The sequence below is a fragment of the Nocardia macrotermitis genome (assembly GCF_009604405.1).
Lineage (GTDB): Bacteria > Actinomycetota > Actinomycetes > Mycobacteriales > Mycobacteriaceae > Nocardia > Nocardia macrotermitis.
On record NZ_WEGK01000007.1, the window covers coordinates 1 to 230686 of the forward strand.

The window sequence follows — 230686 nt, forward strand, 5'->3', positions numbered from 1 at the left end:
CCGAAGTCTTCAGCTGACACCCCACAACCCGAGCCGACTCGTCCACCAACCCGGCCCAGCGGCAAAGGAAACCACGATGACCACCGCCGAACAACTCGAAGCCAGAGGCTACGCCAAAGGGTTCAAGAAGGGCTACGCCAAAGGGCTCGCCGAGGGGCAAGCCATCGTGCTGGTACATCTGCTGACGATCAAATTCGGGCAGCTCACCGACCAGATTGTCAACAGAGTCGAAGCCGCGGACACAACCACTCTCGAACGGTGGAGCGAACGGATCTTGACCGCGACATCCCTCGACGAAATCTTCGGCTGAACCCCGTGACCCGGGTCGCGCAGCCCGGTGACGCGGGAGTGCGACGAATAGACCTGGCCTGACGAGGTTCTCAGTGACCTGCATTTCGAGCCGCTGCGGGTGGCTGCGGGCGGAGTGCTGGGATGATCGTGCCTGCGAGTGCGCGTAGGAGCCCGGTGCTCAGTTCCCAGGGGTCGCTGTAGTCGCGCCAGCTGACGATCTGTCCGTCGCGGATCGTCAATCGGGCGTTGATCCATACGTAGATGTGTATGGGGCCCAGGTTGATTCGGTCGATGCGTTCACTCAGAACGGTGTCGCCGGCTGCGGCGACGGAGTCGATGTGCACGATGTCGACATTGCGGAAGAGCCGCATGACTCGTAACACATTGCGTTTGCCCCGGATCGTCGGCGACGACATGGAGTACTCGACGTCGGGATGAAGCAGGTCCGCGAACGCGGGGTCCCGGCGGCGCATCAGATCCAGGAACAACTCGGCAGTTCGCTTGGCCCCCATAGCATCACGATACTATTCCGCAGTCGCTGTCATCGTCAGAGGAGGACTGTAGACGCCATTCGCGCCCGGTCTTCCCACAGGGCGCGGACCGCGCAGGCGGGGCGCATCCGGGTCCTGATCGCGGCGACGAATCGCACGCTGACCAGTTCTCGGAGGCGATGTTCGGGGCTTCCCGAGGATGATTTCGTAGACCACGGTGCGGTCGCACTCGTCTTCGAGGTCGAATCCTGTCCGGCCGCCCCAGGCGGGTTCGACAGGTGCAGCACCCGTGCTCCACGGGCGGGACGTGGCGGTGTCCGGATGTGCGCGCGATCGAAGATCAGAGAACCGTTAAAATCGGGACAGGTGTGTCGGGAAGTCTGGTCGACGGAATCAGTCAGTGGGTCGAAAGGGCTTCCGTGCGTGCACAATCGTATTCGTATCGTTCTGACGACCGGTGGGGTGTTTCCGGGGTGCCGGCGCGATGAATGATGTGACGCCGTTCGCGGTTGTGTTGTTGATCGCCGCGCTGGTGGGGTTGGCGGCGGTGTTGTCGAATCGGCTGGGTGAGTGGGTTCCGGTGCCTGCGCCCGCGTTGTTTCTGGTGGGGGCCGCGGCAGCTTCGGATATCTGGCCGGGGCTGGCGAAGATACCGATCACGTTGGTGGAGCAGATCGTCACTGTTGCGCTGGTGGTGGTGCTGTTCGACGGGGGGATGCAGATCGGGTGGCGGCGGTTTCGGGCCAATGCGGGGGCGATCACCTGGATCGGGGTTGCCGGGACGTTGGTGACGGCGGCTGCGGTGACGTTCGCCGCACACGGTCTGTTCGGGATGGACTGGCGGATCTCGTTGTTGCTGGGTACGGCGTTGTCGCCGACCGATCCGGCGGTGGTGTTCTCGGTGCTGGGGCGGCGGCAGATCGGTGGGCGCGGCGGGGTCGTGGTGCAGGGGGAATCGGGGGCCAACGATCCGGTCGGGATCGCGCTGTTGGTGGTGCTGTTGGGGGCGAGCCGGATCGACGTGCAGTCGGTCGGCTCGGTGCTGGGGGAATTCGCGGTGCAGATCATCGTCGGCGCGGTGGCCGGGCTGGGCGGTGGGCTGGGGCTGTTGTGGTTCATGCGGCGAGTGCCGCTGCCCGCGGCGGGACTGTATTCGCTGCGAGTGCTGATGTGCGTGCTCGCCATCTACGGCGCGACGACGCTCGCGCACGGTTCCGGATTCCTCGCGGTGCTGGTGGCGGGCGTGGTCATCGGCGATCAGCGCGCCCCCTATCGCGGCGATATCGAGCGATTCCATTCGGCGCTGGCCAGTCTCGGCGAGATCGTGGCGTTCGTACTGCTCGGCTTCACCATTCAGGTCACCGGGCCGCACGGTGTGGTCGACGGCGGCGCGTGGTGGATTGGGCTGCTGCTGGCGGTCCTGCTGACGTTGGTGATCCGGCCGCTACTGGTCGGCGCGCTGATCTGGCGGATGCGTCTGACACGCGGCGAACGACTGTTCGTACTGTGGACCGGACTCAAGGGCGCGGTCCCGATTCTGTTGGGCACCTACATCATTCGGGCCGGGGTACCCGACGCGCAGCGGGCCTACGAGATCATCTTCGTGGTGGTGGCATTCTCGGTGATCGTGCAGGGCGGGCTGGTTCCGGTGCTGGCGCGGCGGCTCGGCATACCGTTGCAGACGGTGAATCCGCGACCGTGGACGATGAATGCCCGTTTCGAGGAGGAGCCCGACAGTCTGCACCGGTTCACCGTGGCCGCGGGTTCGGTCGCCGATGGGACCAGCGTCGGGGAGCTTCCCTCGGACGATCTGTGGGTCAGCGTCATCATCCGGCGTGGACGTCTGGTCACCGTCACTCCGGAGACCCTGCTGCTCAGCGGTGACGAAGTCCTCGTACTGGCCGAACCCGATTCCCGCGCAATGATTTCCGATCTGTTCACCTCGGATACCATTGGACCGCAACAGCTTTCATGAGAAGCCTTGACGCAGAAGCTATCTCCGCGACAGACTCACGGCAGCGGCGGTGAGCGCGGCGGCGAACTGCACGGACTCCGAAAGTCGCACGGCGCGACGGAGATCCGCGACGCGGGGCACGGGACCGTTCCCGAGCGTCGGACGCAATTCGGTGCCGTGCCGGTATTGGGTGCGCCCGCCCAGTTGTACCCCCAACGCACCGGCCATCGCCGATTCGGCAACGCCCGCATTGGGACTCGGATGTTTGGCGGCATCCCGACGCCAGGCGCGCAACGCGGCATCGGGCCGTCCGCCGATCACCGGTGCCAGCGCCGCGGTCAGCACACCGCTCACCCGGGCCGGAAGTAGGTTGGCCAGGTCGTCGGTGCGGGCCGCGGCCCAGCCGAAGTTCCGATAACGCTCGTTCCGGTACCCGACCATCGCATCCAGGGTGTTCACCGCGCGATACGCCAGCAGGCCCGGGATTCCGGCCAACGCACCCCACACCAGCGGCGCGACGGTCGCGTCGGAGGTGTTCTCGGCGATGGATTCGACTGCGGCACGGGCCAATCCGTCCGCGTCGAGCACCTCCGGATCACGCCCGCACAGCGACGGCAGCAGCGCGCGGGCCCCGTCCAGATCATCGGCTTCGAGCCGATCGGCCATCGCCTGCCCGGTCCGCGCCAAGGTCGTACCGCCCAGCACGGTCCAGGTCGCGAGCGCGGTCAACCCCGTGGCGGCTGCACACCCCCACCTCGTCCGCTCGTCGCGCCCCACCCTGCCGAGGGCCGCCCCCAGAGCAGCGGTCCCACCGACGAGCACCACCTCGTGCACCACCCCGGCCACCCGATCCCCCCGATAGGTCACCGACTCCAGTCTCGCGGCAGCCGAACCGAACCCGGCCACCGGATGCCACCGCCGCGGATCCCCGAACGCCCGGTCCAGCCCGAACCCCAGCACCAATCCGATCGCCGTCGACATCCGAGTACCCACTGACCGAGACTAACGCGCCGCCTCACCGCCCAGTACCGGCCGGGCACCCCGCATCCACCGCAACTCCTCGGACCACCGGGCATCGACGTCGACTCATCGTGTCCCAGAGCCGTTTCCAGCGCAGCTCTCCTGGCCTCCGGTGACCGATCGTGCGACAGCATGACACACGGTGCGGTGACCCTCAGGACACCGTGCGGCGGACCTCAGAACACCGCGCAGCAGACCTCGAGACGCCATGCGGCAGACCACAGGACACCATGCGCGGCAGACCACAGGACACCATGCGCGGCGGGCCTCAGGACACCATGCGGCGGACCGCTCGGATCAGCACAACCACATCGGACGCGGTTCCGGAGGCTCGTGCCTGGTCAAGCGCCGATCGGTGCGGAATTGTCGTACCCCTGTGCTGTGATCTGCCCATGGGATATATCGGGGTCTGGTCCGTCACCGCGCTTCCGGATGACGCGATCCGTACACTCAGGCCGCATTTCGCCGACGATCTGACCGAGCCGTACCCGGCGGAGATGGCCCGATGGCGAGCGAGCGGCGGCGACTTCCCGATCGAGGAGGATCTGAACGGGTGGAACGTGACCTCCGTGGAGGCCGAGGATTTCCGCGACCTGTTCCTCTGTGAATGCGGCGACGAGTTGTGGGATGCCTTCCGCGCCCTGCCCGAAGAACCGGGTCCGGAACACAGTTACCAGGTCGAGGCGAGTAAGGGCGATCCCACCGCGGCGCTGTGCTACGGCCTCGGGCCCGCGGCCACGGATCTGCTCCCCGGCCGCCTCGGTGATTTCCTGCTGCCCGCGGCGGAGGTCACCCGCGCCCTGCCGAACGTCGAGCAGGCGCTCGCGATCGAGGGCGAACGGCGCGAACAGGTGACCGCGCGTATCGAAGCCTGGATGACCGGCATGGTCGACGGCGGCTGGATCTGCGACCCCGACGAACTCCTGGACACACCGCTGGGCCTGTTCCGCCGCGCGGCCGCCGACGGTCTGGGCCTGCTCTCGATGTCCTTGCAGTCTTGAAGCATCGCGGCACCCGAGCGGGCATGTCACACATCCAGCCACGATTTCGTCCACCTTTCGACCGATAAGCTCGCGTTACCCCGCGCGGGCACGGCAGACAGGACGCACAGTGACGACCGACGAACACCCCGAGGATATCGACCAGGCCGAGCTGGCCCGGCGGTTCGAGGAGCATCGGCAGTATCTGCGGCGACTCGCCTACAGCACGCTGGGCAGTCTCAGCGACGCCGACGACGTCGTGCAGGAGGCGTGGTTGCGGTTGCAGCGCTGGCACGAGAATCGCGCGCCGGGTGAGCGGATCGATAATCTGCGGGCCTGGCTGTCCACCGTCACCGGACGACTCGCCCTCGATCAGCTCGGTTCCGCGCGCGCCCGCCGCGAACAGTACGTCGGGGAATGGCTGCCGGAACCGCAGGTCAGCACCGACGACGATCCCGCCGACCGCATCACCCAGGACGAGCGCGTCACCACCGCGCTACTGGTGGTGCTGGAGTCGCTCACCCCCGCCGAACGCACCGCATTCGTCCTACAGGAGGTGTTCGGAATGACCGGCCCGGAGGTGGCCGAGGTGGTCGGCCGCACTCCTGCCGCGGTCCGGCAACTGGCCTCCCGCGCCCGCAAACACGTCGAGGACGGCACCCCGCGCTTCCCCGCCAGCGCAGACGAACACGGCAAGGTCGTCTCCGCCTTCGCCCTGGCCTGGCGCACCGGCGATATGAGCGCCCTGCTGGGCATACTCGACCGGAACGTGGTCCTCACCGCCGACGGCGGCGGCAAGGTCCCGGCGGTCCGCCACCCGGTCCGCGGTTCCGAACTCATCGCCAAACTGTTCCTCGGCTGGTACCGCGCCGCCACGGGCGCCTGGGGCCGGGAAGTGCACGTCAACGGCCAACCCGGCCTCCTGGTCTTCGACGGCGCCCACCCCGGCGTCATGTCCTTCACCGTCGAACAGGGCGTCATCACCGCCATCCACGTCGTCCGCAACCCCGACAAACTCCGCCACCTGCCGGAGAACCCGGAGCCCGACTGGTACCTGTAGGCAGCGCCATCGAGCCGAAAATCGGACCGCAGTCAGCCCGCGCCCCGGACGACATCGACCGAAAACAGCTCTCCCACACCAGTTGTCGGGCACACCGAGTCCGGTCGATGGCATCCGCACCCCCACAACCCGCCTGCCGCGGAACCCCGGACGGATTCGACCGCCGCAGAACCCGGGGCGGATTGCATCCGCGAACAGCAGCAGAGGCGGGCGTCGGCTGCGACCGAACTGTGCAACTGGACAATATCGATCGAAAGCCATTGTCCCGCAACAGATATTGGCCGACATCAACCCGGTTCAGCTTGCGGCGACCTGGATCCAATTCGCCGAGGTGCGGCCGGTCCAGTTGGCGAGGCGTTCGGTCAGACCGGCCTCGGCGCGTGGCTCGACGACGGGGCCGAAGGGGATGTCGTCCAGGGTGCGGATTTCGGCGGGGATGAATTGGCGGGCCGCGGCGAGGGTCGGTTCGACGATCGCGGGGTCGGCCTCGGAGTTCTGTCCGGTGGCGACCGCGAGATCCCAACCGTGCGTGAGCGCTTCGCTGATGTACCCCCACAGCGCGGCCGCGAGGGGGACCTGGCCCCACGGCACCGTGACGATCTCGCCGAGGCGTGAGCTGCCGGCCAGCAGTTCTACGGCTCGGCCGGTGGCTTCGGCGTAGGTCGCGGCGTCGTGGCGGTCGTCGATCGGCGGGACGGCCAGGATGTCGGTGCCCTCGGCGAGGGCGAGACCGCGTTTCCCGGTGCCGATCAGATGGCGCATGAGGGTGCGGACGTCGAACTCGTCGCAGGGGGTCGGGCCGTCCAACTGGGTGTCGGTCACTCCGGCGAGCAGGTCGGCGACCCAGGTGGTGGCGGCGGCGTAGGCGGGGCGGGGGTCGGCGGGCTGGTCGATGGCCATTTTTCGATGTCCTTTCGGGTTGTCGTCGTGTTCGGGACCAAGTCAAACGCATAAACCTGACATCTTCTGTCGTGTTTTCGAGAGAGAATTCTCGGCATGCGCGCAGAACGATTGATCGCGGTGCTGATGCTGTTGCAGAAGCGCGAGCGACTCACCGCCGCCGCGATCGCGGCCGAGCTCGAGGTGTCGGAACGGACCATCCTGCGCGATATCGAGGCCCTGTCGCTGTCCGGCGTGCCGGTCTACGCCGAACGCGGCCGCAACGGCGGTTTCGCACTCCTGCCCGGCTATCGCACCGACCTGACCGGCCTGACCCTCGACGAGGCGATCGCGTTGCTGTCCGGCACCGGCCGCATCGATTCCCCCGCCGCCGTCAGCGCCATGCGCAAACTCGAGGCCGCGTTACCGGAGATGCATCGAGATCGCGTGGCCGAGGCGAGTCAGCGAATCCTGGTGCGCCCCGAGGGATTCGTCCGTTCTCCGGACACGCTGGACGCGCTCGCCGTACTCCAGCAGGCGGTATTCGGGGGCCGGAAAGTACGGATCGGCTACCAGCGACGCGGAGCCGAGATCACCGAACGGGTACTCGATCCGATCGGCCTGATCGTGGCCGGAGGAACCTGGTATCTGGTCGCGAATTCCGTTGGCCGGGAACGGATGTACCGCGTATCACGAGTAACCGACGCCGAGCTGCTCGAGGAGGCGGCCGAGCGGTCGGAGCGAGTGGATCTGAACGAGGTGTGGGAGCGACGACGCACGGAATTCCTCTCGTCCTTCGAACCTCTGGAAGTGGTGATCGATTGCGCGCCAGGCGATGTGGCGAAGATCGGTCACGCGATCACCGAGCCGCCGGTGAGCGAGATCGACCACGCCGCCGACACCGTCCGAGTACACCTGCGATTCGCCGATCGCGCAATGGCGTTGCGCACCTTGTGGATCGCGTCCCTGGAACACGCGATCACCATCATCGAGCCGGACTGGGTCCGCACCACGATGGCCGACAACGCACGCAGAATCCTTGCCCGAACAGCGGATTAGCCGCAACCGGCAGCGAACGAAAACCCTTGCGCCGAAACACTATTGCAAACCGGAAGGGAGCAACGCCGCGCGAAACCCCCTCCCGGCCACAACCCTCAGATCCGCTTGTTACGCCCGAGCTGCTCGTGCGCCGCGACGAAATGCCCCGCCGCGATCGCCGCAACGGTCGAAATATCCAGCGCCAGAGCGAAACCGGTGACGATCTCGGCCAGCCGACGCGCCTTCCCCGCCCCCGCGCAACCCAGCGCTTCCAGGAACGCCTGCTGCTGCGGCAGACCGGTACCGCCGCCGACCGTGGCGACGAGCAGACTCGGCAACGTCAACGTGATCAGCAGATCATCACCCTCGAACCGGCTGGAGATCATCGCGGTACCCGACTCGAAGACGCTCGCCGCATCCTGCCCGGTCGCTATGAAGATCGCCGCGAGCACGTTCGCCGCGTCGACATCGGGCCCGAGCGCACCGCTGTGCCAGGCGGCGTCGTCGAACACCTGGAGGGTGCGGTGCAGCATCTCGGGTGTCGTCTTCAAGACCCGCTCGATCGCGTCCCGGGTCAGCAGCGTCTCCGCGACGACCCGATAGCCGCGCCCGCCGATGGTGCTCAGGCTCGCGGCCTTCTTGTCGTTGGCCATATTGGCCTCGATGATGAACCACAGCACGTCCACCCCGGACAGTTCGCCGACGTGGTCCAGGATCCACTGGCAGGCGTTCCAGGTCGTCGCCGAGGTCATGTTCTGGCCGGTGGCGTCGGCGGTCTCATAGCAGAACCGCACGTGCACATCGCGCCCGATCTGCACCGCCTCGACGTCGAGCAGCAACGCGTGCCGGGACGCCTCGCGCACCCGCGCGGCCAGCTGATCGAACTGCAACGGCACCCAGCGCGCGAAGCGGGCGGCCTGTTCGAGCGAGCCGAAGCCGAAGCCGGGCACGCGCGTCATCCGCTGCCGCAGCACCCGGGTCACCACCCCGCCCGAATCGGTCATGGCGCGCGCACCGCGGGCGGTCGAGGCGAGCACCGCGCCCTCCACCGTGGCCATCGGCGCGATGATCGGCCCCTGCGCGTGCTCACCGTCGAACAGCAGCGGCCCGGCCAGACCGACCGGCACCTCGATGGTGCCGACGTAGTTCTCGATGTTCCCGCGCACCGATTCCGCGGAAACCCCCGGTTCGCGCAACGCGTCGAGCGACGCGCCCGTCGCGGACCTGTACCACGTCAACCGTTGCGCGCGAGCCTGTTCCGAGTACTCCCCGAGCCCTGGCATCTTCTCGATGACGGGCGTTTCGTCGACCACCGGATTGATCGTCATCACAACTCTCCACTCGGATCGTTGCCCCGTGAGGCAGGTACTGGGAGCGGCTCCCGCACGGAGCGTATCCGCCCGATCCGTATAGCGCATTGTGAGCAATTATCCAGCGCCGCAGCGTAATTCGCCCATCACAAGTATCTAACGAGTAGGAAATCTTGCGCGGCGCGAGGGCGTAGCCATCGTGAACAGTAGGTCTTGCGGTGGCCTCCGAACCGACCCCCGAGCGCCTTCCGAAACCTCGTCGCGCGTCCCCCTATTCACTTTCGCGCGCGGCGGCAACCATCTCGTCGACGCAGACGACGATCGCCAGCGCCAACGGCACATCAGGGTGATAGATCTCGACACCGTAGCTGTCACGAATGCGGAACCACTTGCGCGAAGTTTCCGCGACGATGCCGCCCGGCCCCTCGAGCGTGTAGTTCTTCTCGATCAGATCCCCGCGCGCGGTCCACTGCTCACCGTTGGCCAGCGCGATGGTGAAACTGTGCCGCAACGGACTGAACAGCTTCTTGCGCACGGTCGCCGCATGCCCGCCACCGACACTCACCACCATGGCATTACGCAGCGCGAACACCTTCCTGCGCCCCACCGCGTACACCTCCCCCTGCGGCCCTCGCAACTCGAAGGTCCGCCGGAACGACAGCGCCTTCCCGTCGACCAGAAACGCCTTGTTCCCCGAGTCGTCGGTGACCCAGTAGTCCTGCCCGAACCCCAGCACCCGCTGCCGCATCACATATCGCACAACTCCAGTCTGCCCGAATCCCCCACGCGCGAACCTCGAAAGGCACAGCGGCAGCCGCGAAACGGAGGCCGGGACCCTGCTGACGCATTCGCGCCGACAACCCGCCGGTAGGTTGACGAGCATGATGATCAAACTGGGTGAGCACGCGCCGCGGATCGACGAGACCGCGTGGGTCGCGCCGAACGCCACGGTGATCGGGCGGGTGACGCTGGGCTCCGAGGTCGGGATCTGGTACTCGGCGGTGCTGCGCGGCGATCTCGAGGACATCGGTGTCGGCGCGCGCACCAACATCCAGGACGGCTGTGTGCTGCACGCGGATCCGGGCTTCCCACTCACGGTGGGTGCGGGGGTTTCGGTGGGGCACAACGCGATCCTGCACGGCTGCACGGTCGGCGACGACGTCCTGGTCGGCATGGGCGCGACCGTGCTGAACGGCGCGGTGATCGGCGCGGGCAGCCTGATCGCGGCCAACGCGCTGATTCCGGAGGGCGCGCAGATCCCGCCCGGTTCCCTGGTGGCCGGGGTGCCGGGCAAGGTGCGGCGCGAACTCGGCGAGGCGGAGCTCGAGCGCATTCGCCTGAACGCCACTGTGTACCTGCACAATCTGGCCGTGCACCGGGACGCCACCGAGGTGTGACTCGTCACACAGGGTCCGAATCGGGGTTGCCGGGACTTGCTAGCATCGTGGCAGCGCGCCCGATGTCCGGGTGGTGTGGCCGAGACGGATGGCCGCACAAGGGATATCGCCTGGCAGCGGGTGTGCGAGCGTTGGGCAAGGAGGTTTCACGGTGGCGTGCGAGCAGTCCGGTATGCACCGATCCAACGGGCGAATCAGTGTGGCCGATATCGCGGCCCAGCCGGGGGGTATCGAGGCGTTACAGCGCCGGGTCCACGAATTACGTTCCAGCGGAATCGACTTCGCCGCGAACGCGATCGAACAGGAGATGGACGCCCTGGATCTGCGGTAATAGCTGTTAACCGTTGCGGCGATGACACAATGAGAAAAGTCCCCCCGCAACGACGCGGTATCCGCCGACTATCTGGAGGCTCGATGCCCACTGTTCACTCGATCCTGGCCCGCATTCTGGAAAAGCCCCGGGCCGATGGTGAGCACCTGCTCGAAAGCGCGCTGTCGGCATTCATGGACTTCGGAATCAAGCGCACCAGCATGGGCGAGGTCGCGCGCCGGGCCGGGATCAGCCCGGCCACGCTGTACCGCCGATACGAGTCGAAGAACGATCTGGTGCAGGCCGTGGGGGTGCGGGAGGCGCAGCGGCTCGTCGCCGATATCGAGGAGCGCGTCCAGGCCATCACCGACGGTGAGGATCAGCTGGCGGAGATCTTCGTCGCCTTCATCACCGCGCTGGCCCACAACGAACTGCTGCAACGCCTGCTGCGCACCGAACCGGATCTGGTCCTGCCGCGGCTGACCACCCAGGGCGGGCCGATACTCGCGGTCGGGCGCGCCTACCTGGCCGACAAGCTGCGCATCCTGCACCAGGACGACACCGACCGGGATTTCGACGCCGACCTGGTCGCGGAGATCATGGTGCGCCTGGCGCAGTCCCTGGCGCTGACCCCCGACGGGATGATCCCGCTGGGCGACGAGGCCGCCGCGCGCGAGTTCGCCCGCCGCACCCTGCTACCCATGATGGGCGGACATCACCGCTGATCGAGTCCGAACGCGGCCTCGACCCATTCGTCCAATGCCCGCGGATCCGGTACCGAATCGTGCTCCAGCGCGGCCCGGACGCCGTGCACGAGTGCGACCGCCGCCGGGGTGGACGGGTCCGGAACCGGAAGGCGCGCAACGTATTGCGTGATCCATCGGCGTCGGGCGGCGTAGAGCCGGTTACCGCACACCGCGTCGTAGAAGCGCAGCCCCAGCGTCGAATTCGCCACGCCCATCAGTAGATACGCGAGAGTGTCGCTGCCGATGTCCGGTACCGAGATCCAGTAGCAGTCGCCGTTGACGATCGCGCCGCTGCGATCGAGCGCGAAACGCGGTGCGACGCTGATATCGGGGAAGACGAGTTTGGGATGCCGCCACAGGTGCGGACGTTGCGGCACCCAGATCTCGAACCATTCCCGGCCGCTCGCGGTGAGATAGTCGCGCGCGGCCAGCACGTCCTTGTGTTCCGCCAGATAGGATGCCGCACAAGGAAATTCGGTCAGATCCACCGGTATGCGGCGAGAGCAGCTGACATCGTACGGGTAGAGCACCTGTCTGGGTCTTTCCCGGGAGATCCGCCACGGCACCACATCGTGATGGGTGATCAGATCGAACAGCAACTCCGGTTCCGGCGGCGAGGTATGTCGTTCCCACTCGTCGGAGATGAACACCCGATCCGCAGTCGTCTTGATCCCCACCCGAATTCGTGCCACCTCCCCGAAGGTTCGCCACGTCCCGCCCCGCACCCGCCGCAGCCACTCGTCCACCCCCGGTCGCGACATCCGCCACGGTGTGGAGTCATCCACCGCCGTATGCGTGGCATACAACGAATCATCCAGCGGCACACCGATATCCGCATCACCCTGGCCCGCCACGGCGATTTCCTGTCGATGCTCGGCCTCCGTTTCCGCTGCGGCAGGATCCGGCAATGCGACCGGTCCCACCGGCCCGATCACACGACTCGATTCCTGTTGCTGTGCAGCAGAACCCGGATCCAGTATGCCCGCCTCGATCGCGATGTGGCGGCCGTCGTGCCGCAGCGTACATTCCCGAGCAGTCGCCAGAGCGGTGAAAAGATCTATGGCACTGGCAGATTCATCGTCGGGGATCTCGTAGGCCGAGACGTAGCGGCAGGGAGTCGCGATCGGGCCGCGCACCGCGACGGTGACGGCCGGAAGTACCGCGGCCTCGAAGAGTTTGGTGTCGCCCAGGTCGTAGAGTTCCACCGGAGTCAGTTCCGCGCGCAACAGTGCGCGCAGATTCGCGCCCGCCTTCGTGGTGAGAAATCGATTGGCGCACAACAACCCCAGGACTCCCCCGGGCCGAAGTAATCGCGGCACGCTGGCCACGAACGGATGGGTCAGATCAATACGCCCACGCAGCCCGAACCGCACACTCAACAGCCGAGCGGTCGCCCCGCCGAGCTGCTGGGTCCGCACATAGGGCGGATTGGTGATCACCGCGTCGAAGCTGCCGTCCGCTAATTCCTCAGCGGCACAGAGGAAATCGCCCACCTGCCAGCTCACCGGCAGCCCGGCCGCCCGCTCCCGCGCCAACGCGACCGCCGCCACATCCAGATCGAACCCGGTGAGCTGCACCGGAATCCCCGGAAACCGTCGCACCGCGGCGCGATACACCGCCAGCAACAATTCCCCGTCCCCACACGCCGGATCCAGAATCCGCAATCCCCCCTGCGGCACAACATGTTCCAGCAACCGCTCGGCCAGGAACTCCGCCAACCGCACCGGCGTGTAATGCCGCCCGTGCCGCTTGCGCACCCCTGCCCCGGCGGACGCCCGCGCCCGCCGGTCCGCCCCTACCCGCCCACCCCGGCCGTCCATACCGGCCAATTCTGCCCGGACCGACGGGTAAATGTGAGGTGACGAGCGGATTGACCAGAACAAAATCACCACCGCCCACCGAGCGCGTTCTCCCGGCCGTCCGACAACGAAATCCCCGCATACATCGCCCGGCCGCGACGACGTTCCGACACAGCGACCTCCGACACGAAGCTGTGCCGGTACAACAAGACACGAACCCGACTCACACAGGTCGCGCAACCCGAACACACCCAGCTCCCAAACGACAGTGGGCTCGCAGGGACATCTCCCTGCGAGCCCACTCACCGGCGCTCACTCATCACCGGCACACAGACCGCGACGTCGTCAACCCGGTGATCGACGCCCGGCCGACTCGGTTACCCGCGCAACACGGCCACCCTGCTAACTCGGCCACCCGACCAACTCAGCCATCCTGCCAACTCAGGCGCCCGACCAACTCAGCCTTCCGACCAACTCGGCCACCAACCTCGGGTACCGAACCGACCAGCCACCCGACCAGCTCAGCCGAGGCTGAAAGGCTTGCCCCACAACGTCTCCGTGGAATCCATGACGTTGTCGTGCAGCACGACCGTGGTGTACGCGCGGGCCTCGGCGTATCCGGCGCAACCGTCCAGCGAGATGGTGTGGTCGACGTACTGGGTCGTCCCGGAGGTCCCGGTGAAGTTGTAGACCTGGATCACCTTGCTGGCGACCTTGCCGGGCTTGAGCTTGATCGACATCGAGGGGTCGGCGTACGGGGTGACGCCCGAGCTGGTGATGCCGACGCCGCTGTCGCCGGGCGAGATCGACAGGCCGTCGCCACCGCCGCCTCCGCCGCCACCCCCACCGTTGCCGCCGCCACCTCCGCCACCGCCGGAGCTGTCACCGCCCTGCGAAGCGCCACCGCCGCCGTCCTGCTCCCCGCCCGCGTTGCCGGACTGGGAGTTGGTCTGATCAGCGGTGTTACCACTGCCGTTGGCGTGCACCGCGCTGCCCAGGTCGATCTGGCAGCCCACCAGATAACCGGTCTCGATCCGCCCGCCGGTGACCTTCACCCCGCCGGGCGCGGTGACCTGCACAGCGGCGACGGCCGAAACCATCGCGTTGCGGGACAGCGGGCTCGCGGCCATCGATCCGGAGATCGTGGCACTCTCGCCGGTGCGGTCGACGTGCACGGTCACACCGTCGTGCGTGGTGTAGGAGGCGTGCCCGTCGGGCAGCGGCAGATGCGTATCCGCCGCGGCCTGCCCGCCGACGCCGAGCACGAGCGGCACGCACACACCCGCCACGACCGCGCTGCCCAGCACACCGCGCACCGCGCGTCCGCCGGATGTCGTTGCGGCACTGGCATTCATCGAAGTTTTCGTCCTCATCGCCCTCATCCGATGCTGAACGGGTTGCCGTACAGGGTGACCTCGGCGGTGCCGCGATCGTTGGTCACGGTCAACGTGCTGAACGACCGCGCCTGCGCGTATCCCGCGCAACCGTCGACCTGCACGCCGCGATCGTGGTACTCGATTCCGATCGCACCGGCCTTGGGATCCATCTTCTTGGTCCCGAATTTCACCTGCGCCACACCGCCCGGCACCAGGCTGATCCCGGGCGAGACCTCGGGCCATGCCGAATCGGGTTCGATATAGACGTCGCCGCCGAGCGAGAGCCCGCCGGACAGATCCACCTGGCAGCCGATCAGATAGCCGGTGACCAGTGTGCCGCCGGTGACGCCGGGCGCGGTCGCGTAGACCGTGCCGGACATGGTGGCGGTCCGGGACAGGCCGTTGTAGGCCAGGGACGGGGAGATCACCGCTTTCTCACCGGTCCGGCTGAAGTCCACCGCGACACCGGTCGCGGTCGTGAAATGCTGCCGTCCGTTGGGTAGCGGTACAACCGTATCTGCTTGCGCCACACCACATCCGAGCATCAGAACGGCGAGCCCCGCCCCACCGCGTATGAGCCAGCGACCGGCTCCTGAAACCACTCTCATATTTCCTTCATCGTTCGTTTCCGGGCAAGCGCAGCCAACGGTTGTTGATCTAGGTAAGAGTTCGCTGTGAGCCCACCGGGAATCTGCCGGGAATCGCGGGGCGGCAGCGCATCCGGGCCCGGGGTTCCACGGACAGTACTCCGGCATACCGAAGGGTCCGAATCCCGATGTATCGGACAGTTCGGATCGGCGGATCGGCCTGATCAGTCGGAGACGAAGACCCGCACCGCCGACACCAGTCCCCCGCGTGCCACCACGATTTCGGCGATCCCGTGCCCGGCGGTCGTCTCCACCGACGCGGTCACATAACGTCCCGCCGCGATCGTCTTGCCGACCCCGGTCCCAGCGGCCTGCGAGACGAAGGCCGCGGGATCCACCGCGATTCCGGCGGGCCACTCCAGCACCGCGCCCGGTGCGAGCGCCGCCCGCACCCGCTCGACCTCCCCGCGCGCGGCATCCTCGAGCAGTCCGATCGCGGCCCGCTTACCCGCCGCACCGACCCGCACGAATCCACGCGCGAAACCCAGCGCACCACCGATGCCCTGATTGCCGAGCAGCTGCGGTGTCAGCCGCAGCCCCGCCGCCAGGCCCCGCACCCCGGCGGACAGCAGCTGCACGATCATCACCGGCAGCTCCCAATGTGCGTGCAGCGCACCGATTCTCAGCTCATCGCCCACTCGCTCGAGGTCGTAGCGCAGATGCATGGGCACCCGCAGGGTGACGCCGGTGGACATGGTCGTCTCGATCACCAGATCCCGGAACACCGTCGTCCCGCACACCACGTCGTGCTCCACCCGGAAGGCGATGCCGTTGGGCGCGATGAACGTGTCGTAGAAGCGCTCGATCGCCGCGTGCCCGATGTGCGGGCGCGAGCCGACCGGATCCTCGACCTGGGCTCCGGAGGTGAACAAACCGACCCAGGCCGCACGGTCGTGCGCGGCGACCGCGCGCGGTGAAGCTTCGACGGCGGCCAGCAGTTCCGATCCCGTTGCGGACATCTTTTCCCTTCGCGACGTGGGGCGATGACCCCGCACCCAACCTATAACGTGTTCTACTTCATGTCACGAGGCGGGAAAATGGATTCCGGATCGAGCCCCCGACCGGGCAGACTCGCGACCATGAGTCCGCGTGAAACGCCCTCGGCGGTGCGAGCCTTCCTGAAACCCTGGCTGCGGCCGAAGGTGCTGCTCCGGGTCGGGGCGGTGGCCGCGCTCACGGTGTTGGTGCTGGTCGGCGCGTGCATCGGCGTCGTCCGCTGGCGGGCGAGCGGCCTGGAGTACTCCGCGACCTCGGTGCCGCAGGCCGACGTCGCCCTGGTGCCGGGCGCGGAGATCTACCCGAACGGGCAGCCCTCCCCGTATGTGGCCGGTCGGCTCGACCTGGCCCGCACCCTGCTGAATTCGGGCAAGGTCAAGGCGCTGCTGCTGACCGGTGATTTCGGCACGCCGACCTACGACGAACCCGACGCGATGCGCAGATATCTGATCGGCAAGGGCGTGCCCGCGAACAAGATCGCCCTGGACTACGCCGGATTCGACACCTATCAGTCCTGCGCTCGCGCGTATCGCATCTTCGGGGTGCGCAACGCGATCGTGGTCACCCAGGATTTCAGCGTCCCGCGCACCATCGCCCTGTGCCGGTCGGTCGGCATCCGGACCACCGCCGTCGGCGACCACAGCCAGGCGCACAACCTGACCTATGACAAGTGCTGGCTGCGCGATCAGATCGCCGCGATCAAGGCGGTGTATTCGATGGTCGTGCAACCGGATCCGAAATTCCTGGGCCGTCAGGAGACCTCGGTCCGCGACGCGATGGCCGGGAAGTGACCCGTCACCGCGGCGGCATCAGCATCGGGACCGGTTCGCGTACGGTCACCAGGACCACGACGTCACCGTAGGGAGCCGCGCCGCGCGCGACCCGATGAGCGACCCGCGCGATGGAGGTGCGCCAGCGATATTTGGCGTCGATCTCCGATTGCACGAACGGCAGCAGGGTGCCACCCGTCACGACCTGCGCCTGCCCGTGCCACTGGTGTGAACCCAGCGCCGGATTGCCGCGCCAGTCACCGGGTTGCACGATGACCCGGCCGTCGCGGGCGAGCTGATCGGCCTCTTCGGCGTAGGAGGAGACGCGGAATGCCAACTGGTTCTGCCCGATCGGGACGACCAGTCGCGGAACCGTCACCAACTCTTGCGGACCGGCGACGCGGGTGACCAGCACCGTCTTCGCGGCCTGCCACATGGTCGCCAACGGGGAGGCGCCGACCCGAGCGGGGAGCCGACGTGCGCCCGCGGGATCCGGCTGCGCGATCTGCCGGTAGTTGGTAGGGACATCCACCAGGGTTCCTGCCATCTCGATCATCCTCTCCCGTAACACAATCCAGCGCTGGTTCGGTGTCGGATCCACCGGCCCCGTCGTCCGCCGACCTGCGATAGCCCGCTATTTGCGAGAACATCACAGACCGAACGGTCGGCTCGATTGGTGAGCGTACGCGCCCCCCTTTCCGCCCGGATTCATCCCATGCATCCGGCCGGGCACGAGCCCGACGTGCCGGGCACCCTCGGCCGACTATGTCGATAGTCCATTCCCCGCGCCGGATTGGCAACGATGCAGGTCACACCTGTCTCAGACGCGCACACTGGCTAGTTCGCGTCAGGTTTGCCACGAGGTTCGGGAGAATCGTCGATTAGACTCGGCGGCAATGTATGTCGAGATGATGTTCGACTCGCTCGCGGGTCTTTCGGTGGGGGATGCGCTCGGCCAGCAATTCCCCGTGATGCGTGTCTCGGTCGACGCGTTGCGCTCCGGGACCGTCCCCGGCGGGCAGTGGCAGTGGACCGATGACACCGAGATGGCGTGCGGCGTGGTCGCCGAACTGTGCACGCGGGGGGCGATCGATCGAGGTCGGCTCGCGGTGAGCTTCGCACGGCATCGCAGTCCGGATCGCGATTACGGTTTCTCCACCGTCGCGGTTCTGATGCGGATCGGCAAGGGTGCGTCGTGGCGCGAGGTGTCCGGCGCGGCATTCGGCAACAAGGGTTCGTACGGTAACGGCGCGGCCATGCGGGTCGCGCCGCTGGGCGCCGCCTTCGCCGGTGACCCGGAAACGATTGTCGCCCAGGCGATCCGGTCGGCCGAGGTCACCCATATGCATCCGGAGGGAATCAGCGGCGCGGTCGCGGTGGCGCTCGCGGCCGGACAGGCCGCGCAGGCCCGCATCGACGGCATCCGGCCCACCGCGGAGCAATTCCTCACCACGGTGCTCGACCACCTGGACGACAGTGAGGTCGCCCGCGGAATCCGCCGTGCCAGAACACTTCTCGGCGCGAACGTCCAGCAGGTGGCCACCGAACTCGGCAACGGCTCCCACGTCAGCGCCCAGGACACCGTCCCCCTCACCCTCTGGATCGCCGCAACCCACCTGCACGACTACCCCGCCGCCATCACCAGCTGCCTCACCGCGGACGGCGACATCGACACCACCGCAGCAATAGTCGGCGGCATAGTCACCGCCCACACCGGCACCGACGCAATCCCCCCGGAATGGCTCGCAGCCCGAGAACCATTGCCCACCTGGCTACTTCAAGCCCGCGCCGCCATGCCCCGCCCGAGCCGCTTACGCCGCTGGTTCACCGGCTCCCGAGGCTGACCACACCTCCCCCCCGAAATCGACTGATGCACAAGACAATATCGCCGAGTCGACAGCCATGACACCGATCCTGATCGCCGTGCCGGCGTCGACGATGCCGACGATCTGCTGGCTGTTCCGGGCCGAAACCCCGCTACGCCACCGTGATCGGCAAACGCGACTATCGAACGGCCGACTGTGGGATCGAGGGCTGGGGCTGGACCGAGTTCGGGTCGAGGCCGAAGTCTTCATCGAGGGCGATCGGGTGATGGTCGACTACCAGTACTGGGACAACTGGTGACCGTGACAGGTGTCATGGTCGGGTCGTGACGAACGATCGGGGTGGGGTGGGCCGGGGGGTCGTAGCTTTGGTTCAGAGGCAGAAACGAATCAGAGACCGCCGTTCGCGGGGAGGCCGAGATGACCACGAGTACTACTGCACAGACGCCCGATCGGCGGGCTGTGGCACGTCGGATCCTGCGGGACGCGGGGGTGCCGCTCGTCGCGTATTACGGGCTGCATGCGTTGGGGATGAGCAATCTGGTCGCGTTGGGGGTGAGCACCTTGATTTCGGGGGTGTTCATGCTGGTGGAGGTTGTGCGTAAGCGGAAGGTCGATTTTCTCGCGGGGGTGATCCTGGCGGGGTTCGTGGTCGGGTTCGTGCTCACCTTCGTGTCCGGGGACGCTCGTTTCATCCTCGCGAAGGATTCGGTGGTCACCGGGCTGGTCGGGCTGGCGTTCCTGGGGAGCACCCTGGTCGGGAAGTCGCTGATCTACCTGGCGGCGCGCAGTGGGGCGGCCGGCGGCGGGCCGGAGAAGCTGGCCGCGTTCGAGGAGCGTTACCGGTCCCGGCCGACCATGCGACGGGCATTCGTCATGATGAGCGTCATCTGGGGTGCGGGTCTGCTGGCCGAGGCGGCGCTGCGGGTGTTCCTGATCTATCAGCTGCCCGTATCGACCATGGTGTGGCTCTCGACCGTCATGACGGTGGTGACCATGGCCGTGTTGATCGGACTCAGTGTCGTGGCGGTTCGCAGCCTCAAAGCGGCTGGGGATCGCGAAGAAGCAGCCGCACTCGCCGCCCAGCCCGCCTGAGAATCAGCGTGCAGCAACACAATTCGCGCCTCGCCCGGAGCATTCCGAGCGAGGCGCGAGTGCTGTGACCGGTCTCCCGACGCCTCAGCCGTTCGGCAGAATCACCGCGCGACCATTGATTTTCCCGCTGTGCAACCGCTCGTACGCCAGCGGCGCATCCTCCATCGGGAACGTTTCCACATGCACCTCGACCGCACCGGCCCGCGCCAGATCGAGCACCTCGTGCAGTTCACCGCGACTACCCCAGTACGGCGCGGTGACGCTCACCTCGAACGGCAGCAGCCCGAAACCCACCGGCACCGAGGCGCCGGCGATGCCGACGATCGTGATATCCCCTTCCATCGCAACGCATCCCGCGGCGGTGGCGGTCGTCGGCGCGGCGCCGACGAAGTCGAACACCGCGGTCGCACCGAGGCCGCCGGTCAGCTCGCGCACCTTGTCCGCCGCCGCGGCATCGGACAGCACGGCCTCGTGCGCGCCGACCGATCGCGCCAGCTCGAGTTTGTCCTCGGTGACGTCCATGGCGATCACCTGCGCCGGGCAGAGCGCGCGCAACAGCTGAATGGCCACGTGTCCCAGGCCACCGGTGCCGATCACCACGGCCGTCGAACCGGGCACGAGCTTGGGCAGTGATCGTTTGATCGCGTGATACGGGGTCAGTCCCGCGTCGGTCAGCGGCACGGTCTGCACCGGATCCAGGCCGTTCAGCGGTTCCAGATGACGCGCGTCGTCCACGATCATGTATTCGGCGATCGCACCCGGCGACCCCAGTCCGGGCGGGAATATGCCCAGCTCACCGGCCCGCAGACAATAATTCTCGCGGCCACCCGCACACGGCGGACAGGCGCCGCACCCCCACGGACCATAGACCGCGACCGAATCCCCGACGGCGAACCCGGTCACCCCCTCACCCATCGCCTCGATCGTTCCGGCCCCCTCGTGCCCCAGCGTGAGCGGCAGCGGATACGGGAAATCCTTTTCCGGCCAGGACATCACCGCGATATCCGAATGGCACACCCCCGCCGCCGACACCTTCAACAACACCTGCCCGGGTCCGGGTTCCGGATCGGGCACGGTCTCCAATTCCGGTGCGGCGCCGATGGTTCGATATTGCAGAGCCTTCATCGCGATACCTCCGCGATCGAGTTCACGGTCGGATTCACCACGTCACATCCGAACTCATAGCAAATTATTCGCAAATATTCGGATGTCTCGCGTCCCGGGCCTCCAACGTCGGCGGCGATGAGTCACCACGACCGCTGATGCCTGGGGAATATCTCCCCGATCATACGACCGGGACCGCTTCGTCCAGCCGATTACCACATTTCACCGACGGGCGATGCGGGATTTACCCGCCGCCCGGCTACCTGACAGTTCACTGTGTCGCATTCGCTGGACCCGGTCGGCACTCGTTCCCTGCGGCATTCGATTCACGCCGACCACAACCCTCCCCGGCCGGTCGGCCCCGGGATAGCTTCGGCCGCATGACAATCGATGTGGACGCGCCGCTCAACGCCATCACCCGGGCCACCGCGCAAGCCGTGACCGAGGATCCCGCGAACGCACTCGCCGTGTTCCGGGCGTCCGGAGTCGCGGAGAGCGCCGTCGCCACGGTGGTCCGGGCGCGCACGCATACGGTTCGGGTGGACGAGCCCGCGGCGCTGGGCGGTGCGGACACCGCGGCCAACCCGGTCGAGGTGTATCTGGCCGCGCTGATCGCCTGCCAGGTGGTGACCTACCGATTCGTCGCCCAGCAGCGCGGCATCGTCGTGGAGGATCTGCGCATCGACGCCGAGGGCGATCTGGATGTGCGCGGATTCTTCGGACTCGACGAATCGGTACGCCCGGGTTTCCAGGCCGTGCGGCTGACCGTCCACGTCCAGGGACCCGAATCGGCCGAACGCTACGCGGAATTGCAGCGCGAGGTCGAAAGCCGTTGCCCGGTACTCGATCTCACCACCGCCCCGACCCCGGTGCAGACCACGCTGGTCACCGGCTGACTTCCCGCATGCGCGAACCGGGTTCGGCCGAACGGACCCGGAAGTTGTTGATTCACAGTAGGTTGAGGCAAATCATCACGCACGCGCGGGAGGAAGCCGTGACCATGCCTCGCATTCCGTCCGAAAGATGGGAGGAAATCGCACTCTCCTTCTTCCTGTTCGTCTGCTTCCTGCTGGCCTTCTTCAAAGACTTGTTCCCCTTTCTCGAGAAGGGCCTCACCGCAGCCATGTTCGCTGCGGTTTTCTTCGTTCTCAAGCAGATTCGCGACCTACGGATCGCGGTGCAGGAAACCAAACCGACCCAGCTGTTCTTCGCGACCAACGAGGAGTTCTACGACTCGGCGCGCGAGGCCGTGCACCGCGGAACGCAGGAGGTACGGGTGACCTACTTCCGCGATGTGCCCGCATCGGATCTCTCCAGCGAGGAATCGCACAGATACTTCGACGAGGTTGTCGATTTCGCCCGTCGAAAGGGAACCGTCCGGCGAATTGTCGGAATCGCCAACGACGCAATGGCCGAATGGTGCGCAACGCAACTGCCGTTGGTCCGACACAATCCCCGATACCATGTCCGGATTATCGACACCACGAACCAGGTGGTGGAACCGATGAATATCTGCCTGATCGACAACGACATCATCTACATGGCCTTCTCCGGTCCCACCGACCAGCAGTTGGGCGGAATGCGAGTCGACGGGCCCGAACTGGCACGTTTCCACCAGAACCGCTTCGACCAGTTGTGGGGCCAGGGAACAGATCTCGAGGACTTCATCGCTATGAGAACAGCCGCAACCGGCGTTCCACCGAGCTAGCCGACGCCCTTGCGGACCGGCCCGCGCCGACGCGATCGGGTGAATCCGTCAGCCCTACCCGGCCCGCTACGGCCGCGCACGGTACCGATCGTTATGCGGCTCCGGGGTTTTCGCTGTCACACTGTGGTGGTGAGCCTGCGGAAATTGTTCAGACGGACCCCTCGCGATTCGATCACCGGGACGTTCCGGGTCACCGGTGTGTCGGTGACCCGCGACGAGGACGGCTACGGCAGCGCGCGGTTGTCGGGTGTGCTGTCCGGGCCCGAGGTGCCGGCGCGGGCGCTGCGGGTCGGGCGGCGGTACGGGCCCGGTGAGCAGGTGCCCGAATGCGGCGACGAATTCCCGGCCACGATCGATCGCGAGGACCCCGCTCGCTACGGAATCGTTTGGCCCGAACGGGTTTCGCCGACGGCGAAGGCGCTGTGGAACGAGGAGTACGCCGAACGGGTCGCCGCGGCGATGCGGCTGGGGCTCGAACCTTCGGTCGTGCCCGAGGTGACCGGCATCGGCATCCGGGAGCTGGCGAAGGTGGCCGTCGAGCGACGCTACGGCCGGGACCTGCTGCCCGACGGCAACCGGCAGATCACCGCCGAGGAGGCCACCGAGCTCTACCGCACGGGGGTACGCGCGACCGCGACGATCACCGGGATCGACTTCCTCGAAGTCCCCTCCCGCAGTATGCCCAACGACGAGGCCAGCCTCGCGAATGTCGCTGTGCGCGTTAATCATCCGAATGGCAGCGAGTACACCACCACCGCGCGTTTCGGTTTCCGCACCGCCGCCAGGCGCGCCCAGATCGGCTTCGTCGGCGCCCGGGTTCCGGTGCGCATCGACCCGCAGGACCGGGCGCGCCTGTGCCTGGACAGTCCCGCCCTGCCGCCGCTGCCCGAGTGATCCGGACGCGTGCCCGAATCGCGTTTTCCACCTGCCGCTTTCGCGGAAAGGACACGACTCGGTATCGGCGCTGGCATCCCTCGCGATCGCTGCCTACGGTGGTGTCCATGTCGACGATCGTGATCGAGGATCTGCCCGAGCCCGCCGCCCGCGTCCTGCGACGCCGGGCCCAGGCCGCGGGCCTGTCCGCCGCGGCCTACCTACGGGTGGCGCTGGCCGAGCTCGCGAACACGCGCATCCCGCTCGATGACGTCGTCGCTTTCCTGCATGCCGAGCTACCGAATCCGGCCGTCGCCGAAATCGACAGCGACGCAACGGCATTGATCCACGATCTGCCCGAGGATGCCGCGCGCACGTTCACCCGTCGCGCGGGCGCGGCCGGTGTCCCGCTGAGCACCTACCTGCGCCAGGAACTCACCACGCTGGGCCGCCGGACCACCATCGACGACGTGATCCTGGAGTTCCGCGAGGCCCAGGACCACGACCCGAACCTGCTGGTCGACATGGACGCGGTCATCGCCGCGGCTCGGTACGCGCGAGCGGAGTGATGGTCGAACCGAAATCTCTTGCGGACGAACACATGACATCTCCCGAGGTGGGTATCCCGTTCTGCCGCAACGGAACTGCTACGCCGCACTGAACAGGCCGTGCAATGCGCCGATCACGCGTGCGCCGGTCGGAGTGGTGAAGTCGCGCACCATATCCGCGGCGAGGTTCGGCACGCAACCGACGTAGCCACCCGCGGATTCGATCCGGCGCAGCGCCGCCAGTTCGGTGCTGTCGGACAGTCCGGCACAGGCATCGAGCGCCACGTAGACCCGCATGCCCGCCTCGATCAGGTCGAGCGCGGTCAGCTGCACCACCAGCTCGGTCAGCACGCCGCAGATCAACACCGTCGGACGCCCGGTCGAGAGCAACGCGTCGCGGGTGCCGACGTGGTCGAGGCAGCCCGCGCCGGTCCGCACCTGCACCCCGCCGACCGGCCGCAGACCCGACAGCTCCACGATCGGGTCCGGCCCCTCCGGGCGGGGTGCGATCGATACCGTCGCGGGCAGTTCGAGCAGGTCGGCCACCTGCGCCAGGACTCGGGCCGCTGCGCGAACACCGCTCTCGGACCGCGTCCGGCCGAGCGGAACGATGGATTCCTGGAGGTCGGCGAACAGCAGTTGAACTTCGGATGCCATGAGCACGAGAACCACTTCCTTCACGTCTATATCGTTCAGCACCGAACAATACAGTGAGAAATAGTTCTCTGTCGAATGCAAATCTTCGATATCATGTGTCGTGCACACCACACCGGACGACGCGGAGCGCTTCCTGCGCCGCACCACCTTCCTGACCACGGTCGTCGGCCAGGCCGCCACCGATGTGCAGACCAAAGAGCTTGCCGCACTGGGCCTGTCGACCAAGGCGCACGGCATCCTCACCATGCTGCGCCAGTACGGCCCGCTGGCCCAGAACGAACTGAGCCGCAGCATGAACGCCGCCGCCAGCACGGTGGTGACCCTGGTGGACGGTCTCGAGCGCGCCGGTTACGTGACGCGCCGCGGCGATCCGGGCGATCGGCGGCGCAACGCGGTCGAGATCACCGACTCCGGGCGCGAAATCGCCGCGCGTGCAGACGATCTCGCCGATGAGCTGGAGGAACGGTTCCTGGCCCCGCTCACTCCGGATGAACGCGAGACCCTTCGCAGCCTGCTGCAACGCCTGTGGACTCCCTCCCAGCCCCGCTGATCGTCCGGGCTTCAAGCGATTTCGACTCCAGGGGATTTCGACGAAATGATCGCCGTTCCAGCTGATTTCGCTGCCCGGCTTCGCAATCCGGAGCAGCGGCGCTGGCTCGATTCCCTACCGGAGTTGGTCGAGCGGTATATGCGGCGGTGGGGGTTGCGGCTCGATGGGGACACCATGCACGGATATTCCGGGCTGGTGGTTCCGGTGCGGGTGGGCGATCGGGCGGCGGTTCTGAAGGTGTCGTAGCCACACCTGGAGGCGCGGGACGAGGCGGTCGCGTTGGCCACGTGGCGGGGTGCGGGGCCCTTCGAGTTGATCGATCACGACGAGACGGAGCTGTCGACGACTGGCTGTACTTCCTGCCCGTGAGCAAACCCGATGCCGACATTGCCGCCGAAATCGCCGGCGCCCTCAGCGATTTCGGCACCCGAGCACTCGGTCGATGACTACGGGAAGGTCAGCACGATACGGCCGCGCAGTCCTCCGGCTTCCAGCCTACGATGCGCCTCGGCCGCCTCGGTAGCCGGAAAGGTTTGCGCCACACGCAAAGTCAGCACTCCCACCGACGCCAGCCGACTCAGCTCCGCGAGACCGGCCGAATCGTGAACGCGATCCAGCACCATCACGTAATGCACGTCGATCCCCCGCTCCGACTCGACGGTTCCGCTCAACCGGGGCGGCCGCAGCGCGACGTACGCCCCACCGTCACGAATCGCGGGCAACACGGCACTTCCCAGCAACGCGCAGTCGATCACACCGTCGACCCCCGCCGGGACCTGCTCCGACACGCGCCGCGCGAAATCGTCACCCCGCTCCAGCACGGTATCCGCACCGAGGTCGGCGACCAACCGCGCATCCCGAGCCGAGGCATCGGCCAGCACGGTCAGCCCGCGATACTTGGCCAACTGGATCACATACCCGCCAACAGCCCCCGCCGCACCGGTCACCGCGATCGTCCCACCGGACCGAACCCCCGCGACATCGAGCGCCTCGACCGCGGTGAGCCCGTTCATCGGAAGTGTCGCCGCCGCAACAACATCGGCCCCCTCGGGCAACGGCGCAACCGAATCATCGGAAACCACAATCCATTCCGCATACGCACCACCCCCTTCCAGCACAGGCTTCGTGATCGCGACAACCCGATCCCCCACCCGCCAACGAGACTGCGCCCCAACCTCATCCACCACCCCGGCCGCATCCCACCCCGGCACATACGGCGGCTCCACCTCCCGATACCGATCGTGCGCCGCACCACCGCGAGTAACCAGATCCGACGGATTCACCGTCGCCGCCGCCACCCGAATCCGCACCTGCCCCACCCCCGCATGCGGCTCGGCCACCTGCACCGCCCGCAACACTTCCGGACCACCCGGCTCATCGAACCCAATCGCCAACATCGCCACTCCTTCGCTCACATCCCCACAGAGCAACCACGACCACTCCCACCGATGTTCCCGACCTGCGAAACCCCCCACACCGCCGCCCAACTCACCACCGGAACCACCACCAACACCCACCTCACGATGGCCGTCTCGGTAGCCTGCTGTGCGTGCACACGCCCGCGGACACCCGCAGCACGAGACGAGGATTGGTGGATGGCTGCGATCACCACGCTCAGTGCTGAACAGAAGCGATGGCACGAGGCCGACAAGGTCAAGGGGGTCGACTCGTCATGGAAGCTGACCCCACCCAATCCGGCCGCCACCGATGCCGAAATCCAGGCCGCGGAACAGCGTCTCGCTTCGAAACTGGACGATCAGCTGAAGGATTGGCTTCGCCACGCCAACGGGTGGAACAATTTCTCCGGCGGTGACAGTCTCTATCCCGCAAGTGAGCTGACCAGGGATTCGCATGAACGTACATTCCTGCTCGAGACCCTACAGATCAACGATGTGACGCCGGCTGAGCTCGAGATGGATTCCTTCGACTCGTTGATCGTCATCGGAGGTAACCGGCAGAGCTATTTCATCGTCACCACCGGCTGCGGCGACCATAGTCGCCCCTCCGCGCCGGTCTGGGAGATCGACGGCGACCACAAGAAATACGCCCGCCTCGAGGAATTCATTCAATCAACAATCGACCTCATGAAGAGCTCGAAGCACTGAACTGCGTCGCGGCAGGCACAGCAGGGGATGCCACCATTGTTGTCTTCATCGGGTCCGCAGGGGTTGAGATCAAGTTACAGCTGACCGGACGTCATTCCTTCAGAGTGCGAGTCATACTCACCACCATCTTCGCTGCTGCCTCGAGGGTGGCCTCGTCACCACTCCCGAATCCGAAGCTGCCGGTCCACTTGCCGATGGTCGCGTCCATGCCGATGTATGCCCCTTTGGCGGGATAGTCCGGCGTACCCGGAAGCGGTATCTGCAGAACGGAAACACCGTCGACCGTCCAGGTTCGAGCTACCCCGGACCTCGGCTGGTTCGGTACCGATGAAAAACTCATCGATACCGAAGCAGCCAGCTCTCCGTCCGGGCTTTCGAGGTCGCAGTCGTTTTCGTAGGTCAGTTTCCGACTCATCGACGACGGCGGTGCACCGACGAGCTTCTCCGTCAACACAGTCGCATGAAAGTAGGTGGCGAGGAACTGCTTGGGGAAGTTACACAAATCCGACATGGTGTGTGTACTCTCCGGCTCACGATGCGTGAGGGAATTGGGCAACAGGGCGCAGCCCGAGAGAACCGTCAATGACATTGCACCCATAGCGATGCGCAAAACTACTCGGCCTGCCACGAGTCTCCTTCGGTGTAGGCCTGTTCGACCTTCAGCGCAGCGGTTACGGTTGCTCAGCATTCGGCACGGATGAATACGCGGCGGGTATCTCCACCGCCATTGTGTACCACTACCCATCGTGCTGGATATTGAGGCTCCGGCGAGTGCTCGTTGCCAGCGTCTTGTTCAAGCAGAGAGGAATCACCGATGTTCTGCCAGTACTTCGTTCTCCAGTTCGCTGGAACTCCGTTCCCGAAATCGCCGAGCTCGGAGCGAGATTTGAATTCTCCGACCTCGCTGGCGGGCATGTCGACCACCGCCTCCACGGTCTGGTAGCGAAAGTGGCTGTCCGCGTAGTGGGAGATCAGGTGTGCATCTGTGGGAATGGAAAGACTGCCGCACGTCGATACATTTTTCAGGATCGCGGGTGGCGCGGCACCGCAACCGGCCACTGAAATGAAAGACAGACAAAGTCCGATGATTCCCAGTCGATTGAGCCACTGACTCCTTTTCACAACGCGCCGCTCCAGAACTTGAGTATGTCGCCGCGAGCCTTGAAGCTTCGGGCCCACCCCGCCTCTTCGAGTTGCCTCATGTCGTTGTTGACACCAAGTTGGAAATCGTCCCAGGGATTATAGCCGTCAATGGGCTTATCATCGAAGTTGTAATAGTCATATACGTACACGTTATACCAGATCTCAGCTACGAGACCACTTCCGTCCGCAGACTTCTTAACACGCGTATCACTGCCAACGGCTACAGCGAAATGCCCGATCCCGTGCGCAACGTCGGCGTTTTCGGTAGGACCGGCGCCTACCCATCCGGTCGAGATATCTCTCAACACATCGATCTGAGGATCTCGCTTCGCCTCGTTCCTGATCCAGTCGAGACACCCGGACACCTTGCCCTGAACCTCACTCGTACCCACGACAATCTCCATGTTGGCCTGACTGATGGTGTACTCGTGGTCAGGGCCGTTGTTACCGAGGTAGTAGCCGAGCAGGTCGGAAGAGAAGTCCCAGCCCATCGAATCGAAGAACGCCTGTGCGGCAGCAGCTTCGGCGCTGTTCGCGGCTGCCTCCGACTTATCGAGTATTCCGGTCTTGGACCCGTACCGAGCGCGATCACCGGGCAGCGGCGGATCAGAAGGCGGATGCAAGGCTGCTCTCCCACCAGACGTTGTTCTTGTACCCATAACGAAGTGTCCCCAGATCGGCGACGACCTTGCTCTGCGGCTCGAAGAGGTCGCCTGTCGGCTGGGTGACGGCCGTTCCCGGTTCGTAGGCGAGGGCCTTCCGGATGTGGTCCATCAGGTCGGTGATCGAGGCGTTTCTCGTGTCCGCGATGGCGCGGATGGTGTTGATCTTCGCAGTGATCTGATCCTTGACCGCACTGCTCATCCGACGATCCACCACCTGGGCCCAGGCACCCACCGGCAGTGAGAATCCCAGGAGGTTCAACGGCTCCATCAGTCCCGATGCCAGGCCCACGGCCTGGTTGTAGACCAGCCTCTCCAGGCATTCGCCACCCTTCCGGAGGGTCTTGGCGACGGTGTCGAGATCGGTGCCGCGGCCGGAGATCGCCGTCTGCAGCGTATTCATCGCGGTGGCATACGAATCGGCGGCTGCGCCTGTCCAGTGCGAGGTCAGCCACTGCGACCCGCTGTGCAGATTACCGGCTGTCACGGAGTCGCTGATGCTGAGCTGCCAGATGCGTTGCCCGATGGTTTGGAGGTTCTCCCAGTCGCCGATCAGCGGCGCGAGATACTGCTCGGCCGGCTTGATCCCGATCGATCGGCTCAGGCGATCGTCGAAGATCGAGATGATGTCGTGGGCGCCGGAAACGGTCGTCTTGAGCGTGAGGTTGCCGACATCGATCTGAGGCAGGTCGAGTGACTGCATCCCGGTGAATCGTACGATGTCGCGCACGGTGCCAGGCAGTGACGGCAACGACAGCGAGGACCCTGCCGAAGTGACGGCCCTAGCCCACGCGGTGTCCAGCTGCTGGAATCCCTGGACCGTGGTGTTCAGGTCGGTACCGAAGCCCTGGATCTTGTCGTGATTCTGTCGACCGAGGGCAGTCATCCGGTCTTGGAATCCCTGGAGCGCGGGCGTCAATGTGGCCAGGGTGCCGCTGGTTCCGCCTGGGAGCGCTATGCCGGACGAAATTTTGGACACGTTGGTCAGCATCGTTCTGCCGACATCCGCAAGATCCTTGGCGAAGCCGCTCAGAGCGGCGGATGTAACCGAAACGTCGCTCATTTGGATCCGACAACTTCATGGTGCGACGACTGTGTGACCAGGGACCGGCATATCCGCCGATTCCCATGCCCCCCAATGATAATCATCTCGCAATCGTACTCGACGTGGTCGCTCGCGGCGATCGATTAGTGAGCCACTCAGCCCGAGTCCACCGCGACGAAGGTGGTTGGATCTCCCTGCCGAAGTAGCCGAAACCTCGTACACCGCTTTCGAAAGCACATCGGCGATTGCGGCGTTGCCGCTCGGTCTCAGTGAATTATGTTGGCTACGAAGGCATCCCACTCACCGGGAGAGAAGGACAGGACAGGTCCCGACTTGTCCTTACTGTCGCGAACATGGACCCTCCGGCCACTGAACCGAACCTCCACGCAAGACCCTCCGTTACCCCCGCTGTAGGAGCTCTTACGCCAGCTCTGATCGTCAAACCGACCGTCCGCGGAAAGTCCGATAGACATGAACTTCGATCCACACTTCACTGAATCGTCTTGGCTACGAAGGTATCCCACTCACCAGGAGTGAAGGACAGGACAGGTCCCGACTTGTCCTTGCTGTCGCGGACCTGGACCCCCCGGCCGTTGAACCGGACCTCTACGCAATTGCCGCCGTTGGTCCCACTGTAGCTGCTCTTGCGCCAGCTCATGTCGGTCGAATCAGATGAAGCCATGGGTCAGTCCTTCATTTCCTCGGCGATCCTGAGGATCAAGTCGCGGGACTCAACCGGGCCGAGAGCCGCAGCCTGCAACCTGTCCCACAGCTGAGAGTACGCCCGAACACTCTCAGGCCGGTCGATGTAGTCCGCCGTGGTATACCCCTCGAGGTAGACGACATCGGAGGTCGCATCCTCATCGAACCGCAGCATGACGAAGTGCGCCCACGCATCACCCACCGAACGCGCATCAAATGGGAGGACCTGCAACATGACGGTCTCGAACTGAGCGACCTCCGCTAGATAACGCAGTTGTTCGCGCATCACCTGGGCATCACCGAATGTCCTGCGCAACGCCGACTCGCTCAAGATCACCCGTATCGTTTTGCCGCTCCGATCGAGCAGTGCGCGCCGTCCGAGCCGAACCTCGACATGGCCCTCGACCTCTTCTCTCAGGGCAACCTGTACGTCCCCATTTCCGAACATCGCACGAATGTACGGCTCGACTTGCAGAATCCCGGGCACGACTTCGTGCTGGTACCAACGGATCTCGCTGGCATCCTCCTCGAGTTCGATGTACTGCCGGAACCAGCTGGCGACCGTAGGATGGCCACTCCAACGGCCACGTTGCCTACCAGCTCGGGCAAGCTCCTTCATCGCCTCGATCTCTTCGGCCGCGACACCGTAGAAGTTCATCAGGATGCCGAGATCAGTGAGCCTGATCCCGCTCTGCCCGATCTCCATCCGGCTGATCTTGCTCGCAGCGGCATCGATCATTTCCGCCGCCTCTTCCTGGGTCTTACCAGCCGCTTCACGCGCCTGTTTGAGGGCAAGACCGAGACGGCGACGCTGGATGGTTGGGGTTGCCATCGGTGTGATTCCTCCGCCCACTGGTGACCGATCGACGTCAGCCAAGGCACCGGAGGTGGCTGCGGCCGACATGAGAACAAGGTCAGATTACAACCCGAAGTAGATCCATAAGACGTAAACTCAGATCACATCGCTTAAATAGATGTCTATTTTGATCGTGGGGAGCAACGATGCGGGACTCTACTTTCGAGGTAACACCAGCTCAGAGCGGCCGGAGTGGCAGAACTTGGCCGTCGCGGACGAGTAGCACTGATCGGCAGGCACGGGGATGATCGATCGGTTGCCGGACAAGGATCAGGTGGTGCAGGCGTGTGCGGGGGTGGTGGTCGTGACGCATCCGGTGTTGCTCGACGCGTATGAGTTGGCGAGTTTGCACGAGGCGCGGTTCGGGGCGGGCGGGTCGGGTGAGATCGATTGTGCGCGAAGGTTGTTGGTGCGGGATATCGATCGGTGGGTGTCGGCGTGTGCGCCGCAGCCGGTGGGGGCGGCGTATCTGCATTCGGAGACGGTGGGGATGGTGGTGGACCGGCTGGCCGAGTACTGCGTGCAGGCGCATATTGCGTTGCAGCGCGGGGAGAGCGAGTTGACTCTGCACTATCTGTGGCAGCGGGCGGCCGAAATGTCCTTGGCCTATGCGGATCTCGCGTTCGAGGTGAACTGTGGGCGTCGGCGACTGCCGGATCTCACCGATCCGACTGCGGTGCAGGGTGATTCGAGCGAGGGAGATCGGTGAGCGAACCGGCCGAGGCGTTGCGGGACGATCTGCGGCGGGTCGCCTGGTGTGATTACGCGACGATCGATGCGGCGGCGGGACTGCTCGGCGCACGCGAAATCATCGTTCTGGCAGGGCGACTCGGCGATCTGGCGACGCACTTGGCTGCTCGGTCCGGCGACCCGTCAGGACCGCCGGGAGCCTTGCCAGGTACCGAACGCATCGATCTGACCGCAAACTGGGATTCGGTGACCGTCGCAGGGTGGTTCGTGCGAAATACGTTGCGGCGCTGGGTGTGGATCGACATCCTCTTCACCGCAGAACTGGTGACATACGAGCTGACCAAGGCATTCGTCACCGCCGTCCAGGACCATGAGCCGAACGCTCCGACTCGGATGACGGTGCGGCTACGGGCCATATCGGCGAACCGGCTCGTCATCGAAGTCCACGACTCCCCCGCCAACACCGCCGCACTCGCGCAGGCCGACGGGTTGATCAGCGAATGCGCACACGAAGCGAGCGTCCGATCCGGACAGTGTCGAGCAGGTGGCCGCACGGTCGTCTGGTGCGAACTCGCACGTCCCGAATACAACCAATGGATCTGAATCCGCGACGACACCTACTCGGACCGCCACTCGCGCTTCGGGATTCGGCAACAGCGCATCGGTAGACAGCCAGAAGACGAACTCGACTGCGGATGTGCCGCTCCGGTGGTGATCAGTTGGCATCATCCGCAGTGGATAGCATCAGTTGCCCGGCCACTACCCAGGCGATAGGGTCGGCATGAGCCGACCAGGGGGGCTGAGTCCAATCCGACCTCTCCAGTACGGTGCCGACGACCAGGAGAGGACGACATGACCAGCAGCAGGCGCGCACTGTGTTGCACCGCAGCGGTTATCGGCGTGGCGACGCTGGTTGCCGGATGCCAGGGCGGGGGGTCCACATCGGCAGGCGGGTCAACCCAGGCGGCAGCGACATCGGCTATCGCGCCGGATGCGCCTACAGGGTTCGACGGATGCAAGCTGCCGCAGTCAGTGATCGATAGCGAGCACTTGGGTTCCGACCCTGACCGTTCGGACTCGGCGGGTGACGGCGGAATCAAATGGCGCGGATGCATCTGGGTTGCCGACAACGGCGACGGATACGGCGCAAATATCCGCACTACCAACATCACAATCCCGGCGATCCAAGCCAACAAGGCATTCACAATCGCCGAGACGCTCAGTATCGACGGACGCCAAGCGGTCACTTATCACCAGACCGGCCAGACTGATCTGCACAAAACGTGCCTGCTCGAGGTCGAGGTGAAGGGGGGCGGGCTCGAAATCTCGATCAGCAATGCTGAAACAAACACAGCAACCGGCACGCAAGCCTCGTGCGATATAGCCAAACGTCTAGCCGGAAAATTGGTGCCCACTTTCGGGCCAGCAGCGTGACCGAACTTCATGCCATCAACCAAAATTGGCATACTCCACCAGGGAGGGAAAAACATTATGGCCTACGACAGCAAGCCCGTGGCAACAAATGGCCCATTGGGAAGCTTGATAACTGCGGCGCAGAATGGCCAGCTCAGCGTCAGTTACAGCACGGATGTCACTGTCAATGCAGACGAGTTCGCCCTGATCGAGAGGGACTGCGTGGCCATGAAGGCTGAGCTCAGAAAATTGCAGGTCCAAGCCCAATCAATCTCGGATCAGTCGAATTGGGGCCTTGGAGAGAATGAGGACCGGCTGATATCCGCAAAGACTCTGGTGCCAAGACTCCGCAGTAAAGCTGCGAAAGTAAATTCTAGCGATTCGGACAATAATCTATTCGATATTTTCCAAAAGCATTATCGAATAGTTGATGATTACCAGAATTTACATAAAGAAATTGCTCAACAGTATTGCGCTCAGGATGAGCAATTCGCGGCCGAATATCGCAAACTTCTAGCAAACGCGCCTGCAAGCCCTATCGGCAAGACTACAACACAACCTGGCGTCACCCCAGGGATCGGATTGTCGTAGTGGTCGCCTACGAGCCCTCGAAGATCCCGGACGGCGGCGAGAATCCGGACAGTTGGACGCACTGGGATATCTACCGTGCTTTCAACCCACTGAACACCGTCAACGCCCAGCAAGCGGCGACGACCTACGCCAAGATCGCGAAGGACTGGTCCAGTGCGATGTCGTATTTCGTTGGCCGCATCAACCAGTCCAGCACCGCGGCGTGGTCAGGAGCGGCTGCCGAGGCGTCTCGTACCGCGATGACCAACTACGGCAAATCCGCCGAGGATACGACCGACGCCATCAACGCCCTGGCCGACAACGTGACCACCGCCATCGCAGGTATCACCGGAACGAAAAGCGGTGTCCCCGAACCGATCAACAGTGTCAGCGCCTGGAACCCCAAGGGCTGGGACGTCGGTTTCTGGGAGGGTTCGAAGTCGCGGACGAAGATCGATCAAGAGCGCGACACCGCGCGCGAGAACATGCGCAAATACTACAAAGACAACTTCACCAGCGCGGATTCCAAGATAGCCACCATCCCCGATCCGAACCCGATCAGCAGCCCGCTGAACACCTACACTCCGTCGAGCAGCTCCACCTACAAACCAGGCGTCGCCAGCAGCGGTAGCGGCGGCAGCGACACCCACAACAGCGGCAGCAGCTCCGGAAACGCCGGTTACAGTGGCAGCGGCGGCCAGTCCGGCACGTCATCGAACACCTCGGCCTCCACCTCGCCGGCGAGCTACCAGAATTCCTCCACCTCCGGTGCCTCGAATACCACTCCCAGCAGCCTGTACGGTGGCCAGTCCTCGACCACTTCGACCACGCCGAGCAGTTTCACCAGCGGCGTCGGCGGCGGATCGGGAACCGACAGCACAGGTACCGGCACGAACGCGAATCCCGGTGGCGGCCTGGGCAAGAGCGTGCCCGGCACCACCCCGGGAACCACCGCCACCGCCGCCAGCCGGGCGGGAAATTCCACCACGGGATTCGGCGGAATGGGAGGCATGGGCGGCACCGGGAAAAGCGGCGATTCAGAATCGACCCACGCCATTCCGGAATGGCTCCGCACCATGGAGAACACCGAGGAACTCCTGGGCCCCATACCGAAAACAGCACCCGGCGGCGTCATCGGCGGCCAATTCGACGGAAACTCCGACGAAAATTCCGATGCCGAATCGTAAACACAACATCGAGGTGAGCGAATAATGGCCGAATGGGTATGGGAGCCAGACGATTTCGCCGCCCTGTGGCTCGGCGAAGCACGCGACCGGCTACCCCGCCCACTCAGCTACACCAGCCGCTTCCCCACCATGGACGCCGCCACCGCACACCGCCGGACGGTACGCGCCCGCTACGACGCCGACCAGACCGAACTGATCGAGCTCGCCTTCCACACCCTCGTCAACTCCGACGTCAGGATCGAAATCACCGGCGAGTCAACCACTTTCGGCAAAGGCTCGCCGAAGGAATACCGAATCGTCGGCGCCCGCACCCCACACCACGCCGTAATGCTCACCCAGACAGCCGATCCCGGCCCGCAGGAGTCGGTCGGCGGCCAGATCCGCGGCCGCCTGTTCCGCACCGAACAACTCCCCGCCCGCCTGGCCAACATCGTCCCCTCCTTCCCCGCAGGCCAAACAAAACCGGACACCTTCCACATCAAAGACCTGAAAACCCGCCAGCCCGAAACATATTCACGCAACACCCCACGCGACCGCTTCGACCGCCTCACCAAACAACGCCTCGACGGCGGCGGCGTAGCAGGCCTCCTCACCGGCTCCCCTTTCCACCACCCCAACCCCTGGTACACCACCCAATGGCTCGACATAGCCCGCGACGGCCGCTACCTACAACTCCGCACCCGCGAACACCTCACCATCCGCCCAGCCACCCCCACCGACCTATCCACCTGCTTCGCCACCTGGATAGAACGCGCCCTCCAACGCCTCCGCGAAGACGAACCCGACCACTGGTAGCGAACTCGACGGTCGAACGATGACCGATACCATCGGCGGCAACGAGTAGACGAGCGAGTAGAGGGGACTGCATGTCAGCAGCCGCAGCAGAATTCGCAATAGTGCCCGAGACCGTGCGCTCGACCGGAACCTACGTCCAGCAGACTGCCGAAGCTCTGGTCTCGGGAATCCACAGCGCCGACGCCGAGGTCCAGGGCCTCATGTCCACGTGGCACGGTGCCGCAGCCGACGCATACCTCGCGGCGTGGGAGGACACCCGCAAAGCCGCACTCGAGGTCTTGGATGCCCTGCACACAATGGCGGATCTGCTCGGGGTGACTGCGGCGAGCATCACCGATCTGGACACCGCCCGCGCCGACGCGACCACGGCTCGTGTCTCCTCCCTCGACCTGCCGTAAGGAGCCCGACCATGAGTGACCCGGACCGCGGATACCGTGTCGACCTCGAACACCTCGATGAGGTGACCACCCGTATCTCAGGGCTGCAAGGATTCATCACCGAATCCCTCACCGGCCTGGACTCCAGAATCGCTGCCGCGCACCAGGAATGGACCGGCGCGGCTGCGGACAAACACGCCGAGGCGCACCGCGAATGGATGAAAGCCGCCGGTGAGGCCCGCGACGGCATTCAGGCCATGCACACCGCCGCCCAGACCGCACACACCGCCTACGGCGACGTCATCACCGCCAACCGCAAAGTGCTGGGAATCTGATCCGTGACCACGATCGACGTCCAGCCATCCATCTACTACACCGCCGCCACAGCCCTGCACGGCCTGGCCGTGGACTTGTACAACGCATTCGACGGTCGCGGCGACGCACTCGATCAGTGCGGTTCGATGGCCGGGTCCTACGACGAAGCCAAATCCTGGGCGGCCGGATACGACGCCAACTCCCACCAGGCACTCCAGACGATGTTCTCGCTCGCCGAGCTGATGGACACCTACGCGAAAGCGCTGCGCACGCTCGGCTACAACCACCAGCTCGCGGACTGGAACGCTACTACCGGTACCAAGGGCGCGGCCCCCACCCGGCCCGCGGATCCACTCCCGGCCGTGCTGATGTGCCGCAAGTCTCCGCCCTCGGCGGGTGGACCCGGGAACGGCCTGTCGGACGCGATCCACCTCGCCGAGAAGGTCGGCATCATCATCCCGGACGGCGACCTGGACAAGCTCTCCGCGCTCGCGGGCACTTGGACCACGATGCACGCCGACCACGCCATCAACGGGCTGGCGGCCAGTATCGGCCGCATCATCGACTCGGTCTCGCTGGTCAAATCTCCCGAAGCCACACATGTCGTCGAAGATCTGCAAGGGATGAAACTCTCGGCGAACACGATCGTGGACGGGTGCGACGAACTCGCGAAATCCTGCCAATCCCACCACGACGACCTGCACAACCTGCGCGAGCGACTGAAGAAAAAGCTCGAGGAGCTCGCAAAAAGCCTGGCTGTGGAGGTGGGCGTAACCATTATTCTCGGTGCGGTCGCGAACTGTTTGACCGCGGGATTGGCCACAGTGGTGACAGCCGCACGTGTCGCCAAAATCGTCGACAGATTCGTGGGCCCTATCCGCGAGATGGTCGAAGCGTGGGTCAAGGCCCGGAAAGCCAAGAAAGCATTCCAGGCAGAACAGAAACTTGCGGCCGAGCAGAAGAAGATAGCGGAGATACAACAGCGGGTACAGCAGAACGCTCAGGACTGGCTCAGCGGTGGCGGCAAGTACATGAGCCGCGAAGAAGAACAAGCGCTGTTGCGCGGCCCTGGTCGCGATCTGGTGCGAGCGCTCCGCAAAGGCGACAAACTCACCGCCGAACAGCAACAAAAGCTCGACCTCATCAACAGTGCCATGAGCAAGGCACCCGTGCACGCCGGTCCCGTCCGCCGAGATATCGACCTGACTGGCGACGAACTCGCAAGCCTTCAAAAGAGCTTCCAAGAAGGCAAGCCGTGGAACGGCAATGGATTCATGAACTCATCCACCAACCCGGCCGGGGTGAACAACGGAGGCATGGTGAACACTACGAACACCACGTTTCAAATCGTGTCGAAAACCGGCCGTGACGTGTCCGAACTCGGTGGCACACATGACGAGGTGGCATTCCAATCGGCCACGAAGTTCTTGGTAAAAGGCATAAAAGCCGATCCATCGAACCCGCGGCGCACCATAATCCAACTGGTCGAACCGTAGAAAGGAAAAACACATGCCGGAAAGAGTAGGTCGATTCACGTTCTACAGCCGCGAAGAGAGCGAGCAAATGGGCATAAAATACCCTAGCGCCGAGGAGCTCGCCGCCACCGATGCAATATTCGAGGAGTTCACCCGGCTCGGCGCGACCCTGCCACCCCGCGAAGGCACACCTGGGTTGGGCTGGGGAGAAAAATACTTCATCGATGACCTGGTCGGCACCGAGTTCGAAGGCTGGACTCACGACCCGGCCACCGACATCTGGTTCGATGCCCAGGGCCGCCCCGCCTACGATGCGAAGGGCCAGCGCATCCAGTATCCCGAAGACGACGCCCGGACCGACCAGGGATCTGGACCAGGTACTCATACACCCGCACGACCGGCGTCCGACACGGACGGTAGTGGCGGAATTTCCTTTCATATTTGATCCGCAGACGTGGGCAGAGGCTGTCGGTCCTCAGATGGTTATGCTCGGCGCGAATGTCAACGGAGTCTACGGCAACATTCAGTTCAAAAACCTGAATGATCAGACGGTCCAGGCCGGAGCGCGGACACTGACCGATATGCTTCGAATGATGACCAAATGATGGTGCTACGGCCCGCTCGAGCGCATCATGATTCGTGGAAACGCTAGTCCCCCAACGACAACGGAGAACCTCGTGGAGACACCGGAACCAACCGCGGGCGTACCGGCGCACGCTGCCGACGCCGGTGAAGACGCGGAGGTCGCTGATCCGGTCGAGATGACCGTTGACGAGTACGCCGATCTGCTGGTCGACCTCTGGCGGGGGCTGGCCGATGCGTCGAGCGAGTTCGCCGCCAACGTCACCAACTCCTGGTGGAATGCGTTGCCGATTGCTCGGCCCGAGGGGATGAACATGGCGGGTATGGCTGCGGTTATGGCTGCGCGGCTGGCCAAGTTGGGGCCCGATGGGGATCCGCTCGAGATGCTTACGATGGGGATGATCTCCTACGCTCAGCATTCCCGTGATCAAGCCTTGGCCGAGCTGGCGAACGTCGAACGGCAACGCCAAGCGCTCCACGAGCAAACCGTAGCCGAAACCTCTACTCCCCCAAGCTGTTCAGATCTCGAATCAACTCGGATTGAGCCTGGAACCAAAGCATAGAGATTCGCGGGTGAGCAATTTCGCTCAGTGAGCATTCAATGATGTTGGGCGCCTGGGTAATCGTGATCCCATGGGGGATGACCTCATCCGGCCAATCCGACGTCGACCGGGCGATCGGTGTGCTGATCGCTGAAAGCCTGCGAGTGGGCAGTACCTTGCCGAGCCTCGGCATCACTCTCGGCACAATCACGCGACTGGTACCGGCGCAACCCGCCGCCGGACAGCCACCCGCCTGGACGCTGATCGAGTTCGGTGTCGATGTCACTCACGCCCATACCTTCGCCGACGAGCTTGCGGGAGCGCTCGACATCGGCCCCTGGTACGTCGAATTCCACACTCACACAGAAACATTCATAGTCTTCCGAAATCGCATCTTCCGATTCGCACGTGACGACGAGCACGGCCACACCATCGCCGCCGACCACGGCCGCAACCTCGGCATCCCGGACCACCAACTCGACTGGCCACGCTGAACGCTTCGAACCGCTCGCAGTTCCACACAGGTCCCGCAGCATCGCCCCGTAACAACGGGTGCCTCAGTGACCATCGGCGGCGAACCAGCAGAACGGGCGCAGCTTGCGCGGGAACGTCCGACAACGCTGGTTGACTTTGCCCCTGGGGCCGACCCCATGCTCGATACGAGGAAATTCGTGGCGGCGAGGAGGTAAGCGGTGGATCTGGTGAGTATCGGGGCGTTTGCGCGGTTGGCCGGGTTGTCGCCGAAGGCGTTGCGGTTGTATGCGGATGCGGGGATTCTGGTGCCTGAGCGGGTTGATCCGGAGAGTGGGTATCGGTGGTACGGGGTGGGGCAGGTGCCGGTGGCTCGGCATATTGCGCAGTTGCGGCGGTTGGATATGCCGCTGGCGACCATCGGTGCGGTGTTGGCGCAGCCGGTGGATCAGCGGGCGCGGGGGCTGAGTGAGTACTGGGACGAGCGGGAGCGGGCGTTCACCGGTAAGCGGCGGCTGGCCGAATTCCTCATTGCCCAACTGGGTGGAAAGCAGGTTGCCGTGTATCCCGTGTCCGTTCGCACCATTCCCGAACGTGCGCTGTTGAGTTGTACCGAAAATCTGGCCGCGGATCGGATCGGTGAATTCGCAACACCGTTGTTCGCGCTGTTCGGTGGTCCGTCGGTGCCGCGGCCGGACGGTGTCGCGGGGCTGCCGTTCCTGCGGTATCACGGCGAGCTCGGTCCCGACGACGATGCTCCGGTCGAATTCTGTTGTCCGGTAAGCAGATCCGAACTCGAAGCGGTCGCCGCACGCTTCCCGGACATGCTCGTGCGCGACGAACCCGCGACGCGCGAGGCGTATATCGAAGTCCCCAAATCCGAGATGACGACGGCGCTGGGATTCGAATCGCTGCATCAGTGGCTGACCGCGCACGACGAGCGATCCGACTGGCGGCCCCGGCAGATCTTCCTGCGCGATCCCGCCGGAGCACGGGAGACGGACACCGTCTACGAACTCGCGGTGCGGCTGCTGTGAGGCGTCAGCGCAGCTCCTCGGCGAGCCCGACGACGATGCCCTCCGGTCCCCGCACGTAGCAGAGCCGATAGATCTGCTCGAACTGCACGATCTCGCCGACGAGTTCGGCGCCTCGGGCGCGCAGCCGGGTGACGACGTCATCTATATCGTCGACGGCGAACATGACGCGGCGGATGCCGAGCGTGTTCGCGGGGGCGTGTTTCGGTTCGGTCCGGATCACCTCGGGGTTGCTGAACATGGCCAGTTCGATGCCGCCGGGCGCACCGGGGATCCGCAGCATCGCCACCTCCTGCCGCACATCCTCGACGCCGATCACCCGTTCCACCCACGGGCCCTCGACCGGGCCGCGATTTTCCAACTCCATCCCGAGTTCGACGAAGAACCCGATCACCGCATCGAGGTCCTCGACCACGATCAATACGTTGTCCATCCGTTGAATCGCCACAACACCCTCCTGAATCGACGAGCCCACCCGGGCAGTTACTCCGTTAGGACCGACTCGCCGGCGAGAATTCATCGGCGGTCGGCGAGGAAATCGAAACACCTTGTGCGGGTTCAGTGTTCACAGAGGGAGAACTCCCGCTCGTAGATCTCCTCGTTGTGGGTGTCCACGAAGAACTTCCGTTCGTGCATCAGCTGGGCGCGGTGCTCCTTCGCCTCGGCGAGGGTCATGGTCGAGGTGGGCTTGAGCGCGGAGCCCAGCACCTGCGCCAGCGGTCCCTCGTCCTCGAGGCGTAGACCTCCCGCACACCGTTGCGGTCGTTCTGCTCGTAGTCGGGATCATCCAGTGCGGCACCCCGCGCACCAGACAGAACAGCGACGGATGCACCAGATCCAGCACCTGACCGTCCGCACCCGGATGCCAGTCCCGCTCGGCCTCGGGAACCTCCTCCAGCACTCGAACCGCTTCGCACAGACGGGATTTCAATTCGTCGTCGATCAACACGTCCGACTGCCACACCCCGTCGACAGCCGACACCTCGATACCAGTGCGCGCATCCCCGCAACCCGGCGTAATACGTCAATTCCGCCAGCACATAACGGATCTGGGCTTCCGTCAGGTCCCGCTCGGTGGCCTACCGCGTCCACCGGGCGACGATCTCCGCGTCGTGCATCTTCACGAACCAGTCCGGTTTGGCCCGGATCAGGGCGCTGAGTCGCATCATCTGCAACTCGCGCAGGCTGCGGGGCGGTGTGGTGGCCACCTGATGGTAGGAGCGGAAGGGCAGGGGGAAGGTCGGCAGAGCTGTCATTGCCTCGGATCTCTCGCTGAATCGATGCCGCGGCGAGAGTACGTCAACGGTCCGACAGATTGCCGCCGCGCGCGGGAAGTCTCCGCCCGATACGATGTCGGTGCACATTTTCCGCTCCGGTGATCGTTGTTGGTATGAGGGAGTCCGAGCGGATGGATCGCCGCGACAACAGAATCGGTAGACGCAGTGTCCTGGTTGCGGCCGGGGCCTGGGTGGCGCTCACTGCTACCGCGCAGCCGACGCAGGCGGTGATGATCAGCCAGGAGGCGCCACCGGGTCCCGAGGAGTCGGGGCAGCGGGCCGACCTGGCAGAACAGGCGATCGTGCAGCGTTATGTGCGTTCACTCTGGGGTGAGTCGCAGGTTCAGTTGGGCACGCTGGTCTGGCCCGCGTCGCTGTGGGAGCAACTGTTGCTCGGGCGATGGTGTTACTGGTGGCAGGCGCATCTGCTCGACTGCGCGGTCGACGCCGCGATCCGGGCCCGCACCCCCGAACGCATCGAGCGCATCTTCGCCGTCGCCCGCGGCATCCGGGTCCGTAACTTCACCGGCTGGGTGAACAGTTACTACGACGACATGTCCTGGCTGATACTGGCGATGGAACGGGCCGAACGCCTGCTCGGGATCCGGTTCGGCGCAGCCGTCGGGGATCTGCACCGCGCGCTGTACGCGGGCTGGCAGCCGGAGATCGGTGCGGTGCCGTGGCGTTCCAACGACAACTACTACTCCACCTCCGCGATCGGCCCGACCGGTATCGCGATGGCCCGGACCGGCGAATTATCCCGCGCCGCAGCACTTTCGGACTTCCTCCAACGTCGCCTGCGCGATCCGCGCACCGGTCTGATCTATGACGGCGTCCACGAACCCGGCGGGCGGGTGGACCGCGCCACACCGACCTACTGCCAGGGCGCGACAATCGGCCTGGAAGCCGAATTGGCCACCCGCACAGGCGATTCCACCCACCGCGACCGGGCGACCGAACTCATCGCCGCCACCGCGGAGCACCTCACCACCGACGGTGTGATCGCCGCTGCCACCGCGAACGACTCCGGCCTGTTCATGGGCATCCTGGCCAGATACCTCGCCGAGGCCGCCCTCGCGCTCGGCGACACCACCGCCGCGAACATCGTCCACACCTCCGCCCGCGCGGCCTGGGAACACCGCGCCGAGGTCGGCGGGCTCCCCCTGTTCGGCATGGACTGGAGCCGCCCCCTCACCGTCCCGGCGCACCCCGGCACCTTCACCCAGCTCACCCACTCCTCGAACGCGCAGGTCGCGAACCTGAGCCGCGACCTGTCGGTCCAGCTCAGCGGGTGGATGCTGCTCGAGGCGGATCATCAGCTCACCGCGGCGGGGCACTGAGAGCGGTGTGCGGGACCGCCACGACCGGGCCACGCGATCGGCTGTGACAACTCGGCTGGAGCGGTGGCGAAAGGCCGGTGAACTCGGGCGCGATGGGGCGAGAAACGGCGTCCGGAACGCGGTTCAGGCGTGTTAATTAATGTAAACCGTCCGAGAAGCGGCAGTTTCCAATCCATCACCGGTTGTCGAACAAGGGGGCCGCGCGGGGGCGGATTTTCGGGATTCGGGGGCGTCGGGCCTGCTCAGGGGTGAGCGGTGACGAGAATCACTGGGCTGCGGGGTGACCGGTAGGTTGCGGCGACCTCACAGCGCACCGCGGGGCGGATTGGGGTGTGAGAGAGATGTTTTGCCTGCTCCGGGTGGGTCTTTACAGTCGGACGAGTCAGCCTGCTATTCCGCTCGAAGGGGCATCATGGTCAACTCACGTGACCGAGTATCGGCGTCGCGCCCTGCCCCGGGCATCGGGATCGAGGATGCCGGGGACGCGCTGCTGCGGCTCGGTAAGTACTTCCGGCGGGGCGAGATTTCCGGCGATCAGCGCACGCTGCACAAGCAGGGCGGGCGCGAGGCCGACGAGTTCTATCGGGACCGCTGGTCGCACGACAAGGTGGTGCGGTCCACGCACGGGGTGAACTGCACGGGATCGTGTTCGTGGAAGATCTACGTCAAGGACGGCGTGATCACCTGGGAGTCGCAGCAGACCGACTATCCGTCGGTGGGCGCGGACAAACCCGAATACGAACCGCGCGGCTGCCCGCGCGGCGCGTCCTTCTCCTGGTACACGTATTCCCCTGCGCGCGTTCGGTATCCGTATGTGCGCGGGGTACTGCTGGAGATGTATCGCGAAGCCAGGACGCGGGTGAAGGATCCGGTGCTCGCGTGGGCCGAGATCGTCGAGGATCCCGAGCGGGCCCGGCGGTACAAGTCCGCGCGCGGCAAGGGCGGATTCGTGCGGGCCGAATGGTGGGAGGCGGCCGAAATCGCCGCTGCCGCACACGTTTACACGATCAAACAGTACGGCCCGGACCGGGTCGCGGGCTTCTCCCCGATTCCGGCGATGTCGATGGTCAGCCATGCGGTCGGCGCGCGATTCATCTCACTGCTCGGCGGCTCGATGCTCTCGTTCTACGACTGGTACGCCGACCTGCCGGTGGCCTCGCCGCAGGTGTTCGGCGATCAGACCGACGTGCCCGAATCGGCCGACTGGTTCGACGCCGGATACCTGATCATGTGGGGTTCGAACGTCCCGGTGACCCGCACCCCGGACGCGCACTACATGACCGAGGCGCGTTATCGCGGCCAGAAGGTCGTCGTGGTCTCCCCCGACTACGCGGACAACACCAAATTCGCCGACGAGTGGCTGCCCGCGCGTCCGGGAACCGATGCGGCACTTGCCATGTCGATGGGGCACGTGGTGCTCAAGGAGTTCTTCGTCGACCGCACGACGCCGCGTTTCCTGGACTACGTCAAGCGCTACACCGATCTGCCGTTCCTGATCTGCCTGGACGAGGCGGGCGGCTGGGACGCCGAGGGCGAGTACCACCAGGAAAGCACGCTGCCGGGCAAATTCCTCACCGCCGCCGATCTCGGACAGCAGGGCGAGGGCGTCGAGCACAAGATGGTCCTGCTCGACGAGTCCGGAAATCCGGTGGTGCCCAACGGATCTCTCGGGCACCGCTTCGGCGCGGCCGATGCCGGGAAATGGAATCTGGACCTCGAGGGCACCGATCCGCTGCTGAGCCTGCACGGGCAGCCCGGGGCGCAACCGGTCACCCTGCGGCTGCCCCGTTTCGACAGCGATGTGCCGGGCAGCGTCCTGCGCGGTGTCCCGACGACACTCGTTGCGGGCAAACGGGTTACGACCGTTTTCGATCTGCTGCTGGCTCAATACGGCGTACCCCGCGACGGGCTGCCCGGCAGCTGGCCCACCGGATACGACGACCCCACCCAGCCCTACACCCCGGCCTGGCAGGAGACCATCACCGGCGTACCGGCCACCCAGGCCGAGCGGATCGCGCGCGAATTCGCCGACAACGCCGAACAATCCGGCGGTCGCTCGATGATCCTGATGGGCGCGGGCACCAACCACTGGTTCCACTCGGACCAGATCTATCGCGCGTTCTTCACCCTCACCCTGCTGACCGGCTGCCAGGGCGTGAACGGCGGCGGCTGGGCGCACTACGTCGGCCAGGAGAAGTGCCGGCCCGTAACCGGTTGGTCCACACTGGCTTTCGGCCTGGACTGGCAGCGCCCGCCGCGGCAGATGCAGGGCACGGTGTTCTGGTACCTGACCAACGATCAGTGGCGTTACGACCCGTTCACCGCGGAGGCGTTCTCCTCGCCGCTGGGCAAGGGCACCTTCGCCGGGCGCACCGCGGCGGACAATATCGCGCTGGCCAGCCGGTTGGGCTGGATGCCGACCTACCCGACCTTCGACCGCAATCCCCTGGATCTGGCCGACGAGGCCGAAACGTCCGGCAAATCGGCCGCGGATCACGTCGTGGACGAATTGAAGTCCGGCGCACTGCGTTTCGCGTGCGAGGATCCCGACGCGCCGGAGAACTTCCCGCGCTGCCTGACCGTCTGGCGCGCGAATCTGCTGGGTTCGTCCGGTAAGGGCAACGAGTACTTCCACAAACATCTGCTGGGCGCGGACTCCAATCTGCAAACCACCGACAGCGCCGGGGTGCGGCCGTCCGAACTGGTCTGGCGCGACGAGGCGCCCACCGGAAAACTGGATCTGCTGCTGTCCCTGGACTTCCGGATGACCAGCACGACCCTGTTCTCCGATATCGTGCTGCCCGCCGCGACCTGGTACGAGAAGCATGATCTGTCCTCGACCGATATGCACCCGTTCGTGCACGCCTTCTCCCCCGCCATCTCCCCGCCGTGGGAGGCCAAGACCGATTTCGAGGCGTTCCATCGGATCGCGCGCGGATTCTCCTGGATGGCCGAGAAGCATCTGGGTGTGCGCAAGGACGTCATCGCCGTTCCGCTGCAACATGATTCGCCCGACGCGCTGGCGCAGTCCGGCGGGCGCGTGCTGGACTGGAAAACCGGTGAGTGCGAGCCGATTCCCGGTAGGACCATGCCGAAACTGGTTGTGGTCGAACGGGATTACCCGAAGATCGCGGAGAAGATGGCCGCGCTCGGACCGCTGATCGAAACGCTCGGCGTCACCACCAAGGGCGTCACCACCTACCCGGACGAAGAGGTCGCCTACCTCGCCGGGGTGAACGGCACGGTGGTTTCCGGTGTGGCACAGGGACGTCCGTCGCTGGCCAAGGACACCCACGCCGCCGAGGCGATCCTCGCACTGTCCGGCACCACCAACGGGCGGCTCGCGGTGGAGGGATTCGAGGCCCTCGAACGCCGCACCGGCACCAAGCTCGCGGACCTGGCCGCCGAACACGAGGGCAAGCGAATCACCTTCGCCGACACCCAATCCCGGCCGGTGCCGGTGATCACCTCCCCCGAATGGTCGGGCAGCGAGACCGGCGGACGCCGCTACTCGCCGTTCACCATCAACACCGAACGCCTCAAACCCTGGCACACCCTCACCGGACGCCAGCACTTCTACCTCGACCACGACTGGATGGCCGAACTCGGCGAACAGCTGCCGATCTTCCGCCCGCCGCTGGACATGAGTGCCCTGTTCAGCGAACCGGGGGTGGGGTCCGTCGGTGACAACGGCGTCACCGTGCGGTACCTCACGCCGCATTCGAAGTGGTCGATCCACTCGGCGTATCAGGACAACCTGCACATGCTGACGCTCTCGCGCGGCGGCCAGGCGATCTGGATGTCGGACCGCGACGCCGCGAAGATCGGTGTGGCGGACAACGATTGGATCGAGGCGGTGAACCGCAACGGCGTCGTCGTGGCGCGGGCGATCGTCAGTCATCGGATGCCCGAGGGCACGGTGTTCATGTACCACGCCCAGGACCGCGCCGTCGGCGTCCCGCGTATCGAAGGAAAGCCGGACTCGACCGCGTCCAGCGGCGCCGGATTCGATTGGCCCGCACCGCAACAGCAGCCCGGCAAGGGCAAGCGCGGCGGCATCCACAACGCCCTCACCCGGATCATGATCAAACCCACGCATCTCATCGGCGGCTACGCACAGCAGTCGTTCGCGCTGAACTACCACGGCCCCACCGGAAATCAGCGCGACGAGGTCACCACGATCCGCAAACGCACGCAGGAAGTGGAGTACTGATGAGAATGCGACGAGGCCACCACCCTGCGCCCGATGAACGTTCGCAGGAAGTGGAGTACTGATATGCGTGTCATGGCACAGATGGCCATGGTGATGAACCTGGACAAATGCATCGGCTGTCACACTTGCAGCGTCACCTGCAAGCAGGCGTGGACCAATCGCGGCGGCACCGAGTACATGTGGTTCAACAACGTGGAAACCCGTCCGGGACAAGGTTATCCGAGGCAGTACCAGGATCAGGAGAAGTGGAAGGGCGGCTGGAAGCTCACCAAGCGCGGCCGGCTCACCCTGAAGTCCGGATCGCGAATGAAGCGGCTGCTCAACATCTTCGCCAATCCGGACCTGCCCACGGTCGCGGACTACTACGAGCCGTGGAGCTACGACTACGACAACCTGCTGTCGGCCCCAGCCATGGACACCACCCCCGTCGCGCGGCCGAAATCGCTGATCACCGGCCAGGATACGACGATCACCTGGGGCGCGAACTGGGACGACGATCTGGGTTCGGGCCCCGAGCAGGTCGGCCGGGATCCGTTGCTGTCCAAGCTTTCCGAGCAGGTCAAGCTGGAGTTCGAGCAGACCTTCATGTTCTATCTGCCCCGGATCTGCGAACACTGCCTGAATCCGTCGTGTGTGGCCTCCTGCCCGTCGGGAGCGATCTACAAGCGCGCCGAGGACGGCATCGTGCTGGTCGATCAGGACCAGTGCCGCGGCTGGCGGCAGTGCGTGACCGGATGTCCTTACAAGAAGATCTATTTCAACCACAAGACGGGTAAAGCGGAGAAATGCACGTTCTGCTACCCGCGCGTGGAGGTCGGCATTCCGACGGTCTGCTCGGAGACCTGCGTGGGACGGCTGCGCTACATCGGCGTGATGCTGTACGACGCGGACGCCGTCCTCGAGGCCGCCTCGGTGACCGATCCCAAGGACCTGTACCCCAGCCAACTCGGGGTGTTCCTGAATCCGCACGATCCGCGCGTGGTCGCCGAGGCCGAACGTGCCGGTATCAGTCCGGATTGGATTGAGGCAGCACAGAATTCGCCGGTCTACAAGCTGATCGTGGACTATCAGATCGCCCTGCCGCTGCATCCGGAATACCGCACCATGCCGATGGTCTGGTACGTGCCGCCGCTCTCGCCGGTGGTGGAGTCGCTGTCGCAGACCGGGCACGACGGTGAGGACGCCTCGAATCTGTTCGGGGCCATCGACGCGCTGCGCATTCCGATCGAATATCTCGCCGAACTGTTCACCGCCGGCGAGATCGGCCCGGTGCGCGCGGCCATGCAGCGCCTGGCGGCCATGCGTTCGTTCATGCGGTCGGTGAACCTCGGCAAGGAGCCCGATCCGGCGATCGCGCCGTCGGTGCGCCTCGAACCCGAGGAGATCGAGGCGATGTACCGGCTGCTGGCCATCGCGAAATACGAACACCGGTACGTGATTCCGCAGGGCGCGACCTCGCAGGCGCACGAATTGGATTCGCTCGCCACCGGGTGCAGTCTGGACACCGACGGCGGGCCGGGGATGACCGCCTTCGACACGATGGTGGAGAAATTCCATCTCACCGATGCCAATGATGCTGCGCCGGAACAGAAAACGAACCGGATCAATCTGTTGAACTGGGACGGTCGCAGTACCGAGGGGCTGGTTCCGGGCGCGAACGGCAACGGGCACTCCGCGAACGGGACCAACGGAGCCGCCGCGAACGGCAACGGGGCCAACGCAACCCGAGCCGAGTCCAACGGCAACGGCAACGGTCACAAGACCGACGACACCTCACCGATCTCGAGCGGGGCCCAGCGATGACACTCCTGAAAATACGCCGCCGCCCCGAACCGGCCGTACAGATGTCCGACCGCGACCGCCGCCTGATCTGGCGCACCGCCGCTCTCCTGCTGGACTACCCCGACGACAACCTGTTCACCGCGATCGACCGCATCGCCGACACCGCGGCGCGACTCCCCGACGAAGCGCGAATCCCCTTGCAACGCTTCATCGATCACGTCAACGAGTCCTCGCCGCTGGACCTGGCCCAGCGCTACGTCGAAACCTTCGACATGCGCCGCCGCTCGAGCATGCACCTCACCTTCTACGCCTACGGCGACACCCGCAAACGCGGCATGGCCCTGCTGCGCTTCAAACACGCCTACCGCCACGCGGGCGTCGAACTCGACGACCGCGAACTCCCCGACCATCTGCCCGTGCTGCTCGAATTCGCGGCCACGGTCGATCCGATCGGCGGCGAACGCCTGCTCGGCGAGCACATCCCGGTCATCGAGCTGTTGCGATTGTCCTTGCAGGACAACGGTTCCCACTACGCCGACGTCGTCGCGGCCGTGGTGGCCACACTGCCCCCGCTGACAATCGCGGACCGCCGCCGCATCACCGAACTGGCCGCGGCGGGACCGCCGGACGAGGAGGTCGGCATGGACCCCTACACCATGGATCCCGCTCTGTTCGAGACGGCGCAGGCCCGCCGATGAGTACCGACGTCTGGCTGATCCTGCCCTACATCGCCTTCACCTCGTTCGTGCTCGGCCACCTGTGGCGGTATCGCAACGACCAATTCGGTTGGACCACAAGGTCTTCGCAGTTGTACGAGAGCCGGTTACTGCGGCTGGGCAGCCCGCTGTTCCACTTCGGCATGCTCGGTGTCATCGGCGGTCACGTGCTGGGCGTGCTGATTCCGCAGTCCTGGACCGACGCGGTGGGCGTCTCCGAGGAGATGTATCACGTGGTCGCGGTGTCGGCGGGTTCGGTCGCGGGGGTGGCGGTGATCGCCGGTATCGCGATCCTGCTGTACCGGCGCGTCACGGTGCCCGCGGTGCGCAAGGCCACCACGAACAACGACAAGATGATGTACGTGCTGTTGGCCGCGGCCCTGATCACCGGCCTGCTCAACACCGTCGGCAGCAATCTGCTGTGGGGCACCTACAACTATCGCGAGACCGTATCCCCTTGGTTCCGAAGCATTTTCACGCTGCATCCGCATCCGGAACTGATGGTCGGCACGCCGTGGACGTTCCAGGCGCACGGGCTGATCGTGCTGACGCTGATCGGCGTGTGGCCGTACACCAGGCTCGTGCACATGTTCAGCGCGCCGATCGGTTATCTCACCCGCCCGTACATCGTCTACCGGGCCAAGGCCGTGCAGCGTCCGGACCACAGCCGCTACGCCAAGGCGTGGGATGCGCCGGTGACTCCCGAACGCTGGTGACGCTGGCGCGCGATCATGGACCGTATGGCCCTTGATGCGGATCCCGTCGCGGTGCTGCGACGCTGGGAAGATTCCGGCGCGGTGTGGCGGGTGCTGAACCGCCGCGACGACCGGGTGACCGTCGTGCTCTACCAGTGCACCGGCGGTGAGGAAGTGGACCGGTTCACCTCCACCGATCCCGCACTGCTGCGCTTCCTCGGCGATCGGCGCAGCAGCGAGGATTGACCGCTACCGCCCGAGCAGCCGCGCGGCTCCCGCACACAGACTCCCGAGGAGCTGCGCCACCGGTTCGGCGGCGGTGACCAGCCCGACGCCCTGACCGGCATCGATCGGCGTCACCCGCTGATCCGCGCGCGCGATCCCGGCTCCGAGTTCCGCGCGGGCCGCCGGATCCCGGGCCAGCTCCGCCTCGTGACCGGTCCAGCGTGCGGCGAACTCGTTACGCAGTACTCGCGTGGGAAACCTTGTCGCCCAAGGCAATTCCATCCCGACGTCGAACGCGCGGGTGAGGATCGTATCGGTCCCCCGCGCGGCGATCATGGCCTCCCGGCCGTCCTGCGACAGCAGCGATTCCGGGCAGGCGGCCAGGCAGGTGCCGAGCCAGACACCCGAGGCCCCGGCGGTCAGCATCGCGGCCAGAGTCGCCGCCGAACCGATTCCCCCGGCCGCCAGGACCGGGATCGATACCGCGTCGAGGACCGCGTCCAGCAGCGGCAGCGTGGCCATTTCCACCGCGCCGTGCCCACCGCCCTCGGCGCCCCGGGCGACCAGGACATCGACGCCGGACCGTTCCGCGCGTTTCGCTTCCTCGGCGTTGTAAACCTGTGTGGCCGTGCGGATTCCGGCATCACGGACGCGATCGACCCAGGACATGTCCGTCCCGAAACTCACCGAGATCAGCACCGGCTCGGCGGCGATCGCCCGATCGAGCAGGCCGGGTTGGGTGGCGACCACCCAGTCCACCAGTCCGATCCCGAACCTCCCGGCATCATCGCCCAACTGCGCGAGTTCACGTTCGAGCGCGGCGACCGATCCGGCGCTGCCCATCCCGATCATGCCCAACCCACCGGCCGCACCGACGGCGGCGGCCAGCCGCCCACCGGCAACCCCGCCCATCGGCGCGTTGACCACGGGAATCCGCAGGCCCATCGCCCGCGACCAGGCCGTGGACAGGACCTCGGCCCCGTCGGCCGAGGGCGGCTGCCCGGCTACCATCGGGTGACTTCCGCGCGCGCTGACATGCACCCATACCAGCACATCAGCGGCATCCCGGTCGTCACGGGTCGATCCCGCCCCCTCCGAGAGTGCGTAATATCGACCTCACCCGCACCCGCGGCCGCGCCCCGATACTTCGTGACGGGCACACAACCCGCATGTCACATTCCCGAAACAAATGGCACGATCTCACGGCCGCCACCGCATATCCGTGCGGAACCGTTGACGTCGACGACATTCCACGCAGCATGGCGGAAATACCCTTTTCCTACTGTTGAGCCAACCTGATGTGGGAGGCCCCGTTGAGCACGCTGTCGCGAAATCGCAATATCGAGAATTGGGACGCCGAGGACGTCGAAGCCTGGGAGTCCGGCGGTAAGGACATCGCCAAACGAAACCTGTGGTGGTCGGTATTCGCCGAGCATGTGGGCTTTTCGGTGTGGTCCATCTGGTCGGTCATGGTCCTGTTCATGCCGACCGACAAATTCGGCATCGACCCGGCCGGGAAATTCTTCCTCGGCGCGGTTCCGACATTGGTCGGCGGATTTCTACGGATTCCTTACACCGTCGCGACCGCGCGTTTCGGCGGCCGCAACTGGACCATCTTCAGCGCGGTGATGCTGCTGATCCCGACGCTGCTGACGCTGTATTTCATCAACCAGCCGGGCACCTCGTACACGACCTTCATGATCGTCGCGGCGCTGGCCGGATTCGGTGGCGGCAATTTCGCCTCGTCGATGACGAATATCAACGCGTTCTATCCGCAGCGGCTCAAGGGCTGGGCGCTGGGCATGAACGCGGGCGGCGGCAATCTCGGTGTGCCGCTGATCCAGCTGGTCGGCCTGGCGGTCATCGCCACGGTCGGCAACGCCTACGGGAACGCCTCGATCGTCTGCCTGGTCTACCTGGTGCTGATCGCGCTCGCGGGTGTCGGCGCGGCGCTGTACATGGACAATCTGCGCAACCAGAAGGCCGACATGTCCTACATGATCACCTCGCTGAAGGTGCCGCAGTCGTGGGCGATCGCGTTCCTGTACATCGGCACGTTCGGCTCGTTCATCGGCTTCAGCTTCGCGTTCGGTCAGGTCTTGCAGATCAGCTTCAAGGCCGGAGGGGAGAGCGCGACGCACGCCACGCTGCACGCCGCGCAGATCGCGTTCATCGGCCCGCTGCTGGGCTCGTTCATGCGGCCCTACGGCGGTAAGTGGTCCGACCGTTTCGGCGGCAGCAAGGTCACGCTGTACACCTTCCTGGGCATGATCGTGGCCGCGGTGGTGGTCAGTATCGCCGGCATGATCGGCGACAAGCACCACGGCGTGCCGACCGGCGGGGCGATGATCGCCCTGATCGCCGGATTCATCGCGCTGTTCCTGCTGTCGGGTGTCGGCAACGGTTCGGTCACCAAGATCATCCCCTCGGTGTTCGACGCGAAATCCAAGAGCCTGCAAGCGGATCCGGCTACCCAGGCCGCCTGGTCGCAGAACACCTCCGGTGCGCTGATCGGTTTCGTGGGTGCGGTCGGAGCGCTCGGCGGTGTCGCCATCAACCTGGTGTTCCGCTCGTCCTACGCCTCGACCAACTCCGCGACGACCGCGTTCTGGGTGTTCATGGGCTTCTACGTGGTCTGCGCGCTGGTGGTGTCGCTGGTCTTCCTGCGGCGTCCGCAGGCGGCGCGCGGCAGCAAGCCCGAAGCCTCCACCCTCGCGACCGTCACCCAGACGCTGGCAGGTTCGGAACCGGCCGCGGTGCAGGAGCATTCGGCCCGTTCCATCTGATCCCGCGACGTCCGAGCCCGAACCCAGCCCCGGAGGACATGATGAATTCCGCAGTCGAATCCACTTGCAGGACAGTGGTGGTCGCCGGTCACGGCATGGTCGGGCATCGGTTCGCGGAGGCGCTGCGCTCCCGCGACACCGAGGGGCGCTGGCGGATCGTCATCGTCGGCGAGGAATCGCTGGCGGCCTACGATCGCGTCGGACTGTCCTCGTACATCGGGAGCTGGGATCCGGACGCACTCGCCCTGCCCGGCAACGCATTCCACGATGACGAGCTGGTCGAGTTGCGGCTGGGTGAGCGGGTGGAGCGGATCGATCGCGACGCCCGCACGGTGACGACCTCGACCGGGGCCGTAATCGCTTACGACACACTGGTGCTCGCGACCGGGTCGTATCCGTTCGTGCCGCCGGTGGCGGGACATGAACTGCCGCAATGCTTCGTCTATCGCACCGTCGAGGATCTCGATCGCATCCGGGCCGCCGCGCAGGCGGGCGGGCCGGGTGCACGCGGCGTGGTGATCGGCGGCGGGCTGCTGGGGCTCGAGGCGGCCAATTCGCTGCGGCTGCTCGGGTTGGAAGCTCATGTCGTGGAATACAACGACCGGCTGATGCACACGCAGGTCGATACCGGTGGCGGGGCCGTGCTGGAGAAGCTGGTCAGCGATCTGGGGCTGCATGTGCACACCGGGGTCGGGACCTCTTCGATCGAACCCGCCGAAGACGGTGTGGGGGTTCGTGTTTCGCTGTCCGACGGTACGACGATCGATGCCGCTGCCGTGGTGTTCTCGGCGGGTGTTCGGCCGCGGGATCAGCTCGCTCGCGAAGCCGGGCTGGAGGTCGGGGCGCGCGGTGGTGTGGTCACGGATTCGGGGTTGGTGACCAGTGATCCGAACATCTACGCGATCGGTGAGGTCGCGGCGGTCGAAGGTACTTGTTATGGGCTCGTCGCGCCCGGGTACAGCACCGCTGAGGTTGTCGCGGATCGGCTGTTGGGCGGGTCGGGTGAGTTTCCGGGTGCGGATCTGTCGACCAAGCTGAAGCTGCTCGGCGTCGATGTGGCCAGTTTCGGTGACGCGCACGGCAAGAGCGAGGGCGCGTTGTCGGTGGTGTTGCACGACGCGGCCAAGGGCACCTACGCCAAACTCGTCGTCTCCGATGACGCGAGCACACTGCTGGGCGGTGTGCTCGTCGGTGACGCCTCGCAGTACGCGGCGTTGCGGCCGTTGGTCGGGCGGCCGTTGCCCGCCGAGCCCGCGGCGCTGATCTCCCCGGCGGGTGCGGAGCTGGGTGCGGACGCGTTGCCCGATGACGCGCAGATCTGTTCCTGCAACAACGTGTCCAAGGGTTCGATCTGCGGCGCGATCGCCGAGGGCGCGTGTGACATCGCCTCGGTGAAGGGATGTACCAGCGCCGGAACATCTTGTGGCGGTTGCGTTCCCATGATCAGCAAGCTGCTTCAGCAGTCCGGTGTGGTCATGTCGAAGGCGTTGTGTGAGCATTTCGAGCAGTCCCGGGCGGAGTTGTTCGAGATCGTGCAGGTCACCGGGATCCGTACCTTCTCGGCTCTGATCACCCAGTACGGCAAGGGATCCGGGTGCGATATCTGCAAACCCACTGTCGCGTCCATCCTCGCGTCGACCTCGAGCGAGCACATCCTCGACGGCGAGCAAGCCGCGCTACAGGACACCAACGATCACTTCCTCGCGAATCTGCAACGCAATGGGACGTATTCGGTCGTCCCACGCATGCCGGGCGGGGAAGTGACCGCGGAACAACTGATCACGATCGGTCAGATCGCGAAGGAGTTCGATCTGTATCTGAAAGTGACCGGTGGACAACGGATCGACATGTTCGGTGCGCGGGTCGAGCAGTTGCCGTTGATCTGGCAGCGGCTCGTGGACGCGGGGATGGAGTCCGGGCACGCCTACGGCAAGTCGTTGCGGACGGTGAAGAGTTGTGTCGGGTCCACCTGGTGCCGGTACGGGCAACAGGACTCGGTCGCGATGGCCGTGCTGCTCGAGAAGCGGTACCGGGGGTTGCGGTCCCCGCACAAACTCAAGCTCGCCGTCTCCGGTTGTGCTCGGGAGTGTGCCGAGGCCCGGGGTAAGGACGTGGGGGTGATCGCGACCGAGAACGGGTGGAACCTGTACGTCGGCGGCAACGGTGGCCTCACCCCCAAACACGCGGTCCTGCTGGCCGGGGATCTGGACGACGACACACTGATCCGGTACATCGACCGGTATCTGATGTTCTACATCCGCACCGCGGACCGTTTACAACGCACCGCGCCCTGGCAGGAATCCCTCGACGGCGGTATCGAGCACGTCCGCAACGTGGTGTGCCAGGACAGCCTGGGCATCGCCGAGGACCTCGAAGCCGCCATGGCCCGCCACATCGACGGCTACCGCGACGAATGGGCCGCGGTGCTCTCGGACGAGAAGATCCTGTCCCGCTTCGTCTCCTTCGTCAACGCACCGGAAGAGACCGACTCGACCATCTCCTTCGACGACACCGGCGAACGCAAGGTCCCGGTCCTGCTCGGCGTCCCCGGCGTACCGGCCTCCTGAAAGTTCGTTCGGCGCAAGGTATTCCACCTCGCGCCGAGCGATATCACCGCCAGCTCGGCAACATCAGGCGCGCGTGCCAATCGTCCACGGTGATCGGCATCGCGGTCAGGATCGGCCACAACCAGACGAAATTCGCCACCACCGCCGCGAGATACAGGCATACGACCAGCAGATTCAACGTCCGCCGCTCATTTGCCACCAGGAATCGATCGCCGGCGGCCGTGCGCAGCAGCGGCGCGGGCCCGAGAATATCCCCGAGCACCAGGGCGACCCCCATCGCGAGGAACGGGGCCATCGGTACCGCGTAGAAGTAGTACATCTCGCGATCCAGATCCAGGAACCAGGGCAGGAATCCGGCGCAGTAGCCGACAAGTATTGCGGCATAACGCCAATCGCGACGGGTCACGCTGCGCCACGCCGCCCACGCCAGCATCGGCAGCGACACCCACCACAGCACCGGCGTGCCCACCAGCATCACCGCGTCCACACAGTACGACGCGCCGCAGCCGGTGACGCCACCGTCCGCGTAGTGGTAGAGCATCGGGCGCAGACCCATCGGCCACGTCCACGGTTTGGACTCCCACGGGTGGTGATATCCGTTCGAATTCGTCAGTGCCGTATGGAAACTCAGCGACTCGCCCTGGTTGTGCCACAGCGATCGCAGCGCGTCCGGAACCCACGACCACGGGCCACCCGACCCGACCGGATGTTTCCCGGCATACGGATTGCCGACCGAATACCGGTCGTATCCGTCCTCACTGGCGAACCACGCCCCGTAACTGCCGAGATACACCAGCAGCGGAATGACCACCAGCGCATAGAGTGCCGGGCCGACATCCCGCAGCGCGGTGCCCGACCACGGCGACGGCACCCGGTAGGCCCGCCGGGCCGCCAGATCGAAACAGACCGAGAGCATTCCGAAGGCCGCGATGTAGTAGAGCCCGGACCATTTGGTGCCACAAGCCAATCCGAGCAGCACGCCGCCCGCGAAACGCCACCAGCGCACGCCGAGCCGAGGTCCGTACCGGCTCAACGTGATTCGGCCTTCGAGGTCCGCGCGGGCCAGCCTGGCACGCACCTCGTCGCGGTCGACGATCAGACAGCCGAACGCGGCCACCACGAACAGCGCCTGGAAGATGTCCAGCATGCCGATGCGCGACTGCACCATGCTCGTGCCGTCACAGATCACCAGCAGCCCCGCGATACCGCCGATCATGGTCGAGCGCGTCATCCGGCGGGTGATGCGAACGACCAGCAGCACCAGTACGGTTCCGAAAAGCGCTGCGCTGAAACGCCATCCGATCGGGGTGTAGCCGAACAGCAACTCCCCCAACGCGATCATCTGCTTGCCGACCGGCGGATGCACGATGTACCCGTAGGCCGGGTTGTCCTCGATCCCGCCGCCGGTGAGCATCTCCCAGCCCTGATGGGCGTAGTACTTCTCGTCGAAAGTCGGTGTGCCGCCGTCGGTCGGATAGCCCAGGTGCTGGAATCGGGTGAGCGCCGCGAGCGCGGTCAGCACCAACGTGACCACCCAGCCCCGCAACCGATCGGCGGGACCGGGATCGGGCGAGGGCCGTAGCGGAGCGGGAGTGGACAGGGCCGGGCGCATGTCACCCACTGGACGCTCGGTCAACCGGTTCACCGAGCCGATCGTATGCGGTCGCGGCGCGAGCGGTTCGAGCGGCCGTGGGCCGGGCCCGATTCCCCGCTACGCCAACGACTATCGCGGATCCTCGGTACCCGGCAACCAGCTGGCGCCCGGCTCGGTCCAGCCCCGCCGCTTGATCATCTTGCGCGCCGCCCGCTGATTACGCCCGATCAGCCGGGTCAGATACAGCCGCCCGGCGAGATGATCGGTCTCATGTTGCAGGCAGCGCGCCAGCAATCCGGTCGTCGCCTCGACCTCGACCGGCGCACCGTGGATGTCGACCCCGGTGACCTTCGCCCACCCGGCCCGCCCGGTCGGATACCACTCCCCCGGCACCGACAGACACCCCTCCAGATCGTCGTCCGGATCCGGCATCGTCTCGGGCAACTCCGTGGTCTCCAACACCGGATTCACCACATGCCCCCGATGCCGCACCCCACCCTCGACCAGGTCGTACACGAACACCGCCCGCGGATCCCCCACCTGATTCGCCGCCAACCCCGCCCCGTTGGCCGCGGTATTGGTCTCGAACAAATCATCCACGAACCCGGCCAGCTCGTCATCGAACACGGTCACCGCCACCGCCAAGGTAGCCAAGCGCGGATCCCCCGCAATGAGAATCGGTCGTATCGCCACCCGCCAGAGCGTACTGCCCACCTACGACCGCCCACACTATAGCCCACGACACCCGTCCCGATCGGCTGCCGAAATCGTTGTCGCGCTGCGGGAGACGGTCAGGAGACCTGGGAGCGGGTGTAGGTGTAGTGGGTGTCGACGGTGACTATGTCGGCGAGGGTGAGCAGGGCGGTGGGGACTTCCTCGGGGGTGAGGAAGTGGTCGAGGCTGGGGACGAAGACGGCGGTGGCGCCGATTCTGCCGACGACGTTGCACAGGCGTTGGTGGGGTTCGTCGGTGTGGTGGGAGAAGGCGACTATGCGGGACAGGTCGTAGCCGAATCTGCGTGCCAGAGAACGGATCTGTTCCTCGTCCCAGGGTTGCCTGGTGCCGGAGACGTCGCGGCGCAGGTACCCGATCGCGACCGGTCGGCTCATCGGTTCCGCCCCCCGATGTCGTCGCCCGCGGTTCTGGTCAGCCACTCTCTACCGGCGGTGGCGAACAGTCGCACGACCTCTACCGGTAGCAGGTCCGCAGTCTTCCCCGAATCGAGGTGCGGACACATGTGTTGACCTGAAAACCGTTGTGGCAGTTCGTACATCACAACCTTCGCTCTCATGCAGGGCTCAAGGGTCGAAGGACACCCCGGCCGCGCATGACGAGACAGGCCACCGGCCGGGGAGCCTCATCAATGGTGCCAATCCGCCATGCTGCTTTCAAGGCGTTTCTATGATGCGTTCATGCGACGCGAACGCCTCATCGATGCTCGAAAAGCCGTAGGGCTCAACCAAGAACAGGTTGCCGACCTCGTCGGAGTGGACCGCACCACCATCGGAAAATGGGAGCGCGGCGACTCTACCCCGCAGCCCAACCAACGCGGGGCATATGCCGAGGCCCTGGGCGTGGAACTGCAAGAACTCAACGCGATGCTGACCAGTATGCCGCAGGGGGACGGCGAAATGCCCGCCTGGCTGAGCACCTACCTCGGTATGGAGCAGTCCGCCACCAGGATCGCCTCCTACGAGCCACGATGCGTTTACGGGCTGCTACAGACGCCCGCCTATGTCGAGGACATCGTCAGCCACGTCAGCTACGACGGCGTGTCGGAGGCGTATATCGCCCGCACCGTCGAAACCCGGCTGATCCGGCAGAAACGTGTCCGGTCCGGCGAAGTGGAACTCAGTCTCGTCCAGCCCGAGTCGGCGCTGCGACTGCGGATCGGCACTCCCGACGTTATGGCGGAACAACTTTCGACCATGGTGGAACTTTCCAGACTGCCGAACGTCACGTTGCGGATCACCCGGTACGAGGCGGGGCAGTACGAGGCGCGGCGGCTGGGCGCGTTCTGCATCATGTCCCATCCCTGGGGTACGCCGCAGGTTCACATCGAGGGTTACGGAGGTGGACGCTTCATCACCGACGCCGAGGAGGTTCAGTACTTTCAAGGTGTGTACGAGCATGCCGCGGGCCGAATCGCCCTGTCCCCCAGTGAATCCCGGAAGTTCATCACTGGGCTGGCAAAGGAATGGAGCAATAGACGATGAACAACACCGATCCGACCTGGCGCGTATCGACCTTCTCGGACAACGGCACCTGCGTCGAGGTGGCCCTGGCCCCCGACGGCGGTGCCCTGGTACGCAATTCGAACGCGCGTGAGGCGGGCACACTCGCGTTCACCCAGGCAGAGATGGCCGCGTGGATCAAGGGAATCAAAGCCGGAGAATTCGACGACTGGTCCTGACCTCCCCGCACGAACCGGTGCGCCCCGGCACTCCGGGGCACAACCCGGCCCCGGACGCCGACCCCGCACCGTGGGCAACCTCACATCAACCCCGGTGTGCGCGAACCACATTCACCCGTCCGCGATCGCACAGCAACGCGGCCTCCGTTACGAACAGACTGGTCTGGACGCACCGAAGTGATTGCCGCACATCCCCGTTCGCGTCTCAGCAGGACTCCGCAGCCCATCCCGATTCGATGCCCGTCTTCTCCCGAATGCCGCGTTCGTAGTCCCACCTTCGAAGCACGACCGGTCCCTCATCCCGAAATCATGACGGATGAGACCATCCCGAATCGCACCCCGGCACCGTGCCACTCGAGCCGCTGAGCCACCACCACTGTGACCCGACCTCCCCCACCTCGCGAAATGTGACACGCATTGCATGCCGGTAACGCGGCCCCCATTCCGAAACATACTTGTCCGTGTGGACCTGGAAAGGGATGATTCGGAAGGACGCGGTCGCGAGACCGCGCGCGCTTCCGGCATTCGGGGGGAACCGATGACGCAGACCAAGTGGCGACGACTCGCCGCACTGAGCGCCGGAATCGTGATGCTGGCGGGAGTCGGCCTCACGGCCTCCTGCGATGCGACGAGTTCCGCCGAACCACTCACCCAACCGGTCTGGCTGTGCCGGCCGGGCATGGCGAACAACCCCTGCAACCAGGACCGCTTCGGCTCGCCGCAGACCTCGGAGGCCACGTTCACGGTCCGGCGTCCGCAGTCGCACACCCGCACCGACCTGGACAGCACGGTCCTCGCGCGGGACGGCAGCACCACGGTCGATCAACTGCCCGCGCCGAACCGCCCGGCCGTGGACTGCTTCTACGTGTATCCGACCGTCGATCCGGTGGCCAATCCGCTGGATCAGAGCGGCAACCGGCCGCCCAAGCCGACCGATATCGAGATCGACACCACCTGGGCGCAGGTGGGCAGATTGATCAGCAACTGCCGCATGTTCGTGCCGAACTACCGGCAGCTGCCGATGCCGCAGGTGTTCGGCCGCGGCACCGGCCCACTGGACTTCTCGCGCGGGGCCCGCGACGTCGAGCAGGCGTGGGACGAGTACTGGGCGCACGACAACATCGATCCCACCACCGGCCGCCACCGCGGCGTGCTGCTGCTGGGCCACTCACAGGGCAGTTACGTGCTGCAAACCCTGATCCAGCAGCGCATCGAGGGGAATCGGCAGATGCGCTCGCGTCTGATCAGCGCGATCCTGCTCGGCGCGGACACCATCGTGCCGATCGGTCAGGATCGCGGCGGGGCCGATACCCGGTCCACCTTCCGTGATCTGCCGGTCTGCACCCGCACGGGCGCGTCGGCGCCGGTGCCGACGGGCTGCGTGGTCGCGCTGTCGACCTACCGCCAGCCGCCCGGCAAACTGCTGCCGACCACCGCCCGGTTCGGCCGCACCGACCGCACCCACCAGGTCGCCTGCGTCAATCCCGCGGCCCTGCTCAGCGGCGCACCGGCCAGTGCGACGACGCCGATCACCGCCGAGTTGCCCACCATGTCGGTGACCCAGCACCGCACCGGACGCCCCTACGGCACCGGATTCGTTCGCTATCCCGACGCGCTGACCGCGCACTGCACCGGCGGCATGGATGCCAACGGCACCGCGCACTGGTTGCAGATCGGCGGTGACACCCGACTCGCCCGCACCACCACCGGGGCCGGGCTGGGCCTGCACATGGACGACTGGCAGTTCGCGCAGGACGATCTCGACGCGCTCGCGGTGGCCCAGAGCAAGGCGTGGCTGGCCACCCACACCGGTCCGCACGTGTAGTTCGATCCTGTTGCGGCACAGATGATTCCGTGCCGACTCACGCGGCAAGCGGCTCCCAGACGAACCCGTCCGGATCGGCGATGGCACCGAGTCCGCCGGCGAAGACCACCCGATGCGATCCGGACCCCTCCGGGGACACCCCCGCGTCCTTGGCCGCCGCGCGCCGCCCGTAGAGGGCCAGTTTGACCGCCGCGAACCCCGCGTCGAACTCGACGTACTTGCTGCCGAACGACTTCGCCACCGTAAGCCCGTGCTCGACATAGAACTGCTTGGTCGCCTTCACGTCCTCGACGCCGAGCAACACGACGAAATCGTCCACCGTGCGGGTCGCGACGCCGGAATCCTTCTTCGTGGAGGTGGCGATCTTCCAGAGCGTCCCGTCCGGAGCCTGCACGACCCCGCCGTAACCCCAGAAACTCTTCTTCGCCGGTTTCACCGTGGTCGCACCGGCCTCGACCGCAGACGCGATGAATCCGTCCACGGTGCTCGGACCGGAGACCACCAGCGACAGGGTGAAACCACGGAACCCGCTGCTCGGCGCGTCATCGGCGCGCACCCGCAGCCGGTCGCCCAGCCCGAACGCGGCCTCGTGGAACGCGGCGGCGGCGCTCGGGTCGGGCGTGGTGAGAACGACGGATGCGATACCGGATGTCTTCGTGGTGATGTTCATACCGACGACGCTAGGCGCGGACCGGTGACCAGCGCTTCTCGATTCCTGACCGGTCCGCGCACCCGCCCACCCGCGCCGACCGGCTGACTCCCAGCAAACCGGGTTAGCATCCAGCCTGTGCCGAGCTTGCCGCAGTTCCCGTTCCGTGGTTTCCGACGGACCCTCCCCGCCGCACGCCCCCGGATCCCGGTGCCGACCGCGCGGGCCATCGTCGATTGCGCGGTCTACCGCGACGGACGACGGCTGCCGGGCCGGTTCACCCATTCCGAGGCGCTGGCGGAGGTGCGGGAGAAGGGCTCGGGATTCGTCTGGATCGGCATGCACGCACCCGATGCCGAGCAGATGGCCGACGTGGCGCAGATCTTCGGTCTGCACGAACTGGCCGCCGAGGACGCGGTGCAGGCGCACAACCGGCCCAAACTCGAACGCTACGACGATGTGCTGATCCTGATCCTGCGCACGGTGAAATACGTTGAGCACGAGCGCAATACGGTCAGCGAGATCGTGGAGACCGGCGAGATCATGGTCTTCCTCGGACCCGATTTCGTGATCACCGTCCGGCACGGCGAACACACCGGACTGACCGGGGTGCGGCACGGCCTCGAGAGCATGCCCGAACGACTCGCGCTGGGCCCCAGCACGGTGCTGCACGCGGTCGCCGATCACGTCGTGGATTCGTACGTGATGGTGACCGAGGAGATCGAGGACGATGTCGAGGAGATGGAGGAGGAGGTGTTCAGCCCGCGCAGCCGCGTCACCATCGAGGCCAGCTATCAGCTCAAGCGTGAGGTGGTGGAGCTGCGTCGCGCGGTCGCCCCGCTGGCGCTGCCGCTGCAACTGCTCAGCCACGAGACGAATCTGCCTCTGCCCAAGGAGATTCGGCGTTATTTCCGGGACGTGGCCGACCATCACACCGCCGCGGTGGACCACATCCGCGACTTCGACGAATCACTCAGCGCGTTGATCAACGCGGCGTTGGCGAAGGTGAGCGTGCAGCAGAACACCGATATGCGCAAGATCTCGGCCTGGGCGGCGATCGCGGCCGTGCCTACCATGATCGCCGGAATCTACGGTATGAATTTCGAGCACATGCCCGAATTGCATTGGGTCTGGGGCTATCCCGCGGTTGTCGGGATCATTCTGATGATCTGCACCGGGCTGTTCGTCAACTTCCGGCGTAACAACTGGCTGTGAGCACCGGCCGGCCGTGAGCACCCTGGGGTGAGGTGGCCCCCACCCTCGGAGCACGGGAGTCAGCACGAGGGTTGCTGTCGGGCAGGCCCCTGAGCGGGGAGATTGGAGTCACGAACTCCGATTCGACCTGACCGAGGGGAACCGACCATGTACACCCAGACCGCACCGTTCGCCGACCACCTGCGCGTCGTCCCCGCGACCCGGGACGTGCCCGAGGTCGACCCGAACGCGATCGTGCTGTCCGGGAGCGACGGCGACCTCACCGTCGGCGAGTTGGACAGCTGGTCCAATCGCCTGGCCAGGCTGCTGCTGCAGGACGGCGCGGTGCCCGGTGCGGCGATCGCGATCGCGATTGCCGCGCCGATCGAACGCCTGGTCGCCGAGCGTGCGGTGGCCAAGATCGGGGCGGTCGCGGTGCTCGCCGGCGGGCTGCCCGCCCGTGGGGCACGTCGGGGAATCACCACCCGGCACGCTCGTCCCGAGGCGGACGGCGCGATAGACTGGTTGGTCCTGGACGACCGTACGACGTTGCGTCGCTACCTGACCGGATCGGACGCACCGCTGTCCGCGGATGACCTCCCGGTGCTCGGTCGCACTGCCTGAATCGGCACCCTCAACCGAATATCCCTTGCCGCGCAACGACTTCCGAATGTCTCGTCGCGCGACGTGAACGCGCCCGCGCCGGATCCGGTGTGCACTTCCCGTGACCGGCGCAGGCGCAGAATCCAGGATCGTCATGCCGCAGTTTTCTCCCAATTCCATCGAAATAGCCACTCCCCCAGGGGCTTTCGAGCTATCCGCCGCCCAGCGCGGTATCTGGTTCGCCCAGCACATCGCCGGTGCCGTGCCGATCTCGATCGCGCAGTACGTCGAGTTGAACGGCGCGGTGGACATCGAACTGCTCGGTCGCGCCGCGCGGCAGGCCGGGCGTGAATTCGGCACCGGGTATCTGCGGCTGGTCGAGGTGGACGGGCGGCCCATGCAGTTGGTGGACACGACCCTCGACGACCAGTTGGACACCGTCGACCTGCGCGGGGAGGCCGATCCCGAGGCCGCGGCACAGGCGTGGATGCGCGCGGAGTACCGCGCGCCGCTGGATCCGCTCACCGATCGTCTGGTCAACGTCACGATGCTGCGGCTGGCGCAGGATCGCTGGTGCTGGTACTCACGGATCCACCACATCGTGCTGGACGGGATGGGCGCGCTGACGCTGGTGCAGCGCACCGGCGAGCTGTACAACGCGGCGCTCGAGGGGCGAACGGCTCCGGTGTCGAAGGCCGAGGATCTGCACGCGGTGGTGGAAGCCGATCGGGCATACCGGGATTCGGATCGATTCGCCGCCGATCGGGCGTACTGGCTCGAGCATCTGGAGGGTATGGCTGATCCGGTGAGTCTGGCCGGGCGGCTCGCGCCGGTCGACGGTCATCCCAGTCTGGTGAGTGGTGCGTTGCCGAAAGAGACCGGGGCGCTGCTGGATTCGGTGGCCGATGCGGTGTCCTCGGGTGTCGCGCCGACGGTGGTGGCGGCGTTCGGGGCGTATCTGGCCGCGATGACCGGCTCTTCGGAAGTTGTTCTGAGCCTGCCGGTTTCGGCTCGCACGACTGCTGTGCTGCGGCGTTCGGGCGGGATGATCGCGAATGTAGTGCCGCTGCGGCTGGCGGTGGCGCCGCGCACGACGGTCGGTGAGTTGATCGGTGCGGCGCAGCGGGAACTCACCGGGGCGTTGCGCAGGCAGCGGTATCGGCAGGAGGACATCTTCCGCGATCTGGGGCAGCGGATGGACGAGGCCGCGTCGTTCGGGCCGTCGGTCAATTTGATGATGGTGGACACCAGGATTCAGCTCGGCGCGGTCACCGGGCGGATGCATGTGCTGACCTCGGGGCTGATCGATGATCTGTTCCTGAATCTGTATCCGGGGGTGGGCGGGGAGAGTACGCATATCGATTTCCAGGCCAACGCGAATCTCTACAGTGATGACGAGTTGGCCGGTCAGCACGGGCGTTTCCTGAGTTTTCTGCATCGGTTCCTCGCGGCCGGTCCCGATGCGCCGCTGTCGGCGGTGGGTACGGTGAGCGAGGACGAATTCGCCGAGTTGGTGCCTGTACGTGGTGAATCGGATACTGCGATCCGGACGTTGCCCGAAATCCTTTCCGCCGGTGCGGCACTCGATGGCGACGCGGTTGCGGTGGTCGATGGGGATACCGAGCTGACCTACGCTCGGGTGGAGGAGTACACCAACCGACTGGCGCGGGTCCTGCTCGACGCCGGGGCCGGGCCCGAACACACTGTCGCGGTGTCGATTCCGCGATCGGCCGAGTCGGTGCTGGCGACGATCGCGGTGGCCAAGACCGGTGCGGCGTTCGTGCCGATCGATCCGGGGTATCCGGCGGATCGGATCGGGCATATGGTCGGTGACAGTGGGGTCGTCGCTGGGATCACGGTGCGGGGTGCGCGAGAGTCGTTGCCGGACAGTGTGAACTGGCTGGTGCTGGATGACCCGGCGACCGAGCGCGAGGCGGCCGTGCGGTCCGCGGCACCGATCACCGATGGCGATCGGACGGAGGCGGTGCGTCCGGATCAGACCGCGTATGTCATCTACACCTCCGGGTCGACCGGGTTGCCGAAGGGGGTGTTGGTCACCCATCGTGGGCTGGCGAATCTCATCGCGGGGTCCGGTGACCGATTCGGTGTCGACTCGGATTCCGTTGTCGCGCATGCGGTATCGCCGAGTTTCGATATTTCCGTCGAGGAGATTCTGGTGACGTTGGCGCGGGGGGCGACGTTGGCTGTGGTGCCTCCGGCAGCTTACGCGGGTGCGGAGATGACTCGGGTTCTGCTCGCGCACAGGGTCACTCATCTGGATGTCACTCCGGCGGTGGCCGGTTCGCTCGATCCCGCGGAGTTGCCGGGGTTGCGCACGTTGGTCGTCGGCGGCGATGCCTGCCCGCCGGAGCTGGTGACTCGTTGGGCCGGGCGCACCGTGCTGAACGGCTATGGGCCGACCGAGACCACCATCACCACGACGTTGAGCCGGGCGTTGGTGCCCGGTGACCCGATCACGATCGGCGGGCCGACGCGCGGGGTGTCGGCGGTGGTGTTGGATTCCTGGTTGCGGCCTGTGCCGGTGGGAACGACGGGTGAGCTGTACCTGTCGGGCGTCGGTCTGGCGCGCGGGTATCACCGGCGCACCGGGCTCACCGCCGAGCGGTTCGTCGCGAATCCCTACGGGCGTGGTGAGCGGATGTATCGCACCGGGGATCTGGTGCGCTGGTGTGTGCATGACGGGCGGCATGAGCTGGAATACCAGGGACGCAGCGACTTCCAGGTCAAGATCCGCGGGTTCCGCATCGAACTGGGTGAGATCGACGCCGCGTTCCTGGGGCTGCCGGAGGTGGAGTTCGCGCTGACGCTCGGTGCGGAGACCGGTTCCGGCGCGACCGCACTGGTGACGTACGTCCGGTTGCGTGCCGGGACACAGGTGCATCCCGAAGAGTTGAAAGCCGCTGTCGGGCAGTCGCTTCCGGCGCATATGGCGCCCGCGTCGGTGATGGTGATCGATCACGTCCCGCTGACGCCGCTGGGCAAGGTGGATCGAAAGGCGTTGCCCGCACCGGACTTCCAGGACGAGACCCGGTCCGGGCGCGCGCCCTCCACCGCGCGCGAGGAGTTGCTCGCCGGACTGTTCGCCGAGGTGCTCGGGCTGCCGTCGGTCGGCGTGGACGACAGTTTCTTCGCCCTCGGCGGCGACAGCATCATCTCCATCCAGCTGATCTCCCGGGCCAAGGCCGCCGGGCTCGGGTTCAGCGCCCGGGATGTGTTCGAGCGCAAGACCGTTGCCGCCCTCGCCGCCATCGCCTCGGACGTGACCGACGCGGGCGTCCGGGAACTGTCCGGCGGCGGAGTCGGGCCGATCGAGCCGACCCCGATCGTGCACGCGATGCTCGAACAGGGGCAGACGTGGCGGCGGTTCGGTCAGGCCGTGCTGATCGGGCTGCCCGGGGAGATCGACCGCACGCGGCTGGTCGCCGCCGCGCAGGCGCTGATCGATCGGCACGATGTGCTCCGCTCGAAGTTGCGGCGGGCCGACGGTGGCTGGGAATGGCTTGTGGGCGAGGAGGGTTCGGTCAGCGCCGAGCCACTGGTGCAGGTCGTGCAGGCGAAATCCGGTGACGAAGAAGCGATTTCGGCCGCGCTGGACGCGGCCGCGGATCTCCTCGATCCCGCGGCAGGTGTCGTCGCACGATTCGTGCTGATCGAACGGGACGAGGCGACGCCGCTGTGCTGGCTGGTGCTGCACCATCTCGTCGTCGACGGAGTGTCGTGGCGCATCCTGCTTCCGGATCTGGCCATCGCCGCGCAGGGTGGCGAACTCGCGCCCGTCGGAACCTCGTTCCGGCGCTGGGCGCACGGGCAGGTGGCGCAGGTGGGTGCGCGGACCGCTGAAATGCCTATTTGGCAGGCTATTTCGGCTGTCGAGGATCCGCCGCTGACTGTCGTTCCCGGCGGGAATGATTCAACGGCTACCCAGCACGTCGAGAGTCTGCCACAGGGGCATGGCGGTGATGGCAGCAACACCGCCGAGAGCGACGACAGCAGCAGCAGCAGCAGCGGCAGCGGCAGCGGCAGCGGCAGCGGCAGCGGCAGGCACGATCTCCGAGATGACGTTGCTATGCAACATGTTTCGAATCAGGAGCCGGACGTTCGCCGACTCGAGCCTGCGATCGATGTCGTGGCGACGATGGCGCAGCTGCACACAGTCCTCGAGCCCGATCTCGCGGACGCTGTCCTGAGCACTGTTCCGGACCGATTCCATTGCGGCGCAGACGATGTGCTGCTTGCCGCGCTCGCTCTTGCGGTGAGCCGTTGGCAGGATCGGGAGCGGACGGTGTTCACGTTGGAGGGGCACGGTCGCGAGGAGACGCTGCTGCCGGGCGCGGATATCGCGCGCACGGTGGGTTGGTTCACCAGCGTGTATCCGGCCGCGATCGATCTGTCCGGGATCGATCGGGGCGAGGCGTTCGCCGGTGGTGCGGCGGCCGGAACGCTGCTCAAGGCGGTGAAGGAGCAGTTGCGGGCGTTGCCGGACAAGGGGATCGGCTACGGCATGCTGCGGTATCTGAATCCCGGTACCGCCGCGATTCTGGCTGCGGACCCCGCGCCGCAGATCAGCTTCAACTATCTGGGCCGGGCGATGACCGGAACCGACGAAAGCCCCTGGTTGCCGCAGCGTTTCGCGGCGACGCAGGATCAGCGTGCCCCGTTGGCCGCGGCGATCGACGTCAACGCGGTGCGCACCGACGCCGGTCTCGAGGTGACCTGGGCGTACGCGTCGCGGCTGTTCGACGCCGCCGACCTCGACGAACTCGCCACGCTCTGGTACCAGGCACTCAGGGCACTGGCCGCGCACGCCAACACCTCGGACGCGGGCGGGCGCACGCCGTCGGACTTCGCCCTGGTTCCGGTGCGTCAGCAGCAGATCGACCGGTGGGAACGCGAATATCCCCAGCTCACCGACGTCTGGCCGCTGTCCCCGCTGCAATACGGCCTGCTGTTCCACGCGGTCTACGACACCGACACCGCCGACGGCTACACGGTGCAATCGCTGCTCACCCTCGCCGGAAACGTCGATGCGCACCGCCTGCACACCGCCGCGCAGGCCGTGGTCGACCGGCACGAGAATCTGCGCGTCGCCTTCGTGGAGACCGATGACGGCCCGCGTCAGATCGTCAGCGCACACGCCCAAATCCAGTGGCGCGAAATCGATCTCACCTCGATCACCGACCCCGAGGCACGGCGGCTGGAGCTGGACAACATCGTCGCGACCGACGCGAACACCCGCTTCGACCTCACCCGCGCACCGCTGCTGCGGTTCACCCTCATCCGCATCGACACCGACACCTACCGCCTCGTACTCACCAACCACCATCTGGTCCTGGACGGCTGGTCGACCCCGCTGCTGGTGCGCGAACTGCTCACGCTGTACGTCACCGACGGCGACACCTCCGCCCTGCTTCCGGCCCACTCCTACCGCGAATTCCTGGCCTGGCTGGACGCCTCGGACGACGCGCGCTCCCTCGCCGCCTGGACCGATTACCTGGCCGGTGTCGACACCCCGACCCGCGCCACGCCGAGCCTGGCCGATATCGACTCCACCGACACCGGCATGGTCTCCACCGATCTGTCCCGCGACGTCGTCACCACGCTCGAGAAGACCGCGCGCGAGGCCGGAGCCACGGTCAACACGCTGATCCAGGCCGGTTGGGCGATGGTGCTGGCCATGCTGACCGGTCGCTCCGACGTGGTGTTCGGCGCAACCGTCTCGGGGCGTCCGCCGGAACTGCCGGGCGTCGAGGAGATGATCGGCCTGTTCATCAATACCGTCCCCGTGCGCGTGCGGCTCGACCCCGCCGAGCGGGTGGTCGATCTGCTGGCCCGGGTGCAGGCCGAGCAGGCGCGGCTGATGGACCACCAACACATCGGCCTGGCGGCCATTCACCAAGCGGTCGGAGTGGCCGAATTGTTCGACACCCTCACCGTTTTCGAGTCCTACCCGATCGACCGCGAGGCCCTCACCGCGTCCCTGGACGTCGCGGGGATGCGGGTCCTGGACGTCGAGGGCACCGACGCCACACCGTATCCGCTGAATCTGATGGCCATCCCGATCCGCGAGGACGACGGCGACGCGCTGCGCATCACCTTGAAATTCCTTACCGGACACCTCGATTCGCGCGCGGCCGATACACTGCTGGCACGTTTCGTGCGGCTGCTCATCCAACTCGCCGCCGACGCGCAGCTGCCGGTGTCCCGGGTGCAGTACTGCGACGAGGCCGAACTCGCCGCGCTGCTGCCGGTGCGCGGGCCCGAATCCGTCACCGCGCGAACCCTTCCGGAGATCCTCACCGACGGCGCGCGCATCGATCCGTCCGCCATCGCGATCACCTCCGGCGAATTCACCATGACCTACGGCGAATTGGACGCGTGGTCGAACCGGTTCGCGCGAATGCTGTTGCGCCGCGGCGTCGGTCGGGAGATCTTCGTCGTGCTGGCGATGACACGGTCGCTGGAATCGGTGGTCGCGGTGTGGGCACTGGCCAAGACCGGCGCGGCCTTCGCGCCGCTGGACCCGAGTCACCCGGTCGAGCGCATCGAGCACATGCTCGCCGACTCCCGGGCGCCCATCGGCGTCACGGTGACCGAAACCGGCGAAACCCTGCCCGGCACCATCGACTGGCTGCTGCTGGACGATCTGAGCACGATCCGGCGGGTGATGACCGTCTCCGACGCCCCCATCACCGATGCCGAACGCGGCGGCCCGATCGACATCGAGCAGACCGCCTACCTGATCTACACCTCGGGTTCCACCGGCAAGCCCAAGGCGGTGCTGCTCAGCCATCGCGGCATCGCGAATCTGGTTACCGCACAACATGAGTCGCTGGGTACGTCCCCGCAGTCCGCGGTGTTGCAGGTGGCCTCGCCCAGCTTCGACGCCTCGGTGTTCGAACTGCTCACCGCGCACAGCGCGGGCGGGCGGCTGGTCGTCGCGCCGCCCGAGGTCTACGGCGGCGCGGAACTGGAACGACTGCTGCGCGAGGAGCGGGTGAGCCACGCGGTGATCACCCCGTCGGCGCTGGCCACCATGGAACCGGCCGGGCTGCCGCGCCTGCGGATGCTCTCGGTGGCCGGCGAGGCGGCCACGCCGGAACTGATCGAGCGGTGGGCTCCGGGCCGCCGGATGGTGAATCTCTACGGGCCGACCGAATTCAGCATCTGGGCGACCGGACCTGCGGAACTCGTTGCGGGCGAACGGATCACGATCGGCGGTCCGATTCGCGGTGCGGCGATCACGGTCCTGGACGCCTGGCTGCGTCCGGTGCCGGTCGGGATCGCCGGTGAGCTGTATCTGGCCGGACCCGCCCTGGCGCGCGGCTACTTCAACCGGTTCGCACTCACCGCCGAACGTTTCATCGCCCATCCCTTCGGCCTGCCCGGCGAGCGCATGTACCGCACCGGCGACATGGTGCGCTGGATACTGGACCAGCAGGGGCAGCCGGTCCTGGAATACCTGGGGCGCAGCGACTTCCAGGTCAAGATCCGCGGCCTGCGGATCGAACTCGGCGAGATCGACGCGGTGCTCTCGCGCGAGCAGGACATCGATTACGCGGTGACCATCGGACGTTCCGGGCCCGCCGGAGCGACCGTGCTGGTGTCCTACGTCCTGCCCGCCGACGGCATCCGGATCGACACCGACAATCTGCGCCAGCGGGTCGCCGCACAGCTGCCCGGCTATATGGTGCCGGGATATATCGTTGTGCTGGAATCGATTCCGCTGACCCCGGTCGGCAAGCTCGACCGCGCCGCCCTGCCGATACCCGATTTCACCGATACCGACCGCCCCTACCTCGCGCCGCGAACTCCGTTGGAGGACAGCGTGGCCGGGGTGTTCGCGGAGGTTCTCGGCGTCGAGCGGGTCGGGGTGGATCAGTCCTTCTTCGAACTGGGCGGCAATTCCCTGAGCGCGACCAAGGTGATCTCCCGGATCAACTCGGCACTGGGATCGGCTGTGGCCCTGCGTGATCTGTTCGACGCACCCACCGTCGCGCAGTTGGCCGCACGGATCGTCCCAGCCGCACAGGCATCCGAGCGCCCGGCGCTGGTGGCGCGTCCCCGCCCGGACCGCATCCCGCTTTCCCCTGCGCAACAACGGATGTGGGTGCTCAATCGGATGGATCCGAACGCGGCTGCCTACAACATCGCGGTAGCGCTGCGGCTGACCGGCGAGCTGGATGTGGTGGCCCTGGGCAAGGCACTCGCGGATCTGGTCGACCGGCACGAGAGCCTGCGCACGATGTACCCCGCCGACGGTGACGGGGCACGTCAGGTCGTGGTCGCCGCCGCCTCGGGAACACCCGAGATCACGGTGATCAGCACCGAGGACGGCGCGGCGCTGCGGACCCGGATCGCCGCGCTGACCGGCACGGGTTTCGATCTCACCGACGAATTGCCCTTGCGCGTGGGCGTTTTCGCCCTGCCGACGACCACCGATCGCGCCCGGGTGCACGTCGTGGCGCTGGTGGTGCACCACATCAGCGCGGACGGCGCGTCGATGGCTCCGCTGGCCGCCGATCTGGTCGCCGCCTACGCCCGGCACTCGCTGGGCGCGGGCACCGAACCGACGCCGCTGCCGATCCAGTACGCGGATTTCGCGATGTGGCATCGCGAGTTGCTCGGCGACGAGTCCGATGCGGAATCGACTGCGGCCCAGCAGATCCGATACTGGCAGCAGACCCTTGCCGATGTCCCCGAAGTGCTGGAACTGCCCGCCGATCGTCCCCGTCCGGCCGTGCAGTCGATGCGCAGCGCCGATATCGCCCTCACCCTGGATGCCGAAAAGCACCGCGCCCTGGTGGATTTCGCCACCGAGCACGCGGCAACCCCGTTCATGGTGGTGCACGCCGCACTCGCGATACTCACCGCACGGCTCGGCGGCAGCGGTGACGTCGTGATCGGCACGCCGGTGGCCGGACGCGGCGATCGGGCCCTGGACCCGCTGGTCGGCATGTTCGTCAACACGCTGGCCCTGCGCACCCGGGTCGACCCGGCCGCGGATTTCGCGACCTTCCTCGACGCCGTCCGCACGGCGGATCTGGACGCCTTCGCCCACGCCGACGTGCCGTTCGAACGGCTGGTCCAGATCCTGGACCCCGCCCGCTCGACCGCGTACCACCCGCTGTTCCAGGTCTCACTGAGCCTGCAGAACTACGTGGCACCGGTGCTGGAACTGCCCGGCCTGCGCATCGAGGTCGAGGACGTGGACCGCGAATCCGCGCAGTTCGACCTGAGTTTCGATCTGCGCGAACACTTCTCGGACAGCGGCCCGGCCGGTCTGGACGGCGTGCTGACCTACGCCACCGACCTGTTCGACGAGTCCACCGCCCGCACCCTGCTCGTCCGCTGGCAACGCATCCTGGACGCGGTCCTGGCGTGGCCGCGCACTCCGCTCGGGGATCTCGACATCCTCGACGCCGCCGAACGGGCCACGCTGGCACCGGTGCGCGGCTCCGAATCACGCGGTGCGACAACACTTCCCGCACTGCTCATCGAATCCCTCATCCGATACCCGGATCACCCGGCCCTGGTCGCGAGCGGACGCACGATCACCTATCGCGAACTGGACGACCGGGCCGACCGGCTGGCCGGCCTGCTGCGCGGCGCGGGCCCGGAAACCGTGGTGGCGCTGGGCCTGCCGCGCTCGGCGGAACTGTTCGTCGGCGTCTGGGCGGCGGCCCGGCTCGGCGCGGCATTCCTGCCGGTGGATCCACGGCACCCCGCCGATCGCATCGAACACATGCTCACCGATTCCGGTGCGCGCGTGGGCATCACCCTGGCCACGTATCGTCCACAACTGCCCGACACCACGGACTGGCTCGTCCTGGACGCGCCCGAATTCGCCGACGCCCCGCGAATCACGCCGCCGCACCACCCGATCCACCCGGACTCCCCCGCCTGGATGATCTACACCTCGGGTTCCACCGGCCTGCCCAAGGGCGTCTCGGTGACGCATCGGGGCATCGCGGATCTCATTGCCACACAGGCCGATCGGCTCGGTGTCCGGGAGAGTTCGCGGGTATTGCAGGTGGCCTCACCGAGTTTCGACGCCGCGATCTTCGAGGCGCTGATGGCATTCGGATCCGGTGGCGCACTGGTGATCTCGCCGCCGGAGGTCTTCGGCGGCACCGAACTGACCGCGCTGATCGACACCGAGGCGGTGACCCACGTGGTGATCACCCCCTCGGCGCTGGCCACCATGGATCCCGACGACGTGTCCGATATCCGGGTGCTGGCCGTCGCCGGTGAGGCGATGCCGCCCGAACTGGTCGAGCGCTGGGCCGGTGGCCGCACGCTGATCAATATGTACGGACCGGCCGAATTCACCATCTGGGCAACGAGTTCGCCGCTGGTGGCCGGGGAGCCGGTGTCCATCGGCACGCCGGTGCGGGGTGCGGCGGTGCTGGTGCTGGACGATCGGCTGCATCCGGTTCCGGCCGGGGTGGCGGGCGAGCTGTATCTGGCCGGGCCCGCTCTGGCGCGCGGCTATCACGCCCGGCCGGGTCTGACCGCCGAACGCTTCGTCGCGAATCCGTTCGGCGCGGCCGGGCAGAAGATGTATCGCACCGGCGATCTGGTCCGCTGGACCGGGGCCGATACCCGGCTGCGCCTGGAATACCTGGGCCGCACCGACTTTCAGGTCAAGGTGCGTGGCCAGCGGATCGAGCTGGGCGAGATCGACGCGGCGTTGCAGGCCATCGAGGGTGTCGACTTCGCGGTGACCCTCGGCGTCCCCGGCCCCACGGGTGCGACCGCGCTGGCGGCCTATCTGGTTTCCGAATCCGGCGTCGAACTCGACATCGCCCGGGTACGGTCCGCGGCCACGGACGCCCTGCCCGGTTACATGGTTCCGGCGGCGTTCACGGTGCTGGATGCGATGCCCATCAACGCGGTCGGCAAACTCGACCGCCGGGCGCTGCCCGCACCCCACTTCGAGGCCGCGCACACCGAGTATCGGGCACCGTCCACCCCGACCGAGCGGATTCTCGCCGCGGTCGTGGGCGAATTGCTAGGACTCGCGCGGGTGGGGGCCGACGACTCGTTCTTCGCGCTCGGCGGCGACAGCATCATGGCTATTCAATTGGTTTCGCGGGCAAAGCAATCGGGTGTGAGCTGCACGCCGCTCCAGGTGTTCGAACATCGCACGGTCGCGGCGCTGGCCGCGGCGGCCGATGCCGAGGGGGCGGTGCCCACCCTGGAAGAGTTGCCCGGTGGCGGGGTCGGGGAAGTGCCGCTGACTCCGATCGTGCACTACATGCTCGAAAGGGGCGGGGATCACCGGCGTTTCGCGCAGTCCGCGGTGCTGGAACTGCCGCTCGGGATCGAGCGCGAACAGCTCGTCGCGACCCTCGCGGCGGTGATCGACCGACACGATATGCTCCGCGCCCGCCTCGTGACCTCCGGTGCGCAACCGCGCCTGATCGTCGCCGAGCCCGGTTCGATCGCGGTCGATGCGCTGGTGCACCGGATCGAATCCGATTCCGAGGATCCGGCCGAGCGCCGGGCACAAGCCGCCCGCGAACTCGATCTCGCGGCCGATCGCCTCGATCCCGCCAATGGTGTTGTACTGCAATTCATCTGGCTCGAAGCGAGCACCCGCACCGAGCCAGGAAATCTGATCATCCTCGCTCACCACCTGGTGATCGACGGTGTCTCCTGGCGCATCCTGGTACCGGATCTGATGGCCGCCTGGGCTCAGATCAGCTCGGGTGCCGAACCTGTTCCGGCCGAGACCGGCACCTCACTGCGCCGCTGGGCGACGGCGTTGATCGAACAAGCCCACGCCCGCGTCGCCGAACTCGGCTACTGGCAGCAGGTGATCGCCGGACCCGATCCGCTCATCGGGGGACGCGAGCTGCAACCGACCATCGATCGCGCCGACACCCTGCGCACCATCGACCGCGAGGCCGACGCGACGGTGACCGAAGCCCTGCTCACCACACTGCCTGCCCTCTTCGGCGGTGGCGTGCAGGACGCGCTGCTGGCCACACTCGCGCTCGCGGTGGAACGGTGGCGCGAAACCCCCGAGCACAGCGTGCTGCTTCGGCTCGAAGGGCACGGTCGTCAGCAGGAAGTCGTTCCGGGAGCCGATCTTTCGCGCACGATCGGATGGTTCACGAGCCTGTATCCGGTCCGGCTCGACCTGGACGGCATCGATCCCACCGAGGCTCTCGCCGCAGGCCCGGCAATGGGCGCGGCCATCGCCACTGTCCGCGATCAACTACTCGCGGTGCCGGACAACGGAATCGGCTTCGGCCTGCTGCGGTATCTCAACGCCGAGACCGCTGCCCAACTGCCGCAACAACTTCCGGGCCGGGTGAGCTTCAACTATCTCGGTAGGTACGCCTCCGGTGACATCCCGGCGGGTCTGGAAGGGCTGGGCTGGCTGCCCACCGGCGAGCTGGGCGAGCTGTATGCCGCCGAATCCCCGGACGTACCAGTGCAATCCGCCATCGATATCAACGCGATGGTCGCCGGGGACCGCTTCCAGGCGAGTATCAGATTCCCCGACACTCTGGTCGACGACAACGCCGTCGCCGAACTGGCCGATCTGTGGATCGAGATGCTCACCGCAGCAGCGCGTTTCGCCGAGTCACCGGACGCCGGAACCATCGCAGCGCAATACACGGCAACCGAATCCGGCCCCTCCGGTCTCGGACTCGACGTGGTACTGCCCATCCGCCCCGAAGGCACCGAACCGGCGCTGTTCTGCATCCACCCGTCCTCCGGAATCTCTTGGACCTACCTCGGTTTCGCCGAATCCCTCGCCCCCGGCCGCCCGATCTACGGCCTGCAAGCACCGGATCTGAGCGGACGCGAACCTTCACCGACCTCGATCGAGGAATTCGCCGAACGCTACGTCCGGGAGATTCGCACGATCCAGCCGCAGGGCCCATATCACCTGCTGGGCTGGTCGTTCGGCGGGCTCATCGCGCACGCGATCGCGGCCCGGCTCGAACGGGACGGCGCTCGGGTCGGCGTGGTGGCCCTGCTGGACGCCGACACCGCCGATATCGACGGCGAGGGCATCGAGCGGCTGGACGCGGGCCGATTCGTACACGAATTCGGCGCGGTGTTCGGCATCGAGGACGTCCCCGCCGACGCCACCGCCCAGGATGCCGCGGATCTGATCCGCGAACGTCTCGGCGGCGTCGACCTGGTGGACGCGGCCACCCTCGAACGCATGGCCGCCTCCTACAACGCCGCCGCCCGCACCCGCACCGGCTACCGGCGACCCGTATTCCACGGCGACATCGTGTATTTCAGCGCGACCGTCGACACCTCCGAGATCTTCGGCCCCGACGGCTGGCGGCCGTACGTGACCGGCGAGATCACCACCCACGACATCGATGTCGCACACGACGACATGACCGCACCGCACGTGCTGCCGATCATCGCCCGCGTGCTCGACGAACACCTGGGAGGCAACCGATGAATTCCGGACAGGGAGTTCTCGTCGAGGGCATCGAGAAATCCTTCGGCGAGGTATCCGCCTTGCGCGGCATCAGTTTTCACGCGGAACCGGGCGAGGTGCTCGGCATCCTCGGACCCAACGGCGCGGGCAAGACGACCACCGTGAACGTGCTGTCCACCCTCATCGCGCCGGATCGCGGCCGCGCGGTGGTGGCCGGACACGACGTGGTCGCCGATCCGGCCGCGGTGCGCCGCTCGATCATGCTGACCGGCCAGTACGCCGCACTCGACGACATGCTCAGCGGCTTCGAGAATCTCGTGATGTTCGGGCGTCTGATGGGCCTGCGCAAACGCGCCGCCCGCGCCCGCGCGCAGGAGCTGATCGGCGAGTTCGACCTCACCGCCGCGGCGGGCCGCAAGGTCGGCACCTACTCCGGCGGCATGCGTCGCCGCATCGATATCGCGTGCGGGCTGGTCGTGCGCCCGGAGGTGGTGTTCCTCGACGAACCCACCACCGGTCTGGACCCGCGCAGCCGCCAGAGCGTGTGGGATCTGGTGTCGGACTTCAAGAATGCGGGCATCACCACCCTGCTCACCACGCAGTACCTCGAGGAGGCCGACGCGCTCAGCGACCGGATCATTGTCATCGATCACGGCGTGGTGATCGCCCAGGGCACCGCCGACGAACTGAAATCCCGTACGGGAGGGAGCTTTTGCGAGGTGGTGCCGGTGCAGTCCGCGGATCTGCCCGCGTTGAACACGGCGTTGTCCGGACTGCTCCCGCCGGATTTCCGTACCACCGGAGACTCGGACCGCATCGCCATCCCCGCGCCCGACGGCCACCGCACCCTGGCCGAAGTCCTTCGCCGCATCGATGCCGCCGGGCTGGACGTTATCGACATCGCCCTGCGCAGGCCCTCTCTCGACGAGGTATTTCTCCAGCTCACCGGGCATCCGGCCACCGAGAACGAACCCGCGGAGGTGGCGGTATGACCGTTCGGCGCCTCCCCGGCATCACCCACCGCATCGACTCACTCGCAGGTGCGGACGGGATTCGCACACCGCGCGGATCCGCACCGGCCACGGGATTTCGGACCGTCGCCCACGTAGTTGTTCCTGTCGACCCCGAACACATCGGAGCCCTCACATGACAACGCAGGTCTGGTTGGCGCGCGCGAGCGCCACACCGCATCGTGCACAGCAGTGGTGGGTGCTGACGCTCCGAATGATAACTCCCGCAGTGCAATCCGGCGAGGTGCTGACCTCGATTCTGGCACCGGCCGCCTTCACCGCGAGTTTCTACATTCCATTGAAGACGATCATGACCTTCACCGGAACGGGTTTCAGCAGCTACGCGCAGTTCATGATGCCGCTGGTGATTCTGCAAGCGGCGGCGTTCACGGCGGTATCGGCGGCGTTCCGGGCGGCCACCGACGCGGTCGCCGGGTTGAATCGGCGGTTCGGGTCGATGCCGATCGGGGCGTTGGTGCCGGCTGGGGCGAGGTTGTGCGGCAACGTCTTCCGGCTCGTCATCGCGTTGGCGGCGGCGCTGATCTGTGGGCACATCATCGGATTCCGGTTCTATCTCGGTACCACGCGGACGATCGAATTCCTGCTGTTCTCGATATTGATCGGGATGGCGTTGATCCTGGCCGCCGACGTGATCGGCACGGTCTCGCGCAGTCCCGAAACGACCGCGCAGGCGCTGGTATTGCCGCCGCTGATCTTCGGCATGCTCTCCACCGGATTGGCCCCGGCGAGCCAATTCCCGTCCTGGGTACAGCCTTTCGTGCGCAATCAACCGGTCTCGCAATGGGCCTCGGCACTGCGCGCGCTGGCCGGGGACCGCTGGCCGCACGGTGACCCGAACCTGTCGCTGATGACTCCCCCACTGGTGTGGACTATCGCAATTCTCGTTGTCTGCCTGGGGTTTTCGATACGACTCGGCAAAGGAAGAAGATGACCACACTCATCGCCGACCGAACGTCGCGACCACCGGCCAGGCCCGAGAACTCGGCAGCCGCGCTGATACTGCACACCCTGATCCAGACCCGCCGCCTGCTGCTGCGCTGGGTACGCAATCCGGTCGCCCTCCTGGAAACACTGATCATCCCGTGCCTGCTACTGATCATGCTGGACACCGTGATCGGCGATCAGATCCGCCGCTTCACCGGCACCGATGCCCTGGACGGTTCGGTCCCGCTGGCCGCCATCGTCGGCGCGCTGTCCGGGGCGGTGGCGAGCGGAATCCTGCTCGGACGCGAACGCGACGCGGGCCTGCTGGCACGGTTCTGGGTCCTGCCGGTGCATCGCGCCTCGGGCCTGGCCGCGCGCATCCTGGCCGAGGGCTGCCGCATTCTCGCCGGGACGGTGGCCATCGTGCTGGTCGGCTACGCGCTCGGCTTCCGTTTTCACGAAGGTGTCTGGGCCGCAATAGGATTCATGTGTATCCCGGTGTTGTTCGGCGTGGCCTTCGCCTCGATCGTCACGGCGGTCGCGGTGTTCACCGCCAAATCCACACTGGTGGAGGGCATTACGATCATCACCTCGCTGATGATGTTCTTCAGCACGGGATTCGTGCCGTTGCTCGCCTATCCCGAGTGGATCCGGCCCGTGGTACGCGACCAGCCGATGTCCACCGCCGTCGACACCATGCACGCGCTGGCCGCGGGCGGATCACTGGCCCGGCCGCTGACCCTCACCCTGATCTGGTCCGTCGGCGCGATCGTGGTCTTCGCCGTCCCGGCGGCGCTGGGCTACCGCCGCGCCAGCCGCCGCTGACGAGATCACTTGCCGCGGTGCAGAATTCCGGTCATATCGGTGTTCAGCCCGTTGGTATAGGTGAGCGTGCCGTCCGAATTGCGTTCCAGCGTGGTGACCACACCCATCCGCCCGCACGCCCGGCCCTGCGCGGGCCCGTTCTCGGCGGGCTTGGTACGCAACGTGACTCGCGTGGGACCGGCGAAGACCAACGCCTCCCGGCGCGTACACATGCCCTGTTTGGCGCGTCCGGTGGTGACGGCGGTGCCGATGTCCTGTCCGGCCTTCCCGGATTGCAGAGTCAGCACGACGTCGAAGGTGCCGCTGCCGTCCGTCGCACTGCCCTTCCAGGTGCCGACGTAAGCGGCCGGAAGCGAATCCACAGCGGATGCGGGCCTACCGCTGGTCGCGGTGCCGGGATGAGTCGTACTCGGTTGCTCCCCACCGGAATTCGCGACACTCGGATTCGTGGTGGCGACCGCGGCGTGTCCGGTCCCGCGCCCGGACACGCCGTTGGCGACGACCACACCGAGCACCCCTGCCGCGAGCAACGCCACCACGGCGACGCCCGCGAGCACGACCGGACGCCTGTGCCGCCGCACCGATGTCGGATGCGAGGGTGAGGCGTCGATCCCGGGAGCCGAGGACGTCGCGGTAGCCCGCTCCCCCGGCAGCGGGCTGGTGGCGACGGCGGTCCGCACCGCCGGAGCCGCCTCCAACTCCGCCAATTCGACTGTGCGACGCCGGATCTCGGCCAGAATCGACGCGGGCAACCACCGCTCCGTCGCGGGCGGGCACAACCCGGCCAACTGCCGCTCGAGCTGCGCCGGAGTCGGGCGGTCCCGCGGGTCCTTGGCCAGACACGCCGCCACGATCCCGCGCAGACGCTCCGGAACCCCGTCCAGCCCGGGTTCTTCCTGCATGACCCGCCACAGCATGGAGATCGTGTCTCCGGTACCGAACGGCGCGACGCCGGTCGCCGCGTACACGAGCACACCGCCGAGCGCGAAGACATCACCGGGCGGACCGGTCACCCCACCGCTGATCTGCTCCGGGGACATGTACCCGGGCGAGCCGATGATCTTGCCGGTCGTGGTGAGCGCGGTCTCGTCCTGGGCGATCCGCGCGATCCCGAAGTCGATCACGCGCGGACCATCCTGTGCCAGTAGCACATTCGACGGTTTCAGATCCCGATGCACCATGCCGGTCGCGTGCACATCGAGCAGCGCGCGGGCCAGTCCCACCCCCAGAGCGAGCAGCGAGGGTTCGGGCAGCGGGCCGAACGTCTCGACCGCGTCGGTCAGCGAGGGCCCCGAGACGTATCCGGTGGCCAGCCACGGCTGCGGCCCGTCGATGTCGGCGTCGTAGACCGGCACGGTGTGCGGCCCCGCGACGCGCCGGGCCGCGGCGACCTCACGCCGGAATCGGGTCCGAAATGTCTTGTCCCCGGCCAGATCCGGACGTACCACCTTGACCGCGACGGACCGACCGCCACTGTCGCACCCGAGGTAGACACGCCCCATGCCCCCCGCGCCGAGAAACCCCAGCAGCCGATACGGGCCCACGGTCTCGGGATCACCGGCCCCCAGCGGGCGGGTCGGGACAATCGACCGGCGCGCGGCAGCGGTCTCTCCCATCGCGGGTCGATTCATCAGGTCACACTTTCCGCTCTCATCGCGCCCCCGTCGGGCCGGTGCGGCGCGATGCGCACCATTCCCCGGAACATCCGCCGGTACCCACGGTAACCACCTTGTCGAGGGCCGTGCCGCTGGCCCGCCCCCGCCCGGGATCCACGGCCCCGCAGCCGCACCCGATGCCGGGAACTCCGCGCGCAGACCTACGGCTACATGACCAGCGCGTTTCAGGCAGGACTGACGACGGTGGTGATCCGTCCACTGTCCAGGTCGTAGGAATAACCGCCGATCACCAGCCTGTGCCGCCCCGAGGCCAGTTCGGGAGCGGCACGCAACCGATCCACGTCCGCCCGCACGGTCGCGGCCGGATCCAGGACGGCCAGATCCCGCGCGGTCCGATCGTCGTACCCACCCCGCGCCGCGAAACCGTGCCGCAACTCGTCATCGGCGAAAAGCGCCGAGCCGCAATCATTGTGGTGAATGATCGCGACCTCGAACCAGTCGGCATCGGGAGCCTTGGTCTCGTGCAGGTGATACACCCAGGCCAGATCCTTGATCACCGACGAGGTGACCCGGCCGCCGATATTGCGCGCGACGATCGCCTCCCCCAACCGCGCACCCAGAATCCCCGCGGGCTCGACCCGCGGATCGATGCAGGTGATCACGTACAGCTGTTGCAAGGGCAGGAAGGGGATCTCCGGAATCCGCCGCTTGGCGTCGGTCGCGGCGAACTGCTCGTTGCGCTCCAGGAAAACCGAGAAGCGCGAAGGGGTCGTGACAGACATGTCGATACTCCGATCAGTGAGCGGTGACGGCTGCGACACACCATCGAACAGAACGTTCGTTCTTGTCGCGCTCCTGACGGTACGGCCCGGGGCGACGAACGTCAACAGAACGTTCTGTCTCTATGCTGGAGCCATGGCCACCACCGCACCGAGCCCCCGTGAACGTCTCCTGGCGACCGCGCGGGAGCTGTTCTACCGCGAAGGCATCCACTCCGTGCCGGTCGACCGGATCGTCACCGAGGCCGGTGTCACCCGGGCGACCTTCTACCGGCACTTCCCCGCCAAGGAGAATCTGGTCCAGGAGTATCTGCGCGCCACCGACGCGGATCTGCGGGTGGCCGTGGCACAGGCGCTGGATCACGGGGACCCACGCGCGGCCGCCGCGGCGCTGCTGGATCTGATCGGCCAGGTCACCTGCTCGGCGGGCTTCCGCGGCTGCCACTTCATCAACGCCTCCGCCGAATATCCGGATGCCGCGGACCCGGTGCGCGTCGCGGTCGCCGATCATCGAATCTGGTTCCAGGACACCGTGACCCGGCTCGCCGCGCGTGCCGGGCATCCGGACCCCGACCATGCCGGGCGGGTCCTGGTCCTGCTGCACGACGGCGCGCTGTCCGCGGCCGGGCTGGACGATCCGGAGAAGGTGCGCGAGACGGTCGTGCGCGCGGGCCGCGACCTGCTCGGCCTGGACCACTGAGTCGCGGCCCGGACGACCGCGAAATTCCGCTGTGCACAGCACTGTCGACCGCACCGGGTAACGCTCGCACCCGTACCGGGAAACCCTGTGGCATCGGCGCAGACCGACGGCTACCATGACCAGCACGGGAGGGGCGGGTGTCGATATCCGCTTGGGCTGAGCGGCCGTCGATCCCACGGGTGAGCGGGGGTGTCATGACAACTCGGGAAGAGCACGAACGCGCTGCCGCCACGGGCGAGATCGGCGCGATGCACGATTTCGGGCAGTATCTCGAGCGCGCGACCCCGCCCGACATTCCGGGCGCGTTGGACTGGTACGGACGGGCCGCCGCGGGCGGGCACCGCTGCGCGATGAACGATCTGGGCCGGCTCGCCGAGAACCAGAATCCACCCGATCTGCGATCCGCGCGCGAATGGTACGAGCGGGGAGCCACCGCGGGCGATGCCACGGCCATGTACAACATTGCCGGTCTGCTGGCCGATCGCACGACGCCGCGCGATCCGGTCGCCGCGCGTCCCTGGTACGAGCGCGCGGCCGCAGCGCAGTACCAGGACGCGTACTTCAAACTCGCCTATCTGCTCGCCGAGCGTCTCGATCCGCCGGAGCCCGTCGCCGCGCGTCCCTGGTACGAAAAGGCCGCCGAGCACGGCGATTCCATCGCCATGTACAACCTTGGCCACCTGTTCCAGTACACCCTCGAACCCACGGATCCGGTCACCGCGCAGCACTGGTACGAGCGCGCCGCCACCGCCGGATACACCGATGCGAAGTTCTCCCTGGGCCTGATGGCGGAAGGCCGGTCCGACATGGCCGACGCGCTGCTGTGGTACGAAAAGGCCGCCGCCGACGGGCATTCCGGCGCGATGAACAATCTCGGCACGCTGTACGAGGAGAAGCTGGTCACCTCGAACATGGCCGCCGCCACCGAGTGGTACGAGCGGGCCGCGTTGGCCGACAATCCCAATGCGAGAACGAATCTCACCAGGTTGCGCGGTGCTCCGTCCGATCGGCCCAGCGCCGAACGCACCGTCCTGCCCGATCGCGTCGTCCGCCCGACCGGTGCCGTGCGGCCGCCATCGGCACCGGACACCTCCGGCATCACCACCGCCCTCGACACGCTGATCGAGGACAATCCCTACCGGCACAACGCTTTCCGGCTCGCCGCGCTGCCGACCGACGCCGATTCCCGGCAGGTCCGCAAGCGCGTCACCGAATTGGAGGCGGCCGAGAAACTCGGCGCACCGCTGACCCGGACCACCGCACTCGCGGTATCCCCCGCACCCGATGCCGCCGATGTGAAGGCCGCGCTCAACCGGCTGCGCGAACCGGTGAATCGCCTTGTGCAGGAACTGTTCTGGTTGTGGCCGTGCACCGACGGCGATCCGGCGCTCGCGGCACTGGCCCGCGGCGATACCGCTGCCGCGGAACAGATCTGGCTGGAGAGGATGGGTCAGGATGCGATCGCCGCGCACAATATCGCCGTGCTGCGGCACATCCAGGCCCTGGAAACCCCGCGCGGCCAGGCCCCGGAGATCTGGCTCGACGCCCTGACCGCCTGGGATTCGGCCCTGGGCACCGATGCGGTGTGGAATCGCCTGCGGGACAGGGCATCCCGCATCGACGACCGCCGCCTCGACACCCACGCGGTCGACACCTTGCGCGGCGCACTCCCCGCGATGCTGTTGCGCATCCAGGCCGCACTCATCGTCGATGCCACGGCCGCAGACGATTTCGCGACCGCCGACCTGCACATCACCGTGCTCGACCGGTTCACCGAACAGGCCCGCACCCATCCGGGCGCGTTCGACGCCGACACCATCGACGAGGCCCGCGGCTGGGCGATCCGGAAACTGTCCGCGCGCCTGAAAACCCTTGCCGACGAGGCATATCGGGTCGCGGGCCAGCGACCGGCCGAGGCCGGGCAGGCGGTCACCCGGATGCTCGATCAGACCCGGGTGCCGCTGCGGGTCATCGATCGGCTGCGTCCGCCGAGCGATCCGCTCGGCGCCGCCGCGCACGACGATATCGTCGGCACCGCGATCTCCTGCGATATCCAGCACTTCAACGCGGTCCGGGATCTCGCGTCGAGCGTGGCCGTGCTGCAACGGCTCGGCCCGATCGCCACCACTACGGCCAACCGCGACCGTCTGGCCAAGGAATGGTCCAATGCCGCGACGCTCCAGGTCGACGAACTGTGCACCACGGCCCGCACCAGCACGGACGCGAACAAGAAGCAGGGCCTGCAAGCCGCGCGCGACCTGCTGGACCGAACTCGGTTGCCGCTGGCCAGGATTCGCGCCGCCGACGATCCCGGCGAGGAACGGATCACCCGCGCCCGGGACCGCATCGCGGGCACCGCCACCTCGTGCGTGGTGTCCTACTGCAACGACACTGGTGATCTGGAATCCGCCGAACAGCTGCTGCGCCGGATCCAGCCGCTGCCCTCGGGCGCGGAGACGCGCGCTTTCGTGCAGGAGCAGTTCACCACGCTGACCGGCATGTTGCGCGAGCGCAACGAGGCCGCCCGGCTGCGGAACACCTGCTGGTACTGCCAGGCCCGGCCCGCGACACAGGGCCAGCACTACCCGTTCGGCCTGCACAGCGACGTGCGGTACTCCGGCAACACCAAGCGCTGGCGCACCCTGACCATCGAGGTGCCGCGCTGCGACCAGTGCCGGCAGCTGCATCTGCCCGAGGAGACCAACCGCAAGCGGCTCGGTGGCGTGGCCACCTTCGCCTTCGTGGTGGGCTTCTTCAGCTTCTTCATCGGGTTGGGTGTGCATCCGGTGTTCATCCTCACCGGGATCTGCGCGGTCGTCGCGATCGGCGCCGGGATCGGCATCCTGTCGATGGGCAACGACGAGATCAAGAAACGCGCACTGGCATATCCACCCCTGGTCGAATTGCTCGGGCAGGGCTGGAAACAAGGCGACCGGCCCGCATAGCCGGATCGACGAAGGGGAGAATTCGTATGGCGGACAAGGACTTCCGGCCACTGCTGGCCGATCTGGCCACCGGCGTGTGGCGGTTGAACAACAAGCTCACCGACAACGCCGCCGAGGCCGAGGCGGATCCGGCGAAACTGCTGCGCGCACTGTCCCGGCAGGTCACCTCGATGGCCGACGCCCTGGCGGAGGCCGGGATCCAGGTGCAGTCACACACCGGCGAACCGTTCGACGGCGGCCAATCGGTGCAGGTCATCGCGTACGCGCCCGCGGCCACCGCGGACCGGGAGCGGGTCGCCGAGACGATCATGCCCACGGTGTACGTCGACGGTCAGCTCGTGCAGATGGGCCAGATCATCGTCGCCACCCCGGAATCGGTGGAACAGTAGACAACGGACGTTGCGGCACAACCATTTTCGGAGGAGATATGGCACGGTCGACGGTTGACTTCGGAATCGATCTCGGCACCACCAACAGCGCCATCGCCGTCCTGCACGGCGTCGACGCCGAGGTGATCAAGAACAACGAGGATTCCGATACCACGCCGTCGGCGGTGTGGATCGACAAGCGCGACCGGCTACGGGTCGGCCGCGCGGCCAAGGAGCGCAGCGAATCCGATCCGGACAACACGGTGTCGGAGTTCAAACTGCGCATGGGCACCGCCGGGGAATCGGTGCGTTTCGCCGCCAGCGGGCGCGAACTCACCCCGCAGCAGCTCTCCGCCGAGGTGCTCAAGACGTTGTGCGCGGATGTGGACCAGCGGCTCGGCGAGAGCATCGAGGCCGCGGTGATCACCGTTCCGGCCGCGTTCGACATGAGCGCGTGCGACGCCACCCGCGCCGCGGCCGAAGCGGCCGGGTTGTGCTTCTCGCCGCTGTTGCAGGAGCCGACCGCAGCCGCGCTGGCCTACGGATTCCAGGCCACCGACGACAATGCCCGCTGGCTGGTCTACGACCTGGGCGGCGGCACCTTCGACGCGGCGGTCATCCAGTTGCGCGACGGCGAGTTCACCGTGCTCAACCACCGCGGCGACAACTACCTGGGCGGCAAGCTGATCGACTGGCGGATCGTCGAGGAACTGCTGATTCCCGCGGTGCGCGACGAATTCGGCATCGCCGATCTGACCCGTGGCGCGGCGCGGTGGCGGCCGGTGGTGAACAAGCTCAAGCTCGCCGCCGAGAAGGCGAAGATCCAGCTCTCGCGCGCGGCGATGGAGCCGATCGAGATCGAACTCGACAACGGCGCGGGCGGGCGATTCGAGTTCTACTACGAGTTGCAGCGCACCGATGTGGAGCGGCTGGCCGAGCCGCTGCTCACGCGCTCGGTCAACCTGTGCCGCAAGGCACTCGAGGAGGCGCACCTCGCCCCCGGTGATATCGACAAGCTGATCCTGGTCGGCGGTCCGACGCTGTCACCGTATCTGCGCGAACATCTCACCGATCCGGCTCGCGGCCTGAGCATCACGCTGGACACCAGTCAGGATCCGCTCACCGTCGTTGCCCGGGGTGCGGCGATATTCGCTGGGACGCAACGGATTCCGCAGACTTCCGCGCCGGTGGCCGCACCCGGCGGGTTCACCGTGCAGTTGGAGTATCAGCCGGTCGGGCCCGACCGCGAGCCGCTGGTCGTGGGCCGGATCACCGGAAGCGACGGCGCCGCGCTGGACGGCGTGGCCATCGAACTGGTCAACGCGGGCGCGCAGCCGCCGTGGCGCAGCGGCAAGATTCCCGTCGCCGACACCGGGGTGTTCACCACGACGCTGTGGGCGGAAACGGGGCGCACCAACACCTTCGAGCTCGAACTCACCGATGCCGCCGGACGTCGCCGGGAGATCACCCCGGGCACGCTGACCTACACCGTCGGCGCGGTAGAGACGCAGCCGCCGCTGATCCACACGATCAGCGTTGGGCTGTCGGACAATTCGACGATCCAGTTGATCGAGCGCAACACCCCGCTGCCCGCGCGGGCCCGCAAACGTCTGCGCACCTCGGTCGCGGTACATCACGGCGCGCAACGCACCGGACTGATCCGAATTCCCGTGCTGGAGGGCGAATATGCCCGCGGCGACCGCAACCGCACCATCGGCCATCTGGACATCACCGCCGATCAGATCGAGCGCAGCATCCCCGAGGGCAGCGATCTGGAACTGACCCTGGAGGTCGACGCCTCACGGATGCTGGTCGCGCGCGCGTATCTGCCGTATCTGGATGCCGAATTCGAGAACGTCATCGATCTGCACACCGAATCACGCCCGGACGCAACGCAATTGCGGCGCAGCACCGACGCCGAGTTGCAGCGGCTCGACGACGTCCGCCGCCAGCACGACGAATTCGGCAATCCGACCTCGGAACTGCTGCTGAGCCAGTTGGAGCAGGAACAGACCGTCACCGACACCCAGCATCTGGTGGCCGCGGCCGCCACCGACCCCGACGCGGCGATCGCCGCCGAACAGCGGTTGCGGGATCTGCGGGCGGCGATCGATCAGGCCGAGGACGAGCTGCTGTGGCCGAGCCTGGTGGCGCGGGCGAAGGAGACGCTCGAGTACACCCGGGTGCGGGTCAACGAGATCGGCGAGGACATGTACCGCCGCGAATTCGATCAGCACGAGGTCGCGATCCGCGCGGCGATCGACTCACACGAGCCGGATCTGTTGCGGCAGCGCACTTCCGAGCTCGCATCGATGGTGCGGCGGCTGCTGGATCGCACCGGCGAATTGCAGATCCTCATCTTCGAGGAACTGATCAAGTATCGCGCCGAGATGGTCGATATCGTGCTCGCCGATCGGTTGATCGCCGAGGGGCACGCGGCGTTGAACGCGCAGGAGATCACGCGGTTGCGCAATGTCAACGGACGGTTGCGGACGCTGATGGCGGATCCGCCGCCGGAGCCGGATCCGTTCAGCACGATTCGGTCGTTGTGAGGGATCGGCCGGCGTTCGCGGTGATCTGCCGGATGTGGTGATGTTCCGGATGCGCTGTGTGTCAGTGCATCCGGAACTTCTCGTCGGTCGATCGGGATTGACCCGAGTATTACGGCGAGCCCAGGCAGAGATAGGTCTTCATGAGTTCGCCCGGCGACTTGTAGGAGTACGTCGCGGTGACGCCGGATACGTTGTCGCACAGGGAGGACACGGGAACGCTGCGCAGTACCTTGTACTTGGCATCGGAACTGCCGCACGCGACGATCCGTACATCGTTGGCACCGGTCTCCTGGAGACAATCGCCGACCTTGGCGTTGTCCACGGTCCGAGAGGTGTCGGCATCCTTGTCCGCCAGGCAGAAGGTGACACCGTGGCCGAGTCCGGCACCGATCCCCTTGGTGGCCTTCAGCTCGAAGCTGTACGTGCGCTCGGTGCCCTTGACACCCTTGCACTCCATGTTCAGCCCGATCATGCTGGCCGTCTCGCGCCCCAGCACCTTGTAGCGGGCGGTCGCATCGGTACAGGCGACCTTCAGCACCGACGACCCCTCACTCCCGGTCAGGCAATCCCCGATCTGCGCGACGTTCACCGCATGCGCGGTATCGGCCCCTTTATCCCCGACACACACGGAATCACCGCTGTCGTAGTAGTCGTACTCGGTCCCCGCAACGTCAATACAGTCCTTCTGCGCATGCCCATCCCCCGCCCGATCGAGCACCACATAGGCCGCCGCCGAATCCGAACAGGACACCTTGTCGAACGAGTCCCCGTTCTTCTTCAAACAATCCCCATGCTGCACCGGCCCACTGACAGCACTACAAGCAACCAGAAACCCAACCACCGGCAACAACACGAACACCCCTGCGCCACAACGCATCCCCGCCCGCCACCGCCGAAACCCCGCCCTACTCATACCGCCACCTTCGGCAACCCCGCACAATCCGACGCATGCGCGCCCCGACAAGCCACAACACAACACAGCAAATACATTCGGTTGAACCCCCGAGCTGGAGACCCCACTCCACCGAGCGAGGCACATCATCCTGACGGGAGAACATTACCGACCCACCGCACCCACCCACCACCCAATTGCCCCAACCCTCACCAACCCCCGGCTACGCCAGATCCACCACCGGACCAGCGACGAATCCACCAGCTCGATAGCGACGAATCCTCCAGCACCCCTGCAACCAACCCACCAGCTAGGTAGCGGCCAATCCACCAGCGCCCGTGCAACCAACCCACCAGCTGGGCAGCGACGAATCCACCAGCTCGGCGCGGCAGACCACCGGCACCCAGCGACCAGTCCACTGGCGAGGTAGCGACCGACCCACCAGTATTCCGGCGACGAATCCACCAGCTGGGTAGCGACGAATCCTCCAGCACCCCTGCGACCAATCCACCAGCCAGGTAGCGACCAATCCACCAGCACCCTAGCGACCAACCCACCAGCTGGGCAGCGACGAATCCACCAGCACATGTGCGACAATGGCAGCACGTTCGAGACATCAACGTATTGGTCAGTGCTGTGCCAGGAGGTCGGATGCACACTTCATCGGGCCCGGCGCGGCCACGCAACGCCGAGATACTGGTCGCCGAGGCCCTGGAGGATACCCGGGTCGTGCTGGTCAACGGTGCTCGGCAGTGCGGCAAGAGCACCCTCGTGAAGGTGGCCGCGAAGGGGCGCGACGCCGAGTGGCGTGACCTCGATACCGCGCTCACCCGGCAGGCCGCCCTCGACGATCCGGACGGCTTCGTCGACTTCCCGGGACTGATGGTGATCGACGAGATTCAGCGTTCGCCCGATCTGTTGCTGTCGATCAAAGCTCAGGTCGACCGAGATCCGCGCCCCGGCCGGTATCTACTGACCGGATCGGCACGAGTGCTCGGACTGCGCGCGCTGCCGGACACCCTAGTGGGGCGCATGGAAACGATCGAACTGTGGCCGTTCTCGCAAGGTGAGATCGACGGCGCGACAGACCATTTCATCGATGCCGTATTCGCCGAGGGAGCCGATCTCCGACACACCTCCACGGTGTCACGAGCCGAGTACGCCGACCGCGTTGCGCGCGGCGGGTTTCCCGAAGCCGTGGCCCGCACGAACGACAAGCGGCGCCGAGTGTTCTTCAACTCCTACGTCAGCGATCTCGTCGCACGCGATGTTCAGCAGCTGTCCGAGATCGAGCGGACCACCGAGATACGCGCTCTCATCCAGATGCTCGCCGCACGCTCCGGGCAATTGTTGTCGACCTCGACGTTGAGCAGGGAACTCGGCCTGGCCACCACCACGATTACGCGCTATCTCGCGCTGCTCGAAGAAGTCTTTCTCATCAAGCGAATTCCGGCGTGGTCACGCAATATCAGCACCAGAGCGACCGCCATTCCCAAGGTCTCGTTCGTGGATTCCGGTATCGCCGCGAATGAGATCGGCGCCGACGCCCGCTCGATGCTCCGCCCCACGGGCCAGTTCGGGCCGCTGTTCGAGGGTTTCGTACTCATGGAACTCGCGCGGCAACTGACCTGGGCACAGGAGGATATCCAACTCTTCCACTACCGCACCAAGGATCAGGTCGAAGTCGATGCCGTCCTGGAGAATCGACGCGGCAAGGTCGTCGCCATCGAGGTAAAGGCCGCATCTACCGTGGGAACGAACGATTTCCGTGGACTGCGACACCTGGCCGAGCGCCTCGGCGACGATTTCCTGGCCGGTATCGTCATGCACACGGGGCAACAGACCTTGCCGTTCGGACCGAAAATGCTGGCAATGCCCGCCGCGGCCCTGTGGGAAGCGCGCGTCGCCGCAGTACCTCACAATGCCACTTGTGCGGCCACGCGACCTGTCTAACGAATCGTGTGCTCGATAACGCCGACCCCATCGATCTCCAGCCGCAGTTCATCCCCCGGGGCGAGCCAACGCCCCAACTCCATCCCACTACCGCCGGGCAAGGTACCGGTGGCGAGCAACTCCCCCGGATACAACTGCTCACTCCGGGAAACATGCGCGATCGCCTCGGCCACCGAATGCTGCATACCGCGAGTTCCAGTGCGCGCGAGGATGTTTCCGTTGATGCTCACCGTCGCGGTGAGCTGATCGAGACGATCCGCGACCGCCGCACCGGACACCGCGGTGGCCGACATCGACGACATGAAATGCTTGGACCGCTGCGGTCCGAATCCGGAACGCATTTCCGCCAATTGCACGTCACGAGCCGAGAAGTCGTTCACCACGACGACCGCACCGATCGCAGCGGCGGCCTCCTCGGCACTCGCGTCCCGCAGCGGCGCGGACAACACCACGCCCAGTTCCAGCTCGAAATCCAGTGCGCGACTGTAGGCCGGGAAGCCGACGGGGATGCCGGACGGGACGATGGTCATCGCATTGGACATGTAGTAGATCGGCTCGCGATACCACAGCGGCTTCGGCCGGAACATGGGGAAGGTCCGCCGCGTCAACGTCTCGTAGAGCTGCCCGACCCGATACCCGGCGGGCAGGAAATGCCGGGCCAGACCGCGCGCGGCGTCGATGGCGTGCTTCTCGAACAACATGAAATCCCGGAACGACACCGGGCACACCGGCAGCACGACATCGCCGTCACCCAGTCCCAGCCGCTCGTAGCGCGCGACCTCGAACTCCGCGTCGAATGCCGCGGGAATCGCGAAACCGCTTTCGGCAGTGGTGGTTCCGGCATCACCCCAGCCGGTTCCCGGATCGAGCTGGGTGACGATCCGACGTGCGGCGAGATCGAGCACCCGTCGCATGCGCGGTGTCGTATCAGCCGAATCCTGCTGTGCCACATCGTCTGTGGAACTCATGACGTCTCCGTTCTCGCCCGGCGCCGAGTTGGCCGAATCGGCTCGAACTCGGTGACGACGCGTCGTTCGTCGCGATCGAGGCTGCCGCCTGGACACACCACGATTACCGTTCGCACTGTCGGCCGGTCGGCGATCGACGGGCGCGGAATACCGGTCCGGGATCGGCGGCATCGCGCTCGACGTCGTGCGAATTCACCCCGCGATTATGGAGGATCGCCGGGGTCTTCGCACAGGGAGGCTGTTCCGACCGCGGCGACGAGTCGAATCACCTTCTGCTGCTGGCCTTTCGGAGCGATCGGTCAGCCCCGGACCCGCTGACGCAGGAACAGCGCGGCACGGTCGAGCGCCTCACCCGCCTCGTCCAGATCGTCGGTGAAGGACTGGAAGACGTGCGGCACCTTGGCGGTGATGTCGAGAATGACATCGACCTCGGCGTCGGAGGCGCGAACGGCGAGGCGGCGCGCGTCGTCCAGGAGCAGTTCGTTCGTGCCGACCTGCGCCAGGATCGGGGGCAGGCCGGTGAGGTCGGCGGTGACCACGGGGCTGAGCAGGGGGTTTCGGCGATCCGCGGCGACGACGTAGAGGCTGTTCAGTTGGTCGAGGCCCGCCCGGTCGAGCAGCGGATCCGCATCCACCTTGGTCCGCATGCTCGCACCGGCGCGGGTCACGTCGAGCCCCGGGGAGAACGCGACGATCGCCGCGGGCACGGGCAGACCGGCGTCGCGAGCGGCGAGCGCACCGGTGATGCTCAGGCCGCCACCGGCGGAATCGCCTGCGAAAGCGATGGATTCGGGCGCGTGCCCCTGATCGAGAAGTTCGCGGTAGGCCGCGACGACATCCTCGACGTCCGCCGGGAACGGGTGTTCCGGCGCCAGCCGATAGTCCAGTGAAATACCCGTGATCCCGGTTCGAACCACCAGGTTGCCGGTGAGTCCGAGCGCCGTGCGAGGCGACCCGACGACGTGCGATCCGCCGTGCAGGTACAGCAGGATCCCAGGACGAGCCGCGCCGGCCGGAGTGACCCGCAGACCCGGCCGACCACCCAGCGAAATTTCTTGCACCCCAATATTTTCCGGCACCGGCAGCGCGCCCATCAACTGCTCGAAGCCCGCCCGCGTCGCCTCGACGGAGTTCTCCCCGCCGAGACCCGCACCGGCCGCACGCAACTGCGCATCGAGACGTTCCCGCTGAATTGTCGACATCCGATTCCCTTCCGAGGTTGATTCCACTACAGTACATGCCATGGCAGATACTGCAAGAGAAGATTTTGCCGCCGCGGACGCACTCTTCACCGATCTCGTTCGCGCGCAGACGCGGCTCTACAACGCGGTCGCCGAACGCCTGAAAGCAACCGCGGGCATCGCATCCGGGCACTTCGAGCTGCTGCGATACGTCCGCGACCACCCCGACGCCCGCGTCGCCGACGTCGCCTCGACCTTCGCGATCGGCGTCGGCACCACCAGCAAGATCGTCGACCGCCTGGAGAAGAACGGCTGGCTCGAGCGCCGCCCGAACCCCGCCAACCGCCGCTCATCCCTACTCGCCCTGACCCCCGAAGGCGAATCGCAAGTCTCCCGAGCCGAACCGATCTGGCAATCCGCGATCCACGAAATCCTCACCCCCGCAATCCCTCCCACCCACCGAACAGCCCTGACCGAAGCCCTCGCAACCCTCCGCACCGACCTCGAACAACGCAACCTCGGCCTACCCACCGGGTGAAGCAGTCACGCGGAGCGCTCGATGGCGCGACACGGTCACCGGACGCCAGCAGGGGGACGATGCGCCGTCCCGGAAGTCGTTGCGACAGTTGAGCGGAATCGGTTTCACGCACCGGTTGGCAGCCTTCCGTACGCAGACGGCCAGGCCGCCAATGTGTTGCTACCCAAAGTCGTTATGCTGCAACGCTGGTCGTAGTTTCTGACCAGGATCAGCCTGCGACTCTCCAAATTCGACACCACACGCCGGACCTCGAAGCGGTCCAGCCCCGCCGCATGCCGAATCTGTTCTCTCGTAAGCATTCCCCCGGAACTCAGCGCCCGCAGTGCGCGAGCCTGACTCACCGAAAGACTTCCGGTCTGCTGAGGCATGGGGTTAATGTTGCGGCAGCGTGCCGATCGCGTCGGTTCGAAGTGGTGGGGCCGATCAAAGTTGTTTCATCAGTCCAGCATTCGAGCCGATTGGGCCGTAAAATCTGTGCCGGAGCGGCTCAGATCTCGAGCCGATCCGGTCCGAACTGGGGAAGGGACCACCGTGTCGAACACCGACGATCCGATATCGACCACACTTCCGCGCCGTGAGCTGGGGCGCGCGCTCCGCGACGCGCGTGAGGGCGCGGGCTACACGCTGGAGCACGCCGCGGCGCTGATGGAAATGGGTAAGGCTTCCCTCGGCAGACTCGAGCGCGGGGAGCTCGAGAAAGTCAAGACGTTGTACCTCGAGGCGCTGTGCAAGTTGTACGGCATCGAGGACCGTTCGGACGAGCTGAAAGCTATTGCCAGCGATTTCGGTTCGAAGTTGTGGTGGCACTCGACCAGAAATCTGCTTGATCCCGTATTTCGGACCTACATCGGCCTGGAGGCCGGTGCCGAGAAACTGTCGATTCTGCAATCGCTTGTCGTGCCCGGTCTTCTCCAGGTCGCCGCGTACATCCGGGCGATCGAGCAACCCTATTTCGACTCGGACACAGCCGAAGACGTCGACCGGCGCGTGAAGGTCCGCCAGCGACGGTCGGCCATCCTGACACGCTCCCAACAGCCCGTACAGCTCGATGTGATCCTGACCGAGGCGGTACTGCGGACAGTCGTCGGTTCGAAGAAGACCATGAGCCTACAGATGCGGCATCTGGCGGATACGAGCACACGCGACAATGTGCGGATTCGGATTCTCCCTTTCTCGACAGGCTTTCCCGTCAAGGCGATCCCGACGCCGTACACGATCATGAATTTCCCACAGAAAGGGTCGAGGCCCGGGGAACCATCGGTTGTCTACGCGGAGAACATCATTGGCTCGATATTCTATCAGGACGACAAAGACGTGCTGCGCTTCCGGGAAATCTACGACGATATCTGGAACGTCGCATTGGATGAAGGCAAGTCCCGTGAAATGCTGCGGCATGCAGCAAGGAGGTGCGAACAGTGACGATCGACGTGTCCGGTGCGAAGTGGTTCAAGTCGTCACGCAGCGGCCCAGCGAAAGACTGCGTCGAAGTCGCTTGGCTCGCAGCGGATTACGTGGGAGTACGTGACTCCAAGAATCCCGACGGGCCAGCGCTCGTGTTCACCCCTGGCGAATGGTCAACCTTCACCAGGGGCGTCAAAGACGGTGAATTCGACCGCTGACCCGGCTCGATCGATGTGAGGGTCCCGCTCGTGCGGGTTTGTGCGGCCGTCGCGATGCTCTGTGTGGGAGGTCGCGGCGGCCGTGGGGTCAGTGATCCTCTTGGAGCGCAGTGATTCCGGCTTGTAGTAGGGGTTCCACTGTGCCGCCGATTGTTTCGAAACCTTCGCCTACGGTTTGGCCGTTGAGGTGGCGGAAGTGGATGCCTTCGCAGATTACGGCGAGTTTGAAGGAGGCCAATGCGGTGTGGAAGGCGATGTGGGAGATGTCGCGGCCGCTGCGCTCGGAATAGCGTTCGCGGACTTCGGATTCGGAGAGTTGGCCGGGGGCGGCGGTCGCGTCGTTGATACCGGGGAGGCCCAGTGCGCCCATGCGCAGGTAGACCAGGAGGAGGCCGACGTCGGTGAGTGGGTCGCCGAGAGTGGCCATCTCCCAGTCGATTACGGCCGCGATGTGGCCGTCGGCGTCGACCAGGACGTTGTCGAGGCGGTAGTCGCCGTGCACGATTCCCGTATTCGACTGCACCGGAAGGTGTTTCGTGAGCAGGTCGTGCAACTCATCGGCGGCGGGCAGCTCTCGGGTGCGCGAGGCGTCGAGTTGCTTCTTCCAGCGGCGCACCTGGCGTTCCAGGAAGCCTTCGGGGCGACCGAATTCGGCCAAGCCGATCGCGGCCGGGTCGACGCGGTGCAGCGCGGCCAGGGTGTCGATCAGCTCCGTGGAGATGGCGCGGGTGCGTTCGGTACCCAGCGATTCGAGTTCGGCCGCGGTCCGGTAGGGGGTGCCGATGATCCGTTCCATCACGTAGAAGGGCGCGCCGATGACTTCGGGGTCCTCGCACAGCGCGAAGACCTCGGGGACCGGGACATCGGTGTCCGCCAACGCGGCCATCACCCGATATTCCCTGGTCATATCGTGTGCGGTGGCGAGTACATGGCCCAGCGGCGGGCGGCGCAGAATCCACGTCGAATGTCCGTCGGTGATCTCGTACGTCAGATTCGACCGGCCGCCCGCGATCAACCGCCCACTCAGCGCCCCCGCCGCCAGCCCCGGACGCACCTCGTTCAACCACGCGGTCAGCCGCTCCGGATCCAGCCCGGGTAGCTCCCCCGCCGACGTCTGATCACCCTGTTCACTCATCCGCGCAGTCTAGTGCGGGCGCCCGCCCGCTGTTCCGGCTTCACAGCCCTGTTTTCCACGCGCGACGCCCGGGCTCGAACCGCACCCGGGCGCGGTTCCGCAGAGCGGGCAGCCTCCGCGAACGAAGCACGGTCCGCGCGCGGTCGTCACGGCTGCGAAGCCCGATCAGCAGGCGGTCGTCACGGCTGCGAAACACAATCGGCAGGCAGTGGTCACGGCGACAAAGCACGAACGGCAAGCAATCCTCACGACGACGATGCGCGGTCGCGGGCAGTCGTCACGACGACGACGCGCGGTTACGGGCAGTCGTCACGACGACGACGCGCGGTCGCGGGCAGTCGTCACGACGACGACGCGCGGTTACGGGCAGTCGTCACGACGACGATGCGCGGTCGCGGGCAGTCGTCACGACGACGACGCGCGGTTACGGGCAGTCGTCACGACGACGACGCGCGGTTACGGGCAGTCGTCACGACGACGACGCGCGGTTACGGGCAGTCGTCACGACGACGACGCGCGGTCGCGGGCAGTCGTCACGACGACGACGCGCGGTTACGGGCAGTCGTCACGACGACGACGCGCGGTTACGGGCAGTCGTCACGACGACGACGCGCGGTTACGGGCAGTCGTCACGACGACGACGCACGATCAGCGGGTGGTCGTGACGGTTGCGAATGCTGCCCAGAGTAAAGGGGAATCGCAGAGGGAGTGGGTTTCGCGCCAGGCGGCGGCGCGGTCGCGTTGCCAGTGCATGAGAGTCGAGATCGGATCTGGGCTGTTGTGGGCGGTGTCGATGGCGCAGATGTTGTCCTGCAAGGGATGTCGGGTCGAGGGGGTGGCGGCGAAGCGTTCGAAGGCCAGGTCGGTGGGGAGGGGCCAGCGGCCGACGGTGATCAGTTCCGCGCCGCCGTTGAGCATCGCGGCGAGCAGGCCGAGGGGTTCGCCGAAGCGCAGGTCGCCGCCGCTTTCGCAGGCGATGAGGGCGACACGGCTGGGCATCGGCCACAGGTCGGGGCCGGTGTGCGGATGGTCGGCGAGGGTGTGGGTGCCCAGGATGAGGTCCTTCGCCGAGAGTGGGCGGTGGGTGCGTTCCGGCGGGGCGAAGCCCTCGGTGTCGGCGGTGCAGGTCAGGTGCAGGCGGGCGTCTTCGCTGCGGCCGGATTCCGGTGCGGCCGCGGTGACATGGCCGACGTAGAGCAGCCGAGATGCCCCGGCGCGCAAGGTCTCGCTCAGCCATCCTCGATCCTGATCCTGACGGCGGAAGATCTCGACCGGATCAGAAACCGCAGGTCGCAGGCAGTTTTCCAGGAGGTAGCGACTGATGTGTCGGGCGAGCGGCAGCTCCGGTGACATGCGGCCCAGGACCGAACCCAGTGCGGAATCGGCGCGGAATCCGGGCACGCGTGGGTCCAGGACCGTAACCACCGGCAGGTCTCGCGTCTCGGCCCAGGACCGCGCGGTGATTCCGGGCGCGGACACCAGACCGGCCGGGGCGAGCTGGCTCAGATCGGCGATATCGAGCAGGCGCAGACCCGGATCCGGGGCCAGCAGTTCCCAGGGAATCTGCGCGGTCCGGGGTGAGGGCTGAATTCGGATGTGGGGACGTACACCGCGCACGTACAGGTCGTAGAGCTGAGCGGCCAGTCGGTGTGGCAGGAGTGTGCGCGAGAGTGCCTGGGCCAGATCGTGTTCGGAGTTGTAGTCGGCCAATTCTCCTGTAGTCAGGGCACTTTCGATACCGGCGACCGAGGTGCCCGGAAGCGCGGCGCGGACGCGGGAGACGATCCGGTCCACCTCGGCACCGGGAATCACCCACACGCCGGCATCGGCGGAATCGTGCTGCCATCGCCACGACATGTAGAGCTCACCGGCATCGGCCATGCGCACCAGGACCGTCGGCTGACGTTCCGCGCTCACAGCGTCAGCACCCGGTCGTCGCGAATCCGGCGGCCGTAACGGCGTTCGGCCTCTGCGATGTAGTCCGCGAGTACCACGTGTCCGTCGGGTTCATATCGCAGCTGCGGCAGTGGTGAGATCGGGATCCCCTCTCCAGCAGCCACTTCCGCCAGTGCGGCGGCAAGGGTGAGCGGACCTGCGAGCGAGTCGGGTGGGTCCGGTGGTTCGGGCATATCCCAGTGTGCGGCCGGTGCGCCGGGTTCGAGGTCGGTGAATTTCACTGTGGCTCCGGCACACCGGGTTTCGATCAGGTCCGCGACGAGTCGTGCGTCACCGGCGCGGGCGGCGAGCCGGAAGGCGGAGCGCATGGCGGGTTCGGCGAGCTCGCTGTTCCAGCGGTGCCGCTGTTCGCCGCTGGGGAAGGTGTAGCGCACAGCGTCGATGGCCAGTGCGGACGGCACCGCCAGCAGCAACGCCTGCGCGAGACGGTGCGGGTCCGGCCGGGCGTCGTCCAGGGTCGCTTCGAGCAGTTGCGCGTACCAGAAATCGACCTGCGCGCAATGCAATCCCAGGCCGTGCCGGGCGAACACCTCGAACGATTCGGCGAACAAGCGGCCCGCCTCGTCTGACCTACCGAGCGTGAAAGCCGCCGAGGCCAAGCGAATTCGCGCCTCGGCAGCCTCCAGCACCGCACCGGCCGCGACGAATTGCGTCATGCTCTGTTCGAACAGCGCGTACGCCCGCGCGTGCGAACCATCCAGTTCGGCGACGAAACCCTGTGCCTTGAGCCCGATCCCGATGCGCGGCCCCAATCCGGAACGTTCGAAATATGCCTGACTCGCCGTGAGCGGCTCCCGCGCATCGTCCACCCGCCCGGACCTGAGATGCATGATGGCGAGGTTCTGCTGCGTTTCGGCGACACCGTTGTGATCCTCCGCCGCCGCGAAAGCCTCGAGTGCCTGCCCCGCGAAATCCAGGGCGAGTTCACCGCGTCCGGTCTCGAAGTAGGCCGCGGCCAGGTTCATCAACGGATTACCGGCCCGGTTCGGCGCGAAATACATTGCCGCATCCAGTGATTCGGTGGCCAGGTCGATCGCTTCGGCCCACTGCTGGCGATGGATCGCCACCGCGGTCGAAGACAGCAGACATGCCACCCGCAATTGGCCCTCATCCGGATCGTCGGTGAGCAGCGTTCGCGCCTCGTCCAGTGCCGCCTGCGCCCCATCGAGATCGCCGAGGTGCTGAAGCGCCTGAGACAAGTTGACCAGCGCAGTCGGTCGCATCGCACCGACATCGTCGGGCATCGCGTCCAGAGCGGTTCGGAACCAGGTCACCGCCCGTTGGTGATCACCGACCTCGTCAGCCATACGCGCCGCATTCACCATGGCAGACAATCTGATTCGGCCCGATGCGTCACGCGCTACGTCCTCGAAAATGCGCAATGCACCAGCCGCATCACCGCGCTGATAGGCCGCGGCACCCGCCTGAAGAGACTCGCGCCCATCGGACTCGGCATCGGTCATCCCATCACTCCCGCACTCCGCAGACAATCACGCCATAACCAGCAATTCGGCGGAAGAGCACGACTGTCGAGCCGCCCACTGAGAGTGGTAATCGGCAGTCGGCACCCGCCGGTCCGCACTCGCGAGTCGCCGGTCCGCACTCGCCGGCCGGCATTCGAAGGTCGCCGGTCGACACCACCAGTCGCTCGACACTCGCTGGTCGCCGGTCGATACTCGCGGGTCGGCACTCGCCGGTCGCGGGTCGGCACTCGCCGGTCGCGGGTCGGCACTCGCCGGTCGCGGGTCGGCACTCGCCGGTCGCGGGTCGGCGGTCGGCGGTCGGCGGTCGGCGGTCGGCGGTCGGCACTCGGCACTCGGCACTCGGCACTCGGCACTCGGCACTCGGCACTCGGCACTCGGCACTCGGCACTCGGCACTCGGCACTCGGCACTCGGCACTCGGCACTCGGCACTCGGCACTCGGCAGTCGGCAGTCGGCAGTCGGACGACCGTATCCGATGCCGCATGGTCGGAGATCTTCTGTGTTGCAACATGTATCAGAAGTCCGTGTCGGATGCGGCGGCGGCGATCTCGGCCAGCAGCATGGTGTCGTCGGGTGTGTCTGCCGCAGTGCGCAGGCGGGTGGTTGCGAGAGTTCGGATCTGCTCGCGTATTCGGGGGGCGTCCGGGGCTGCGGGATCGGGGTGGCCGATGCCGGGGACGTAGATGTCCACTGCCACAGTGGATTCCCAGCCTGGTGGGGCGGATGTCGTGCCGGTCCAGGTGTCGCCGGTGAGTGTCAGATCGGCCACGGTGGTGGCGGTGGTCGTGCGGATCAGTGCCCGAGGTCGGAGGTGGGTGGGGATGGTTGAATCGGGGTGTGACACTGTGGAATTCGTTGTGGGTGCGGATATCACGAAGATCTCGAAGGCCGTGTTGCCGGATTGTCGTCGCACTTCCCAGGAGACTGCTCGTTCGGAGGCGTCGACGAGGCCGGGTGGGCAGCGACGCCAATCCCATCCGCCGGTGCCGCGTGCCAGTACGAGGGCATCCGGTTCGGCGGCTCCCGGGCCTGCGGCCAGTGCGTAGTCGGTGGCACGATCCGACGTTACGGCGGGTGCGGGTTCATCCGGCGCGACCGCATCGGCCCCGTCCACGAGACGCTCGCACTCGACGGTCAGAGTGGCGATGTCGAGGTCGACAAGCCGCTGGTCGAGCGCCGGGATGCCGTCCAACGTGGAGGCCGGCCACCACCGCGACGCCCAGTGCGCATACCCGAGTTTGCGAGCACTGTCCCACAGTGCGGGAAGGCCCGGCGCGACAACCGATTCCGCTGCGATACCGGCGAAATCATCAACAGCCAGTGCGACCTGCTCGCCGTACACCGCCCAGATCCACTCCTGCGCGAGATCCACGTCCTCGAGCACAGCAGCCGGAATCGGTTGTGCGGCAAGCACACTCCACGCCAGATGCCCGCCGCGCACCTCCAAAACCGCCACATCCGGCGTCGCGTCCCCCTCCCCCGGCACCGGACCGTTCTCCGGTCCCACGATCAGCGTGCCCACCGGGCCGCCACGCACTAAGACCCGATCCGTCATCAGCTCGCCCTCGATTCCGTCGAATCATCCTGGGCACCTGCGAGATCAGCACTCAGCGCCTGTTTCACCCGCATCCGATGATCGAGCATCACCGATCTGGCGACGCCGTCGAGCACATCCCAGAATTCGCCCGTCTCCGACAGCGGCAACTCGCGCACGTCACGACCGTGCAACCGAACCCACAGCCGCCGCAGATACGGCTGCCACGGCGTGCGCAGATCCGCCGCCACCGCCGCCAGCGGACCGCCGGGGTCGTCCTCGGGCCGGACCGCGAGCCGACGCGCTTGCAGCACATAGGCTTCCCGCCGCCATCGCCCGTTGATCACCTGCCGCGCAACCGATTCGCCGGACGGATCGTCTCCGAGCGGCCGAAGTCCCAGTGCCAGTGCGACACCCGCCGCAGCCGCCAGCCGTAACGATTCGTCCAGCAGCGCCCACGGCGCACAACTGCGCGCGATCTCCGCCCCGACGAGATCGGGCACCGTGGGCAGGTCGGCCCGGTCCAGCGCCGCTTGCAGCACGGTGAAGACGCGTTCGTAGATCGACCGATCGAACGGCCGAGCCAGCGTGGCCGTGGACGCGGTCGATCCCAGCGGTGGCGGCGGCGGGGCCGGATGTTCGGTCAGTCCGAGATACTGTGCGCCGGGCGAGGTTTCGGCGAACCACAGGCGGATTCCCGAATGGGTTCCGGCGTGATCGGACAGTAGTCGGGCATGCGCGGCCCCGGCCCCGGACCGCGCCGACCGTCCCCGGGCGGCAGCGCAAGCGTCCAGCATTTCGATGAATTCGCCTGTGCGGTCCGGATATTCGGTCTCGACCAGCGGCCTGCGCTGCCATGCCACCTGGACCGCCCCGGTCAGCTCCCGCGTGCGAGCGGGTTCGGTGAGGTACTCCCGCAGGGCCCGAGTCGTGCGCCCAGCGGTGAACCCGTGCAACTCCGACAACGTGGCTTCGGCGATCCTCTTGCCCCGCAACCGATCCGGAGCACCACCGGTGCTCGCCAGCTCGAAACAGCGCTGGAAGTACAGATCCTGCGGATTCCCGTCGGTGATCCGCAACGTCCGACGCACCTGCTTGAGCAGCGTGAACCATTCGGCGGTGGCGCGCAGCACCGGAGCCGCCGCACGCAGCCGGGCGGTCACCTCGGCGACGCCCTCGGCCGTGAGGATCGGGCCCGCGCACAACGGATTCTGCACCGGTCGCAACACCAGCGGATCCAGGATCAGCTTGACGGTGCGACGCAACGGACCGCCCTGGGCCCCGCTCAACGCCGCCACACCGTCGAGGCCACGCCAGACCTCGTCCAGCACCGTATCCCGGGGGCGTCGCATCCGCTCAGGCTAGACGGTATTTCCGGGCGACTCCACCGGGTGGTCCGGGCACGGGTCACCCGACCGCGCGGCCCGCTCGACGCGCGAAACCTGGGATCGGTAGGGAACGGATCGTTCCTACATTTTCGACATCGGCTCCACCCCGCGAGCCACACCGAATCCGGAGGAACCCATGAACATCACGTCCGCTCGCCTGTGCACCACCGCCCTCGCCGCCTCCGCCGGCCTGGTCCTGGTCCTGACCGGTTGCAGCAGCGAATCCTCGCCCGCTCCGGCGGCGCACCCGACCACCGCGACATCCGCGACCGCCGCGGCGGACAGCTCGGGCCTGAGCGTCGACGGCAAGAAGGTCGCCGCGAATTTCACCACCACCTGCGCGGATCAGGGCGGTCTGCTCGCCCTGGCGCTGACCGACACCGCCAACGCCAGCTACGGGAATCTGGCCGTGGCCGCGACCGTATCGGGCGGCAATTCCGTTCAGGCCGTGAGCATCGCGGGCAGCAGGGGCGGTTCGTCGGGCCTGCCGTACGCCGTCGGATTCGGCAAGGGCCTGCCGGGTGGTTCGGCGTCGGTTACCAAGAGCGGCAAGACCTTCCACGTCACCGGCGAGGGTGTGGGCACCCCCGATCCGACCAACCCGACCGCACCGGCGCACTCCTCGAAGTTCGACATCACCTTCGTCTGCCCGACCGTGATCGGAGGCTGAGATGCGACGCACCATCCGGACGCTGACGCTGCTGGCCGGGGTGATCGCCGTCGGCTACTACCTCTGGCACGGCCTGACCTACCGGGCCGACGGTATCGACGGCGCGGTGCTGGGCTGGGTCGACTGGCAGATGGCGCTGCCGATCCTCGCCCTCACCTTCGTCCCGATCGTGTTCGCGTTCACCAGCACGGGGATGACCGAGGCGTTCACCGGCCTCGGTCAGGTACTCACCGGCCGCAACAGCACCGAATTCCGGGACGCCCCGGTCGGCATCGCGACGGTGACCGCCGTCCGCCAGACCGGGGTCAGCGTGAACGATCAGCCGCAGGTCCACCTGGACCTGACCGTCGAGGACGCCGCAGGGCACACCTTCGCCTCACAGGCGAAAATCATCGTCCCCCTCATCGAACTCGCGCTGATGCGCCCCGGCGTCGTGCTGCCCGTCCGCTACCTGCCCGGCCGGACCGACAAGGTCGAGATCGACCGCTCGGGTGATCAGGCCGCCGCCCAGCACGCCTGGAACGAGACTATGATCCGCCGCGGCTTCACCACCCCCGCCAAACTCGATATCGCCGCCCGCGGCATCCCCGCCCAGGCCGTCGTCCAATCCCTTTCCGTCCCAGGCGAAATCCGCGACGGCTTCACCAGGATCGCCCTCATCCTGGCGGTGACCAGGCCCGACGGTACCACCTTCACCACGAACACCGAGAAGTTCCTGCCACCCACCAGCATCGACCTGGTCCAGATCGGCCGCATCGTCCAGGTCCACTACCTACCCGGCGCGGAACAGGATGTCGTCCTGTCCCTCCCGGTCCAAACCTGAACCGGCACAACGAATTCCGCTGCATCTCGAGGGACGCAGCGGATTTCGCATGTCCAGCGACCACGCCGAACTCACCCGCGCCACAGAGCCTCGACGTCCGGACTCGGCCACATTCCCTCGGCTCGCACCGACACCGCAGCCGAGCACGCCAGCCCGGCCCGCGCCCAGGAACTCCTGGAACAGACCGACCACACCGTGGACCGCATCGCCCAGGAATCCGGTTTCGGTACCGCGCACGCGCTGCGCCGCCACTTCCACACCGTGCTGCACACCACCCCGGACGCCTATCGCAGGGCGTGGGAGCTCGGCGGATAACCCGACGCCCGTAAGTACCTGCCGGTCGGTATGGTTTCCGTTTCGAATACCCACGCCGACAACCGATCCCGAGCGTCGCGCCATCCTGCCATCGATATCGGCGGCCCAGGTCCACCGGGCTCGACAACGTGCCGGAATCACCGCTGGCCGGGCGGTCGCGGGGGCGATGCTACGCAGCTTACGCACCCGGGTACTCAGCCGAAACCGGTTGCGTCGGTGCGGTATACACCGCTCCGATACCACACCACCCCCGATGCCACGACGTCGCGGCCGATTCGCCGACGCTGCCCGCGCTGACCTCGCAGTTCACGGAAATCCTTTCGCGGGCAAGCGATTCAACCCAGAATGGTACCGGGCAGAACGGAATCACGAGGAGTCACGATGACCAGATATGCGCATTTTGTGGGTAGTGTTCCGACGGAGTTGATGACCGGAGACGGCGCGGTGCTGCGCTGGTTCGCCGACAGCAGTAGCGGCAATGTGACCGGACTGCCGTGCGACCTGGATCCGGACTGGATCATGCAGTACCTCCGTGACCGGGGCAAACATCAGGATGCCTTCGAGATCGTTCGCGGGGGCGACTACGCGGACTACAGCGACTTCCCCAGCTACGGCGTGCGCCGGGGCGTGCGGCTGGAACCGCGGCACGTCTCGATGGATCGGCTCGAGCGGATCGGCGCGGTGGTCACCGCCTTCGACGCCCTGCGCGAGACGCGACCGGACCTGCGGGACACGAAACTGCAACTGAGCCAGCCGAATCCGCTGGACCTGGCGATGTTCGTGTTCGCGGGCGCGGCGGTGTCGAACGGATTCCCGCTCGGCCCGGCGCTGCGGCGATCGAACCTCATCGTCGCCGCGCTGCGGGCACTGCCGGTGTTCACCCAGGCCGTGCTCGCGGAGATCGCCGCCGTCAACGACCGTTACGGCGACCGGGTGGTCTGGCAGGTGGAGTCGCCGTTCGCACTGCTGGGCATGGTCAAGGCCGACCAGCTGGGCTCGCGCTGGGCCGCCGCGCCGCTGCTGTCCCGCCAACTCTCCGGACTCCTCACCGGCATCCACGAACTCGGCGCGCGCAGTGTCGTGCACCTCTGCTACGGCGACTACCAGCACAAATCGCTGCTCAGCCCGCGATCGCTCGCCCCCGCTGTCACGCTGCTGAACCACACCGCAGGGCATCTGCTCGCCAGCGGCACTCCCCTTCCGGCCGTGCACATTCCGTGCGCGTACGGCAGTGCGCCCGCCCCGCTGGAGCCCGCGTTCTACGCACCGCTGCGTCGGCTGGACCCGGAATGGAAGATCATCGCGGGTGTCGCGTCCCCCGAAGCCGAGGCCGACAGCGCGCAGGCGCTGCGATTGTTCGAGGAAGCCGCCGGTCGCACCGCCTACGGGGTCGCGACCGCCTGCGGGCTCGGGCGCTGCAATGTTGCCGAGGCCCAGCGCGCCGCGGCGACGATGGCACGGCTGACCACCGAGGCCGCCGCCGCGTAGCGCGAATCCGGCGCGGGCCCGTCAGGGGTACCGACGGGCCCGCGCCAGGTATCAGGGACTTGCGGTTCCATCAATCACATTCCGCCGCAACGGATCTGCTCGCACCCGCCCGACCTGCGCACATGCCCGCGCGCACGACCGATTTCCGCGCTCCGGCGCACCGAAACGGACATACGTCGTACTATGGATGGGTCGGAAAGCGGGGTGATCCATGACGAACCAACCATGATCGCAACCCTTCCCACTGTCGTCTCCCGCCGCACGCGCTGAGCCGATCACCGAAATCGGCACTGCCACAACATAATGCGGCCCCAGCCGTCGTAATGCCTCGTCCCGGCACAATTGGCGGCCGCACACTCATGCCCTACGAGCTATTTTCTGGCAATCATTCGTACATTTGCGATTGCAATATAAATTGCTGTTCCCCTTGATGATTCAAGATCAGCGGTTAGGCTTATATCCCGTGCGCCGTCACATAGTTAACGAGCGGCTACGGAGGTTTGGGAATTCCGTCGTTCGACACAGGACTCGAGCCCGGCTCGGCCGCTAACGCGCGGCGCACGATCTTGTTCGCACGTTTCAGGGAGTTGCTATGGGGAACAAGGAAAATCCGCACGTTCTGGTGATCGGTGGCGGCCCGGCGGGTTCGACCGCCGCGGCGCTGCTCGCCCGGTCGGGCGTCGAAGTGACTCTCCTGGAACGTGATACGTTCCCGCGCTACCACATCGGGGAGTCGTTGCTGGCCTCGTGCCTGTCCACACTCCGGGTGTCGGGCGCGTACGACAAGGTCGCCGCGCACGGCTTCCAGATCAAGCGCGGCGGCTACTTCCAATGGCAGAACGACACCTGGCTGCTGGACTGGTCCGCACTGGTCGACGCCGAAGCCTGGTCCTGGCAGGTCGACCGCGCCGCCTTCGACGATCTGCTGCTGCGCAACGCCTCCGATCAGGGCGCGACGGTGATCGAACAGGCCAAGGTCACCAATATCGTGTTCGACGGTGAACGCCCCACCGCCGCGGAATGGGTCAAGGCCGGTGACGACACCGTGCACACCGTCGAATTCGACTTCCTCGTCGACGCCACCGGCCGAGATGGCGTGCTGGCCAAGCACTTCGACATCCGCCGCCAGCATCCGGCCTTCCGCAACGTCGCGGTCTGGTCGTACTGGGAGGGCTCGCACCTGCACCCCGACAGCCCCGAGGGCGCGATCAACGTGGTCTCCACCGAGGAGGGCGGCTGGTTCTGGCACATCCCGCTGGCCGGTGGCCGCAACAGCGTCGGCTACGTGGTGTCCGCGCGGCTGGCCGCGGAGAAGTTGCGCGGCAGCGATTCTCGCCAGTTCTACCTCGATTCCATCGCGGCCAGCAAGCCGATGACGGAGATGCTCGAGGGGGCGACACAGGTCGCCGAGGTGAAGGCCGAACAGGACTATTCCTATGTGGCGGACCGGTTCTGCGGTCCCGGCTACGTCATGGTCGGTGACGCGGCCTGCTTCCTGGACCCGCTGCTGTCCACCGGCGTGCACCTGGCCACCTACTCGGGGCTGGTGTCGGCCGCGGCGATCGCGACCACACTGCGCGGCGAGATGAGCGAGACCGACGCGCTCGCGTACTACGAGTACACCTACCGGCGCGCCTACACGCGGTTCCTGTCGCTGGTGTCCCGCATGTACGAGCACTACATCGGGTCCGAGGAGTACTTCGCACACGCGCACCGGCTCACCGATGTGCACGAGGGTGATTCGCCGGAGCAGTCGTTCACCCGCATCATGGCCGGGCTGACCGACGTCGGCGAGACCACCGGCGCGCAGGAACTGACCGGAACCGAGGTCATCGTCTCGGAGGCCGAACGCCTCGACACCGCACCGGATGTCGACGGGGTGAACGTGAAATACATGGGCGGACTGGACATGTCGCCGGTCTGGGACCACTGGCGCGACCCGTTGTCGGACACCGACATGGGCGATGTGCGGATCACCAACGAGCCGTTCGGTCTGACCAGCGCCCCCCGCACCGACGCGGAACGCGAAGCGCTGACCCGGCCGGTCCTACCCCCGCATCACGGCGCCGCGGCCGCGTTCTAGCGGCCACGTCACCAGGACTCCCGATGTGTACCGATCGACGGAGTCGGCCGTGACGCTCACCGCCCCCGGCCCGCTGGACGAACCGATGTCCGGCGGGCCGGGGTTCCGGGCGAACCCGGCCGCACAGATCGAACGTTTCCACCACCCCGCGACCCGGATCCTGCTGGCCAGCGAGGGCCTGACCACGACCGCGCTCGAACATCTCGTGGGCTGCGGGCTGAACGTCCGGGTGAGCACCCAGGACGAGATCCCCGCGGCCGCGTTACCCGCGTTCGTCGCCACCGCGCTGCGGCTGCGAACCACCGATCGCGTCGTGATCCGCCACTCGCGCCTGGTCACCCCCGAGCGGACCATATCCATCAATTACGTTGCGGCACCGGCACAATCGACCGATGCGAACGGACTGGCCGACCTCGACACCCCGATCGGCCACGGCCTGATCGCCCGCGGCCTGACCCAGCGCCGCCGGATCATGTGGGCGGGCACCCGAACGTGGCCGGACGGTCGCCCCTGCGCCGCCCGCGCCTACGTGATGTCGCTCGGCGGACGCCCGGTGAGCTGGATCCGCGAGGCATTCGACCCGGACGTCATCCGGGCCGAACACACCGCGGCCACGACACCGGAACCCGAACTGCACGACGAGCCCGGTCCCCCATGGCCGGGTCCGCCGGGTGATCCCACCACTACGTCCGCCGAAACACGCAGCGCCCCTGCATGATCCGGCAGCACACCTGGACGATCCCGCAGCGCTCGCATGAACTTGCCCCTGCACGATCCGACTACACACAATCCCCAACACACCCACATGACCACGCAGCACTTCCGCGCAATCACCCAGCGCGCCTGCATGATCCGGCAATGCGTCCACATGACCACGCAGCACTTCGACACAATCACCCAGCGCACCTGCATGATCCGGCAATACGTCCACATGACCACGCAGCACTTCCACGCAATCACCCAGCGCGCCAGCATGATCCGGCAATACGTCCACACGATCCGATGGCGCGCCCACGTGATCCAGCAGCGCATCCGCATGCCCCACAACGCATCCGCACCACCAGGCGGCACACCCGCATGATCGCGCGGTGCATCACATCCGCAATGCGCCGAACGATCCTGCGGTGCGCACGTTCGCGCACCGGTTCAGATCCGAGGAGTTACGAGAGTGAGTATTCCCACCGTCACGGTCCTGTTGGACCTGGTTCTGATCATGGCGGCGGCCCACGTCCTGGGATGGCTGGCCGAGAAGATCGGGCAGCCGCCGGTGATCGGCGAGATCGCGGCCGGAATTCTGGCCGGGCCCACCATCATCGGGCATCACCTGTCCTCGGTGCTGTTCCCGCAGGACGCCCGGCCGTCGCTGAATCTGCTGGCGAACATCGGGGTGGCGGTGTTCATGTTCGTCGCGGGGCTGGAACTCGATCGCGGCATCTTCTCCGGTGCGCGCCGGTCGATTCCGGCGATCTCGACCGCGGCCTATCTGGTGCCGTTCGCGCTGGGCACCGGTATCGCGATCAGCGTGCTGGCGCGCTACCAGACCGGTAACCGGCTGCACTTCGCGCTCTACATCGGCTGCGCGCTGGCGGTGACCGCCTTCCCGGTGCTGGCGCGAATCCTGCACGACCGCAACCTGGTTCACACCGAGATCGGTCAGCTCAGCCTGGCGTGCGCGGCGCTGGTCGACATCATGGCGTGGATCATGCTGGCGGTGGTGCTGGCGCTGGCGCATCCGGGCGGCGCGCAGTGGCGGCTGGTGCTGCTGATTCCGCTCGTCGGGGTGCTGTGGTGGGGGCTGCGGCCGATGCTGGGACGGATCTCCCGGGTCGGGACCGCCCAGACGATGATCGTGATCGGCGTCGGTGGCGCGCTGGGCGTCGCGGCGCTCACCGAATGGATCGGCTTGCATCTGATCTTCGGGGCCTTCGCATTCGGGGTGATCTTCCCGCGCGAACGTCGTCAGTCGGTGGAGTCCGGGGTGCGGGTGCTCAGTGCCGTGCTGCTGCCCGGATTCTTCGTCGTCGCGGGACTGGCGGTCGATCTGAGTTCGATCGATTCGACCGCGATCGGGGAACTCGTCGTCATCATCGCCGCCGCGGTGCTGGGCAAGATCGGCAGCGTCTATCTCGCGGGCCGCCTGACCGGGATGCCCTCGCGTCCGGCGGCGGCGGTGGCCGCGCTGCTCAACACCCGCGGACTGACCGAACTGGTGATCCTGTCCGTCGGGTTGACCACCGGATTGATCGGGCCCCAACTGTATTCGCTGCTGGTGGTGATGGCGTTGGTGACGACCGCCGCGACCGCGCCGATCCTGCGTCTGCTCGGCACCGCGCGCGGACCCGTCGAAACCGTGCCCGCGGTAGATGCCGTCCAGACGCCTAGCCGGTCCTGACGCGGCGCGGCGAATCGATGCGTCGCCGGCTCGTCAACGAGTGTGAATCGGACGATCACCCCACGGACGGGTCGACGAAACACCGTGTCGCGGCAACCGAATATGTTGCCGCACAAGCATATTCACACGGAATACGAGCGCCGGAACGGACCTCGGCGCGGCAGCGGGCCAGACCTCCGATGAGTGGCCCACTGCCACGTTCGCGAGCCCGCAAACGCCGTCGCTGCTATGTTGCTTGCGTGGGCGAAGCGCCAAGTACCGCACAATGGTTCAGCACATGCTGTCGATCGGTCCCAGCACCCGGCCGTCCGCACGCTACCAACGTGAGCGTGTCGGCGTGGCGCGCCCGCCCGAGTTGTCGTCGTATTCCAGTTCATCGTCCGGAGTCACGTCTTTGACCACACCACACTCACCCGCCCCCGATCCGTACACCACGGCTACCGGAGTATGTCCCGTCCATCGCGGTCCCGCCCCGGACGGCAACTCCGACCCGCGATTCCCGATGTACACCCCCGATTTCGTCCGGGAACCGAACGACACGTACGACCGGATGCGCCAGGCGCATTCGACCCTGGTCCCCGTCGAGTTGGCTCCGGATGTTCCGGCCACTCTGGTCATCGGGTACAGCACCGCGGTCCAGATCCTCAACGATCCCGACCACTTCCCGTCCGATCCGCGCGCCTGGCAGAAGTCCATTCCCGCGGATTCGCCGGTCCGGCCGATGATGGAGTGGCTGCCCGCGGCCCGCTACAACACCGGCGCGACGCACCGGCGGTATCGCGACCCCTCGGTCGTCGCCATCGATGCCATCGATCAACACGCCATCCTGGCCATGGTCGAGAACGCCGCGGTCCCGCTGATCACCTCGTTCTGCGAGGACGGTCAGGCGGATCTGGTGATGCAGTACGCATTCCCGCTGGTACTCGAGGTGCTCAACCAGATGTGTGGCTGCCCCGCCGACATCGGTGAGCGGGTCGCGGTCGGCATGGCCGATCGCTTCGACTCCGACAAGGTGAAAGCCAAACAGGGCATGCAGGATCTGCGTGCGGCGCTGATGGAGTTGATCGCGCTCAAACGCGACCGGCCCGGCGACGACGTCACCTCGCATCTCGCGCATCACCCCAACGGCCTCGACGATCTCGAGGTGTTCGCGCAGCTGATGAGCTTCTACGGCGCGGGTTTCGAGGCGCAGCGCACCTTCATGGCCAACGCACTGCTGCTGATCTTCACCGACCCGCGTTTCCAGCCCGACAGCGGCCGCAACCTCTCGACCACCGACGCGCTGGACGAGGTGCTGTTCAACAACCCGCCGATGGCGAACTTCTGCACCACCTATCCGCGTCAGCCGATCCAGATCGACGGTGTCTGGCTCCCCGCCGACCAGCCGGTCCTGATCAGCCTCGCCGCCTGCAACAACGACCCCCGCATCCGCGGCGAGGGCAACACCAGCATCGGCAACCGCTCCCACCTGGCCTGGAGCACCGGCCCGCACGTCTGCCCCGCCAAGGACGTCGCCTACCGCACCGTCGAGAGCGCCATCGACCAACTCTTCGACCGCGTCGGCGAAATCCAGCTCGCCGTCCACCCCGACCAATTGGTCTGGCGCCCCGGCCCGTTCCACCGCGCCCTCACCGCCATGCCGGTCGTCTTCGAACCTTTGCGTCGGCAACAGGTGATGATCTAGACAGATCGATTCGCGCGAACGGCCCGGCCGCCCAAGGCAACCGGGCCGTTCGCGTACGTCCTGCAACGCAATCGGTTTCATCGCAGACCATCCGGACAGCCGCGGATCGAAAATCCGCATCCCCCCGGCATTTTCCCCGCGCAGACCCCGAAAAGGTCGCTCGCCGAGTCCGATTCGCCGCTATCGGTGGTGGCTGTAACCACCGCCACCGTGATGAACATGCCCCTCGTTCTTGGACTCGCCACCGTGGTGCGAGCAAGTTCCCGGACCGGTGCTCGGACTCGATGTGCCGTCATTGCACGGTGTTCCGCCACCACTCGACCCATCAGCGGACCCGTCGGCCGACCCGCTCGCCGACCCCGTGTCGACAGCCACCGGTATCGCACTCGCGGTCCCGTACAGCGCACCGGTAGCGGCCACCCCCATCAACGCGACACCGATCAATCTGCGCAGTTTCATGCATGATTCCTTTCCGATGGATCGAACACAGAAGGAATTCGACGAACCGCCGCCACCGTTACAGGGCAGTCTTCGCGTTTTCAGGGGTGTCGCTGGCGACCTAACCGCTCATGCACCCACCGCGTGCACTGCACACCTGGCAGCAAGTTGATCTAGTGGCTCGGCGCGACGCTCGGTCGGCATGTCGACGATGAGCCCGCCGCAGATGTCAACAGTTCGGATGGGGCTTGTGCCCGAAGTCGACCCGTCAAATCTGGTCAACTCGGGTCATTCTCGATCAACCGAGAACAACTTCCAGCAACACTGTGGACTCCCGTATATCGCTCTGCTGCACTGGCTTACCGGAATGCTCATGACTTCGGGAGTGCAGAATGTGGATAGAGATCGGGAAGACTGTCCGGGCCGCGATCGGCGATTGGGGGACGACTTGTCGGCTGGCGGTCTGCGTCGGAGTGCTGACCGTCTCGGCGGTCGTGCTTGCTGCGGCGGGTGTGCTGTAGGTCGACCACAGGGCAGAGAAACTGAGGAGAAATGTTGTCCACGAGTAACGGAGCGCGATCGGCAATTGCTCGGTTCGGTGCCGACCTTGCCGAGTTGCGCTTGGCGGCTGGAAGTCCAAGCCACCGGCGCATCCTCGCGTTGTCGAAGCCGAGGACAGAGACAACCGTCAGCGTCAATACATTGAGGAATGCCGAACGCGGTGAGCGGCTGCCGTCGGTGGCTGCCGTCATTACCTATGTCCGTGGCTGCCATGCGGCTGCGGCTGCGGCCGGTATGGTGGTCGACGAGCCCAGATTCACAGTGCTGACGTGGCAAAAGCGGTGGAAGCAGCTCAAAGCGTCCACAGTCACGGCAAGCGCAGGCGAGACCGCGCAGCCGACCGGTCAGGCGGTGTGGCTTCCGAATCTGACGGACATGACCTACCTCCTGATGCCCACCCCTGACAGGGTTGCCTTCGGCAACATCATCCCGACTACCTCGAGTGCCATGGTGGCTCGGCGTTCACCGAATCAACAAGTCGCTCTACTGGGCGGCCGTCCCGTCGTCACTGGCCGACTGGACGATCCGAACGACGTCGCCCTGCTTCTGATCGAACTGTCGCATGCACGCGAAGAAACACAGATCGAGGCATTGCTGAAGCTCGACCTCATGTCACGTATCGTCGTCGACGAGAGTTGGGGTGTGACAGGCCTATTGACCGTTCTGACGGATCTCGGCGCAGACGAGCAGGCAACCGCACTAGCCCGCCGCGCAGCGGTCGGCACGCCTGTCACCAACCTGTATTTCGTACATGACGTACTGGTCGTGCTTCAGAAAGCAGGAGCCCACGACCAGATCGCTGTGCTGCTACTGCGAGATCCCGCCGGGAACACTGACCTCGATGACGGATTCGTCGTGGCCAAACTCCTGAAGCAGTTGTGGGACCTCGGCTTCCAGCAGCAAACGATGAAGCTTCTGCGCAGGGCCGCCACAGGCGTTGATTTCAGTGAGGGAGAGGGCGTCGCGCACGTCGTCAGAGTCATGCTGGACATCGGCCAAGACGAATACGCGACGGAACTGGCCGGGCGGTCCGACTTTCTGGAGCATCCGGATGACGTAGCGAATCTGCTGTGGAGCCTGCGGGAAGTCGGAGCTGAACAGCAGGTCGAAGCACTGCTCGATCGAAACCTCGCCGCTACGATCTCGCTCGAACACAACGTTTCCGAGCTGGTGAGGTCATTCTGGGAAGCCGGTGCAGTACAGCAGGCGGCAACTCTAGCGAATCGCGCCGTGGCGAACGGTAAGGACCGGATCGGTGCATATTTCGAGAAACTCATGAAGGACACACCGGTAGCAGCTGCGAGCGTTGACCTTTCGGATACATGATTTTCCCACCTTTCGGACCAATCCTCCTATCACAACAAGGCAGGAAAGCAGTCTACTCATTGCATGACTTTGTCGATGCCATTAGCCGCTGCCCGCGCAACGGACTCCGCACCTGCTTTCACCTCGTTCACCAACTCTGGCGTGGGATCTTGCAAGTCCGAGGTCGCAGATTCAGCGTGATTCTCCCCTTTCGTAATCACGGTCACTATAAGATTGGCGACACGAAATACTGTCCGCACGCTCGCCGTGTCGCCGCTAGTGCTATCGACACCTGTAAAAGCTTCATCGCCGATATCCGCGAGCGGCGCTTTTGTACCGTGGAATTCATCTCGAGTCTGCGCAAAAGAGTTTACGGCAGAGCCAACCGGGTCACTCGACGTCACATAATCCATGAACTGGACCGCAACTTGGCGGGAACTCGGATCCCCAACCGCCTGGTTCGGCGACGGTATTGGGCCACCGAAGCTGACAACACAATTCATGAACGTCGATTTCATCGATGGCGGCAGTTCGGAGTTATTCCCGGTTGCAAATTTACTGCCAGCATCGAAAATCTTACCCGCAAATGTCCGCACAGCAGTCAAGGTCACACTATTCAAGCCTGAACAATCTTTCGGCAACCGATCGAACCGGGGCGTGACTTCCTGAGGATGAGAACCAGAACATCCGGCAAGTGCGATCGAAGAAGCCAGGAGGTACGCCACAAAGGCGGACGCACGTGTTATTTTCATTTTTACCCAGTCGGCTTTCGTGGTTGCCAACTGCCGTTGTCCAACGCCGCGGGGGCAATCTCAGAAGGTACTTGAATCGTTGCCGCGGAGTTCCTGATCTTATTGAGGTTTGTCATCATGGTGTCTCTATACGTAATAAGATCGCCGACAACTTTGTTGGTTTCATCCAAGAAGCCTTGTAGCGCCTTGGTTATGGCTTCCGTGTTACCTTTCAGATCAAAATCGAATTCTAGCGCTCCTTCGACCTCTTCCAAGAAACTGGCACCGAGCCCTAGAATAATATTCGCATACTTGGTAATATGATCGATGGCCTGCTTGTAATTGCTCATTATTTGAGATCGGAATCCGTCGATCTCATCCGCCATACTCTTCATGATATTGCGAGTATCTGTTGTACTCGAGATTACTCGCGTTACGTAATCAGTGGCGGCACCAGCAGCTGCACTTCCGCCCCATCTGGCGTTCAAATTCTCTTTCGCAGTTGAAAGGCCAGCGCTATGATCGCTGCCATCCACGGCAGAGGTAAGTTCCTGTATCGAGGTACGCCATGCACCAACGATGATCGGGACCTGATTTGGATTGCCCAGCATGCCATGACAGGTATCGACCATGTCTCGGACGCCTGGCACATTGAGCTTCTCGGCGGTGGTGACCAATGTGCTGGCCGGACCCCACGGGAAAACAAGCTCAGCAGGAAGGTTGTCAGGGTTCTGATCGGCGGGGATCGGATAACCCTTGATTGTCTTATTTCCCATGTCTAGTATCCCAGCTGCTCGTTGATGTACCCGAACTTCCGGTAGTAATCGGCGTCCAGATTCTCATAATTCTTTGCGCAGGCGCTGATCCCATCCCCTGCGGACGCGATTGTCTTCTTACCTTTCGTAAGCTTATCGCTGACATCGGTCAAAGTGTCATTGAATACATTTGCGACATCTTGACCGAATATGCCTAGCGTGAATCTCGCCATTCTATGTTCGCCAATATGTCTTGCCGAAGTCTCATAGTGAGTTGCGGTATTCTTTATTTCGTCGGCCTGCATGCGCAAGGCTTGGGGGCAGACATGGAAGTCTGTCATTCGAAACCCTTCATCTCTCCGAAGTGGAACCAATACTGGCGAACGCTGAATTCAGCGTCGTTATTACCGCAGCTATCACATGACTTTCATTGCTATTACTCACCTCGTAAGAATCGAGGTCGATAGAGCGTAGAACTCCGCGATCATCGACTGTCACACTTCCGAAGTCGGTGCCGTCGAAGCTGTCTATGATTTTGAAGTTACGCAAAGCTGCGGGCGGCCTCGGATCGCGATTTCTGATCGCAGTTACAGAGCGATCCCAGTTATGGTTAACTTCTTGAATCAATGCGTACAAGTCATCAAAATCTGTCATTATCACCCTCTCGCAGTCGATTTATCCGGATTGCTACTGTAGATCTGTCAGCAGGTCGAATGCTTCGGGGAACTCTTGCCGAAGATTTTCGACAACAGCAAGTGATGCATTGCGACGTGCACCGTTGATAGCCTCAACTATTGCGCGACACACTCTATCCAAATCACCACTTAGCGCCCATGCCGGTCGATCCAAGCTTCCAAACCCGTTGGATAGGGTTACATTGAGAACCCGCTGACCATCCGCCGAAATCGTAGCAATTGCCTCACCGTCGCTCGATCGAGCGGTAAAAGACTCGGCATCGACTGATACGGTTCGCGCGATCCGCGCTCTGAGAGCCTCGATCTGGTTATCCGTCTCGATGACGACGCGACGCCATTCTTCAATTTCCATGAATAATCCTGAGTCTTCGCGAATTCATCTACAAATGCCTCGTTTCAATTGTTCTTTACGGTGTCATCTTCTCGATCTGCTGACGTTGCTCCTCGTCCAGCGCAACGTAATTCGCGATTGCTTTGGCGACAGTCTCTTTCATTGTTTTGACGGTCTCGATGTGTTGCTGAAGGATTGCGTCCATCGCTCCGTCGTGGCCCGTGGCGAGGCTTGAGTACTTCTTCTCCAAAATCTTGCTCGAATCGAAGCTTCCGAAGCCTGTAATGGTTTCGACGAGACCGACTGTCCGCAGTGATTTCTGGAGATTCTCTATATGAGTGTCACAAACCTTGTCCAGCCCTTTGCCTGTCTCGGGATCGAGATACAGTTCACCTGCTTCGGCCGCAGCCAGCAGGCGTTTCCATTCAGTTGGATCGATGCCATCCATATTTTCCTCAGTTCTGCGGTAGAAACTGGGCCAGCGCATCCGCGAGGCGGCGCACGATGCCGCACGGCTCTGCGAGGCCATCGGCTCCGTATCGATTCAACAGATCGAAATCTGCTGTGCCACCGGTAATCTGGACATCGATGGAGCATCCGTAGTCATGCGATGCACCCACCGGCCGATACTGCAGTGCCTGGCGTCCGGCGACCGTCGTCGGCGTGAAGTCCGTGAAATCGGTTCGCTTACGAAAATCGTCGATGGTCCGGCTCGATGTCAGTATCGAGAAATCGAACTTCTTGTCCATGGAACCCCAGCTACACACCTTCCACCCGTCGAAGGTAGTGCCTGCCACCTTGTCGGTCTTGGTACTGGGATCGAGGGCGAGTCCCGAAACCGACGCGTCGGAGATCGTACATGGATCCCACTGAGCCGCTGCCGGGGCCGCTGAGGTCGCTACAGATTTTTCAGACACGGCAGTAGTGCTGGTGTCACTCTTCCCACATCCTGCGAGCGCCAGCCCCGCCACTACCGCCAGGGTGATCGCGCCCAGCCTGCGCATCATCTGCTGCCCTCCGTTGTCGAACGGGGGCCGGTCAGTGTGTCCCCCACTTTCGGGAACCCTACCGGTGGTGACATCGAGTTACAACGCAACCGGCGGTGGTTGACCACCCGCATCAACACGCTACGCCGAGACGCCTTCACGACCGAACAGAGCTGTCAGGCCGTCACGACCTCAGCTACCTGCGTGTATGGCACCAGTGCTCACGCACCGACTACCGAGGCATTGCTCAAGGACCAACTCCGACATCGCCACCGCCTGTCGTGCGTCCGATGCGGAGACGGATCGCATCCATTGCCCGCCAACAACTTTTACGACCGCACCGGACTTACACAGAAGCGAGGCGATTCCAGTGAGCACGCGTTCAGGGGCGGTCGAACTGGTTGTCTGCCACACCTTTTGCGAAGGCGTCCCACTCATCGGTGTTGTAGGACAACATAATTCCTCGGTTGTCGCGGACGACCGCGCTTCCGTCGGGGTGGACCGTGATCGTCAACGCATCACGCACCGAGCCGGATGATCGGTCCAGCGCCAACTCTAGGACTGCCGACCACTCTTCCGCGGCGACCGAGATGATCGGTTGATCGACAGCCGGGCCGGTGTACTTACTATCGCGCATCAGCACCGAGTCGGCCCTGTGTGCGATCTCGACGCAAGTCTTTTCACCGCCACTGAACGTCGACTTCGTCCAGTCGAGGGACACCTCGACGCACGTCGTCGAGTCCTGGGAGAACGGCGGTTTGAACCATGTTGTGCTCATGGCGTCAGCCTATCCGAGCTGCGATGTCCTTGATCAGCCTCGAGGACTCCTCCCGATCGAGGGCAATGGACCGCATCTGGTTGTACAGATATTCGAGAGCATCGACTTGCGTTGTCTCGTCGGTGATCTCGCCGTATATCGCGGTTTCGAGCCAGCCCAGGATCGGCAGCCGAGGGTTTCCGAAGTCGAGCAGATGGAAAGTTGCGGCGTTCAGGCTCGCGATAGATCCCCTGGCATCGAACGGCAGGACTCGCACGTCGAGATTGTCGGGATGCTTGTTCACCATCTCACACAAGTGGAGCAGTTGCTGGCGCTGGACATCGGGACCGCCGACCTGCTGCATCAGAGCAGCCTGCCCGATGACGACCGAAAGTTGCAGCGGGTCAGGGTCTTCGAGCCGCCGCTGTCGTTGGAGGCGGGCGCGGACTCGTTGCTGCGCTTCGGTTGGGCGACCGGTGGAGACGATCGAGTAGACTAAGGCGTTGATGTAGTCCTCGGTCTGCAACAGCCCTGGGATTACGCCGTTGTCGACGCTGCGGATGCGGAGGGCACCGTCCTCGAGACCGTAAAAACGCATGAGTTGATCGTCGAACAGAGCGGAGTACTCGTTCCACCAAGCGCGTTCCTTCGCGATCGTACGGAGCTCGCGTAGTTCGGTCTGCTCGTCGCTGTCGAACTCGAGCAGACCGAGCAGGGGCTCGAGTTTGTCTTCGGTGAGGACTCCCCGATAGTTCGCTACTTGCGACCAGTAGCCGGGACTTATGTCCAGAGCCTTGTGGATCGCGTTCGCCTTGATACCACGGGTCTTGCTCTGCTCCCGGATGCGGAGCATGAGTTCCCAGCCTGCGACGGTTGGCGACCTTCGGGGCATGTACACGAGTCCTCTCTCCGGGTGACATCTTCACGATACAAGAGATGCGGCAGATGCATTCAACCTATTGCACTACTAAACTTTAGTGTCGTACTCTTGCTTACATTGGGGTTGAGGTTGGTTCCCGGTTGGGGAGGTCTTGCCACTGAGGAGCCGGAGGGCATACCCCACCCCTCCACAGGTCAAGCAACTCGCATCAGTCTTCGAGGGAGTTCCGATGTGTTCCAACGCTTTTGCACGCCCGGGTGGCCCGCCTAGTGCGCTCGGCGCAGCCGCGATCAGCGATGTCGACCGTGCGGATGCCGATCGCCGCGTTGGCTCGGTTGAGTCGAATGTTGTTCTGGCGGACGTGCTTTCGGTGTATCGCAGAGCCCGGCGCGACGAGCGGGCGGAACGGGGTGCGCGATGAGCCTGATCGACGTATGGAATCTGGTGTCGGCCGTCTTGGCAACGCTCGGCGGGGCCGTCCTCACCGTTCTAGGTATCGGTGCCTTGTTCGCGATGGATTGGCCTCGGCGGGCGATCCCGCGGATTCCGGATGGGCGAGAGCTTACTCGGCGGCCGTTGTCCTGGACGTGCACTGCGCAGCCCCGAGCGATGAATACTGAAGAGGCTCGGCGGGTCTTACGGGTTCATCGTGGTCATGGATGCGTGCGCGAGCGGGACGCGGCAGCGGTCCTCACGGCGGCCGCGCGGGCCGCGAATCGTTCACAGCGCGCGCGTAATAGACACGGGGACAAGGTGGTTCGCCATCGTTACACGAACGGACGTGGCCCGCACCTGCGTTGACCATCAGAAAGATCTGTCTGTAGAGCGGCGATTGCGACATGGCGTGATCCGCTATGGCTCGACACTCATCCGCTGGCGAAGGGGATTCTGTGAAAAACCATGCGTTCCAGGAGCTTCCGAGTAACGCTACGCCTCCGGCGCAGATGCATCAGGAGGTTAACGCGCGTCGTGACACCGAATGCAAGCTGGACAGCTGCGACATACTGCGATACAGCCGGATGCGGCAAACCGAACTCGATCAGGCCTGTCATCTCACCACGCCGGACCGGTATTTCAAGCGTAAAACCATTGCTAGACAAGAAATCTCCGATTGGAAGCAGGCGGGTCGATGCATCTGGAGTCTGTCGTGCTGATCGAACCGCTACCGACGAAATCGGAACTGCTGCATGCATGTCGGGGGATTGCCTACGATCATCATCCAATCTTACTGGCTGCGCATACTCTGACCCTGTTGCACGAAAGACGTTTGGGAGCAGAGCCTTCCGAGACCCTCGAGATCGATGACGAGCGGGCTCGGCGAGTCCGCGCGGTAGACAGCTGGACAACGGAGACTTTGCCGCCCGCCCATGGTGCCGCCTATGTCCACACCGAGACTCTCGGCGCTGTCGTCGATCGGGTAGCCCGCTACACCGCTGTGGCCTATGCAGCCTTGACCGGACTTCGGGGCACCGATCTCGGCGATGCTTGGGAACAGCTCGCAGAGCTGGCGATCGGGTACGAAGACCTTGTCACCGAGGTGCATACCGGGCGTCGCCGTTTGCCCGGCGGGCCATGACGATGTCCGGTATCACCTTCCCACAGCTGGTCCTACCGAATCGACCGGACGACAACAGTTCCCAGCAGATTCCGACATGCCGACGACTGTCGCCTGACAGTCGTCAGGCATACGTCGGGCAGTACAGGTGTCGCACGCGACGAAATTCGCGACGCTCGACCGATCATTCCCCGGGCGTGTGTCCGGCTGGTTGTTCGGAGCGCTCGAGGGTGGCGGCCCAGGTGGACAGGAGGCGGAGGGCGTCGGCGGTGGGGGTGTCGGCGGGGGCGGTATAGACCAGCAGGGTCAGGCCGGGGTGGGCGGGGAATTCCATGGCCTCGAAGTCGAGTTCGAGGCGGCCGACTTCGGGGTGGTGCAGGTTCTTGTGACCGGTGCGGTGGAAGCGGACATTGTGCGCGGCCCAGCGCGTTCGGAATTCCTCACTGCGCGTGGATAATTCGCCGATCAGCTCGATCAGTTGGCGGTCGTGTGGATTGTGCCCGGCCTCGGAGCGCAGCATGGCGGCGATATCGTCCGCGGCGCGATCCCAGTCCTCGAAGAATTCGCGCGCGGCGGGGTCCAGATAGATGAAGCGGGCGCTGTTGGCGGGGCGGCGCGGGTCCGCGAGCATCGGGGCGTAGAGCGCGCGGGCCAGGTGATTGGCGGCGAGCATGTCGTGACGGGCGTTGCGGATCCAGGCCGGGCCATCGGTGATGATGTCCAGGAGTTGCCGCAGGCCCGGCGTGATGCCGGTGGCGGGCTTGGCGCGCCGCCGCCGGGCCGGGGTGGGAGTCGCGGCGCGGGCCAGATCGAACAGGTGCGCGCGTTCGGCGTCATCGAGTTGCAGGGCGCGCGCGAGGTTGTCCAGGACCGCATCGGAGGCTCCGGCGAGGTTGCCACGTTCCATTCGCACGTAGTAATCGATGCTCATACCGGCAAGCAAGGCCACCTCCTCGCGACGCAACCCGGCAACGCGGCGGTTTCCCCCGTAGGCGGGCAATCCGGCCTGCTCGGGGGTGATGCGAGCCCGCCGGGAGGTCAGGAACTCCCGCACCTGCACTCGATGATGGTCCATGTTCTCCACGGTAGGCCGCCTGCGGCCGATCGCGGGAGGTACTGCGATTACCTGGAAGAGCCTTGACTCCCACGGTCGCGTTCCGGGGCGTGTACTCGAACCATGATCCGCACCGGCGCGGCTCGCCCGCCCGGCGACCGGAACCGACCTCGGCGGAGATCCCGCCGGACGGCTGCGACACTGAAGGTTGCCACCCGGTAGCTGCCGCGGTATCCGAAACACTGACGCACACCGAACAGGAGATGCTCATGCGAGCGACCTACATGTACGCCCCCGGCGACGTCCGGGTCATCGACGCCCCCGATCCGATCATCGCGCACTCCACCGACGCGGTCGTCCGCGTGGTGCGCAGCTGCATCTGCGGCTCGGATCTGCACCCCTACCACTCGATGCCCCCCAACCCGCACGGCAGTTCCATGGGGCACGAATTCGTCGGCATCGTCGAGGACATCGGCGGCGATGTGCGCACAATTCGCAAGGGCGACTTCGTGATCGCGCCGTTCGCGTGGTCGGACGGCACCTGCGATTTCTGCCGCGAAGGTCTGCAGACCTCGTGCCGGCACGGCGGATTCTGGAACTCCGGCGAGGTGCGGGGCGGACAGGCCGAAGCGGTGCGGGTGCCACAGGCCGACGGCACCCTGGTCGCGGTTCCGGTCGCCGAGGACTCGCCGCTGATCCCGTCGCTGCTGACGCTGTCGGACGTGTACGGCACCGGATACCACGCGGCGGTGAAGGGCCGCGTCGGGACGGACACCTCGGTCACCGTGATCGGTGACGGCGCGGTCGGGCTGCTGGCCGTGCTGTCCGCGAAACAGCTTGGCGCACAACAGATTATCCTGATGGGTCGGCACAAGGTCCGCACCGATCTGGGCCTGGAGTTCGGTGCCACCGACATCGTCGCCGAACGCGGCGAGGAGGGTATCGCCGCCGTCCGCGAACTCACCCGGGGCGACGGCACCCACGTCGTCATCGAGGCCGTCGGTCATATGCCCGCCTACGAACAGGCCGTCGGCGTGGTCCGCCCCGGCGGCACCATCAGCCGCGTCGGCGTACCCCAATATGCCACCGCCCCAATCGGTTTCGGCACCCTTTTCGGCCCCAACATCACCCTCACCGGCGGCCCCGCCCCCGCCCGCGCCTACATCGACACCCTGCTGCCCGGCGTCCTCGACGGCACCGTGGACCCCGGCAAGGTCTTCGACCGCGAGATCGACCTCGCCGACGTCCCCGACGGCTACCGCGCCATGGACGACCGCGAGGCCCTCAAGGTCCTCGTCCGCGCCTGAGCCGCGGCGGCGCCGCCCCTCATCCCGATCCGGACGGCACAAGCTCGGCGAAATACGCTACAGCCGTGCCGATTCCCGATCTGCGTCGACCCGGCCCGCACCCACATACGCCTGCCACAGCGCGGCGTAGGTTCCGTTGGCGCGCAACAACTCCGCGTGCGGACCCACCTCGGCCAGCCGTCCGCCCACCATCACCGCGACGATGTCCGAGTCCGCGGCGGTCGCGAGCCGATGCGCCACCACGATCGTGGTGCGGCCCGTGGTCAGCACATCGATGGCCGCGCGGACCCGGGCCTCGGTGGCCAGGTCCAGGGACGCGGTGGCCTCGTCGAGAATCAGGATGTCGGGCTCGACGAGTTGGGCCCGAGCCAGCGCGAGCAACTGGCGCTGACCGGAGGACAGCAGCCGCCCCTGCGGGCCGATCGGATGGTGATAGCCGTGGTCGAGCGCGGCGATCATCTCGTGCGCGCCGACCGCCCGCGCCGCCCATTCGATCTCGGCCGGATCGGCATCGGGTCTGCCGTAGGCGATGGCCTCGCGCACGGTGTCGCCGAACAGATACGGCTCCTGCGGCACCACGCCGAGACGTTTGCGGTAGTCCTCCAGCCGGAAATCACGAATATCGTTGCCGTCCACCAGAATCCGTCCGTCGGTCGGATCGTAGTAGCGGGCCAGCAGTTTGACCAGCGTGGACTTCCCGGCCCCGGTCTCGCCCACCAGCGCGACCCGCTGCCCCGGTTCGATCCGCAACGTGATGTCTTGCAGCACATCGGCATCCCGCGCCCGATACCGGAACCCGACCTCCCGGATCTCGATCGCACCGTCGACCCGCCGCACCGCCCGTGGCCGCGCCGCGGCCGGGGTGGACACCTCCACCGCGAACAACCGCCCCAGCCGATCCACACCCACCACCGCCTGCTGATAACTGTCGAACACCTGCGAGAGCTGCTGAATCGGCGAGAACAGCAGATCGATGTACAGCAGGAACGCGATCAACGTCCCGGCGGTCAACTCGGCGGCGCGCACCTGCTGCACACCCACCGCGAGCACCGCGGCCGTCGCGACCACCGACAGGAATTCGATGAACGGGAAGAACACGGCCATCAGCGTCTGGCTGCGCAAGCGTGCGTCCCGGTACTCCCACGACATCCAGTCGAATCTGTTCCGGTTCAACGCTTCCCGCCGATACGCCTGGGTGACCTTGATGTTGTCGACATTCTCCTGCAAGTAGGCGTTGACCGCGCTGACCTTGTCCCGCGCCCGGTTGTAGGCGGGCACCGACAGCCGCCGGAACAGCACCGTGGCGGCGATGAGGATCGGCATCAGCGCGAGCACCACCAGCGCCAGTTCCGCATCGATCAGCAGCAGCGCGATCACCACGCCGCCGATGGTCAGCGAGGAGGTCAGCGCCGTGGACAGTCCGGTCTGCAGGAAGGTGGACAGCCCGTCGACATCGGTGGTCATCCGCGTCATGATGCGGCCGCCGAGTTCGCGTTCGTAGAATTGCAGGCCCAGGCGCTGCAACTGGGCGAACGTCTTGACCCGCAGGCCGAACAGCAGCCGCTCCCCGGCCCGTCCGGTGACCCGCACCTGCGCGAGGCCGATCACCCAGTCGGCCAGCACCACCACCGCCGCCGAGGCCGCCGCGCCCAGCAGCACGTCGCGCGCGCCGACCAGCACACCCCGGTCGATGCCGTAGCGCACCAGCACCGGGATCAGGATCTGCGCGATCGCGTCGAGCGCGACCAGGCCCAGCCCCGCCAGCAGCGGCCCCGCGAACGGGCGCAGCAATCTGGCCAGACCGAATTCCGGATCGGCTGTGCGAGTGAAACTTTCGGGTACCTCCGGTTCGCCGGAGACCGGTGCCAGCGCGTCGATGAGCTGTTGCACGTCGCCGCTGGGTGGGGCGGAGGTCAGCATGCCGCCGCCGCGCGCGAAGCCGCCCGCCCCGCCCGCATGGTGGGAGAAAGCCCGCGCCATCTGCTCCAGCGTCCGGGTCTCGTCGCCGTACTCCGCAGGTTCGGCCCACAGCGTCGCGGTCGGCACGAGATCTGTCGTAACACGCAGTGCCGCACCGATTTCCGACACCTCCGGCGGGGTGAACAGCGTCGCGAAGAGGGTGCCCGACTCGCGCAGCTCGACCAGGGTGCCGGACTCCGCGACCCGCCCGTGATCCAGAATCACCACCTGATCCGCCAAGGCCAGAGTCGAAACACGGTGCGCCACAACTACTGTGGTACGCCGCTGCACCTCGGTGGCGATCCGCTCGAAGATGGTCTGCTCCACCTTCGCGTCGATCGCGGAGGTCGCGTCGTCCAGGACCAGTACCGGCGCGTCGGTGAGCAACGCGCGAGCCAGCGCCAGGCGTTGCCGCTGGCCGCCCGAAAGTCGTTGTCCCCGTTCCCCGATCGGGGTGTCGAGCCCGTCGGGAAGCCGCCGGACGAAGTCGTCGGCCGCGGCGAGATACAGCGCGTGCCGGATCTGTTCGTCGGTGGCCTCGGGCCGGCCGTAGGCGACGTTGGCGCGGACGGTGTCGGCCATCAGATGCGTGTCCTCGAAGACGATCGCCACGAGACTCCGCAGCTGCGGCAATTCCCGCACATCCACACCGTCCAGGCGCACCACACCGGCATCGGGATCGATCAGCCGCGGCAGCAACGTGGTCAGCGTCGACTTGCCCGACCCCGCACCACCCGCCAACGCCACGGTCCGACCGGCCGGAATACTCAGATCCAACCGGTCCAGAACGGTGGTGTCACCGATGCGCACGGTCACCTCCGACAGATCGATCCGCGGCGGCGCGGCACCTGTCACGGACGCCGCGGCCACCACAGGCGCGGCACTCGCCACGGCACTCACCACGGCACTCGGCGCGGCACTCGGCCCGACACTCGCCACAGCACTTGGCTCGACACTCGCCACGGCACTCACCACAGCACTTGGCCCGACACTCGGCGCAGCATCGATAACCTCCCGCACCCGATCCAGCGACGCCTTGCCCTGCTGACTCACCGTGAGCAACGTCGAGAACTGCCGCACCGGACTCACGAACGAGCCGAGATAGGTCATGAACGCCAGAAACGTGCCGAGACTGATCGTCTGACGCAATGCCAGCAGACCACCCACCACCAGAATGAACACCTGCCCCAACGCGGGCAGCGCCGCCATCGCGGGCGTGAAGCGGCTGGTGATCCGCACGACCCGCAGCCGGGACCGGAACAGATCACGGGCGCGTCGCTCCAGTTCGCCGATCTCCCGACGCTCCTGACCGAACCCCTTGACCACCCGCACCCCCGCGACCGCGGACTCCACCCGCATCGCCACCTCGGCCGCGTGGGCCTGCGCATCCCAGTTGGCGGGGAACAACTCTCGCTGCGACCGCCGGGTGACGAACCACAGCGCGGGCAGCAGCACCAGGGCCACGACCGCCAGCGGCGGGGACATCGTCGCCATCAGCACCAGCGCGCCCAGCAGCAGCGCCACATTGCCGGTGACGATCGGAATCAGTTGCAGGAACATCTGAATCAGCGTGATATCGCTGATCGCGCGACTCACCACCTGTCCGGTCGTCACCGTCAGCTGCGCCCGGCCTGGCATGTGAACCAGCGCGGCGAACAGATCCGAACGCAGATCGAACTGCACTCCCAGCGACAGCGTGGACGAGCAGACCCGGCGCAACATCGACAGCCCGAACCGGACCACGCCGATCGCGATCAGCGCGACGACCGCGGCGGCCACCGGCACCCGGGAACCGCCGAGCGTGTCGACCACCTGCCGCACCACCAGCGGCAGCACGGCGGTCAGCGCGGCGCTGCCCAGCGCACCGACGGTCGCACCCGCGACGGCCCGCGGATGCGCCAGACATCGATGCAGCAGATACCGCACCCACCCCTGCTCCGCAGCCGAATTCGACCGGCTCACAGGGCAATTGCCGCGTCGGCGGCGGCGAACCGATTCTCCGGACGCGCCAGTCCGTAGTGCCCGCGCAGGGTCGACTCGGTGTACTCGGTCCGAAACAGCCCGCGCTGCTGGAGAATCGGCACCACCCGCTCCACGAACGTCTCCAACCCCGAAGGCAGTACCGCGGGCATCACATTGAACCCATCGGCCGCACCGCCGGTGAACCACTCCTCGATGGTGTCCGCGACCTGTTCCGCGGTGCCCGCGAAGGTCCGGTGTCCACGACCGCCGCCCAGGCGAGCGATCAACTGCCGCACCGTGAGTCGTTCGCTGCGAGCCAGATTCACGATCAGCGTGAACCGGCTCTTCGCGCCCTCGATCTCGTCCTCGGTGGGGAGGTCGGCGGGCAGTTCACGATCCAGCTCGAGCGCCTCGACGGGCAGGTTGAACCGCTCGGCGAGCGTGCGACGCTGATACTCGGGCCGAATCAGGTTGGTGAGCTCGTCATCGAGTTCGCGCGCGTGCGCCTCGGTATCCCCGATGACCGGGACGATACCCGGCAGGATCTTGATCGTGTCGGGATCGCGGCCGAGGCGGCGGGCCCGGTCCTTCAGGTCGGTGTAGAACTGCCTGCCGTCCTCGAGCGTCTGCTGCGCGGTGAACACCGCCTCGGCGTACCGGGCCGCGAAACCTTTGCCGTCCTCGGACGAACCCGCTTGCACCAGAACGGGATACCCCTGCGGCGAGCGCGGCACGTTCAGCGGCCCGGCCACCCGGAAATACTCGCCGACGTGGCCGATCTCGCGGACCTTGTCCGGATCGGAGTGGATGCCGAGTTCCTTGTCGCCGATGTAGGCGTCGTCGTCCCAGCTGTCCCAGAGTTTCGTTGCCACATCGACGAATTCGGCGGCCTTCTCGTACCGCAGCCGGTGATCCGGGACGTCGTCGAGCCCGAAATTGCGGGCCGCGTCGGCACCGGCGGTGGTGACGATGTTCCAGCCCACCCGGCCACCGGACACCCAATCCACCGAGGCGAACCGGCGGGCCAGGTTGTAGGGATCGTTGTAACTGGTCGAGGCGGTGGCGATCAGGCCGAGATGGCTGGTGCGCAACGCGATCGCGGTCAGCAGCACGGTCGGCTCCAGTTTGCCCACCGGCCGACGCCCCGGATCTCCTTGCAGCACCGGCGAATCGGCGAAGAAGATGGAATCGAACCGGCCACGCTCGGCGGTCTGCGCCAGCCGGATGTAGTGCTCGATATTCAAGTGCGCCAACGGATCCGACTCCGGCAGCCGCCACGATGCCTCGTGGTGGCCGGTCGACATCAGGAAGGCGTTCAAATGCAGTGTTCTACTCATCGGAACGGAATCTCTCTCCGGTAGTGGGTGATTCGGCGATCACGCCGTGGATGACGCGGCGCTCAGGCCGCGAGTGGGTCGGCGCCCAGCGCGCTCAACAGCGCACGCCGGATCTGCTGGAACTGTGGCTGTGACGGGTCGCGCGGGCCATCGATATCGATCTCGATGTCCACCTCGATGCGACCGCGATCCAGGATCACCACTCGTTGCGCGAGGGTGATGGCCTCGTCGACGTCGTGAGTCACCAGCAGCACGGTCGGGCGATGAACCTCGATCAGGCGGCGCAGCAGGGCGTGCATGCGGATGCGGGTCAGCGCGTCCAGAGCGCCGAAGGGTTCGTCGGCAAGCAGCAGATCCGGCTCGCCCACCAGCGCGCGGGCCAGTGCGGCACGCTGCTGCTCGCCGCCGGAAAGTTCACCGGGCCAAGCCTTTTCGCGTCCGGCCAGTCCCACCTCGCCGAGCAGCTCCGACGCCGCGGCCCGGCGCGAACGGGGCTGACCGAACAGCACGTTCGGCAGGATCCGTTTCCAGGGCAGCAGCCGCGAATCCTGGAACACCATCGAGGTCCGCGTCGGCACCCGCAGCAGACCCGCGCCCGCCACGCCGTGATCGATACCGGCCAGCGCCCGCAGCAGCGTCGACTTGCCCGAACCGCTCTTACCCAGCAGCGCCACGAACTGGCCCTCGGGAATCGTCAGATCGACGTTGTCCAGCACCGCGCGGCCGGCGAAGCTGCGGGTCACACCGCGCAGCCGGACCCCCGAACCGGGGTCACCGGATGGTTCGACGGGCGTCAGTCCGCCAGAGTTCGTCGCCACGACAACACCTTTCGCTCCAGAATACGAATGCCGGAATCGCACAGCAGCCCGAAGATTCCGTAGACCGCGAGCCCGACGAGGATGACGTCGGCCTGGCCGTAGTTCTGGGCGTCCTGCATCATCTTGCCCAGCCCGTCGGTCGCGTTGACCGACTCGACCACCACCAACACCAGCCACGACGTGTTCACCGCCAGCCGCAGGCCGAGGAAGAAGCCCGGCAGCGAACCGGGTATCACCACCTGCCGGATGAACGCGAACCGCGAAACGCTCTGGATCTCCGACAATTCGACCAGTCGTCGATCGATGCCGGTCAGCGCGGAATGCGTCGGCACGTAGAGGGTGACCGCGGCCGCGAGCATGATCAGCACGATCTTGAAGCCGTCGCCGATCCCCAGCCACAGGATCGTCAACGGGACCAGGCCCAGGGTGGGAATCGAGCGTTTGAGTTGAACCACGCCGTCCACCAGGGATTCTCCGATGCGGGAGAGTCCGGCGATCAGCGCGAGGGTGGTGCCGATCGCGACGCCCAGCACCACGCCGGTGGCCACCCGCTGCATGGACACCTCGATATTGGTCAGCAGTTGGCCGTCGCTGAGCAGTTGCCAGCCGGTCGAGAGCACGGTCCAGGGTGCGGACAGTTTGCGGCGGTCGAGCAGTCCGGCGGACGCGCCCGCGGACCAGACGCCGACCAGCAGCGCGACGCCGAGCAGCCGGGCGAACGGGATCTGGCGTCGCAGTCCCAGCCGACGCCGGGCCGGGCGGGCGGTGAAACCCGCGGCGGCGCGCGGCGCGGTGAGCGCCGGATGACGTGCGGAAATGACGGTCATGGGTTCACCCCTGTGCGTTGGTGCGGTATCGCGGCGCCACCGCGTCGGCGGCGACCTGCTCGAATCGCCGATCGAACAACTGGTGGGCGTCGAAGGATTTCCCGAACGCGCCCGAACCGGTGATCAGATCGATCGTCTGCTGTTCCCACTCGATCGCCCGATCCCAGTTCGGCGGGAAATAGGGACGTTCGGTCGTGGCCATGATGCGGCGGCCGTCGGCGGCGCTCACACCCTGGTTCCCCACGTAGTAGTCGGCGATCCAGCGGTCCTGGTTCTCCCATTCCCAGACCTTCGCCCGCGCCCAGTACTCGACGAATTTCCTTATGGCCGCGAGCTTTCCGTCATCGCCGAGCACCGAGGCCGGTGCCCACAGGATGCTCAGCGCGTCGACCGCGTCGGACGGCGCCGTGGTCGCGCCCTCCGAGCGGTACTGCGCGAGATATTTGGTGAGTGTCGGTTCGCCCAGCGGCGCGATGTCGACCTGTCTGCCCTGTAGTGCGGTGAGGAACTGCGGGCTGTTGAGCTGCACCAGCGTGACGTCCTTGGTGCTGAGACCGGCCTGTTGCAGGGTGCGCAGCACCACACCGCCCTGGGCCTGACCCGGTGAGTAGGCGATCTTCTTGCCGCGCAGATCCTGCAAGGTGCGAATGGTGGTCCCGGGAGCCGTCGCCAGACCGTAATTGGGCGTGCTGCGCCACAGCACCGCCACGATGCGGGTGTCCAGCCCTTGCGCGTGCGCCTGGAGGGACGGAATTCCGGCATTACTGGCCAATTCCACCGAACCGCCCTTGAACGCCTGGATCACATCCGGTCCGGCGGACACATTGGGCCAATCGGGCACGGTGAACGGCAGCGTGCCCAGCTGGCCGCTGCTGGTCAGCGCGACCTTCATATCGGTCGCGGAGATCTTCAGCGACGTCCCCGGCGGCACGGTGGTCGGCAGCGGCTTGCCGAAGTCGACGGATCCGCCCGCGGTCGCGCAGGCGGAGGTGACACAGGCGGCGGTCAGCACCGCCAGCGATGCCGCGCCGACCCTGCGGGTGAGGCGCATCCGATATGCGCTCGGCCGCGCTTCGATGAGCTTTCTCATTGCTCGATCGTCGCGAATTACCTTGTGCTGCACAATATTCGGTCGACTTAAAATTACCGGGACTCGAACTGCGGTGCCGCGGCCTCCTTCCGGTGCGCGCCGAAGCCGTCGGTGACGACGGCGAGCGGATCAGCGTAGAGGCGATGCAGCAGCACCGCGGCGGCCGAGGTCTCCAGCGAGCGCCCCGGGAACGAGGTGCCGGTGACGCGCCGGCGCGCGGACGCGCTCATCTGCGCACGCGCGGCGACGGCGTCGAGGTAGGTGGCGCGCACCGCGGGCAGTGCGTTGAACGCGCGGTCGGTGATGATGAGCGTCTCCGGATTCAGCACGTCCAGCAGCGCGGCGGCCACGACGGCGAGTCCGCGGGCGCGTTCCTCGAACAGCGCGTGCACCCGGGCATCGGTCTCGGCGGCGACGAGCATGGCCGGAAGAGTCGGATCCGCGACGAGTCCCGCTGCGGCGGCACGCTTTTCGAGTGAACGATCCGAATACGCGTCGAGCGGGCCCGCCCCGCCGGTCCCGACGCCGGAGGGGACGAGCGTGGCCAGCGAACCGGCCGACGAACCGGGTCCGTAATGCACCCGCCCGTCGACGGCGAACGCGGCATCGATGACGTTGCCGACGAACAACACCACCGCCGAGGAGTCGAAACCCAGTGTGCCGAAAAGCTGTTCGGCGTGCACCAGCGCGCGGGCGTGGCTGTCGAGCTCGACGGGCAGCCCGGTCAAGCGAGTGAGCAGATCCCGGATCGGGGTGTCGCGCAGGTGCAGCAGCGGATGTTCCAGCACCACACCGGCTTCCGGGTCGACCCAGCCGCCGGTCGCGAACCCGACCCCGGACAGGCGGATGTCCGCGGGCAGGTCGCGACGCAACGCGGTGAGTGCGGCGGCCGCGTCGGCGACCAGGTCCGGCCCCTCGAGGGTGCGGTGCGGCACGATCGCGCCGGAGACGATCGTCCCGGCGATGTCGACCACCGCGACCCGGGTCTGGGTGGCCGCGAAGTGGATGGCCGCCACCGCATTTCGGCGATCGAGGGTCAGCGGCGCATGCGGCCTGCCGACCCGCTGCGACCGGTCCACCGGCGATTCGCACAGCAGGCCCGCCTCGAGCAGGGCCCGGGTCTGGCTCGTCACCGTCGCCGGGGACAAGCCCGCATGCGTCGCGATCACCGATCGTGACGCGCTGCCCGATGCCAACAGCGCGCGCAGCACCGCACCCGCGGCCGTCGGCCACCCTCTCGCCGGTTTCATAGACCTCGGTTCCTCTTCGCCTCCGGCCGAGACTACGAGATCGGACCGGGTTCGGGACCGTTCTCCCTCAGCGTGATCCGAACTCGCGGGATGCCATTCTGAAACAGTCCGAATTTCTTCGCCGAGAAAAATAAATATGCCGGGTATTTGAAATCACGCAGACGGCAACGCGTGTGGTTCCGGTTCGCGCACAATTACCATCCATTTCGCCGCAGGGTGTCGAACAAGTTGTCCCCCAAGGCATTCCGGCACAGGTCGCGACGGTCGACCGGGTGCATTCCGAAAACCGACGGAGCGCAGAGATATGACAGAAACCATCGAACACGTGGATACTCTCACCGTGCGGCGGGTCGCCGGACATATCGGTGCGGACATTATCGGTGTCGATCTGAGCCGCCCGCTCGACGACGACACCGTCGCGCGCCTGCGCCGCGAACTGCTGACGCACAAGGTGCTGTTCTTCCGCGATCAGCAGCTGAGTCACGCCGAGCAGATCGAGTTCGGCCGCCGCTTCGGCGAGCTCACCCACGCCCACCCGCACGAGGACGCGCCGCCGAGCGAGGCCCCGCAGATCCTGACCATCGACCCGCAGGTCTACGAACGTCGTTACGGCGCACCGCGACCGGACTACCAGGACCGCCAGTACAGCTACTACAGCGGCTGGCACACCGACGTCACCGCCTCGGTCAACCCGCCCGCCATCTCCATCCTGCGTTCGGAGGTGGTCCCCGATTTCGGCGGCGACACCACCTGGACGAATCTCGTCGCCGCCTACGAGGGCCTGTCCGAGCCGCTGCGCGCGTTCGCCGACGGCCTGACCGCGGTGCACCGGTTCTCCGCGGGCCGCAAATTCGACGACAACGAGGCGTACGCCCGCCGCATCAACGACAACCTGCTGATCTCGGAACATCCGGTGGTCCGCGTGCACCCCGAGACCGGTGAGCGGGCCCTGTTCGTCAACCCCGGCTTCACCGATCACATCGTCGGCCTCTCCCCCGTCGAGAGCACCAAACTCCTCGAACTGTTCTTCAGCCACCTCTCCAGCCCCCGCTACACCGTCCGATTCCGTTGGGACGCACACAGTGTCGCGGTCTGGGACAACCGCGCCACCGCCCACCTCGGCCCCCAGGACCTGGGTCACCTGGACCTCACCCGCACCCTGCACCGGGTCACCGTCGTCGGCGACCGCCCCGTCGGCCCCGACGGCTTCGTCTCCAAGATCATCGCGGGCGAGGAGTTCAAGACCGAAGCCCACGTCAAGGTCTCCTGAGCAAGCACTCGGCGGCCCACCACGTCGGCGGGCCGCCGATCCGCTTGCGCCGCAACTACGGAAAGATCGTTCCGCATACGCTCACGTGAGCCACACGTTCAGAAGGAGACCGGCATGACCGCATGGACCCCGGACCAACTCGACACGATCGCCCGCGTCGACGAGATCGAGATCTCCTCCCGCCGCCCCGACGGCACCCTCACCACACCCCGCGTCATCTGGGCCGTCCGCACCGACGACGAGATCTACATCCGGTCGGTCAACGGCCCCACCGCCGCCTGGTACCGCGCCACCCGATCCCGGCACGAAGGCCACCTACGAGTCGCCGACGTAGACATCGACGTCACCTTCATCGACACCGACAACACGGTCACCGACCGCGTCGACGCCGCCTACCGCGACAAATACCGCCGCTACGCCGCCTCGATCATCGACTCCATCAACAGCCCCCGCACCGCCGAAACCACCATGCGCCTGATCCCCCGCTGACCCGACTCGCTATCCGAAAGATGTTGCGGCCGTAACCTATTGCCACGGGTTGATGATGGGCACCGCAGCAGCCTCGAACGGACCGGTGTCGCGCGTGGCGACGATGAAGCCCGCCGCGGCCGCCGTTGCGGCGATCATGCCGTCAGCGGTGGCGATGGCCAGACCGGCTGCGCGGGCGGTGGCCATCAGGCGCGCGTACCGTGCGGTGGCATCGAGGTCGTACGGCAGGATGCGGCCGGTGAACAGCGGCAGGATGCGACTCTCCAAATGCTCGAGCAGCACGGTTCGGCGGCGGCCGACGGGCATGGCGGCCGCACCGTAGCGCAGTTCACCAACGGTGACAGCACTCAAGTAGAGGGTTTCGACATTCTGGGCGTCGATCCAGTCAGCTACCCGCGGATCGGGATCACGACGCAGAGGTTCACTGATGACATTGGTGTCCAGGATGATCACTAATCGAACCCCGGAGGCTCGGCGGGGGTGCGGTCACGATTGTCGAGCAGGGCGTGCTCTTCATCGGTCAACGCGATCTCGCGACCGACGGCCGTGAGCATCGCACCGAGTTCGACCCGATCGGGTGGTTGTACGGCGTCGGCGAGGATAGCGCGCATCTCCGCCTCGACACTGCGGCCATGCGTTGCGGCACGCTGGCGAATCGCGCGGTGTACCTCATCGCTCAGATTTCGGATCGTCACGTTTCTCATCCGCTGTCATCTCCTTCGCGCGCCATCAATGATGGCATAAACCATTCAATGATATCAATCTCCTGTCCGGACCACCACATGACAGGCACTGCCCCCTCTCCGGTGGCTGGCTCTCGGGCCGCTGGCGCAAGAACACCCCCACCTCCGCCGCCCGCCCCAACGTCCGCTTCGACCTCTCCACCCCCGCCAACCAACGCAAACTCGCCATCGTCGAAAACCTCGCCCAGTTTGGCCGACCAATCCGGCCACTCCCTCCTCGAACGCGAGATACGGAACATGTGGGTGCTGGTGCGGCAGGTGACGCCGTCGGCGGCGCTGGCGCACTGCATATTCTCGATCCGCGGCGAGCGGCTGCCGTAGGCCAGCACCACACCCGTCGCACAGTGACGACGCCAGCCGCGTGTGAGGACGATGCAAGCGCCCGGGACGAAGCTCGACGACATGACACCGAACAGCGATCATCAGGCCGCAGGAAAGACGTATCTGGTCACCGGAGCCAGCGCGGGTATCGGATACTTCGTCGCCGAACAACTCGCGGCCGCGAACGCCACGGTCGTACTGGGCTGCCGGGACACCGCCAAGGCGGACCTCGCGATGCGTGCGATCCGCACACAGGTCCCTGATGCCCGGCTGCGGTCGGTGCGCGTGGACCTGGCGGACCCGTCCTCGCTACCCGCCACAGTGGAATCCCTCGACGTCGACCACCTGGACGCGGTCGTCCTCAACGCTGGTGTCATGCCGACCGGTCCGGACCGCCGCGTCAACGCCGCTGGCAACGAATTGACCTTCGCGACAAACCATCTCGGCCACTTCGCCCTCCTCGCCCACCTGATGCCCATCCTGATAGCCACCCCGAACGCCCGCGTGATCACCGTGGGCAGCTTCACGGCGCGATCGGCGCGCCTGGACCTCACCGACCTGCAATCCGAACACGACTACCAGCCCAAACGCACCTACGAGCGATCGAAACTGGCCCAGATACTCATCGGTTTCGAACTGGACCGCCGCCTGCGAGCACACGGCATCGACAACGCCAGCATCGTCGTCCACCCCGGCGGTGCCCTGGATTCGTTGACTCCCTCCCGTCCACCGCTGTTCAGCCGCACCACCACACAACACCTGCTGGCACTACCCGCGGGCGCTCTGGTCCACGGCAAACACGCCGGTGCCGAACCGATAGTCCGCGCCGTCCTCGACAACGAAATCACCAGCGGAGAACTCTGGGGCCCAAGGATTTTCGGCCTGCGAGGCAAACCTCACCGCGAAGCACCTCACCTGCACATGACCGATCCGGCCACGGCAGCCGAACTATGGACCGCCAGTTCGAAACTGACAGAACTGGACCCACTGCCCTTGCCCCCGAACATTCCGGTCAGGACCACATCCGAATACCAACGCCACGGAGCGTAATCAGCACCGAACCACAACGGAATCCGCAGCCTGATTCGCCTCTGTGCCAAGACTTTCCGGAATCCCCACTTATGCGGTCAGGACACGGCGACAGGGTTGAGGACGATGGGGAGCCGCATGCCGATCTTCCACAGAACCGCTATGCGCGAGTCGGGGCGTTCGCGGGCTTCACGGCTCAGTGCGCGGGAGAGTTCGGTGCTGAAGTGTCCTCGGGGGTGGCGGGTATTCACCTGGTGGAGTACAGGTTTCGGAAGATCCGCAACGCGGGCACCGACGACATCCAGGCGCGCCGCGGCGTGCAGCAGGTGGCTCTCGACACCATGTTCCGGGGGTACGGAGACGTCGAGATGTGCGGCGATGGCTGCTTCGACGGCATCGCGGAAATCCGCGTCCGCACCCCACATGCCCAGCATCCGGCCTGCGACGGCTGCGCCGTGGACGGCGAAACACGGCGCGTCGGCGGGCGTGGCGCGATAGCGGTCGGTGAGCGCGATGTCGTGCAGAAGGCTTGCGACATAGAGCAATTCGGAGTCGTGGTCGCGGCGATCACGTTGCGCGAACAGATCGCCGAAGTACCAGCAGCGCAGACAGTGCTGGAGAAGTTCGGGGCCGTAGGCGTCGCGGGCGAATTCCTCGGCGTGACGGGCGAAGCGACCGTCGGGCGGGTCGGCGCGCAACTCGAGGGCGCTGCCCCTGCCGCCGAATCCCAGCACCGACGCGAGGCTAGCGGGTATCTCGCGGAGTTGGCCCGCCACGGCATGCCGGGCGAACGCGAACTTCTCGGTTCGGGTCAGATCGAGCCTGGGCTGCGAGGAACGTCGCGCGCTCATGGTGTCGTTCTCCCATCGTGGACACCGGCATGGTCCTCCGAGTCGAATGAGCTGAAAATATCAAGGCCGCCAACAGTTTCGACAGCCTGGTCGACCGGCGCCAGTCGTACGACAGGGATCGTGCGCCCGGCCGCTGCCGCGATTCGACGAAACTTGGCGTAGGGACCGAACACAGCACTTCCCTTGTGCCACAACCGCTCTCGCTCATCGTCATCGCGAATTACGTGAGCCCGCATCGGCTTTCCGGCCAATCGCACGTAGGGATACCGTCTCAGGTTGTGATACCAGGCCGGATTGGCCGGTCGTGCACCATTGAGAGCGATGACGATCACGTCCTGTCCGTCGTGGAAGTACAGCACGGGATTTCGCCGTGCCGCACCGGTTTTGGCACCCCGGGTCTCCAGGACGGCGGTCGGCAGCACCAACGGCAGCCCGAAACGCTCCCCGGTCGCGGCCATCACATACGGATCGAGCTTCCAGAACAGCCGCGGCATGAGCCACCGCACCGGCCCCGAGCCGATGAGCCCGGCATAGGCGCGATACATCCGGCCACGACGCCGGTCGGGATCGACATACCGAGGTCCGCGCCCCGTCTCATCATTGGCGGACATGCCGCGACTCCCCTCTCGATGATGACGCTCACGCCGCCGCACATCCGGAAACCGGAGCGCGCCAGGCGATTCGAAGGTGACGACCGGCCAGGAGGCACCACCCCGAACAGGGTAACATAAGAATTTAAAGTATGAATAACTTTTAGAATCAATCAAGCCGAATCGAACCGAAGCGGGCCGACCGACTTCCCGAGTCGAGCGACCTGGCAATCAATCGCGGCTGTTAAGCGATCGGCAATACGATCGCAAGTCACACCGAGAACACTCAGCTCCAGCCACACCGGCTGCCTCGGGCAAGGGAACGGATCGGATAACGAGACGACATCATGACGTTGCTGAACGAATCAGATTCGGGCGAGTCCGAGGACATCGCTGCTCACGACACCGACTGCGACGCAAGCGGAACCGACGAGCAGCAATCGAACACGACAGTCGAGCCGGAGGGAGACACGCGCCCCTCCGACGACTCGGTGCGGAGTGATGCCTGGAACCTCCTGACCCGCATCGCCTTTCGCTTCGCCTTCTGCTACTTCGGCCTGTTCGGAGCGGCCGCGATCCTGGGCCTGTTGCCGATCCTGCTGGCGGGCACGGGAATTCACCTGTCATGGGCCTCTGTGCTGAACCTGCTCGGCATCCTCACCCCACTGATCGAGTGGATCGCGACCCACGTACTCGGCATACGCGTCGTGAGCATGCAACTCGGCAGCGACAGCGCATTCCAGTGGACCGCACTACTTTTGATGGCGACGCTCGCCGCGACCGCGACACTGATCTGGTCGATCCTGGACCGGCACCGACTCGAGTATCGGCGTCTGCACACCTGGTTCCTACTGTTCGTCCGGTTCGTACTCGTCGCGGCGATGTTCTATTTCGGTATGGCCAAAGCCATTCCGACGCAGATGCCGTTCATACTGAACCGACTCGTCGAGCCGTACGGCAATTTCAGCCCCGAGGGCGCACTCTGGTCCCAGGTCAGCGCCTCGCAACCGTACGAGATCATGCTGGGCGTGGCCGAACTGCTCGGCGGCCTGCTCCTGCTGGTCCCGTACACGACCACCGCGGGCGCGCTGCTGTGCTCGGTCGACCTGACCCAGGTGTTCGTGCTGAACATGACCTACGGCATCCGACTCAAAACGGTCTCCTCCCACCTGCTGATCCTGAGCCTGCTCCTGCTCGCACCCCGCCTACGCCGCCTGGCAATCGTCCTGTTCTCCGACCGCCCGGCCCCGGCCGCCGAAACCACCCCGCTGTTCCGAACCCGCCGCGGCAACCGAATATCGACACTCGCCCAGGTCCTGGTGGGCCTACTGCTGCTCGGCACCGTCGCCCGCCAGAACTGGAGCCAGTGGACCACCCCCACACCCGCCCTGTACGGCATCTACCAGGTCGACGGCTTCTCCAGCGAAGGCTATCGCCGCGACCCCCTCCTCACCGATGAATTACGCTGGCGCAGAGTAGTTTTCGACAAACCGTTCCACGTCACGGACCCACTGGTACTGACCATCCAACACATGGACGACTCCTTCGAGGAATACGGCGGCACCATCGACCCCCGCCGCCACATCATCGACATGAGCCACCGCATCGAACTCGGCACCTACCGAGAAACCCCCGTCCACGTCCGCCTGACCTACTGGTGGCCCGGCACCAACCGCCTGGTGATCGACGCCAACGACTACTCCGGCCACCGCATCCACGCCTGGCTCACCAAACTGGACCCGAAAACCTTCCCCCTCACCGACAACACCTTCAGCTGGATCCAGGAACACCCGAACAACCGCTGACGCCAACTCCCAACCCGGCCGACAAACCGAATCACCCGATGCGCTCATCCACAACGAAAGACCTTGTGCGAGAACGATCGAGAAAGGTCTCCTCATCCGCAGCAACCCCCGACCCCGGCGCATACATCACCCCCACCCAAGCCTCATACGCCGCACGATCGAGAAAAGTCAGCTCGGTCATCACGTCGAAATCTCCTGACACACCATCGGAGACAACATAATTACGCCGATAGTCGATAGGCCCCGGAGCCAAGCTGGTCACAAGCGGAACATGATGATCCTCATAATGCGCGATCAACTCCTCCCTACTCACCCCGGCCTTCCGCACCAACAACGCAACAACCTTGAACATCGAACTCGTTCCCTTTCCTGGACAACAGCGAGTATCCCCCACCGATCCCGCAACCCACCGTTGCACACCAACAGCGCGGCGACACAACGACACCCACCGCAAGCACCGCAATCCCGGGCTGGCCATGCGGGCGGCCTCGATCGTCAGAGCACGCGCGGTGAGCACGCCCCGTCGGCGGTGGCCATGGGGAGGTTCTCATTCGAAGGAGGTGCGGTATTCGGCGAGGAAGGTCCGCGGCGGGGCGCCGGAAGCCACGTCATCGGACAACCATTCGACGTCACCTTCGACGATCAGATCTGCGAAATCCCGTAGACGCGCCCATGCACGTGGGTGCTCACGCCGCGACGGCCTTGTCCACGAGGGACCCCGTTCTTGCACCCCGGGTTACCGACAACACAGCGCGTACTCCGCCGGTTGGTTTACCCACAGGGGTGTCTACGGCACACTATGAGCATGTCCGAACCCACCCCGGCACCGTTCAGCTTTGCTGAGGTCAAACCCTACGAGGTCATCGACTCTCTCACCGAGCTACACGGCCCGGAACATGGAATGTTGCGGCTACCAGTCGAGATGGCCTGGGGTGGTCGGACCGAATTCGACCTCGAAGACGACTACGACCGAACTGCGGCGTACAAAATCGTCCTCGAAGAAGGCACCAAACGGCACCTACGAGAGCTGGTCAGCGGACGGCTGCTCACCGCGATCTGGTCCCAGATGCGGCCTGCACGCCCCGTCCGCGCACTGTGGGAAAACCAGCTCCCGCAGCTGCTAGCCGCCGCCTGACGGACCCCCGCCAACACGAACTGGCACGCATCGCGCTCCACATCGTCGGCAATCGCGGATTCGTCCTCGGCGGCGGTCACGCCGTCGCACTGCACGGCATGGGCTCGCGGCCATCCGAGGACGTCGATCTGTTCTCCGATATCCGGGGCACACCGGACGCGGTAGCCGATGACGTGATTACCGCATTCGAGGGTGCAGGACTCTCCGTCGACGTCGTACGACGCACCCCTGACCTGGTCCAGATGACGGTCACCTTTGCTGACGGGCACGCCGGTAAGGTCGACCTCGGTGTTTTCTGGCGAGCCCGCTCCCCGGTGATTCTGGAGGTCGGGCCGGTCCTGCACCCCGACGACACAGTCGCCGGCAAGATGGACGCCCTCTTCAACCGATGGGCACCCCGCGACTACCTCGACATCGACACCATCCTGGTCAGCACGCGCTACACCCAGGAACAACTGCTCACGATCGCCGCTGAACACAATCCCGGATTCGATCGAAGCATGTTCGCCGAATCATTGTCCTACCTGCGGCGAATACCCGACCGAGACTTCATCCCCTACGAAGTCACCACCGACACAATCGCCGCGATGCGGCAACGCTTCGCCGACTGGGAACAACAGCTGACTGCCTGACCGACCCCAACGCAGCCACCAGTGATTACCACGGACTCATCGCTCGAGAAGAGCCCAGAAAGTCGCTGACGTTTCTCGGACAGCCCATATCCGGTTCTCAGGTACGAAGACGAAAATCGAGTAAGAAGCCGAACCGGCTCGACGTTTCCCTCCGGGATAACGTCCCGTCGCTCCAGGCAGGAACCCGCCGACAAGCCCGCCCGTCCCGCAACCGCGACCCCAACCACCGCCGCAACCCCGCCGAAGTCGCCACCATCCTCACCCACCACCACGACCACGGCCGAACCCCACCCGAATCGCCCGCACCACAGGCCGCGGCCACTCCACCATCAGCCGAATCATCAACGACGCCAACCACATACAGCACCGTTGAGTAACCGCGCCGGAACGTTCAACGAGCGCAGCAGCCGAAAACCGAACACGCGCAGACGCCCCCTGCCAACACGACTTCAGCGCGCTGCGAGAAGCCGGAACGGAGCAGCCGGAAGCAACTCGAAATCGTCACTCGGCTCAGCGATCATGCGCCACCTCAATATGATCCGGCCGTTACGACCGGAAGCAGCGGTCTTCGCATCCGTGCGCGCGGGTGGAGCACGGTCGATGTGCTCGTCTCCGGCGCGGCGCGCAACTTCCTCGCCGATTCGCTCGACGCCGCCCGAGGGGTAACGGCGCGCGGGGTAACGACAGCCCCTCCCTCGTCGCGCCGCACGGGCCTACCGTCGAAGCCGGGCATCGGCCCTGGACCGCGGCGACGTCGCGGCCGACTGTCGAATCGGTGAGGAGAGTTCCATGCAGTACCGTCCGCTCGGCCGTACCGGCGTCCAGGTCAGCCCGCTGTGCCTCGGGGCGATGATGTTCGGCCCATGGGGCAACGAGGACAGGGCGGATTCGATCCGCATCATCCACGCCGCGCTCGACGCCGGGATCAACTTCGTCGACACCGCGGACGTGTACTCCGGCGGCGTCTCGGAGGAAATCGTCGGCGAGGCGTTGAAGGGCCGCCGCGACGAGGTGTTCCTCGCGACGAAATTCTTCATGCCGATGGGCGATGACCCGAACCAGCGCGGCGGTTCGCGCCGCTGGATCATGCGCGCGGTCGAGAACTCCCTGTCCCGTCTGAACACCGACCACATCGACCTGTACCAGGTACACCGCCCGACACCCGAGATCGACATCGAGGAAACCCTCGGCGCCCTCACCGACCTCGTCCACCAGGGCAAGGTCCGCTACATCGGCTCGTCCTCGTTCTCCGGCTCCCAGATCGTGGAAGCCCAGTGGGCGGCGAAGGAGAACCACTTCGCCCGCTTCGTCACCGAACAGCCTCCCTACTCGATCCTGGTCCGCGGCATCGAGGAGGACGTCCTGCCCACCACACAACGCCACGGCATGGGCACCCTCACCTACAGCCCCCTCTCCGGTGGCTGGCTCTCGGGCCGCTGGCGCAAGAACGCCGCCGCCGCACCCACCTCCGCGGCCCGCCCCAACGTCCGCTTCGACCTGTCCACCCCCGCCAACCAACGCAAACTCGACATCGTCGAAAACCTCGCCCAACTCGCCGACCAGTCCGGCATCCCCCTGCTGGAGATGTCCATCGCCTTCGTCCTGACCCACCCCGGCGTCACCAGCGCGATAGTCGGCCCCCGCACCATGGACCAACTCACCTCCTACCTCCCCGCCGCCGACCTCACCCTCACCCCCGAAATCCTCGACCGCATAGACGAACTCGTGGCCCCCGGCGTCACCGTCAACCCCGACGACAACAGCTACGGAGCCCACGAACTCCTCCCCACAGCCCGCCGCCGCTGAGCAATCGACGGTGGTGAGGTCGTGCGGGTCGCGGGCGGTTGATGGGACCATCCGGCCGCCGTCCGTGCCACCTCGGACTTCGCGGCGGCCTGCTGTATGAGGGCGGCGTAGTCGGTGGCGCTCCGAGGCAACTCCGTGACGTTGCGAGATCGCTCCCGTACATCCCTCACGAAACCGCCGCGCTACTCACCAGCAGAACCGCGCCGATCAGGGAGGTGATCGAGTTGAACGAATCGCGTGCCCGGCGCACCGGCCGGAGTCACCAGCCGACCGCGCGATATCACCGGAGTACCGGATGCCGACGCCTCCGGAGTGGAAATGATCTGCGCGGCACCGGCTCGTAGGGGCGGGGGCACGACGACACCGGTCACCTCGGTGAGCCGGCGCCGGTGCAGGTCGGCGAACGCGCGCAGTACCAGCAGCAGCACCGGAGACAACGGCACGCCGACGGTGACCAACACCAACGCCATCGACGTGACCGTCGCACACCACAACCCGATGCCGAGCAGGGCCATCAGCCCCAGCGGCAGCGCCCAGCAGGGCAGCCGGAATCGGCCCGGTTCCGCCGGGGCACTCACGGCCTGCTCGCGTGACCGCGTTCGTACCCGCGCAGGGTGACCGCGGTGCCGCGCCCCGTACCCGAACCGGCCGACGAGGTCGGGCAGAGTTCGCCCGTCGTGCCCGCCCGGTACAGCGAGAAGTCGGCGGGCAGGTCGGTCCGGTTGTTCACGTTGAGTTTGCGATACACCCTGGTGAGGTGCTGTTCCACGGTACTGACCGTGACGTACAGCCGGCGCGCGATCTCCCGGTTGGTGTAGCCGAGCGACGCCAGTGCGGCCACCCTCTACCGCCGAACTCGCCCGCCGCTACCACGTATCCAAGACCGCCGTCTTGGGCCTACTCACCCGCCACGGCGTCCCCCGCCGGTTCCAGTCGATGACCGCCACCGACATCGACCGCGCCGAACGCCTCTACCGCGCCGGGCACTCCCTCGCAAGCTGCGCGAAACTCACCGGCTTCCCGGCCACCAGCATCAACCGCGCCCTCAACAAACGCGGCACACCTATGCGCCCAGCCGGTCGACCCAGCAACAGAACCCAGTAGTCCGAACCTTTCCATCCTAACGACACACCGGAGTCCGAAGTGATTTTCCTCCCCACAGCTACCAGGCAGCGATCTGCGTTGCACAGGCTATTCACCTCAACCCGACCGGCCGCTTCCACCCACGGGCCACGACACGGCACACTGGTTAGCCGTGGATGCCTATCCCGGGGAACTCGATGGTCTGCGAGCGGAGAACCAGCGTTTGCGGCGGCTGCTCGATCTCACCGAGCAGCAGGCCCGCGCCGCCCACCCGGATCAGACGTCGGCGCACACGCCGGTCGACATGCGGTCGACACCAGCGGACAAGGTCCGTTTCTATCTCGACCTGTTCCGTTGCCGCTCAGATGTTTTCGCGGTTCGCTGGGAAAACCGCCGCGATGGTCGATCTGGCTGGATGCCCGCGGTCCGAGGACGCTGGCGCAAGGGCATGTCCCGTTCGGACGCACCGTATCTGCCGCTGACCGAGGAGGTCGTTGCCGATCACCTGCGCGGGGACCACCATGTCGGCCTGTACCCGCTGACCGACGAGGACTCCTGCTGGTGGGTAGCGGCCGATTTCGACAAGAGCGCGGCAATGCTCGACGCCCTGGCCTATCTGAAAGCCGCACGCGCCAAAGATATTCCGGCCGCGCTCGAAGTGTCCCAGTCTGGGCGCGGTGCGCATGTGTGGATCTTCTTCGCGCAAGCCACCCCGGCTGCCACGGCACGTCGGATCGCCACCGGCCTGCTCGCCGAGGCAATTCAGTTGCGCGGCAGCATGAGTCTGTCCAGCTATGATCGACTGTTCCCGTCACAGGACACCCATACCGGCCGCGGTGTGGGCAATCTGATTGCCGCTCCCTTGAACGGTGCCCGCCGTCGACACGGCACCACCTTGTTCCTCGATCCAGCCACCCTCGAACCGTTCGATGACCAGTGGGCATATCTGTCGAGCATCCCCGGGCTGTCGCCGAAACAGGCCGACGCGTTAGCAGCCACGCTCGGCGAGCCCAGAGTCGGCCACGACATTCGCCGGTTACAGCTGCCGACCTCGTCGAAAATCGTGCCCCGCCCCGCGCCGATCATTCGTGCGGGATTCGAGGCGCGACTCCAGCTCAGCACCGCAGATCTCGGCCCGGCCATGATCTCGGCTGTGAAGCATGCTGCGTCTATCTCGAACCCGGAGTTCCACGCTCGACAGCGTGCCCGTCGAAGCACCTGGGACACACCACGATTCCTGCGAAGCTACGACGAAACTCTCGAAGGCGACCTGATCCTGCCCCGCGGACTGCTGCCGCTACTCACCACACTCGTCGAATCAGCAGACAGCACACTGAGTATCGACGACAACCGGGTCGACGGAAACGAGCAAGATTTCAGCTTCTCGAGCGACCTGCGTCCTGAACAACAAAGCTCGCTACGCGCTATCGAAGCCGAGGACACCTGCCTGCTGGTCGCACCACCCGGCACTGGGAAGACCGTGATCGCTTGCGCCGCAATCGCTTCCCGTGCTAAGTCGACGTTGATCCTCGTCGACCGCAAAGCCCTCGCCGATCAGTGGCGCGCTCGGATCCTCGAATACCTCGGCGTCAAATGCGGCCAGATCGGCGGCGGCCGATCCAAGACCACTGGGGTGATCGATGTCGCCCTGCTGCCCACCCTCGCCCGCCGCACCAACGTCGGCGAACTCACAGGCAGCTACGGCTTCGTCGTGGTCGACGAATGCCACCACATCGCCGCCTCCGCCTTCACCGACGTCCTCAACCAGATCCCCGCCCGATACTGGCTCGGTCTCACCGCCACCCCCTACCGACGCGACCAACTCGACGACCTCATCTACCACCAGCTCGGCTCACATACCCATACCATCGACGCTCCCGCAGCGGGGCACCTGCCAGCCAACAGTGACGCCCCTGCCCCGCATCGTGTACTCCACGTGCACCCAACCCGGTTCGAGTACGACGGCGACGCCGCCCCCAGCCAGCCAGGAGGAATCGCCGAGATCTACCGGGCACTCGTCGCCGACAAGGATCGCCTGAAACAGATCGTCACCGACGTGCTCGACGCGCACCGAACGGGCGCCAACATTCTGGTCCTGACCACCTGGGTCGACCACGTCGATGCGCTCACCGAACACCTCACCGCCGCCGGCTGCGACGACATCATCGTCCTGCGCGGCGGCATGAAAACCCGTGACCGCCAAGCAGCTATCGACTCGATCGCAGCCCGCGCAGCCGAAGATTCGCCACTGCTGGTCGTCGGCACCGGCTCCTACATCGGAGAAGGCTTCGACTGCCCCTCCCTCGACACACTCTTCCTCGCCGCACCCATCTCGTTCAAAGGCCGCCTCGTCCAGTACGCCGGACGCATCACCCGCGCCCACCCCGGCAAGACCACCGCAACCGTGCACGACTACCACGACGCACTCACCCCCGTGATCGCCTCATCACTACGCAAACGCGCCCCGGGATACACCGAACTCGGCTTCCCAGACCCCCGCAAGCTACGAAACCCAGCAGAGGAGTTCCATGCCTCGTGATCTCGGTGATCTCGCTGTCGGTCAGGAGTGGGCGTATCGCAAGCGGCAAGTCGACGAAACGACTCGCGTCGAGATTGTGAAGATCGGCGCCGCGAAGCCCGCCCGAGTGCAGATCAAGTTCCTCGACGACGCACACGAGGGCCGCCAGGAATGGGTTCCACCGGCCCGGCTCAAGGTCCTATGGGCCAATGTCGACGAATGGCAGGCCCGGGAAAACCGGTGGGCGGCTGTCTATGCCGCGTCGGATCTCGAGGTGTGGGAAGACCATGCGTGGTACATGGTGTTCGACTATCTCCGCATTCGTAACGTGCCGCTGGTCGCGGAGCTCGATTACTTCGGCACTGCCGGTGTACTGGGTATTTCAGATGTCGACGCTCTCATCGCCGGACTCGAGCTCGAGCCGGAGATGCTAAGCGATCCGGTTTCCTTCGTCGATTCGGATGGCACGCTGGTCGTTCCATGGGCGGTGGCTCAGGTCATTGTGCGTCGCTTAGCCCAGAAGTATGCCGACCTGCTCCTGGCTGAGATGGATGCCCACGAACGCACCAGACGACAACAGAACCGTTTCGGACACCAGAGCGGAAAGCACTGGATAAGCGCTGAAATCTGCGCCCGGGTCGACGCTGAGATGGAGGTGGAATACGGGCCCGCCCGGGAGCTGGTGCGGCAGTGGTGCGGTACGGAAGCTGTCGACCGGTACGACGAACTGCTCGCCCTGCGGGAGGAGGTTGTCCGGCTCGGCGGACTCATCGAGCGTGCGGTCACCGTGCTGCGACGGGCCGACCGCCGCGAAGCGGACGCCATCGAGCGGGAACTCGGAGTGCCCGTGGGAACCCTGCAGCACAGACAGGAGCAATAGAGCGCCACTGCCCAGTCACGGTTGGTATGGGGTCATCCCCTGTGGCAGATACGGCCGCAGGTCTTCCGGTCGCGGCTCGCACTGCGCCGGCGCTGATGGCCCACGAACCACGGGATCGATCCGATCGGCGTAGTCGCGGCACCATGCCATCCATTCGCCCCGATCCGCTGAGTCCACGTTACGGACTGGGTCGGCTTCACACGCCTCGCAGAATCGGCGAATCCGAGCCGCCTTCTCCCAATCGCTGAGCTGGGAATTCAGGGCCGCAATGCGCCGATCCTCCTGGAACTGGCTGCCAGCACGGTCCATGGCAACTTCCCACGCCTGTTGCTTCTGCTGCTTCCTGTGCTCGATTTCAGCCTTACGTTCGCGTTCGGCCCGAGCACTCGACTCAAGTTCAGCGAGGATTGCCGGCAACTTGTCCTCGATGGTCCAGGCTTTGCGGTCGGCCCAATTGCGGCGACTCCAGCGAGAGTAGATCAGCGCGACCGCCAATCGCCCGTTCGGCGCCACGCGTGTCTCAGCCTGAAAACGTTGCCAGGCATACGTTTTCAGGCCAGCGAGCTCATCCTGTGTCGGAAGGACATCGCGCTTCTCGGTCTCCTCGGTAACAGTCAGGTGATACTCCTGGCCCTCGACAGCGATGACGATGCCATTCCTTTTGTTGGGCGACCAATCCACAGCGAAGTCGCGGACCGTACATTCGGTCAGGAATACATGGAGAAATCTGAGCACCCGCGGAATCAGTAGTTCGGATACCACGAAGGCAGCATTAGGATTCTCGAGAGACGCCAATAACGGATGCAACTCGGCGATGGAGTCGGGCGCCATGCTTTCGGTGGTTGCCTCAATCGGCCGCTTCGCGTTCGGGTGGACGCCCTGGACCAGCACGATCTGCAAATCATTCCGGCCATAACGAAACTTCTCGACCCGGCAACCAGCTGGAATCATTTTGTGGCGCTTGGCAAAGTCCACAACTTTCCGCCATTCAGCGCGCACGGACTCGTCTGGCTGACGAACGATCACCCGCTTGCTAGTGATCAGCTCATCAATCAGCTTTTGGGCTGCCGCACGTCGTTCCACCGATATCCGAGCCGTAGTGTCCGGTGGTGGCCGACGCGAGGTAACCGACTCCGGGTCACGATGCTTCTCCGACTCGGCGGGACTCGCGTTGTGGACGACCGCTGAACGGGTTGGCATACCGCCGACTTGCAGCCGATGTGCTCGTTTCCGTGCAGACTTCCGAGACACCCAGTGGTCATCCGGATATCTGCCGTACTCCAAGTAGTACCTGCCAGCATCGGTGACCTCGGCACGCCACCCGCCGCCCTTCTTTGACAGCGCCACCAAACCACGCCACTCCAGCGCTTTCGCCGTCACCTTGTGGCCGTTGCCGGTCATCACGCCGTCCGGGCACCCGTCAGACACCCAGCGCAGGACATCGCACTGTGTCTGATTGATCGAATCGGTACGCGCCACCACAACCAAAGCCTTGCACGAGAACCCACTGCTCGGAGGCGAACTCGCAGCCAGCGCTGAACCCCGGACGGTGCCACTCCTGGACTTCGTCGACAGCGTCGCAACACTGCGTGTGATCGCACCGTCGGTTTACCTGCGCAGGCGTCTGCGGCACACTGTGAGCATGTCCGAGCGCATCTCGACACCGTTCAGCTTTGCCGAGGTAAAGCCCTATGAGGTCGTCGACTCCCTGGCCGAGCTACACGGCCCGGAACACGGAGTACTGAGCCTCCCGGTCGAGCTGGCCTGGGGCGGTCGAACCGAGTTCGACCTCGACGACGACTACGATCGGACCGCCGCGTACAAGATCGTCCTAGAAGAAGGCACCAACAGGCAGCTGCGGGAGTTGGTCAGTGGACGGTTGCTCGCTGCGATCTGGTCCCAGATGCGGCCCGCCCGGCCGGTTCGCGCCCTGTGGGAACAACACTTCCCAGAACTGCGGGCCGCCGCCTGATGGACCCCTGCCAACACGAACTCGCACGCATCGCACTCGATATCGTCGGTAACCGCGGATTCGTCCTCGGCGGCGGCCACGCCGTCGCCCTGCACGGCATGGGCTCACGGCCATCAGAGGACGTCGACCTGTTCTCCGACATCCGCGGCACCCCAGGCGAAGTCGCCGACGACGTGATCTCCGCATTCGAAGATGCCAGGCTTTCCGTCGATGTCGTGCGACGCACCCCCGACCTGGTCCAGATGACAGTCACCTTTCCGGACGGGCACTCCGGCAAAGTCGACCTCGGCGTCTTCTGGCGCGCCCGGTCCCCCGTGATCCTGGAGGTAGGCCCCGTCCTACACCCCGACGACGCAGTCGCCGGCAAAATGGACGCCCTGTTCAACCGATGGGCACCGCGGGACTACCTCGACATCGACGCTATCCTGGTCAGCGGACGCTACACCCGTGAACAACTGCTCGCGATCGCCACCGAACACAACCCCGGATTCGACCCGAACATGTTCGCCGAGTCGCTGTCGTACCTGCATCGGATGCCCGACCGAGACTTCACACCCTACGAAGTCACCACGGCCGCCGTCACAGCGATGCGACAACGCTTCGCCGACTGGGAACAACAGCTGACCGACTGACACCGACCCGATGCAGCCCGGTAGTCGACAGCGACCCTTGTGTACTGCGACGAGCCAATGAAAGCGGCTCGCCAACTTATACCTTTTGGTCGGTCTCCGGGCATGATCCAACCTGTCCGATGGCCACCATTTACGGAGGCGGATATGCCCAGACGCGAACACCGCTTGGTCGTTACCAGTGAACTCAGGGATCCTCCCGATCTGCGAAGACTCAGCCGAGCAATCATCGCGATTGCCAGAGACATGGCCGGCGATGCCCACGACGGCGCCCAGAGCCAAACTGACACGGCGGCAGGCCCACCCAAACGGACGGATCCGTCGTAAGAGTCGACACCCGGCACGAATAGCTCTTGCCACACTGACCACAACAGTGACCTTCAGCCTCAAGGACCCTGACGGGTTCGAACCGCTGGGGTCGCTATTACTGCAGCTCAGGGACAGAGTCACTGAGCCTTTCCGGGTGGCGGTCACTCGCCGACGGTTGCCAGGTGTGTGCTGACGGCTGGATTGGGTTGGTATGCAACGAGAAACGCGGAACCCCTGGTAAGAAGTTAGGTCCTTCCAAAGATCAACTTCATAGAGGGCCGCGCCTGATGAGTGTGTCATACGTTGCCGTTCTTGCCATCCCGGAAGGGACCGGTCCTGGCCGTCGAGAGCTGGCTGGCTCGACGACGCCGCGAGCTGGGGACTCGGTGGCGGGCTCTGACGTGCATGGAACAGGCGGTTCACCGACGGCACCCGCGTCGAGCAGCTGGCTCTGGACAACGCGATCGGGCTGAGCACCTGTTACGACGCACTGCACGAAGCGATCGACGTGATCGCCGACCGGGCGCCGTCGCTGCACGGCGCGCTGCTGGCCGCGAAAGCCGCGGGCTACGAACGCATCGGCGTGGATGGGATGCTGGTCGAGACCGGCCGATGCGGCGAGCCCGGCCCGACGCCGGCGTCGGCGGGGAAGTCGGGACCCACACGTGCTCGTGTCGATTTGTGGTGGTCGGGAAAGCATCACGGGCACGGCGGGAACGTGCAGGTCGTGACCGCTCCGGACGGGTGGCCGCTGTGGACCTCGGCGGTGGTGCCGGGCCGCACGCACGACATCACCGCGTTGCGGGCCGACGAGTACCTGGTGCCGGTGCTGTCGGTGTGGACCACTGATGACCGGAAAGTCCTGGCCGACCTGGGCTACGTGGGCGAGCCGGATCTGCTGAGCACGGCGGCCAGGACACCCGCCGACGGTGAACTCACCGACGAGCAGAAGGAGGCGAACAAGGCCCATAACCGGGTGCGTTGCCTCGGCGAACGCGGCAACGCCCTGCTCAAAGGCTTCAAGGCGCTGCGGCGAGTGAGCTTGTGCCCGTGGCGGATCGGCGCGATCGTCTCGGCTGCCCTGGTGTTGCTACACCATCGACACGCCAGGACCACGTAAACAACAACACGCCGCTACTCGGAAAGGCTCACTATTCATGCAACGCTACACAAAGAATGGTGAGGCCTCTGACCTGCCATTTCCGTCGGGTGGGCGCAGAGGGGTTCGAACCCCCGACCGCTGGTGTGTAAAACCAGAGCTCTACCGCTGAGCTATACGCCCGGTACTCCGCGCGTAGGCGGAGTGGGTGGCCTGCTGGAGGCGCGGGTTATGAATCTAACGCAGAGAGGGCTTTCTCCCAAGCTGCCTGGTCACGGGGTTCGCCGGGGCCGTTCATCTCGGCGAAGCGGATGATGCCGGACTTGTCCACGACGAAGGTGCCGCGGTTGGCGAAGCCGGTTTTGTCGTTGAAGACGCCGTAGGTCTGGGCGACCGCGCCGTGGGGCCAGAAGTCGGACAGCAGGGGGAAGGTGTAGCCCTGTTCGGCGGCCCAGATCTTGTGGGTGGGCGGGGGGCCGACGGAGACCGCGAGGATCTCGGCGTTGTCGTTCTGGAACTTGGGCAGCTCGTCCCGGACCTTGCACAGCTCACCCTGGCAGACGCCGGTGAAGGCGAGCGGATAGAACACGATCAGGACGTTCTTGCTGTCGCGGTAGTCGGACAGGCTGATGTCCTGGTTGTTCTGATCCTTCAGCGTGAAATCCGGTGCGGCCGTGCCTACTTCGAGTGGCATGCGCGAATCCTCCTGTCTGTGATGCGTTCTGTGCCGCGCGGCACGGGGTTCGCGCACCGGCCTGGCGAGCACCGACGGCGAAAACCCCTGCCGCGCCGCGATTCAGCGCTGCTTGGAGGGCGTCTTGGGCTGGGTGAGCTTGATCCCGGTCCAGCTCCCGAGACTGACCGGCGTGGTGGAGGTCAATCCGGCCGGTGTCGCCGATTCGGCGATCTCACTGGGATCCACATGACCCGACTCCCCGGTCTTCGGGCACAGAACCCAGACGAAGCCGTCGTCGGCCAGCGGGCCGATCGCATCCATCAGCTCGTCGACCAGGTCTCCATCCCCGTCACGCCACCACAGCAGGACGACATCGACGACCTCGTCGGTGTCCTCGTCCAGCATCTCGGAGCCACTCTCCTCCTCGATGGCTGCCCGCAGCTCGTCGTCGGTGTCCTCGTCCCAGCCCAGTTCCTGAACAACAAGCCCGGATGAAATACCGAGCTTCTGAGCATAGTTGTGCGCGTCCGCCGCGGCGACCACGGTGGTGTCCTCCTCAACTCCAGACAATAGGTAGTTGCAAGCGAACATGGTCCAGCGCCACAACGCAAGCCGATCCGCCCAAAATCTCGGCGAAATGTCGCGGGACAGTTCGTTGAGCATGTCCGGGAACGGCGTTTCCCCTCGTCTGGAACCGGGGCTGCCACTCCCGTGAAATCAGCAGGCCAAGAGCACTTCCTTACCTCGCGGAACAGGCATCGCGGGCCACGTTCAGGGCGTCGTTGACGCGTTTGCTGGCATCGTTGAGCGCGCCGACCGGAGCGGTGTAGGTCATCTTCCGCGACTCCGAGGCCAGGGCGCGCGCGGCGCTCACGTAGGCGGTGAACTTCTGCGACAGATCCGCGGGCAGGGCGTCACCGGCGGAATTCACCCGGCCCTCGACCGTCTTGGCGGCATCCTCGAGGGTCTGCGCCGCGGTATCCCGCTTGACGTCCTGATCGGGCGCGTTCGCGTCGTGGGCGTCGACGAACTCGTTGTACTTGGTGACCGCGACACTGGTCGTGCCCCGGAACGGCGTGCAGTTGTCACTGATCGCCTTCGCCTGCGCGGCCGCCTTCGCCGAGGAGGTGGCCGCCGCGGACGACGAGGCCATCTCCGTGCGATACGCCGAAGCCTCCACCTGGTTGGCGGTGGCGGTACCGTGGATGGAGCTCGAGCAGCCGGCCACCACCAGTCCCGTGCCGACCGCCAAGGTCGCGCACATCAGTCCGAACCCGCGTGGGTCCAGCAGCTTCATCGTCCTCCCCGCTTCTCGACATCGACTGTGTCCAAGGGCACTTATGAATGCAAATGTTGCCTCGTGCACGGTACTGGATTTCCGGCTGACATGATGACCGGGGACGCATCATCGGCAAGGATGTGAGATGCGCCCCAATCCGTTCGCGTCGGATGGCCCGCTTACCAGCGCCAGCCTTCCGGGGATCTCCAGACCAGAGCCATCAGCTTGTCCACCCCCTGTACGAGGAGCATTGATTTTGACCGACCTGCTGCACCCGATGTCTTCGTCCGGCCCCGCCGCCGACGGCCACGGCGACGCCGCGCAAGCGCCCGCCCGGACCGCCGGGGCCCGCGTGCGAGTGATCCGCGAGGGGGTGGCGTCGTACCTACCGGATATCGACCCGGACGAGACCAGTGAATGGCTCGAATCCTTCGACGAGATGCTCGACCGCGAGGGTCCGGGCCGCGCCCGCTACCTGATGCTGCGCCTGCTCGAGCGCGCCGGTGAGCGACACGTCACGATTCCGGCCCTGACCTCCACCGACTACGTCAACACCATCCCCACCGAGAACGAACCCTGGTTCCCCGGCGACGAGGAGGTCGAGCGCCGCTACCGCGCCTGGATCCGCTGGAACGCCGCGGTCATGGTGCACCGCGCCCAGCGTCCGGGAATCGGTGTGGGCGGGCACATTTCGACCTACGCGTCCTCGGCGGCGCTGTACGAGGTGGGCTTCAACCACTTCTTCCGGGGCAAGGATCATCCCGGCGGCGGCGACCAGGTGTTCATGCAGGGCCACGCCTCCCCCGGCATGTACGCGCGCGCGTTCCTCGAGGGCCGGCTCACCACCGATCAGCTCGACGGCTTCCGCCAGGAGTACAGCCACGGCGGCCCGGGCCACGGCCTGTCCTCGTACCCGCACCCGCGGCTGATGCCGGACTTCTGGGAATTCCCCACGGTGTCCATGGGTCTGGGCCCGATGAACGCCATCTACCAGGCGCGGTTCAACCACTACCTGCACGATCGCGGTATCAAGGACACCGCCGATCAGCACGTGTGGGCGTTCCTGGGCGACGGCGAGATGGACGAGCCCGAATCGCGCGGCCTGATCCAGGTCGCCGCGAACGAGGGCCTGGACAACCTCACCTTCGTCATCAACTGCAACCTGCAGCGCCTGGACGGCCCGGTGCGCGGTAACGGCAAGATCATCCAGGAGCTGGAGTCGTTCTTCCGCGGCGCGGGCTGGAACGTCATCAAGGTCGTGTGGGGCCGCGAGTGGGACGCGCTGCTGGGCGCGGACCGCGACGGCGCCTTGGTGAACCTGATGAACTCCACGCTCGACGGCGACTACCAGACCTACAAGGCCAACGACGGCGCGTACGTGCGCGAGCACTTCTTCGGCCGCGACCCGCGCACCAAGGAACTGGTGAAGGGCCTGACCGATCAGGAGATCTGGAACCTCAAGCGCGGCGGCCACGACTACCGCAAGATCTACGCGGCCTACGCGGCGGCGCTGGCGCATCAGGGCAAACCGACGGTGATCCTGGCCAAGACCATCAAGGGGTACGGCCTGGGCAAGCACTTCGAGGCCCGCAACGCCACGCACCAGATGAAGAAGATGACGCTGGACGACCTCAAGGCGTTCCGCGACGTGCAGCGCATCCCGATCACCGACGCGCAGCTCGAGGAGAACCCGTACCTGCCGCCGTACTACCACCCCGGTATGGAGTCCCCGGAGATCCAGTACATGCTGGGCCGTCGGCAGGCGCTCGGCGGCTATCTGCCCGAGAGGCGCACTGCGGCAAAGCCTCTGCAACTTCCCGGCGACGAGCCGTATCGCGGGGTGCGCAAGGGTTCGGGCAAGCAGAACGTCGCGACCACGATGGCGTTCGTGCGGCTGATGAAGGAACTGCTGCGGGACAAGGAGATCGGCAAGCGGATCGTGCCGATCATCCCCGACGAGGCTCGCACCTTCGGTATGGACTCGTGGTTCCCTTCGTTGAAGATCTACAACCGCAACGGGCAGTTGTACACATCGGTCGACGCGGATTTGATGCTTGCCTACAAAGAGAGCAGCGTCGGGCAGATCCTGCACGAGGGCATCAACGAGGCCGGTTCGACCGCGTCCTACACGGCGGCGGCCACCTCGTACGCCACCCACGGCGAGCCGATGATCCCGCTGTACATCTTCTACTCGATGTTCGGTTTCCAGCGCACGGGCGACGGCCTGTGGGCGGCGGCGGATCAGCTGGCGCGCGGGTTCATCCTCGGAGCAACCGCCGGGCGAACCACGTTGACCGGTGAGGGCTTGCAGCACAACGATGGTCACTCGCTGCTGCTGGCCTCGACCAACCCGGCGATGGTCGCCTACGACCCGGCGTTCGCGTTCGAGATCGCGCACATCGTGCGGGACGGTCTGCGCCGGATGTACGGCGGCGGTCAGCCCGCCCCCGAGACGACCGCGCTGCCGGGCACGCATCTGCTGCGGCAGCAGGACGCCTTCGGCGGCGAGAACATCAGCTACTACATCACCCTGTACAACGAGCCCTACCCGCAGCCCGCCGAGCCGGACGGCATCGATATCGACGGTTTGCTCAAGGGTCTCTACCTGTACCAGCGCGGTGCTGAGGGCGCGGTGCGCGCGCAGATCCTGGTCTCGGGCGTGACCGTGCCGGACGGCCTGCGCGCACAGGAACTGCTCGCCGAATGGGGTGTGGCGGCCGACGTCTGGTCGGTGACCTCGTGGAGTGAGCTGCGTCGTGACGCGGTCGCGAAAGAGATTGCGGCACTGCACAATCCGGGCACCGAGACGGAGGTTCCGTACGTCACCCGGGCGCTGTCGCAGGCGCAGGGACCGTTCATCGCGGCCTCGGACTGGATGCGCGCGGTGCAGGATCAGATCCGCAAGTGGGTGCCGGGCGACTACACCACGCTCGGCACGGACGGTTTCGGCTTCTCCGACACCCGCCCGGCCGCGCGCCGGGTGTTCAACGTGGACGCCGAGTCGATCACCGTCGCCGCACTGTCCGCGCTGGCCCGAACCGGTGCGATCGAGGCGTCGAAGGTGACCGAGGCCGCGGCCCGCTACCGCATCGACGACGTAAACTCCGCCGAGAAGTCGACCGATAACGAGGATTGATGGCCTAGTCCACCGAATCCTCCTGCTTCTGCTTCGCTGTTGCGAAAGCCCGACCCGAAAGGCGAGATGACTCGTTACCTGACCACCTCCCGCGTGCCCAGCGGCGAAGCGTCTCTGTACGCCGGAACTGTCAGGCAAACCACGTCACACCAAAGTTTTTCGGTGCGGCTACCGAAAAACCCGCCGCAGCGAAGCGGAGGCAGAAAATACAGTGGATCGTAAACCGCCGAGACCGCGCCGGATATCCGAGTCCGACACCTCCCATGAGGTGTATCTGCCCACCGGGGCGCTGTCCCCCAATCGGCAGAACCGGGACCCGTTGCCGGACACGCTGCTCAAACGGGTCAAGCAGTTCTCGGGGCGGTTGTCCACCGAGGCGGTCGCCTCGATGGAGGACCGGTTGCCGTTCTTCGGCAGCCTGGACGCCGCCCAGCGCGCGGGCGTGCAGATGCTGGTGCAGACCGCGGTGGTGAACTTCCTGGAGTGGTTGCAGGATCCCGAGAGCGATATCCGGTTCAGCCTGGACGCGTTCCAGGTGATCCCGCAGGATCTGGCCCGGCGGCTGACGCTGCGCCAGACCGTCGACATGGTCCGCGTGGCCATGGAGTTCTTCGAACAGTGGCTGCCCGCGCTGGCGCGCAACGACCGGCAGCTGGTGGCCCTGACCGAGGCGGTGCTGCGATACGGGCGTGAGCTGGGTTTCGCCGCGGCCTCGGTGTACGCCAGCGCCGCCGAATCCCGCGGCGCGTGGGACACCCGGCTCGAGGCGCTGGTCGTGGACGCGGTGGTGCGCGGCGACACCGGACCCGAAATGCTCTCGCGCGCAGCCACACTCAACTGGGACGCCACCGCACCCGCGACGGTGCTGGTCGGCACGCCGCCGAAGGATCAGGTGGCCGTGGTCGGTTCGGTGCACACCACCGCGGCCCGGCACGGTCGCGCGGCGCTGGCCGTGGTGCAGGGTTCGCGGCTGGTGATGGTGGTCAGCGGCCATCTCGGCGATACCTCCTATCCGTCGCCGTTCCTGATGGATCTGCTCGCCGAGGCGTTCTCCGAGGGGCCGGTGGTGATCGGACCGACCACCCGCACGCTGTCCGCGGCGCATGCCAGCGCGCTGGAGGCGATGGCCGGAATGGAGGCCGTGGTGGGCTGGCGCGGGGCTCCCAGGCCCGTGCACGCCTCCGAACTCCTGCCCGAACGGGCCCTGCTCGGAGATCGCGCTGCGGTCGAGGCCCTGAACGAGTATCTTGTGCTACCGTTGGCCGCCGCCGGGTCGGCTCTGTCGGACACCCTCGACGCCTACCTGGATTGCGGTGGAGCCGTCGAGACTTGCGCCCGCCAGCTGTTCGTTCATCCAAATACGGTTCGTTATCGCCTCAAGCGCATCGGCGAGGTGACCGGCCGGGATCCGCTCAATCCGCGCGACGCGTACGTGCTCCGGATCGCCGCGACCATAGGCCGCCTGACACGAACTCGTAACGAATCGTCAACATCAACCCCTGGCGACCCACACGAACCGGTTCACGAGGATCGGCTGTAACACGTAGCATCCGCGCGTCGATGGCGAGGAGCGACTAGCCGTTTTGTGGAGTCCACACAAAAGCAGTCCGCAAACATCATTCGCGTCGACATCTCCACAACCCACCGAAACGGTGTTGTCTAGAGAAGTGATCGCGTTGTTCGCCCCAGGACAGGGCTCCCAGACACCCGGCATGCTCGCGCCTTGGCTCGACCTCCCCGGCGCGCGTGACCATCTCGAACTCTGGTCCAAGGCCGCCGGCCTGGACCTGGTGCGGCTCGGCACCACCGCGACCGCGGAGGAGATCACCGACACCTCGGTGACCCAGCCGCTGGTGGTGGCCGCCGCACTGCTCGCCTACGCCGAGATACCGCAGAATGCGCTGCCGCCCGCTACGATCGTCGCCGGACACTCGGTCGGCGAGCTCGCCGCCGCCGCCGTCGCCGGCGTCATCACCTCCGACGAGGCCGTGACGCTCGCCGCGATCCGCGGCGGGGAGATGGCCAAGGCGTGCGCGCTGGAGCCGACCGGCATGTCCGCCGTGCTCGGCGGCGACGAAGCCGTCGTGCTCGCCCGGCTCGCGGAACTGGATCTCGTTCCGGCCAATCGCAACGCGGTCGGTCAGATCGTGGCCGCGGGTCGGCTCGATGCGCTGGCCGAGTTGGCGGCGAACCCGCCGGAGAAGGCACGCGTGCGTGCCCTGCCCGTGGCGGGGGCCTTCCACACCGCGTTCATGGCTCCGGCCCAGGACGCGGTGGCGAATGCCATCGCACAGATTTCCCCCGGCGAACCGACCCGGACCCTGCTGTCGAATTTCGACGGCAAACCGGTCACCTCGGGTCGGGACGCCGTCGAAAAGCTCGCGGCACAGGTGACCCGGCCCGTCCGGTGGGACCTGTGCACCGAAACCGTTCGCGCGGCAGGGGTTTCCGGGGTGGCGGAGTTGCCGCCCGCTGGAACCCTGGTCGGCATCGCCAAGCGGGAGCTGAAAGGCACCCCGAATCTGGCGCTGAAGACCCCCGAGAACATCCCCGCGTTGTCCGACCTGTCGGCAACCGGCTAGCTTTTCTGCGGCTTGCAGTGATGCAACCGCAACCGGTGAAACGAAACATTCGCCGATCCGGTTCCGAAAAAAAGTAAACAGACCCCGTCGAAGAGAAGAACAAGAAGGGAGCCACGCAGTGGCCGCTCTGACCCAGGAACAGATCGTCGAAGAGCTCGGCAAGATCATCGAAGAGGTGACCGGTATCGAGCCCTCCGAGGTGACCATCGAGAAGTCCTTCGTCGACGACCTGGACATCGACTCGCTGTCGATGGTCGAGATCGCCGTGCAGACCGAGGACAAGTACGGCGTCAAGATCCCCGACGAGGATCTGGCCAGCCTGAAGACCGTCGGCGACGCCGTGGGGTACATCCAGAAGCTCGAGTCGGAGAACTCCGAGGCCGCGGCCGAGCTGAAGGCCAAATTCGGCGCGGACTCCGAGTAGGACCGATACCGTGACCACTCCTTCCACTCTGAACGGGAACTTCCCCAACGTCGTCGTAACAAGCCTGGCGGCGACCACGTCGATCGCGGGTGACGTCGATGCGACGTGGAAGGGACTCCTCAACGGCGAGAGCGGCATCGACGTTCTCGAGGATTCCTTCGTCGAGGAATACGACCTTCCGGTCCGCATCGGCGGCCACCTGAAGGTTCGGCCCGAGACCCTGCTGTCCCGGGTCGAGTGCCGTCGCATGGCGTACGTCGAGCAACTCGCAACCGTGCTCGGTCGCGAGGTGTGGAAGAACGCCGGTTCTCCGGAGGTAGATCCGGAGCGCCTGGGCGTCGCCATCGGCACCGGACTCGGCGGCGGCGACGCGCTGATCGATTCGGTCGACAAGCTCAAGAACGGTGGCTATCGCAAGATTTCGCCGCTGGCGGTGCAGATGGTCATGCCGAACGGGCCGTCCGCCGTGGTGGGCCTGGAATTGAAGGCCCGGGCGGGAGTGGTCACTCCGGTCTCGGCGTGCTCATCCGGATCGGAGGCCATCGCGAACGCGTGGCGGATGATCGTCATGGGCGACGCCGACATGGTTGTCACCGGTGGTGTCGAGGGTTATATCGACGCCGTGCCGATCGCGGCATTCTCCATGATGCGCGCGATGAGCACCCGGAACGACAACCCGAAGGCCGCCTCGCGGCCCTTCGACTCCGCGCGTGACGGCTTCGTCTTCGGTGAAGCCGGTGCGCTCATGGTCATCGAGACCGAGGAGCACGCCAAGGCGCGTGGAGCGACGATCCACGCACGGCTGATGGGAGCCGGAATCACTTCCGACGGTTTCCATCTGGTCGCCCCCGCTCCGGACGGGCAGGGTGCGGCACGCGCGATGACACGGGCGATGCAGACCGCGGGTCTGAGCAAGCAGGACATCGCCCACGTCAACGCGCACGCGACCGCGACGCCGATCGGTGACACCGCCGAGGCGAACGCGATCAACCTGGCCGTGGGCAACCATGCCTCGGTCTACGCGCCCAAGTCCGCCCTGGGCCACTCGATCGGCGCGGTCGGCGCCCTCGAGTCGGTACTCACCGTGCTCAGCATCCGCGACGGCATCGTGCCGCCCACGCTGAACCTGGAGAACCAGGATCCGGAGATCGATCTGGACGTCGTGCACGGCGAGGCCCGTCGTCAGGACATCCAGTACGCGATCAACAACTCGTTCGGTTTCGGTGGCCACAACGTGGCGCTCACCTTCGGCCGGTACTGAGTTCGCCTCGGCCGGGTCACACCGGCCGCTGCCATAACACGAATCCCCGTGCGGGCCTTGGACTTCGGTCGACCCGATGCCGAGACCCGCACGGGGATTTCTATTTTCATTTTCGCAGCCGCGTCAGCGACTCACCATCGTCTCGAGGAGAGAACGCGATGACCATCATGGCTCCCGCTCAGGCGGATGCTGCCACCGATCCCCGGGATCCGCTGGGCCGGTTGCAACGATTCTTCGACCCCGGCACGGTGCTGCCGCTGCACCCCCGTGACAAGTCCGGCGTGCTGGCCGCCGTCGGCGAGGTCGACGGCGTGCGCACCGTCGCCTACTGCTCGGACGCGACCGTCATGGGCGGCGCGATGGGCATCGAGGGCTGCAAGCACATCGTCGACGCGATCGATACCGCCATCGACTCCCGGCTGCCCGTCGTGGGCATCTGGCATTCCGGTGGCGCCCGCCTGGCCGAGGGTGTGGAGGCTCTGCACGCGGTCGGCCTGGTCTTCGAGGCCATGGTTCGCGCGTCCGGGCTGGTCCCGCAGATTTCCGTGGTGCTCGGCTTCGCGGCCGGTGGCGCTGCCTACGGTCCCGCGCTCACCGATGTGGTCATCATGGCCCCCGAGGGCCGGGTCTTCGTCACCGGTCCGGATGTGGTGCGCAGTGTGACCGGCGAGAACGTCGACATGGCCACGCTCGGTGGGCCCGAGACGCACCACAAGAAGTCCGGGGTGTGCCATATCGTCGCCGCCGACGAATCCGATGCCATGCATCGCGGCCGCCGGCTGGTGTCGATGTTCGCCGAGCAGGGCGCGTTCGACATGGTCGCCGCCGAACACGGCGATGTCGACCTGAAGGCGATGATGCCCGAGTCGGCCAAGCGCGCCTACGACGTCAAACCGATCGTGCACGAGCTGCTGGACAACATCAACGGCGAGTCCACGTTCGAGGAGTTCCAGGGCGGTTACGCCCGCAGCATGGTCACCGGCCTGGGCCGGCTGGCCGGGCGGACGGTCGGGGTGCTGGCCAACAATCCGCTGCGACTGGGCGGCTGCCTGGATTCGCAGAGTGCGGAGAAGGCGGCACGCTTTGTGCGGCTGTGCAATTCGTTCGGGATTCCGCTGGTCGTGATCACCGATGTGCCCGGATATCTGCCCGGTGTGGGGATGGAGTGGGAAGGCGTGGTGCGTCGCGGCGCGAAGCTGCTGCACGCGTTCGCCGAGGCGCGGGTGCCGCGCGTGACGCTGGTGACCCGCAAGATCTACGGCGGCGCCTACATCGCGATGAACGCCCGTTCGCTCGGTGCGACCGCGGTATTCGCTTGGCCCGGTGCGGAAGTCGCGGTCATGGGCGCCAAGGCCGCGGTCGGGATCCTGCACAAGAAGGCGATCGCCGCCGCTCCCGAGTCCGAGCGTGAGGCGTTGATCGAGCGGCTGACCGTCGAGCACGAGCAGATCGCCGGTGGGTTGAGCCGGGCGATGTCGATCGGGGTGGTCGACGAGATCATCGATCCGGCCAGGACCCGGTCCACGATCGCCGCCGCGCTGGCCGCCGCGCCCGCCCGGCCGAGTCACCTCAAGAACATTCCGCTGTAGCTCGGCGGTAGTCTTCCAGTACAACGATTTACGGGTGGTCTCCTCGGGGGCCACCCGTAAGTCATTACCGCACAACAGAATCGAGGGGGAACGCATGGATGAGCTGCGAGCGCGGCTGACGGCGGCCCTGGACGAACTGCATGCCTCCTATGCCGATCAGACCGTTCTGCGTGCCGCGCTGGCCGAGGAGCGTGCCGACCGCAGCGCGCTGGCCGCCGAACTGCGGTGCGCGCGAGCCGAACTGGATCTCGCCCGGATCGAGAACGCGCGGCTGGGCACGGATTATCTGCGTATCCAGGGTGATTACGTGCAGATGCAGTACGAGCAGATCGAGATGCGGCACGATCTCATCGAGGTCGAACATCTGGTGACGGTGCGGTTGGCGGCGCAGGAGGAGGAGTTGCGGCTGCTGCGAGGTGGGGAGCTGCCGCCGGAGGGGTGAGTTCGGGGTGTCAGGGCTCGGTCGGGTCGGGGTCGTCGGAGTATCCGGTGACGGTGAGCTCGACGAGCAGCAGCACCGGCGATTCGGCGCTGGGCACCAGGGAGGCGACGGCGTCGACCACGGTCCAGCCACCGTCGGTGCGGCGCAGGCGAATTCCGCCCAGGCGACCGCCCGTCTCGTGGGCGCGGACGGCCCGGTCGACCTCGGTGAGGATGCGCACGACGTCGTCCGGATGCGGGGTGTCGCGGTCGTCTACCACGCCCTTCCACTGGATGTCCGGTATCGGGTCGGTGACCCAGCGGATCAGCCGGACCTTCTCCACGTCAGCGAGTACCAGATGGGTGCGGCCCGAGCGTTGACGGCCGAGTGCGGCGAAGGCGGCGGTGTCCACCGAAGCCGGTTCGGGCGCAAGGAATTCGGTGACGTCGTGCAGCAGGCCGCGCCACCGCGTGCGAGCGGTTCCGGCGCCGTTGCGCAGGGCCAGGTGGAAACGTCGCGACTCCTCGCCGACACAGGCGGTGACATCGCCCGCCCAGCGCGTGCTCTCGCGCGAATCGCGGGTGTGCAGGATCAACTCCATCGAGCCGTCGAACCGCCGCACGTATCGGAACGCCTCTGGAACCGTCCAATGCGAACGTTCTTTCGGCATCGCCCAGCCGAAAGGGTTGTCCGCCAGTCGAATCGATCGCCGCTCGGACGAATAGTCGAACGCGACAACGGAATACGGCTCGGGTAGTTTCTCATCCACCGCGGCGCTGCGTACCTGGACCGCGTAGATCTGCCCGTCGGGGCCGAATACCGGTGTGGCACGGATGATCTCGTCCTGTTCACCATCGCGCGAACGACGTGCCGCGACCACCTCGACGGGCTCCCCGCCCCGCCACACCGGTTCGATCACGCGCTGCACCGCGGGCCGCAGCACCCGCGCCACGGACCGCCACGGCACCGGACGCTCGTCGACCGCGAGTACGCTCCAGTCCTCGTACTCGCCCAGTGTCTCGATCAGTACCCGGCTGCCCACGCCGCCCCTCCTCCTCGGTGCCGACGATCGACTCTGCCATATCGGCGCGCCGGGTTTTCCGGGAGTGCCGGGTAGCGCGGGGTCGCGGCGTGCGGTGCGGAATTCAGCCGACGTCGCGGCGCAGCCAGGTGACCTCCGCGCCCTCGCTGCCGCTGCGGAACGGTTCGAGATCGTCGTCCCAGGCCGTGCCGAGCACCCGATCGATCTCGACGGCGATCTCGGCGGGGCTGTGCCGGCCCAGCTCGCGCGCCAGCCGCACGATCTCGCGCAGGCGCATCTCCCCGACCATCACATCGCCGTTGGCGCTCATCGCACCGCACCACAGGCCGAGACCGGGGACGAAACTGTAGCGCTCGCCGTCGACGCCCTCGCTGGGATCCTCGGTGACCTCGAAGCGCAGTACCGGCCACGCCCGCAACGCGTTGGCAATCTTCGATCCGGTGCCCACCGGACCCACCCAGTCGGTGGTCGCGCGCAGTTGTCCCGACGCCGCGGGTTGCGCGGTCCAGCGCAATTGCGCGGGCGATTTCAGGGTCGAGGACAGCGACCATTCGATGTGCGGGCACAGCGCGGCCGGCGACGCGTGGATATACACCACTCCGGACGTCGCGTCCGCGAACTGACTCGTTCCGCGCACCAGTACACCTCCAGCCTCGACCTGGAACGTCTTCCCCAACGATCGGTCGTGCTGGCGTTGCCCGAGTTTACTGGAGTGCCCGGAGTTACGTGTGTTACTCGGCCTACGTGTCGCGATCCGCCGCGAACTCGGTGAGTACCGAGTCGCTCAGTGGCGGCCACGCCGCGCGGGCCCAGTCGCCGAAATTCTCGTCGCTCAACGCCACGCACGCCACCCCCGATTTGGGATCCACCCACAGGAAGGTGCCGGATTGCCCGAAATGGCCGTAGGTGCGCGGTGAATTCGCGCGTCCGGTCCAATGGGGAGTCTTGTGGTCGCGGATCTCGAATCCCAGACCCCAATCGTTGGGGCGCTGCGAACCGTAGCCGGGCAGCACGCCATTGCAGCCCGGGAATTGCACGGTGCAGGCCTCACCCAGAGTTTGCGCGGAAAGCAGACTCGGACTGAGCAATTCACCGGCAAAGCGCAGCATATCGGCGGCCGTCGAGCTGGCGGCGTGTCCGGCCGAGCCGTTCAGGAGCGAGGATTTCATGCCGAGTGGCTCGAATACCGACTCGTCCAGATAGTCCTCGAAGTCGATCCCGGTCTGATCGGTGACGAACTGCGCCAGCACCTCGAAGCCGGAGCTCGAGTAGATCCGCTTCGTGCCCGGCTCGGCCATGATCACCGTGGTGTCGAAGGCCAGGCCCGAGGTGTGCGCCAGCAGATGCCGGACCGTGGAGCCCGGCGGGCCCGCCGGTTGGTCCAGTTCGATCGCGCCCTCCTCGACCGCGACCAGAACCCCGTAGGCGACAAGCGGTTTCGTCACCGAGGCCAGCGCGAACTCGCGATCGAGGTCGCCCTCGGTCGCCACCACGCCACCCGCCGCGGTGACCACGCCCGCGGCGGCATGTCCGACCGGCCATTCCCGAATCTGCTCCAACGCTCGCACGCCGATGAGCTTAGAGCGCCCGGTTCTCGGGCCCTCCGGGGCTCCGGCGTGTCGGGAAGCCTGTGCACCCCGTCAGTTGCGAGCACGGTCGAATTCGGTGCAGGCCGGTAGTCGCCCGCGCCTGCGCCCTCGCCTACCGGCCCACAGCACCGCCCACGGCATCGGCATCGCCCGCCGCCCACGCCATATCAGCATCGGGGGCGCACAGGGGAGGCGGTGCGAGCCGGCCGGACCGTGGCGGTCAGGCGTGGATGTCGTGGAGGTGGTGGATCAGGTCGTGTACGAAGTAGGTGGCCATCGAGTCGACGGTGAACAGCGAGCCGTTGCTGCGGCGGGCGGCCAGGGCGCGGTCGGGCGCGGAGACGGATTCAAAAGCGCGGGAGACGATTTCGGCTGCCTCGGCCAGTTCGGCGGCCACGACGACGGGGGCCTGCGACAGGTAGTGGTCGGCCTCGGCGGTGCGGTCCTGATCCCAGTTCGCGAAGACGGGCAGGCCCTCGGCGAATCCGGTCGTCGCCTCGAAGGCGGCGATCGCGGGCGGCGCGGCGGGCTTGCGCAGGGCGATGTCCAGGCGGTATCGGAATATTCGGCAAACGTCGCGCACGTGGGCGGTGTATTCGATTGGGGCCCAGGTGGATTCGTCGGGACGAACGGTGATGTCCGGACGCGCCAGGGCACCGACGAAGCGGGCGGCGGCCGCGCGGGTCAGGCCCGGCACCTCGTCGTAGGCCGTGGCCGGACCGTCGAATCCGCAGTCAGGGCAAGCCCTGTCCAGCACCCAGGTCCAGTCCTTGTCTTCGGCAACGATCGGCATGCCCAGTAATTTATCTTGGCCGCAAATCATCTGCCATAAATAAACCGCCAAACCTCATCGAGATCCGGTCGCACCGCCGGCAGCTCGCCCGCTCACTCGATCAGCTGGTTGGCCTTCGCGAACAGTTCCAGGGTGATGGCGTGCAGGAAGTCGCCGACCTCCTTGGGGGCCTTGCCCGCGAAGGCCCGGGCGTGGGTGCCCTCGAGGACGATGCCCAGTTTGAAGCAGGCCAGGACCGTATACCAGGTGATGTCGGTGAGGTCGCGGGTGGAGAAGGTCGCGTAGTGGGCGATCATCTCCTCGGGGGTGGGCAGGCCGCCGAGTTGGCCGAGGGCGCCGAACAGGCCCGCGGCGGCGGTGCTGGGTTCGGGGCGGGTCGCGATCTGCCAGCCCAGGTCCAGCAGCGGGTCGCCGATGGTGGACATCTCCCAGTCGACCAGGGCCGCCACCTGCGGGCCGTCGTAGCGGAACATGATGTTGGCCAGGTGGCAGTCGCCGTGCAGGATGCCGGGCTCCCAGATCGATGGGCGGTTGCGCTGGAGCCAGTCGCCGACCCGGTCGACGCCGACGATCTCCGGGCCGGGATAGCCCTCGTTGGCGCTGTAGGACTCTAGCTCGCTCATCCAGCGCGGCACCTGACGTTCCAGGAAACCGTCCGGCTTGCCGTAGTCCTCGAGGCCGAGTTCCCGGTAGTTCAGCGCGCCGAGGCGGGCGATCGCCTCGACCGCCGACAGGCCCATCTGCCTGCGGACCTCGGGGTCACCGGTGTGCAGTTCGGGCAGTTCGGTCTGCGGGTTGAAGCCGATGATCGGCTCCATGAGGTAGAACACCGCGCCCAGGACGGAATCGTCGGTGCAGGCCGCGATCACCTCGGGCGCGCGCACGCCCGTTCCGGTGAGTGCGCCCAGCAGCCGCGCCTCCCGGCGGATCACGTCATTGCTCTTGGCGCGCAAATGTTTCGGGCCGCGTCGCAACACGTAGTCGCGCCCCGCGCGGCTGAAACGCAGCATGATGTTCTGGGTACCGCCGCCGAGCGCGGTCACGCCCTCGAACGGCCCGCCCGGCAGCCCCTGCTCTTCCATCCACTTGCCGACGACCTCGAAGTCGACGACTTCACGGTCCACATCGGCCGGTTGCACCACAGACATGTCCCATATTGTGCACCAGAGACCACGCCGAACTGAAGGCAGACGCCCTCAATACGCCATCGGCCCCACCCGACCACGCCGACTACGGTGAACCCATGCGCACGACCCGCCCCGGGGTCCGACCGGGGCCCGCATACGCCACCACCGACGACGCCACACCGGCGACCGCCACACACGACTTCGAGCCCAAGGCTGGTTCCGGTCCCGGCGACTCGACAACCACGGACTCCGCAACCACGAGCCGCATCCCGGACAAGGTAACCGGCCGCAGTGCCGAGACGTCCGGCGAGCCCACGACACACACAAGCCAGGCAACCACCGACACCGCCGCCTTCTCGGCCGACACATCTGACCACCTCGCGCCGCATCAGAATTCGGTGCCCGCGGCTCCTACCATCAGCGGTCACATCCCGGACAACGCGGCCGATCGCAGCGCTGGGGTGCACGACGAGCCCACGACACGCGCACACCGGGCCGCTCTGCGAACCGCGAAAGTTTCGACCGATGCGACGGGTCCCCATGCTGGGGTGTCCGAGGGATGTCGGGAGGCGGGGGTCGCGCTGACGGTTTTGTGGGAGCGGGTTGAGCGGGCGGTGGATGCGGAGGCGGTGTTTCTGGCTTTGTATCGGGAGTCGGTGACGGCGTTCTGGTTGGACAGTACGCATGCCGAACCGGGGTTGGATCGGTTTTCGTATCTGGGGGATGCGGGTGGGCCGTTGGCCGAGACGGTGCGATATCGGGTGGGGGCGGGGTTGGTGGAGGTTGCGGGGCGGGGTGGGTGCGAGGTTGTGGGCGGGGATGTATTCGATTATCTGGCAATGCGATTGGGGCGGGTGGAGGTCGAATTGCCGGATGTGCCTTTCGATTTCGTGGGTGGGTATGTGGGGTATCTCGGGTACGAGATGAAGGCCGAGTGTGGTGCGGCGGAACGGTATCGGGCGGAGATGCCCGATGCGCAGTGGGTGTTCGCGGATCGGGTGGTCGTGGTGGATCATGTCGCGGAGCACACCTATCTGGTCGCACTGGCCGACTCGGATACCGTTGCGGCAGCGGAGGATTGGTTGTCCTCGACGCGGGCGGTGCTGGCGGGGCTGCCTGATCGGTGCACGCCGGATCGGCTCGAGCTCGCGGTCGACGAGGGGGCCGTGGAGTCGCGGCTGACCCGGGGCAGGCAGCGGTATCTGGCCGATATCGCCGAGATCCAGGCGCAGTTGCGGGCGGGTGAGACGTACGAGGTGAATCTGACCGACAGTGCGTATGTCGACCAGGATTGTGACGGTCTCGCGGTGTATCGCGCACTGCGGCGGTCGAATCCGGCGCCGTACGCGGCGTTTCTGCGGTTCGGGGAGCTCGAGGTCGCGTGTTCCTCGCCGGAGCGATTCCTCACGGTGGATCGGTCGGGCATGGTCGAGACCAAGCCGATCAAGGGGACCGCACCGCGCGGGGCGACGCCCGAGGAAGACGAAATCCTGCGGCGCGCACTGGAATCCGATCCCAAGACCCGCGCGGAGAATCTGATGATCGTCGATCTGCTGCGCAACGATCTGGGGCGGGTCTGCGAACTCGGCAGTGTGCGCGTCACGGCGCTCATGCACACCGAGACCTACACCACGATGCATCAGCTGGTGACCACCATCCGCGGCCGTCTGCGCCCCGACGTGGACGCGGTGACCTGCCTGCGCGCCTGCTTCCCGGGCGGCTCGATGACCGGTGCGCCCAAGCTGCGCACCATGGAGATCATCGACGAGCTGGAGACCGAAGCGCGCGGAATCTATTCGGGCACAATCGGATTCCTCGGCCTGGGCGGCACCGCCGATCTGAACGTCGTCATCCGCACCGCGGTCCGGTACGGCGGCCGCTGGAGAGTCGGCGCGGGCGGGGCGATCGTGCTGGATTCCGACGCCGAGCAGGAGTACCACGAGATGGTGCTCAAGGCGACCACGGCGCTGCGCGCGGTCACCGCGGTCGCCGGGGCGCACTCCCGCAGCTGAGCGCGCCGCTACTTCCCTCGCCCGCGACCACGTTTTCGTGGATCCACCGGCTCGGACGGCGCGTTCTCACGTCCGGTGATGCGGCCGAGCATCGATACACCCGGCAGCCGGGACAGCCGGTTGTACACCTCCTCGCCCATCGACACCATGGCCTCGAGCCGGGGCAGCAGCCGGTCGTACGCGGCGAATGCCGGATCGGCCAGGGCCAGGGTGCGGTCGAGGCGGTCGATGGTGCGGTTGAGGCGGTCGATCGCCATCGAGAGGTTGTCGATCAGGTCGGGCAACTGGGCGGCGAGTTGCACCGAGGCCGGTGGCAGCCGGATCGCGGTGTCGAACGCCGTCCCTGCGGTGACCTGCGCGGCGTCCAGGGCCTGCCCGGCCGCCCGCTGCGCCGCCTCCGCCGCGGCCTGGGCGGCGGCGATCAGCTCGCTCGCGCCGGGGACGCGCGGCGTTCCGGGCTTGCGGCCGGGCTCCTTCTGATCGCTCATCCCTCCATCGTGCCGCATCGGGTGTGTCGCACCCGCGCGCGACAGACCCTACGGTCGGTGTCGGTGCCACCTGGCATAGTTCCGGAACGATGACCTTCACCGAGAACGGCGCCACGCCGATACCGACTTCGCTGCTGAGCGTGGAACTTTCGTGGCGCTGCGCCCACGCGCTGGACGCGCACGCACTGCTGCTCGGCGACGACGACCTGGTCCGCTCCCCGCGCGACGCGGTATTCCACAACGCACCCCGGCATCCGTCGCAGGCGGTGACGCTGGACCAGCAGCCCCAGCCGCGCACGGCCCGGCTCTCGGTCTCGCTCCCCCGCACCGAATCCACGGTCACCCGCATCGTCCTGGGCGTCTGTTCGGACAGTCCACTGCACGATCTGCTGGATCTGACGATCGCGGTGCGCGACGCGGCCGGACTGGTCGCCCGCCGCGACGTTCCCGCACCGCGATCCAGCACGACCCGAGCGATATCGGTCGCCGAATTCGGCCGCGACGGTGACGGCTGGTTCTTCCGCCCGCTCGATGACGCACGGGACGAATTGTCGGACCTGTTCGAGGATTTCGGCATCGATACCGCCGCCGAGCCGGAGCGTGGCCGAATCTCGCTGTCCAGAAACAGATTCGAGAACGCAAGCAGCGAAATCCCCACGGCCACACCGCCGGAGGACCCGCGCCCGGACTGGCATCCGCAAGGCGCGACGCTCCGTTGGTGGGACGGCACGCACTGGACCGACACCACCGCGCCACTCCCCTCGACCGACGCCCGCGTCTGCCCGCACTGCGGCCGCCGACGCGGCTGGCGTGTCCTGGGCGCACCCGCCCCGTGCCGATCCTGCGCCGCCGATATCGACGAATATCTCGACACCTGGCGGGCGCGGGCCTGGCGCGTGCTGACCGGCGACGGACTCGGCAGCACCGAGTGGGCGGACCTGTGGACCGCGCTGCGCTACCGGCACATCCCCGAGGACACCGGCCGCGCGGCGCTGCGCGGCCCCGGCCTGGCCTACATCGAACGTCTGGCCGCGTTCGCCGACGAGGAGATCAGCGCCGAAGAGGTCGAGGAGTTCGACACCGCCATCCGGGAACTGGCCCTGTCCGGGCCGCAGGTGGAGGAACTGCGCCGCCGCATGCACCGCGGCAGAACCCGCACCCGGCTGCGCACCGGGGATCTGCCCGTGGTGCGCACGCACGGGCTGCATCTGGATCCCGAGGAACGCGTCCACCTGGACATCGAGGCGACCCGCATCCGCCACCTCGCCCGCGGCGACCGCGCCACCGACGGCCGTCTGATCTGTACGAACAAGAAGCTCCGCTTCGTCGGCCCCGAGGCGGGCGTCGAAATGCCTTGGAACCGAATAGTTTCCGTCTCCATCACCGACGGCCTGGTCGCCCTGGCGGCCACCTCGGCGCGCGGCGGAGCCGAATTCGACGTCGCGGACCCGGATCTGGTGGCCGCGGTACTGGAAGGCGCTCTGCGCGTGGCCAAACGGCTCAGCCTGGTGCCCGGCCGTCGCGACACCCGCGCGATCCCGCCGGAGATCAAGGCCCAGGTGTGGCATCGCGACGGCGGTGCGTGCATCGAATGCGGGGCCACGCATTATCTGGAGTTCGACCACGTCATCCCGCTCAGCCGCGGCGGCGCGACCAGCGCGGGAAATCTCCAGGTCCTGTGCCGATCCTGCAATCGGGACAAGGGTGCGCGCCTGTAGAACTCAGCGCCCCCTGGAACTCAGCGACCAGCCCCGATACCGTGCACCGGCGGATGCGCACCGAGCACCGCCCCGGCCAGCCCCGAGAGCACGTCGGCGGTCTGATCCCCCGGCCCGCCGTCGGTCTGCGCGGAGATGGTGAAGCCGGGACCGTAGGAAGCCGAACCCACTTGCGGCGGACCGTAATCCGACCAACCCCACTTGTTCCCGATCACGCCGGGCAGCCGCGCGGTGCCCCAGTTCTGGGCGGTGCCGTCGGCGGCGACCGGACTCGCCGTGGCCATCCAGCCCAGGATGGGCGAGCCCGGATCGGTGGTCATCTTGCGGTCCAGGAACTTCGTGATGTCGGCGGTGCTGGTGTAGGACTGCCCCCAGGTGGGACCGGAGTGGGTGGCGGGCAGGCCGTACTCGGCGGCCTCGGCGTCGATGGCGTTCGGATACTTCGCCGCGATGGCGTCGGCGGCCGAATCATCGGAGTAGCGGATCATTCGCTCCGCGAGCTGACGGTCCTGTGCGGACCGATCGCCGTGTCGCAGTGCGTAATCCACCATGTAGAGCTTCACCAGCGACAGCCCCGAACGCGACTCGGTGTCGTTGGCCGTCCCCCATTGCAGGTTCAGGAAGTCCACGCGCAGCGAGATCGAGGTGCGGCCCGGCACACCGGGCATATCCATGCTGGTGGGAGTCGTGTTCGGTGGTACGGTATCCGCCGCGGCATGACCGGCGAACAGGAGTGTTCCGGCTGCGATCATTCCCGCCAGTACCACCCGACAGCGCACGACCAGCCTCCTCGAGCCACACTCCGGTTCCGTTCGGAAAGGTCCGGCGTCAACGACATTGCGGATGCGAAACGTTAGCCAGGGTAACTCGAACGGGTGGCGGCGCGGTCGGACCGAGACCCCGCGCGTGTCACGACCATTCGGCGAAGCGGGCAAACCGGTCTCCTCGAACAGTGCGCGGAGTTACGCTCGAAGACGCGTTGCGCCGGGGGCGATCGCGCCGGACGCGACGTCAGGCGAGCACACTCTCCAGAGGATCAACCATGAGCGTCAGCGACGACCGCACGGTTCAATCAACTCCCGCCATCGCCGACCCGGCACCGCTGGGTCTGGGCGCATTCGCACTCACCACATTCCTGTTATCGGCGGTGAACGCCGGGTGGGCCGGCGCCTCCACGGGCGATGCCTGGCTGGGCTACGCCTTCGCCTACGGTGGAATGTGTCAGCTGCTGGCCGGAATGTGGGAATTCCGGAACCGCAACGTCTTCGGCGCGACGGCGTTCTCCACCTACGGCGGATTCTGGATCGGCCTGGGGCTGTGGGCGAAACTGGTCGCCCCGCACGCCACGGGTGCGGGCGCATCGCACGATCTGGGCTGGATCCTGTTGGCGTTCGCCATCTTCAACACCTACATGCTGATCATGTCCAGCCAGGTGAACCTCGCGGTCTTCGCGGTGTTCCTCACCCTGGAAATCACCGAAATCCTTTTGTTCGCAGGCAATTTCGCGGGTAGCGACAGCACCGTGAAGATCGGCGGCTACGTCGGCGTGATCACCGCGCTGTGCGCCTGGTACGCATCGGCGGCGGGCGTGGCCAACGGAATCGGCGGCAAACTCAAGCTCCCGGTAGGTGCGCCGCTGGTCGCGTGACCCCTGCCGGTGGGCGCATGCCCGACGTCACGTGATCGGCGACCGAAACCAGGCCGGGCCCGGTAATACCGGGCCCGGCCTGTCGTATATCCGAGCCGCTCAGCTCTCCCCGGACAGATCCGCGGACAGGTCGGCCACCGCGACGCCCTCGGGGATCTGCACCTCTTCGACGAGTTCGGGGCGGTCGTCGAATTCCAGCCGCAGCGCGCGGGCCATGGTGGCGTGCATGTCGTACATCGCGGTGATGTAGGTCAGCTGGAGGATCTCCGGATCGCTGAGATTGGCTTTGAGCACCGCGAACACCTCGTCCGGCACCCGGCCGCTGTCGTAGACCAGCCCGTCGGTGTAGGCGAGGATGGCGCGCTCGAGTTCGGAGAAGCAGTCGGCGATCTGCCAGTGCGGGATCGCGGCGATCTTCTCCTCCGCGACGCCCAGCGAACGCATCTGCTTGCAGTGCTGGGAGAACACGAACTGGCTGCCGCGGGCGTATCCGGCCCGGCTCTGGCCGAGTTCACGCAGTTTCGGATCCAGCGTCGCGTTGCGGTAGAGCGCGAAACCCTTTACCGCGTGGCGGAATACGTCCGGCGACTGAGCGAAGACGGTCCACCAGTCACCGGGGGTGGCGTGGATGGTGCCGTGGTCGACGGCCGGATCCTTGTCGGGGCCGAACAACCTGTCGTAGAAGAACAGAATCCGTTCGTCGGTGACTTCGGCACGCGGGACTTCGCGAAGACGCGGCATATTTCGTAATCCTCTCAGGTGGTGGAGATTTCGCCGTCGGCCTACAGGCCGGCGGACACGGTCCGGTCGGCGGCGGTCTTGGGCTCGTGCGAGACATCCGCCTCGGTGAACTTCCGTGTCCAGCAGGCGAATTCGAGCAGCACGCCGTCGGGATCCTGGAAGTAGAACGACCGCACGAAGGTGCCCTCGTGCACCTCGCGCGAGACGCCGCGCGGGCTGTCGTCGTGGTTGAGTACCCGGCTGACCTTGATGCCCTCGGCCGCGACCCGCTCGTAGTACTCGTCGAACAGCTCCGGCGGCACCGCGAACGCGACGTGATTCATCGATCCGACCCCGCTCAGCAGCTCGCCCTCGTCGGGCAAGCCCTTCGGCGCGGCCAGCCCGGGACTGGCATCGGGTGCGTCGGCGAGCCAGAAGAAGGCCAGGCTGTTCCCTCCCCCGCAGTCGAAGAAGAAATGCTGACCCAAGTTGCCGGGCAGTTCGATAGTCTTGATCAGCGGCATACCCAGTGTGCCCGAATAGAAGTCGATGGTTCGACGCATATCGGAACACACCAGCGCGAGATGGTTGATCCCGCCTAGTTCGTATTTCGGATTGGAGGGGCTCATGACATTCCTTCCTGCTGTGCCGCGACCACGAACTCGCGCGGCTTCGACGCTCACAATATGACTTGACAGTCATGTCATGTTGTTGGATAGTGTGAGCCGTGGCGAAGTCATCTGTCAATAGCCCCGCCGCCGCGGCCGACACCCTGACCCCGCGCGGCCGCAAGACGCGGGAGGCGCTACTCGATGCCGCCCAGCGCGTCTTCGAGACGGTCGGCTTCCTGGACACCCGGGTCGAGCAGATCTCCCAGGAGGCCAACGTCTCCTACGGCACCTTCTACCGCTATTTCGAGTCGAAGGAACACGTCTTCGGGGAGCTGAGCACCCGACTGTTCGAGGATATGCACCGCCGCGAACCGACCGCGGCAGACCTCACGCCCGCCGCGAAACTCGTTGCGGCCAACCGTTCCTACTATCACGCCTATCGGCGCAACGCGCGGATGATGGCGATCGTGGAACAGGTGGCGACGTTCAACGAGGAGTTCCGGCAGCTGCGGCACGAACACCGCCGCCAGCTCACCGACCGCACCTCCAAGGCCATCGCGCGCTGGCAGACCGAGGGGCTGGTGCATCCGAAACTCGATCCCGAACTCGCGGCGCGCGTGATGGCCGCGATGGTGGAACACACCATCTATCTGTGGCTGATCCAGGGCGAGGACGCCGACGAGAACGCCCTGCTGGACACGCTCGACCGGATGTCGGTCGGGGCGCTCGGACTCGATCCGGACGAGCGGTGACACATCGGCACACATCGGCGCGCCGATTCAGGAGGTACCCATGACATCCGAAGCCCACTCCCCCGCGGGCGAGCAGAGCAGCACCGCCGGACCGCTGGACGGCTACCGCGTGCTCGAACTCGGCACGCTCATCGCCGGGCCTTACTGCGGTCGCCTGCTCGGCGACATGGGCGCGGACGTGATCAAGATCGAAGCGCCGGATCGCCCCGACCCGTTGCGCGACTGGGGTCAGGCGCAGGGCGGGCACCAGTACTTCTGGGCCGTGCACGCGCGCAACAAGCGGTGCATGAGCCTGGATCTGCGCACCGACGCGGGCCGGGAGATCTTCCTGGAGCTGGCGGCCACGGCCGATGTGGTGGTGGAGAGTTTCCGGCCCGGCACGCTGGAACGCTGGGGTATCGGATACGACGAACTGGTCGCGCGCAATCCGCGGCTGGTGCTGGCGCGGGTGTCCGGCTACGGGCAGACCGGGCCGTACGCCGCGCGTCCGGGCTACGCCTCGGTCGCCGAGGGGATCAGCGGGTTGCGGCATCTGAACGGGTTCCCCGGGCAGGCGCCGCCGCGGATGGCATTGTCGATCGGGGACAGTCTGGCCGGGCTGTTCGCGTTCCAGGGTGTGCTGGCCGCGCTGCTGGTGCGGGAGCGGACCGGGCGCGGGCAGATCGTCGACGCCGCGCTCACCGAGGCGTCGCTGGCCATCCAGGAGTCCACGGTCCCGGACTATCACAAGACCGGACATGTGCGGCAGCCGTCGGGGACCCGGTTGGATCGGGTGGCGCCGTCGAATCTGTACCGCTCGGCGGACGGGCTGTGGGTGATCATCGCGGCCAATCAGGACACGGTGTTCCGTCGTCTGACCGCCGCCATGGAACGTCCCGGACTCGCCGACGATCCGCGCTACGTCAACCACGGGGCGCGCGGTGAGCATCAGGACGAGCTCGACGAGCTGATCGGTTCCTGGGCAGCTGGTTTCACCGCCACCGACCTGATCGAGCGGCTCGCCGAACACGGTGTCGTCGCCGGTCCGGTGAATACCGTCGCGGAGGTTATGACCGATCCGCAGTTCGTCGCTCGCGGCATCTTCGTCGATCACGCCGATCCGTCGCTGAGCAGCGAGGATGCCGGATTCGATCCGGTTCCGGCCAAGGGTGTCGGCGTGGTGCCCCGGCTGAGTGAGACCGCGGGCGGGGTGCGATGGGGCGGTGCGAGTCGTCCGGGGACACATACCGACGAGGTGCTCAGCGAGGTACTCGGTTACGACGACGAGCGCCTGGTCCAACTGCGCGAGAAAGGCACGATCGCATGAACGCCGTCGATATCCGCGAGGTCGGCCCGCGTGACGGGTTGCAGATCGAGGAGCCGATCTCGACCGAGGCCAAGCTCGAATTCATCGATGCGCTGGTGGCCACGGGTGTGCGCCGGATCGAGGTGACGTCCTTCGTCTCGCCGCGCGCGGTGCCGTCGCTGGCCGACGCGGAAGCTGTTGCCGCCCAACTGAATCGGTGGCAGGGCGTGACGTTCTCCGCGTTGGTCGCGAGCCTGAACGGTGCGCGCCGGGCCTTGGCGGCGGGCATCAGGCAGATCGAATACGTCGTATCCGCCTCCGATGGGCACAGCCGGGCCAATGTCGGGCGGGACAGCGCGGCCTCGGTCGCGCTCATCGCGCCGATCGCCGAACTCGTGCACGAGGCGGGCGGACAGCTCGAGGTGATCGTCGCCATCGCGTTCGACTGCCCGTTCGACGGGCCGACGCCGCCGCAGCGGGTGGCCGAGATCGCCCGCAGCGCAATGGCTTCGGGGGCCGACGCGCTGGCCGTGGCCGATACCATCGGCACCGCCTCGCCGATCCGGATGGTCGATGTGCTCGGGCGGGTCCGGGCGGCGGTGCCGGAGACCGTGCCGGGCGTCCACCTGCACAACACCCGAGGCCAGGGCCTGGCCAACGCCTGGGCCGCCTACAGTGAGGGTGTGCGCCAATTCGATTCCGCCGCAGGCGGTCTGGGCGGTTGCCCGTTCGCGCCGGGTGCCAGTGGCAATATCGCCACCGAGGAACTGGCCTACATGTTCGAGGACGGCGGGATCGCCACGGGTATCGATATCGACCGGGCCCTGAACGCGGCGCGGCTGATCTCGGATCTGCTGGGTAAACCCGTCGCCAGCAATCTGCTCGCCGCGGGCGGCCGGTCGGTTCCGGCCCACTGACACCCGCAACGCACAGCGAATTATCCACCCCCGGAAGAGGTTCCACCGTGAACGAACTGGCCGATCGCTTCTTCGCCGCTGTCACCAGCGGCGACGCGACGACGCTGACCGATCTGTACGCACCCGATGCGCGCATCTGGCACAACGAGAAGAACGCCGAGGAGACCGTCCCGGAGAACCTGCGGGTGCTGCGCTGGCTGTCGCGAACGGTGGAAAACCTTCGCTACGAGGACATCCGGCGTTATCCGCTGTCCGACGGCTTCGCCCAGCAGCACGTCGTGCGCGGTGAGCTGCCCGGTCATGGACCGCTGGAGATCCCGGCCGGAATGTTCGTGCGGGTCCAGGACGGCCGGATCACCCGGATCGACGAATACGTGGATTCGGCCGCGGTCGCGCCGCTGTACGCGGTATCCACCTCGAAGCGGGAGCAGTGATGTCGACCGTGGACCGGCCCGAAGGGCATATCGCCGAATTGACCTCGCGCATGCGGGAATTCATCGATGGTGAGGTCATCCCCCAGGAACCCGTGCTGATCCGGGACGACGCGGCCGCGACCGCGGAACTGGACCGGCTGCGCACCCGCGCCAAGGAACTGGAGCTGTGGGCGCTGGGACATCCCGCCGAAATCGGCGGCGGCGGAGTGCCTTTCCTGGATTTCGTGTACCTCAACGAGATCATCGGCCGCTCCGAATTCGGTCAGCTGGCCGTCGGTTCGGTCTCCATGCAGGACACCCTGATGCTGCACCGGCACGGTTCGCCGGAACAGCAGCAGCGCTGGATTCCGCCCATGGTGGCCGGGGATGCGCTGCCCTCGGTCGGGTTGACCGAGCCGGAGGTCGCCGGATCCGATCCGACTCTGATCGCCACCCGCGCCGAACTCGACGGCGACACCTGGGTCATCAACGGGCACAAGTGGTTCACCACCGGAGTCGCGCAGGCGGCCTACTGCACGGTGTTCGCGAACACCGAATCCGACTCCGTGCCACGGCATTCCCGGATCAGCGCGATCATCGTGCCCACGGACACACCGGGTTTCGAGATCGTCCGCTCCATTCCGACCATGGGCCACGATCCGAGTGATCACTACGAGGTCCGGCTCACCGACGTGCGGGTCCCCGCCGACGCGCTGCTGGGCGAGCGCGGCAAGGGTTTCGCGGTGGCGCAGGATCGGCTCGGGCCCGGCCGGATCTTCCACTGCATGCGCTGGCTCGGGCAGGCCCAGCGCGCCTACGAGCTGATGTGCGAGCGCGCCAACACCCGGTACGCGCACGGTTCGCTGCTCGCCGAGAAGGGCGAAATCCACCGGTACATCGCGGAATCCGCCGCCGAGATCCACGCCGCCCGGCTGATGACCCTCGACGCGGCCCGCGCGATGGATGCCGGTGAGGACTACCGGGTGCGGGTCGGGCTGATCAAGTTCTGGGGTGCGCGCATGCTGCACAACGTGATCGATCGCGCCATCCAGGTGCACGGCGCGCTCGGCCTGACCGCCGACACCCCGCTCGAGCGCATGTACCGGCAGGCCCGCTACGCGCGCGTGTACGACGGGCCGGACGAGGTGCACCGGATGTCCACCGCGCGTCGCCTACTACGCTCCCCCGAGGCCGCGCCGTGGCTGTGACGCCGGATTCTCCTGTGTCCGAAGAGGTTTCGCTCACAGAAGGCGTCGGCGAGGTGTTGCGGGCGGCGACCTCGCGCGCGGTCACCGAGGTGTCGCTGCGGCAGTTCACCGGCGGCGCGAGCAAGCAGGTCTACGCGGTCGATGCCCGCGACGAGACCGGTGCGTCGCTGTGTGCGGTGCTGCGCCGCGATCCCCCGGGGCACGGCGACGCCGATCGGATGCGCGCGGAGGCGGCCTGTCTGCGGGCGGCCGCCGCGGCGGGGGTGCCGGTCCCGGCCGTGCTCGCCGCCGCGGACACCGCACCCGGTATCGACGCGCCGTATCTACTGATGAACATGGTCGAGGGCGAGTCGATTCCCCGTAAGCTGCACCGTGATCCGGAGTTCGCGCCGGTGCGCGAGCGGCTCGCCGGTGACCTCGGCCGCGTGCTCGGCCTGATCCACCGCACCCCGCTGGACACCCTGGATCTGCTCGACGATCAGGATCCGCTGGAGGCGATCGAGCAGATCTACCGCGACCTGGACGAACCCCGTCCCACGGTCGAGATGGGTCTGCGCTGGCTGCGCGAACATCGCCCACCGCCGCGCCGGAAAGCGTTGGTGCACGGCGATTTCCGGATCGGCAACTTCCTGATCACCCCGGACGGCGTGCGCGCGGTACTGGATTGGGAGCTGGCCCATCGCGGCGATCCGGTCGAGGATCTGGGCTGGTTGTGCGTGCGCGCCTGGCGATTCGGCGCCTCGGCCCCGGTCGGTGGCCTGGGCACCCGCGAGCAATTGCTGGACGGTTACGCGCAGACCACCGGATTCCGGCCCACCGCAGCGGAATTGCACTGGTGGGAGGCGTTCGGCACGCTGAAGTGGCTGGTACTGAGCAGATTTCAGGCCGAACGTCATCTCAGCGGCGAGGAACGCTCGGTGGAGTTGGCCGCGATCGGACGACGGGTCTGCGAATCGGAATACGATCTGCTGGCCGTGCTGGGCCTGTTCGACGAATCCGTCGCCGTACCAACGCCGTTCGAACCGATGGTCACGGTCCACGATCGCCCCGAACTCACCGAGATACTCGACCTGGTCGCCGAGACCCTCACCGAGGAGATCGCGCCCACCCTCACCGCCGAACAGCAGCGGCAGCGATTCCTGCTGCGGATCTGCGTCAACCTGCTGGGCACCGCGTCGCGCGAACTGCACGCCGGGCCCGCGGCCACCGACGAGGTGACGGTACTGCTCGGCGAACTCGGCTGCGACTCGGAGACCGAACTTGCCGAGCGTTTGCGTGCGGAGTCACTCTCGTACTCGGACAAGGAGATTCGTCGGGTGGTGTCGCTCGCGGTGCTGTCCCGTTTGCAGGTCGCGAATCCGCGCTACCTGAAGTAGACAACCCGCCCGTCGTCGAACAAGCAGCGCCCGGCTTCGAAAAGCCGGGCGCTGCTGTCAGCAGATCTAGGCGCTCAACAACACCGGCAGCGAGCTGTGCCCGTTCATCACGAAGGTCGGCATCGGCCGCAGTTCACCTGCGGCAGCGGCTAATCGCAGCTTCGGGAACCGGGACAGCAACGCGGGCACCGCGATTCGAGCCTCCAACCGGGCCAGCGGCGCACCCAGGCAGTGGTGCATACCGTAACCGAACGCCAGATGCCCCTTGCTGCTGTCCTCCCCGTCCGCGGTCGGATGGAACTCATCGGCATTGCCGCCGAAGGAATTCCGGTCGCGATTGGCCCCCGCGAACGACGCCAGGATCGCCTCGCCCGCCGGAATGCACACACCGCCGCCGAGATCGAGATCCGTGCGGGCGTAGCGGAACGGCATGTTCGCGATCGGCGACTGCCAGCGCAGCGACTCCTCGATCACCTCCTCCCACTCGACCGCACCGGCGAGCGCCTCGTCGCGGGCCCGCGGATGCGTGAGCAGCGCCAGGATCGTCTGATCGATCAGATTCACCGTCGTCTCGTGACCGGCGCTGATGATCAACGTCAGGGTGTCCAGCAACTCCTGATCGCTCAGCAGCGGACCGGTTTCCTCGTCGGGTCCGGTGATCAACGTGCTGGTCAGGTCGTCGCCCAAATGCTCACGCTTGTAGGCGATCAGCTCGCCGACCAGGCTCAGCAACGTCATGAAAGCCTGCTGCACCTGTTCCGGCGGCGCGGAGGTGTCCAGCGTGCCGTCGGCCGCGTGACACAGTGGAGTCCCGATCTCCGCGGGCACCCCCATCAGTTCGGTGATCACCTTGATCGGCAGCGGACGCGCGAAATCCGCTCGCAGGTCCGCGATCTCACCTTCCGGGGTTTTCGCGAGGCCGTCCAGCAGATCCGCGACGATCGCCTCGATTCGGGGTTGCAGACCCTGCACCCGGCGTGGACCGAACGCGGGGCCCACCGCCTTGCGCAGCCGGGCGTGCTCCGCCCCCGAACTGCGCAGCATGTTGCGCAGGCCGATCCACGGCGTCATCACCCAGTCGGCCGGAATCCGGCCCTCCCGCAACGTCGTCCAGTCCTGTGGATCCTTCGAAACCTGTGGATCGGTCATCAGCCGACGCAGTACCGCGTAGTCGGTGACCATCCACACCACCACCCCACCGGGCAGTTCCACCCGGGCCGCCGGGCCCAGGTCTCGGATGCGGGCAATTTCGCCATGGATATCGGTGCCGGTCGGGTCCAGCACAATGGGTTGATTGTCCGTCACGGGAGCTCCTTACAAGCGGGTGGCCGGTACGAACCTCGACGACGTAGCGATCTGCATCGGCGCCGTGGCCGGGAACTCCACCGGCAGTGCCACCAGTGCGCGGTGGAAAGGTCCCGGACGCCAGGATAATTCGCCGAACGGAATCGCGAGTTCCATGTCGGGCAGCGCATCGATCAGAAGATCGATCGCATCCTGCGCGATCGCCCTGGCCATCGCCTGTGCCGGACACATGTGCGGACCCGCGCCCCACGCCAGATGAGAACGGTTGCCGGTGCGGTCACCGCCGGCGATACGCGGGTCGTTGTTGCACGCGGCCAGACCGATCAGCACCGGTTGATCCGCGGGCAACCACACCTCGTCGACCAGGATCGGTTGCCGCGGATACACCACCGGAAAGTTCGTCAACGGCGGGTCGGTGAACAGCACCTCGTCCAGGGCATCCTCGGTGGAGAGCACACCGCTGATCAGACCGCTCCCGAAGCGGTCCTCGGTGAGCATGAGCAGCATCGTGTGCAGGATGAGGTTGGCCAGCGGCTCGGTGCCCATGGAGAACAGCAGCGCGGCCTGATTGATCACCTCCACGTCGTCCAGGCGGCCCGGATCGGTGATCAGCGCGGAGGTGAGATCGTTGCTCGGCTGCGCGCGTTTGGCGGCCACGACGGCCGCCAGGGCAGTGACGAACATCTCCTGCCCCGCCTGTGCGTTGACGGTCTCCATCATCGCCGCCATGCCGTCCCACGCCTGCCGGGCGGCATCGGTCGGGAAACCCATCAGATTCGCCAGCACCTGGAAGGTCAGCGGCGCGGCGTAGTCGCTGAGCAGATCGCAGGAACCCGCCCCGCAGAAGCCGTTGATGAGCTGTTCGGCGGAACCTCCGACCAGATCGTGCAGTCGGTTGAGATCGATCTCGCGCAGCGCCCCGAAACTGCCGCGCAGGCGTTGATGAGCCTCGCCGGTGGTGCGCAGCGCGTTGGCGCGGGCCTCGAGGAACGGCCGGACCGGACATTCCGGCGGCACCGACTGCTGCCAGCGGGTCGGATCGGTCGGGAACCGTTCGGGATCGCGCATGATCGATAGCGCGGTCGCGTAGTCCAGGATCAGCGTCGCGGTGACGCCGGGCGCCAGCTCCACCGGCGCCATCGCGCCGAACCGCTCCCGCATCCGCCGGTACGCGCTGTGCGGATCGGCCGCGAATTCCGGGTCGTACAGCCGGACCCGGTCCTGTCCCGAACTGGTCGGCGATGTCGCGTGGAATCCCTGGGGCGGCATGCTCATCCGGTCACCACCCGCGCCGCCGTCGAACCCCCGATACCCTCGTTGCCCCCGCCGAACCTGTACCCCGCACGTCGGCCATGCACGCCGGTGATCCTCATTTCTCCATTGCGCTTCACGGAACATCTCGGCGCGCAGGTCGCGCCGCACGGATCGGACGCCTCGACACGGGAGGTCCGAATTCCGTTGCGGCAGAGGGTACAACAGGCCCATCGGGGGCGCGCGGGGGGAACCGGCGGTCGGGGTGCCTGTTTTCCGGGGTCGCAGATAGCACCGCGGTAGCTCGGAGACGAAAGACGCCCGCCCCCAGCGGGAACGGGCGTCGGTCGAACCATTATATCACGAGAACTGTTGGCGCAGTTCCCGTTTGAGGATCTTTCCGGTCACGTTCTTCGGCAGCGCCGCGACGAACTCCACCCGGCGCGGCACCTGGAACCCGCCGAGCTGCTCGCGGCAGCCCGCGATGATGTCCTCGGCCGTGGCGGTGGCGTTCTCGCGCAGCACGATCACCGCGCACACCACCTCGCCCCAGGTGTCGTCGGTGACGCCGATCGCGGCGGCCTCGGCGACACCGGGCTGACGGTAGAGGGCCTGCTCGACGGTCAGCGAGGCGACGTTCTCACCACCGCTGATGATGAGATCCTTCTTGCGGTCGACGATGTAGACGAAACCCTCCGCGTCCTGCCGGACCAGATCTCCGGTGTGGAACCAACCGTCGGTGAACGCGTCGGCGGTGGCCTGCGGATCCTTCCAGTAGCCAGCCATTACCTGATCGCCGCGCACGATCATCTCGCCGACCTGTCCGGCGGGCACATCGGCGAATTCATCGTCCACGATGCGAATATCGGCCAGCCGCATGGGCTTTCCGGCCGAGGCGAGCAGGCCCGTCTCGCCGTCGGCCGCGCGGCGATGGGCGACCTCGTCCAGGTGCAGGACGTTACCGGCGAGTTCGGTCATGCCCATGCCCTGATAGAAATCGCAGCCGAACCGTTCGAGTCCGGCCCGCAGCACGGCGGCGGGGATGGCCGAGGAGCCGTAGCCGATCGCCTCCAGGCTGTTCAGCGAATGCTTGTCCAGCTCCGGGTCCTGGAGCAGGAAGTTGATCATGGTCGGGGCCAAACCCGTTTGAGTGACCTGCCATTCGTCCACCAGACGCAGGAATGTCGCGTTGTCGTAGGAGCGCAGAATGCCGACCGTGCAGCCCAGCAGATGGTTGATCATGACCACGTAGCCGCCGATGTGGCACAGCGGGAAGCAGAACAGGAATACCGTCTCCTCCGGAACCTCCCACTGCAACGCTGAAGAGGTCACGCCCGCAAGCAGATTGCGGTGCGAGACCATCACGCCCTTGGGCATGCCCGTGGTTCCGCTGGTGTACACCAGCCAGGCGGTGTCGTCGGGGGTCGTGCTGGTCTCGGGCACGTCCGTCGAAGCGCCGGAAAGGAATTCGTCCCATTCGACGGCGCCGGGGGCGGCGCCGATCGATACCACGGTCGTCACCGACGGGATGCGATCGCGGATGCGTGCCACGGTTTCGGCGAACTCCGGCGCGATGATCAGCACCGTCGCCTCGGAATGCTGTAGGAGAGCGACGATCTGGTCCGGATGCAACCGAATGTTCAGGATCGTCAACGCCATCCCGGCCATCGGGACGCCGTAGTAGCAGTCCAGGTACTGCGTGCAGTTCGAGGACAGGATCGCGATCCGGTCCCCCGGGGCGGCGACCCCGAGCAACGCATTCGCCAAGCGGCGGCAGCGATCTCGCAGCTGCCCGTAGCTGACCTGCTCCTGTTCGAATCGCAACGCGATCCGCTCCGGGTGTTTGCGCGCACCGTATTCGACGATGTCACCGATCAACATCTGTTCTGCTCCTTGCTGATTCGAACCTGTCGCACCGTCACCGGATCGCCATCGGGTTGATCGGGGAACCCACGCCGCGGGTGAACCGCAGCGGCGGTCCGGCGTAGAGGAAGTCCCAGCGGCCGTCGGCGGCGCAGGCTTGCGACAGGTCTTCGAAATCCAGCATTTCCGCGAGCGTGACGCCCATGTCGCGGATGAGCACCATGTGCAGTTCGAAGGCGGCCCCGGGATGTTCGCCGGGCATCACCTCGACGGCCCAGTTGTCCGAGCCCACGACCGCGATGTCCTTCTCGCGCAACCATTTCGCGCAGGACAGGCTGAGTCCGGGCTCGCCCGCCATGAAGCTGTTGGGGTCGCGTTCGGTGAGGAATTTCTTACGCCAGCCGGTCCGGAACAGCAGGATGTCGCCCGCGCCGATCTGCACACCCTGCGCGGCGGCGACCTCGTCGAGTTCGTCGGGGCCGATCGCGGCGCCGGCCTCGAGCCAGTCGACGCCGCGCGCCCGCGCGATGTCGAGCAGCACGCCGCGTCCGGCGATGCCACCGGCCTGGGTGTGGATGCCGCACTTGTCCGCGCCCTTGACCGTCACCCCGTCGCCCGGATGGCCGTTGTAGAGGTGGTCGTCATAGTGCACGTGGGCGAGCGAGTCGTACTGCGAACCGGCCTGCAACGGCATGAACACGAAGTCGTCGGCCCATTTGAACCCGCCGGGCAGCACCTGCTCCTGCCCGTTCTCCGACATCAGCCGGATCGGGTTGATGCGCAATCCGCCGGGCTGCGGACCGTCCCCGTCGAGCGGAATCCCCAGCGTGAAGACCTCACCGGTGCGCACCAGCCCCGCCGCGGCCGCCACCCGTTCGGGCGTGAGCAGATTGGTCGTCCCCCGTTCGTCCTCGCTTCCCCACCGCCCCCAATTGCTGACCTCTCGGCCCAACTCACGCATATCGGGAACTTCAGGCACCGCCGCCTCCTCGCGAACTGTTAGTGACGTGACAGTCATGTCAACTTTCTCGCCCAGTGTGATCGCCCGCACTATAAGTGTCAATAGGGCATTGCCGACGGATTGCGGGGAGTGTTCACCCGGCCGGCGCGGGAACGCCGTCCGCCGGCCCGGTCACGCTGTCGGCCGCGCCTGGCTCATCGGCGTCGATGATGGTGCGCGGCAGCACTATTCGAGGAGCAGCGGCAGCTCAGAGGTCCGCGAAGGTCGCGGCATCGATGACGAGGCGGTAGTGCACATCGGCGGCGTCCAGGCGTGCGAAGGCCTGCTCGATTCCGGTCGCGGGGATGATCTCGACCTCGGCGGTGATCCGGTGTTCCGCGCAGAAGTCGAGCATCTCCTGAGTCTCGGCGATGCCGCCGATCGATGTTCCGGCCAGCGAGCGGTGGCCGCCGATCAGCAGACCGACCGGGGCGCTGAGGGGTTCGACCGGCGCGCCCGCCATGACCAGGGTGCCGTCGGTGTCCAGCAGGTTCAGCAGGGGCGCGGTGTCCGACGTCGCCGAAACGGTGGAGATGATCAGGTCGAAGCGGCCCGCGAGTGCGGTCAGCGTGGTGTCGTCGTCCAGGGCGTAGTGGCACACCGCGCCGAAACGCTTGGCGTCCCACGCGTTCGCCGAGGTCCGGCTGATGACGCTGACCTGCGCACCCATCGCGGCGGCGAGTTTGACGCCCAGATGTCCCAGCCCGCCCATACCGGCGATGGCGACCCGGCTGTCCGGGCCCACCCGCCAGTGCCGCAGCGCGGAGTACATGGTGATGCCCGCGCACAGCAGCGGTGCGGCCGCGGCGATGTTCAGGCTCGGCGGCAGCTTCAGGACGAAATCCTGGTCCACGACGATCTTCTGGCTGTATCCACCGGAGGTCGGCACGCCGTCGCGGTCCACGGAGTTGTATGTACCGACCGAGCCGCGCTGGCAGTACTGTTCGCGGCCCGCGCGGCAGTTGCGGCACTCCCGGCACGAGTCGATCAGGTTGCCCACGGCAACCGGATCGCCGACGGCATGTCGCGTGACCGCCGTGCCGACCGCCGCGACCACCCCGGTGATCTCGTGTCCCGGAACCATCGGGTACGTGGAGAAACCCCAGTCGTTGCGGACGAAGTGCACGTCGGAGTGGCATACGCCGACATAGGCGATATCGATCAGGACATCGGTCGCGCCGAGGTCGCGACGCTCGATGGTTGTGGTGCGGAACGGCGCACCGGCATCGGCAACGGACAGCGCCTTCACCAGGGTGGGCATGTGGAACCTCCAGCTCAGTTCGGCGAACGGCCGCATTCGCGACCGATCGGTCGTGAACGTTAGCACATACTGGAACGAACGGTCGTGAACGCGATAGGATGCGTCCATGGCACGACCCCGAGAGTTCGACGAAGACGATGTCGTCGGCAAGGCCCGCGACCGCTTCTGGGCCGCCGGCTACGCCGCGACCTCCATCCACGACCTCGTCGACGCGACCGGCGTAAGCCGCGGCAGCCTCTACGCGACCTTCGGCAGCAAACACGAACTGTTCCTGCGCGCGCTGGACTCGTACTGCGAGGGCACCATCGCCGCCGTACACGCCGACCTCGACGGCGACAGCGCCGACGCCGCCGACCGCCTGCGCACCCATATGCGCCACGTCGCCGACAGCTGCGGCAACGCCGAATTCGGTTGCTTCCTGGCCAAATCCACCGCGGAACTCGCCGCCGCCGACCCCGAGGTCGCCAAACGCGCCGACCAGATGTACGGCACCTACGAGGACATCCTCGTCACCTGCCTCGAACAGGCCCAACACGTCGGCGACCTCGACGACCGCCACGACCCCCGCACCCTCGCCGCACTACTGCTGATCACCGTGCGCGGCATGGACGCCCTCGGCCAGGCCGGGCGCGGGGTGGAGTTCATGCGTCAGGTCACCGAGCATTCGTTGGCGTTCTTGTTGAGCTGACTGCTCGGGGCCTTGCGCCCGGGACCATCGGATATGGGGCGAAATCCGGCCGTTGGACGCGCCACCCTTGGCGTGTCGGCAGCAGTCGTACATGATGTACATGATGTACATGTGGCCAATCGGGAGAGGTTCGAAGCGCCGATGACGATCACACACCCCATCACCTCCGTGACACGGTACGACTCGATGAACAACGCTCGAGACCACTTCAGCCAGATGCTGAGCGCGGCGGAAGAGGGCAATGTCGCGGTCGTCTCCCGCAAGGGCAAAGCATCCGCCCTGGTCGAGATCGGACGGCTGCGGTTGTTGCTGGCGCACGTCATCCACCGGCACGATCCGCAGGTCGTCCGCGAGGACGGCAACTGGGTCGCCTATCTACCGGGCCTACCGCTCGCGGTGGAAGAACCCGAACTCGACGTCGCGATCGAGGCGCTCGTCGAGGCGATGCGCGAGTACGCCTCCGACTGGCAGGACCATCTGCACGCGGCGATCAATCATCGCGACAATGTCGACTTCGTGCAGTTCGTCGAGCTGTCCAGCGACGAGCAACTGCGGGAATGGTTGACGGCAGCCGAGCAGTGACCCAATACCCTCCGGGCAACAAGAAGGCCCATGAAACGTTCTGCCGGAACGACGAATGGCGGCTCGTCCGCAACGCGAAAGGCGGGGCCGTCGGCCACCACAGCACGTGGGAGCTGGCCTTGTCCGACGGCCGCATCCTGCGCACCCGAATCTCCCGCCCGGTCGACAACACCGACTACGGCCCCAAGATGTGGTCTCAAATCCTGAAGGACCAACTCAAGGTGACCGAAGCCCAGTTCTGGGCCTGCGCCGACGACCGCACCCGTCCGACGCGCGTACGCGAGCAGGTCACGATTCCGAACAAGGAACCCATCCCACTCGGCGTCGTCGAAAAGCTCATTCGACTCGCAGGGCTGACCCCGCAGGAAATCGAGAGCATGACCAAAACCCAAGGCGTGGAACGGCTCAACCAGTTCTGGGCCGAGCAGTAGCGGCAACCTCGCCGTACTGGGTACCGGGTCCATTTCCGGGCTTTATCGGACTACCCGATAGGTGAGGTAGGCGAGGGTATTGCCGATGGTGGCGGTGTCGATGAGGCGCAGTGGTGTGCGGGCATGGAGGCTACTGTGGGGCGGGTGGGGCTCGAACCCACGACCAGCGGATTATGAGTCCGCGGCTCTAACCGACTGAGCTACCGCCCCTGACCGCTTGGAATGCGGGCTGGGGCGATGGTACCGGGTTGGGGGGTGGTTCGCCTATTCGGATCGGGTGCGTTGGCGGGAGTTCGTTGGTCGCAGGATCGTGTCGGTCCGGTCGGGATGAAGGGGATGGAGCAGGAGGGTTGGCGTGGCGGGTCTGTTCGTCGAGGTTTTGCGGGTGCATCAGTGGGTTTGCGAGCGTAGTGGTGGGATGGTCGGGCATCAGGTGTTGGCGGGGATTCCGACGTTGCTGTCGCGGATGGTGGGGCGGAAGTCGGGGCAGGCGCGGACCAGTGCGTTGACCTATGCGCGGGACGGGCGGGATTATCTGGTGACCGCGCCCAATGGTTTACCGAGTCCGCGTTGACGGGCCGACATCGCTGGCGCGGCAGCCGATTCGTTTCGCGACACCCCAGCCGCAAGCCGTGACCGCCCGGGATGGTCCCAGCCACGAGTGACGACAGGACGATCCCGGGCGAGCGGGACCTCAGACCGTCAGGATCGTTCGCCCGATCGCGGTGCGGGATTCGATCGCCGCATGGGCCGCGGCAGCATCGGTTAGTGGGAAGGTTTGGCCGACAACGACTTCCAGACGTCCCGCTGCCGCTTCGGCAAGTGGGCGGCGGCCGAGGGACTGCCAGTCGAGATCATCCTTGGTCATCTCCAGTAGCATTCGGACCGTAATACCGTGTGCGGCGGCATATTCGGTCGGGTTGTCCACGAAACCGCCTGCGGCATTGCCATATCCGAGGAAGCGTCCGCCGGGAGTGATGACGCGCAGGGCAGCGGTGCCGATCGGCCCACCCGCACCGTCCAGAACCACGGCGACGCCGCCGGTCGCCTCCCGGACCCGATCCACCCAATCCGGCTCCTCGTAATCGACCACCACTTTCGCGCCGAGACGTTGTGCCAGTGCGAGTTTCGCCTCACCGTGCGCCGCCGCGATCACCGACGCACCGGCCGCGGTCGCCCATTGCGTGAGCAGTGTGCCCAGACCGCCGCCCGCCGCGGTGATCAGCACCCACTCCCCCGGGCGGAACCGGGCCTGCTCGGCGACCATCAGTGAGGTTCGGCCGTCGTGTACGAGGGCGGCGGCCCGGATGTCGTCCACGCCGTCAGGAATCTCGGCCAGGGTTTGTTCCTTCGCCAGCGCTCTGGTCGCGTAGCCGCCGATGGGCAGGCCGCCGCCGATACCGCTCGCGGCGGTGGCGGTGGCGACCCGTTTGCCGATCCAGCCGGGATCGACGCCCTCGCCGACCGACGAGATCACCCCGGCGACCGCGCCGCCGGGGACGTACGGCGGCTCGATCGGGAAGAAGTCCCGACCCCAGCCGCCGCGCAGCCGCACATCCAGGAACATCACGTCGGCCGCCGCGACATCCACCACCACCTGACCGGGTCCGGCGACCGGATCGGACATTTCGACCGGAATCAGCACCTCCGGTCCCCCGAACGACTTCGCTTCCACCGCAAACATGTTCGCCCACTTCCTCTCGTCCCGGACTATGCGACCAGCCTGATACCTCTACATAGGTTGAGGTCAATGCCGTTCGCCGAGAGCGAGCGCACATCGCGACGGATTTGCCGGTCACAGCGGGTTTCGACTAAGATCACCGGTCGAGGGGAGTACTTCCCAAGCGCTATACCGGTCAGTACGGATTTCACCGTTGAGATCCCCGGGTGGCCGCCCGTTTCCTGCGGGCGAAGGAGACCTCGGGTGGTTTGTCATACCCGAGGAGTCCCATTGCATTCGACCGCGACCGTTCTCGCGTCATCCCAGCTGCACACCATCGGCTCGCCCTGGCTGTGGGCCGCGACCATCGTCGGCGTCCTGCTACTGCTGGTGCTCGACTTCGCCGTCACGCGGCGTCCGCACGAGGTGTCGATGCGGGAGGCGCTCGGCTGGACGGCGTTCTACCTGGCACTGCCGATCACCTTCGGCATCGTGATCTGGGCGGCGTACGGGTCACGGCCGGGCACCGAATTCTTCACCGGCTATCTACTGGAGAAATCGCTGTCGGTGGACAACCTGTTCGTCTTCATGCTGCTGCTCGCGGCGTTCGCGGTGCCGGCGCGGCTGGCCCAGCGGGTGCTGCTGTTCGGCATCGCGGGCGCGCTGGTGCTGCGCGGTGTGTTCATCGCGCTCGGTGCGGCCGCGCTGGCCTCGCTGGACTGGGCGTTCCTGCTGTTCGGCGCGATCCTGCTGCTCACCGCCGCGAAGTTGTTGAAGGACACCCTCACCGGGCAGGAGACCGAGGTCGAGATCTCCTCGATGCGTTCGGTGCGGCTGCTGCGCCGGCTGCTGCCCGTGACCGACGACTATCGCGGGACGCGTCTGAGTGTGCGGGAGGCCGGACGGCGCGCGCTGACCCCGCTGGCCCTGGTGGTCGCCGCGGTGATGACCACCGATCTGGTGTTCGCGGTCGATTCGGTGCCCGCGGTCTACGGCGTCACCGGCGATCCGTATCTGGTGTTCGCCACCAACGCCTTCGCGCTGCTCGGCCTGCGCGCACTGTATTTCGTACTGCACGCGGCGCTGAGCCGGCTGGTGCACCTGGCCTACGGGCTGGCGCTGATCCTGGCGTTCATCGGTGTGAAGCTGGTGCTGCACTGGGCACACGAGGTCTGGGCGGGCGTGCCGCAGATTCCGACCGCGGCTTCGCTGCTGGTGATCGTGGTGGTGCTGGCGGTGGTCACCGCGACGAGCCTGTGGGCTACCCGGGGCGAGAACGAAAACGATTCCACCCCAACGACTTCCGCATCGTAATCATGGACTCGCAAATACCCGCCCCACGTAATCGGTTGATCGAGCCGCTCGTCGAGACCTAGGGTGAATCGTGTTGCTGTCACGCTTGCGCCGCCCGGACCCCGCACGTACCAGACGAGCCGTCGAGGAGTTGCAACTGTCCGAGGCGGTGTTCAAGACCTGCCCGTGGCAACCGCGCGAACTGGTGGAAACCGGTCTGCGTCAATGGTTGCTGTGCTGCGGGGCGGCGTTGCGGGACGGTCAGGTGATCGGCATGCCCTCGCACGCGGTCGACGAGGCGTGGCACGGGCTGATCCTGTGCACCCGGCGCTACACCCGGTTCTGCGACGCCGCCTACGGGACGTACCTGCACCATTTCCCCGATGGTGACGGATCCGGCGGCGGCACCGGCGATTCCATGGCCACCCAGCTCGGACGTACCGTCGTGGCATGGTCGATGGTGGCCGGGCCGGATGAGGAATGCGTGCTGTGGGATCTGGATTCGAAGGTCGGCGTGGACCATCCGTGGGGTGTACCACTGGACCGGGTCGCGACCATCGAATCGGCGCTGCGGGAAGGGAGTTCGGACTGAGCGATCGAAACGCTCAGTCCCCTCCCCCACCGCCACCACCGCCGCAGCCCCCACCCCCGCAGCCACCGCCGCTACAGCTACCGCCGCCGCAGCTACCGGCCGAGCAGCCGCTGTGACCGCCGAAGCTGTGACCGCTGCTGTCGCCGCCACCGCCGCCGTCTCCACCGGAACTGCCGTAGCCCCAACTGTTTTGCCGGGCCCTGCCCTGGCCGTACCCCCGGGACGCGCCCCGGCCCGAGCGCTTGAGCTGGACGGCGATCACGATGACGCAGACCACCAGAATTCCGAGAATCACGAATACCACTCCCATGCTCGGCACGCTACGATCGCCCGCTGAAGAACGCCCAACGATCCGCTTGCCATGCTGTTCGTGACACCGCGACAAGGACTTTCAGGAGCTGCTGCCGCCCCCGCAGGAACTCCCGCCCCCGCAGGAGCTCCCACCGCCACACGAGCTACCGCCGCCGCAGGAACTCCCGCCACCACACCCGCCCGACGAACAGCTACCGGAATTGGAATCGCCCCCGCTACAACTGCTTCCGCTGTCGTAGCCGGAGTCGGAACTCCCATAGTCCCAGCTGCTCCCCCGACTTCCCTGCCCCGTGGCGCCCACGGCTTTACTGATCGCGCTACAAACCACAACGACGATAACCGCTGCCACGATGATGAATATCAAAGAAACCCCCGTAGTACACGTGCCGACGATCCGAGCCGAACTCGCTCGGTGATCTGTTCGGCAGCGTACCCGCAGCAGCGCGAAACGTCCCGCACCAGACCCTATCGGCGACCACCGCGCCTCACTCCGGCTCAGGACGTGTGCCCGCGTAGCTCTCAGGTCAGCTTGACCCGTGCCGCGACGAACCGCGCGATGGCCGGGGCGAATCGCTGGAAGTGGTATTGCAGGTGGGCTTCCGGAGTCACCGGGACGACCTCACGCCCGTCCTGGACCGCGCGCACGATCTGCTCGGCGACCTTCTGCGGCCCGTAATGCCGTTTGCGGTACAGCTCATCGTATTTCGCCTGCTTGTCGGCCTCGTCGGCAGCGGACAAACCCGAAAAACGAGTGGTGGCAACGATATTGGTGTGCACGATGCCGGGGCAGATGGTGTGCACCTCGATACCCTTACCGGCCAGCTCCGCGCGCAGGCAGTCCGAGAACATGAACACCGCGGACTTACTGGTCGAATAGGCGCTGAAACCACGTTGCGGCATGTACGCCGCCATACTCGACAGATTCACGATGTGCCCACCCAGCCCACGCTCGGCCATGGCGGCGCCGAAAGTACGGCAGCCGTTGACCACACCGCCCAGATTGACCCGCAGCACCCGGTCGAAATCCGTCGCCGAGGTCTCGAGGAAATCGCCCGCCTGGCCGATTCCGGCATTGTTGATCAGGATATCGGGCACCGCGTGCTCGGCAATGACCGTGGCGGCGTGTTCGGCGACGGCCTGCTCATCCGAGACGTCGACCGAATAGGCATGCGCCACACCACCTTCGGCCTCGATCAGCGCGACGGTCTGCTTGGCCGCGTCCAGGTTCAGATCCGAGACCACGATCTCCGCGCCACGCCGCGCGAAGGACAGCGCCGTCTCACGGCCGATACCGCTCCCGCCGCCGGTGATCACGACGAGCTGATCGGCGAACTCACCACGCTCGCGGCCGGGCAACACCTCCGCGCGCCGCAGCCCGCGCGGGGCCGCGCCCTCGGTCAGCGAATCGACGAGTTCGGTTGTGGCCGTGGCCAACAGCTCCGGATGCGAGAACGGCAGCCAGTGTCCACCGGCGACCTCCCGACGCCACAGCCGCGAGGTCCACTGCGGCGCGTCGTCGTATCCGGCGGGCCGCACCGCCACATCGCGGCGGGCGATCACCAGCTGCACCGGTACCTCGGTGAATCGATCGCGCGAATTGACCAGGCGCTGCACGATATTCGCGCGGTAGATGCGCATGCCGTCGAAGAAGTCCTCCTGGAACCGCGGGCCCAGACGCACATTCGACGGCGCGGTCTCGTTCATCAATCCGACGAACCGCTGCCAGATGGTGGCCGCCGACAACGGACGCAACACCAGTCGCGGCACGCCGGGAGTCATGAACAGGAACGTGTACGCCGAGGACAGCAACTGGGTGAACGGGCCCCACGCCGCGCCACGGGAAAGCTTGGCGCGCATCCACTTTCCCATGTGGTCCAGGTTCGGACCCGAGACCGAGGTGAACGACGCGATCCGGGCCTCGGCCCGCGGCTCACACACCGCCTCCCACATCTGCACCGATCCCCAGTCGTGCGCGAGCACGTGCACGGGACGTTCGGGACTGACCGCATCGGCGACGGCGAAGAAGTCCCCCGCGAACGCGTCGAGCCGATAGTCGCTCGTCCGGCTGGTCCGGGTGGAGCGGCCGTGGCCGCGCGTATCGTACGCGATGACGTGAAAACGCCCGGCCAGCAACGGAATCACCCGATCCCACAGGTGATGATCGTCCGGCCAGCCGTGCACCAGCACGACCGTCTCGGCGGCGGGATCGCCGTATTCGTAGACGGCCAGCTCGAATTCGCCGTTGCGGACGATCCGCTCGGCATCGGGCACGGGGTTCGAGTCGGTCACGATATCTCCCTTCGGGGCCGGTGGGCGGTGCGCTGGTGGACGCCGAACCTCACAGGTCCAGCACCAAACGCGCACCGGAACACCGGGATACGCAGATGAGCATGTCGCCGGCGGCTCGCTCGGCGTCGGTCAGTACGGTGTCGCGGTGGTCGACCGGCCCGGACACCGCGCGCACCCGGCAGGTGCGGCAGAAGCCCTGACGGCACGAATACGGGCTGTCCGGACGGACTTTCAGCACTTCCTGGAGCACCGTGCGATCGGCGGGCACCGCGATCACCTCGCCGGTGCGGGCCAGTTCGACCTCGAAGGCGGTGCCGTTACGCACCGGCAACGGGGAGAATCGCTCGGAATGCAGTTCCACACCGGGCATTTCGCGAACCCGGTCGGCGATCAGCGTCGTCATCGGAACCGGACCGCAGCAGTAGACCGAGGTGTCGGCATCCACTCCGGGGAGCAGATCCGCGGCGGTGGGCAGCCCGGATTCGTCGTCGGTGCGGACGGTCACCCGCGCGCCGAACCCCTCGAGTTCGTCGAGGAAGGCCAGCGAATCGCGGCTGCGCCCGGTGTAGAGCATCGACCAGTCGACGCCGAGCCGATGCGCCATCCGCACCATCGGCAGAATCGGCGTGATACCGATGCCCCCGGCCACGAAATGCACACGGGCGGCGGCGGATCCGTATCCGGGCAGCACGAACGGGAACGCGTTGCGCGGACCTCGCACCGTGATCGGGCTACCGACCCGCAATGCCTCGTGCACCTCGCGCGAACCGCCCTCGCCGTCCGGAATGCGCCGCACCGCAATGCGATACGCGTGCCGCTCGGCCGGATCGCCGCACAGCGAGTACTGCCGCAACCGGCCCGAGGGCAGTTCCAGGTCCAGATGCGCACCGGGCCGCCAGGGCGGCAGCGCACGGCCGTCGGGCGCGGTCAGCAGCAGGCTGACCACATCGGTGTCGTGCGCCTCCACCCGCCGCTGGGTGACGGTGAGCGCGATGCGGTGATCGTCCACCACGCCGATGCCGGTGCGGCGATTGATCAGGGCCGACCAGCGTATCCGGGTCTCGGCGACCGCGTCGATGACGCGAATCGCCCGATCGCTGCGCCGTCGTCCGTACAGATCGGCCGGCGGCAGCAGCGGAACCCGCCGTGCGCTCACGACGCCATGGCCTGTGCGGCAGGCGATTTGGCCAGATACGCGACCGCCTGCGCGGTGGAACCGACCGATCCGGGATCGTATCCGGGCCGCAGCACCGTCAGCGCGCTCCACAGCAACGAGGGCACCCCGGGCAGCGCGCCGCGCCACATCGCGCCGAACACCCGCAGCGCCAGGCGCGGATACCGCAGGTTCGGTAGCGAAGGATCTTCGTGCACAAGGAATTTGGTGCCGCGCAGCACCAGCGCCAGGAAGATCGGGAAGACGATCAGCATCAGCGCGGACCGGCGCAGATAGCCGACCTCGAAGTACTGCGCCACATCGTGCGCGACGTGCCGGTGCTCGACCTCCTCGGCGCCGTGCCAGCGGAACAGATCCAGCACGCGCGGATCCGCGCCGAACCGTTCCAGATCGGCATTGAGGATCCAGTCGCCGAGGTAGGCGAAGAAGTGCTCGAGCGTAGCGATGAAGCCGATCCGCTCGACCAGGGTCTGGAACTGCGCGGCGGGGCCGCTACCGGTGCGGGGACCGAGCGTCTTGCGGAACAGGAACTCCATCTGACGCACATACGCGTCGACGTCGATACCGTGCGCGGTGAGCACCTGTTGCAGCACGTCGTTGTGGGTTTCGGCGTGCATCGATTCCTGGCCGATGAAGCCGAGCATCTGCTCGCGCAGCTTGTCGTCCTGTACCAGCGCCAGCGCCTCGGAGAAGGCCAGCACGAACATCCGCTCACCCTCGGGCAGCAGCAGGTTCAGCGCGTTGATCACGTGGGAGGCGATCGGCTCGTCCGGCATCCAGTGCAGGGGCGTGTCGTGCCAGTCGAAATGCACATTGCGTGCGTGCAGCGCCACCTCGCCCGGATCGGTCCCGTCACGCGGCGTCCACTGGGGAAGTAGCTTCATCGGTACTCCTGGTCTCCTCGGGCGGCGTCACCACCGCTCGATACCGAGCGTAGCAAAATTTCAGGTATATATGCGACCAGGAGTTACATCTATGACCGCAACCTTGTTATCGCTCCTTGACCAGCGGAAACGTCAGCACCTTGCCGTTCTTGTCGGTGGTGGCGACCTTCGTGTAGAGGTTCGCGGGCTGGACCGGATCGGACAGTACGACGCTCACCGGCTTGGTGATGTAGTTGCCCGCCGCGCAGTTGGGCTTGCAGAGGTTCTCGCGCTCGGTGCCCTGCCCCTCGGCCCGGTCGGCCTCCCACGACGTCCAGCTGATCTTCTCGACCTGCACGCCAATATCCGCGCACGCCAGGATCAGGCTCTGCGGCCGGACGGCCGGTTTGTCGAACGAGCAGTCCCACACCTCGGGCACCGACGTCGACTTCCCGGCCGAACGGACACCGTTGCCCGACGAGGAACTCGGCGAGCCACATCCGGCAACCGCCGCGAGCACCACCGTCGCCACACAGCATCCGACGCGCACACGCGTGCGATTCATTCTCGTGTCCACCATGTTCGCGCTCCCAAATCCGTCACCGATCACCCCCGCGGGTCCGGCCGCGGCACCGCCGCAGGTTCCGGCCACGCTAACGCACACCCCCGACATACCGCGACACACCCGCCGAACGCGCCCGCGAGCAAGTGTGATCGATGTCGGGACGAGACCGCCTCGGTGGCGCAGAATTGTTGACAATGCTAGTAATTGGAGAACATCGATTCGGACCGGACGCCGTTCCGCGGGGGCGCGCGAGGGCCGACGACATGGCCACGCTAGGAGAAAAATTGACCAGGCTGTACCGGACACCGGCGGCCTAGGGATCACATATGGTGACGATCCTCGGAGGCGGCATCGCGGGCACCGTACTCGCGGGTGGGCTGGCGCGAGCCGGGTACCCTGCCGTCGGCTACGAACGCAGACCCAACGTGCGCGGCGGCGCATTCCTGTTCCTCGATGCCCACACCCACCGCACCCTGGTCGACCTGGGCGTTCCCGGTGATCAGCTGGACGCCGCGTCGTACCGCGTCGACGGAATCCGGGTCGGCGCACCGGCTTCGGAGGTGCGCGAATCCGCCACGGCCGGACATCGGCTGTATCACCGCACCGATCTGATGCGGGTGTTGACCGAATTCGCTTGGGCCGCAGGGGCGGACATCCGCTACGGCACCGCGATCAGCGATCTGGACCCGGACAGCGGCGTGCTGTATCCCGGCGGCACCGCGACCGATCTGCTGATCGCCGCCGACGGTATCGATTCGATCGCCCGCACCCGGCTCGAACCCGAGCGCGTCGCCGAATATGCCGGGCAGGTAGTGCTTTACGCGACCGCGGCGCCCGGCACCCGGCCCAACACCACGCCCTCGGTGCTGCACTTCCATCGGCACGGCAGCGACACTCCGGCCACCTTCGGGCATTTCTGGAACGAGAGCGTCGCGGTGTGGTTCGTGCGCCTGACCCGTGCGCCGATCGAGGTGGGCTACACCGGATTTCATCCGCTGGCCCGCTGGATCGAACCGATTCGCACTGCGCTGCCGGAGATTCCGTATCTGCTGGACACCCTGCTCGATCACACCGCGATGGTGCACGTGTCCAACGCGCGCTCGGTGCCACTGGCGAAGGCTCGCCCACCCCGACTACCCGTAATCCTCTGCGGGGACGCCGATCACGCGCTCAGCCCCGCCTCCGGGGTCGGCGCGCGCAATGCCATCGATGACGCCGCCGCACTGTGCCACGCACTGCTGGACGGCACTGATCCCGTCGACACCATGGCGCGGCGGCGGGCCGAGATACTCGCCCAACTGGGTTGAGCGACAACGGATCAGAACTCGAAGACCGAAATACTGCGGGCCGCGGCCTGACAGCTGTTGCCGTACGTCTGGCGGAAACTCACCTGCCTGCCGTGCCAGATACCGTCGGCCGTGAGGGTGACCGGGTCGTAGATCATCGGGCAGTAGAACATGAGCCGACCGCGCAGATTCTCGAAATCGCCGCCCGCGGCCTCGAGTTCGTCGCAGGCGGCGGATGCCTGCGGATGATTACCCGCGACGACCGGTGCGCAGACCAGCAGCACGGTGCGCTGAATCGGCGCGTGCTGCTGGGAGATGGTGAGCAGCAGGGCCGTGGGCGGCAGATCGGTGGGCCGAGCCTGCGCGGGGGCCGCGGTGACGGCGACCGTGGCGGCCAGCACGGCCGCGCTCGCGGCCGCGGTGCGGAATGAGATCATCTGATTTCTCCTGATCGCGGGCCATATCTACGTTGTCTGCGTATCGGCGCGGCGCGCGCGAATGTTTCAGACGGAACCTTCGGCGGCCGGACCGCCGATCGTGTCGTGCCAGCGTTCGGCCCACCCCCACAGCGGCTCGAGCGCCCGGCCGAGTTCCACACCCGGATAGGTCAGCTCATAGGACTTGTCTGCGCGTTTGACGATGATTCCGGCGGTCTGCAACGTCTGCAAACGCACCGAGAGCATGCTCGACGAGCAGTTGTCCATCCGCCGCCGCAGCTCCAGAAAGCCCAGCGGACCGGGCTCGAGTTCCCAGATCACGCGCAGCATCCAGCGCTGGCCCAGCAGCTCCATCGCCTGCGTGGGCGCCGCGGCCGGATCCCGGCGGGGTGCGTCCCGTTCCCTTGCGCTTCTCATTCGGAAGCACCATAGTTGCTTCTGAAATAGAAGCGATCGAGCAAGCCGAACGAGGAGGCCGAGTGGAGTCGAACAGGATCGCGCTGGTGACCGGGGCGTCGCGCGGCATCGGAGCGGCCACGGCCCGGATTCTCGCCGCCCGTGGCGATCACGTGATCGTCAACTATCGCGAGAAGCGCAGGCGGGCACAGGATCTCGCCGACGAGATCGCCGCGTCCGGGGGCAGCGCGTCGATCGCCGGGGCCGATCTGTCCGACGAGGCCGCGGCGCGGGCACTGGTCCGGGACATCGTCGACCGGGCCGGACGTCTGGATGTGCTGGTGCTCAACGCATCCGGCGGTCTGGAGCGGGGCGCGGCGGCGGATTACGCGATGTCCATCAACCGTGACGCGCAGCTGCGACTGGTCCGGCTGCTGCTGCCGCATATGCCCGAGGGCGCGCGCATCGTCTTCGTCACCAGCCACCAGGCGCATTTCCACGGCCGCAAACCGGTCCCCGCCGACTACGAGCCCATCGCCGCCAGCAAACGCGCCGGAGAGGACGCGCTGCGCGAGCTGATCCCCGAATTCGACTCGCGCCGAATCGGTTTCACCGTGGTATCGGGCGATATGATCGACGGGACCATCATCGTGCGACTGCTGGAACGCCGCGATCCGGACGCGGTCGCCGCCCGCACCGAGCACGGTGCGCTGCCGACGGTGGAGGAATTCGCCACCGCCGTGGCCGATGCCACCATCGGGGATCACGCGCTCGGGCACACGGTGTACATCGGCGGGGCGGATTACTTGACGCACAGCTGAATTCGGGTCGCGGTCCACGAGCGACCGTATCCCGCAACTCCGGTCGCGCCGAGAAGTGGATTCACGGCCGGGGATGCGGATCGGCGACGAGGTTCGGGTCGGATGCCCGATGGACTCGGGCAGGCGTCAGGCGACGGGCTCCAGGACCGCGTCGCGGGAGAGCAGATCCGCGTAGAAGCCGTTGCGTTCCAGGAGTTCTCGATGGGTGCCGCGTTCCACGACGTGTCCGGCATCCAGCACGACGATCTGATCCGCGTCGCGAATCGTGGACAGGCGGTGGGCGATGGTGATGGTGGTGCGGCCCGCGGACAGGGCGTCGATGGCGGCCTGCACCTCGCGTTCGGTGCGGGTGTCCAGGGCGCTGGTGGCCTCGTCCAGCACCATGATCGGCGGATTGCGCAGGATGGCGCGGGCCACGGCCAGGCGCTGTTTCTCGCCGCCGGAGAAGCGGTAGCCGCGTTCGCCGACGAGGGTGTCGTACCCGTCGGGCAGGCTCGCGATGTGGTCGTGGATCTGCGCGGCGCGGGCCGCGGCGATCAATTCCTCCTGCGTCGCATCGGGTTTGGCGAAGCGCAGGTTGTCCGCGACCGAGGCGTGGAACAGGTACGTCTCCTGGGAGACCACCCCGACGCTGGCCGACAGGTCCGCGAAACTCAGCTCCCGCACATCGACCCCGTCGACGGCGACCCGCCCCGAACTCGCGTCGTACAGCCGAGCGACCAGGTAGCCGAGAGTCGTTTTGCCCGAACCGGTTTCGCCGACGATCGCCAGCGACGTCCCGGCCGGAACGGTCAGATCGACATCGTCCAAGACCTGCCGATCCTGCGCGTCGTAGGCGAATCCGACGTGTTCGAACCGCACCTCACCGGCCACCTCGGAACGCGGCATCGGCACGGGACGTTCCGGTTCCTCGATATCCGAACGCAGGTCGAGATATTCGAAGATCCTGCCGAACAACGCCATCGAACTCTGCATGTCCACACCGGTGGACAACAACTGCACCGCGGGCCGCAGCAGGCTGGTCTGCAAGGTCGTGAACGCGACCAGCGTGCCGATCGAGACCAGCGAATGTCCACTGGCGGAAGCGAATCCGGCGACCCAGTAGATCACCGCGGGCATGGCCGCCATCACGATCTGGATGGTGGACTGCCGCCAGCGACCGGCCATACTGGCCCGGACCTCCAGATCGACCAGTTCGCGCGATTCGCTCGCGAATCCGTCGATCAGCGCGGGCGCGCGACCCATGGTGCGCCCCAACAGAATTCCGCTCACCGACAGCGATTCCTCGACGATGGCGGACATGCTCGCGAGTTTGCGCTGGCGCGCGGCGGTGATCCGGCGGCGTTCGTCGCCGACGCGGCGGCTGATCCAGACGAAGAACGGCAGCATCACCAGCGATACCAGCGCGAGCCGCCAGTCCAGCGCGAACATCGCGATGACGGCCGCGGTCACCGAGGTGAAATTGGAGACCAGAGAGGTGGCCGTGGTGGTCACCGTGGACTGCATACCGCCGATGTCGTTGGCGATGCGCGATTGCACCTCGCCGGTGCGGGTGGCGGTGAAGAACGCCAGCGGCATGCTCTGCAACCGCGCGTAGACCGCCGCGCGCAGGTCGTGCATGACCCGCTGGCCGACGGCGGTGGAGATATAGGTCTGCGACACGCTGAACACGCTGGTCAGCACGACGACCGCGATCATGCCCGCCGCCATGACGGTGAGCAGTCCGGTGCGGCCGTGCGGCAGGGCGTCGTCCAGGATCTCGCGTAACAGGAACGGCGAGGCCAGCGAGACGATCGAGGACAGGGCCACCAGCGCGGCGACCAGCAGCAGCCGGGCGCGATAGGGCCGGAACAACCGCAGGATGCGGCGAAGTTCGGGTGGGGATTGGGTTGCCATAGGCGACTCCTTCCAGGTACTACTCGCTCTAACTGAGCTTGACTCACAATTATTCCACGCAATCATGAGCTAGGCTCAGAATCATGGCCGAAGCCACCGAATCCGATCTACCCGAACTGTTCCTGCACGTCAGCAAGCGGATTCGCCGCAATCAGGCGGCGCGGCTGGCTCCCCTGGGCCTCACGCCCGCGCAGAGCCGGGCGTTGCGGATCATCGGCCGCACCGAGGAACCACTACGCATGTCCGCCCTCGCGGAACATCTCGGCATCGTGCCGCGCTCGGCCACCACCGTGGTCGACGCGCTCGCCAACGCGGGACTGGTCACCCGCGAACCAGATCCGACGAATCGCCGGTCCACCCTGGTGGTCCCGACCGACGCCGGACGTCACACACTCACCCGCATGGCGCAGGCCCGCCGCGAGGCCGCCACCGAGACCTTCGCCCCGCTCTCCGACGAGCAGCGGGAGACGTTGCGCGGGTTGCTCGCGACCCTGGATTCGCGAGATGCCCAGTGAGCGTGGATATTTCGTGAGCCGCTATTCGTGCGGCAGGTCGTACACCGGACATTCGGCGACACCGATCGTGTCCCGGGTGATCGCCTCGACCTGCTCCTGCGCCTTCTTCGCGTCATTGACCCAAGTCTTGTAGAAATCGAACGGACAATCGGCGATCCCCTTGTCGCCGTCGCCGGAATTCGATACCCCGGTATAGCCGCGATGCAGCAGTTTGAACAGATGATTCTGCGCCTGATCGTATCGGCGCGCGGCACGGATTTCCGGAATCGACAATTGCGCGTATTGGATCCCGTATTCCTCGGTGCCGGTCTCACCGAGCGTGCGTCCGTCGAAACCGATGATCGACGAATGGCCGAAATAGGTGTAGACGCCGTCGAATCCGGCGCAGTTCGCCACCGCCACATAGCAGTTGTTCGCCCACGCCATCGCCTTGGCCATCAATACCTGCTGATCCTTCGCGGGATACATGTAGCCCTGGCAGCGCACGATCAGCTCGGCGCCTTTCATCGCACAGTCGCGCCAGATCTCCGGGTAATTCCCGTCGTCGCACACGATCAGTGAAATTTTCATCCCCTTCGGACCATCGCTGACGTAGGTCTCCCCGCCGGGATACCAGCCCTCGATCGGATTCCAGGGCAACACCTTCCGGTACTTCTGCACGATCCGGCCCTCGTCGTCGATGAGGACGAGGGTGTTGTAGGGCGCCTTGCCCGGATGCTCCTCGTGCCGCTCACCCGTCAGCGAGAAGACACCCCAGGTCTCGGCCTTCCGGCACGCGGCGGCGAATATCTCCGTTTCCGCCCCGGGCACGGTCGTCGCGGTGGCGTACATTTCGTCGCGGTCGTACATGATTCCCATCGTCGAATACTCCGGGAATACGATGAGATCCATACCGGGCAGGCCGCTCTTGATGCCCACCACCATATCGGCGATCTTCTCGGCATTCTCGAGCACGTCGGCCTGGGTGTGCAGCCGGGGAATCTTGTAGTTGACCACCGCGACGCCGACCGTGTCGGGACTCGAGCCGATATCTCCGTGCCGCATGAGAGTCGCCCTTCCGCTGCTTCCGGCGCACTTCACCGAATGTCATCGGAGGAATCATCCCGCGTACGCGAGGCAACGCGGTGTCCGCTGTGTAACGAAGGCATTTCCGTGCGAAAGTGCCACGGCGACAACGGAAGTGCCACCGCGATCGCGGCGCTACAGTGCCACCGGATCGCTCACCCGGATCCGCTCCGATAACGCGGTGAGCAGTTCGGTGATCGGCGCACTGTCGGCGGCGATGGCGGAGACGCCGCCCTCGGACAGCGCCTGGTTCATCACCTTGTGGGTCAGCTGGCCGCGCCGGGTCGCGTGGACCAGCACGCGGCGGCGATCGGCGGCGTCGACGTTGCGGTTCACCAGATTGTCGGCGATCATGGCGTCGATCAGGCGGGTGAGCGTGGCGGCATTGAGTTGGGTGGCTTCGGCCAGTTGGGACATCGAACGGCCCTGGCCGTCGGCGACCGCGTTGAGCACGTGCCAGCGCGCGGGTGAACCCTCGCCGAGGCAGGTGGCGACAGTCTTGTCCAGCTCCTGCGATACCCCCCGCAGCAATCGGGCGAGCTCGTCCAGCGCTCCGAGAGCGGTACTATCGTCCACAATCAGCACTATACAGCGCCGTATGAGTCATTTTCAGTTGCAAGTATTACGGTGGTGGTTGCCATGACGGTGAATCTCGCGCTGGCGGTGCCGCTGAGCGGCCCGGCGGGCATGTTCGGGCCGTCCTGCGAGGCGTCCGCCGAACTCGCGATCGCGGATATCAATGCCGCGGGCGGCATTCTGGACCAGCCGGTGCGACTGCATCCGATCGACGCCGCCGCGCCGCTGCCGGAGCTGACCGCGCGGATGGACCGGATAATCGGCGCGGGCCTGATCGACGGTGTCGTGGGCTGGCATCTGTCCAATGCCCGCAAGGTGATCACCCCGCTCACCGCCGGTCGAATTCCCTACGTGTACACCACTTTCTACGAGGGCGGCGAGGATTCCGACGGGGTGTACATGGTCGGCGAGACGCCCGATCAGCAGCTGTTCCCCGCGCTGCGCTGGATGCGCGCCGAATTCGGTATCAAGCGCTGGTACATCGTCGGCAACGACTACATCTGGCCGCGCGAAACAGCCAGGGCGACAGTGGAATTCAGCGCGGATTCGGATATGGAAGTGGTCGGCGCGAGCTTCGTCCCGCTGGACGGACGCGATTTCACCACCGCGCTCGAACTGATCGGATCCTCTGCGGCACAGGGCGTTCTGCTGTTCCTGGTGGGCGCGGACTGCGCCGCGTTCAACCGGGCGTTCGCCGCGGCCGGGCTGGACGAGCACCGGATCCGGCTCGGCATGATGATCGGCGAGGACGTCCTGTACGCCGGCGGCGCGGACAGTACGCGCGGATTGTTCACCGCCTGTGGCTATTTCGAGAGTGTGGTGTCCCAGGCGGGAATGGAATTCGGGGCCCGGTACACCGAGCACTTCGGGGCGCTGGCTCCGGCGTTGAACAATATCGGCGAATCCTGTTACGAGGGACTGCTGTTGTTCGCCTCGCTGGCCGAACAGGCCCGCAGCCTGGATCTGCGCGCGATCGAACGCACCGCGTCGGGCGCGGCCTATCACGGCCCGCGCGGGGAGGTCCGGGTCCGCGGCGTGCACACCACCCAGCCGGTCTATCTGGCCGGGGTCGATCGGCTGGACTTCACCGTGCACGCCGAACTCACCTCCTGAGAGATCACCTCCTTCGGGGCCGAATCATGTTCGGCCCCGCGAAGTTTCATACAGGTTCAGTCACGCGCGGGTGCGGCTCGCAGACCCAGATCCTGCGCCACCACCGAGTCCGCGTAGGACGGCGACTGGCACTGCTCCTCGCAGTCCTTGGTGAGCGTGCAGGTCAGCGAGGACACCGTGCCGCCGTGGAATGGGCAGTCGTGCACCATATCCGGCAGTTCGTACCGCTTGCCGTCGACGATGTCGAGCAGGGTCTGCCCGGCCCACAGCGGTTCCTTCTCGATCTCCTCGCGCAGCGGATTAGGCCGTGCCAGATAGTATTTGCCGCGCGTGGCGATCGCGATGATCGGCGTCAGCACCACCGCCACGGCCAGTGCCAGATACGGCGACCACGCCGCGAGCAGACTGCCGAACACCCCGAAGTACGCGAGGATCGACAGCACCGATCCGGCGATCATGGAGCCGAATCCGACCGGATTGATCGGATACAGATAGGCCCGTTTGAACTCGATGTACGGCGGGCTGATCTTCAGGATGCCCTTGTTGATCACCAGATCGGCGACGATCGCGCCCACCCAGGCGATCGCGACATTGGAGTAGAACCCGAGAATCGTGTTGAGCAGGGTGAACATATTGCCCAGCATCAACGCCAGCGCGATCGCGATGTGCAGCGCCAGCCACACCACGCGGCCGGGATGGATGTGCAGCACCCGGCTGAAGAAGTTGGACCAGGACAGCGATCCGGAGTACGCGTTGGTCACGTTGATCTTGATCTGCGACAGCAGCACCATCACCGTCGCGATGGCCAACGCCGCCGCGTGACTGTGGATCAGCGACCCGTAGCTGCCCAGGAACTGCTCGATCGGCTCGGTGGCCCGGGTGAAACCGACCTGTCCGGCGATGTAGAAGGCCAGGAAGGCCCCGCAGATCTGTTTGGCCGCACCGAGAATCACCCAGCCCGGCCCGGCCGCCAGCACCGCGGACCACCAGCGCAGCTTGGGCGTCTCGGACTTCTCGGGCATGAATCGCAGATAGTCGACCTGCTCACCGATCTGCGCGATCAGCGACAGCGCGACACCGGCGCCCGCGCCGACGCCGATCGCGGTCACCCGCGCACTGCCGCCGTCACCAGCCCAGGACAGGAAGCCGTCGAATCCGGACGGATCGCCGATCGCGATCATCACCAGCGGCGCCGCGAACAGGATCAGCCACAGCGGCTGCGTCCACACCTGGAACTTCGCCAGCGCCGACATCCCGTACAGCACCAGCGGAATGATCAGCAGTGAGCCGATCACATAGCCGATCGGCAGTGGGATGTGGAACGCCAGTTTCATCGCCTGCGCCATGATCGATCCCTCGAGGGCGAAGAAGATGAAGCAGAAGCTGGCGTAGATGATGCTGGTCAGCGTCGATCCGAAGTAGCCGAATCCGGCGCCGCGGGTCAGCAGGTCCATGTCCAGGTTGTACTTGGCGGCGTAGTAGGCGATCGGGATGCCGGTCAGGAAGATCGTGGCGGCGGCGACCAGGATCGCGATCACGGCGCTGGAGGCGCCGTGGCTCACGGCGATCGACGCGCCGATGGAGTAGTCGGCCAGGTAGGCGATGCCGCCGAGGGCGGTGACCGCGCACGCCATCGGACTCCAGCGGCGGAAGGACTTCGGCGCGTATCGCAGCGAATAGTCCTCGATGTCGTCGCGAGCTGCCCAATCCTGGAAGCGACGCCATCGGGAGGGCGTCGCGGACGGCGTCGGTTGTGTCGTCATGTCGTTCTCCTCGCAGTCGAGGCCGTTGGCTGCACGGGCTCGGTGAGGACAGACGCTATAGTCGATATTTTCAATTGACTATAATTCATATGAAAATTAATAGCCGGGAAACACGGCCGAAGTCTCGTAACAGCGGCTTAACCGCCCGGTTTCGTGGTCGCGACATGGGCCGCCTTCGATTGTGGCCGTACGAAATATACTCAAATGAAACCGATTACGGCGCTGCCGGTCGGTCGGAGGTCGCCGATGCCCAGCTACGAATTCACCTGTCCCGTCTGCGGCGGCTTCGATCGGTGGCATCGCATGACCGAGGTGCCCGACTCCGCGCCGTGCCCGGTGTGCCGGCGGCAGGCTCGGCGACGGGTCTGCGGCGGCGGGCTGCTGCGGTCCGGGTCGGCGGCCACGCGCCTGCTCGACGCCACCGCCCGCACGGCCTCCGAACCACCGACGGTGAGCGCGCCACCGCCGCGCCGGGGCGCGCGGGTGACCCGAAATCCCTTGCACCGCAAGCTCCCCCGCTACTGACTCCGACGCCGAAGAGAGGTCTCCCATGCCCGAGTTGCTGTACCCGCTGGATTCATCCAAGCGGTTCACCGACCAGAAGTTCGTCGGCCACAACCGGTGGCATCCTGATATTCCGGCGGCGGTGACCGTGCGGCCCGGCGACGAGTTCCGCGTGCACGTGCGCGAATGGTTCGACGGGGCCATCCACAACGACGATTCCGCCGACGACGTGCGCAACGCGCCGCTGAGCACCGTGCACTGCCTGTCCGGGCCGTTCGCGATCGAGGGAGCCGAACCCGGGGATCTGCTGATCGTCGACATCCTCGACATCGGCCCTGTGCCACAAGAGGATTCGGGTCCGCTGGCCGGGCAGGGGTGGGGGTACACCGGGATCTTCGCCACCGACAACGGGGGTGGATTCCTCACCGAACACTTCCCCGACGCGTACAAGGCGATCTGGGATTTCAGCGGGCACACCACGACCTCGCGGCACGTGCCCGGGGTGAAATTCACCGGGATCATGCACCCGGGGCTGATGGGCACCGCACCCTCGGCCGGTCTGCTGAGCACCTGGAACGCCCGGGAAGCCGCGTTGATCGCCACCGATCCGGAGCGGGTGCCACCGCTGGCGCTGCCGCCCGAACCCCGCGACGCGATCCTGGGATCGTTGACCGGCGCGGAGTTCGATCGGGTGGCCGCCGAGGCCGCGCGCACCGCACCGCCCCGGGAGAACGGCGGTAATCAGGACATCAAGAACCTCACGCGCGGCAGTCGCGTGTTCTATCCCGTCTTCGTGGACGGGGCGAAGCTGTCGGTCGGCGATCTGCACTTCTCGCAGGGCGACGGGGAGATCACCTTCTGCGGTGCGATCGAGATGGGCGGGTTCATCGATCTGCGGGTCGATCTGATCAAGAACGGCATGCAACTGTACGGGGTCACCGAGAACGCGGTGTTCATGCCCGGTAACGAGGGTCCGGTGTACTCCGAGTGGCTGGCGTTCTCCGGGACCTCGGTCACGCTCGACGGTGAACAGCGATACCTGGACTCCCAGTTGGCTTTCGAGCGTGCGTGCTTGCACGCGATCGACTACCTGACCAACTTCGGGTACAGCCGTGAGCAGGCTTATCTGCTGCTCGGTGCGGCGCCGATCGAGGGGCGCTTCTCCGGGGTGGTGGATATTCCGAATTCCTGTGCCACCGTTTATGTTCCGACGGCGATCTTCGATTTCCCGATCACGCCGACCGCGGCGGGGCCGGTGCGGATCGATCCGGGTATCGGGGCGCCCCGCACAGCCCGCTAGGCCGGGTGTCGTTCATACCCCGGAGGGAATTGTCGGGCGCCCGTCGCGCGGCGAATCCTGAAGTGGTGAACGACATTCGATACGGATTGCTGCTACCCGCCGGGGTGGCCCAGCTCGCGGCCGGAGGTTCGGCGCGGGCGCTGGTGGATCTGGTGGTGGCCGCCGAGCAGCGCGGTTTCGATTCGGCGTGGGTGGGCGATTCCCTGCTCCGCGCCCGCGTCGAACCGCTGACGCTGCTCGCGGCCGCCGCCACGGCCACCGACCGCATCACCCTCGGCACCGCCGCCCTGATCCCCGCCTACCGCAATCCGGTCCACGCCGCGCTGACTCTGAGCTCGCTGGATCTGCTCTCGCGGGGGCGTCTCGTTTTGGGCGTGGGAGCCGGATTCCCCGGCATCAGCGAACCGGAGTTCGACCTGTCCGGTGTGCGGTTCCGAACCCGCTTCTCCCACCTCGACGATACGGTCCGCCTGTGGCGTCAGCTGTGGTCCGGCAACTCGAATCCATTCCACGGCAAGGTCTTTCAGTACGACTGGCTCCCGGAAGTCCCCCTCCCCCACCGCCCGGGCGGCCCTCCGATCTGGCTCGCCGGTGCCACCCCCGCCGCCCTTCGCCGCACCGCCCACCTCTACGACGGCTGGCTCCCCTATCCCCCCGAAGTCTCCGAGTACGAATCCGGACTCACCACGATCCGGAATACGGCCAGATCCGCGGGCCGCGACGAAACCGCGATCACCCCAGCACTTTTCGCCACCGTCAACATCGATGACAACCTCACCCGAGGTCGCGCAGCCCTGAGCTCCTACGCCGAAACAACCTACCGCATGCCCCTGGACCAGGTCGGAAAAATCCAGGTGATGATCACCGGATCCTCGAAACAGGTTGCAGCCCAACTGAATCAATACATCCGAGCAGGCGCGAACCATATCCTGATCCGCATCGCCGCCATCAGCCCGGACTCGTTCGCCACCCAACTCGATCGCGTCACCGATCTCATCCACTCCCAACGCCGAGCCACCGAAGAACCACTACACGCGTGATCACGGCCTCCGCAGCAACACGAATTCACGCACCGCACCATCCACCCGCCGGGTCGGAGCATCCGAGTGCGGCCGTGCGGGCAATCCGGACTTCCTCCGCAGCCCACCGCGAATCAGCTTGCATAACTGGGAATCCGACACCATACACAAGGAAATCCCTTGCTGGGCAACACTTTCCGTCTGACCGATATCGACACGCACGCATCCGGTTGAAGCGTGCGGAGATTCGCCGAGTGGACGGTCCGAGACAACTCGGCCAGAGACGGACGACGCACCGCGAACTACTCGTCCGGTTCTATCTCCTGGATCGTGGCGCCGGTGTGCCCGCCGAGGATGGCCTCGAGGACCTTGCAGCACACGGACATGCCGGAGAGGTGGCCGTGCAGGGTCAGGACGGTGTGGGCTTCGGTGCGGCGGCATTCGTGGACGAGTTCTACGAAGGCCGGTGGGAGGGTGCCGCTGTCGGGGAGGGGTTCGTAGAAGATGGTGCCCAGGGCGTAGCCGAGGGTGGCGGCGGCGGTGCGGAGTCGCTGTTCGACCGAGTTCGGGTCGCGGTCGCGGAGTAGATCGCTACGGAGATAGCCGTAGGCGAGGGGTTGTACAGAGGTCATCGGTGATCCGGTTTCGGTTGGCCGCACGAGATCGTCGCCCCGTCGAGCGGCACTGCTCGGATCGGCAGCACTTCGTCGTACGCCGCGGGGCCGCAAACCGGTTCCGTGCCGGTGAGGTCGTCCTGCGGTGAACGCTCCCCTGTAGGTGGGCTGGCACTTCTTTCGCTTGCCCCTGTAATTCTGGTCTAGCGCACCGACGGAGCGACATCCGTGGAATTACCCATCTTCGCGGCCCCCGCACGTCCGCGCGACGGACTTTCGCATCAACTCGTTATTCGCTACCGGGGAGTTCGGCCGGTCGGCGCGATTAGATTGGTCTCGTGATCAGGCGCAGGACCGGTCGCGTGGTCGGCAACGTGCCGCACGCGATCACCAGCTTCGTCGGACGGGAACGCGATATCCGCGAAGTCCGCAAGCTACTCACGACCGCACGACTGGTCACCCTCACCGGCGTGGGCGGGGTCGGCAAAACGCGGCTGGCCACCGAGGTCGCGGCCGTGCAGCCGTTTCCGGACGGGGTGTGGCTGGTGGATCTGGCCCGGGTCAGCGATGCGGAACTGGTGGCCGGGGCGGTGATGACCAGCCTCGGGATCATCGATATGTCGAACCGGAGCGCCGAGAGCCAGCTCGTCGACCATCTCGCGGGCCTGGACGCGTTGCTCGTGCTGGACAACTGCGAACATCTGGTCGACAGTTCGGGCGCGCTGTGCGAACACCTGCTCAGATCGTGTGCCGAACTGCGGATCCTGGCCACCAGCCGGGAAGCGCTCCGGATCGTCGGCGAACACGTGTACCCGGTGCAGCCGCTGTCGCTCCCCGCCTCGGGCACGACGATCACGCCGACGGCGCTGGCCGCGTTCGAAGCGCCGACGCTGCTGCTGGAGCGGGCGCGGGCGGTGCGTCCGGAATTCACGGTGAGCGAAGGCGAGATGGAAGCGGTCGCGCGCGTGTGCCACCGGCTGGACGGCATCCCGCTGGCCATCGAACTCGCGGCGTCGCGGCTGCGGTCGCTGACGATGTCCGGGCTGCTGGAACGCCTCGACGACCGGTTCACGCTGCTGGATTTCGACGCCCGCGCGACGGTGCCGCGACAACGCACCCTGCGCGCGCTGATCGACTGGAGTTACGGGCTGAGCCGTCCGGCGGAACGACTGTTGTGGGCGCGGCTGTCGGTGTTCGCCGGTGAATTCACCCTGGCCGCGGCCGAGAGCGTGTGCAGCGGCCCCGATCTGCCGCGCGGCCGGATTCTGGATCTGATCGATCACCTGATCACCCAGTCGATCCTGGTGTTCGCCTCGACCGACGGGCCGCCCCGGTACCGGATGCTGGAGACGATCCGGGAGTACGGCTGGCACCGGCTGACCGAACTGGGCGAGACCGAGGCCCGGTGCGAGCGGCATTGCGACTACTACCTCGCGCTCGCCGAACGCAGCGCCGAAACCTGGAACGGGCCTGGTCAGGCGGCCGGGCTGGCCGAATTGCGGACCGAGCACGGCAATCTGCGCGCGGCGCTGGACTGGGCCACCAACGAACCCGATGCCGCACCCAAGGCGTTGTCGCTGGTCACCGCGCTGCGCTACCACTGGTGCGCCGACGGTTTCCTCGCCGACGGACGGCAGTGGACCGAGCGGGCGTTGCGCTGCGGTAGCCCGGACCTGCCCGAACGGATTCCGGCGCTGTGGGCGGCGGCCTGGGTGATGCTGCTGCAAGGGGATCATGATCAGGCCGACCGGGCGTTGGCGGAATGCGTGGCGCGGGCCGCGGCCGTGGACGACCGGCGCGTCATCGCGTGGGCAAGCAGTCTGGGCGCGACCTCCGCGATGTTCCGCGGCCATCTCGCGCAGGCCATCCAAACCCATGAGCGCGTCCTCGCCGATTTTCCCGACGACGACGATCTCACCCGGTTCAGCCTGTTCCAGCTGGCCATGTCCCAGGCGCACGCGGGTACCGATGCCGCGCAGGAGACCGCGCGGCAGGCGATCGCCCTGGCCGACGCGCGCGGCGAGCAGTGGAGCAAATCGCTGGCGCTGTGGTCGCTGGGTTTCAACCAGCACATGCACGGCGAGTACGACGCGGCGGTCGCCTCGACCTGTGCCGCGCTGGAGATCCAGACCGCGTTCAACGATCGCGTCGCCACCACCCTGATGCTGGAACTGCTCGCGTGGATATCCGCCGCCCGCAACGAGTTCCGGCGCGCGGCGTGGCTGCTGGGCGCGATCGGATCCGAATGGCGGCGGATCGGCACCTCGATCACGGCATTCGGGCCCTACCTGGCGACACCGCACGAGACGTGCGAACGGGCCACCGCCGCGGCCCTGCCCGAGGCGATTCAGCGTGCCGAACGGATGCGCGGCGAAGGGCTCGATCACGACCAAGTGATCGTCCGTACGCTCGAAAGTTTCACCGAGACAACCGAATCCGTGCGGGAAGATGTACTGACCGTGCGCGAACGGCAGGTAGCCGAACTCGTCGCGCAGGGGCTGAGCAATCGGCAGATCGCGCAGCGGCTCGTGGTGTCGCCGCGCACGGTGGACCGGCATATCGAGAACATTCTCGGCAAGCTCGACTTCTCGTCGCGGGCGCAGGTCGCGGCGTGGATGGCGCGGCCGCAGTAACGGCTGTTGGACGGAATCAGTTGTCGATCAGGATGTTTCCGGCGGATTCCATCGGGGGCGGGCTCAGGGTGTGGCCGGGGGCCGGGTGGTGGATCGCGGTGTCTGTGGTGCGCAGTTGGCGGCCGGAACCGCCGTGGCGGATCGCGACGATCTCGGCGGCGACGGCGATGGCGGTTTCCTCGGGGGTGTGGCCGCCGAGGTCCAGGCCCATCGGGGAATGTAGTTGAGACAGTTCGGATTCGGTGAGACCTGCCGTGCGCAGGCGGGTGGTGCGGTCGCGGTGGGTGCGGCGGGAGCCCATCGCGCCCACGTAGGCGACCCGGCGGCGTAGTGCGACCTCGAGAACCGGGATGTCGAATTTGGCGTCGTGGGTGAGCACGCAGATCACCGTGCGCGAATCCACCTGTGTGCCTTGTAGATAGCGATGCGGCCAGTCGACCACGACCTCGTCGGCATCGGGGAATCGGGCCGGGGTGGCGAACAGTGGGCGCGCGTCGCACACGGTGACGTGGTAGCCCAGGAATTTTCCGATCCGGGCCACTGCGGCGGCGAAATCGATGGCACCGAAGATGATCATGCGCGGCGGTGGGACGGATAACTCCACGAATACCGTGACTTCTCTTGTGCCGCAGCCGATCACATGGACGCCTGTCGCGCCCTGATCGAGCATCGCTCGCGCATGGGCCACCACCGCAGGGTCGGGTTCGATCACACTGTTCGACAACAAGTTTCGATCACTCCCGATGACTTCCGACGGTGCAACCCAGTCCGGCCCGACCGCGAGTGTCTCCCCCGAAGACATATCCCGAACGAGTGCGGCCGGGCCGTCCGCTCGCAGAGCCGCGGACAGTGCGTCGTGATCGCGCGAGCCGACCGGGTGCACGAATACTTCCAGCACCCCGCCGCAGGTCAATCCGACCGCGAAGGCGTCGGAATCGCTGTAGCCGAACGTTTCCCGCTGTGGCACACCGGTTTCCAACGCCTCCCGACACAGCTCGTAGACCGCGCCCTCGACGCAGCCGCCGGAGATCGATCCCACGACCGTGCCGTACTCGTCGACCGCCATCGCCGCACCGACCGGACGGGGTGCGCTGCCGGTGACGCCGATGATGCTCGCCACCGCGAATCGCGTTCCCGCAGCTTGCCATCGCAGGATCTGCTCGGTCAGCTCGCGCATGATCAGAACCCTCTCAACAGAACTTCGATACCGGAGACGGCGAAGTAACAGGCGAAGACCGCGCTCACCACCCAGACCAGCCAATGGATTTCGCGGAAGCGACCCCGCGCGGCCTTGATCACCGTGTACGAGATCAGGCCCGCACCAACACCATTGGTGATCGAATAGGTGAACGGCATCGCGACGATGGTCAGGAAGGCCGGTACCGCGACCTCCATATCGGCCCAGTCGATCTTGCGTGCCTGCGTCATCATCAACGCCCCGACCAGCACCAGCGCGGGCGCGGCCGCCTGAATCGGCACCACCCCGGCGATCGGGGTGAAAAAGATTGCCAGACAGAACAATCCGCCACTCACCAGGCTGGTCAGACCGGTGCGCGCACCCTCACCGACACCGGTCGCGGACTCCACGTAGACGGTACTGCCCGCACCGCCGCTCGCGCCGCCGATGATCTGGGCGAGGCCGTCCACGGTCAGCACCCGGCCCAGTGCGGGCATGGCGCCCTGGGCATCCAGCAACCCGGCCTCGTCGCAGACCCCGAAAACCGTTCCCATGGCGTCGAAGAAGCCGGTGAGCACCAGGGTGAACAGGACGACGCCCGCGGTCAGCGCACCGGCTCGGGCGAAACCGCCGAACGGGTCGACGTGCAGCATCAGGCCGAAATCCGGCACGGCGAACAAGCGCGACGGCATCTTCGGCACCACGGTCCCCCACGACGCAGGCGCGATCGTGGCGACCGCGTTGATCACCACGGCCAGTACCGTGGCGGCCGCGATACTGATCAGGATCGCACCGGGCACCTTGCGGATGTAGAGCGCGATCATCAGCAGCAGTCCGACCCCGAACACCACCACGGGCCAGCCCTGGAGGTGCCCGTCGGGACCGAGGCTCACCGGCGGCCCCGAGGCCGAACCGTGCCCGACCACACCGGCCGAGACCAGGCCGATCATCGCGATGAACATGCCGATCCCGACGCCGATCGCGTTCTTCAACGCCAGCGGGATCGCGTTGATGATCATGGTGCGCAGCCCGGTCGCGGCCAGGATCACGATGATCACACCCATCAGCAGCACCAGGCCCATGGTCTGCGGCCAGGTCATGTGCGGCGCGGCCTGGAAAGCGACCACCGGCACCACGCCCAGGCCGGCGGCCAGCGCCAGCGGGACGTTCCCCACCAGGCCCATCAACACCGTGGACAATCCGGCGGAAAATGCTGTGGCCGTGGTGAGTTGGGCGATGCTCAGATGCTTTCCGTCGATATCGGTGGCGCCGCCGAGTATCAGCGGCACCAGCAGGATCACGTAGGCCATCGCCACGAATGTGGTGATGCCGCCGCGGATTTCACGGGTCACGGTGCTGCCGCGCGCACCCAACCGGAAGATCCGGTCGAGTACCGATCGCGCGGCGATGGCAGCGGGAGAAGTACGGGTCTGTACCTCGGTCATGGCGTGCCCTCCTCGGGCCTGAACGAATACGCCGACCTCCGGTCCGGCCGTCATCGGACCTGTAGTTCGGAATGCGGTTGTGGGTCAACAGCTTCGAAGAATGTCCTCGGGACGGACCGGAACCCGGATCAGGTTCCCCGTCCCGCCCGCTGTCCGGCAGGCATCGCGAATCGCCGAGACGACCGCGGGGGTGGACGAGAGAGTGGGTGGCTCACCCGCGCCGCGCAACCCGTAGGGGGCGTGCGGGTCGGGGTTCTCCAGAATGGCCAATCCCTGTGTGGGAGTGTCCAGAATCGTGGGAATGAGATAGTCGGTGAACGAGGGATTGCGCACCTTTCCGTTGGTTACCCGGATTTCCTCCATGACCGCCAGACCCAGACCCTGTACGGATCCGCCGTGGATCTGACCTTCCAGCGACAGCCGGTTCATGATCCGGCCGACATCCTGAACCGCGTCCAGCGCAACGACTTTCACCAACCCGAGTTCGGTGTCCACGTCGACCACAGCGCGATGCACACAGACGGCCAGCTGGGTGTGGCTGTTGCCCTGTCCGGTCAGCGGATCCATACCGGTGGTGGGCCGGTGATGGTATTCGCGGGTCTCTTCGACGAACCCCTCATCGAGTACGTCGACCAGCGCCGCGAGTACCTCACCGGTCGCGGCGACGATCTTGCCGCCCACCAGCGCCGCCGCACCGGAAATACCCTGGGCCGCGGCCATTTCCAGCACTCGGGCGCGAACCGCCTCACAGGCGGTCTTCACCGCGCCACCGGTCATGTAGGTCTGACGCGAGGCCGAGGACGATCCCGAATCCCCGACCGCGTTGTCGGCCGGAGCGATGGTGACCTGCTCGACGCCCAGTTCCGTGCGGGCGATCTGCGCCTCCACCGTGACCAGGCCCTGACCCACCTCGGCGGCGGCCGTGTGCACCAGCGCGACCGGTTCTCCCGCAATGACTTCCAGCCGCACCCGTGCGGTGGACAGGTCGTCGTAACCTTCGGAGAAGCAGATGTTCTTGATGCCCACGCCGTAGCCGATACCGCGGACCACACCCTCGCCGTGTGTGGTCTGTGAGGCGCCGCCGGGCAGGTTTCGGATATCCGAGAAGTCCGAATCCTGGGGCAGCGGCATATCTTTCAGCTGTTCCAGCATCTGTGCCAGCGGGGTCGGCGCGTGCAGCACCTGCCCGGTGGCGAGGGTGGAACCCTGGGAGACGGCGTTGATCTGCCGCACGCGTACCCGGTCCATGCCGAGCGCGTCGGCGAGCTTGTCCATCATCGATTCGTGCGCGAAACAGGCTTGTACCGCGCCGAATCCGCGCATCGCACCGCACGGCGGGTTGTTGGTGTAGACGCCGTAGGCGTCGACCTCGAGATGCGGGAATTCGTAGGGGCCCAGGGCAAGTGAGGATGCGTTGCCGGTGACGTTCAATGTCGCGGAGGTGTACGCCCCGCCGTCGAGAACGATCCGCACCTTCGCATAGGTGAGCTTGCCCGCGCGGGTCGCGCCGTACTCGTACCAGAGGTGCGCGGGATGCCGATGGACGTGGCCGAAGAAGGATTCCTCGCGGTTGTACACCATCTTGACCGGCCTGCCCGTGCGCATCGCGAGCATACCGGCGTGGATCTGCATCGACAGGTCCTCGCGACCGCCGAACGCGCCGCCGATCCCGGCCATGGTCATCCGGATCCGGTCCTCCGGCAGGCCCAGGCACGGGCCGATCTGGGACAGGTCGTTGTGCATCCACTGGGTGGCGACGTAGAACTCGAGCCGGCCGTCGTCGGCGGGGACGACCAGGCCCGATTCGGGTCCGAGAAATGCCTGATCCTGGATGCCGACCTCGTATTTCTCCGAGATCACCACATCGGCCAGCGCGCGCCCGACCGCGATGTCGCCGACCCGGACCGGCTGGTGCCGCGCGATGCCGCCGCGCTCCTGCACCCGATGCGCCTCCGGATCATCCACCACCGCAACGGGATCCGTGATCGGCTCGAGCACCTCCCACTCGATATCGATCAATGCCATGGCGCGGCGGGCGATCTCGGGATGATCGGCGGCGACCAGCGCGATCGGCTCGCCGTGGTGGCGGACCTCGTCGATGGCCAGGACGGGCTGGTCCCAGGTGTGGTCCAGGCCGTACATCTTGCGGCCGGGCACGTCGTGGTGCGTGAGCACGGCGTGCACGCCCGGTAGCGCCAGCGCGGCGGCGGTGTCCAGACGCAGGATGCGGGCGCGCGGGTGCGGGCTGCGCAGGGTCGTACCCCACAGCATGCCGTCGATCCACAGATCCGAGGCATAGGCGAACTCGCCCTTGACCTTCAGGGTTCCGTCGGGGCGCAGCGGGCTGCCGCCGACACCGGCGTTGCCGGGGGCGGCGACGTCGGCGGGGAAGCGGGTGGCGCGGGTCATCGGGACTCCTCACTCAGCAACCGTTCGCGAGCCGATGCCCCGGCGGCGGCGATGACATCCTGTGGGACGGTAGGTAATTCGTCGTTCTCGACCACTGTCCGTCCGCCCACCAGCAGGCGGGCCAGCGGCGGTGTGGGACCGAATACCAACGCGCACACCGGATCGATGACGGCCGAACGGAATCCGTCGACCCGCCAGATCGCGATATCGGCCAGTTTGCCCGGTTCCAGACTGCCGATCTCGGTGTGACGACCCAGATTCCGGGCTCCGCCCAGCGTGCCGATCTCCAGTGCCTGCCGCGCGGTCAGGGCCGTCGGTCCGTGCACCGCGCGCTGAAACAGCATGGCCTGCCGCATTTCTCCGGCCATCGAGGTCAGTTCCGACGAAGCGGCCCCGTCCACCCCCAGCCCGACCGGCGCACCTGCGGCCAGCAGATCCCGCACGCGGGCGATACCCGCGCCGAGCCGGGCATTGGAGCTCGGGCAGTGCGCGGTGCCGGAACCGGTCTCCGCGAAACGTCGAATATCGTTGTCGTGCAGGTGAACCGCGTGGGCGAACCAGACGTCCGGGCCCAGCCAGCCGAGCTGTTCCATGTATTCGACCGGGGTGCAGCCCATCTGTTCGCGGCAGTGCTGTTCCTCATCCAGCGTCTCGGCCAGATGGGTGTGCAGGCGAACGCCCTTGTCGCGGGCCAGAATCGCGGATTCCCGCATGAGCGTCTCGGTCACCGAGAAGGGCGAACAGGGTGCGACGGCCACCCGCAGCATCGAATCGAAGGACGGGTCGTGGTACTTGTCGATGGTCGCGGCGGTGTCGTCCAGGATGCGATCGATCGTCTCCACCACCTCGTCCGGGGGCAGACCGCCCGCGGACCGGCCGCGGTCCATCGAACCCCGGCAGGGATGGAATCGCAGACCCACCTCGGCCGCCGCGCGCACCTCGGCCTCGAACAGATCCCCACGGCCCGAAGGGAATACGTAGTGGTGATCGGTGGAGGTGGTGGTGCCGCCCAGGGCCAGCCAGCCCAGTCCCGCCGCGGCCGCGCCGTAGGTGATGTCGGCGTCGATGTGCGCCCAGGTGCGGTACAGCCCGGTCAGCCATTCGAACAAGGTCGCGTCCTGGAACATCCCCTGGGTGGCCCACTGGTACAGGTGATGATGGGTGTTCACCAGCCCCGGAGTGACCAGACAGCCTGTGGCGTCGATACGTTCGGCGTTCTCGGCCAGCGGCGCGGGGCCGCTGCCGAGCGCGGTGATCCGCCCGTTCTCGACCGTCAGGTATCCATTCGCGATCTCCGCGCCGACAACCGGTGCGAGATAAGCGTTTTCGATGATGATCCGGCGGCCCGCAGACAGGTGTGCCGCCGGATCAGCTTGCGCTACTCTACTCATCGCGTCGCGGCCTTTCGCCGGGCGGCCACCCGGACCGCGTCGAGGATCTTCTCGTAACCCGTACAGCGGCACAGGTTTCCGGCCAGCGCCTCACGTATCTCGGCATCGGTCGGCTCCGGATTCCGCTCGATCAGGTCGTGCGCCTGCACGATCAGGCCCGGCGTGCAGAATCCGCATTGCACCGCACCGGATTCCACGAATGCCCGTTGCACCGGGTCGAGTCGGTCGGCGGCGGCCAGACCCTCGACCGTACGCACCGAACGTCCGTGCGCCTGCCCGGCCGCGACCAGGCAGGAACAGGCCGGAACGCCGTCCAGATAGACTGTGCAGGAACCACATTCGCCTTGTTCGCAGGCGTTCTTGGAACCCGGCAACCCCATCCGCTCGCGCAACATGTAGAGCAGGCTCTCCCCCTCCCAGACCTCGTCCACGGTCTGCTGCACACCGTTGACCCGCACACTCACCCGCATCTGATCGACCTCCAGCACGTCGTCGGCACGGCGGTTTCCGCGTGCCGGTGGGTATATTCACGTCGACCCCCACGCGACGACTCCACTCGCATCAGGCCGCCCGCCGGTCTTCGACCAGATCGTTCCAGGCCCAGGCGAGGGTGCGGCGCGCCATGACGGACAGCGCGTGCGTCCGATAATCGGCGGTGCCGCGCACATCGTCGATGGGTTTCGCCGCGGCCGCGACCAACGCGCCGAATTCACGGGTGAGCGTCTCGGACAGCGGGACCGGATCGCCCCAGGGCAGTTCCTGGGCGAGGAATTCCTCGGCCGCCCGGGCCCGCAGCGGCGTGGGCCCCGAGGAACCGATTCCCGTTCCCGCCGAACGTGTTCCGGGACGTAATGCGATCGCGAAGGAACACACCGCGATCACCATGGCATTGCGCGTGCCCACCTTCGAGAAATACTGCGGACCGGAATCGGGTTCGAGCCGGATCGCGCGAATCAATTCATCGGGTTCGAGGGAATTCTTCTTGACCCACACGTAGAAATCGTCGATCGGGATCATCCGGGCACCGCGCGCGGCCGATTCGACCTCGATCACCGCATTCGCGGCGAGCAGCGTGGGATGGCTGTCCCCGGCCGGCGACGCGGCGCCGAGATTACCGCCGACGGACCCGCGATTGCGGATCTGCGGCGACCCCACCGTGCGGGCCGCCTGCGCCAGTCCGGGCACCCGTGTGCCCAGCTCACGGATGATCCGCACGTACGGAACACCGGACCCGACACGCAGTCGACCGTCGATTTCCTCGATATGCCGCAATTCGGCACACGGATTCAGATCCAGCAGTGCGGCCGGACGCCCCTTGTCGAAATTCAATTCGACCATCACATCCGTGCCGCCCTGAATCGGGAGCGCGTCGGGAAAGGCGGCCCGCAATTCGAGTGCCTCGGCCCAATTCCCGGGTCGCAGGAATTCCATCATATCCCCCCGGAATTTCCGGGTGCGCACCGCTGCACCGTCATCTGACCTCCATCGCGTGAAAACGTGTGCTGTCAGTACACCCGCCCGGGCCATCGCCGGGCCACGACCGGAACTCCGAACTGTGCGGCGCTTCGCAAGGGGTCGTTCGTACTTATCTCCAAAGGCGATGACGGCCGCGTTACGGCGAGGTCACCAGTGCCGCCGAACCGGCGACAACCGGGCACGACGGCTGTTAGCGTCCGGAATCATGCGTCTACGTTCCCTGCTCGCCATGACGGATCTGGGGCTCGAACTCGTCACGGGGGAAGAGGAGCTCGACCGGTTCGTGCGCTGGGTCGTCACCCAGGATCTGCCCGATCCCAGCCGCTACCTGTCGGGCGGTGAACTGGTGCTGACCGGTATGCAGTGGCACAGCGGGCCGCAGGACAGCGAGACCTTCGTCGCGGCGCTGGCCCGCTCCAAAGCCGCGGCGCTGGCCACCGGCGACGCCCGTTACGGGGCCCCGCCCGAGGATGTGGTGCGGGCGTGTCGCAAGTACCGGATTCCGCTGTTCCGGGTGGATGAGCGAGTGGCGTTCGCGACCGTCACCGAGCGGATCACCCGGATCCTGTCGACCGGTCGCGCGGCGGATCTGACCGCGATTCTGGACCGGCATCGGCAGCTCGTCGCCGGGACCGGCCTGGGTTCGGTGCTCGAGCTGATCGAACGCGATCTGGATATGCGCTGCTGGGTGATGACCACGACCGGCCGCGTCGTGGCCGGGCCGGATCAGCCGCCGCCCGCGCGGACGGTCACCGAATTCCTGTCCGCGCGGCGACTGCCGCATGTGGTGCGTACCGAACCGCGGCCGTATTCGCTGTTCGCGGTGGACGAATTCGGCACCTCCCGGGTCACGGACTGGCTGCTGGTCTTCGATTCGGACTGTTCGGACTGGCCCGAGCAGCGGCGCGCGCTGGCCGGGGAACTCGCGGCGATCGTCTCCCTCGAACGAGTGCGCGGCGACGACCGGCAGCGCGCCGAGGGGCGGCTGGCCGAGGAACTGGTGCAGTTGATCGTCTCCGATGCCAAACCGGCCGAGATCATCTCGCGGTTGGAGCTGACCGGGCTCGGGGTGACCGACAGCTACGTCGCGGTGGCCGCGGCGGCCGAGGATGTGCTGCGGCCCAGGGAGTTACGAGCTCTGCTGCGCGAAATCCTCTACGGCAGAACACCTGCGACCGGTCTGGTGGACGGCGAGGCGATCGCGCTGATTCCCGCCGACGACACCGCGTTCGCCGAGATCGGTTCCGCGCTGGGCACTCTGGAACCGGGTCTGGGTGAGGTGCGGCTGTCGGTCGGAGTCAGCGGGATCGTCGACGGCGAGGGTTTGCGCGGTGCGGTCGAGGAGGCCCGGTACGCCCGGCGGATGGCCGCCGGACGCGACCGCGCGAGCGCCCTGGTCGGCCACGACGAACTGGCCACCCACATGATGCTGCTGGCCGGCGTCCCGGACGAGGTGCGCCGCATGTTCCGGCTGCGGCTGCTGGACCCGCTGACCAGCTACGACCAGGACAACGGCGCGGATCTCGCGCACACCCTGCGGGTGTTCCTGCAGACCAACGGCTCGTGGACGCGCAGCGCCGAACTCCTGCATCTGCACGTCAATACGCTGCGCTATCGCATCGCCCGGATCGAGGAATTGACCGGCCGCGACCTGTCCCGGCTCGAGGACCGGGTCGATTTCTTCCTGGCACTCGCGCTGAGCTGAGCCGATCCGGCGTACCGTGCTGGCCATGGCATCGCCGCAACCTGCCCTTTCGACTCCCGGGACCCGCACCCTGGCCCAGGCGTGCCGGGCCGAGATCCCGGCGATGACACGGCGGCTGCTCGCGGCGATCTTCACCGACAACCCCGAATGGACCGACTACACCTCGGTGCCGCGCGCGGACCTGCGCGAGGGCTGCCGCCGCTATCTGACCCGGATCCTGGACCTGCTCGACGGCGCGAGCGGCGACCCGGAGACCGACGATGTGGCCGCGGCGATCGGACGGCATCGCGCCGAACAGGGGGTGCCGATGGAGGCGATGCTGCGCACCTTCCGACTGGGTGGCGGCATCGTCTGGGAGGCCCTGCTGGACAAGGCGGGAAGTGTTGGGCCGCAGGAGATCCGGGAGTCCGGCACGGCGATGTGGGCGGTGGTGGACGGACTGTCCTCGGCGCTGGTGACCTCCTATCGCAATACCGAACTCGAACAGGTGCGGCGGGACGAGCGGCGGCGGCACGCGCTGATCGAGGATCTGCTCTCGGGCCGGGCGCACGATGCCGCCTTCGCCGCCCGCGCCGCGCGGGAGCTGAATCTGCCTGCGCAGGGGGCATATCTGGTGGTCGCGGCGCGCGGGGCCGGACGACCGCTGCGGGCGGGCACCGAAACGGCGCTGGCGGCCTCGGGTATCCGATCGGTGTGGCACGACCGGGTGGACACCACCATCGGGATCGTCTCCCTCGAACATCGCACCGATGAGGTTGTGCTGCAACAGCTTCGGCCGCAGGTGCGGGGACGGGCCGGGGCCTCGCCCGCGGTCCCCGGACTCGCCCAGGTGGATTCCGCGCACGCGCTGGCGCTCATCGCGCTCCAGACATTGCCCGGCGGCGCAACGGGTTTGGTGTCGCTCGAGCAGCGCTATCCCGAGGCGCTGCTGGTCCGCTCCCCCGACCTGACCGATCTGCTGCTCACCCACACCCTCGGCCCGGTGCTGGAACTGCCCGACAAGGAACGCGACATCCTGCTGCGGACCCTGTCGATCTGGTTGGCGGAGAACCGTTCCGCCGCCAATGCCGCGCCGCGACTGCACTGTCACCGCAACACCGTGATCAACCGTTTGCAACGGATCTCCGGGCTGCTCGGGCGGCCGCTCGAGGATCAGCGTGCAGCGTTCGAGCTTTCGCTCGCGCTCGCCGCGCTCGGGCTGAACGACCCCCGGTAACGCTCACCACGATTGGGCGCTGCGCCCAATTCTGATGCGCGATTCCTGGGCTTGCGGTGCATTGTTTGTGCTGCGAGTGGCGACGACACTCGACGGGGATGACTCGCGCCACATCCGGGTGCGGTCGTATTCGTTCGAGACGAGGAGCACCACGAGTGCCGGAATTCGATCTGCTGGTGATCGGTGGCGGTCCGGGTGGCTATGTGGCCGCCATCCGGGCGGCGCAGCGCGGCCTGAATGTCGGGCTGGTGGAGAAGGAGCGACCCGGCGGGGTCTGTCTGAACTGGGGTTGCATCCCCACCAAGGCCATGTTGCGGTCCGCCGAGGTGTTCCAGACCGTCAGTGCCGCAGCCGATTTCGGCGTGTATGCCGATGACGTCCGGTTCGACTTCGCCGCGGTGCGGCAGCGCAAGGACGGGATCGTCAAGGAGCTCACCGACGGTGTCGCCGGGCTGCTGAAAGCCAACGGGGTCACCGTGATCGAGGGTCACGCGCGGTTCACCGGGGCGACCACGGTGCAGGTCTTCGAGGCCGGTGGCTCGCCGATCTTCCCCGGTGGCCCGCGCTATGCGGCCGCCCCGGGCGCGGCGGCGGTCCGGGAGATCAGCGCGACGGATGTCATCGTCGCGACCGGTTCGGTGCCCGCGGTGCTGCCGGCGCCGGGCGCGGATCTGCCCGGGGTGATCACCTCGGACGGCGCGTTCGGATTGACCGAGGTGCCCCGGCGGATCGTCGTGATCGGCGGTAGCGCGGTGGGTGCGGAATGGGCGAGCCTGTTCCACGCCTTCGGGGCCGAGGTGACCGTTGTGGAGATGCAGGATCGGCTGGTTCCGTTGGAGGACAGTGCGATCGGGTCCGCGCTGGGTCGTTCGTTCGGCAAGCGCGGCATCACCGTGCTGACCGGATCCACGGTCACCGGGATCAGCGAGGCGGGTGACGCGCTGCGCGTCACGGTCGGCGGGCCGCAGGCGCGGGAGGTCGACGCGGATGTGGTGCTCGTCGGGGTGGGGCGTCGTCCCAATACCGCTGCGCTGGATCTGGACAGGGCCGGAATCGACACCGACGCACGGGGTTTCATCCCCGTCGACGATCAGATGCGCACCGGTGTGCCGCACGTCTACGCGATCGGTGACGTCACCGGCAAGGCGCTGCTCGCGCACGTCGCCTCGCATCAGGGGCTGACCGCCGCCGATGCCGTCGCCGGATACGAGACGCACATCGACTACGCGGTCATTCCGGCCGCCACCTTCACCCATCCGGAGATCGCGAGCGTCGGGCTGACCGAGGAGGCGGCGCGCGCGGCGGGACACGAGATCATCACCGCCTCCTTCCCGTTCGCGGCGCTGGGCCGGGCCAAGACCTTCGGCGAGACCGAGGGCATGCTGAAAATCGTTGCCGGACAGCGCCACAACGAGGTGCTCGGCGTGCACATCATCGGCCCGTCGGCCAGTGACCTGATCACCGAAGGCGCACTGGCGATCTCGATCGAGGCCACCCTGGACGAACTCGCGGGCACCATCCACGCCCACCCCACACTCGGCGAGATCGGTATGGAGGCGGCGCTGGCCGGACTCGGCCTGCCGGTCCACATCGCACCGCCGCGCAAGCGACGCGGAGGCGGCAGCGGGGCGTGACCACGCCTGAACCGACTGTGCCGCACCGAAATTCGAGGAGCACCACAAGTGACCACCACCACGCCGCGCAAATCCACCCGCAAGGCCACCCGGCCGGCCGACGGACGTCCGGCCACCGCCGCCAAATCCGTTCCGGCGCAGGATTCCGAGTCGGGTACCGACGAGACCGTCGCTGTCGCACCGGCCAAATCCACTCGCGCGAAGAAGACCACCGCGCCCGACGCCGCACTGGACGACCTCACGGCAGCCGAAGCCGCGACGCTCGAAAGCCGTATCACCGCAACCGATCCCGTACTGCTGCGCGACCTGTATCGCGACATGCTGTTCGTGCGCCGCTTCGAGGAGCGCACCGCGCAGGCGTATCAGCAGGCCCGGATCGGCGGCTACTGCCACCTGAATCTCGGTGAGGAGGCGACCGTCGTCGGGCTCGGCGCGGCCATGCGCCCGACCGACTACCTGTTCACCAACTACCGCGAGCACGGTTACGCGCTGGCCAAGGGCATCGAGCCGGGCCGGGTGATGGCCGAGTTGTACGGCCGCTCCACCGGCACCTCGAAGGGCTGGGGCGGGTCGATGCACATGTACGACACCGCGACCCGGCTGCTCGGCGGCTACGCGATCGTCGGCGGGCAGGTCCCGCTGGCCATCGGCGCGGCCCTGGCCATCGACTATCGCGGTGAGAACGACGTGGTGGTGTGCCAGATGGGCGAGGGCACAACGAATATCGGCGCGTTCCACGAATCGCTGAACATCGCGGCGCTGTGGCATCTGCCCGTGGTGTTCCTGGTGATCAACAACTACACCGGCATGGGCACCACGGTCGAGAAGTCCTCGGCCGAACCGGAGCTGTGGAAGCGGGCCGCGGCCTACCGGATGCGCGGCGAGCGCGTGGACGGCACCGACGTGCTCGCGGTCCGCGAGGCGGCAAGCGAACTCATCGAATCCGCACGGCGCGAAGGGAAACCGGCGTTGCTCGAGGCGGTCAGTCACCGGCTCAAGGGGCACTCGGTCGTCGATCCGGCCAAATACCGCAGCACCGAGGCGGTTTCGGAGGCGCGCGAGCACGACCCGATCACGCTCTGGCACGCCCGGCTGCTCGCGGCCGGTGTGCTCAGCGAGGAGTCGGCCGCCGCGATCGAGACCGAGGTGAGCGAAAAGGTCGCCGCTGCCGTGGAATTCGCCGAGTCGAGCCCGCATCCGGATCCGTCCAGCCTGTTCGACTACACGTACGCGACTCCCGTCCCCGGGGAACTGCGCCGCCTGCCCGCCGATCCGCTGTTCCCGGCCGATGTCCAGCGGTAACCGGGACCGGTTGGTCCGGGCGACTTCCCGCACATCGCGGTCCGACGTTCCTTTCGAAAGGTAATCCCTTGCCCGTCATCACATATCGCGAAGCGCTGCGCGAGACGCTGCGTCAGGAGATGCGTCGCGACGACGACGTCTTCCTGATCGGTGAGGAGATCGGCGTCTTCGAAGGCTCCTACAAGATCACCGCCGGGCTGCTGGCCGAATTCGGGGAGAAGCGGGTCCGCGACACTCCGATCGCCGAGGAGGGTTTCGTCGGTGCGGCCATCGGCGCGGCGATGCTGGGGCTGCGCCCGGTCGTGGAGATCATGACCATCAACTTCTCGCTGCTCGCGCTGGATCAGATCGTCAATCACGCGGCCAAGATCTACGGCATGTTCGGCGGACAGACCAACGTGCCCATGGTCATTCGCACGCCCGGCGGCGGCGGTCAGCAGCTCGGCGCGACACATTCGCAGAACATCGAGCTGTACTACGCGTTCGTCCCAG

At 66.3% G+C, this 230686-nt stretch carries 215 protein-coding genes, 2 tRNA genes and 3 pseudogenes (1 of these 220 cut by a window edge); 119 read left to right on the top strand and 101 right to left on the bottom strand.

The window, feature by feature from the left end:
* Nucleotides 1-76 precede the first annotated feature (76 nt).
* Nucleotides 77-310, top strand: a complete 234-nt coding sequence (locus NRB20_RS17265) for a DUF4351 domain-containing protein (RefSeq protein WP_153411186.1) — start codon at nucleotides 77-79, stop codon at nucleotides 308-310.
* Nucleotides 311-380: 70 nt separating this feature from the next.
* Here NRB20_RS17265 and NRB20_RS17270 read toward each other — a convergent pair whose 3' ends face one another.
* A complete protein-coding gene (locus NRB20_RS17270) occupies nucleotides 381-803 on the bottom strand; it encodes a limonene-1,2-epoxide hydrolase family protein (RefSeq protein ID WP_153411187.1) in 423 nt (140 codons plus the stop codon).
* 463 nt (nucleotides 804-1266) lie between these two features.
* Here NRB20_RS17270 and NRB20_RS17275 point away from each other — a divergent pair, with 463 nt between their 5' ends.
* Entirely contained in the window at nucleotides 1267-2757 is a 1491-nt protein-coding gene (locus NRB20_RS17275; protein ID WP_153411188.1) for a cation:proton antiporter domain-containing protein, read from the top strand.
* Between the two features lie 18 nt (nucleotides 2758-2775).
* On the opposite strand, the gene NRB20_RS17280 is transcribed toward NRB20_RS17275, so the two are convergent.
* Complete coding sequence (locus NRB20_RS17280; RefSeq protein WP_153411475.1) at nucleotides 2776-3717, bottom strand: cobalamin biosynthesis protein; 942 nt, start codon at nucleotides 3715-3717, stop codon at nucleotides 2776-2778.
* A 431-nt stretch (nucleotides 3718-4148) separates the two neighbouring features.
* Between NRB20_RS17280 and NRB20_RS17285 the strand changes: the two genes are divergently transcribed.
* Together NRB20_RS17285 and sigJ are read left to right on the top strand one after the other, a co-directional pair.
* Entirely contained in the window at nucleotides 4149-4757 is a 609-nt protein-coding gene (locus NRB20_RS17285; RefSeq protein ID WP_153411189.1) for a hypothetical protein, read from the top strand.
* Nucleotides 4758-4866: 109 nt separating this feature from the next.
* Nucleotides 4867-5796, top strand: coding sequence for an RNA polymerase sigma factor SigJ (sigJ, locus tag NRB20_RS17290; RefSeq protein WP_319945042.1), 930 nt, complete (start codon nucleotides 4867-4869; stop codon nucleotides 5794-5796).
* Nucleotides 5797-6093: 297 nt separating this feature from the next.
* Here sigJ and NRB20_RS17295 read toward each other — a convergent pair whose 3' ends face one another.
* A complete protein-coding gene (locus tag NRB20_RS17295; RefSeq protein ID WP_153411190.1) occupies nucleotides 6094-6696 on the bottom strand; it encodes a TIGR03086 family metal-binding protein in 603 nt (200 codons plus the stop codon).
* A 96-nt stretch (nucleotides 6697-6792) separates the two neighbouring features.
* Between NRB20_RS17295 and NRB20_RS17300 the strand changes: the two genes are divergently transcribed.
* Nucleotides 6793-7734, top strand: coding sequence for a helix-turn-helix transcriptional regulator (locus NRB20_RS17300; RefSeq protein WP_153411191.1), 942 nt, complete (start codon nucleotides 6793-6795; stop codon nucleotides 7732-7734).
* A 95-nt stretch (nucleotides 7735-7829) separates the two neighbouring features.
* Here NRB20_RS17300 and NRB20_RS17305 read toward each other — a convergent pair whose 3' ends face one another.
* Nucleotides 7830-9041: a hydroxymethylglutaryl-CoA reductase gene (locus NRB20_RS17305; RefSeq protein WP_153411192.1), complete on the bottom strand. Its 1212-nt coding sequence runs from the start codon at nucleotides 9039-9041 to the stop codon at nucleotides 7830-7832.
* A gap of 253 nt (nucleotides 9042-9294) precedes the next feature.
* Nucleotides 9295-9783, bottom strand: coding sequence for an LURP-one-related/scramblase family protein (locus NRB20_RS17310; protein ID WP_319945043.1), 489 nt, complete (start codon nucleotides 9781-9783; stop codon nucleotides 9295-9297).
* Between the two features lie 121 nt (nucleotides 9784-9904).
* Between NRB20_RS17310 and NRB20_RS17315 the strand changes: the two genes are divergently transcribed.
* From NRB20_RS17315 to NRB20_RS17325, 3 genes are all read left to right on the top strand, one after another.
* Nucleotides 9905-10420 (top strand): gamma carbonic anhydrase family protein, encoded by a 516-nt coding sequence (locus tag NRB20_RS17315; RefSeq protein ID WP_153411193.1) that lies wholly within the window; start codon nucleotides 9905-9907, stop codon nucleotides 10418-10420.
* A 151-nt stretch (nucleotides 10421-10571) separates the two neighbouring features.
* A complete protein-coding gene (locus NRB20_RS17320; protein ID WP_153411194.1) occupies nucleotides 10572-10751 on the top strand; it encodes a hypothetical protein in 180 nt (59 codons plus the stop codon).
* A gap of 83 nt (nucleotides 10752-10834) precedes the next feature.
* On the top strand, nucleotides 10835-11455 hold the full coding sequence (locus tag NRB20_RS17325) for a TetR/AcrR family transcriptional regulator (protein WP_153411195.1): 621 nt from the start codon (nucleotides 10835-10837) through the stop codon (nucleotides 11453-11455).
* On the opposite strand, the gene NRB20_RS17330 is transcribed toward NRB20_RS17325, so the two are convergent.
* The 4 genes from NRB20_RS17330 to NRB20_RS17345 form a co-directional block, all read right to left on the bottom strand.
* Nucleotides 11446-13296: an Eco57I restriction-modification methylase domain-containing protein gene (locus NRB20_RS17330; protein WP_153411196.1), complete on the bottom strand. Its 1851-nt coding sequence runs from the start codon at nucleotides 13294-13296 to the stop codon at nucleotides 11446-11448. The two genes, NRB20_RS17325 and NRB20_RS17330, sit on opposite strands and share 10 nt — an antisense overlap.
* A gap of 500 nt (nucleotides 13297-13796) precedes the next feature.
* On the bottom strand, nucleotides 13797-14648 hold the full coding sequence (locus tag NRB20_RS17335) for an MspA family porin (protein WP_194289898.1): 852 nt from the start codon (nucleotides 14646-14648) through the stop codon (nucleotides 13797-13799).
* Between the two features lie 5 nt (nucleotides 14649-14653).
* Nucleotides 14654-15181 carry an MspA family porin gene (locus tag NRB20_RS17340; protein WP_319945044.1) on the bottom strand — a complete coding sequence of 176 codons (528 nt, stop codon included), beginning with the start codon at nucleotides 15179-15181 and terminating at the stop codon, nucleotides 14654-14656.
* A gap of 281 nt (nucleotides 15182-15462) precedes the next feature.
* Nucleotides 15463-16257: a nuclear transport factor 2 family protein gene (locus NRB20_RS17345; RefSeq protein ID WP_153411198.1), complete on the bottom strand. Its 795-nt coding sequence runs from the start codon at nucleotides 16255-16257 to the stop codon at nucleotides 15463-15465.
* Nucleotides 16258-16377: 120 nt separating this feature from the next.
* On the opposite strand from NRB20_RS17345, the gene NRB20_RS17350 reads away from it, so the two are divergent.
* Nucleotides 16378-17085, top strand: coding sequence for a SanA/YdcF family protein (locus tag NRB20_RS17350; RefSeq protein ID WP_153411199.1), 708 nt, complete (start codon nucleotides 16378-16380; stop codon nucleotides 17083-17085).
* Nucleotides 17086-17089: 4 nt separating this feature from the next.
* On the opposite strand, the gene NRB20_RS17355 is transcribed toward NRB20_RS17350, so the two are convergent.
* On the bottom strand, nucleotides 17090-17611 hold the full coding sequence (locus tag NRB20_RS17355; protein WP_153411200.1) for a hypothetical protein: 522 nt from the start codon (nucleotides 17609-17611) through the stop codon (nucleotides 17090-17092).
* A 349-nt stretch (nucleotides 17612-17960) separates the two neighbouring features.
* Here NRB20_RS17355 and NRB20_RS17360 point away from each other — a divergent pair, with 349 nt between their 5' ends.
* From NRB20_RS17360 to NRB20_RS17370, 3 genes are all read left to right on the top strand, one after another.
* Nucleotides 17961-18908 carry an ADP-ribosylglycohydrolase family protein gene (locus NRB20_RS17360; RefSeq protein WP_227833620.1) on the top strand — a complete coding sequence of 316 codons (948 nt, stop codon included), beginning with the start codon at nucleotides 17961-17963 and terminating at the stop codon, nucleotides 18906-18908.
* A 79-nt stretch (nucleotides 18909-18987) separates the two neighbouring features.
* Nucleotides 18988-19188, top strand: a complete 201-nt coding sequence (locus NRB20_RS17365) for a hypothetical protein (protein WP_153411201.1) — start codon at nucleotides 18988-18990, stop codon at nucleotides 19186-19188.
* Between the two features lie 119 nt (nucleotides 19189-19307).
* Nucleotides 19308-19982, top strand: a complete 675-nt coding sequence (locus tag NRB20_RS17370) for a VC0807 family protein (RefSeq protein ID WP_153411202.1) — start codon at nucleotides 19308-19310, stop codon at nucleotides 19980-19982.
* An 84-nt stretch (nucleotides 19983-20066) separates the two neighbouring features.
* Here the strand turns inward: NRB20_RS17370 and NRB20_RS17375 are convergent, their stop codons facing one another.
* Nucleotides 20067-21107, bottom strand: coding sequence for an NAD(P)-dependent alcohol dehydrogenase (locus NRB20_RS17375; RefSeq protein WP_153411203.1), 1041 nt, complete (start codon nucleotides 21105-21107; stop codon nucleotides 20067-20069).
* 359 nt (nucleotides 21108-21466) lie between these two features.
* Between NRB20_RS17375 and NRB20_RS17380 the strand changes: the two genes are divergently transcribed.
* The 4 genes from NRB20_RS17380 to NRB20_RS17395 all read left to right on the top strand — a co-directional run bounded on the left by NRB20_RS17380 (nucleotide 21467) and on the right by NRB20_RS17395 (nucleotide 24236).
* On the top strand, nucleotides 21467-21982 hold the full coding sequence (locus NRB20_RS17380) for an OsmC family protein (RefSeq protein ID WP_153411204.1): 516 nt from the start codon (nucleotides 21467-21469) through the stop codon (nucleotides 21980-21982).
* A gap of 8 nt (nucleotides 21983-21990) precedes the next feature.
* Nucleotides 21991-22794, top strand: coding sequence for a hypothetical protein (locus NRB20_RS17385; protein WP_153411205.1), 804 nt, complete (start codon nucleotides 21991-21993; stop codon nucleotides 22792-22794).
* 129 nt (nucleotides 22795-22923) lie between these two features.
* Entirely contained in the window at nucleotides 22924-23688 is a 765-nt protein-coding gene (locus NRB20_RS17390; protein ID WP_153411206.1) for a hypothetical protein, read from the top strand.
* 107 nt (nucleotides 23689-23795) lie between these two features.
* Entirely contained in the window at nucleotides 23796-24236 is a 441-nt protein-coding gene (locus tag NRB20_RS17395; RefSeq protein ID WP_153411207.1) for a hypothetical protein, read from the top strand.
* 78 nt (nucleotides 24237-24314) lie between these two features.
* On the opposite strand, the gene NRB20_RS17400 is transcribed toward NRB20_RS17395, so the two are convergent.
* Nucleotides 24315-24872: an isochorismatase family protein gene (locus NRB20_RS17400; RefSeq protein WP_227833621.1), complete on the bottom strand. Its 558-nt coding sequence runs from the start codon at nucleotides 24870-24872 to the stop codon at nucleotides 24315-24317.
* A 100-nt stretch (nucleotides 24873-24972) separates the two neighbouring features.
* On the opposite strand from NRB20_RS17400, the gene NRB20_RS17405 reads away from it, so the two are divergent.
* Nucleotides 24973-25422: a MarR family winged helix-turn-helix transcriptional regulator gene (locus NRB20_RS17405; protein ID WP_153411208.1), complete on the top strand. Its 450-nt coding sequence runs from the start codon at nucleotides 24973-24975 to the stop codon at nucleotides 25420-25422.
* A 45-nt stretch (nucleotides 25423-25467) separates the two neighbouring features.
* The gene (locus NRB20_RS17410; RefSeq protein WP_153411209.1) at nucleotides 25468-25668 is read left to right on the top strand and encodes a hypothetical protein; all 201 of its coding nucleotides are present in this window, start codon (nucleotides 25468-25470) and stop codon (nucleotides 25666-25668) included.
* 200 nt (nucleotides 25669-25868) lie between these two features.
* Here NRB20_RS17410 and NRB20_RS17415 read toward each other — a convergent pair whose 3' ends face one another.
* A complete protein-coding gene (locus tag NRB20_RS17415; RefSeq protein WP_153411210.1) occupies nucleotides 25869-26819 on the bottom strand; it encodes an NADP-dependent oxidoreductase in 951 nt (316 codons plus the stop codon).
* A gap of 198 nt (nucleotides 26820-27017) precedes the next feature.
* Between NRB20_RS17415 and NRB20_RS17420 the strand changes: the two genes are divergently transcribed.
* Complete coding sequence (locus NRB20_RS17420) at nucleotides 27018-27527, top strand: SMI1/KNR4 family protein (RefSeq protein WP_194289899.1); 510 nt, start codon at nucleotides 27018-27020, stop codon at nucleotides 27525-27527.
* Between the two features lie 91 nt (nucleotides 27528-27618).
* Here NRB20_RS17420 and NRB20_RS17425 read toward each other — a convergent pair whose 3' ends face one another.
* The 7 genes from NRB20_RS17425 to NRB20_RS17455 form a co-directional block, all read right to left on the bottom strand.
* Complete coding sequence (locus tag NRB20_RS17425) at nucleotides 27619-28155, bottom strand: hypothetical protein (protein WP_153411212.1); 537 nt, start codon at nucleotides 28153-28155, stop codon at nucleotides 27619-27621.
* Nucleotides 28156-28208: 53 nt separating this feature from the next.
* The gene (locus tag NRB20_RS17430) at nucleotides 28209-28649 is read right to left on the bottom strand and encodes a hypothetical protein (RefSeq protein ID WP_153411213.1); all 441 of its coding nucleotides are present in this window, start codon (nucleotides 28647-28649) and stop codon (nucleotides 28209-28211) included.
* On the bottom strand, nucleotides 28646-29293 hold the full coding sequence (locus tag NRB20_RS17435; protein ID WP_153411214.1) for a hypothetical protein: 648 nt from the start codon (nucleotides 29291-29293) through the stop codon (nucleotides 28646-28648). Before NRB20_RS17435 ends, NRB20_RS17430 begins: the two co-directional genes overlap by 4 nt.
* Nucleotides 29277-30395: a hypothetical protein gene (locus tag NRB20_RS17440; RefSeq protein ID WP_153411215.1), complete on the bottom strand. Its 1119-nt coding sequence runs from the start codon at nucleotides 30393-30395 to the stop codon at nucleotides 29277-29279. The genes NRB20_RS17435 and NRB20_RS17440 overlap by 17 nt, the downstream gene beginning before the upstream one ends.
* A 248-nt stretch (nucleotides 30396-30643) precedes the next feature.
* Nucleotides 30644-30850: a DUF397 domain-containing protein gene (locus tag NRB20_RS17445; protein WP_153411216.1), complete on the bottom strand. Its 207-nt coding sequence runs from the start codon at nucleotides 30848-30850 to the stop codon at nucleotides 30644-30646.
* A gap of 17 nt (nucleotides 30851-30867) precedes the next feature.
* On the bottom strand, nucleotides 30868-31059 hold the full coding sequence (locus tag NRB20_RS17450) for a DUF397 domain-containing protein (RefSeq protein WP_153411217.1): 192 nt from the start codon (nucleotides 31057-31059) through the stop codon (nucleotides 30868-30870).
* A gap of 3 nt (nucleotides 31060-31062) precedes the next feature.
* A complete protein-coding gene (locus NRB20_RS17455) occupies nucleotides 31063-31911 on the bottom strand; it encodes a helix-turn-helix domain-containing protein (protein WP_153411218.1) in 849 nt (282 codons plus the stop codon).
* 268 nt (nucleotides 31912-32179) lie between these two features.
* Between NRB20_RS17455 and NRB20_RS17460 the strand changes: the two genes are divergently transcribed.
* From NRB20_RS17460 to NRB20_RS17520, 13 genes are all read left to right on the top strand, one after another.
* The gene (locus NRB20_RS17460) at nucleotides 32180-32644 is read left to right on the top strand and encodes a DUF4254 domain-containing protein (protein WP_153411219.1); all 465 of its coding nucleotides are present in this window, start codon (nucleotides 32180-32182) and stop codon (nucleotides 32642-32644) included.
* On the top strand, nucleotides 32641-33228 hold the full coding sequence (locus NRB20_RS17465; RefSeq protein ID WP_153411220.1) for a hypothetical protein: 588 nt from the start codon (nucleotides 32641-32643) through the stop codon (nucleotides 33226-33228). Before NRB20_RS17460 ends, NRB20_RS17465 begins: the two co-directional genes overlap by 4 nt.
* Before the next feature lie 249 nt (nucleotides 33229-33477).
* The gene (locus NRB20_RS17470; RefSeq protein WP_153411221.1) at nucleotides 33478-34059 is read left to right on the top strand and encodes a DUF3558 domain-containing protein; all 582 of its coding nucleotides are present in this window, start codon (nucleotides 33478-33480) and stop codon (nucleotides 34057-34059) included.
* Nucleotides 34060-34116: 57 nt separating this feature from the next.
* Nucleotides 34117-34629, top strand: a complete 513-nt coding sequence (locus NRB20_RS17475) for a hypothetical protein (RefSeq protein WP_153411222.1) — start codon at nucleotides 34117-34119, stop codon at nucleotides 34627-34629.
* Nucleotides 34629-35795 (top strand): hypothetical protein, encoded by a 1167-nt coding sequence (locus NRB20_RS17480; RefSeq protein WP_153411223.1) that lies wholly within the window; start codon nucleotides 34629-34631, stop codon nucleotides 35793-35795. Before NRB20_RS17475 ends, NRB20_RS17480 begins: the two co-directional genes overlap by 1 nt.
* 24 nt (nucleotides 35796-35819) lie before the next feature.
* The gene (locus NRB20_RS17485) at nucleotides 35820-36590 is read left to right on the top strand and encodes an ESX secretion-associated protein EspG (protein WP_153411224.1); all 771 of its coding nucleotides are present in this window, start codon (nucleotides 35820-35822) and stop codon (nucleotides 36588-36590) included.
* 71 nt (nucleotides 36591-36661) lie between these two features.
* On the top strand, nucleotides 36662-36988 hold the full coding sequence (locus tag NRB20_RS17490) for a WXG100 family type VII secretion target (protein ID WP_153411225.1): 327 nt from the start codon (nucleotides 36662-36664) through the stop codon (nucleotides 36986-36988).
* 11 nt (nucleotides 36989-36999) lie between these two features.
* A complete protein-coding gene (locus NRB20_RS17495) occupies nucleotides 37000-37302 on the top strand; it encodes a WXG100 family type VII secretion target (RefSeq protein ID WP_153411226.1) in 303 nt (100 codons plus the stop codon).
* Nucleotides 37303-37305: 3 nt separating this feature from the next.
* The gene (locus tag NRB20_RS17500; RefSeq protein ID WP_153411227.1) at nucleotides 37306-38778 is read left to right on the top strand and encodes a CIR N-terminal domain-containing protein; all 1473 of its coding nucleotides are present in this window, start codon (nucleotides 37306-37308) and stop codon (nucleotides 38776-38778) included.
* A gap of 13 nt (nucleotides 38779-38791) precedes the next feature.
* The gene (locus tag NRB20_RS17505; RefSeq protein WP_153411228.1) at nucleotides 38792-39202 is read left to right on the top strand and encodes a hypothetical protein; all 411 of its coding nucleotides are present in this window, start codon (nucleotides 38792-38794) and stop codon (nucleotides 39200-39202) included.
* A gap of 232 nt (nucleotides 39203-39434) precedes the next feature.
* Nucleotides 39435-39902, top strand: a complete 468-nt coding sequence (locus tag NRB20_RS17510; protein WP_153411229.1) for a hypothetical protein — start codon at nucleotides 39435-39437, stop codon at nucleotides 39900-39902.
* A gap of 77 nt (nucleotides 39903-39979) precedes the next feature.
* Nucleotides 39980-40375, top strand: a complete 396-nt coding sequence (locus NRB20_RS17515; protein ID WP_153411230.1) for a hypothetical protein — start codon at nucleotides 39980-39982, stop codon at nucleotides 40373-40375.
* A gap of 198 nt (nucleotides 40376-40573) precedes the next feature.
* A complete protein-coding gene (locus tag NRB20_RS17520) occupies nucleotides 40574-41389 on the top strand; it encodes a MerR family transcriptional regulator (protein WP_319945045.1) in 816 nt (271 codons plus the stop codon).
* A gap of 4 nt (nucleotides 41390-41393) precedes the next feature.
* Here the strand turns inward: NRB20_RS17520 and NRB20_RS17525 are convergent, their stop codons facing one another.
* The 4 genes and pseudogenes from NRB20_RS17525 to NRB20_RS38195 all read right to left on the bottom strand — a co-directional run bounded on the left by NRB20_RS17525 (nucleotide 41394) and on the right by NRB20_RS38195 (nucleotide 42642).
* Entirely contained in the window at nucleotides 41394-41834 is a 441-nt protein-coding gene (locus tag NRB20_RS17525; RefSeq protein ID WP_319945046.1) for a VOC family protein, read from the bottom strand.
* A gap of 110 nt (nucleotides 41835-41944) precedes the next feature.
* Nucleotides 41945-42094 carry a hypothetical protein gene (locus tag NRB20_RS38185; RefSeq protein ID WP_227833682.1) on the bottom strand — a complete coding sequence of 50 codons (150 nt, stop codon included), beginning with the start codon at nucleotides 42092-42094 and terminating at the stop codon, nucleotides 41945-41947.
* 91 nt (nucleotides 42095-42185) lie between these two features.
* Nucleotides 42186-42368 (bottom strand): annotated as a pseudogene (locus NRB20_RS39605) (DUF4246 family protein); the annotation flags it as partial.
* Nucleotides 42369-42465: 97 nt separating this feature from the next.
* Nucleotides 42466-42642 carry a DUF4246 domain-containing protein gene (locus NRB20_RS38195; RefSeq protein ID WP_227833622.1) on the bottom strand — a complete coding sequence of 59 codons (177 nt, stop codon included), beginning with the start codon at nucleotides 42640-42642 and terminating at the stop codon, nucleotides 42466-42468.
* Nucleotides 42643-42776: 134 nt separating this feature from the next.
* Between NRB20_RS38195 and NRB20_RS17535 the strand changes: the two genes are divergently transcribed.
* From NRB20_RS17535 to NRB20_RS17560, 6 genes are all read left to right on the top strand, one after another.
* On the top strand, nucleotides 42777-44003 hold the full coding sequence (locus NRB20_RS17535; RefSeq protein WP_227833623.1) for a glycoside hydrolase family 76 protein: 1227 nt from the start codon (nucleotides 42777-42779) through the stop codon (nucleotides 44001-44003).
* 412 nt (nucleotides 44004-44415) lie between these two features.
* A complete protein-coding gene (locus NRB20_RS17540; RefSeq protein ID WP_153411231.1) occupies nucleotides 44416-48216 on the top strand; it encodes a nitrate reductase subunit alpha in 3801 nt (1266 codons plus the stop codon).
* Nucleotides 48217-48288: 72 nt separating this feature from the next.
* A complete protein-coding gene (narH, locus tag NRB20_RS17545; protein WP_406603851.1) occupies nucleotides 48289-50019 on the top strand; it encodes a nitrate reductase subunit beta in 1731 nt (576 codons plus the stop codon).
* On the top strand, nucleotides 50016-50696 hold the full coding sequence (gene narJ / locus NRB20_RS17550) for a nitrate reductase molybdenum cofactor assembly chaperone (protein ID WP_153411233.1): 681 nt from the start codon (nucleotides 50016-50018) through the stop codon (nucleotides 50694-50696). Before narH ends, narJ begins: the two co-directional genes overlap by 4 nt.
* Nucleotides 50693-51430, top strand: a complete 738-nt coding sequence (gene narI / locus NRB20_RS17555; protein WP_153411234.1) for a respiratory nitrate reductase subunit gamma — start codon at nucleotides 50693-50695, stop codon at nucleotides 51428-51430. Before narJ ends, narI begins: the two co-directional genes overlap by 4 nt.
* A gap of 24 nt (nucleotides 51431-51454) precedes the next feature.
* Entirely contained in the window at nucleotides 51455-51655 is a 201-nt protein-coding gene (locus NRB20_RS17560; RefSeq protein ID WP_153411235.1) for a hypothetical protein, read from the top strand.
* A gap of 3 nt (nucleotides 51656-51658) precedes the next feature.
* On the opposite strand, the gene NRB20_RS17565 is transcribed toward NRB20_RS17560, so the two are convergent.
* Entirely contained in the window at nucleotides 51659-52645 is a 987-nt protein-coding gene (locus NRB20_RS17565) for an NAD(P)H-dependent flavin oxidoreductase (protein WP_153411236.1), read from the bottom strand.
* Nucleotides 52646-52947: 302 nt separating this feature from the next.
* Here NRB20_RS17565 and NRB20_RS17570 point away from each other — a divergent pair, with 302 nt between their 5' ends.
* Together NRB20_RS17570 and nirB are read left to right on the top strand one after the other, a co-directional pair.
* The gene (locus tag NRB20_RS17570; RefSeq protein ID WP_406603845.1) at nucleotides 52948-54420 is read left to right on the top strand and encodes a nitrate/nitrite transporter; all 1473 of its coding nucleotides are present in this window, start codon (nucleotides 52948-52950) and stop codon (nucleotides 54418-54420) included.
* Between the two features lie 41 nt (nucleotides 54421-54461).
* Nucleotides 54462-56987: a nitrite reductase large subunit NirB gene (gene nirB, locus NRB20_RS17575; RefSeq protein WP_153411238.1), complete on the top strand. Its 2526-nt coding sequence runs from the start codon at nucleotides 54462-54464 to the stop codon at nucleotides 56985-56987.
* 43 nt (nucleotides 56988-57030) lie between these two features.
* Here the strand turns inward: nirB and NRB20_RS17580 are convergent, their stop codons facing one another.
* From NRB20_RS17580 to NRB20_RS17590, 3 genes are all read right to left on the bottom strand, one after another.
* Nucleotides 57031-58599, bottom strand: a complete 1569-nt coding sequence (locus tag NRB20_RS17580; protein ID WP_194289923.1) for a dolichyl-phosphate-mannose--protein mannosyltransferase — start codon at nucleotides 58597-58599, stop codon at nucleotides 57031-57033.
* 111 nt (nucleotides 58600-58710) lie between these two features.
* The gene (locus NRB20_RS17585; RefSeq protein ID WP_319945047.1) at nucleotides 58711-59274 is read right to left on the bottom strand and encodes a peptide deformylase; all 564 of its coding nucleotides are present in this window, start codon (nucleotides 59272-59274) and stop codon (nucleotides 58711-58713) included.
* A gap of 98 nt (nucleotides 59275-59372) precedes the next feature.
* The gene (locus tag NRB20_RS17590; protein WP_153411240.1) at nucleotides 59373-59690 is read right to left on the bottom strand and encodes a hypothetical protein; all 318 of its coding nucleotides are present in this window, start codon (nucleotides 59688-59690) and stop codon (nucleotides 59373-59375) included.
* A 303-nt stretch (nucleotides 59691-59993) separates the two neighbouring features.
* Here NRB20_RS17590 and NRB20_RS17595 point away from each other — a divergent pair, with 303 nt between their 5' ends.
* The 3 genes from NRB20_RS17595 (at nucleotide 59994) to NRB20_RS17605 (ending at nucleotide 62819) form a co-directional block, all read left to right on the top strand.
* A complete protein-coding gene (locus NRB20_RS17595) occupies nucleotides 59994-60797 on the top strand; it encodes a helix-turn-helix domain-containing protein (protein ID WP_194289900.1) in 804 nt (267 codons plus the stop codon).
* Entirely contained in the window at nucleotides 60794-60994 is a 201-nt protein-coding gene (locus tag NRB20_RS17600; RefSeq protein ID WP_153411242.1) for a DUF397 domain-containing protein, read from the top strand. The genes NRB20_RS17595 and NRB20_RS17600 overlap by 4 nt, the downstream gene beginning before the upstream one ends.
* Nucleotides 60995-61532: 538 nt before the next feature.
* Nucleotides 61533-62819, top strand: coding sequence for a DUF3089 domain-containing protein (locus tag NRB20_RS17605; protein ID WP_194289901.1), 1287 nt, complete (start codon nucleotides 61533-61535; stop codon nucleotides 62817-62819).
* Nucleotides 62820-62856: 37 nt separating this feature from the next.
* On the opposite strand, the gene NRB20_RS17610 is transcribed toward NRB20_RS17605, so the two are convergent.
* Nucleotides 62857-63489, bottom strand: a complete 633-nt coding sequence (locus NRB20_RS17610) for a VOC family protein (protein WP_153411244.1) — start codon at nucleotides 63487-63489, stop codon at nucleotides 62857-62859.
* A 117-nt stretch (nucleotides 63490-63606) separates the two neighbouring features.
* Between NRB20_RS17610 and corA the strand changes: the two genes are divergently transcribed.
* The 6 genes from corA (at nucleotide 63607) to NRB20_RS17640 (ending at nucleotide 81483) form a co-directional block, all read left to right on the top strand.
* Nucleotides 63607-64683 (top strand): magnesium/cobalt transporter CorA, encoded by a 1077-nt coding sequence (gene corA / locus NRB20_RS17615; protein ID WP_319945048.1) that lies wholly within the window; start codon nucleotides 63607-63609, stop codon nucleotides 64681-64683.
* Nucleotides 64684-64830: 147 nt separating this feature from the next.
* Nucleotides 64831-65286, top strand: coding sequence for an AMP-binding protein (locus NRB20_RS17620; RefSeq protein WP_153411245.1), 456 nt, complete (start codon nucleotides 64831-64833; stop codon nucleotides 65284-65286).
* Between the two features lie 133 nt (nucleotides 65287-65419).
* A complete protein-coding gene (locus NRB20_RS17625) occupies nucleotides 65420-78724 on the top strand; it encodes a non-ribosomal peptide synthetase (protein ID WP_227833624.1) in 13305 nt (4434 codons plus the stop codon).
* Nucleotides 78721-79695 (top strand): ATP-binding cassette domain-containing protein, encoded by a 975-nt coding sequence (locus NRB20_RS17630; RefSeq protein ID WP_153411246.1) that lies wholly within the window; start codon nucleotides 78721-78723, stop codon nucleotides 79693-79695. Before NRB20_RS17625 ends, NRB20_RS17630 begins: the two co-directional genes overlap by 4 nt.
* A gap of 154 nt (nucleotides 79696-79849) precedes the next feature.
* Nucleotides 79850-80665 carry an ABC transporter permease gene (locus tag NRB20_RS17635; RefSeq protein WP_153411247.1) on the top strand — a complete coding sequence of 272 codons (816 nt, stop codon included), beginning with the start codon at nucleotides 79850-79852 and terminating at the stop codon, nucleotides 80663-80665.
* Entirely contained in the window at nucleotides 80662-81483 is an 822-nt protein-coding gene (locus tag NRB20_RS17640) for an ABC transporter permease (RefSeq protein ID WP_153411248.1), read from the top strand. The genes NRB20_RS17635 and NRB20_RS17640 overlap by 4 nt, the downstream gene beginning before the upstream one ends.
* A 5-nt stretch (nucleotides 81484-81488) precedes the next feature.
* Here NRB20_RS17640 and NRB20_RS17645 read toward each other — a convergent pair whose 3' ends face one another.
* Both NRB20_RS17645 and NRB20_RS17650 read right to left on the bottom strand, forming a co-directional pair.
* Nucleotides 81489-83099 carry a serine/threonine-protein kinase gene (locus NRB20_RS17645; protein ID WP_153411249.1) on the bottom strand — a complete coding sequence of 537 codons (1611 nt, stop codon included), beginning with the start codon at nucleotides 83097-83099 and terminating at the stop codon, nucleotides 81489-81491.
* Between the two features lie 224 nt (nucleotides 83100-83323).
* Nucleotides 83324-83881, bottom strand: a complete 558-nt coding sequence (locus NRB20_RS17650) for a carbonic anhydrase (RefSeq protein WP_153411250.1) — start codon at nucleotides 83879-83881, stop codon at nucleotides 83324-83326.
* 133 nt (nucleotides 83882-84014) lie between these two features.
* On the opposite strand from NRB20_RS17650, the gene NRB20_RS17655 reads away from it, so the two are divergent.
* The 4 genes from NRB20_RS17655 to NRB20_RS17670 all read left to right on the top strand — a co-directional run bounded on the left by NRB20_RS17655 (nucleotide 84015) and on the right by NRB20_RS17670 (nucleotide 90443).
* Entirely contained in the window at nucleotides 84015-84578 is a 564-nt protein-coding gene (locus NRB20_RS17655) for a TetR/AcrR family transcriptional regulator (RefSeq protein ID WP_153411251.1), read from the top strand.
* 194 nt (nucleotides 84579-84772) lie between these two features.
* Nucleotides 84773-87523 (top strand): tetratricopeptide repeat protein, encoded by a 2751-nt coding sequence (locus NRB20_RS17660; RefSeq protein ID WP_153411252.1) that lies wholly within the window; start codon nucleotides 84773-84775, stop codon nucleotides 87521-87523.
* Nucleotides 87524-87549: 26 nt separating this feature from the next.
* Nucleotides 87550-87912 carry a hypothetical protein gene (locus tag NRB20_RS17665; protein WP_153411253.1) on the top strand — a complete coding sequence of 121 codons (363 nt, stop codon included), beginning with the start codon at nucleotides 87550-87552 and terminating at the stop codon, nucleotides 87910-87912.
* A 38-nt stretch (nucleotides 87913-87950) separates the two neighbouring features.
* The gene (locus tag NRB20_RS17670; protein WP_153411254.1) at nucleotides 87951-90443 is read left to right on the top strand and encodes an Hsp70 family protein; all 2493 of its coding nucleotides are present in this window, start codon (nucleotides 87951-87953) and stop codon (nucleotides 90441-90443) included.
* A gap of 109 nt (nucleotides 90444-90552) precedes the next feature.
* Here the strand turns inward: NRB20_RS17670 and NRB20_RS17675 are convergent, their stop codons facing one another.
* On the bottom strand, nucleotides 90553-91356 hold the full coding sequence (locus tag NRB20_RS17675) for an LppU/SCO3897 family protein (protein ID WP_153411255.1): 804 nt from the start codon (nucleotides 91354-91356) through the stop codon (nucleotides 90553-90555).
* Between the two features lie 630 nt (nucleotides 91357-91986).
* Between NRB20_RS17675 and NRB20_RS17680 the strand changes: the two genes are divergently transcribed.
* Complete coding sequence (locus NRB20_RS17680; RefSeq protein WP_153411256.1) at nucleotides 91987-93288, top strand: ATP-binding protein; 1302 nt, start codon at nucleotides 91987-91989, stop codon at nucleotides 93286-93288.
* Here NRB20_RS17680 and NRB20_RS17685 read toward each other — a convergent pair.
* Together NRB20_RS17685 and NRB20_RS17690 are read right to left on the bottom strand one after the other, a co-directional pair.
* Nucleotides 93285-94256: a fumarylacetoacetate hydrolase family protein gene (locus NRB20_RS17685; RefSeq protein ID WP_227833625.1), complete on the bottom strand. Its 972-nt coding sequence runs from the start codon at nucleotides 94254-94256 to the stop codon at nucleotides 93285-93287. The genes NRB20_RS17680 and NRB20_RS17685 overlap by 4 nt on opposite strands.
* Nucleotides 94257-94555: 299 nt before the next feature.
* Complete coding sequence (locus NRB20_RS17690) at nucleotides 94556-95458, bottom strand: alpha/beta hydrolase (RefSeq protein ID WP_153411257.1); 903 nt, start codon at nucleotides 95456-95458, stop codon at nucleotides 94556-94558.
* Nucleotides 95459-95498: 40 nt separating this feature from the next.
* Here NRB20_RS17690 and NRB20_RS17695 point away from each other — a divergent pair, with 40 nt between their 5' ends.
* The 3 genes from NRB20_RS17695 to NRB20_RS17705 all read left to right on the top strand — a co-directional run bounded on the left by NRB20_RS17695 (nucleotide 95499) and on the right by NRB20_RS17705 (nucleotide 97594).
* The gene (locus NRB20_RS17695; protein ID WP_153411258.1) at nucleotides 95499-95975 is read left to right on the top strand and encodes a MarR family winged helix-turn-helix transcriptional regulator; all 477 of its coding nucleotides are present in this window, start codon (nucleotides 95499-95501) and stop codon (nucleotides 95973-95975) included.
* Between the two features lie 531 nt (nucleotides 95976-96506).
* Nucleotides 96507-97394 carry a helix-turn-helix domain-containing protein gene (locus tag NRB20_RS17700; protein WP_194289902.1) on the top strand — a complete coding sequence of 296 codons (888 nt, stop codon included), beginning with the start codon at nucleotides 96507-96509 and terminating at the stop codon, nucleotides 97392-97394.
* Nucleotides 97391-97594, top strand: coding sequence for a DUF397 domain-containing protein (locus tag NRB20_RS17705; protein WP_319945049.1), 204 nt, complete (start codon nucleotides 97391-97393; stop codon nucleotides 97592-97594). Before NRB20_RS17700 ends, NRB20_RS17705 begins: the two co-directional genes overlap by 4 nt.
* An 88-nt stretch (nucleotides 97595-97682) precedes the next feature.
* Here NRB20_RS17705 and NRB20_RS17710 read toward each other — a convergent pair whose 3' ends face one another.
* From NRB20_RS17710 to NRB20_RS17730, 5 genes are all read right to left on the bottom strand, one after another.
* A complete protein-coding gene (locus tag NRB20_RS17710; protein ID WP_153411260.1) occupies nucleotides 97683-98729 on the bottom strand; it encodes a phosphotransferase family protein in 1047 nt (348 codons plus the stop codon).
* Between the two features lie 648 nt (nucleotides 98730-99377).
* Entirely contained in the window at nucleotides 99378-100610 is a 1233-nt protein-coding gene (locus tag NRB20_RS17715) for a CHAT domain-containing protein (protein ID WP_153411488.1), read from the bottom strand.
* A 32-nt stretch (nucleotides 100611-100642) separates the two neighbouring features.
* The gene (locus NRB20_RS17720) at nucleotides 100643-102148 is read right to left on the bottom strand and encodes a tetratricopeptide repeat protein (RefSeq protein ID WP_153411261.1); all 1506 of its coding nucleotides are present in this window, start codon (nucleotides 102146-102148) and stop codon (nucleotides 100643-100645) included.
* Between the two features lie 535 nt (nucleotides 102149-102683).
* Complete coding sequence (locus tag NRB20_RS17725; protein WP_153411262.1) at nucleotides 102684-103724, bottom strand: hypothetical protein; 1041 nt, start codon at nucleotides 103722-103724, stop codon at nucleotides 102684-102686.
* Complete coding sequence (locus tag NRB20_RS17730; protein WP_153411263.1) at nucleotides 103724-105055, bottom strand: hypothetical protein; 1332 nt, start codon at nucleotides 105053-105055, stop codon at nucleotides 103724-103726. Before NRB20_RS17730 ends, NRB20_RS17725 begins: the two co-directional genes overlap by 1 nt.
* Before the next feature lie 172 nt (nucleotides 105056-105227).
* On the opposite strand from NRB20_RS17730, the gene NRB20_RS17735 reads away from it, so the two are divergent.
* The 11 genes from NRB20_RS17735 (at nucleotide 105228) to NRB20_RS17780 (ending at nucleotide 116871) form a co-directional block, all read left to right on the top strand.
* The gene (locus NRB20_RS17735; protein WP_153411264.1) at nucleotides 105228-105761 is read left to right on the top strand and encodes a lipoprotein LpqH; all 534 of its coding nucleotides are present in this window, start codon (nucleotides 105228-105230) and stop codon (nucleotides 105759-105761) included.
* A 1-nt stretch (nucleotide 105762) separates the two neighbouring features.
* On the top strand, nucleotides 105763-106584 hold the full coding sequence (locus NRB20_RS17740) for a hypothetical protein (protein ID WP_153411265.1): 822 nt from the start codon (nucleotides 105763-105765) through the stop codon (nucleotides 106582-106584).
* Nucleotides 106585-106695: 111 nt separating this feature from the next.
* Nucleotides 106696-106899, top strand: a complete 204-nt coding sequence (locus NRB20_RS17745; RefSeq protein WP_319945110.1) for a helix-turn-helix domain-containing protein — start codon at nucleotides 106696-106698, stop codon at nucleotides 106897-106899.
* A gap of 381 nt (nucleotides 106900-107280) precedes the next feature.
* Nucleotides 107281-108387, top strand: coding sequence for a hypothetical protein (locus NRB20_RS17750; protein ID WP_153411267.1), 1107 nt, complete (start codon nucleotides 107281-107283; stop codon nucleotides 108385-108387).
* Between the two features lie 592 nt (nucleotides 108388-108979).
* Nucleotides 108980-110470, top strand: coding sequence for a flavin-dependent monooxygenase QhpG (gene qhpG, locus NRB20_RS17755; protein WP_153411268.1), 1491 nt, complete (start codon nucleotides 108980-108982; stop codon nucleotides 110468-110470).
* Between the two features lie 49 nt (nucleotides 110471-110519).
* Complete coding sequence (locus NRB20_RS17760; RefSeq protein ID WP_153411269.1) at nucleotides 110520-111188, top strand: hypothetical protein; 669 nt, start codon at nucleotides 110520-110522, stop codon at nucleotides 111186-111188.
* An 87-nt stretch (nucleotides 111189-111275) separates the two neighbouring features.
* Nucleotides 111276-111551 (top strand): hypothetical protein, encoded by a 276-nt coding sequence (locus NRB20_RS17765; protein WP_153411270.1) that lies wholly within the window; start codon nucleotides 111276-111278, stop codon nucleotides 111549-111551.
* 87 nt (nucleotides 111552-111638) lie between these two features.
* Nucleotides 111639-112862 (top strand): cation:proton antiporter, encoded by a 1224-nt coding sequence (locus NRB20_RS17770; RefSeq protein ID WP_153411271.1) that lies wholly within the window; start codon nucleotides 111639-111641, stop codon nucleotides 112860-112862.
* A 502-nt stretch (nucleotides 112863-113364) separates the two neighbouring features.
* Nucleotides 113365-114546 carry a cytochrome P450 gene (locus NRB20_RS17775; protein ID WP_227833627.1) on the top strand — a complete coding sequence of 394 codons (1182 nt, stop codon included), beginning with the start codon at nucleotides 113365-113367 and terminating at the stop codon, nucleotides 114544-114546.
* 830 nt (nucleotides 114547-115376) lie between these two features.
* Nucleotides 115377-115505, top strand: a complete 129-nt coding sequence (locus NRB20_RS38930; RefSeq protein ID WP_264766359.1) for a hypothetical protein — start codon at nucleotides 115377-115379, stop codon at nucleotides 115503-115505.
* A 34-nt stretch (nucleotides 115506-115539) separates the two neighbouring features.
* Nucleotides 115540-116871 (top strand): hypothetical protein, encoded by a 1332-nt coding sequence (locus tag NRB20_RS17780; protein WP_153411273.1) that lies wholly within the window; start codon nucleotides 115540-115542, stop codon nucleotides 116869-116871.
* Between the two features lie 56 nt (nucleotides 116872-116927).
* Here the strand turns inward: NRB20_RS17780 and NRB20_RS17785 are convergent, their stop codons facing one another.
* From NRB20_RS17785 to NRB20_RS17825, 9 genes are all read right to left on the bottom strand, one after another.
* The gene (locus NRB20_RS17785; protein WP_153411274.1) at nucleotides 116928-117632 is read right to left on the bottom strand and encodes a hypothetical protein; all 705 of its coding nucleotides are present in this window, start codon (nucleotides 117630-117632) and stop codon (nucleotides 116928-116930) included.
* Nucleotides 117605-118357 carry a hypothetical protein gene (locus NRB20_RS17790; protein ID WP_153411275.1) on the bottom strand — a complete coding sequence of 251 codons (753 nt, stop codon included), beginning with the start codon at nucleotides 118355-118357 and terminating at the stop codon, nucleotides 117605-117607. The genes NRB20_RS17785 and NRB20_RS17790 overlap by 28 nt, the downstream gene beginning before the upstream one ends.
* Before the next feature lie 2 nt (nucleotides 118358-118359).
* Nucleotides 118360-118677 (bottom strand): type VII secretion target, encoded by a 318-nt coding sequence (locus tag NRB20_RS17795; RefSeq protein ID WP_153411276.1) that lies wholly within the window; start codon nucleotides 118675-118677, stop codon nucleotides 118360-118362.
* Nucleotides 118678-118687: 10 nt separating this feature from the next.
* On the bottom strand, nucleotides 118688-118990 hold the full coding sequence (locus NRB20_RS17800; RefSeq protein ID WP_153411277.1) for a hypothetical protein: 303 nt from the start codon (nucleotides 118988-118990) through the stop codon (nucleotides 118688-118690).
* A 33-nt stretch (nucleotides 118991-119023) separates the two neighbouring features.
* A complete protein-coding gene (locus tag NRB20_RS17805; RefSeq protein WP_153411278.1) occupies nucleotides 119024-119383 on the bottom strand; it encodes a hypothetical protein in 360 nt (119 codons plus the stop codon).
* A gap of 55 nt (nucleotides 119384-119438) precedes the next feature.
* Nucleotides 119439-119810, bottom strand: coding sequence for a hypothetical protein (locus tag NRB20_RS17810; RefSeq protein ID WP_153411279.1), 372 nt, complete (start codon nucleotides 119808-119810; stop codon nucleotides 119439-119441).
* A 7-nt stretch (nucleotides 119811-119817) separates the two neighbouring features.
* Entirely contained in the window at nucleotides 119818-120369 is a 552-nt protein-coding gene (locus NRB20_RS17815) for a DUF3558 domain-containing protein (RefSeq protein WP_153411280.1), read from the bottom strand.
* A 361-nt stretch (nucleotides 120370-120730) separates the two neighbouring features.
* A complete protein-coding gene (locus NRB20_RS17820; protein ID WP_319945050.1) occupies nucleotides 120731-121069 on the bottom strand; it encodes a DUF397 domain-containing protein in 339 nt (112 codons plus the stop codon).
* Between the two features lie 61 nt (nucleotides 121070-121130).
* Nucleotides 121131-121958, bottom strand: a complete 828-nt coding sequence (locus NRB20_RS17825; protein WP_227833628.1) for a DUF5753 domain-containing protein — start codon at nucleotides 121956-121958, stop codon at nucleotides 121131-121133.
* Nucleotides 121959-123114: 1156 nt separating this feature from the next.
* Between NRB20_RS17825 and NRB20_RS17830 the strand changes: the two genes are divergently transcribed.
* On the top strand, nucleotides 123115-123561 hold the full coding sequence (locus tag NRB20_RS17830; protein ID WP_153411282.1) for a DUF4254 domain-containing protein: 447 nt from the start codon (nucleotides 123115-123117) through the stop codon (nucleotides 123559-123561).
* A 163-nt stretch (nucleotides 123562-123724) separates the two neighbouring features.
* On the opposite strand, the gene NRB20_RS17835 is transcribed toward NRB20_RS17830, so the two are convergent.
* Nucleotides 123725-124615: a helix-turn-helix transcriptional regulator gene (locus tag NRB20_RS17835; protein WP_153411283.1), complete on the bottom strand. Its 891-nt coding sequence runs from the start codon at nucleotides 124613-124615 to the stop codon at nucleotides 123725-123727.
* Between the two features lie 248 nt (nucleotides 124616-124863).
* Between NRB20_RS17835 and NRB20_RS17840 the strand changes: the two genes are divergently transcribed.
* Nucleotides 124864-125901 carry a zinc-binding dehydrogenase gene (locus NRB20_RS17840; RefSeq protein WP_153411284.1) on the top strand — a complete coding sequence of 346 codons (1038 nt, stop codon included), beginning with the start codon at nucleotides 124864-124866 and terminating at the stop codon, nucleotides 125899-125901.
* A gap of 57 nt (nucleotides 125902-125958) precedes the next feature.
* Here the strand turns inward: NRB20_RS17840 and NRB20_RS17845 are convergent, their stop codons facing one another.
* From NRB20_RS17845 to NRB20_RS17870, 6 genes are all read right to left on the bottom strand, one after another.
* Complete coding sequence (locus NRB20_RS17845) at nucleotides 125959-129822, bottom strand: ABC transporter ATP-binding protein (protein WP_319945051.1); 3864 nt, start codon at nucleotides 129820-129822, stop codon at nucleotides 125959-125961.
* The gene (locus NRB20_RS17850) at nucleotides 129819-131159 is read right to left on the bottom strand and encodes an LLM class flavin-dependent oxidoreductase (RefSeq protein WP_153411285.1); all 1341 of its coding nucleotides are present in this window, start codon (nucleotides 131157-131159) and stop codon (nucleotides 129819-129821) included. The genes NRB20_RS17845 and NRB20_RS17850 overlap by 4 nt, the downstream gene beginning before the upstream one ends.
* Before the next feature lie 62 nt (nucleotides 131160-131221).
* Nucleotides 131222-131977 carry an ABC transporter ATP-binding protein gene (locus NRB20_RS17855; RefSeq protein ID WP_319945052.1) on the bottom strand — a complete coding sequence of 252 codons (756 nt, stop codon included), beginning with the start codon at nucleotides 131975-131977 and terminating at the stop codon, nucleotides 131222-131224.
* Nucleotides 131953-132804: an ABC transporter permease gene (locus NRB20_RS17860; protein WP_153411286.1), complete on the bottom strand. Its 852-nt coding sequence runs from the start codon at nucleotides 132802-132804 to the stop codon at nucleotides 131953-131955. Before NRB20_RS17860 ends, NRB20_RS17855 begins: the two co-directional genes overlap by 25 nt.
* Before the next feature lie 4 nt (nucleotides 132805-132808).
* A complete protein-coding gene (locus NRB20_RS17865) occupies nucleotides 132809-133894 on the bottom strand; it encodes an ABC transporter substrate-binding protein (RefSeq protein ID WP_194289903.1) in 1086 nt (361 codons plus the stop codon).
* Nucleotides 133895-133947: 53 nt separating this feature from the next.
* Nucleotides 133948-135144, bottom strand: coding sequence for an ROK family transcriptional regulator (locus NRB20_RS17870; RefSeq protein WP_153411287.1), 1197 nt, complete (start codon nucleotides 135142-135144; stop codon nucleotides 133948-133950).
* Nucleotides 135145-135448: 304 nt separating this feature from the next.
* Here NRB20_RS17870 and NRB20_RS17875 point away from each other — a divergent pair, with 304 nt between their 5' ends.
* Together NRB20_RS17875 and NRB20_RS17880 are read left to right on the top strand one after the other, a co-directional pair.
* Nucleotides 135449-136414 carry a TauD/TfdA dioxygenase family protein gene (locus NRB20_RS17875; RefSeq protein WP_153411288.1) on the top strand — a complete coding sequence of 322 codons (966 nt, stop codon included), beginning with the start codon at nucleotides 135449-135451 and terminating at the stop codon, nucleotides 136412-136414.
* A gap of 114 nt (nucleotides 136415-136528) precedes the next feature.
* On the top strand, nucleotides 136529-136903 hold the full coding sequence (locus NRB20_RS17880; protein WP_153411289.1) for a DUF2255 family protein: 375 nt from the start codon (nucleotides 136529-136531) through the stop codon (nucleotides 136901-136903).
* 36 nt (nucleotides 136904-136939) lie between these two features.
* On the opposite strand, the gene NRB20_RS17885 is transcribed toward NRB20_RS17880, so the two are convergent.
* Together NRB20_RS17885 and NRB20_RS17890 are read right to left on the bottom strand one after the other, a co-directional pair.
* On the bottom strand, nucleotides 136940-137356 hold the full coding sequence (locus NRB20_RS17885) for a type II toxin-antitoxin system VapC family toxin (RefSeq protein ID WP_319945053.1): 417 nt from the start codon (nucleotides 137354-137356) through the stop codon (nucleotides 136940-136942).
* Nucleotides 137356-137607 carry a FitA-like ribbon-helix-helix domain-containing protein gene (locus tag NRB20_RS17890; protein ID WP_153411290.1) on the bottom strand — a complete coding sequence of 84 codons (252 nt, stop codon included), beginning with the start codon at nucleotides 137605-137607 and terminating at the stop codon, nucleotides 137356-137358. Before NRB20_RS17890 ends, NRB20_RS17885 begins: the two co-directional genes overlap by 1 nt.
* A 228-nt stretch (nucleotides 137608-137835) precedes the next feature.
* On the opposite strand from NRB20_RS17890, the gene NRB20_RS38935 reads away from it, so the two are divergent.
* Nucleotides 137836-137967 (top strand): hypothetical protein, encoded by a 132-nt coding sequence (locus NRB20_RS38935; RefSeq protein WP_264766360.1) that lies wholly within the window; start codon nucleotides 137836-137838, stop codon nucleotides 137965-137967.
* A gap of 81 nt (nucleotides 137968-138048) precedes the next feature.
* On the top strand, nucleotides 138049-139017 hold the full coding sequence (locus NRB20_RS17900) for an SDR family NAD(P)-dependent oxidoreductase (protein ID WP_153411291.1): 969 nt from the start codon (nucleotides 138049-138051) through the stop codon (nucleotides 139015-139017).
* Between the two features lie 77 nt (nucleotides 139018-139094).
* Here the strand turns inward: NRB20_RS17900 and NRB20_RS17905 are convergent, their stop codons facing one another.
* Both NRB20_RS17905 and NRB20_RS17910 read right to left on the bottom strand, forming a co-directional pair.
* The gene (locus NRB20_RS17905; RefSeq protein ID WP_153411292.1) at nucleotides 139095-139847 is read right to left on the bottom strand and encodes an HD domain-containing protein; all 753 of its coding nucleotides are present in this window, start codon (nucleotides 139845-139847) and stop codon (nucleotides 139095-139097) included.
* Nucleotides 139844-140458, bottom strand: coding sequence for a nitroreductase/quinone reductase family protein (locus NRB20_RS17910; RefSeq protein ID WP_153411293.1), 615 nt, complete (start codon nucleotides 140456-140458; stop codon nucleotides 139844-139846). The genes NRB20_RS17905 and NRB20_RS17910 overlap by 4 nt, the downstream gene beginning before the upstream one ends.
* A 326-nt stretch (nucleotides 140459-140784) precedes the next feature.
* On the opposite strand from NRB20_RS17910, the gene NRB20_RS17915 reads away from it, so the two are divergent.
* On the top strand, nucleotides 140785-142242 hold the full coding sequence (locus NRB20_RS17915) for a DoxX family protein (protein ID WP_227833629.1): 1458 nt from the start codon (nucleotides 140785-140787) through the stop codon (nucleotides 142240-142242).
* A 31-nt stretch (nucleotides 142243-142273) separates the two neighbouring features.
* Here NRB20_RS17915 and NRB20_RS17920 read toward each other — a convergent pair whose 3' ends face one another.
* A complete protein-coding gene (locus NRB20_RS17920; protein WP_153411294.1) occupies nucleotides 142274-142594 on the bottom strand; it encodes an EthD domain-containing protein in 321 nt (106 codons plus the stop codon).
* A gap of 453 nt (nucleotides 142595-143047) precedes the next feature.
* Here NRB20_RS17920 and NRB20_RS37605 point away from each other — a divergent pair, with 453 nt between their 5' ends.
* The 3 genes from NRB20_RS37605 to NRB20_RS17930 all read left to right on the top strand — a co-directional run bounded on the left by NRB20_RS37605 (nucleotide 143048) and on the right by NRB20_RS17930 (nucleotide 145815).
* A complete protein-coding gene (locus tag NRB20_RS37605; RefSeq protein WP_194289904.1) occupies nucleotides 143048-143377 on the top strand; it encodes a hypothetical protein in 330 nt (109 codons plus the stop codon).
* On the top strand, nucleotides 143338-144009 hold the full coding sequence (locus NRB20_RS17925; protein ID WP_194289905.1) for a nucleotidyl transferase AbiEii/AbiGii toxin family protein: 672 nt from the start codon (nucleotides 143338-143340) through the stop codon (nucleotides 144007-144009). Before NRB20_RS37605 ends, NRB20_RS17925 begins: the two co-directional genes overlap by 40 nt.
* A 789-nt stretch (nucleotides 144010-144798) precedes the next feature.
* On the top strand, nucleotides 144799-145815 hold the full coding sequence (locus NRB20_RS17930; RefSeq protein WP_153411296.1) for an aldo/keto reductase: 1017 nt from the start codon (nucleotides 144799-144801) through the stop codon (nucleotides 145813-145815).
* 182 nt (nucleotides 145816-145997) lie between these two features.
* On the opposite strand, the gene NRB20_RS17935 is transcribed toward NRB20_RS17930, so the two are convergent.
* Together NRB20_RS17935 and NRB20_RS17940 are read right to left on the bottom strand one after the other, a co-directional pair.
* Entirely contained in the window at nucleotides 145998-146393 is a 396-nt protein-coding gene (locus NRB20_RS17935) for a sensor domain-containing protein (protein ID WP_153411297.1), read from the bottom strand.
* Nucleotides 146390-146656, bottom strand: a complete 267-nt coding sequence (locus NRB20_RS17940) for a response regulator transcription factor (protein ID WP_319945054.1) — start codon at nucleotides 146654-146656, stop codon at nucleotides 146390-146392. The genes NRB20_RS17935 and NRB20_RS17940 overlap by 4 nt, the downstream gene beginning before the upstream one ends.
* Between NRB20_RS17940 and NRB20_RS17945 the strand changes: the two genes are divergently transcribed.
* From NRB20_RS17945 to NRB20_RS17955, 3 genes are all read left to right on the top strand, one after another.
* Nucleotides 146647-146919, top strand: coding sequence for a hypothetical protein (locus NRB20_RS17945; protein ID WP_153411298.1), 273 nt, complete (start codon nucleotides 146647-146649; stop codon nucleotides 146917-146919). The two genes, NRB20_RS17940 and NRB20_RS17945, sit on opposite strands and share 10 nt — an antisense overlap.
* Nucleotides 146920-147070: 151 nt before the next feature.
* Nucleotides 147071-149437: a TOTE conflict system archaeo-eukaryotic primase domain-containing protein gene (locus NRB20_RS17950; protein ID WP_319945055.1), complete on the top strand. Its 2367-nt coding sequence runs from the start codon at nucleotides 147071-147073 to the stop codon at nucleotides 149435-149437.
* Nucleotides 149427-150296: a hypothetical protein gene (locus NRB20_RS17955; RefSeq protein WP_153411300.1), complete on the top strand. Its 870-nt coding sequence runs from the start codon at nucleotides 149427-149429 to the stop codon at nucleotides 150294-150296. The genes NRB20_RS17950 and NRB20_RS17955 overlap by 11 nt, the downstream gene beginning before the upstream one ends.
* A gap of 15 nt (nucleotides 150297-150311) precedes the next feature.
* On the opposite strand, the gene NRB20_RS17960 is transcribed toward NRB20_RS17955, so the two are convergent.
* Nucleotides 150312-151778, bottom strand: a complete 1467-nt coding sequence (locus NRB20_RS17960) for a hypothetical protein (protein ID WP_153411301.1) — start codon at nucleotides 151776-151778, stop codon at nucleotides 150312-150314.
* Between the two features lie 160 nt (nucleotides 151779-151938).
* Here NRB20_RS17960 and NRB20_RS17965 point away from each other — a divergent pair, with 160 nt between their 5' ends.
* The 3 genes and pseudogenes from NRB20_RS17965 (at nucleotide 151939) to NRB20_RS17975 (ending at nucleotide 154326) form a co-directional block, all read left to right on the top strand.
* Complete coding sequence (locus NRB20_RS17965; RefSeq protein WP_153411302.1) at nucleotides 151939-152268, top strand: hypothetical protein; 330 nt, start codon at nucleotides 151939-151941, stop codon at nucleotides 152266-152268.
* Nucleotides 152268-152900, top strand: a complete 633-nt coding sequence (locus NRB20_RS17970; protein ID WP_153411303.1) for a nucleotidyl transferase AbiEii/AbiGii toxin family protein — start codon at nucleotides 152268-152270, stop codon at nucleotides 152898-152900. The genes NRB20_RS17965 and NRB20_RS17970 overlap by 1 nt, the downstream gene beginning before the upstream one ends.
* Before the next feature lie 597 nt (nucleotides 152901-153497).
* Nucleotides 153498-154326: pseudogene (locus NRB20_RS17975) on the top strand (transposase family protein).
* Between the two features lie 90 nt (nucleotides 154327-154416).
* Here NRB20_RS17975 and NRB20_RS17980 read toward each other — a convergent pair.
* From NRB20_RS17980 to NRB20_RS17995, 4 genes are all read right to left on the bottom strand, one after another.
* A tRNA-Val gene (locus NRB20_RS17980) sits at nucleotides 154417-154488 on the bottom strand.
* 46 nt (nucleotides 154489-154534) lie between these two features.
* Nucleotides 154535-154999 (bottom strand): peroxiredoxin, encoded by a 465-nt coding sequence (locus tag NRB20_RS17985; protein WP_153411304.1) that lies wholly within the window; start codon nucleotides 154997-154999, stop codon nucleotides 154535-154537.
* A gap of 102 nt (nucleotides 155000-155101) precedes the next feature.
* The gene (locus NRB20_RS17990) at nucleotides 155102-155524 is read right to left on the bottom strand and encodes a DUF3052 domain-containing protein (protein WP_319945111.1); all 423 of its coding nucleotides are present in this window, start codon (nucleotides 155522-155524) and stop codon (nucleotides 155102-155104) included.
* A 196-nt stretch (nucleotides 155525-155720) separates the two neighbouring features.
* Entirely contained in the window at nucleotides 155721-156278 is a 558-nt protein-coding gene (locus tag NRB20_RS17995) for a hypothetical protein (RefSeq protein ID WP_194289906.1), read from the bottom strand.
* A 238-nt stretch (nucleotides 156279-156516) separates the two neighbouring features.
* Here NRB20_RS17995 and aceE point away from each other — a divergent pair, with 238 nt between their 5' ends.
* The 7 genes from aceE to NRB20_RS18030 all read left to right on the top strand — a co-directional run bounded on the left by aceE (nucleotide 156517) and on the right by NRB20_RS18030 (nucleotide 165694).
* Nucleotides 156517-159396: a pyruvate dehydrogenase (acetyl-transferring), homodimeric type gene (gene aceE / locus NRB20_RS18000; protein WP_227833631.1), complete on the top strand. Its 2880-nt coding sequence runs from the start codon at nucleotides 156517-156519 to the stop codon at nucleotides 159394-159396.
* A gap of 241 nt (nucleotides 159397-159637) precedes the next feature.
* Entirely contained in the window at nucleotides 159638-160936 is a 1299-nt protein-coding gene (locus NRB20_RS18005; protein WP_406603852.1) for a PucR family transcriptional regulator, read from the top strand.
* A 127-nt stretch (nucleotides 160937-161063) separates the two neighbouring features.
* Entirely contained in the window at nucleotides 161064-161978 is a 915-nt protein-coding gene (locus NRB20_RS18010; RefSeq protein ID WP_319945113.1) for an ACP S-malonyltransferase, read from the top strand.
* Between the two features lie 118 nt (nucleotides 161979-162096).
* On the top strand, nucleotides 162097-162402 hold the full coding sequence (gene acpM / locus NRB20_RS18015; RefSeq protein WP_319945056.1) for a meromycolate extension acyl carrier protein AcpM: 306 nt from the start codon (nucleotides 162097-162099) through the stop codon (nucleotides 162400-162402).
* 10 nt (nucleotides 162403-162412) lie between these two features.
* Nucleotides 162413-163663, top strand: a complete 1251-nt coding sequence (locus tag NRB20_RS18020; protein ID WP_319945057.1) for a KasA/KasB family beta-ketoacyl-ACP synthase — start codon at nucleotides 162413-162415, stop codon at nucleotides 163661-163663.
* A 158-nt stretch (nucleotides 163664-163821) separates the two neighbouring features.
* Nucleotides 163822-165252 carry an acyl-CoA carboxylase subunit beta gene (locus tag NRB20_RS18025; protein ID WP_153411307.1) on the top strand — a complete coding sequence of 477 codons (1431 nt, stop codon included), beginning with the start codon at nucleotides 163822-163824 and terminating at the stop codon, nucleotides 165250-165252.
* A gap of 94 nt (nucleotides 165253-165346) precedes the next feature.
* Entirely contained in the window at nucleotides 165347-165694 is a 348-nt protein-coding gene (locus tag NRB20_RS18030; RefSeq protein WP_153411308.1) for a hypothetical protein, read from the top strand.
* A gap of 10 nt (nucleotides 165695-165704) precedes the next feature.
* Here NRB20_RS18030 and NRB20_RS18035 read toward each other — a convergent pair whose 3' ends face one another.
* From NRB20_RS18035 to NRB20_RS18055, 5 genes are all read right to left on the bottom strand, one after another.
* Complete coding sequence (locus NRB20_RS18035) at nucleotides 165705-166715, bottom strand: GAF domain-containing protein (RefSeq protein WP_153411309.1); 1011 nt, start codon at nucleotides 166713-166715, stop codon at nucleotides 165705-165707.
* Nucleotides 166716-166818: 103 nt separating this feature from the next.
* The gene (locus tag NRB20_RS18040) at nucleotides 166819-167352 is read right to left on the bottom strand and encodes a DUF3145 domain-containing protein (RefSeq protein WP_319945058.1); all 534 of its coding nucleotides are present in this window, start codon (nucleotides 167350-167352) and stop codon (nucleotides 166819-166821) included.
* A 103-nt stretch (nucleotides 167353-167455) separates the two neighbouring features.
* Nucleotides 167456-168283 carry a serine hydrolase domain-containing protein gene (locus NRB20_RS18045; protein ID WP_319945059.1) on the bottom strand — a complete coding sequence of 276 codons (828 nt, stop codon included), beginning with the start codon at nucleotides 168281-168283 and terminating at the stop codon, nucleotides 167456-167458.
* Nucleotides 168284-168524: 241 nt separating this feature from the next.
* The gene (locus tag NRB20_RS18050; protein WP_153411310.1) at nucleotides 168525-169097 is read right to left on the bottom strand and encodes a DinB family protein; all 573 of its coding nucleotides are present in this window, start codon (nucleotides 169095-169097) and stop codon (nucleotides 168525-168527) included.
* A gap of 92 nt (nucleotides 169098-169189) precedes the next feature.
* Nucleotides 169190-170245 carry a phosphotransferase family protein gene (locus NRB20_RS18055; protein ID WP_153411311.1) on the bottom strand — a complete coding sequence of 352 codons (1056 nt, stop codon included), beginning with the start codon at nucleotides 170243-170245 and terminating at the stop codon, nucleotides 169190-169192.
* A gap of 95 nt (nucleotides 170246-170340) precedes the next feature.
* Between NRB20_RS18055 and pabB the strand changes: the two genes are divergently transcribed.
* Nucleotides 170341-172236: an aminodeoxychorismate synthase component I gene (pabB, locus tag NRB20_RS18060; RefSeq protein WP_153411312.1), complete on the top strand. Its 1896-nt coding sequence runs from the start codon at nucleotides 170341-170343 to the stop codon at nucleotides 172234-172236.
* Between the two features lie 8 nt (nucleotides 172237-172244).
* Here pabB and NRB20_RS18065 read toward each other — a convergent pair whose 3' ends face one another.
* The gene (locus NRB20_RS18065; RefSeq protein ID WP_153411313.1) at nucleotides 172245-172724 is read right to left on the bottom strand and encodes a hypothetical protein; all 480 of its coding nucleotides are present in this window, start codon (nucleotides 172722-172724) and stop codon (nucleotides 172245-172247) included.
* 89 nt (nucleotides 172725-172813) lie between these two features.
* On the opposite strand from NRB20_RS18065, the gene NRB20_RS18070 reads away from it, so the two are divergent.
* A complete protein-coding gene (locus NRB20_RS18070) occupies nucleotides 172814-174442 on the top strand; it encodes an HNH endonuclease (protein ID WP_153411314.1) in 1629 nt (542 codons plus the stop codon).
* A gap of 20 nt (nucleotides 174443-174462) precedes the next feature.
* Here the strand turns inward: NRB20_RS18070 and NRB20_RS18075 are convergent, their stop codons facing one another.
* Entirely contained in the window at nucleotides 174463-175221 is a 759-nt protein-coding gene (locus NRB20_RS18075) for a hypothetical protein (RefSeq protein ID WP_194289907.1), read from the bottom strand.
* Between the two features lie 263 nt (nucleotides 175222-175484).
* On the opposite strand from NRB20_RS18075, the gene NRB20_RS18080 reads away from it, so the two are divergent.
* Nucleotides 175485-176090: an acetate uptake transporter gene (locus NRB20_RS18080; RefSeq protein ID WP_153411315.1), complete on the top strand. Its 606-nt coding sequence runs from the start codon at nucleotides 175485-175487 to the stop codon at nucleotides 176088-176090.
* Nucleotides 176091-176189: 99 nt separating this feature from the next.
* Here the strand turns inward: NRB20_RS18080 and NRB20_RS18085 are convergent, their stop codons facing one another.
* Nucleotides 176190-176831, bottom strand: coding sequence for a carboxymuconolactone decarboxylase family protein (locus tag NRB20_RS18085; RefSeq protein ID WP_153411316.1), 642 nt, complete (start codon nucleotides 176829-176831; stop codon nucleotides 176190-176192).
* Between the two features lie 41 nt (nucleotides 176832-176872).
* The gene (locus tag NRB20_RS18090) at nucleotides 176873-177439 is read right to left on the bottom strand and encodes a VOC family protein (protein ID WP_153411317.1); all 567 of its coding nucleotides are present in this window, start codon (nucleotides 177437-177439) and stop codon (nucleotides 176873-176875) included.
* A gap of 98 nt (nucleotides 177440-177537) precedes the next feature.
* Between NRB20_RS18090 and NRB20_RS18095 the strand changes: the two genes are divergently transcribed.
* Genes NRB20_RS18095 through NRB20_RS18120 form a run of 6 tightly spaced genes read left to right on the top strand, consistent with a single transcriptional unit; the run spans nucleotide 177538 to nucleotide 183372 of the window.
* Nucleotides 177538-178173, top strand: a complete 636-nt coding sequence (locus tag NRB20_RS18095) for a TetR/AcrR family transcriptional regulator (protein ID WP_319945060.1) — start codon at nucleotides 177538-177540, stop codon at nucleotides 178171-178173.
* A gap of 40 nt (nucleotides 178174-178213) precedes the next feature.
* Complete coding sequence (locus NRB20_RS18100) at nucleotides 178214-179479, top strand: CaiB/BaiF CoA transferase family protein (protein WP_153411318.1); 1266 nt, start codon at nucleotides 178214-178216, stop codon at nucleotides 179477-179479.
* Nucleotides 179476-180375 carry a hydroxymethylglutaryl-CoA lyase gene (locus NRB20_RS18105; RefSeq protein ID WP_153411319.1) on the top strand — a complete coding sequence of 300 codons (900 nt, stop codon included), beginning with the start codon at nucleotides 179476-179478 and terminating at the stop codon, nucleotides 180373-180375. The genes NRB20_RS18100 and NRB20_RS18105 overlap by 4 nt, the downstream gene beginning before the upstream one ends.
* Before the next feature lie 47 nt (nucleotides 180376-180422).
* Entirely contained in the window at nucleotides 180423-180809 is a 387-nt protein-coding gene (locus NRB20_RS18110; RefSeq protein WP_319945061.1) for a nuclear transport factor 2 family protein, read from the top strand.
* Nucleotides 180809-181996, top strand: coding sequence for an acyl-CoA dehydrogenase family protein (locus tag NRB20_RS18115; RefSeq protein WP_153411321.1), 1188 nt, complete (start codon nucleotides 180809-180811; stop codon nucleotides 181994-181996). The genes NRB20_RS18110 and NRB20_RS18115 overlap by 1 nt, the downstream gene beginning before the upstream one ends.
* Nucleotides 181997-182010: 14 nt before the next feature.
* Nucleotides 182011-183372, top strand: a complete 1362-nt coding sequence (locus tag NRB20_RS18120) for a phosphotransferase family protein (RefSeq protein WP_319945062.1) — start codon at nucleotides 182011-182013, stop codon at nucleotides 183370-183372.
* Between the two features lie 66 nt (nucleotides 183373-183438).
* On the opposite strand, the gene NRB20_RS18125 is transcribed toward NRB20_RS18120, so the two are convergent.
* From NRB20_RS18125 to NRB20_RS18145, 5 genes are all read right to left on the bottom strand, one after another.
* Nucleotides 183439-184677 (bottom strand): cytochrome P450 family protein, encoded by a 1239-nt coding sequence (locus tag NRB20_RS18125; RefSeq protein ID WP_319945063.1) that lies wholly within the window; start codon nucleotides 184675-184677, stop codon nucleotides 183439-183441.
* Between the two features lie 9 nt (nucleotides 184678-184686).
* Nucleotides 184687-185952, bottom strand: a complete 1266-nt coding sequence (locus tag NRB20_RS18130; protein WP_153411322.1) for a cytochrome P450 family protein — start codon at nucleotides 185950-185952, stop codon at nucleotides 184687-184689.
* Nucleotides 185953-186288: 336 nt separating this feature from the next.
* Complete coding sequence (locus NRB20_RS18135) at nucleotides 186289-187809, bottom strand: long-chain-fatty-acid--CoA ligase (protein WP_153411323.1); 1521 nt, start codon at nucleotides 187807-187809, stop codon at nucleotides 186289-186291.
* Between the two features lie 37 nt (nucleotides 187810-187846).
* Complete coding sequence (locus tag NRB20_RS18140; RefSeq protein ID WP_153411506.1) at nucleotides 187847-188752, bottom strand: cyclase family protein; 906 nt, start codon at nucleotides 188750-188752, stop codon at nucleotides 187847-187849.
* A gap of 247 nt (nucleotides 188753-188999) precedes the next feature.
* A complete protein-coding gene (locus NRB20_RS18145; protein ID WP_153411324.1) occupies nucleotides 189000-190052 on the bottom strand; it encodes an NAD(P)-dependent alcohol dehydrogenase in 1053 nt (350 codons plus the stop codon).
* A 106-nt stretch (nucleotides 190053-190158) separates the two neighbouring features.
* Here NRB20_RS18145 and NRB20_RS18150 point away from each other — a divergent pair, with 106 nt between their 5' ends.
* The 3 genes from NRB20_RS18150 (at nucleotide 190159) to NRB20_RS18160 (ending at nucleotide 191753) form a co-directional block, all read left to right on the top strand.
* Nucleotides 190159-190740 (top strand): TetR/AcrR family transcriptional regulator, encoded by a 582-nt coding sequence (locus tag NRB20_RS18150; RefSeq protein ID WP_153411325.1) that lies wholly within the window; start codon nucleotides 190159-190161, stop codon nucleotides 190738-190740.
* A 186-nt stretch (nucleotides 190741-190926) separates the two neighbouring features.
* The gene (locus NRB20_RS18155; RefSeq protein WP_153411326.1) at nucleotides 190927-191322 is read left to right on the top strand and encodes a prevent-host-death protein; all 396 of its coding nucleotides are present in this window, start codon (nucleotides 190927-190929) and stop codon (nucleotides 191320-191322) included.
* Complete coding sequence (locus NRB20_RS18160; RefSeq protein ID WP_153411327.1) at nucleotides 191298-191753, top strand: cytotoxic translational repressor of toxin-antitoxin stability system; 456 nt, start codon at nucleotides 191298-191300, stop codon at nucleotides 191751-191753. The genes NRB20_RS18155 and NRB20_RS18160 overlap by 25 nt, the downstream gene beginning before the upstream one ends.
* A 136-nt stretch (nucleotides 191754-191889) precedes the next feature.
* On the opposite strand, the gene NRB20_RS18165 is transcribed toward NRB20_RS18160, so the two are convergent.
* Nucleotides 191890-191963: transfer RNA gene (locus tag NRB20_RS18165), tRNA-Ile, on the bottom strand.
* 145 nt (nucleotides 191964-192108) lie between these two features.
* On the opposite strand from NRB20_RS18165, the pseudogene NRB20_RS18170 reads away from it, so the two are divergent.
* A pseudogene (locus tag NRB20_RS18170) lies at nucleotides 192109-192324 on the top strand (nitroreductase/quinone reductase family protein); the annotation flags it as partial.
* Nucleotides 192325-192447: 123 nt separating this feature from the next.
* Here the strand turns inward: NRB20_RS18170 and NRB20_RS18175 are convergent.
* Complete coding sequence (locus NRB20_RS18175) at nucleotides 192448-193437, bottom strand: zinc-binding dehydrogenase (RefSeq protein ID WP_153411328.1); 990 nt, start codon at nucleotides 193435-193437, stop codon at nucleotides 192448-192450.
* 267 nt (nucleotides 193438-193704) lie between these two features.
* Between NRB20_RS18175 and NRB20_RS18180 the strand changes: the two genes are divergently transcribed.
* Complete coding sequence (locus NRB20_RS18180) at nucleotides 193705-194727, top strand: TerC/Alx family metal homeostasis membrane protein (protein WP_227833632.1); 1023 nt, start codon at nucleotides 193705-193707, stop codon at nucleotides 194725-194727.
* A 76-nt stretch (nucleotides 194728-194803) separates the two neighbouring features.
* Nucleotides 194804-195298 (top strand): glycine-rich domain-containing protein, encoded by a 495-nt coding sequence (locus NRB20_RS18185; RefSeq protein ID WP_153411508.1) that lies wholly within the window; start codon nucleotides 194804-194806, stop codon nucleotides 195296-195298.
* A gap of 13 nt (nucleotides 195299-195311) precedes the next feature.
* On the opposite strand, the gene NRB20_RS37610 is transcribed toward NRB20_RS18185, so the two are convergent.
* The 5 genes from NRB20_RS37610 to NRB20_RS18220 form a co-directional block, all read right to left on the bottom strand.
* Nucleotides 195312-195608, bottom strand: a complete 297-nt coding sequence (locus NRB20_RS37610; protein ID WP_194289908.1) for a hypothetical protein — start codon at nucleotides 195606-195608, stop codon at nucleotides 195312-195314.
* Between the two features lie 521 nt (nucleotides 195609-196129).
* The gene (locus NRB20_RS18205) at nucleotides 196130-197899 is read right to left on the bottom strand and encodes an SDR family oxidoreductase (RefSeq protein ID WP_319945066.1); all 1770 of its coding nucleotides are present in this window, start codon (nucleotides 197897-197899) and stop codon (nucleotides 196130-196132) included.
* A gap of 49 nt (nucleotides 197900-197948) precedes the next feature.
* On the bottom strand, nucleotides 197949-199055 hold the full coding sequence (locus tag NRB20_RS18210) for a PDR/VanB family oxidoreductase (RefSeq protein WP_319945067.1): 1107 nt from the start codon (nucleotides 199053-199055) through the stop codon (nucleotides 197949-197951).
* Nucleotides 199052-199957 carry a metal-dependent hydrolase gene (locus tag NRB20_RS18215; RefSeq protein ID WP_153411331.1) on the bottom strand — a complete coding sequence of 302 codons (906 nt, stop codon included), beginning with the start codon at nucleotides 199955-199957 and terminating at the stop codon, nucleotides 199052-199054. The genes NRB20_RS18210 and NRB20_RS18215 overlap by 4 nt, the downstream gene beginning before the upstream one ends.
* A gap of 106 nt (nucleotides 199958-200063) precedes the next feature.
* Nucleotides 200064-200501 carry a hypothetical protein gene (locus tag NRB20_RS18220; protein ID WP_153411332.1) on the bottom strand — a complete coding sequence of 146 codons (438 nt, stop codon included), beginning with the start codon at nucleotides 200499-200501 and terminating at the stop codon, nucleotides 200064-200066.
* A gap of 329 nt (nucleotides 200502-200830) precedes the next feature.
* Here NRB20_RS18220 and NRB20_RS18225 point away from each other — a divergent pair, with 329 nt between their 5' ends.
* The gene (locus tag NRB20_RS18225; RefSeq protein ID WP_194289909.1) at nucleotides 200831-201808 is read left to right on the top strand and encodes an FAD-dependent oxidoreductase; all 978 of its coding nucleotides are present in this window, start codon (nucleotides 200831-200833) and stop codon (nucleotides 201806-201808) included.
* A gap of 11 nt (nucleotides 201809-201819) precedes the next feature.
* Here the strand turns inward: NRB20_RS18225 and NRB20_RS18230 are convergent, their stop codons facing one another.
* The gene (locus NRB20_RS18230; protein WP_153411334.1) at nucleotides 201820-202224 is read right to left on the bottom strand and encodes a subtilase-type protease inhibitor; all 405 of its coding nucleotides are present in this window, start codon (nucleotides 202222-202224) and stop codon (nucleotides 201820-201822) included.
* 66 nt (nucleotides 202225-202290) lie between these two features.
* Nucleotides 202291-202641 carry a winged helix-turn-helix transcriptional regulator gene (locus NRB20_RS18235; RefSeq protein WP_194289910.1) on the bottom strand — a complete coding sequence of 117 codons (351 nt, stop codon included), beginning with the start codon at nucleotides 202639-202641 and terminating at the stop codon, nucleotides 202291-202293.
* A 62-nt stretch (nucleotides 202642-202703) separates the two neighbouring features.
* Here NRB20_RS18235 and NRB20_RS18240 point away from each other — a divergent pair, with 62 nt between their 5' ends.
* On the top strand, nucleotides 202704-203441 hold the full coding sequence (locus NRB20_RS18240) for an SDR family oxidoreductase (RefSeq protein ID WP_319945068.1): 738 nt from the start codon (nucleotides 202704-202706) through the stop codon (nucleotides 203439-203441).
* A gap of 126 nt (nucleotides 203442-203567) precedes the next feature.
* Here the strand turns inward: NRB20_RS18240 and NRB20_RS18245 are convergent, their stop codons facing one another.
* Complete coding sequence (locus NRB20_RS18245) at nucleotides 203568-205337, bottom strand: ABC transporter ATP-binding protein (RefSeq protein ID WP_194289911.1); 1770 nt, start codon at nucleotides 205335-205337, stop codon at nucleotides 203568-203570.
* 83 nt (nucleotides 205338-205420) lie between these two features.
* Between NRB20_RS18245 and NRB20_RS18250 the strand changes: the two genes are divergently transcribed.
* On the top strand, nucleotides 205421-205852 hold the full coding sequence (locus NRB20_RS18250) for a MarR family winged helix-turn-helix transcriptional regulator (RefSeq protein WP_153411336.1): 432 nt from the start codon (nucleotides 205421-205423) through the stop codon (nucleotides 205850-205852).
* Between the two features lie 21 nt (nucleotides 205853-205873).
* Here NRB20_RS18250 and NRB20_RS18255 read toward each other — a convergent pair whose 3' ends face one another.
* Nucleotides 205874-206896, bottom strand: coding sequence for an aliphatic amidase (locus tag NRB20_RS18255; RefSeq protein ID WP_153411337.1), 1023 nt, complete (start codon nucleotides 206894-206896; stop codon nucleotides 205874-205876).
* A 156-nt stretch (nucleotides 206897-207052) separates the two neighbouring features.
* Complete coding sequence (locus NRB20_RS18260) at nucleotides 207053-207493, bottom strand: MarR family winged helix-turn-helix transcriptional regulator (protein ID WP_194289912.1); 441 nt, start codon at nucleotides 207491-207493, stop codon at nucleotides 207053-207055.
* A 63-nt stretch (nucleotides 207494-207556) separates the two neighbouring features.
* Here NRB20_RS18260 and NRB20_RS18265 point away from each other — a divergent pair, with 63 nt between their 5' ends.
* On the top strand, nucleotides 207557-208606 hold the full coding sequence (locus NRB20_RS18265) for a substrate-binding domain-containing protein (RefSeq protein ID WP_153411339.1): 1050 nt from the start codon (nucleotides 207557-207559) through the stop codon (nucleotides 208604-208606).
* Between the two features lie 56 nt (nucleotides 208607-208662).
* On the opposite strand, the gene NRB20_RS18270 is transcribed toward NRB20_RS18265, so the two are convergent.
* On the bottom strand, nucleotides 208663-210369 hold the full coding sequence (locus NRB20_RS18270; protein WP_153411340.1) for a purine-cytosine permease family protein: 1707 nt from the start codon (nucleotides 210367-210369) through the stop codon (nucleotides 208663-208665).
* A gap of 246 nt (nucleotides 210370-210615) precedes the next feature.
* On the opposite strand from NRB20_RS18270, the gene NRB20_RS18275 reads away from it, so the two are divergent.
* The 3 genes from NRB20_RS18275 (at nucleotide 210616) to NRB20_RS18285 (ending at nucleotide 213213) form a co-directional block, all read left to right on the top strand.
* Nucleotides 210616-210894 (top strand): FmdB family zinc ribbon protein, encoded by a 279-nt coding sequence (locus NRB20_RS18275; protein ID WP_153411341.1) that lies wholly within the window; start codon nucleotides 210616-210618, stop codon nucleotides 210892-210894.
* Nucleotides 210895-210919: 25 nt separating this feature from the next.
* Entirely contained in the window at nucleotides 210920-212173 is a 1254-nt protein-coding gene (gene fmdA, locus NRB20_RS18280) for a formamidase (protein ID WP_153411342.1), read from the top strand.
* Between the two features lie 65 nt (nucleotides 212174-212238).
* On the top strand, nucleotides 212239-213213 hold the full coding sequence (locus tag NRB20_RS18285) for an LLM class flavin-dependent oxidoreductase (RefSeq protein WP_319945069.1): 975 nt from the start codon (nucleotides 212239-212241) through the stop codon (nucleotides 213211-213213).
* Between the two features lie 281 nt (nucleotides 213214-213494).
* Here NRB20_RS18285 and NRB20_RS18290 read toward each other — a convergent pair whose 3' ends face one another.
* Nucleotides 213495-213824: a hypothetical protein gene (locus tag NRB20_RS18290; protein ID WP_153411343.1), complete on the bottom strand. Its 330-nt coding sequence runs from the start codon at nucleotides 213822-213824 to the stop codon at nucleotides 213495-213497.
* A gap of 320 nt (nucleotides 213825-214144) precedes the next feature.
* On the opposite strand from NRB20_RS18290, the gene NRB20_RS39310 reads away from it, so the two are divergent.
* Nucleotides 214145-216439: an ATP-binding protein gene (locus tag NRB20_RS39310; RefSeq protein ID WP_319945070.1), complete on the top strand. Its 2295-nt coding sequence runs from the start codon at nucleotides 214145-214147 to the stop codon at nucleotides 216437-216439.
* A 16-nt stretch (nucleotides 216440-216455) separates the two neighbouring features.
* On the opposite strand, the gene NRB20_RS18300 is transcribed toward NRB20_RS39310, so the two are convergent.
* From NRB20_RS18300 to NRB20_RS18325, 6 genes are all read right to left on the bottom strand, one after another.
* Nucleotides 216456-217616 (bottom strand): XdhC family protein, encoded by a 1161-nt coding sequence (locus NRB20_RS18300; RefSeq protein ID WP_153411344.1) that lies wholly within the window; start codon nucleotides 217614-217616, stop codon nucleotides 216456-216458.
* Between the two features lie 2 nt (nucleotides 217617-217618).
* The gene (locus NRB20_RS18305; RefSeq protein WP_153411345.1) at nucleotides 217619-219061 is read right to left on the bottom strand and encodes an NCS2 family permease; all 1443 of its coding nucleotides are present in this window, start codon (nucleotides 219059-219061) and stop codon (nucleotides 217619-217621) included.
* Between the two features lie 84 nt (nucleotides 219062-219145).
* On the bottom strand, nucleotides 219146-221470 hold the full coding sequence (locus NRB20_RS18310) for a molybdopterin cofactor-binding domain-containing protein (RefSeq protein WP_194289913.1): 2325 nt from the start codon (nucleotides 221468-221470) through the stop codon (nucleotides 219146-219148).
* Complete coding sequence (locus tag NRB20_RS18315) at nucleotides 221467-222861, bottom strand: 8-oxoguanine deaminase (RefSeq protein WP_153411346.1); 1395 nt, start codon at nucleotides 222859-222861, stop codon at nucleotides 221467-221469. The genes NRB20_RS18310 and NRB20_RS18315 overlap by 4 nt, the downstream gene beginning before the upstream one ends.
* A complete protein-coding gene (locus NRB20_RS18320) occupies nucleotides 222858-223349 on the bottom strand; it encodes a (2Fe-2S)-binding protein (protein ID WP_319945071.1) in 492 nt (163 codons plus the stop codon). Before NRB20_RS18320 ends, NRB20_RS18315 begins: the two co-directional genes overlap by 4 nt.
* Nucleotides 223350-223422: 73 nt before the next feature.
* Nucleotides 223423-224322, bottom strand: coding sequence for an FAD binding domain-containing protein (locus NRB20_RS18325; RefSeq protein ID WP_319945072.1), 900 nt, complete (start codon nucleotides 224320-224322; stop codon nucleotides 223423-223425).
* 220 nt (nucleotides 224323-224542) lie between these two features.
* Between NRB20_RS18325 and NRB20_RS18330 the strand changes: the two genes are divergently transcribed.
* The 5 genes from NRB20_RS18330 to NRB20_RS18350 all read left to right on the top strand — a co-directional run.
* Nucleotides 224543-226042: a PucR family transcriptional regulator gene (locus tag NRB20_RS18330; protein ID WP_153411349.1), complete on the top strand. Its 1500-nt coding sequence runs from the start codon at nucleotides 224543-224545 to the stop codon at nucleotides 226040-226042.
* 25 nt (nucleotides 226043-226067) lie between these two features.
* A complete protein-coding gene (locus tag NRB20_RS18335; RefSeq protein ID WP_153411350.1) occupies nucleotides 226068-227258 on the top strand; it encodes a PucR family transcriptional regulator in 1191 nt (396 codons plus the stop codon).
* Between the two features lie 155 nt (nucleotides 227259-227413).
* Nucleotides 227414-228892: a dihydrolipoyl dehydrogenase gene (gene lpdA / locus NRB20_RS18340; protein ID WP_319945073.1), complete on the top strand. Its 1479-nt coding sequence runs from the start codon at nucleotides 227414-227416 to the stop codon at nucleotides 228890-228892.
* Between the two features lie 48 nt (nucleotides 228893-228940).
* A complete protein-coding gene (gene pdhA, locus NRB20_RS18345) occupies nucleotides 228941-230194 on the top strand; it encodes a pyruvate dehydrogenase (acetyl-transferring) E1 component subunit alpha (RefSeq protein WP_319945074.1) in 1254 nt (417 codons plus the stop codon).
* Between the two features lie 77 nt (nucleotides 230195-230271).
* A protein-coding gene (locus tag NRB20_RS18350) for an alpha-ketoacid dehydrogenase subunit beta (RefSeq protein ID WP_319945114.1) crosses the window boundary here: on the top strand, nucleotides 230272-230686 show its 5' end (the start). Its footprint extends 572 nt past the window's final position; 415 of the gene's 987 nt are visible here — the first part of the coding sequence; its start codon is at nucleotides 230272-230274; the stop codon falls past the right edge of the window.

Bases quoted from the DNA above. Each gene is read 5' to 3' on its own strand.
- NRB20_RS18230 (WP_153411334.1), bottom strand. From the start codon at position 202,224: ATGATCTCATTCCGCACCGCGGCCGCGAGCGCGGCCGTGCTGGCCGCC.
- NRB20_RS18085 (WP_153411316.1), bottom strand. From the start codon at position 176,831: ATGCCGCGTCTTCGCGAAGTCCCGCGTGCCGAAGTCACCGACGAACGG.
- NRB20_RS17815 (WP_153411280.1), bottom strand. From the start codon at position 120,369: ATGATGCGCAGGCTGGGCGCGATCACCCTGGCGGTAGTGGCGGGGCTG.
- NRB20_RS17330 (WP_153411196.1), bottom strand. From the start codon at position 13,296: ATGGACGGCCGGGGTGGGCGGGTAGGGGCGGACCGGCGGGCGCGGGCG.
- NRB20_RS18300 (WP_153411344.1), bottom strand. From the start codon at position 217,616: ATGCGCGAGCTGACCGAGCAGATCCTGCGATGGCAAGCTGCGGGAACG.
- NRB20_RS17485 (WP_153411224.1), top strand. From the start codon at position 35,820: ATGGCCGAATGGGTATGGGAGCCAGACGATTTCGCCGCCCTGTGGCTC.
- NRB20_RS17775 (WP_227833627.1), top strand. From the start codon at position 113,365: ATGTACACCCCCGATTTCGTCCGGGAACCGAACGACACGTACGACCGG.
- narH (WP_406603851.1), top strand. From the start codon at position 48,289: ATGGCACAGATGGCCATGGTGATGAACCTGGACAAATGCATCGGCTGT.
- NRB20_RS18025 (WP_153411307.1), top strand. From the start codon at position 163,822: ATGACCATCATGGCTCCCGCTCAGGCGGATGCTGCCACCGATCCCCGG.
- NRB20_RS18030 (WP_153411308.1), top strand. From the start codon at position 165,347: ATGGATGAGCTGCGAGCGCGGCTGACGGCGGCCCTGGACGAACTGCAT.
- NRB20_RS17995 (WP_194289906.1), bottom strand. From the start codon at position 156,278: ATGAAGCTGCTGGACCCACGCGGGTTCGGACTGATGTGCGCGACCTTG.
- NRB20_RS17385 (WP_153411205.1), top strand. From the start codon at position 21,991: ATGCGCGAACCGGGTTCGGCCGAACGGACCCGGAAGTTGTTGATTCAC.
- NRB20_RS17360 (WP_227833620.1), top strand. From the start codon at position 17,961: ATGTATGTCGAGATGATGTTCGACTCGCTCGCGGGTCTTTCGGTGGGG.
- NRB20_RS17630 (WP_153411246.1), top strand. From the start codon at position 78,721: ATGAATTCCGGACAGGGAGTTCTCGTCGAGGGCATCGAGAAATCCTTC.
- NRB20_RS17280 (WP_153411475.1), bottom strand. From the start codon at position 3,717: ATGTCGACGGCGATCGGATTGGTGCTGGGGTTCGGGCTGGACCGGGCG.
- NRB20_RS38195 (WP_227833622.1), bottom strand. From the start codon at position 42,642: ATGACAGCTCTGCCGACCTTCCCCCTGCCCTTCCGCTCCTACCATCAG.
- NRB20_RS17495 (WP_153411226.1), top strand. From the start codon at position 37,000: ATGAGTGACCCGGACCGCGGATACCGTGTCGACCTCGAACACCTCGAT.
- NRB20_RS17710 (WP_153411260.1), bottom strand. From the start codon at position 98,729: ATGAGTGAACAGGGTGATCAGACGTCGGCGGGGGAGCTACCCGGGCTG.
- NRB20_RS17460 (WP_153411219.1), top strand. From the start codon at position 32,180: ATGATCGATCGGTTGCCGGACAAGGATCAGGTGGTGCAGGCGTGTGCG.
- NRB20_RS17805 (WP_153411278.1), bottom strand. From the start codon at position 119,383: ATGGAAATTGAAGAATGGCGTCGCGTCGTCATCGAGACGGATAACCAG.
- NRB20_RS17865 (WP_194289903.1), bottom strand. From the start codon at position 133,894: ATGAGAAAGCTCATCGAAGCGCGGCCGAGCGCATATCGGATGCGCCTC.
- NRB20_RS17610 (WP_153411244.1), bottom strand. From the start codon at position 63,489: ATGAACATCACCACGAAGACATCCGGTATCGCATCCGTCGTTCTCACC.
- NRB20_RS18220 (WP_153411332.1), bottom strand. From the start codon at position 200,501: ATGAATCGCACGCGTGTGCGCGTCGGATGCTGTGTGGCGACGGTGGTG.
- NRB20_RS17870 (WP_153411287.1), bottom strand. From the start codon at position 135,144: ATGAAACCGGCGAGAGGGTGGCCGACGGCCGCGGGTGCGGTGCTGCGC.
- NRB20_RS18135 (WP_153411323.1), bottom strand. From the start codon at position 187,809: ATGTTGATCGGTGACATCGTCGAATACGGTGCGCGCAAACACCCGGAG.
- NRB20_RS17620 (WP_153411245.1), top strand. From the start codon at position 64,831: ATGTACACCCAGACCGCACCGTTCGCCGACCACCTGCGCGTCGTCCCC.
- nirB (WP_153411238.1), top strand. From the start codon at position 54,462: ATGAATTCCGCAGTCGAATCCACTTGCAGGACAGTGGTGGTCGCCGGT.
- NRB20_RS18235 (WP_194289910.1), bottom strand. From the start codon at position 202,641: ATGAGAAGCGCAAGGGAACGGGACGCACCCCGCCGGGATCCGGCCGCG.
- NRB20_RS17835 (WP_153411283.1), bottom strand. From the start codon at position 124,615: ATGGACCATCATCGAGTGCAGGTGCGGGAGTTCCTGACCTCCCGGCGG.
- NRB20_RS18150 (WP_153411325.1), top strand. From the start codon at position 190,159: ATGGCACGACCCCGAGAGTTCGACGAAGACGATGTCGTCGGCAAGGCC.
- NRB20_RS18315 (WP_153411346.1), bottom strand. From the start codon at position 222,861: ATGAGTAGAGTAGCGCAAGCTGATCCGGCGGCACACCTGTCTGCGGGC.
- NRB20_RS18270 (WP_153411340.1), bottom strand. From the start codon at position 210,369: ATGACGACACAACCGACGCCGTCCGCGACGCCCTCCCGATGGCGTCGC.
- NRB20_RS17735 (WP_153411264.1), top strand. From the start codon at position 105,228: ATGAACATCACGTCCGCTCGCCTGTGCACCACCGCCCTCGCCGCCTCC.
- NRB20_RS17740 (WP_153411265.1), top strand. From the start codon at position 105,763: ATGCGACGCACCATCCGGACGCTGACGCTGCTGGCCGGGGTGATCGCC.
- NRB20_RS17830 (WP_153411282.1), top strand. From the start codon at position 123,115: ATGCATCTGGAGTCTGTCGTGCTGATCGAACCGCTACCGACGAAATCG.
- NRB20_RS17725 (WP_153411262.1), bottom strand. From the start codon at position 103,724: ATGACGGATCGGGTCTTAGTGCGTGGCGGCCCGGTGGGCACGCTGATC.
- NRB20_RS17860 (WP_153411286.1), bottom strand. From the start codon at position 132,804: ATGACCGTCATTTCCGCACGTCATCCGGCGCTCACCGCGCCGCGCGCC.
- NRB20_RS17540 (WP_153411231.1), top strand. From the start codon at position 44,416: ATGGTCAACTCACGTGACCGAGTATCGGCGTCGCGCCCTGCCCCGGGC.
- NRB20_RS17590 (WP_153411240.1), bottom strand. From the start codon at position 59,690: ATGAGCCGACCGGTCGCGATCGGGTACCTGCGCCGCGACGTCTCCGGC.
- NRB20_RS18255 (WP_153411337.1), bottom strand. From the start codon at position 206,896: ATGCGGCACGGAGATATCGGCTCGAGTCCCGACACGGTCGGCGTCGCG.
- NRB20_RS18145 (WP_153411324.1), bottom strand. From the start codon at position 190,052: ATGCCCACCCTGGTGAAGGCGCTGTCCGTTGCCGATGCCGGTGCGCCG.
- NRB20_RS17795 (WP_153411276.1), bottom strand. From the start codon at position 118,677: ATGACAGACTTCCATGTCTGCCCCCAAGCCTTGCGCATGCAGGCCGAC.
- NRB20_RS18070 (WP_153411314.1), top strand. From the start codon at position 172,814: ATGACCTTCACCGAGAACGGCGCCACGCCGATACCGACTTCGCTGCTG.
- NRB20_RS17910 (WP_153411293.1), bottom strand. From the start codon at position 140,458: ATGTCCGCCAATGATGAGACGGGGCGCGGACCTCGGTATGTCGATCCC.
- NRB20_RS17335 (WP_194289898.1), bottom strand. From the start codon at position 14,648: ATGAGGACGAAAACTTCGATGAATGCCAGTGCCGCAACGACATCCGGC.
- NRB20_RS18140 (WP_153411506.1), bottom strand. From the start codon at position 188,752: ATGCGTGAGTTGGGCCGAGAGGTCAGCAATTGGGGGCGGTGGGGAAGC.
- NRB20_RS17375 (WP_153411203.1), bottom strand. From the start codon at position 21,107: ATGAAGGCTCTGCAATATCGAACCATCGGCGCCGCACCGGAATTGGAG.
- NRB20_RS17900 (WP_153411291.1), top strand. From the start codon at position 138,049: ATGACACCGAACAGCGATCATCAGGCCGCAGGAAAGACGTATCTGGTC.
- NRB20_RS17305 (WP_153411192.1), bottom strand. From the start codon at position 9,041: ATGACGATCAATCCGGTGGTCGACGAAACGCCCGTCATCGAGAAGATG.
- NRB20_RS17445 (WP_153411216.1), bottom strand. From the start codon at position 30,850: ATGTCTATCGGACTTTCCGCGGACGGTCGGTTTGACGATCAGAGCTGG.
- NRB20_RS17665 (WP_153411253.1), top strand. From the start codon at position 87,550: ATGGCGGACAAGGACTTCCGGCCACTGCTGGCCGATCTGGCCACCGGC.
- NRB20_RS18065 (WP_153411313.1), bottom strand. From the start codon at position 172,724: ATGAGCGATCAGAAGGAGCCCGGCCGCAAGCCCGGAACGCCGCGCGTC.
- NRB20_RS17680 (WP_153411256.1), top strand. From the start codon at position 91,987: ATGCACACTTCATCGGGCCCGGCGCGGCCACGCAACGCCGAGATACTG.
- NRB20_RS17325 (WP_153411195.1), top strand. From the start codon at position 10,835: ATGCCCACTGTTCACTCGATCCTGGCCCGCATTCTGGAAAAGCCCCGG.
- NRB20_RS17625 (WP_227833624.1), top strand. From the start codon at position 65,420: ATGCCGCAGTTTTCTCCCAATTCCATCGAAATAGCCACTCCCCCAGGG.
- NRB20_RS17800 (WP_153411277.1), bottom strand. From the start codon at position 118,990: ATGACAGATTTTGATGACTTGTACGCATTGATTCAAGAAGTTAACCAT.
- NRB20_RS17455 (WP_153411218.1), bottom strand. From the start codon at position 31,911: ATGGCAACCCCAACCATCCAGCGTCGCCGTCTCGGTCTTGCCCTCAAA.
- qhpG (WP_153411268.1), top strand. From the start codon at position 108,980: ATGGGGAACAAGGAAAATCCGCACGTTCTGGTGATCGGTGGCGGCCCG.
- NRB20_RS17285 (WP_153411189.1), top strand. From the start codon at position 4,149: ATGGGATATATCGGGGTCTGGTCCGTCACCGCGCTTCCGGATGACGCG.
- NRB20_RS18305 (WP_153411345.1), bottom strand. From the start codon at position 219,061: ATGACCGAGGTACAGACCCGTACTTCTCCCGCTGCCATCGCCGCGCGA.
- NRB20_RS18265 (WP_153411339.1), top strand. From the start codon at position 207,557: ATGACGGTGAATCTCGCGCTGGCGGTGCCGCTGAGCGGCCCGGCGGGC.
- NRB20_RS17470 (WP_153411221.1), top strand. From the start codon at position 33,478: ATGACCAGCAGCAGGCGCGCACTGTGTTGCACCGCAGCGGTTATCGGC.
- NRB20_RS17265 (WP_153411186.1), top strand. From the start codon at position 77: ATGACCACCGCCGAACAACTCGAAGCCAGAGGCTACGCCAAAGGGTTC.
- NRB20_RS17355 (WP_153411200.1), bottom strand. From the start codon at position 17,611: ATGGCAGGAACCCTGGTGGATGTCCCTACCAACTACCGGCAGATCGCG.
- NRB20_RS18055 (WP_153411311.1), bottom strand. From the start codon at position 170,245: ATGTCTGTGGTGCAACCGGCCGATGTGGACCGTGAAGTCGTCGACTTC.
- NRB20_RS18130 (WP_153411322.1), bottom strand. From the start codon at position 185,952: ATGAGCATGCCGCCCCAGGGATTCCACGCGACATCGCCGACCAGTTCG.
- NRB20_RS17655 (WP_153411251.1), top strand. From the start codon at position 84,015: ATGGCCACCACCGCACCGAGCCCCCGTGAACGTCTCCTGGCGACCGCG.
- NRB20_RS17410 (WP_153411209.1), top strand. From the start codon at position 25,468: ATGATCGCCGTTCCAGCTGATTTCGCTGCCCGGCTTCGCAATCCGGAG.
- NRB20_RS18335 (WP_153411350.1), top strand. From the start codon at position 226,068: ATGGCATCGCCGCAACCTGCCCTTTCGACTCCCGGGACCCGCACCCTG.
- NRB20_RS37605 (WP_194289904.1), top strand. From the start codon at position 143,048: ATGTCCGAACCCACCCCGGCACCGTTCAGCTTTGCTGAGGTCAAACCC.
- NRB20_RS17930 (WP_153411296.1), top strand. From the start codon at position 144,799: ATGCAGTACCGTCCGCTCGGCCGTACCGGCGTCCAGGTCAGCCCGCTG.
- NRB20_RS17315 (WP_153411193.1), top strand. From the start codon at position 9,905: ATGATGATCAAACTGGGTGAGCACGCGCCGCGGATCGACGAGACCGCG.
- NRB20_RS18105 (WP_153411319.1), top strand. From the start codon at position 179,476: ATGAACGCCGTCGATATCCGCGAGGTCGGCCCGCGTGACGGGTTGCAG.
- NRB20_RS17600 (WP_153411242.1), top strand. From the start codon at position 60,794: ATGAACAACACCGATCCGACCTGGCGCGTATCGACCTTCTCGGACAAC.
- NRB20_RS17595 (WP_194289900.1), top strand. From the start codon at position 59,994: ATGCGACGCGAACGCCTCATCGATGCTCGAAAAGCCGTAGGGCTCAAC.
- NRB20_RS17565 (WP_153411236.1), bottom strand. From the start codon at position 52,645: ATGGTAGCCGGGCAGCCGCCCTCGGCCGACGGGGCCGAGGTCCTGTCC.
- NRB20_RS18330 (WP_153411349.1), top strand. From the start codon at position 224,543: ATGCGTCTACGTTCCCTGCTCGCCATGACGGATCTGGGGCTCGAACTC.
- NRB20_RS17965 (WP_153411302.1), top strand. From the start codon at position 151,939: ATGTCCGAGCGCATCTCGACACCGTTCAGCTTTGCCGAGGTAAAGCCC.
- NRB20_RS17840 (WP_153411284.1), top strand. From the start codon at position 124,864: ATGCGAGCGACCTACATGTACGCCCCCGGCGACGTCCGGGTCATCGAC.
- fmdA (WP_153411342.1), top strand. From the start codon at position 210,920: ATGCCCGAGTTGCTGTACCCGCTGGATTCATCCAAGCGGTTCACCGAC.
- NRB20_RS17875 (WP_153411288.1), top strand. From the start codon at position 135,449: ATGACAGAAACCATCGAACACGTGGATACTCTCACCGTGCGGCGGGTC.
- NRB20_RS18310 (WP_194289913.1), bottom strand. From the start codon at position 221,470: ATGACCCGCGCCACCCGCTTCCCCGCCGACGTCGCCGCCCCCGGCAAC.
- NRB20_RS17765 (WP_153411270.1), top strand. From the start codon at position 111,276: ATGACCACGCAGCACTTCCGCGCAATCACCCAGCGCGCCTGCATGATC.
- NRB20_RS17640 (WP_153411248.1), top strand. From the start codon at position 80,662: ATGACCACACTCATCGCCGACCGAACGTCGCGACCACCGGCCAGGCCC.
- NRB20_RS18050 (WP_153411310.1), bottom strand. From the start codon at position 169,097: ATGCCGATCGTTGCCGAAGACAAGGACTGGACCTGGGTGCTGGACAGG.
- NRB20_RS17850 (WP_153411285.1), bottom strand. From the start codon at position 131,159: ATGAGTAGAACACTGCATTTGAACGCCTTCCTGATGTCGACCGGCCAC.
- NRB20_RS18155 (WP_153411326.1), top strand. From the start codon at position 190,927: ATGAACAACGCTCGAGACCACTTCAGCCAGATGCTGAGCGCGGCGGAA.
- NRB20_RS17985 (WP_153411304.1), bottom strand. From the start codon at position 154,999: ATGCCACTCGAAGTAGGCACGGCCGCACCGGATTTCACGCTGAAGGAT.
- NRB20_RS18175 (WP_153411328.1), bottom strand. From the start codon at position 193,437: ATGTTTGCGGTGGAAGCGAAGTCGTTCGGGGGACCGGAGGTGCTGATT.
- NRB20_RS17790 (WP_153411275.1), bottom strand. From the start codon at position 118,357: ATGGGAAATAAGACAATCAAGGGTTATCCGATCCCCGCCGATCAGAAC.
- NRB20_RS17415 (WP_153411210.1), bottom strand. From the start codon at position 26,819: ATGTTGGCGATTGGGTTCGATGAGCCGGGTGGTCCGGAAGTGTTGCGG.
- NRB20_RS17955 (WP_153411300.1), top strand. From the start codon at position 149,427: ATGCCTCGTGATCTCGGTGATCTCGCTGTCGGTCAGGAGTGGGCGTAT.
- NRB20_RS17690 (WP_153411257.1), bottom strand. From the start codon at position 95,458: ATGTCGACAATTCAGCGGGAACGTCTCGATGCGCAGTTGCGTGCGGCC.
- NRB20_RS17970 (WP_153411303.1), top strand. From the start codon at position 152,268: ATGGACCCCTGCCAACACGAACTCGCACGCATCGCACTCGATATCGTC.
- NRB20_RS17275 (WP_153411188.1), top strand. From the start codon at position 1,267: ATGAATGATGTGACGCCGTTCGCGGTTGTGTTGTTGATCGCCGCGCTG.
- NRB20_RS17400 (WP_227833621.1), bottom strand. From the start codon at position 24,872: ATGGCATCCGAAGTTCAACTGCTGTTCGCCGACCTCCAGGAATCCATC.
- NRB20_RS17535 (WP_227833623.1), top strand. From the start codon at position 42,777: ATGAGGGAGTCCGAGCGGATGGATCGCCGCGACAACAGAATCGGTAGA.
- NRB20_RS17515 (WP_153411230.1), top strand. From the start codon at position 39,980: ATGACCTCATCCGGCCAATCCGACGTCGACCGGGCGATCGGTGTGCTG.
- NRB20_RS17880 (WP_153411289.1), top strand. From the start codon at position 136,529: ATGACCGCATGGACCCCGGACCAACTCGACACGATCGCCCGCGTCGAC.
- NRB20_RS17825 (WP_227833628.1), bottom strand. From the start codon at position 121,958: ATGCTCCGCATCCGGGAGCAGAGCAAGACCCGTGGTATCAAGGCGAAC.
- NRB20_RS17675 (WP_153411255.1), bottom strand. From the start codon at position 91,356: ATGAGTAGGGCGGGGTTTCGGCGGTGGCGGGCGGGGATGCGTTGTGGC.
- NRB20_RS17370 (WP_153411202.1), top strand. From the start codon at position 19,308: ATGACCACGAGTACTACTGCACAGACGCCCGATCGGCGGGCTGTGGCA.
- NRB20_RS17645 (WP_153411249.1), bottom strand. From the start codon at position 83,099: ATGGGAGAGACCGCTGCCGCGCGCCGGTCGATTGTCCCGACCCGCCCG.
- NRB20_RS17750 (WP_153411267.1), top strand. From the start codon at position 107,281: ATGACCAGATATGCGCATTTTGTGGGTAGTGTTCCGACGGAGTTGATG.
- NRB20_RS17490 (WP_153411225.1), top strand. From the start codon at position 36,662: ATGTCAGCAGCCGCAGCAGAATTCGCAATAGTGCCCGAGACCGTGCGC.
- NRB20_RS17605 (WP_194289901.1), top strand. From the start codon at position 61,533: ATGACGCAGACCAAGTGGCGACGACTCGCCGCACTGAGCGCCGGAATC.
- NRB20_RS17450 (WP_153411217.1), bottom strand. From the start codon at position 31,059: ATGGCTTCATCTGATTCGACCGACATGAGCTGGCGCAAGAGCAGCTAC.
- NRB20_RS17475 (WP_153411222.1), top strand. From the start codon at position 34,117: ATGGCCTACGACAGCAAGCCCGTGGCAACAAATGGCCCATTGGGAAGC.
- NRB20_RS18115 (WP_153411321.1), top strand. From the start codon at position 180,809: ATGTCGACCGTGGACCGGCCCGAAGGGCATATCGCCGAATTGACCTCG.
- NRB20_RS18245 (WP_194289911.1), bottom strand. From the start codon at position 205,337: ATGGCAACCCAATCCCCACCCGAACTTCGCCGCATCCTGCGGTTGTTC.
- NRB20_RS17650 (WP_153411250.1), bottom strand. From the start codon at position 83,881: ATGTCTGTCACGACCCCTTCGCGCTTCTCGGTTTTCCTGGAGCGCAAC.
- NRB20_RS18090 (WP_153411317.1), bottom strand. From the start codon at position 177,439: ATGAGCCCCTCCAATCCGAAATACGAACTAGGCGGGATCAACCATCTC.
- NRB20_RS18160 (WP_153411327.1), top strand. From the start codon at position 191,298: ATGGTTGACGGCAGCCGAGCAGTGACCCAATACCCTCCGGGCAACAAG.
- NRB20_RS17505 (WP_153411228.1), top strand. From the start codon at position 38,792: ATGCCGGAAAGAGTAGGTCGATTCACGTTCTACAGCCGCGAAGAGAGC.
- NRB20_RS17345 (WP_153411198.1), bottom strand. From the start codon at position 16,257: ATGTCCGCAACGGGATCGGAACTGCTGGCCGCCGTCGAAGCTTCACCG.
- NRB20_RS17730 (WP_153411263.1), bottom strand. From the start codon at position 105,055: ATGCGACGCCCCCGGGATACGGTGCTGGACGAGGTCTGGCGTGGCCTC.
- NRB20_RS17420 (WP_194289899.1), top strand. From the start codon at position 27,018: ATGGCTGCGATCACCACGCTCAGTGCTGAACAGAAGCGATGGCACGAG.
- NRB20_RS17295 (WP_153411190.1), bottom strand. From the start codon at position 6,696: ATGGCCATCGACCAGCCCGCCGACCCCCGCCCCGCCTACGCCGCCGCC.
- NRB20_RS18290 (WP_153411343.1), bottom strand. From the start codon at position 213,824: ATGACCTCTGTACAACCCCTCGCCTACGGCTATCTCCGTAGCGATCTA.
- NRB20_RS17715 (WP_153411488.1), bottom strand. From the start codon at position 100,610: ATGGCCGATGCCGGTGAGCTCTACATGTCGTGGCGATGGCAGCACGAT.
- NRB20_RS18100 (WP_153411318.1), top strand. From the start codon at position 178,214: ATGACATCCGAAGCCCACTCCCCCGCGGGCGAGCAGAGCAGCACCGCC.
- NRB20_RS38930 (WP_264766359.1), top strand. From the start codon at position 115,377: ATGTGGATAGAGATCGGGAAGACTGTCCGGGCCGCGATCGGCGATTGG.
- NRB20_RS17720 (WP_153411261.1), bottom strand. From the start codon at position 102,148: ATGACCGATGCCGAGTCCGATGGGCGCGAGTCTCTTCAGGCGGGTGCC.
- NRB20_RS17670 (WP_153411254.1), top strand. From the start codon at position 87,951: ATGGCACGGTCGACGGTTGACTTCGGAATCGATCTCGGCACCACCAAC.
- NRB20_RS17660 (WP_153411252.1), top strand. From the start codon at position 84,773: ATGACAACTCGGGAAGAGCACGAACGCGCTGCCGCCACGGGCGAGATC.
- NRB20_RS18080 (WP_153411315.1), top strand. From the start codon at position 175,485: ATGAGCGTCAGCGACGACCGCACGGTTCAATCAACTCCCGCCATCGCC.
- NRB20_RS17350 (WP_153411199.1), top strand. From the start codon at position 16,378: ATGAGTCCGCGTGAAACGCCCTCGGCGGTGCGAGCCTTCCTGAAACCC.
- NRB20_RS17915 (WP_227833629.1), top strand. From the start codon at position 140,785: ATGACGTTGCTGAACGAATCAGATTCGGGCGAGTCCGAGGACATCGCT.
- NRB20_RS17905 (WP_153411292.1), bottom strand. From the start codon at position 139,847: ATGAGCGCGCGACGTTCCTCGCAGCCCAGGCTCGATCTGACCCGAACC.
- NRB20_RS17395 (WP_153411207.1), top strand. From the start codon at position 23,796: ATGTCGACGATCGTGATCGAGGATCTGCCCGAGCCCGCCGCCCGCGTC.
- NRB20_RS17580 (WP_194289923.1), bottom strand. From the start codon at position 58,599: ATGCGCCCGGCCCTGTCCACTCCCGCTCCGCTACGGCCCTCGCCCGAT.
- NRB20_RS17635 (WP_153411247.1), top strand. From the start codon at position 79,850: ATGACAACGCAGGTCTGGTTGGCGCGCGCGAGCGCCACACCGCATCGT.
- NRB20_RS17380 (WP_153411204.1), top strand. From the start codon at position 21,467: ATGACAATCGATGTGGACGCGCCGCTCAACGCCATCACCCGGGCCACC.
- NRB20_RS17685 (WP_227833625.1), bottom strand. From the start codon at position 94,256: ATGAGTTCCACAGACGATGTGGCACAGCAGGATTCGGCTGATACGACA.
- NRB20_RS17560 (WP_153411235.1), top strand. From the start codon at position 51,455: ATGGCCCTTGATGCGGATCCCGTCGCGGTGCTGCGACGCTGGGAAGAT.
- NRB20_RS37610 (WP_194289908.1), bottom strand. From the start codon at position 195,608: ATGGGAGTGGTATTCGTGATTCTCGGAATTCTGGTGGTCTGCGTCATC.
- NRB20_RS17920 (WP_153411294.1), bottom strand. From the start codon at position 142,594: ATGTTCAAGGTTGTTGCGTTGTTGGTGCGGAAGGCCGGGGTGAGTAGG.
- NRB20_RS17890 (WP_153411290.1), bottom strand. From the start codon at position 137,607: ATGAGAAACGTGACGATCCGAAATCTGAGCGATGAGGTACACCGCGCG.
- NRB20_RS17695 (WP_153411258.1), top strand. From the start codon at position 95,499: ATGGCAGATACTGCAAGAGAAGATTTTGCCGCCGCGGACGCACTCTTC.
- NRB20_RS17440 (WP_153411215.1), bottom strand. From the start codon at position 30,395: ATGAGCGACGTTTCGGTTACATCCGCCGCTCTGAGCGGCTTCGCCAAG.
- NRB20_RS18250 (WP_153411336.1), top strand. From the start codon at position 205,421: ATGGCCGAAGCCACCGAATCCGATCTACCCGAACTGTTCCTGCACGTC.
- NRB20_RS17810 (WP_153411279.1), bottom strand. From the start codon at position 119,810: ATGGATGGCATCGATCCAACTGAATGGAAACGCCTGCTGGCTGCGGCC.
- narJ (WP_153411233.1), top strand. From the start codon at position 50,016: ATGACACTCCTGAAAATACGCCGCCGCCCCGAACCGGCCGTACAGATG.
- NRB20_RS18215 (WP_153411331.1), bottom strand. From the start codon at position 199,957: ATGAAGCTACTTCCCCAGTGGACGCCGCGTGACGGGACCGATCCGGGC.
- NRB20_RS18275 (WP_153411341.1), top strand. From the start codon at position 210,616: ATGCCCAGCTACGAATTCACCTGTCCCGTCTGCGGCGGCTTCGATCGG.
- pabB (WP_153411312.1), top strand. From the start codon at position 170,341: ATGCGCACGACCCGCCCCGGGGTCCGACCGGGGCCCGCATACGCCACC.
- NRB20_RS17270 (WP_153411187.1), bottom strand. From the start codon at position 803: ATGGGGGCCAAGCGAACTGCCGAGTTGTTCCTGGATCTGATGCGCCGC.
- narI (WP_153411234.1), top strand. From the start codon at position 50,693: ATGAGTACCGACGTCTGGCTGATCCTGCCCTACATCGCCTTCACCTCG.
- NRB20_RS17300 (WP_153411191.1), top strand. From the start codon at position 6,793: ATGCGCGCAGAACGATTGATCGCGGTGCTGATGCTGTTGCAGAAGCGC.